The sequence below is a fragment of the Methylobacterium sp. C33D genome (assembly GCF_053345825.1).
Map to the genome: position 1 here is coordinate 1 of NZ_JBKFAV010000011.1, position 173,748 is coordinate 173,748.

Annotated in this window: 162 protein-coding genes, 1 tRNA gene, 3 pseudogenes and 1 riboswitch; of the genes and pseudogenes, 95 read left to right on the forward strand and 71 right to left on the reverse strand. The window is 73.0% G+C overall.

The genetic code is table 11. The annotated features are described in order from the left end of the window. The 3 genes and pseudogenes from ACLBXO_RS10460 to ACLBXO_RS10470 form a co-directional block, all read right to left on the reverse strand. Positions 1-187, reverse strand: a pseudogene (locus ACLBXO_RS10460) (polysaccharide biosynthesis/export family protein); the annotation flags it as partial. A gap of 193 nt (positions 188-380) precedes the next feature. Then, on the reverse strand, positions 381-1,871 hold the full coding sequence (locus ACLBXO_RS10465) for an LTA synthase family protein (RefSeq protein WP_447685340.1): 1,491 nt from the start codon (positions 1,869-1,871) through the stop codon (positions 381-383). 220 nt (positions 1,872-2,091) lie between these two features. Next, positions 2,092-3,594: a capsular polysaccharide export protein, LipB/KpsS family gene (locus ACLBXO_RS10470; protein ID WP_447685341.1), complete on the reverse strand. Its 1,503-nt coding sequence runs from the start codon at positions 3,592-3,594 to the stop codon at positions 2,092-2,094. 336 nt (positions 3,595-3,930) lie between these two features. Between ACLBXO_RS10470 and ACLBXO_RS10475 the strand changes: the two genes are divergently transcribed. The 4 genes from ACLBXO_RS10475 (at position 3,931) to ACLBXO_RS10490 (ending at position 7,454) form a co-directional block, all read left to right on the forward strand. Then, a complete protein-coding gene (locus tag ACLBXO_RS10475; protein ID WP_447685342.1) occupies positions 3,931-5,238 on the forward strand; it encodes a capsule biosynthesis protein in 1,308 nt (435 codons plus the stop codon). Between the two features lie 115 nt (positions 5,239-5,353). After that, positions 5,354-6,121 (forward strand): SDR family NAD(P)-dependent oxidoreductase, encoded by a 768-nt coding sequence (locus ACLBXO_RS10480; protein ID WP_447685343.1) that lies wholly within the window; start codon positions 5,354-5,356, stop codon positions 6,119-6,121. Then, the gene (locus ACLBXO_RS10485) at positions 6,121-6,981 is read left to right on the forward strand and encodes a formyltransferase family protein (protein ID WP_447685344.1); all 861 of its coding nucleotides are present in this window, start codon (positions 6,121-6,123) and stop codon (positions 6,979-6,981) included. Before ACLBXO_RS10480 ends, ACLBXO_RS10485 begins: the two co-directional genes overlap by 1 nt. A gap of 62 nt (positions 6,982-7,043) precedes the next feature. Next, positions 7,044-7,454: a flagellar biosynthesis protein FlgC gene (locus tag ACLBXO_RS10490; protein WP_447685345.1), complete on the forward strand. Its 411-nt coding sequence runs from the start codon at positions 7,044-7,046 to the stop codon at positions 7,452-7,454. Here the strand turns inward: ACLBXO_RS10490 and ACLBXO_RS10495 are convergent. From ACLBXO_RS10495 to ACLBXO_RS10505, 3 genes are all read right to left on the reverse strand, one after another. After that, the gene (locus ACLBXO_RS10495; protein ID WP_447685346.1) at positions 7,447-8,835 is read right to left on the reverse strand and encodes an amino acid permease; all 1,389 of its coding nucleotides are present in this window, start codon (positions 8,833-8,835) and stop codon (positions 7,447-7,449) included. The two genes, ACLBXO_RS10490 and ACLBXO_RS10495, sit on opposite strands and share 8 nt — an antisense overlap. Before the next feature lie 126 nt (positions 8,836-8,961). Next, positions 8,962-9,642 (reverse strand): hypothetical protein, encoded by a 681-nt coding sequence (locus ACLBXO_RS10500; RefSeq protein ID WP_447685347.1) that lies wholly within the window; start codon positions 9,640-9,642, stop codon positions 8,962-8,964. Then, the gene (locus ACLBXO_RS10505; protein ID WP_447685348.1) at positions 9,635-11,635 is read right to left on the reverse strand and encodes a hypothetical protein; all 2,001 of its coding nucleotides are present in this window, start codon (positions 11,633-11,635) and stop codon (positions 9,635-9,637) included. The genes ACLBXO_RS10500 and ACLBXO_RS10505 overlap by 8 nt, the downstream gene beginning before the upstream one ends. A 291-nt stretch (positions 11,636-11,926) precedes the next feature. Here ACLBXO_RS10505 and rpsO point away from each other — a divergent pair, with 291 nt between their 5' ends. From rpsO to ACLBXO_RS10520, 3 genes are all read left to right on the forward strand, one after another. Further along, complete coding sequence (rpsO, locus tag ACLBXO_RS10510) at positions 11,927-12,196, forward strand: 30S ribosomal protein S15 (RefSeq protein ID WP_012317943.1); 270 nt, start codon at positions 11,927-11,929, stop codon at positions 12,194-12,196. Positions 12,197-12,417: 221 nt separating this feature from the next. After that, the gene (gene pnp, locus ACLBXO_RS10515; protein ID WP_447685349.1) at positions 12,418-14,637 is read left to right on the forward strand and encodes a polyribonucleotide nucleotidyltransferase; all 2,220 of its coding nucleotides are present in this window, start codon (positions 12,418-12,420) and stop codon (positions 14,635-14,637) included. A gap of 173 nt (positions 14,638-14,810) precedes the next feature. Beyond that, entirely contained in the window at positions 14,811-15,032 is a 222-nt protein-coding gene (locus ACLBXO_RS10520; RefSeq protein ID WP_020093742.1) for a YgaP-like transmembrane domain, read from the forward strand. A 226-nt stretch (positions 15,033-15,258) separates the two neighbouring features. Here the strand turns inward: ACLBXO_RS10520 and ACLBXO_RS10525 are convergent, their stop codons facing one another. Further along, entirely contained in the window at positions 15,259-15,522 is a 264-nt protein-coding gene (locus ACLBXO_RS10525) for a GlsB/YeaQ/YmgE family stress response membrane protein (RefSeq protein WP_331313912.1), read from the reverse strand. 182 nt (positions 15,523-15,704) lie between these two features. Between ACLBXO_RS10525 and ACLBXO_RS10530 the strand changes: the two genes are divergently transcribed. Both ACLBXO_RS10530 and ACLBXO_RS10535 read left to right on the forward strand, forming a co-directional pair. Further along, positions 15,705-16,061, forward strand: a complete 357-nt coding sequence (locus ACLBXO_RS10530) for a RidA family protein (RefSeq protein WP_331313910.1) — start codon at positions 15,705-15,707, stop codon at positions 16,059-16,061. Further along, positions 16,058-17,185 carry a polyamine ABC transporter substrate-binding protein gene (locus tag ACLBXO_RS10535; RefSeq protein WP_331313909.1) on the forward strand — a complete coding sequence of 376 codons (1,128 nt, stop codon included), beginning with the start codon at positions 16,058-16,060 and terminating at the stop codon, positions 17,183-17,185. The genes ACLBXO_RS10530 and ACLBXO_RS10535 overlap by 4 nt, the downstream gene beginning before the upstream one ends. 25 nt (positions 17,186-17,210) lie before the next feature. Here ACLBXO_RS10535 and ACLBXO_RS10540 read toward each other — a convergent pair whose 3' ends face one another. From ACLBXO_RS10540 to ACLBXO_RS10555, 4 genes are all read right to left on the reverse strand, one after another. After that, positions 17,211-17,882 carry an ankyrin repeat domain-containing protein gene (locus tag ACLBXO_RS10540; protein WP_331313908.1) on the reverse strand — a complete coding sequence of 224 codons (672 nt, stop codon included), beginning with the start codon at positions 17,880-17,882 and terminating at the stop codon, positions 17,211-17,213. Positions 17,883-18,099: 217 nt separating this feature from the next. Beyond that, complete coding sequence (locus ACLBXO_RS10545) at positions 18,100-18,513, reverse strand: DUF3597 domain-containing protein (protein WP_447685350.1); 414 nt, start codon at positions 18,511-18,513, stop codon at positions 18,100-18,102. A gap of 121 nt (positions 18,514-18,634) precedes the next feature. Beyond that, positions 18,635-18,958 carry a hypothetical protein gene (locus ACLBXO_RS10550; RefSeq protein WP_331313907.1) on the reverse strand — a complete coding sequence of 108 codons (324 nt, stop codon included), beginning with the start codon at positions 18,956-18,958 and terminating at the stop codon, positions 18,635-18,637. A gap of 21 nt (positions 18,959-18,979) precedes the next feature. Then, positions 18,980-20,830 carry a DEAD/DEAH box helicase gene (locus ACLBXO_RS10555; RefSeq protein ID WP_447685351.1) on the reverse strand — a complete coding sequence of 617 codons (1,851 nt, stop codon included), beginning with the start codon at positions 20,828-20,830 and terminating at the stop codon, positions 18,980-18,982. Between the two features lie 297 nt (positions 20,831-21,127). On the opposite strand from ACLBXO_RS10555, the gene ACLBXO_RS10560 reads away from it, so the two are divergent. Then, a tRNA-Tyr gene (locus ACLBXO_RS10560) sits at positions 21,128-21,211 on the forward strand. Between the two features lie 17 nt (positions 21,212-21,228). Here the strand turns inward: ACLBXO_RS10560 and ruvC are convergent. Together ruvC and ACLBXO_RS10570 are read right to left on the reverse strand one after the other, a co-directional pair. Continuing rightward, positions 21,229-21,852, reverse strand: coding sequence for a crossover junction endodeoxyribonuclease RuvC (ruvC, locus tag ACLBXO_RS10565; RefSeq protein WP_447685352.1), 624 nt, complete (start codon positions 21,850-21,852; stop codon positions 21,229-21,231). Positions 21,853-21,980: 128 nt separating this feature from the next. Then, positions 21,981-22,301 (reverse strand): YnfA family protein, encoded by a 321-nt coding sequence (locus ACLBXO_RS10570; RefSeq protein WP_331313901.1) that lies wholly within the window; start codon positions 22,299-22,301, stop codon positions 21,981-21,983. Positions 22,302-22,405: 104 nt separating this feature from the next. On the opposite strand from ACLBXO_RS10570, the gene ACLBXO_RS10575 reads away from it, so the two are divergent. After that, positions 22,406-23,386, forward strand: coding sequence for a tyrosine recombinase XerC (locus tag ACLBXO_RS10575; protein WP_447685353.1), 981 nt, complete (start codon positions 22,406-22,408; stop codon positions 23,384-23,386). A gap of 261 nt (positions 23,387-23,647) precedes the next feature. Then, positions 23,648-24,397: a response regulator gene (locus ACLBXO_RS10580; RefSeq protein ID WP_331313899.1), complete on the forward strand. Its 750-nt coding sequence runs from the start codon at positions 23,648-23,650 to the stop codon at positions 24,395-24,397. Between the two features lie 22 nt (positions 24,398-24,419). On the opposite strand, the gene lpdA is transcribed toward ACLBXO_RS10580, so the two are convergent. The 10 genes from lpdA to gloB form a co-directional block, all read right to left on the reverse strand. Next, positions 24,420-25,823, reverse strand: coding sequence for a dihydrolipoyl dehydrogenase (lpdA, locus tag ACLBXO_RS10585; RefSeq protein ID WP_331313898.1), 1,404 nt, complete (start codon positions 25,821-25,823; stop codon positions 24,420-24,422). A gap of 57 nt (positions 25,824-25,880) precedes the next feature. After that, positions 25,881-26,636: an SDR family oxidoreductase gene (locus tag ACLBXO_RS10590; protein ID WP_447685354.1), complete on the reverse strand. Its 756-nt coding sequence runs from the start codon at positions 26,634-26,636 to the stop codon at positions 25,881-25,883. A gap of 7 nt (positions 26,637-26,643) precedes the next feature. Next, positions 26,644-27,951: a 2-oxoglutarate dehydrogenase complex dihydrolipoyllysine-residue succinyltransferase gene (odhB, locus tag ACLBXO_RS10595; RefSeq protein ID WP_331313896.1), complete on the reverse strand. Its 1,308-nt coding sequence runs from the start codon at positions 27,949-27,951 to the stop codon at positions 26,644-26,646. Between the two features lie 49 nt (positions 27,952-28,000). Then, positions 28,001-28,300, reverse strand: coding sequence for a YciI family protein (locus ACLBXO_RS10600; RefSeq protein WP_331313895.1), 300 nt, complete (start codon positions 28,298-28,300; stop codon positions 28,001-28,003). Positions 28,301-28,310: 10 nt separating this feature from the next. Further along, complete coding sequence (locus ACLBXO_RS10605; protein WP_331313893.1) at positions 28,311-31,298, reverse strand: 2-oxoglutarate dehydrogenase E1 component; 2,988 nt, start codon at positions 31,296-31,298, stop codon at positions 28,311-28,313. 173 nt (positions 31,299-31,471) lie between these two features. Then, a complete protein-coding gene (gene sucD / locus ACLBXO_RS10610) occupies positions 31,472-32,356 on the reverse strand; it encodes a succinate--CoA ligase subunit alpha (RefSeq protein WP_331313890.1) in 885 nt (294 codons plus the stop codon). 2 nt (positions 32,357-32,358) lie between these two features. Beyond that, a complete protein-coding gene (sucC, locus tag ACLBXO_RS10615; RefSeq protein WP_012317923.1) occupies positions 32,359-33,555 on the reverse strand; it encodes an ADP-forming succinate--CoA ligase subunit beta in 1,197 nt (398 codons plus the stop codon). A 112-nt stretch (positions 33,556-33,667) separates the two neighbouring features. Then, positions 33,668-34,630: a malate dehydrogenase gene (gene mdh, locus ACLBXO_RS10620; protein WP_331290984.1), complete on the reverse strand. Its 963-nt coding sequence runs from the start codon at positions 34,628-34,630 to the stop codon at positions 33,668-33,670. A 399-nt stretch (positions 34,631-35,029) separates the two neighbouring features. After that, positions 35,030-35,605, reverse strand: coding sequence for a TetR family transcriptional regulator (locus ACLBXO_RS10625; protein WP_012317921.1), 576 nt, complete (start codon positions 35,603-35,605; stop codon positions 35,030-35,032). 347 nt (positions 35,606-35,952) lie between these two features. Next, positions 35,953-36,729 (reverse strand): hydroxyacylglutathione hydrolase, encoded by a 777-nt coding sequence (gene gloB / locus ACLBXO_RS10630; protein ID WP_447685355.1) that lies wholly within the window; start codon positions 36,727-36,729, stop codon positions 35,953-35,955. A 160-nt stretch (positions 36,730-36,889) separates the two neighbouring features. Between gloB and ACLBXO_RS10635 the strand changes: the two genes are divergently transcribed. The 4 genes from ACLBXO_RS10635 (at position 36,890) to ACLBXO_RS10650 (ending at position 40,196) form a co-directional block, all read left to right on the forward strand. Further along, positions 36,890-37,624 (forward strand): class I SAM-dependent methyltransferase, encoded by a 735-nt coding sequence (locus ACLBXO_RS10635; protein WP_273562738.1) that lies wholly within the window; start codon positions 36,890-36,892, stop codon positions 37,622-37,624. Between the two features lie 5 nt (positions 37,625-37,629). Next, positions 37,630-38,343 (forward strand): MarC family protein, encoded by a 714-nt coding sequence (locus ACLBXO_RS10640; RefSeq protein WP_331313885.1) that lies wholly within the window; start codon positions 37,630-37,632, stop codon positions 38,341-38,343. A 579-nt stretch (positions 38,344-38,922) separates the two neighbouring features. Next, a complete protein-coding gene (locus ACLBXO_RS10645) occupies positions 38,923-39,756 on the forward strand; it encodes a nucleotide-binding protein (protein ID WP_331313884.1) in 834 nt (277 codons plus the stop codon). Then, positions 39,753-40,196, forward strand: coding sequence for a hypothetical protein (locus ACLBXO_RS10650; protein ID WP_447685356.1), 444 nt, complete (start codon positions 39,753-39,755; stop codon positions 40,194-40,196). Before ACLBXO_RS10645 ends, ACLBXO_RS10650 begins: the two co-directional genes overlap by 4 nt. A 20-nt stretch (positions 40,197-40,216) precedes the next feature. Here the strand turns inward: ACLBXO_RS10650 and pbpC are convergent, their stop codons facing one another. The 4 genes from pbpC to ACLBXO_RS10670 all read right to left on the reverse strand — a co-directional run bounded on the left by pbpC (position 40,217) and on the right by ACLBXO_RS10670 (position 46,659). Continuing rightward, a complete protein-coding gene (gene pbpC / locus ACLBXO_RS10655; protein WP_447685357.1) occupies positions 40,217-42,334 on the reverse strand; it encodes a penicillin-binding protein 1C in 2,118 nt (705 codons plus the stop codon). 116 nt (positions 42,335-42,450) lie between these two features. Continuing rightward, positions 42,451-42,666, reverse strand: a complete 216-nt coding sequence (locus ACLBXO_RS10660; RefSeq protein WP_447685358.1) for a hypothetical protein — start codon at positions 42,664-42,666, stop codon at positions 42,451-42,453. Positions 42,667-42,821: 155 nt separating this feature from the next. Beyond that, positions 42,822-46,235: an acyl-[ACP]--phospholipid O-acyltransferase gene (locus ACLBXO_RS10665; protein WP_447685359.1), complete on the reverse strand. Its 3,414-nt coding sequence runs from the start codon at positions 46,233-46,235 to the stop codon at positions 42,822-42,824. 154 nt (positions 46,236-46,389) lie between these two features. Then, positions 46,390-46,659, reverse strand: a complete 270-nt coding sequence (locus ACLBXO_RS10670; protein WP_331313877.1) for a hypothetical protein — start codon at positions 46,657-46,659, stop codon at positions 46,390-46,392. 190 nt (positions 46,660-46,849) lie between these two features. Here ACLBXO_RS10670 and ACLBXO_RS10675 point away from each other — a divergent pair, with 190 nt between their 5' ends. Next, complete coding sequence (locus ACLBXO_RS10675) at positions 46,850-47,860, forward strand: SDR family oxidoreductase (protein WP_331313876.1); 1,011 nt, start codon at positions 46,850-46,852, stop codon at positions 47,858-47,860. 190 nt (positions 47,861-48,050) lie between these two features. Continuing rightward, positions 48,051-48,926: an MBL fold metallo-hydrolase gene (locus tag ACLBXO_RS10680; protein ID WP_447685360.1), complete on the forward strand. Its 876-nt coding sequence runs from the start codon at positions 48,051-48,053 to the stop codon at positions 48,924-48,926. On the opposite strand, the gene ACLBXO_RS10685 is transcribed toward ACLBXO_RS10680, so the two are convergent. The 3 genes from ACLBXO_RS10685 to nthA are packed head-to-tail and all read right to left on the reverse strand — an operon-like array spanning position 48,914 to position 50,582. Further along, a complete protein-coding gene (locus tag ACLBXO_RS10685) occupies positions 48,914-49,237 on the reverse strand; it encodes a nitrile hydratase accessory protein (RefSeq protein ID WP_331313874.1) in 324 nt (107 codons plus the stop codon). The genes ACLBXO_RS10680 and ACLBXO_RS10685 overlap by 13 nt on opposite strands. Next, a complete protein-coding gene (gene nthB / locus ACLBXO_RS10690) occupies positions 49,234-49,893 on the reverse strand; it encodes a nitrile hydratase subunit beta (protein WP_447685361.1) in 660 nt (219 codons plus the stop codon). Before nthB ends, ACLBXO_RS10685 begins: the two co-directional genes overlap by 4 nt. Further along, entirely contained in the window at positions 49,890-50,582 is a 693-nt protein-coding gene (gene nthA / locus ACLBXO_RS10695; protein ID WP_331313873.1) for a nitrile hydratase subunit alpha, read from the reverse strand. The genes nthB and nthA overlap by 4 nt, the downstream gene beginning before the upstream one ends. 202 nt (positions 50,583-50,784) lie before the next feature. Here nthA and ACLBXO_RS10700 point away from each other — a divergent pair, with 202 nt between their 5' ends. Beyond that, positions 50,785-51,489 (forward strand): sigma-70 family RNA polymerase sigma factor, encoded by a 705-nt coding sequence (locus tag ACLBXO_RS10700; RefSeq protein WP_331313872.1) that lies wholly within the window; start codon positions 50,785-50,787, stop codon positions 51,487-51,489. A gap of 212 nt (positions 51,490-51,701) precedes the next feature. Then, positions 51,702-51,989 carry a hypothetical protein gene (locus ACLBXO_RS10705; protein WP_447685362.1) on the forward strand — a complete coding sequence of 96 codons (288 nt, stop codon included), beginning with the start codon at positions 51,702-51,704 and terminating at the stop codon, positions 51,987-51,989. Positions 51,990-52,092: 103 nt separating this feature from the next. Here ACLBXO_RS10705 and ACLBXO_RS10710 read toward each other — a convergent pair whose 3' ends face one another. Together ACLBXO_RS10710 and ACLBXO_RS10715 are read right to left on the reverse strand one after the other, a co-directional pair. After that, positions 52,093-53,484: an amidase gene (locus tag ACLBXO_RS10710; protein WP_331313870.1), complete on the reverse strand. Its 1,392-nt coding sequence runs from the start codon at positions 53,482-53,484 to the stop codon at positions 52,093-52,095. Positions 53,485-53,488: 4 nt separating this feature from the next. Next, on the reverse strand, positions 53,489-55,090 hold the full coding sequence (locus ACLBXO_RS10715; protein WP_447685363.1) for an ABC transporter substrate-binding protein: 1,602 nt from the start codon (positions 55,088-55,090) through the stop codon (positions 53,489-53,491). Positions 55,091-55,299: 209 nt separating this feature from the next. On the opposite strand from ACLBXO_RS10715, the gene ACLBXO_RS10720 reads away from it, so the two are divergent. From ACLBXO_RS10720 to ACLBXO_RS10735, 4 genes are read left to right on the forward strand one after another with little or no spacing between them, the layout of a single operon-like run. Continuing rightward, positions 55,300-56,844: an acetolactate synthase large subunit gene (locus ACLBXO_RS10720; RefSeq protein ID WP_447685426.1), complete on the forward strand. Its 1,545-nt coding sequence runs from the start codon at positions 55,300-55,302 to the stop codon at positions 56,842-56,844. Continuing rightward, the gene (locus ACLBXO_RS10725) at positions 56,841-59,198 is read left to right on the forward strand and encodes a penicillin acylase family protein (RefSeq protein WP_447685364.1); all 2,358 of its coding nucleotides are present in this window, start codon (positions 56,841-56,843) and stop codon (positions 59,196-59,198) included. The genes ACLBXO_RS10720 and ACLBXO_RS10725 overlap by 4 nt, the downstream gene beginning before the upstream one ends. A 31-nt stretch (positions 59,199-59,229) precedes the next feature. Then, the gene (locus tag ACLBXO_RS10730; RefSeq protein WP_331313868.1) at positions 59,230-60,702 is read left to right on the forward strand and encodes a M81 family metallopeptidase; all 1,473 of its coding nucleotides are present in this window, start codon (positions 59,230-59,232) and stop codon (positions 60,700-60,702) included. Continuing rightward, positions 60,699-61,889: a M20/M25/M40 family metallo-hydrolase gene (locus tag ACLBXO_RS10735; RefSeq protein ID WP_447685365.1), complete on the forward strand. Its 1,191-nt coding sequence runs from the start codon at positions 60,699-60,701 to the stop codon at positions 61,887-61,889. Before ACLBXO_RS10730 ends, ACLBXO_RS10735 begins: the two co-directional genes overlap by 4 nt. 60 nt (positions 61,890-61,949) lie before the next feature. On the opposite strand, the gene ACLBXO_RS10740 is transcribed toward ACLBXO_RS10735, so the two are convergent. Further along, on the reverse strand, positions 61,950-63,344 hold the full coding sequence (locus ACLBXO_RS10740) for an amidase family protein (RefSeq protein WP_447685366.1): 1,395 nt from the start codon (positions 63,342-63,344) through the stop codon (positions 61,950-61,952). A gap of 317 nt (positions 63,345-63,661) precedes the next feature. On the opposite strand from ACLBXO_RS10740, the gene ACLBXO_RS10745 reads away from it, so the two are divergent. Further along, complete coding sequence (locus tag ACLBXO_RS10745; protein ID WP_012317896.1) at positions 63,662-63,823, forward strand: hypothetical protein; 162 nt, start codon at positions 63,662-63,664, stop codon at positions 63,821-63,823. A 63-nt stretch (positions 63,824-63,886) separates the two neighbouring features. Here ACLBXO_RS10745 and ACLBXO_RS10750 read toward each other — a convergent pair whose 3' ends face one another. Together ACLBXO_RS10750 and ACLBXO_RS10755 are read right to left on the reverse strand one after the other, a co-directional pair. Beyond that, complete coding sequence (locus ACLBXO_RS10750) at positions 63,887-64,810, reverse strand: metallophosphoesterase family protein (RefSeq protein ID WP_447685367.1); 924 nt, start codon at positions 64,808-64,810, stop codon at positions 63,887-63,889. A gap of 61 nt (positions 64,811-64,871) precedes the next feature. After that, positions 64,872-65,387 (reverse strand): annotated as a pseudogene (locus tag ACLBXO_RS10755) (VIT1/CCC1 transporter family protein); the annotation flags it as partial. Between the two features lie 271 nt (positions 65,388-65,658). Between ACLBXO_RS10755 and ACLBXO_RS10760 the strand changes: the two are divergent. From ACLBXO_RS10760 to lpxK, 3 genes are read left to right on the forward strand one after another with little or no spacing between them, the layout of a single operon-like run. Further along, entirely contained in the window at positions 65,659-66,444 is a 786-nt protein-coding gene (locus ACLBXO_RS10760) for a lysophospholipid acyltransferase family protein (protein WP_447685368.1), read from the forward strand. Then, complete coding sequence (locus tag ACLBXO_RS10765; RefSeq protein WP_447685369.1) at positions 66,441-67,772, forward strand: 3-deoxy-D-manno-octulosonic acid transferase; 1,332 nt, start codon at positions 66,441-66,443, stop codon at positions 67,770-67,772. Before ACLBXO_RS10760 ends, ACLBXO_RS10765 begins: the two co-directional genes overlap by 4 nt. Next, positions 67,772-68,752: a tetraacyldisaccharide 4'-kinase gene (gene lpxK / locus ACLBXO_RS10770; protein WP_447685370.1), complete on the forward strand. Its 981-nt coding sequence runs from the start codon at positions 67,772-67,774 to the stop codon at positions 68,750-68,752. Before ACLBXO_RS10765 ends, lpxK begins: the two co-directional genes overlap by 1 nt. A gap of 16 nt (positions 68,753-68,768) precedes the next feature. Here lpxK and ACLBXO_RS10775 read toward each other — a convergent pair whose 3' ends face one another. Next, positions 68,769-68,987 carry a DUF2093 domain-containing protein gene (locus ACLBXO_RS10775; protein WP_331313862.1) on the reverse strand — a complete coding sequence of 73 codons (219 nt, stop codon included), beginning with the start codon at positions 68,985-68,987 and terminating at the stop codon, positions 68,769-68,771. 62 nt (positions 68,988-69,049) lie between these two features. Beyond that, positions 69,050-70,036 (reverse strand): bifunctional riboflavin kinase/FAD synthetase, encoded by a 987-nt coding sequence (locus ACLBXO_RS10780; RefSeq protein WP_447685371.1) that lies wholly within the window; start codon positions 70,034-70,036, stop codon positions 69,050-69,052. 274 nt (positions 70,037-70,310) lie between these two features. Here ACLBXO_RS10780 and ACLBXO_RS10785 point away from each other — a divergent pair, with 274 nt between their 5' ends. The 6 genes from ACLBXO_RS10785 (at position 70,311) to ACLBXO_RS10810 (ending at position 74,454) form a co-directional block, all read left to right on the forward strand. Continuing rightward, entirely contained in the window at positions 70,311-70,694 is a 384-nt protein-coding gene (locus ACLBXO_RS10785) for a response regulator (protein ID WP_012317888.1), read from the forward strand. A gap of 110 nt (positions 70,695-70,804) precedes the next feature. Then, positions 70,805-71,338 (forward strand): protein phosphatase CheZ, encoded by a 534-nt coding sequence (locus ACLBXO_RS10790; protein WP_331313860.1) that lies wholly within the window; start codon positions 70,805-70,807, stop codon positions 71,336-71,338. Positions 71,339-71,482: 144 nt separating this feature from the next. After that, positions 71,483-72,271, forward strand: a complete 789-nt coding sequence (locus ACLBXO_RS10795; RefSeq protein WP_447685372.1) for a creatininase family protein — start codon at positions 71,483-71,485, stop codon at positions 72,269-72,271. 70 nt (positions 72,272-72,341) lie between these two features. Continuing rightward, on the forward strand, positions 72,342-73,097 hold the full coding sequence (locus ACLBXO_RS10800) for a DUF1223 domain-containing protein (RefSeq protein ID WP_447685373.1): 756 nt from the start codon (positions 72,342-72,344) through the stop codon (positions 73,095-73,097). A 110-nt stretch (positions 73,098-73,207) separates the two neighbouring features. After that, positions 73,208-73,765 (forward strand): sigma-70 family RNA polymerase sigma factor, encoded by a 558-nt coding sequence (locus tag ACLBXO_RS10805; protein WP_020093690.1) that lies wholly within the window; start codon positions 73,208-73,210, stop codon positions 73,763-73,765. Continuing rightward, positions 73,765-74,454: an NrsF family protein gene (locus ACLBXO_RS10810; protein WP_447685374.1), complete on the forward strand. Its 690-nt coding sequence runs from the start codon at positions 73,765-73,767 to the stop codon at positions 74,452-74,454. Before ACLBXO_RS10805 ends, ACLBXO_RS10810 begins: the two co-directional genes overlap by 1 nt. Before the next feature lie 67 nt (positions 74,455-74,521). Here ACLBXO_RS10810 and ACLBXO_RS10815 read toward each other — a convergent pair whose 3' ends face one another. Then, positions 74,522-75,013: a YcgN family cysteine cluster protein gene (locus ACLBXO_RS10815; protein WP_447685375.1), complete on the reverse strand. Its 492-nt coding sequence runs from the start codon at positions 75,011-75,013 to the stop codon at positions 74,522-74,524. 291 nt (positions 75,014-75,304) lie between these two features. Between ACLBXO_RS10815 and ACLBXO_RS10820 the strand changes: the two genes are divergently transcribed. From ACLBXO_RS10820 to ACLBXO_RS10835, 4 genes are all read left to right on the forward strand, one after another. Further along, positions 75,305-77,599: a transglycosylase domain-containing protein gene (locus tag ACLBXO_RS10820; protein ID WP_447685376.1), complete on the forward strand. Its 2,295-nt coding sequence runs from the start codon at positions 75,305-75,307 to the stop codon at positions 77,597-77,599. A gap of 4 nt (positions 77,600-77,603) precedes the next feature. Further along, on the forward strand, positions 77,604-78,287 hold the full coding sequence (locus ACLBXO_RS10825; RefSeq protein ID WP_447685377.1) for a DUF1214 domain-containing protein: 684 nt from the start codon (positions 77,604-77,606) through the stop codon (positions 78,285-78,287). Then, on the forward strand, positions 78,275-78,934 hold the full coding sequence (locus ACLBXO_RS10830; RefSeq protein WP_447685378.1) for a DUF1254 domain-containing protein: 660 nt from the start codon (positions 78,275-78,277) through the stop codon (positions 78,932-78,934). Before ACLBXO_RS10825 ends, ACLBXO_RS10830 begins: the two co-directional genes overlap by 13 nt. A 97-nt stretch (positions 78,935-79,031) precedes the next feature. Next, entirely contained in the window at positions 79,032-79,997 is a 966-nt protein-coding gene (locus ACLBXO_RS10835; RefSeq protein WP_447685379.1) for a PLP-dependent cysteine synthase family protein, read from the forward strand. Between the two features lie 67 nt (positions 79,998-80,064). Here ACLBXO_RS10835 and ACLBXO_RS10840 read toward each other — a convergent pair whose 3' ends face one another. Beyond that, positions 80,065-80,895: a hypothetical protein gene (locus ACLBXO_RS10840; protein WP_447685380.1), complete on the reverse strand. Its 831-nt coding sequence runs from the start codon at positions 80,893-80,895 to the stop codon at positions 80,065-80,067. A gap of 53 nt (positions 80,896-80,948) precedes the next feature. Next, positions 80,949-81,155 (reverse strand): hypothetical protein, encoded by a 207-nt coding sequence (locus tag ACLBXO_RS10845; protein ID WP_331312561.1) that lies wholly within the window; start codon positions 81,153-81,155, stop codon positions 80,949-80,951. A 462-nt stretch (positions 81,156-81,617) separates the two neighbouring features. Here ACLBXO_RS10845 and ACLBXO_RS10850 point away from each other — a divergent pair, with 462 nt between their 5' ends. Continuing rightward, positions 81,618-81,920 (forward strand): hypothetical protein, encoded by a 303-nt coding sequence (locus ACLBXO_RS10850; protein WP_447685381.1) that lies wholly within the window; start codon positions 81,618-81,620, stop codon positions 81,918-81,920. A 46-nt stretch (positions 81,921-81,966) separates the two neighbouring features. Then, positions 81,967-82,923: a glutathione synthase gene (gene gshB, locus ACLBXO_RS10855; RefSeq protein ID WP_331312559.1), complete on the forward strand. Its 957-nt coding sequence runs from the start codon at positions 81,967-81,969 to the stop codon at positions 82,921-82,923. 12 nt (positions 82,924-82,935) lie between these two features. Here the strand turns inward: gshB and ACLBXO_RS10860 are convergent, their stop codons facing one another. Together ACLBXO_RS10860 and ACLBXO_RS10865 are read right to left on the reverse strand one after the other, a co-directional pair. Then, a complete protein-coding gene (locus ACLBXO_RS10860) occupies positions 82,936-84,471 on the reverse strand; it encodes a cation:proton antiporter (RefSeq protein WP_447685382.1) in 1,536 nt (511 codons plus the stop codon). Positions 84,472-84,528: 57 nt separating this feature from the next. Then, positions 84,529-85,974: a carbohydrate porin gene (locus ACLBXO_RS10865; protein WP_447685383.1), complete on the reverse strand. Its 1,446-nt coding sequence runs from the start codon at positions 85,972-85,974 to the stop codon at positions 84,529-84,531. 123 nt (positions 85,975-86,097) lie between these two features. Here ACLBXO_RS10865 and ACLBXO_RS10870 point away from each other — a divergent pair, with 123 nt between their 5' ends. Beyond that, the gene (locus tag ACLBXO_RS10870) at positions 86,098-87,696 is read left to right on the forward strand and encodes a gamma-glutamyltransferase family protein (RefSeq protein WP_447685384.1); all 1,599 of its coding nucleotides are present in this window, start codon (positions 86,098-86,100) and stop codon (positions 87,694-87,696) included. 112 nt (positions 87,697-87,808) lie between these two features. Here ACLBXO_RS10870 and ACLBXO_RS10875 read toward each other — a convergent pair whose 3' ends face one another. The 3 genes from ACLBXO_RS10875 to ACLBXO_RS10885 form a co-directional block, all read right to left on the reverse strand. Next, entirely contained in the window at positions 87,809-88,666 is an 858-nt protein-coding gene (locus tag ACLBXO_RS10875) for a class I SAM-dependent methyltransferase (RefSeq protein ID WP_447685385.1), read from the reverse strand. An 11-nt stretch (positions 88,667-88,677) separates the two neighbouring features. After that, positions 88,678-89,187, reverse strand: coding sequence for an OsmC family protein (locus tag ACLBXO_RS10880; RefSeq protein WP_012317870.1), 510 nt, complete (start codon positions 89,185-89,187; stop codon positions 88,678-88,680). A gap of 259 nt (positions 89,188-89,446) precedes the next feature. Beyond that, positions 89,447-90,565 carry an aminotransferase class I/II-fold pyridoxal phosphate-dependent enzyme gene (locus tag ACLBXO_RS10885; protein WP_447685386.1) on the reverse strand — a complete coding sequence of 373 codons (1,119 nt, stop codon included), beginning with the start codon at positions 90,563-90,565 and terminating at the stop codon, positions 89,447-89,449. A 91-nt stretch (positions 90,566-90,656) separates the two neighbouring features. On the opposite strand from ACLBXO_RS10885, the gene ACLBXO_RS10890 reads away from it, so the two are divergent. The 3 genes from ACLBXO_RS10890 (at position 90,657) to ACLBXO_RS10900 (ending at position 93,157) form a co-directional block, all read left to right on the forward strand. Further along, positions 90,657-91,922 carry an adenosylmethionine--8-amino-7-oxononanoate transaminase gene (locus tag ACLBXO_RS10890; RefSeq protein ID WP_447685387.1) on the forward strand — a complete coding sequence of 422 codons (1,266 nt, stop codon included), beginning with the start codon at positions 90,657-90,659 and terminating at the stop codon, positions 91,920-91,922. A 134-nt stretch (positions 91,923-92,056) separates the two neighbouring features. Beyond that, positions 92,057-92,446, forward strand: a complete 390-nt coding sequence (locus ACLBXO_RS10895) for a response regulator (RefSeq protein WP_331289920.1) — start codon at positions 92,057-92,059, stop codon at positions 92,444-92,446. An 84-nt stretch (positions 92,447-92,530) separates the two neighbouring features. Further along, a complete protein-coding gene (locus ACLBXO_RS10900) occupies positions 92,531-93,157 on the forward strand; it encodes a MarR family winged helix-turn-helix transcriptional regulator (RefSeq protein ID WP_419539281.1) in 627 nt (208 codons plus the stop codon). Between the two features lie 9 nt (positions 93,158-93,166). On the opposite strand, the gene ACLBXO_RS10905 is transcribed toward ACLBXO_RS10900, so the two are convergent. After that, the gene (locus tag ACLBXO_RS10905; RefSeq protein ID WP_447685388.1) at positions 93,167-94,387 is read right to left on the reverse strand and encodes a GTP-binding protein; all 1,221 of its coding nucleotides are present in this window, start codon (positions 94,385-94,387) and stop codon (positions 93,167-93,169) included. A 185-nt stretch (positions 94,388-94,572) separates the two neighbouring features. On the opposite strand from ACLBXO_RS10905, the gene ACLBXO_RS10910 reads away from it, so the two are divergent. Continuing rightward, on the forward strand, positions 94,573-96,717 hold the full coding sequence (locus ACLBXO_RS10910; RefSeq protein WP_447685389.1) for a TonB-dependent receptor: 2,145 nt from the start codon (positions 94,573-94,575) through the stop codon (positions 96,715-96,717). Positions 96,718-96,729: 12 nt separating this feature from the next. Here the strand turns inward: ACLBXO_RS10910 and ACLBXO_RS10915 are convergent, their stop codons facing one another. Together ACLBXO_RS10915 and ACLBXO_RS10920 are read right to left on the reverse strand one after the other, a co-directional pair. Beyond that, positions 96,730-98,199: a PepSY domain-containing protein gene (locus ACLBXO_RS10915; RefSeq protein ID WP_447685390.1), complete on the reverse strand. Its 1,470-nt coding sequence runs from the start codon at positions 98,197-98,199 to the stop codon at positions 96,730-96,732. Further along, entirely contained in the window at positions 98,193-100,376 is a 2,184-nt protein-coding gene (locus ACLBXO_RS10920) for a TonB-dependent receptor (RefSeq protein ID WP_447685391.1), read from the reverse strand. The genes ACLBXO_RS10915 and ACLBXO_RS10920 overlap by 7 nt, the downstream gene beginning before the upstream one ends. Before the next feature lie 285 nt (positions 100,377-100,661). Continuing rightward, positions 100,662-100,854, reverse strand: a riboswitch (cobalamin riboswitch). A 137-nt stretch (positions 100,855-100,991) separates the two neighbouring features. On the opposite strand from ACLBXO_RS10920, the gene ACLBXO_RS10925 reads away from it, so the two are divergent. After that, positions 100,992-101,426 (forward strand): NUDIX hydrolase, encoded by a 435-nt coding sequence (locus tag ACLBXO_RS10925; protein ID WP_419539280.1) that lies wholly within the window; start codon positions 100,992-100,994, stop codon positions 101,424-101,426. A gap of 142 nt (positions 101,427-101,568) precedes the next feature. Then, on the forward strand, positions 101,569-102,963 hold the full coding sequence (locus tag ACLBXO_RS10930; RefSeq protein ID WP_447685392.1) for an RluA family pseudouridine synthase: 1,395 nt from the start codon (positions 101,569-101,571) through the stop codon (positions 102,961-102,963). Here ACLBXO_RS10930 and ACLBXO_RS10935 read toward each other — a convergent pair. Then, a complete protein-coding gene (locus ACLBXO_RS10935; protein ID WP_331312546.1) occupies positions 102,930-103,643 on the reverse strand; it encodes an alpha/beta fold hydrolase in 714 nt (237 codons plus the stop codon). The two genes, ACLBXO_RS10930 and ACLBXO_RS10935, sit on opposite strands and share 34 nt — an antisense overlap. A gap of 201 nt (positions 103,644-103,844) precedes the next feature. Here ACLBXO_RS10935 and ACLBXO_RS10940 point away from each other — a divergent pair, with 201 nt between their 5' ends. From ACLBXO_RS10940 to ACLBXO_RS10955, 4 genes are all read left to right on the forward strand, one after another. After that, entirely contained in the window at positions 103,845-104,243 is a 399-nt protein-coding gene (locus ACLBXO_RS10940) for a hypothetical protein (protein WP_447685393.1), read from the forward strand. A 70-nt stretch (positions 104,244-104,313) separates the two neighbouring features. Further along, positions 104,314-104,979: an HAD-IA family hydrolase gene (locus ACLBXO_RS10945; RefSeq protein WP_447685394.1), complete on the forward strand. Its 666-nt coding sequence runs from the start codon at positions 104,314-104,316 to the stop codon at positions 104,977-104,979. A gap of 46 nt (positions 104,980-105,025) precedes the next feature. Further along, complete coding sequence (locus ACLBXO_RS10950) at positions 105,026-105,817, forward strand: ATP12 family chaperone protein (protein ID WP_331312545.1); 792 nt, start codon at positions 105,026-105,028, stop codon at positions 105,815-105,817. A 123-nt stretch (positions 105,818-105,940) separates the two neighbouring features. Further along, positions 105,941-106,276: a hypothetical protein gene (locus ACLBXO_RS10955; protein ID WP_331312544.1), complete on the forward strand. Its 336-nt coding sequence runs from the start codon at positions 105,941-105,943 to the stop codon at positions 106,274-106,276. Positions 106,277-106,288: 12 nt separating this feature from the next. Here the strand turns inward: ACLBXO_RS10955 and ACLBXO_RS10960 are convergent, their stop codons facing one another. Then, complete coding sequence (locus ACLBXO_RS10960; RefSeq protein WP_331312543.1) at positions 106,289-106,780, reverse strand: glutathione peroxidase; 492 nt, start codon at positions 106,778-106,780, stop codon at positions 106,289-106,291. A 224-nt stretch (positions 106,781-107,004) separates the two neighbouring features. Here ACLBXO_RS10960 and ACLBXO_RS10965 point away from each other — a divergent pair, with 224 nt between their 5' ends. Continuing rightward, a complete protein-coding gene (locus tag ACLBXO_RS10965; protein ID WP_331312542.1) occupies positions 107,005-107,265 on the forward strand; it encodes a DUF6894 family protein in 261 nt (86 codons plus the stop codon). 38 nt (positions 107,266-107,303) lie between these two features. On the opposite strand, the gene ACLBXO_RS10970 is transcribed toward ACLBXO_RS10965, so the two are convergent. Beyond that, the gene (locus tag ACLBXO_RS10970; RefSeq protein ID WP_447685395.1) at positions 107,304-107,837 is read right to left on the reverse strand and encodes a hypothetical protein; all 534 of its coding nucleotides are present in this window, start codon (positions 107,835-107,837) and stop codon (positions 107,304-107,306) included. A gap of 147 nt (positions 107,838-107,984) precedes the next feature. On the opposite strand from ACLBXO_RS10970, the gene ACLBXO_RS10975 reads away from it, so the two are divergent. Beyond that, positions 107,985-109,373 carry an aminotransferase gene (locus ACLBXO_RS10975; RefSeq protein ID WP_447685396.1) on the forward strand — a complete coding sequence of 463 codons (1,389 nt, stop codon included), beginning with the start codon at positions 107,985-107,987 and terminating at the stop codon, positions 109,371-109,373. Between the two features lie 60 nt (positions 109,374-109,433). On the opposite strand, the gene ACLBXO_RS10980 is transcribed toward ACLBXO_RS10975, so the two are convergent. After that, positions 109,434-110,756 carry an HlyC/CorC family transporter gene (locus ACLBXO_RS10980; protein WP_331312539.1) on the reverse strand — a complete coding sequence of 441 codons (1,323 nt, stop codon included), beginning with the start codon at positions 110,754-110,756 and terminating at the stop codon, positions 109,434-109,436. A gap of 60 nt (positions 110,757-110,816) precedes the next feature. After that, on the reverse strand, positions 110,817-112,397 hold the full coding sequence (locus ACLBXO_RS10985) for a hypothetical protein (RefSeq protein WP_447685397.1): 1,581 nt from the start codon (positions 112,395-112,397) through the stop codon (positions 110,817-110,819). Between the two features lie 192 nt (positions 112,398-112,589). Between ACLBXO_RS10985 and ACLBXO_RS10990 the strand changes: the two genes are divergently transcribed. From ACLBXO_RS10990 to ACLBXO_RS11020, 7 genes are all read left to right on the forward strand, one after another. Further along, a complete protein-coding gene (locus ACLBXO_RS10990; protein WP_331312536.1) occupies positions 112,590-112,988 on the forward strand; it encodes a DUF3775 domain-containing protein in 399 nt (132 codons plus the stop codon). Positions 112,989-113,012: 24 nt separating this feature from the next. Next, the gene (locus tag ACLBXO_RS10995) at positions 113,013-114,302 is read left to right on the forward strand and encodes an App1 family protein (protein WP_447685398.1); all 1,290 of its coding nucleotides are present in this window, start codon (positions 113,013-113,015) and stop codon (positions 114,300-114,302) included. Positions 114,303-114,426: 124 nt separating this feature from the next. Further along, positions 114,427-115,539, forward strand: coding sequence for an alpha/beta fold hydrolase (locus ACLBXO_RS11000; RefSeq protein WP_447685399.1), 1,113 nt, complete (start codon positions 114,427-114,429; stop codon positions 115,537-115,539). Positions 115,540-115,688: 149 nt separating this feature from the next. Continuing rightward, positions 115,689-115,946, forward strand: a complete 258-nt coding sequence (locus ACLBXO_RS11005; protein WP_020093648.1) for a hypothetical protein — start codon at positions 115,689-115,691, stop codon at positions 115,944-115,946. Between the two features lie 55 nt (positions 115,947-116,001). Continuing rightward, positions 116,002-117,168, forward strand: a complete 1,167-nt coding sequence (locus tag ACLBXO_RS11010) for an MFS transporter (RefSeq protein WP_447685400.1) — start codon at positions 116,002-116,004, stop codon at positions 117,166-117,168. A 65-nt stretch (positions 117,169-117,233) separates the two neighbouring features. Next, positions 117,234-119,423, forward strand: coding sequence for a primosomal protein N' (locus tag ACLBXO_RS11015; protein WP_447685401.1), 2,190 nt, complete (start codon positions 117,234-117,236; stop codon positions 119,421-119,423). Positions 119,424-119,600: 177 nt separating this feature from the next. Beyond that, complete coding sequence (locus ACLBXO_RS11020) at positions 119,601-119,963, forward strand: SpoIIAA family protein (RefSeq protein WP_020093645.1); 363 nt, start codon at positions 119,601-119,603, stop codon at positions 119,961-119,963. 6 nt (positions 119,964-119,969) lie between these two features. Here the strand turns inward: ACLBXO_RS11020 and ACLBXO_RS11025 are convergent, their stop codons facing one another. The 6 genes from ACLBXO_RS11025 to ACLBXO_RS11050 form a co-directional block, all read right to left on the reverse strand. Next, the gene (locus ACLBXO_RS11025) at positions 119,970-120,359 is read right to left on the reverse strand and encodes a hypothetical protein (RefSeq protein ID WP_331312530.1); all 390 of its coding nucleotides are present in this window, start codon (positions 120,357-120,359) and stop codon (positions 119,970-119,972) included. A gap of 507 nt (positions 120,360-120,866) precedes the next feature. Continuing rightward, a complete protein-coding gene (locus ACLBXO_RS11030) occupies positions 120,867-121,073 on the reverse strand; it encodes a Trm112 family protein (protein ID WP_020093643.1) in 207 nt (68 codons plus the stop codon). A 12-nt stretch (positions 121,074-121,085) separates the two neighbouring features. Next, a complete protein-coding gene (locus ACLBXO_RS11035; protein WP_331312529.1) occupies positions 121,086-121,751 on the reverse strand; it encodes an LON peptidase substrate-binding domain-containing protein in 666 nt (221 codons plus the stop codon). A 49-nt stretch (positions 121,752-121,800) separates the two neighbouring features. After that, positions 121,801-122,715 carry a thioredoxin gene (gene trxA / locus ACLBXO_RS11040; protein ID WP_331312528.1) on the reverse strand — a complete coding sequence of 305 codons (915 nt, stop codon included), beginning with the start codon at positions 122,713-122,715 and terminating at the stop codon, positions 121,801-121,803. Positions 122,716-122,797: 82 nt separating this feature from the next. Continuing rightward, the gene (locus tag ACLBXO_RS11045; RefSeq protein WP_447685402.1) at positions 122,798-123,265 is read right to left on the reverse strand and encodes a hypothetical protein; all 468 of its coding nucleotides are present in this window, start codon (positions 123,263-123,265) and stop codon (positions 122,798-122,800) included. Positions 123,266-123,429: 164 nt separating this feature from the next. Then, positions 123,430-124,407, reverse strand: a complete 978-nt coding sequence (locus ACLBXO_RS11050; RefSeq protein WP_331312526.1) for a glutathione S-transferase family protein — start codon at positions 124,405-124,407, stop codon at positions 123,430-123,432. A 264-nt stretch (positions 124,408-124,671) separates the two neighbouring features. On the opposite strand from ACLBXO_RS11050, the gene ACLBXO_RS11055 reads away from it, so the two are divergent. Next, complete coding sequence (locus ACLBXO_RS11055) at positions 124,672-124,896, forward strand: hypothetical protein (RefSeq protein ID WP_042671783.1); 225 nt, start codon at positions 124,672-124,674, stop codon at positions 124,894-124,896. Here the strand turns inward: ACLBXO_RS11055 and ACLBXO_RS11060 are convergent. Then, positions 124,890-125,858 (reverse strand): alginate O-acetyltransferase AlgX-related protein, encoded by a 969-nt coding sequence (locus ACLBXO_RS11060; RefSeq protein WP_331312525.1) that lies wholly within the window; start codon positions 125,856-125,858, stop codon positions 124,890-124,892. The two genes, ACLBXO_RS11055 and ACLBXO_RS11060, sit on opposite strands and share 7 nt — an antisense overlap. A 72-nt stretch (positions 125,859-125,930) precedes the next feature. On the opposite strand from ACLBXO_RS11060, the gene ACLBXO_RS11065 reads away from it, so the two are divergent. The 5 genes from ACLBXO_RS11065 to ACLBXO_RS11085 all read left to right on the forward strand — a co-directional run bounded on the left by ACLBXO_RS11065 (position 125,931) and on the right by ACLBXO_RS11085 (position 130,251). Continuing rightward, on the forward strand, positions 125,931-127,061 hold the full coding sequence (locus ACLBXO_RS11065) for a spore photoproduct lyase family protein (RefSeq protein WP_447685403.1): 1,131 nt from the start codon (positions 125,931-125,933) through the stop codon (positions 127,059-127,061). A gap of 25 nt (positions 127,062-127,086) precedes the next feature. Continuing rightward, on the forward strand, positions 127,087-127,605 hold the full coding sequence (locus ACLBXO_RS11070; protein ID WP_447685404.1) for a 2'-5' RNA ligase family protein: 519 nt from the start codon (positions 127,087-127,089) through the stop codon (positions 127,603-127,605). Between the two features lie 31 nt (positions 127,606-127,636). Further along, complete coding sequence (locus ACLBXO_RS11075) at positions 127,637-128,395, forward strand: phosphatase PAP2 family protein (RefSeq protein ID WP_012317831.1); 759 nt, start codon at positions 127,637-127,639, stop codon at positions 128,393-128,395. 102 nt (positions 128,396-128,497) lie between these two features. Further along, a complete protein-coding gene (locus ACLBXO_RS11080; protein ID WP_447685405.1) occupies positions 128,498-128,866 on the forward strand; it encodes a PilZ domain-containing protein in 369 nt (122 codons plus the stop codon). Positions 128,867-128,952: 86 nt separating this feature from the next. Beyond that, positions 128,953-130,251, forward strand: a complete 1,299-nt coding sequence (locus tag ACLBXO_RS11085) for a Gfo/Idh/MocA family protein (RefSeq protein ID WP_331312522.1) — start codon at positions 128,953-128,955, stop codon at positions 130,249-130,251. A 25-nt stretch (positions 130,252-130,276) separates the two neighbouring features. Here ACLBXO_RS11085 and flgH read toward each other — a convergent pair whose 3' ends face one another. The 4 genes from flgH to flgF are packed head-to-tail and all read right to left on the reverse strand — an operon-like array spanning position 130,277 to position 133,786. After that, the gene (gene flgH, locus ACLBXO_RS11090; RefSeq protein WP_331312521.1) at positions 130,277-131,026 is read right to left on the reverse strand and encodes a flagellar basal body L-ring protein FlgH; all 750 of its coding nucleotides are present in this window, start codon (positions 131,024-131,026) and stop codon (positions 130,277-130,279) included. 36 nt (positions 131,027-131,062) lie between these two features. After that, complete coding sequence (flgA, locus tag ACLBXO_RS11095) at positions 131,063-132,205, reverse strand: flagellar basal body P-ring formation chaperone FlgA (RefSeq protein ID WP_447685406.1); 1,143 nt, start codon at positions 132,203-132,205, stop codon at positions 131,063-131,065. 35 nt (positions 132,206-132,240) lie between these two features. Further along, the gene (gene flgG / locus ACLBXO_RS11100; protein WP_331312519.1) at positions 132,241-133,032 is read right to left on the reverse strand and encodes a flagellar basal-body rod protein FlgG; all 792 of its coding nucleotides are present in this window, start codon (positions 133,030-133,032) and stop codon (positions 132,241-132,243) included. Between the two features lie 13 nt (positions 133,033-133,045). Next, positions 133,046-133,786 (reverse strand): flagellar basal-body rod protein FlgF, encoded by a 741-nt coding sequence (flgF, locus tag ACLBXO_RS11105; RefSeq protein WP_331312518.1) that lies wholly within the window; start codon positions 133,784-133,786, stop codon positions 133,046-133,048. A 255-nt stretch (positions 133,787-134,041) separates the two neighbouring features. Here flgF and fliL point away from each other — a divergent pair, with 255 nt between their 5' ends. From fliL to ACLBXO_RS11145, 8 genes are all read left to right on the forward strand, one after another. Further along, positions 134,042-134,602: a flagellar basal body-associated protein FliL gene (gene fliL, locus ACLBXO_RS11110; RefSeq protein WP_331312517.1), complete on the forward strand. Its 561-nt coding sequence runs from the start codon at positions 134,042-134,044 to the stop codon at positions 134,600-134,602. A gap of 64 nt (positions 134,603-134,666) precedes the next feature. Then, a complete protein-coding gene (gene fliM, locus ACLBXO_RS11115) occupies positions 134,667-135,884 on the forward strand; it encodes a flagellar motor switch protein FliM (protein ID WP_331312571.1) in 1,218 nt (405 codons plus the stop codon). A 19-nt stretch (positions 135,885-135,903) separates the two neighbouring features. Next, a complete protein-coding gene (locus ACLBXO_RS11120) occupies positions 135,904-136,434 on the forward strand; it encodes a DUF6468 domain-containing protein (protein ID WP_447685407.1) in 531 nt (176 codons plus the stop codon). Next, complete coding sequence (locus ACLBXO_RS11125; protein WP_447685408.1) at positions 136,431-137,303, forward strand: MotE family protein; 873 nt, start codon at positions 136,431-136,433, stop codon at positions 137,301-137,303. The genes ACLBXO_RS11120 and ACLBXO_RS11125 overlap by 4 nt, the downstream gene beginning before the upstream one ends. Positions 137,304-137,439: 136 nt before the next feature. After that, complete coding sequence (locus tag ACLBXO_RS11130; protein ID WP_447685409.1) at positions 137,440-139,077, forward strand: ABC transporter ATP-binding protein; 1,638 nt, start codon at positions 137,440-137,442, stop codon at positions 139,075-139,077. Between the two features lie 2 nt (positions 139,078-139,079). After that, the gene (locus tag ACLBXO_RS11135; protein ID WP_447685410.1) at positions 139,080-140,300 is read left to right on the forward strand and encodes a phosphopentomutase; all 1,221 of its coding nucleotides are present in this window, start codon (positions 139,080-139,082) and stop codon (positions 140,298-140,300) included. Between the two features lie 12 nt (positions 140,301-140,312). Beyond that, a complete protein-coding gene (locus ACLBXO_RS11140; RefSeq protein WP_012317818.1) occupies positions 140,313-140,504 on the forward strand; it encodes a DUF1192 domain-containing protein in 192 nt (63 codons plus the stop codon). A gap of 3 nt (positions 140,505-140,507) precedes the next feature. Next, a complete protein-coding gene (locus ACLBXO_RS11145) occupies positions 140,508-141,806 on the forward strand; it encodes a leucine-rich repeat-containing protein kinase family protein (protein ID WP_447685411.1) in 1,299 nt (432 codons plus the stop codon). 39 nt (positions 141,807-141,845) lie between these two features. On the opposite strand, the gene ACLBXO_RS11150 is transcribed toward ACLBXO_RS11145, so the two are convergent. Continuing rightward, the gene (locus ACLBXO_RS11150) at positions 141,846-142,445 is read right to left on the reverse strand and encodes a cysteine hydrolase family protein (RefSeq protein WP_447685412.1); all 600 of its coding nucleotides are present in this window, start codon (positions 142,443-142,445) and stop codon (positions 141,846-141,848) included. Between the two features lie 171 nt (positions 142,446-142,616). Between ACLBXO_RS11150 and ACLBXO_RS11155 the strand changes: the two genes are divergently transcribed. The 3 genes from ACLBXO_RS11155 (at position 142,617) to ACLBXO_RS11165 (ending at position 146,004) form a co-directional block, all read left to right on the forward strand. After that, positions 142,617-143,564, forward strand: coding sequence for a lytic transglycosylase domain-containing protein (locus ACLBXO_RS11155; RefSeq protein WP_447685413.1), 948 nt, complete (start codon positions 142,617-142,619; stop codon positions 143,562-143,564). A gap of 83 nt (positions 143,565-143,647) precedes the next feature. Next, positions 143,648-144,550, forward strand: coding sequence for an alpha/beta hydrolase (locus ACLBXO_RS11160; protein WP_012317814.1), 903 nt, complete (start codon positions 143,648-143,650; stop codon positions 144,548-144,550). Positions 144,551-144,678: 128 nt separating this feature from the next. After that, positions 144,679-146,004, forward strand: coding sequence for an O-antigen ligase family protein (locus ACLBXO_RS11165; RefSeq protein ID WP_447685414.1), 1,326 nt, complete (start codon positions 144,679-144,681; stop codon positions 146,002-146,004). Positions 146,005-146,365: 361 nt separating this feature from the next. Here the strand turns inward: ACLBXO_RS11165 and ACLBXO_RS11170 are convergent, their stop codons facing one another. Together ACLBXO_RS11170 and ACLBXO_RS11175 are read right to left on the reverse strand one after the other, a co-directional pair. Then, on the reverse strand, positions 146,366-148,123 hold the full coding sequence (locus ACLBXO_RS11170; protein ID WP_447685415.1) for an outer membrane protein assembly factor BamB family protein: 1,758 nt from the start codon (positions 148,121-148,123) through the stop codon (positions 146,366-146,368). Between the two features lie 59 nt (positions 148,124-148,182). Then, the gene (locus ACLBXO_RS11175) at positions 148,183-148,716 is read right to left on the reverse strand and encodes an ankyrin repeat domain-containing protein (RefSeq protein WP_331312508.1); all 534 of its coding nucleotides are present in this window, start codon (positions 148,714-148,716) and stop codon (positions 148,183-148,185) included. Positions 148,717-148,850: 134 nt separating this feature from the next. Here ACLBXO_RS11175 and ACLBXO_RS11180 point away from each other — a divergent pair, with 134 nt between their 5' ends. Beyond that, entirely contained in the window at positions 148,851-149,069 is a 219-nt protein-coding gene (locus ACLBXO_RS11180; protein WP_331312507.1) for a hypothetical protein, read from the forward strand. Between the two features lie 16 nt (positions 149,070-149,085). On the opposite strand, the gene uvrB is transcribed toward ACLBXO_RS11180, so the two are convergent. Next, positions 149,086-151,857, reverse strand: coding sequence for an excinuclease ABC subunit UvrB (gene uvrB, locus ACLBXO_RS11185; protein WP_447685416.1), 2,772 nt, complete (start codon positions 151,855-151,857; stop codon positions 149,086-149,088). A gap of 334 nt (positions 151,858-152,191) precedes the next feature. On the opposite strand from uvrB, the gene ACLBXO_RS11190 reads away from it, so the two are divergent. The 7 genes from ACLBXO_RS11190 (at position 152,192) to ACLBXO_RS11220 (ending at position 158,016) form a co-directional block, all read left to right on the forward strand. Further along, the gene (locus ACLBXO_RS11190) at positions 152,192-152,809 is read left to right on the forward strand and encodes a hypothetical protein (protein WP_447685417.1); all 618 of its coding nucleotides are present in this window, start codon (positions 152,192-152,194) and stop codon (positions 152,807-152,809) included. Further along, positions 152,796-153,185: a transcriptional regulator gene (locus tag ACLBXO_RS11195; RefSeq protein ID WP_331312504.1), complete on the forward strand. Its 390-nt coding sequence runs from the start codon at positions 152,796-152,798 to the stop codon at positions 153,183-153,185. The genes ACLBXO_RS11190 and ACLBXO_RS11195 overlap by 14 nt, the downstream gene beginning before the upstream one ends. Before the next feature lie 76 nt (positions 153,186-153,261). Beyond that, entirely contained in the window at positions 153,262-153,984 is a 723-nt protein-coding gene (locus ACLBXO_RS11200) for a di-trans,poly-cis-decaprenylcistransferase (protein WP_447685418.1), read from the forward strand. 43 nt (positions 153,985-154,027) lie between these two features. After that, entirely contained in the window at positions 154,028-155,251 is a 1,224-nt protein-coding gene (gene coaBC / locus ACLBXO_RS11205; protein ID WP_331312501.1) for a bifunctional phosphopantothenoylcysteine decarboxylase/phosphopantothenate--cysteine ligase CoaBC, read from the forward strand. 322 nt (positions 155,252-155,573) lie between these two features. Further along, positions 155,574-155,990: an FKBP-type peptidyl-prolyl cis-trans isomerase gene (locus ACLBXO_RS11210; RefSeq protein WP_026605341.1), complete on the forward strand. Its 417-nt coding sequence runs from the start codon at positions 155,574-155,576 to the stop codon at positions 155,988-155,990. A gap of 36 nt (positions 155,991-156,026) precedes the next feature. Continuing rightward, the gene (locus ACLBXO_RS11215) at positions 156,027-157,397 is read left to right on the forward strand and encodes a Wadjet anti-phage system protein JetA family protein (RefSeq protein ID WP_447685419.1); all 1,371 of its coding nucleotides are present in this window, start codon (positions 156,027-156,029) and stop codon (positions 157,395-157,397) included. After that, entirely contained in the window at positions 157,390-158,016 is a 627-nt protein-coding gene (locus ACLBXO_RS11220; protein ID WP_331312498.1) for a DUF4194 domain-containing protein, read from the forward strand. The genes ACLBXO_RS11215 and ACLBXO_RS11220 overlap by 8 nt, the downstream gene beginning before the upstream one ends. A gap of 169 nt (positions 158,017-158,185) precedes the next feature. On the opposite strand, the gene ACLBXO_RS11225 is transcribed toward ACLBXO_RS11220, so the two are convergent. Next, positions 158,186-159,862, reverse strand: a complete 1,677-nt coding sequence (locus ACLBXO_RS11225; protein ID WP_331312497.1) for a methyl-accepting chemotaxis protein — start codon at positions 159,860-159,862, stop codon at positions 158,186-158,188. A gap of 175 nt (positions 159,863-160,037) precedes the next feature. On the opposite strand from ACLBXO_RS11225, the gene ACLBXO_RS11230 reads away from it, so the two are divergent. Next, positions 160,038-163,475: an SbcC/MukB-like Walker B domain-containing protein gene (locus ACLBXO_RS11230; RefSeq protein ID WP_447685420.1), complete on the forward strand. Its 3,438-nt coding sequence runs from the start codon at positions 160,038-160,040 to the stop codon at positions 163,473-163,475. 70 nt (positions 163,476-163,545) lie between these two features. Here the strand turns inward: ACLBXO_RS11230 and ACLBXO_RS11235 are convergent, their stop codons facing one another. After that, on the reverse strand, positions 163,546-163,761 hold the full coding sequence (locus ACLBXO_RS11235) for a hypothetical protein (protein WP_012317798.1): 216 nt from the start codon (positions 163,759-163,761) through the stop codon (positions 163,546-163,548). Positions 163,762-164,177: 416 nt separating this feature from the next. Between ACLBXO_RS11235 and ACLBXO_RS11240 the strand changes: the two genes are divergently transcribed. The 3 genes from ACLBXO_RS11240 to ACLBXO_RS11250 are packed head-to-tail and all read left to right on the forward strand — an operon-like array spanning position 164,178 to position 166,321. Continuing rightward, positions 164,178-165,308, forward strand: coding sequence for a S1C family serine protease (locus ACLBXO_RS11240; RefSeq protein WP_331312496.1), 1,131 nt, complete (start codon positions 164,178-164,180; stop codon positions 165,306-165,308). Further along, entirely contained in the window at positions 165,305-165,556 is a 252-nt protein-coding gene (locus ACLBXO_RS11245; protein ID WP_447685421.1) for a hypothetical protein, read from the forward strand. The genes ACLBXO_RS11240 and ACLBXO_RS11245 overlap by 4 nt, the downstream gene beginning before the upstream one ends. A gap of 3 nt (positions 165,557-165,559) precedes the next feature. Continuing rightward, positions 165,560-166,321 (forward strand): DnaJ domain-containing protein, encoded by a 762-nt coding sequence (locus ACLBXO_RS11250; RefSeq protein ID WP_447685422.1) that lies wholly within the window; start codon positions 165,560-165,562, stop codon positions 166,319-166,321. A gap of 138 nt (positions 166,322-166,459) precedes the next feature. On the opposite strand, the gene ACLBXO_RS11255 is transcribed toward ACLBXO_RS11250, so the two are convergent. Then, complete coding sequence (locus ACLBXO_RS11255) at positions 166,460-167,929, reverse strand: D-alanyl-D-alanine carboxypeptidase (RefSeq protein ID WP_331316590.1); 1,470 nt, start codon at positions 167,927-167,929, stop codon at positions 166,460-166,462. A 349-nt stretch (positions 167,930-168,278) separates the two neighbouring features. On the opposite strand from ACLBXO_RS11255, the gene ACLBXO_RS11260 reads away from it, so the two are divergent. The 6 genes and pseudogenes from ACLBXO_RS11260 to ACLBXO_RS11285 all read left to right on the forward strand — a co-directional run. Beyond that, positions 168,279-168,623 carry a phasin family protein gene (locus ACLBXO_RS11260; protein WP_447685423.1) on the forward strand — a complete coding sequence of 115 codons (345 nt, stop codon included), beginning with the start codon at positions 168,279-168,281 and terminating at the stop codon, positions 168,621-168,623. 190 nt (positions 168,624-168,813) lie between these two features. Further along, positions 168,814-169,215, forward strand: a complete 402-nt coding sequence (gene clpS, locus ACLBXO_RS11265) for an ATP-dependent Clp protease adapter ClpS (protein WP_331316588.1) — start codon at positions 168,814-168,816, stop codon at positions 169,213-169,215. 38 nt (positions 169,216-169,253) lie between these two features. After that, complete coding sequence (clpA, locus tag ACLBXO_RS11270) at positions 169,254-171,740, forward strand: ATP-dependent Clp protease ATP-binding subunit ClpA (RefSeq protein ID WP_331316587.1); 2,487 nt, start codon at positions 169,254-169,256, stop codon at positions 171,738-171,740. Between the two features lie 92 nt (positions 171,741-171,832). Next, positions 171,833-172,117, forward strand: a complete 285-nt coding sequence (locus ACLBXO_RS11275; RefSeq protein WP_447685424.1) for a hypothetical protein — start codon at positions 171,833-171,835, stop codon at positions 172,115-172,117. A 62-nt stretch (positions 172,118-172,179) separates the two neighbouring features. After that, complete coding sequence (locus ACLBXO_RS11280; RefSeq protein WP_447685425.1) at positions 172,180-173,478, forward strand: flavin monoamine oxidase family protein; 1,299 nt, start codon at positions 172,180-172,182, stop codon at positions 173,476-173,478. A 106-nt stretch (positions 173,479-173,584) separates the two neighbouring features. Further along, a pseudogene (locus ACLBXO_RS11285) lies at positions 173,585-173,748 on the forward strand (HAD family hydrolase); the annotation flags it as partial.

The window sequence follows — 173,748 nt, forward strand, 5'->3', positions numbered from 1 at the left end:
CGACCACGGAGGGCGTGACGTCGATGATCTCGTAGCGGGCGAGGATCCCGCCGTCGGCCGTGGCGACCTCGGCCCCGGCCTGGATCGCGCTCGCCGTCGGACCCGCCGCGGGCAGGTACGTGCAGCCGCCGGCAGATCCAGCCGCCAGGGCGGCCATCAGGGCGGTGCACGCCGTCTTACGCAGCATCACAAAGATTTCTCCTCGCCGAGCCCGCGCCATCGCTGGCCCGAGCCGGGACACCCAGTTTGACCGCCAAACGCTGCGATCGCTTTAATGGCCCCGCCGGAGGGGCGGCCACCGCGCGGACGGTCGCGCTATCCGCGGGCAATGCGTCACCAGCGTGGCACGGCCACGCTTATGCGGCGCAAGCTTAACCGTATCATGTCCCCGCGGCGATGTCCGCAGGCGCGGTCGCGAGACTCCCGCGCAGCGCCCGCCCGAGCTCGTCGGCGGCGATGTCGGCACGCCGCGGGGCCGCCTGCGGGCGGCCGAAGCGGAACAGGGCGTACTCGGTGGTCCGGCCGCCGAAGCCCGGCTTGCAACTCGGCAGCGACGGAGCGTGGTCGCCGAACACGCAGAGCGTGATGGTCTGGCGGCGCTCGCGGGCGACCGCGTCCAGGCCCGCGACGAGATCCTCGACCATCCGCCCGGTATGGGCGACGTGATGGAGATACTGCGCCTGCGGGTCGTCGATGCCCGGCAGCCGCCCGGGCTTCCAGGGGCCGTGGTTCTCCATGGTCACGCAGAACAGGAACAGCGGCGCAGGCCGGGCCCGGACCTCCGCGAGGAGCCGCGCGCCGAGGGCGACGTCCCCGACATAGGGGCCGACGCGCGGCGCCTCCGCGAACGCCTCGCCCATGACGAGGTCGGCGAAGCCGAAGGCCTCCATCACCTTGGCCCGGCGGAAGAAGTCCCGGTGGAACGGGTGCAGGAACAGGGTCCCGTAGCCCCGTTTCCCGGCGAGCCGGGCGAGGCTCGTCGGCTCGTCGCCGCCGCGGGCCGTGTAGGGGTCGTAGCGGCCGAAGCCGAGGCTCTCGGACGGTCGGCCGGTGAGCACCGCGTGCTCGCTGCGCATCGTGTAGGCGCCGTGCGCCGGAACCCGGAGACGCCCGTACTGCGCGGCCCGGGTGCGGAACAGCTCCATCGCCGGCAGCTGCGCGCCGCCGAGCCGCTCCGGATCGACGAAGGACTCGAGCTGGATTACCACGACGACGTCGTCGCCCGGCCCGTCCGGCAGAGCCGGCGCCGCGGGCACCGGCACGCCGTCCGCCAGCGCCCGGGCGGTGTAGCCCAGGAGGCTCGCCGGGAGGCCGACCCGGGTCACGTCCGCCTCCAGATCGGGCTCCGGGAACCAGCGGGCGATCAGCCGGGCGAGCGGCGGGCGCGGGGCGGCCTTGACCAGCAGCCAGAGCGCGAGCGGCAGGCCGAGCATCGCCAGCACCCGCGGCACGGTCGCGGCGGGCAGCACGCTCGGCTCGATCCAGTACCACAGGGCGGTGAAGGCCGCGGTGAGCAGCACCGGCACCGAGATGCGCGGGTCCCACAGGGGCGGGATGTAGTAGAGCTGCGGGTGACGCGGCACCTGGGGAAGCAGGGCGAAGTCGCTGAACAGCAGCGGCTCGCCGATCACGGAGCGCTTCGCGCGGCTGACGACGATCAGGATCGCCACGGTGATCACGCCGGTGAGCCCCGCGAGCCAGGGCCGCCAGGAGAACTCGAACCAGAACAGCAGGATCAGCAGGTAGCCGAGCAGCCGCAGGCCGAGATCCCGGGCTGCGAGGCTCGCCCGGGCGATCGAGTCGCCCGCGAACACCTCCAGGGCGAGGCACACGGCGAGCGCGAGACCGGTGGCGATGAGGAACGTCGTCAAGACACGGGCACTCGGCGTGGGGCGGGCCTGCTCGCCGCCGGGATCCGGGCCTGGCGGGAAACAGCGCGCGGGAGCAAGGCGTTACGAGCCGTTCCTGATCCAGAATGATCGGAATCGGCCCCGGGGACGGGCGGCTGCGGGCGGACTCTAGCAGCGGGCGCTATCGCTTTGGTGTCACATCAGGGTCTCGCGGAACCGGATTCGCGCCGCGCGCGCCGCCCTAGCGCGGTCCGCCGCCGGCCTCGCGGCCGACGCCGCGCCGGCTGCGCAGGGCCCGCACGACGGGATTCAGGAGGCCGTAGCGGGCGCGCATCACCAGATGGGCCGTGCGGCCGAGGGATAGGGCGTTGCGCGGCGCCGCCGCCCGGGCCGCGCTGAGACGGTCGAGGAGCTGCTCCGGGGTGCACGGCTTCATCGCCACCGGGTCGAGGTAGCGCGCGTAGAGGATCATGGCGCCCGCCACCAGCTCGTCCAGGCTCAGGCGGCGGCCGCGGTCGGCGCCCGGCGCGAGATCCTCCGACAGGCCCCAACCCGAGTAGAACGGCCGGCCGTGCGTCGCCACGGTCAGCCCGCGGATCAGGGCCTCGAACCCGGCGAGCGACGTCATGGTCTCGACGTGATGCACCCGGTCGAGGAGATCGACGATGCTGATGCCCCCCACGATCCGGTCGGCCAGGGTCAGGGCTTCCGGCTCCGGGATGATGCCGGGACGGAACCCGGCCTCCACGTCGGGATGCGGCTTGTAGAGCAGGAACGCGTCCGGGTTGCGCCGCCGCGCCGCCTCGAGCAGCGCCCGGTTCGAGCGGACCAGCGGCGAGCCGTGGCGCACCGAGGCGTCGTCCTCGACCTGGCCGGGCACGAGTACGATCCGCCGGCCCGACGGCCAGTCGAGTGCGGCGGCGTCGAGGCCGACATTGTACTTGCTGAGCCGGCGCGCCACGACCTCCTCGCGCAGGCGCCGCGCCCGGGCGACGAGGTCCGGGGTGAAGTCGGCCTCGGCGAGCAGCCGCTGCAGGCGGCTCTCCCGGCGCGGGTCGTAGTAGATGCCGAGGTCGTCCACCACGATGGAGGCGCCGGGCTGCAGGCTGGCACCGAGCCCGACGGAGCGCAGGAACCCGTCCTCGACCCGGGCCAGGGGCAGGCCGGCCCGCGCGCAGGCCTCCTCGAGCTGGCCCGGTGCCCGCGTCGCCCAGGCGAGGATGCGGCCGCCGTGACGCTGCCCCGCGGTGATCGCGGCCTCGGTGGTCATGGTGTGGATCGGCCGGCCGGCGGGCCCCGCGCCCAGGACGTCGAGGGCGGGCCGCTTCCAGCGCGACATCCCGACATAGACCACCCGCCGGTCGTTCTCGGCGAAGCGCGCGGCGAGCCACGCCACCCGTTCGGCGCAGGCCGCGCGGTCGATCGTCGCCCGGCTCCAGGGGTCGAAGTAGTGGACGCCGCCCTCCCCGCCGAGCGGCGCGCCGTCGAGGGTGAGCCGCAGGGAGGCGAAGCCGGCCTCCGGCGAGTCGTAGGGGCTCAGGAGCGGACCGGGCGCGACCACGAGCCGGCGCTGCCGCGTCAGCGCCAGCAGGCGCGTGGCGAGGCTGCCGGCGCTCCAGGCGGCGCCGACGGCGCCGGGGCGCGCCGGACCGAAGGCGAGACCCGTCGCGGCCTCGATCTCCGCCCGCAGGCGGCGGATCGTGCGGCCGGTCGCGTAGAGCGACGGGGTCGGGTCAGCGGGCATGGTCGGTGTGTCCGGCTCCGGTCGGGCGAGGTGCGGAACAGGCCTGTAGCGCATTTTCGCCGGCATGGGATGGTGTTGCAACGCGGGGACAACCTGAGCGCGCGTCGCCGTCGCCACGTCCTGGAAAGGATTTGGACATATCGTCGCCGCGATTGGCCCCCTAATCCGAAGGCTGAGCCGCAGGCGCGGGACCGTTGCAGACGGGCCACGCCGATGCGGAAACGCCATGCCTCGGCATGGCTTCGGATTGCGGGCCCGCCGGGCACCGTGCCACCTCAAGAGTCTCTCGCCGGCCCGGTTCATCCGGCCCAGGGTCAAGGACAGAAGCGCCGCGGAATGCAACAGCCCGCCCCCGACGCCCTCCGCGACCGCCCCGCGACCTTCCTCTTCCTGCAGGGCATCGCGACGCCGTTCTTCTCCGATCTCGGGAAGGCGCTGCGCGCGCGAGGACACTCCGTCCGGCGCATCAATCTCTGCCCCGGCGACTGGCTGTTCTGGAGCGGCGAGGCCGACAATTACCGCGGCCGCCGCGAGGCCTGGGGCGAGTATCTCGAGGCCTATCTCGACCGCGAGAGCGTGACCGACATCGTGCTGTTCGGCGATTGCCGGCCGTTCCACAAGGCGGCCCGCATGATCGCCGAGTATCGCGGCCTGCGGGTGCACGTGTTCGAGGAGGGCTACATCCGCCCGAACTGGATCACCTGCGAACTGGGCGGCGTGAACGGCTTCTCGTCCCTCCCCCGGACGGCCGCCGAGATCCGGGCCCTGGCCCGACGCCTGCCGCAGCCCGGCCGGGCGATGCCCTCCACGGGCGACATGGCCCGCCGCAGCGTCTGGGACGTCGGCTACAACCTCGCCAACGTCCTGTTCCCCTACCTCTTCCCGCATTTCCGCAGCCACCGGCCGACCCATATCGCGGCCGAGTATGCCGGCTGGATCAAGAAGTTCGCCCGCCGCGCCCATACCCGCCGCGAGGCGGCGCGCTGCGACGAGATCTACCGCGCGGTCGGCTGCGACTACTTCCTGCTGCCGCTGCAGCTCGACAGCGACTATCAGATCCGGGTCCACTCGCCCTTCCTCGGCGTCGAGGGCTTCATGGACCGCGTGATCAAGTCCTTCGCGGACGGCTCGTCGGCACCGACCCGGCTGCTGGTGAAGCTGCACCCGCTCGACAGCGGCCTGATCAACTGGCGCAAGTTCGCGCGCGCCTCCGCCCGCCGCCACGGCGTCAGCGACCGGCTCGACTTCATCGACGGCGGCGACCTGCCGGCCCTGATCAAGGGCGCGCGCGGCGTCGTCATCGTCAACTCGACGGTGGGGATGCTGTCCCTGGAGATGGGCTGCCCGACCCACGCGGTCGGCACCGCGATCTACAACATGGCCGGCCTGACCCATCAGGGCGACCTCGACAGCTTCTGGAAGAGTCCGACGCCGCCGGAGATGGACCTGATGGCGGATTTCCGCCGCGTGGTCCTGCACCGGACCCAGGTCAACGGCGGCTTCTTCTCCAAGGAGGCGATCGACCGGGCCGTGGCCGGCTCCGTTCCGCGGATGGAGGCGGCCCTGCCCGACTCGATGCTGGCGGCGGCGCGGGCGGTCAGCGCGGTGGCCGAGCGCGACGGCGAGCTCGCGCCGGTCTACTGACCGGAATCGCCGGCTCCCGGATCCGTCGCCGTTCGGCGGCGTTTGAAGCGGGTTTCACCGCCGGTGAGCCTTTCCCGGCCTTGATCTTTCCCCGCGCGGCGGCGTAACCCGCCCCATGCCCCGCATTCTGATCACCGGCGCGTCGAGCGGCATCGGCGCCGCGCTGGCGCGCCACTACGCGCAATCCGGCGCGAGCCTCATCCTGGTCGGCCGCAACGCCGAGCGGCTGGAGACGGTCGCCCGGGACTGCCGCGCCCGCGGCGCCGCCGTCGAGACCGCCCGTCTCGACACCCGCGACCGGGCCGCCACCGTGGCGCTGGTCCACCGGTCCGATGCCGAGGCCCCCCTCGACCTCGTCATCGCCAACGCGGCGGTGAACGGCGGGAACCAGGAGGGGCAGGTGGAGGCCGAGGACGTGGCTTTCGAGACCGCCGACATCAACTACACCGGCACGCTCAACGTGATCCTGCCGACCCTGACGCTGATGCTCCAGCGCGGGCGCGGTCAGATCGTGCTGCTGTCGTCGCTCGCGGCCTACGCGCCGCTCCAGGACGCGCCGGCCTACAGCGGCGCCAAGGCGGCCCTGGTCGCCCACGGCCTCGCCCTGCGCCAGAAGGTCGCGCCCCGGGGCGTGAAGGTCAACGTCGTCACCCCGGGCTACGTGAAGACGCCGATGGGCGGCGAGCTCAAGGGCTGGCGGCCGCTGGAGATCAGCGCCGATGAGGCGGCCGTGCGGATCGCCAAGGGGATCGCGGCCAACCGCGACGTGATCGCCTTCCCGTACATCCTCACGGCGCTCGCCCGCACCGTGCTGCTCCTGCCGGAGAACGTCCGCAAGGCCGGCCTCTACGCCTTCCGGTTCCAGCGGCGGAAGCGGCGCTGATGGCGCGCCCGCGGATTGCGCTGTTCGTTCTGGAGGCGCTGCCGAACGCCCGCGCGGTGCGCCGGCTCGTCGCCGACCTCCGGGGCGACATCGCGCTGGTGGGGCTCTCGAATGCCGAGCGGCCGTCGAGCGGCGGCTTGACCGGCCAGATCCGGCGCCACCTCGCCCGCTCGGGCACCGGGATCCTGCCGTACCTCGCGGTCAATTTCGGCCTCCCGGACCTGCTGCGGCCCCTGGCACCCCTGACCCAGGCGGCGTCCGGAAGCGGGGACGCGCCGGAGGCGACGCCCCTCAGGACCCTGTGCCGCCGCCTCGGCATCCCGACCCTGACCGTCGACGACGTCAACGGTCCCGACGTCGCCCGGAGCCTGCGGGACGCGGCGCCGGACCTGATCCTCACCTACCATTTCGACCAGATCCTGAAACCCGAGACCATCGGTCTGGCGCGGCTCGGCGGCATCAACGGGCATCCCGGCCTGCTGCCGCGCCACCGGGGCCCGGTGCCGACGATCCACGCCCTGGCCGACGGGCCCGGGCAGTTCGGCATGACCCTGCACCGGCTGGCCGCCGCGATCGACACCGGCGCGATCCTCGCCCAGGAAGCGGTGGCGCTGCCCGAGGGCACGACCGCGACCCGGGCCTCGGTTGCGCTCCACGCCCACGGGCGCGCGATGCTCGACCGGCTGCTGGACGAGGTCGCCCGGACCGGGGCGCTGCCGGAGGGGCGGACCGCGCCGGTTCTGCCGTACTGCCCGTTCCCGGACCGTGCGATGCTGGCCGCGCTGCGCCGCCGGGGCCTGCGGCTCACCGACGGGCAGGACCTGCGGGACGCGCTGAGCCTGTCCGCGCGGGCATCTTAACTCCCGGTTAAGGCTGTTCGGCAAGGACTCGGTCAGATCCTCGCCGTCGACAGGGCCCGCGCATGCCGGATACCAGCGCCCTCCACTCGGCCTCCGACGCCCTGGCCGCCGGCCGGCAGGTGCAGAGCGGGCGGATCCGCGCGATCTCCGAGAACCTCGCCAACGCCGACTCGGTGCCGACCACCCCGGGCGGTGCCCCCTACGCCCGCAAGATCGCGGTGTTCGCGCCCGTGGTCGCCGACAGCCCCGGCGACCCGGTCGGCCGGATCGTCCGCGACACGACCGGCTTCCGCGCCCGCTATGACCCGACCAGCCCCGGTGCGGATCTGAGGGGCTATGTCCGCCTGCCGAACGTGAACATCGCGGTCGAATCGGCCGACCTGCAGCGGGTGATCCGGAACTACGAGCTGAGCCTGAGCGCCTCGACCTCGCTCAGCACGCTGACGCAGGCCACGATCAACCTGATCAGCTGAGCCGGCCGTGCCGCCGGCCGTAGCCGGCGTAGATCGCCAGACCGATCGCCAGCCAGATCGCGAGGCGGATCCAGGTGTCGGCCGGGAGCGAGGCCATCAGCGTGACGCAGGACAGGATCCCGAGCCCGGCCGTGAGCGTCGCCGCCGGCACGCGGAACGGGCGCGCCCGGTCCGGAGCGGTCCGGCGCAGGATCAGCACCGTCGCGCAGACGAGGCAGAACGCCAGCAGCGTGCCGATGCTGACGATCTCGCCCAGGACGTCGATCGGCACGAGCCCCGCCACGGCCGCCGTGAACAGCCCGATCACTAGCTGGCTCGCCACCGGCACGCGCGTCACCGGATGGACCCGACAGAAGATCCTCGGGAGCAGGCCGTCGCGGGCGATGGCGAAGAAGATCCGGCTCTGCCCGTAGAGGGCGGTCAGCGCCGAGGTGGTCAGGCCGATCAGGGCGCCGACCTTGATGACCGTGGAGAAGCCCGACAGCCCGATCACGTCGACCGCCTTGGCCACCGGGTCGGCGACGCCCAGCTCGCGGTAGGGGACGAGGCCGGTGAGGACGGCCGCCATGGCCACGTACAGGATCGTGGTGATCAGCAGCGATCCGATCAGGCCCACCGGCGCGTCGCGCTGCGGCGCCCGGCACTCGCCCGCGGCCGTCGCCACGGTCTCGAAGCCCACGAAGGCGAAGAACACCACCGCGGCGCCGCGGAACACGCCGCTCCAGCCGTACGCGCCGAAGGTCCCGGCATTCTCCGGCACGAACGGGTGCCAGAGTTCCGGCCGCAGATGGGCCGCGCCGACGCCCACGAAGGCCAGGATGATCGCGATCTTGCAGGCGACGAGCAGCCCGTTGACCAGGGAGGCCTCCCGGGTGGCGCGCATCAGCAGGGCGCTGAGCAGCAGCACGATCCCGGCCGCCGGCAGGTTGACGACGCCGCCGTCGCCGGGTGCCCCGGCCAGGGCCGGCGGCAGATGCAGGCCGAACTCCGCCACCAGGGACTGCGCGTAGCCCGACCAGCCCACCGCCACGGTCGCCGCCGCCACGGCGAATTCCAGGACGAGATCCCAGCCGATGATCCAGGCGGGGAAACGCCCGAGGCTCGCGCGGGTGTAGGTGTAGGTGGATCCCGCCTCCGGGATCATGGCGGCCAGCTCGGCGTAGCACAGGCCGACGAGGCCGCAGGCGATGCCGCCGATCACGAAGGAGAGGCTGAGCGCCGGGCCCGCGTACTGCGCCGCCGCCGTTCCGGTGAGCACGAAGATGCCGGCGCCGATCGTGGCGCCGAGGCCGATGGCGACGAGGCCCGGCGCGGTCAGGCTCCGGGCGAGGTCGCGCCCCGCCCCCGGCCGTTCACCCTTGGTCATCGCCGAGTCCGCCATCGCGCCCGTTCCCCCTCGCCCGGATCGTCACCCGGCACATTCCATGCCCGGACGGCGGCCCCGGCGGACTCGCCCGGGCCGGTCCCGCGCCCCACCGCTCCGGGCCCGGCCGCGCGCGGCGACAGCCTAGCGCCGTACCGGGCCGGCGGCACCGTCGGGCGCGCCCGGGTCGCCCGCGCCGGACTGGGGCGGTGCGGCGCCCGCGCCGCCGATCATCCGGGTGTCGGTTCGGAACGCCCGGGCGACGAGGCCGCAGAAGCGGATGAAGGCGCTGCCCTGCGGGGTGATGACGTAGCCGTCACCCGCCCGCGCGACGTTGCCCGACGCCTGCTGCTCGGCGAGGCGCCGCTCCATCTGCCGGAACTCGCCGAGATAGACCCGCTCGAACACCGCCCGCGCCGCGTCCGGGGTGACGCGCTCCCCGGGGTGGGCGGCCATCTGACCGAGCAGGAACACGCTGATCGAGCGGTCGACCGTCACCGGCAGGATCACGAAGGCGCTCAGGTTCAGGGACAGCGACAGGACGCAGGCGCCGAGGGCGTCGCGCCGGCGCAGCCCCCAGGCCCGGCCGAGTCCAGCCAGGAGCGCGGTGACCCCAAGGGTCAGCAGGAAGGCGACCGCGAGCAGGATCAGGCCGCGGTAGAACAGGATCGTCACGCCCGACCAGAGATCGGTCTGGAACAGCAGCACGAAGCTCGCGAGGCCGAGGACGATCGCCGCGGCCTGCAGCAGCGCCTGCGCGCAGAGCCAGCGCAGGGCCTGCCCGGCCCGCGGGCGGGCGGGTGTCGTGGAACCGGCTTCAGTCATGGAGATCCTCGACCCGCAGGATCCGGACGCGCGGATCGGCGTAGACCGCGGGGCTGCGCCAGACCCAGGAATCCGGGCTGCTCCAGGGCGCGTCCTGCGCGGTGATGACCAGGGCGCCGATCCCGGCCGCCGCGGCGCGCCGCCGCACCGCGGCGCCGTCCAGGATGTCGCGGAAGATCGGCGCGACATCGGCGAGCCGCGCGGCCACGGCCTCCGGCGGCGCGCCGAACAGCCGGGCCTCCGCGTCGGCCACTCCTGTCGGCTGGAGACCGTAGAGCCCGAAATCGAACACCCGCCGCGGCACCGGCGATTGCTGCATCACCAGGTCCCGGGGCAGGTGCGTGCCGGCCCAGGTGTAGGCCGCGCGCAGCGACCGGTCGATATCGGGATGGCCGGCGAGGCGGGCGAAGGCGGGCCGGTCGGAGGCCGGATAGGCGCGCATCCCGACGAAGCCGTAGAGGGTCGTCGCGTAACCGAGGGCGAGCAGCGGGCCGAGGAGACCGGGGAACCGGAGCCGCCGCGCCTCGCTCAGGCGGGCCAGGGCCACGACGGTCCAGACCAGGGTCGCGACCTGCGCGAGCAGGACGACGCGCGCGCCGAGGTCGTTGTTGAGGATCGCCGAGCGCAGGAAGCCGCCGATGAGCAGGCTGGCCGCCGCGCAGAGGGTGAGCAGTCGTCCGGCCTCGCGGCCGTGGGCCTCGCGGCGGGGCACGACGCGCCAGAACAGCAGCGCACCGGCGGCGCAGACGCCCAGCGCCGCGTAGTAGTTCAGCGGCAGGAGGATCAGGCGGAGCGCGCTCAGCGCCGGCTCGTCGACGAGGCCGTCGAGCGGGCCGAAGCGCCGGATCGAGAACCGGATCGGCGCGCCGTCGTCGGTCCGGTTGGCCAGAATGCTCATCAGGTAGGGGGCGGCCAGCGCGGCGCTGAGCAGGCCGGCAACGGCCAGCCGGCCCGCGGCGCGCCAGCGGCGCTCCAGGCCGAGCAGCACCAGCCAGGCGCCGGCCGCACTCGCCGTGCCGAGGCAGACCCAGACGGACAGGCCCGCGCAGGCCGCGAAGGCCGGCCCCGCGACGCCGATCGCCGCGGCCTCCGATCGCCGGTCCGGCCGCGTCCGGTCCGCGACCTCCGCCAGGGCCAGGAGACCGAGCCATCCGGCCAGGGCGCCGGCGACGTGGTGCGGCACCCAGACCAGGGAGGCGGGCCAGTTGAGGACCTGCTCGTTGAGCCATTCCGGGATCGGCAGCCAGGTCCCGGAGGTCGCCCGGTCGGCGAGGACCAGCAGGATGTCGAGGCTTCCGGCCGGCAGCAGCAGGAGCACCGCGCGGCGCACGAGCCGGGGCGCGGCGTCCGCGACGAGGCCGGTCGCGGCGAGGAGCCGGTCGATCAGGCCGAGGAGCGCGAGCCCGGTCCAGAAGGCCAAGCCCGCGAAGGCGGTCCGGCCGTCGACCAGCCGCCCGCCCGCCCAGTCGACCAGGGCGGTGAGCGTGTAGAAGCCGTAATAGTAACCCGCCCGCTCGGGCCGGGCGAAGAACGGATCCACCGGCGGCAACCCGTGCTCGACGATCGCGCGCGTGAGGGCGGCGTGCTTGACGAGGTCGATGATCGTCGCGGGGCGGTAGAGGGCGGTGCCGGTATCGAGGTCGATCAGCGCGTAGGCCACGACGCCGAGCCAGAGCAGCGCGAGGGCGCGCGCCGCCCGGTCGCGGGAATCCCGCAGGTCGCGCAGGGCCGGCCGGAGCGCGACGAGCCCCGCGGCGCCGGTCGCGAGCGCCGCGACCGGGACGCCGGCCGCCTGGATCAGCAGGCTGTCGAGGGCGGGCAGGAGGCCGATCCCGAGGAGCGCCCCGCACAGCAGGCGGTCGCCGGGCGCGAGCGTGCGGAATCCGAGGATGCCGGTCAGTCCGCCCAGGGCGTAGCCCGGCAGGAGCACGAGGGGGATGCCGAGCAGCGTCGCGACGACGACGCCGCACGCATCCGAGAAGGTGCCGTTCATCGCCGGGCCGCGTCGCGTGAGCGGCTCCGGGTAGCACGGGGGCGTTAACCGTTCTTTGGACGAGCCCGGACAGCCGCGACGCGCCACCGCTGCGGCCCGCCCGGCTCGGGACTGGCATAACCGTCGGTTTCGTGTATGGATCGCGCGGCCTCGACCCGGGTTGCCGGGCGGGGCTTGAGCCGCTTGGCGCTGTGACCGTGCTGGACGACATCCCGGCACCGGCCGAACGCCGAGCCCGCGCGCGCCCGTTTGGGGCGCCGCATCCGACCAGCACAACCCGAAAGGCACGCGATGTCGATCACGGCAGAGCGCAAGACCGCGCTCATCAAGGAACACCGCAAGGACGCCAAGGACACCGGGTCCCCCGAGGTTCAGGTGGCGATCCTCACCGAGCGGATCACGAACCTGACCGGCCACTTCAAGACCCACGGCAAGGACAACCATTCCCGCCGCGGACTCCTCAAGCTGGTCTCGCAGCGCCGCTCGCTGCTCGACTACGTCAAGCGCAAGGACGAGGCCCGCTACCGCGCCCTCATCGAGCGTCTCGGCATCCGCCGCTAAGGCGCCCCTCGCGCGGTTCCGGGCCCGGCCCGGGGCCGCGTTTCACCATCACGGGCTGCCGGAATGGGTCCGGTCTCCCGACAAGCGGGCCGCTTCGAGGCGCCAGCGTCGGGGCAGGATCGCGAGACACTTCGCCGAGGATGTTCCGGCGCAGTGTCTCGCCGTCTTGCCCCCGGGCGGCGCCGGGCTTGGGCCCGCCGCAGGCAAGGAAGAGATCAAGAATGTTCGACGTTCAACGCGAAGAGCTGATGTGGGGCGACCGCAAGCTCGTCCTGGAGACCGGCAAGGTCGCCCGTCAGGCCGACGGCGCCGTGGTCGCCACATACGGTGAGACCTCGGTCCTCGCCACCGTGGTCGCCACGAAGGAGCCGAAGCCCGGCATCGACTTCATGCCGCTCACCGTGAACTACCAGGAGCGCGCCTACGCGGCCGGCCGCATCCCCGGCGGCTACTTCAAGCGCGAGGGCCGGCCCTCCGAGAAGGAGACCTTGGTCTCCCGCCTCATCGACCGCCCGATCCGCCCGCTCTTCATCGACGGCTGGCGCAACGACACGCAGGTCGTCGTCACCGTCCTGACCCACGACCTCGAGAACGATCCCGACATCGTCGCGATGGTGGCGGCCTCCGCGGCCCTGACCCTCTCGGGCGTGCCGTTCATGGGCCCGATCGGCGGCGCCCGCGTCGGCTACATCAACGGCGGCTACCGGCTGAACCCGCTGGTCACCGAGACCAAGGAAGAGTCGAGCCTCGACCTCGTCGTCGCCGGCACGCAGGACGCGGTGCTGATGGTCGAGTCGGAGGCCAAGGAGCTCTCCGAGGAGGTGATGCTCGGCGCCGTGATGTTCGGCCACAAGCACTTCCAGCCGGTGATCGAGGCGATCATCCGCCTCGCCGAGAAGGCCGCCAAGGAGCCGCGCGACTTCAAGGCCCCCGAGAACGCCGACGTCGAGAAGGCGGTGCTGGAGGTCTGCGAGGCGGAGCTGCGCGCCGCCTACACCAAGACCGTCAAGCAGGAGCGCTACGCCGCCGTCGACGCCGTGAAGGCGAAGGTGATGGCCGCCCTCTGCCCCGAGGGCGCCGAGAAGTTCCCGGCCGAGAAGGTCAAGGCCGCCTTCAAGGAGGCCCAGTCGAAGGTGGTCCGCTGGAACATCCTCGACAGCGGCGCCCGCATCGACGGCCGCGACGTGAAGACGGTCCGCTCGATCCTCTCCGAGGTCGGCGTGCTGCCCCGCGCCCACGGCTCGGCCCTGTTCACCCGCGGCGAGACCCAGGCCCTCGTGGTCGCCACCCTCGGCACCGGCGAGGACGAGCAGTTCATCGACGCGCTGGAAGGCACCTACAAGGAGCGCTTCCTGCTCCACTACAACTTCCCTCCCTATAGCGTCGGCGAGACCGGCCGGATGGGCTCGCCGGGCCGCCGCGAGATCGGCCACGGCAAGCTCGCCTGGCGGGCGATCCGCCCGGTCCTGCCGCCGGCCCACGAGTTCCCGTACACGATCCGCGTCGTGTCGGAGATCACGGAGTCCAACGGCTCGTCCTCAATGGCCTCGGTCTGCGGCGGCTCGCTGTCGCTGATGGATGCCGGCGTGCCGCTGCGCCGCCCGGTTGCGGGCATCGCCATGGGCCTCATCCTCGAGGGTGAGCGCTTCGCGGTCCTGTCCGACATCCTCGGCGACGAGGATCACCTCGGCGACATGGACTTCAAGGTGGCCGGCACGGACGAGGGCGTGACCTCGCTCCAGATGGACATCAAGATCGCCGGCATCACCGAGGAGATCATGAAGATCGCCCTCGCCCAGGCGAAGGACGGCCGCGCCCACATCCTGGCCGAGATGGCCAAGGCCCTGACGGCGGCCCGCCCCGAGCTCGGCGAGTACGCGCCGCGCATCGAGACGATGCAGATCCCGACCGACAAGATCCGCGACGTGATCGGCACCGGCGGCAAGGTGATCCGCGAGATCGTCGAGAAGACCGGCGCCAAGATCAACATCGAGGATACCGGCGTCGTGAAGATCGCCTCCTCGGACGGCAAGGCCATCAAGGCCGCCTACAACTGGATCCGCTCGATCGTGGCGGAGCCGGAGGTCGGCGTGATCTACGACGGCACGATCGTGAAGTGCATGGAGTTCGGCGCCTTCGTGAACTTCTTCGGCGCCAAGGACGGCCTCGTCCACATCTCGGAGCTCGCCGCGAACCGCGTCGCCAAGGTGACGGACGTCGTCAAGGAAGGCGATAAGGTCAAGGTCAAGTTCCTCGGTCAGGACGACCGCGGCAAGATCCGCCTGTCCATGAAGGTCGTCGATCAGCAGACCGGCGAGGACATCACCGAGAAGGTGAAGGCACAGCGCGACGCCGAGCGGGCCGAGCGCGGCGACGAGCCGCGCGAGCCCCGCGAGGGCGGCCGCCACCGCGGCGAGCGCCGCCGCGAGGCGGGCGAGTAAGTCGCGCGAACGAACGCGCCGGCTCCGGCCGGTGCGGGACTTCCGACACGGGCGCGGTCCTCAGGGGCCGCGCCCTTTTTCGTGGTGCCGCCAACCAGGCCGTCCCGGTTCCTCGGTCGGGAACGGGGCGCCGTATCCCGCGTTCCCCGGCGACTTCCCAACCGGAGACCCTCATGGCCAACGACATGATGCACGACATCTTCAGCGGGCAGCCGAACCTGTCCACCACGGAGCGCGCCGTCTCGGTGGCGCTCGGGCTCGGGATCGCCGCTGCGGCCGCGCAGCCCCGGCCCAACAAGCTCCTGAGCCTGCTGGCGCTCGTGGTCGGCGTCGGGCTGGCGGTGCGCGGTGCGACCGGCCACTGCGCCGTGAAGGCTGCCTCCGAGCATCTCTGAGCCCAAGCCGTTCGAGGGCCCCAACGCCACCGTCTTTGCGAGCGCTGCGAAGCAATCCAGGCAGCGCGACGTTCGACATCGTCGCGCTGCCCTGGGTCACGTCGCTACGCTCGTGATGACGGAGGAGCGCTCGAGTGGGCGCTCTCCACCGGAATGCGGCAGACCGACAATGAGAAAGGGGCGTCCCGCGGGGCGCCCCTCGTCGTATCAGGACCTGCCGGGCGGATCAGTAGGTGGTGGTGCGGCGGCCGGCGATCAGGCCGTAGATGAACAGCACGACCACCGCACCCACGATCGCACCGATGAAGCCCGCGCCCTGGTTCGGCCCGTACCAGCCGATCGCCTGACCCAGGAAGGTCGCCACGAAGGCGCCGACGATGCCGAGGATCGTGGTCAGGATGAAGCCGGCGGGCTCGTTCGGGCCCGGCATGAGGAACTTGGCGACGACGCCGGCGAGAAATCCGATGATGATGGTCCAGAGAATACCCATGACTGACCCCGAGGCGTGATTGTCGATGGCGGCAGAACGCTTCGAGGCCCGCGACGGTTGCCCGCACCCCGGCTGCCGATGACGATTTTCCTCGGGTTCCCGCGGCGCGTGCGCGCGCAGCCCTTTACGGCCAGGCCGGCGCGACGGCAGATACGCCGGTTCTCGAGGATGTGGAGACGGGTATGGACATTCAGCGGATCGAGCCTGGCAAGCGGATGTCGCAGGCCGTCACCTTCGGCGACATGGTCTACCTCGCCGGGCAGGTCGCCTCCGACACGGTCGGCACCGGGGTCACGATCCAGACCCAGCAGATCCTGTCGGAGATCGACCGGCTCCTGGCCGCCGCCGGCAGCGACAAGGCGCGGATCCTCTCGGCCACGATCTACCTCGCCGACATCGCGACCTTCGCGGAGATGAACGCCGCCTGGGACGCCTGGGTCTCCCCCGAGAATCCGCCTGCCCGCGCCACCGTCGAGGCCAAGCTCGCCGCGCCGGAATACCTGGTCGAGATCGTGGTCGTGGCCGCGAGGAGCCGGTGAGCGGCCCGCGCCGGACCCTCCTGGCGGCGGCCGCGGCCGTCCTCGCGGGAGGGCTCCTGGCGATCCTGCCCCTCGTGCGGCCGGCACCGGCCGCCGAGGAGCGGGTCGTCAACATCTACAACTGGTCGGACTATATCGACCCGCAGGTGCTCGAGGCCTTCACCCGGGAGACCGGGATCAAGGTCGTCTACGACACCTACGACAACAACGAGATCCTGGAGACCAAGCTGCTCGCCGGCCGGTCGGGCTACGACATCGTCGTGCCGTCCGGGCCCTACCTGCAGCGACTGATCCGGGCCGGCGCCTTCCTGCCCCTCGATAAGTCCAAGCTGAAGAACCTCGGCAATCTCTGGCCCGAGGTGACCAGCCGGCTGGCGGCCTACGATCCCGGCAATACCTATGCCGTCGACTACATGTGGGGCACGACCGGCATCGGCTACAACGTCGCCGCCGTGCGCGAGCGCCTGGGCGCCAACGCGGCGGTGAATTCGTGGTCGGTCGTCCTCAATCCCGCCTCGGCGAACAAGCTGAAGGAGTGCGGGATCATGATGCTCGACAGCCCCGAGGACCTGATCCCCAGCATGCTCCCGGCCTTCGGCGCGAAGGCGGATTCCAAGCGCTGGGACGACATGACCCTGGTGACCGACGCCCTCTACAAGGTGCGCGGCGCCGTGCGGAAGTTCCACTCGTCGGAATACATCCAGGCGCTGGCTAACGGCGATATCTGCCTGGCCGTCGGCTATTCGGGCGACATCATGCAGGCCAAGCGCCGGGCCGAGGAGGCCAAGAACGGGATCGACATCGCCTACGTCGTGCCGAAGGAAGGCGCGCTGATGTGGTTCGACACCTTCGCGATCCCGAAGGATGCCGCCCACCCGGCCGAGGCGCTGGCCTTCATCGACTACATGATGCGGCCAGAGGTGGCGGCGGCCAACACCAACTTCGTGTCCTACGCCAGCGGCAACCTGGCGGCGAAGAGGTTCGTGAAGCCCGAGATCCTGAGCAATCCCGGCATCTATCCGGACGAGGCGACGATGCAGCGCCTGTCCATCAACACCGCCTGGGACGACCGCACCCAGCGCTTCGTCACCCGCCTCTGGACCCGGGTCCGCACCGGGCGCTGACGCGAATCGGCGCCGGAGGGCTCCGTCAGCGTTCCGGATCCACCGGGATGCCGCTGCGGGCGAGCCACGCGCGGACCGCCGCGCGGGTCTCCCGCCCGGAATCGTTCAGCAGGCGCTCGGGCGTGGTGAAGAAGTACGGCTGGAAGGTCTTCCGCTGCGCGTTGCGCAGGGTCGGGTCGATCCCGGCCTCGAGCAGCCTCAACACCCAGGGATTGGCCGCGCCGACCTGCGCCGCCACGTGCAGCAGCGAGTTGCCGGTGGCGTCGACCCGGTTCGGGTCGGCGCCGGCCCGCAGCAGCAGCGCGAACTGCGCCTCGCGGCGGTTCTGGACGGCGCGGAACAGCGGCGTCCACTGGCCGCGCGGGCTCACCGGGTCGACCGGCGCGCCGTGCCGCAGCAGGATCTCCAGGTAGGTCGGGTCCTCCACCATCGCCGCCATGTGCAGCACGGTCTCCTGATCGAGCCCCCGCACGGACGGGTCCGCGCCGGCGTCGAGCAGGGCCACCACCGCGCGCGGCCGCGCGTTCCAGACCGCCCATTCGAGCAGGGTGAGGTTCCGTTCGCCGCGGAGGGAGAGATCCAGGTCGGGTGCCAGCGCGGCGATGCACGCCACGTCATCGCGCGCGACCGCTGCGGCGAGCGCCGCGAGAGGGGACGCCGCGAAGGCGCCGCGATTGTCCCCGGTCGGGATCTCCATGACGGTTCGCTCCTCGACGCCGCCTGATTCGGCGCTGCGTGACGCGGGCCATGTGATCGAGAAAGACAGGGGTGCGGCAAGAGCCGTCCTGGGAAGACTATCCCGCAGGTGTCGCCGCGGGGTGACGCGGCAGCGAATGACGGGTGTGAGAAACGCCATCGCCGCGGACGGGTCGAGACCGTCCGCGGCGATGCGCGTCGAGGCCGGGATCGGCGCTCTAGTGCTTCAGATCGTCCGGAACCTTGCCGCCGTTCTCGGCGAGCTTCTGCATGACCTGCTTGTGCAGCCAGATGTTCATGCTGGCCGAATCGTCCTTGTCGCCGGTGTAGTGGAGCTCGTCGGCGAGCTGCTTGCGCGAGGCGAGGCCGGAATCGAGGCCCAGCAGCTTCATCAGGTCGACGATGGAGTGGCGCCAGTCGAGCGTCTGCGGGTTCTTCTCGGCGAGGCCGGTGAGCACCGCCGCGACGTCCACCGGCTCGCTGCCGCCGGCCGTGCCGGGGGCCGACGGGGTGGAGGGCGTGCTGGTGCCGGCCGGGCCGCCGGAGCCGGCGGTGGGCGCGGGGGCGGCGTCCGCGGTGCCGCCACCGAACGGATGGAGGATCTTGCTGACGATGCTGCCGAGGAGGCTCATGGATCCGCTCCGATAAACGAGGCCCGATCTCCGCGCCGGGCGGCCATTCAACTGGCTGTGAGCCTGGGCGTTCCGCGATCCGGCGGGCTCGGGACGGTCGGCGCGGCGGCGCTCGGAGCGTTCAGGATGCTGCCCACAGGGCGGCGACGAGCGCTGTCCGCTCCGCCGCGAGCGCGCCGTCCGGGACCGGGCGGCCGGCGCGGGCGTACCAGTAGCGCGCGTTGCCGTCATCGCCCTCGATCCGGTGGAGATGGGCGTGGACCCAGGCCGCGTCGGGCCCGCCTGCGTCCTGGACGAGGCGGTGCGCCCGCTCCCAGGCCGCGGAGGCCGGGCCGGACGCGTCCCGGGCGAGCCACCAGAGTGCGGCGAGCGGGGCGGGCCAGCCGGTCGGCGGCTCGGACCCGGTGAGTGTCGCGGCGAAGCTGGCGGGCAGGTTCTCGGTCATCGCTGTCTCCTTCCGGGCAGTTCAGCGGCCGGCGGCGCGCTCCGGCTGCCAGCGGCCGCGGCGCTGGCGGGCGGACCACGCGTAGCGCGCATCGCCGTCGAGGCGGTCGAGGTGGTCGGAGAGGCGGTTGCGCTCGAGCCACGACAGGGCCGCCTCCAGTTCCGGGAGGGTCATGGTCGCGCGGCCCTTGCCGAGCACGCGCTTGAGAACGGCGTTGTAGCGGTGCGCGAGATTTCCGCCGCGGGGCACGCGCAGGGAAGTCTCGTCCTCCACCGCCTGGGCGGCGACGGCGGCGGCGAGCCGCTGGCGCAGGGTCCGCTCGCTGACGGAGGGCGGTTCGGGCGCGGGCGCCGCGGGGCCCGGTTCGGGAAGACGCGGTCGGAGCAGGGCGTAGCGCATGCCGATCGCGTTGCTCTCCAGGGGTGTGATCCCGCCCGGCTCGTCGTCGCGCCAGCGGGTCCGCTCGGGCACGACGGCGCTCGCCGGCCGCTCGCGGGGCGGCCGGACGCTGCTGCCCTGCTCGGTCTCGAGTTCGAGGCGGAACCGCGCGAAGAGCGGGTCGTCGGGGTGGAAGATCAGCGCCTGCTGCCCGTCGTAGGGGCCGGCATGGGGATCGACCCGGGTGGCCCGGGCGAGCATCTGCTCGAGCCAGGGTCGGGAGCGGATATGCGTCAGGGCCGCGACCACCGCGACCTCCGGGGCGTCCAGACCCTCGTAGGCCATCGCCACCGTCACCAGCACGGCCGGCTCCGGCGTGAGCCGGAACGCCGCCAGAGCCGCGTGGGCGTCGCCCTGGCCGGAGGTCGCGAGGCGGACATCGCGCGCGCCCTGCCCGGCCGGCATCCAGTCCCGCAGGGTCGCGAGGTAGGCCCGCGCGCTCGCCTGATCGGGCGCCACCACGAGGAGCTTTCCGAGACCCCGGGCCGGCTCACCGGGCGGGAGATCGCGCTCGGCCCGGCGCCGGGCGCGCAGGCGCTTGGTGGCGAAGAACGCCTCGCTCAGCAGGTCGCGGGCAAACCCCGTTCGCAGGGCGGTGAACAGCGCCGGCCGGGTGGTGATCCGGACCGCGCCCGCGCCCAGCCGGTGCGGCCCGACGCGCGGGCTGTCGCCGGCGATCCGTCCGCCTTCCAGCCAGCTCGCCTCGCCGTCGATGGCGCCGAACGTCACCGGCAGCACGGCCCGCTCGGCCAGCGCCTGCGCCCGCGAGTAGCCGATGACCGCGAGGCCGGGGGCGTCGAGGTCGAGGTCCGGACCGCGGCCGGGCGCGGCGGGCTGGTAGGGCAGCCCGAGGATCCGACGCCCGTCGGCCCGCTCCAGCGTCCCGGACAGGTACAGGCGCACGGCCGCCGCCTCCATGACGGGCAGCATCGCGCGGGACCACGCCCCGGCTTCGGCGTCCTCCGCGGCGGTCTCGTCGGCACCCGGGCGGCCGGGGACCGGTAGGTGATGGACCTCGTCGACCACCAGGAGGGTGCGGTGCGCCCGCGCCTCCGCGAGGTGGAGCGCCGGGGCTGCGGCGACCGCCTGATAGGTGGTGACGTAGCCGGCCAGACCCCGTGCCGGGTCGCGCTCGTTGTCGGCGGCCCGAACGCTGAGGGCGTGCCCGAGGGCCGCGCGCCAACGCGGGTCGGCGAAGGCCTCCTCGGCCTGCAGCCGCAGGGAATCCCGCGGCACCACCCAGACCACGCGCTCGACGAGCCCCGCGTCGATCAGCCGGTGCGCGGCGATGACCGGGAGCAGCGACTTCCCGCCGCCGGGGGTGACCGCGGCCAGGATCTTCCGGACATGGGCCGCCTCCCCGCTCGCCATGGCCGCGACCAGGGCCATCAGCGTGCGCTGGTGCGACCTTAGGGACGGGGCGGGACGGGTCAAGGGCCGACGAAGCAGGGCGACATCGGCACACCGTGGCCGATCCGGATTCCTTTGTGAATCCCCGGAGTCGCGGAACGTTCGCGTTTTCGTCCCGACGCCGGAGCCGCGGGCGCCGCGAGGCCGGACCCGGCGGGATGGGGCGCTTCGGGACACGCCGCCTTCCGGATCGCGGCGCTTCCGAGCGAAACCGCCCCGCTCTCCACGATTGCCGCACCCGACGGGCCGGATCGGTGCACCATAAGCGTTGACACCCGGCCCACCCCTCACCATAAGGGCGCCGCGGGCGATGCCCGCCTTGGGGGAATGTCCCGAGCGGCAAAGGGGGCGGACTGTAAATCCGCTGCGTAAGCTTCGTAGGTTCGAGTCCTACTTCCCCCACCAAGTTCTTCCCGATCCCGTCAGCCTTGTTTCGCCAGCGCGGCCTCGATGCGCGCGGCCGCGGCGGCCGAGAAGCCCTTCCCTTCGAGCCCCTGTCCCGCGGCCGCCTGGCCGGTGAGCGAGCGGCGCTTGCCCCCCGGCAGATGCGCCTGCCGCAGCGCGTGGCTGTCCCGGTGACTGGCATGGGTGATCGCGATGGCCAGCGCGTCGGCGGCGTCCGCGACGCGGAACTCGGCCTTCGGCAGAAGGAAGCGGACCATCGCCTGGATCTGCGCCTTCTCGGCGTGGCCGGAGCCCGCCACGGTCTTCTTGATCAGGTTGGGGGCGTACTCGAACACCGGCAGCCCGGCGAGGGCTGGCACGAGCAGTGCCATCGCCCGCGCGTGGCCCAGCTTGAGCGTCGCCTGGGCGTCCTTGTTGACGAAGGTCTCCTCCACGGCGACCTCGTCGGGCCGCACGGCCTCGACCACGCGGCCGATCCCCTCGAACAGCTCCCGCAGGCGCAGCGCCAGCGGGAGCTCGCCGTCCGAGGTCACGACCCCGCAATCGTCGTAGGTGAGTTTCGTGCCCTGCGCGGTGATCACGCCCCAGCCGGTGCGGCGGAGTCCGGGATCGATGCCGAGAATGCGGACGGGGCTGGTCATGGGGCTCCACGGCTCGGTGAACGGCCCGAGGCTGCCGTACGTATCGTGAACGCTCGGTTTCACCAAGGTTCCGGTCGCGGAGGCTGTTGGCCGCTTCCGTCACGGCCCGGCGCGCTGCCGCGCCGCTCTCATCCCCGGCGGCCGAGGAGGATCAGGGCCGTTCCGGCGAGGCAGACCGCGCTGCCCGCGAGATCCCAGCGGTCGGGCCGCTGCCCCTCCGCGAGCCACAGCCACAGGACCGAGGCCGCCACGTAGACGCCGCCGTAGGCCGCGAAGGCGCGCCCCGCCGCCGGGCTGTCCACGAGGGTCAGCAGGGCCGCGAAGGCCGCCAGCGAGGCGAGGCCCGGGAGCGCCCACCAGGCCGACCGCCCGAGCCGCAGCCAGGCCCAGAACGCGAAGCAGCCGGCGATCTCGGCGAGGGCGGCGGCCGCGTAGGCGAGGAGGCTCATCGGGTCAGCTTGGCACGGCGCGCCGCGCTGGACGAGCCCGGCCCTGGGGGCGGAGCGCGACCGGCATTAAGCTCCCGGCAAGGGGGATCCGGTCGAGTGTCGCCATGAGCACGCATGCGAGCACGCACGAGACCCAGGGCGACCGGCTGCTGTTTCCGGGAGACGCCCGCCTTCGCGACGCCGTCCTGGCCTGGATCGAGGCGCTGGCGCGTGAGCGGCGGATGTCGCCCAATACCGTCGAGGCGTACGGGCGCGACCTCCGTCAGTTCCTCCACCACCTCGCGTCCCGTCAGGGGACGCCGACGATCCCGATGCTGATCGGGCTCAAGGTGCGGGACATCCGCGGCTTCATGGCCGCGCGCCGGGCCGACGAGGTCTCCGGGCGCTCGCTGATGCGCATGCTGGCGGGTCTGCGCTCCTTCGCGCGCTTCCTCGAGCGGGAGGGCTTCGGCACCGTCTCGGCCCTGGGCGGCGTGCGCTCGCCCAAGGTCCCGCGGCGGCTGCCCCGTCCTCTGCCCGTCTCCGCCGCGGTGGCGCTGACCGATACCGCGATCCGCGCCGGCGAGGAGCGGGAGCCCTGGGTCCTCGCCCGGGACGCCGCCGTGCTGGCGCTGCTCTACGGCGCGGGGCTGCGCATCTCCGAGGCGCTGGGTCTGACCCGGCGCGACGCGCCCCTGCCCGGCCTCGATCAGGTCACCGTGCTCGGCAAGGGTGGCAAGCAGCGCATGGTCCCGATTCTACCGGTCGTGGCGCAGGCCGTGGCCGACTACGTCGCGGCCTGTCCCCTGCCGCTGCCGCCGGACGGACCGCTGTTCCTCGGCGCCCGCGGCGGCCCGCTCTCGCCGCGCATCATCCAGTACACCGTGGCGCGCGCCCGCGGCGCCCTGGGTCTGCCCGAGAGCGCCACACCGCATGCCCTGCGGCATTCCTTCGCAACCCATCTGCTGGCGCGCCAGGGGGAACTGCGCGCCATCCAGGAACTCCTGGGCCACGCCTCGCTCTCCACGACGCAGCTCTACACGCAGGTCGACGCCGCCCGTCTCATGAGCGCCTACGCGGCGGCCCATCCGAGGGCCGGCCATTGAGCAAGATTGCTAAAAACCTCGATTTCGAGAGCGCTCATCATCCGCTATAGGTGCGTCATCCGGTTCGCCCAGTGCACATCCGCGCTCTTTAAGAGCTTCGTCACGATCTTCGGCCAATATGGGCAACGAACGGGATCGGCTTGGGCGGGCGTCATGGATCTTCAGGATGGAGGGGCGCCGGCACGTGTCGTGATCGCGGATTGCGATCCGGGCCGCCGCGTCTCCCTGAGAGAGATCGTCCTGCGATTCGACCCCCGCGCCGTGATCGATGAGGCAACCTCGGGTCAGGCGCTCTGCGAGATCCTCCTCCGCCGGCGTCCGACCCTGGCCTTCGTCGGGATGCAGCTCGACGACCTCAGCGGACCCGAGGCGGTCGCCGTGGCGCGCCGGGCGGGTGCGGAGCCCCCCTGCCTGGTGCTGGTCGCGACCCGCGTGCTGCCCCAATGGCAGGAGATCGCCACGAGCCTCGGGGCCTACGAGGTCCTGAAGACGCCCCTCGACCCGAGCCATATCGAGCCGCTGCTCCACGCGGATGCCCGCCGTCGGTCGCCGACCCGGGCCCTGCTCGCCTGCTCGACCCCGGCCGGGCGCTCGGCCATCAGCCGCGTCGTGGCGCGCAGCGGGTTCGCGATCGAGCTCGACGAGACGGATGACGGGCGCCACGCCCTCAAGCAGATGAAGCTCGCCGCCTACGACTTCGCCTTCATCGACGTGAAGCTCGGCGGCATCGACGGGCTCGAACTGGCCTGCCAGATCCAGCCCCTGGGTCTCGCGACTCGGATCACCCTGCTGACCACGTCCGAGCTGGAGCCCGTCGCCCAGGCCGGCCGCTACTTCGGCGTCGACGCCGTGCTGCGGATGCCGTTCTACGCCCGCGACATCGACCTCGCCCTGCACAATGCCCTGGGCCTGCGCCGGCCCTACCTCCTGAACGCCCTGACGGCCCCGCCCGCGCCGAGCGCGCTGCTGCGGATCGCCGACCTGCCCAATCCCCGGCGCAAGATCGCCTGATCCCGCGCCGGGTCTTCGCCCGTCAGACGTGGATGGCGCGCTTGTTCACCGCGAGCGCGGCTTCCTTGACGGCCTCGGTCAGCGTCGGGTGGGCGTGGCAGGTGCGGGCGATGTCCTCCGACGAGGCGCCGAACTCCATCGCCACCGCCACCTCGGCGATCAGGTTGCCGGCATCCGCGCCGACGATGTGCACGCCGAGCACCCGGTCGGTCTGGGCATCGGCCAGCACCTTCACGAAACCGTCCGTGGTGCCGTTCGCCTTCGCCCGGCCGTTGGCCGTGAACGGGAACTTGCCGGCGTTGTAGGCGACGCCGTCCTTCTTGAGCTCCTCCTCGGTCTTGCCCACCGAGGCGACCTCCGGGAACGTGTAGACCACGTTCGGGATCACGCCGTAATTCACGTGGCCGGACTGGCCGGCCAGCATCTCGGCGATCGCCACGCCCTCGTCCTCGGCCTTGTGGGCGAGCATCGGGCCGGCGATGACGTCGCCGATGGCGTAGATGCCGGTGACGTTGGTGGCGTAGTGGGAATCGGTGAGGATCCGGCCCTTGTCGTCCCGCTGGACGCCGACCGTGTCGAGGCCGAGGCCCTCCGTGTAGGGCGTCCGGCCGATGCAGACGAGGACCACGTCCGCCTGAAGCGTCTCGGCCGCGCCGCCCGCGGCCGGCTCGACCGTGACCGTCGCGCCGCCCTTCTTGCCGACCTCGACGCCGGTCACCTTGGTGGACAGTTTGAAGGCGATGCCCTGCTTGGTCAGGATCCGCTGGAACTGCTTGCCGACCTCGCCGTCCATGCCGGGCAGCACCCGGTCGAGATACTCGACCACGGTCACCTCGGAGCCGAGCCGGCGCCAGACGGAGCCCAGCTCCAGCCCGATCACGCCGGCGCCGATGACGAGGAGCTTCTTCGGCACCCGGTCGAGCTCGAGGGCGCCGGTGGAGGAGACCACGACCTTCTCGTCGATGGTGACGCCCGGCAGCCGCGCCACGTCCGAGCCGGTGGCGATGACGATGCTCTTGGTCTCGAGCATCTGGTTGCCGCCATCCTCGGCGATGACCTCGACGCGGCCCGCCCCGGCGATCCGGCCGGTGCCGTGGAAGGTCTCGACCTTGTTCTTCTTGAGCAGGAACTCGACGCCCTTGGTGTTGCCGGCCACGCCCTCGGCCTTGAAGGCCATCATCTTCTTCAGGTCGAGCTTCGGCGTGCCGACGTCGATGCCGAGATCGGCGAAATGCGTGTTGGCCTCCTCGAAGGCCTCGGAGGCGTGGAGCAGCGCCTTGGACGGGATGCAGCCGACGTTGAGGCAGGTGCCGCCGTGGGTGGCGCGCTTCTCGACCACGGCGGTCCGCAGGCCGAGCTGCGCCGCGCGGATCGCGCAGACGTAGCCGCCGGGGCCGGTGCCGATGACGACGAGATCGTAGGACATGTGTATTCGCTTCCGGTCGTGCCGCGCGCGAGACGGGCAGGGAATGTCAGGTCGGGATCAGCGGCCGCCGCCGACGTCGAGGATGGCGCCCGTGGTGTAGGCGGCCTCGTCCGAGAGGAGCCACACGATCGGTGCGGCCACCTCCTCGGCGGTGCCGGCCCGCTTCATCGGGACGCCCGGGCCGAGGCGCTCCACCCGGTCGGGCTCGCCGCCGCTGGCGTGGATGTCGGTGGCGATGATGCCGGGCGCCACCGCGTTGACGCGGATGCCGTCGGCGGCCACCTCGCGGGCGAGTCCGATCGTCAGCGAATCGATGGCGCCCTTGGAGGCGGCGTAGTCCACGAACTGGCCGGGGCCGCCGAGGCGGGCCGCCACCGAGGACAGGTTGACGATCGCGCCGCCGGCCCCGCCGCGCTTGGTCGACATGCGCCGCACCGCCTCTCGCGCGCACAGGAAGCTGCCGACCACGTTGGTGGTCATCATGCGCTGCAGGCGGGTGACGCTCATGTCGGCGACGTCCGACTTCACGTCGACCACGCCCGCATTGTTGACGAGCGCCGCGAGGCGGCCGAGGCCGTCGGCCGCCCTGAACAGGGCGATGACGTCGGCCTCGTCGCCGACGTCGCACTGCACGGCGAGCGCCTGTCCGCCCTTGGCCACGATCGCATCCACCACGCCCTGCGCCGCTTCCGCGTCCGACACGTAGCTCAGGCAGACGGCGTAGCCGCGCTCCGCCAGGAGCAGCGCCACCGCGCGGCCGATGCCGCGGCTGCCGCCGGTGACGATCGCGACCCTGTTCTCAGCGCCCGACATGACAGCCTCAGAGGTCCAGCACGAGGCGCGCCGGATCCTCCAGCGCCTCCTTGACCCGCACCAGGAAGGTCACGGCCTCCTTACCGTCGACGATGCGATGGTCGTACGACAGGGCGAGGTACATCATCGGCCGCGCCTCGATCTTGCCGGCGCGGACCACCGGGCGCTCCTCGATGCGGTGCATGCCGAGGATGCCCGATTGCGGCGCGTTGAGGATCGGCGTCGACATCAGCGAGCCGTAGATGCCGCCGTTGGTGATCGTGAACGTGCCGCCCTGCATCTCCTCGATGGAGAGCTTGCCGTCGCGGGCCTTCTTTCCGAAGCCGGCGATCTTCTTCTCGATGCCGGCGATCGACAGGTCGTCGGCGTCGCGCACCACCGGCACGACGAGGCCCTTATCGGTCCCGACCGCGATGCCGATGTGGTAGTAGTTCTTGTAGACGAGATCCTGCCCGTCGATCTCGGCGTTGACCGCCGGCACGTCCTTGAGGGCGCCGATCACCGCCTTGGTGAAGAAGCCCATGAAGCCGAGCTTCGTGCCGTGCTTCTTCTCGAAGATGTCCTTGTACTGGCTGCGCATCGCCATCACGGCCGACATGTCGACGTCGTTGAACGTCGTCAGCATCGCCGCGGTGTCCTGCGCGTCCTTGAGGCGGCGCGCGATGGTCTGGCGCAGCTTGGTCATGCGCACGCGCTCCTCGCGCGCGGCGTCGTCCGGCGCCGAGGGGGCACGCGGCAGGGTCGGGCGGGCCTCCTTGGCGGGGGCGGCGGAGGGTCCCTTGGCGATGGCGCCGAGCATGTCGCCCTTGGTGACGCGACCGTCCTTGCCGGAGCCGTTCACCGACGACGGATCGACGCCGGACTCGCGGGCGAGCTTCGCCACCGCCGGGCCGTTGTCGCCCACCGGGCGCTGCTGGGCCGCGGGGGCGGCCTCGCCGTGGTTGCCGTAGCCGGCTGAGGATTCCTGGGCCGGCGCCTCGGCCTTCGCGGGCGCGGCGGCCTTCGGGGCCTCGCTCCGGGTCTCGGCCTTGGTCTCGGCGGCCTCCTTCGGGGCGGCCTTCTTGCCGCCACCGGCACCGGCCTCGACGATCGAGCCGAGCAGGGCGCCGGGCTCCACGGTCTCGCCGTCCTTGACCAGGATCTCGCCCAGCTGACCGGCCGCCGGCGCGTTCACCTCCAGCGTGACCTTGTCGGTCTCGAGCTCGACGATCGGCTCGTCGGCCGCGACCGTGTCGCCGGGCTTCTTGAACCAGCGGCCGATCGTGGCCTCACTGACGGATTCGCCGAGGGTCGGGACGAGGATGTCGGTTGCCATGCTCTCTTCTGCCCCCTGGGGGGCCTCCTCTGGATGTCGGGCCGCGACGTCAGCGCCGCAGGATCAGGGACGGAACGGGCGAGACGGTGTACCGGAAGCCTGCCTGCGCCATCAGGACGGGATCTGCTTCGCCGAGCGCCTCGGCCTCGGCCGCGTCGTCGGCCTCGACCAGGGCCAGGCCCCAGGTGCCGCCGGACTCGAAGACGGGTCCGACCGCGATGGCGGCTCCAGCGGCCGCCCGCTCCATCCAGTAGCCGGAATGCGCCGAGAACAGCGCCCTCTCGGTCTCCGTCGCGTCGAACGGGAAGCTCGGGCGGGGCGGTTCCAGGCGGAGCAGGAAATAGGCCATGGCCGGACGCTCAGACCGCCAGGGCCTCGTTGAGGAAGGCCTGAAGCTGCGCCTGGTGCTTCGACATCTGGCCGACCGCCGTGGAGGCGGAGGCCGGACGCCCGACGTACCGGGCGCGCTTCACCGCGGAGCCGGCCTGGCCGAGCACCCACTCGAGGTAGGGCTCGACGAAGGACCAAGCGCCCATGTTCTTGGGCTCCTCCTGGCACCAGATCACGTCGGCGTTGCGGAAGCGGGCCATCTCGTTGGCCAGGGCCTTCAGGGGGAACGGGTAGAGCTGCTCGACGCGCATCAGGTAGATGTCGTTGAGGCCGCGCTTCTCCCGCTCCTCCAGGAGGTCGTAGTAGACCTTGCCGGAGCAGAGCACGACGCGGCGGATCTTGTCGTCGCGCACGAGCTTGTTCTGCGCACCCTCCTCCTCGGCGTCGTCCCAGAGGACGCGGTGGAAGGTCGAGCCCTCGGCCAGCGCGTCGAGGCTCGACACGGCGCGCTTGTGGCGCAGCAGCGACTTCGGCGTCATCAGCACCAGCGGCTTGCGGAAGTCGCGCTTCAGCTGCCGGCGCAGGATGTGGAAGTAGTTTGCCGGCGTCGTGACGTTGGCGACCTGCATGTTGTCCTCGGCGCAGGCCTGGAGGTAGCGCTCCAGGCGGGCGGAGGAGTGCTCGGGGCCCTGGCCCTCGTAGCCGTGCGGCAGCAGCAGCACGAGGCCCGACATGCGCAGCCACTTGCGCTCGCCGGACGCGATGAACTGGTCGATCACCACCTGGGCGCCGTTGGCGAAGTCGCCGAACTGGGCCTCCCAGAGGACCAGGGCGTTCGGCTCGGCGAGCGAATAGCCGTACTCGAAGCCGAGCACCGCTTCCTCGGAGAGCATCGAGTTGATGATCTCGATCGCGGCCTGCCCCTCGCGGATGGCGTTGAGCGGCGTGAAGCGCTGCTCGTTCTCCTGGTCGATCACCACCGCGTGGCGCTGCGAGAAGGTGCCGCGCTCCACGTCCTGACCCGAGAGGCGGACCCGGTTGCCGTCGAGGAGCGTCGCCCCGAAGGCCAGGGCCTCGGCGGTCGCCCAATCGATGCCGACCCCCGTCTCCACCGCCTTGGCGCGGTTGTCCATGAAGCGCTGGATCGTGCGGTGCAGGTGGAAGCCGGGCGGCGCCTGCGTGATCCTGCGCCCGATCTCCTGCAGGGTCTCGGCCGGCACGGCGGTGCGGCCGCGGCGGGGATCATCCACGTCCTCGTGCACGGCCTTCACGCCGGACCAGCGGCCGTCGAGCCAGTCGGCCTTGTTCGCCTTGTAGTTGGTGGCGACGTCGAGCTCGCTGTCGAGCATCCCGCGGAACTCGGCCTTGCGGGCGTCGAGCGCCTCCTGGGTGACGGAGCCGTTCTCGACGAGCTTGCGGCCGTAATTCTCCAGCACCGACGGGTGCTTGCGGATCCGCTGGTACATCTTCGGCTGGGTGAAGGCCGGCTCGTCGCCCTCGTTGTGGCCGAAGCGGCGGTAGCACAGCATGTCGATGACGACCGGCTTGCCGAACTTCTGCCGGTACTCGACCGCGACCTTGGCGGCGAAGGTGACGGCTTCCGGGTCGTCGCCGTTGCAGTGGAAGATCGGCGCCTCGACCATCTTGGCGACGTCGGACGGGTAGGGCGAGGAGCGCGAGAAGCGCGGATCGGTCGTGAAGCCGATCTGGTTGTTGATGATGAAGTGCACCGAGCCGCCGGTGCGGTGGCCCTTCAGGCCCGACAGGCCGAAGCACTCCGCCACCACGCCCTGGCCCGCGAAGGCGGCGTCGCCGTGGATCAGGAGCGGCAGCACCGTGCGGCGCTCGATGTTGGGCTTGGCCCACTGGTCCTGCTTGGCGCGGACCTTGCCGAGCACCACCGGATCGACGATCTCCAGGTGCGACGGGTTCGCGGTGAGCGACAGGTGGACGTTGTTGCCGTCGAAGGCGCGGTCCGAGGACGCGCCCAGGTGGTACTTCACGTCGCCCGAGCCCTCGACCTCGGCCGGGGAGGCCGAGCCGCCCTTGAACTCGTGGAACACCGCCCGGAACGGCTTGGCCATCACGTTGGTCAGCACGTTGAGCCGGCCGCGATGGGCCATGCCGAGCACGATCTCGCGGACGCCCAGCGCGCCGCCGCGCTTGATGATCTGCTCCAGCGCCGGGATCATCGACTCGCCGCCGTCGAGGCCGAAGCGCTTGGTGCCGGTGTACTTGAGGTCGAGGAACTTCTCGAAGCCCTCGGCCTCGATCAGCTTGTTGAGGATCGCCCGACGGCCCTCGGGGGTGAAGGAGATCTCCTTGTCCTTGCCCTCGATGCGCTCCTGGATCCACGCCTTCTCGGCGGGGTCGGAGATGTGCATGAACTCGACGCCGAGCGTCTGGCAGTAGGTCCGCTCCAGGATGTCGACGATCTCGCGGATCGTGCCGAATTGGAGGCCGAGCACGTTGTCGAGGAAGATCGGGCGGTCCCAGTCGCTCTCCTGGAAGCCGTAATGCTGCGGGTGCAGCTCCTCGTGGTCGCCGCGCGGGGCGAGGCCCAGCGGGTCGAGCTTGGCGTGCAGGTGGCCGCGCATGCGGTAGGAGCGGATCAGCATGATCGCCCGCACCGAGTCCTTGGTGGCCTGCTCCACCGAGACGCCGGTGGTGGCGGTGACGCTGTCCTGCGGCTTGCCGGGCTTGGCGTCCTTGCCCTCGCGGGCGACGATCTTGTCGCCGATCGCCTTCTCCAGGGCGCCCCAGTTGCCGTCGAGCGCCGAGACCAGCTCGCCGTTGAGCGGCACCGGCCAGTTCGGCCGCTCCCAGGACGCGCCGGCGGCGTTCTTCTCGACCAGGGTCTCGTCCTCGCCGAGCCCCTTGAAGAAGGTCTGCCACTCCGGATCCACCGAGGACGGGTTGCGGGCGTAGGCCGCCTGCAATTCCTCGATGTAGGCGGCGTTGGCGCCGTAGAGGAACGAGGTTTCGAGGAGCGCTTCGTTCACGTCCTGGCGTGCCATGGTGCGTCCATCCTGATCGCGCGGGCAGGCTCCCCTGCCCTCCGGGCTCCCCGTCCGCGCGGCGGATCGCCCTCAAACCGAAACGGGGCGGGTGACCGCCCCGCTGAGATCGTCTGCACGCCCGATATGGGCGTTGCGGCCCCGCGATGGCCGCAACGCAGGCGCGCGGGGCCTCAGCCCTTGAGCACCTCGACCAGCGTGGAGCCGAGCCGCGCCGGCGACGGCGACACGCGGATGCCCGCGGCCTCCATGGCGGCGATCTTGTCCTCGGCGCCGCCCTTGCCGCCCGAGATGATCGCGCCGGCATGGCCCATGCGGCGGCCCGGAGGCGCCGTGCGGCCGGCGATGAAGCCGACCATCGGCTTCCTGCGGCCGCGCTTGGCCTCGTCCTTCAGGAACTGGGCGGCCTCCTCCTCGGCCGAGCCGCCGATCTCGCCGATCATCACGATCGACTCGGTCTTCGGGTCGGCCAGGAACAGCTCCAGCACGTCGATGAACTCGGTACCCTTCACCGGGTCGCCGCCGATGCCGACCGCCGTCGTCTGGCCGAGGCCGGCGTTGGAGGTCTGGAACACGGCCTCGTAGGTCAGCGTGCCCGAGCGGGACACGATGCCGACGGAGCCCGGCCGGAAGATGTTGGCCGGCATGATGCCGATCTTCGACTCGCCGGCCGTGACGATGCCGGGGCAGTTCGGCCCGACGAGGCGCGACTTCGAGCCGGTCAGCGCCCGCTTCACCCGCACCATGTCGAGCACCGGGATGCCCTCCGTGATGCAGACGATCAGCGGCACTTCGGCACTGATCGCCTCGCAGATCGCGTCGGCGGCGCCGGGCGGCGGCACGTAGACCACCGAGGCCTCGGCGCCGGTGGCCTCGCGGGCCTCGGCGACCGTGTCGAAGACCGGCAGGCCGAGATGGCTGGAGCCGCCCTTACCAGGGCTCGTGCCGCCGACCATCTTGGTGCCGTAGGCGATGGCCTGCTCCGAGTGGAAGGTCCCGTTCTTGCCGGTGAAGCCCTGGCAGATGACCTTGGTGTTGGCGTCGATCATCACCGACATGATCAGGCTCCCTTCACGGCGGCGACGATCTTCTGGGCGGCGTCGTCGAGGTCGTCCGCCGGGATCACGTTGAGGCCCGAGTTGCGGATGATGGCCTTGCCCTGCTCGACGTTGGTGCCCTCGAGGCGCACCACCAGCGGCACCTGCAGGCCCACCGCCTTCACGGCGGCGATCACGCCGTTGGCGATCACGTCGCACTTCATGATCCCGCCGAAGATGTTGACGAGGATCCCCTTCACGTTCGGGTCGGCGGTGATGATCTTGAACGCCGCCGTGACCTTCTCCTCCGAGGCGCCGCCGCCGACATCGAGGAAGTTCGCCGGCTCCTCGCCGTAGAGCTTGATGATGTCGAGCGTCGCCATGGCGAGGCCGGCGCCGTTGACCATGCAGCCGATCGTGCCGTCGAGCGCGATGTAGGCGAGGTCGTACTTCGACGCCTCGATCTCCTTGGCGTCCTCCTCGGTCTCGTCGCGGAGCGCCACGATGTCGGCGTGCCGGTAGAGGGCGTTCGAGTCGAAGGCCATCTTGGCGTCGAGGCACTTGAGGTGCCCGTCCGCGGTCAGCACCAGCGGGTTGATCTCGAGGAGGCTCATGTCCTTGGCCACGAAGGCCGCGTAGAGCTTCTCGGTCAGCGCGGCCGCTTCCTTGGCCTGGGCGCCCGACAGGCCCAGCGCCTTGGCGACGGCGCGGCCGTGATGGGGCATCACGCCCGTGGCCGGATCGACCGCGATCGTGTGGATCTTCTCGGGCGTGTCGTGGGCGACAGCCTCGATGTCCATGCCACCCTCGGTGGAAACCACGAAGGCGACGCCGCCCGTGGCGCGGTCGACCAGCATCGAGAGGTAGAACTCCTCGGCGATCTGGGCGCCCTCCTCGATGTAGAGGCGGTTCACCTGCTTGCCGGCCGGGCCGGTCTGGATCGTCACCAGCGTCTGGCCGAGCATCTCGCCGGCGAACTGCTTCACCTCGTCGATCGACTTGGTGACCCGGACGCCGCCCTTGGCGCCCTCGGGCGCGCCCTTGAAGGTGCCCTTCCCGCGGCCGCCCGCGTGGATCTGGCTCTTCACGACCCAGACGGGACCGCCGAGCTCCTTGGCGGCGGCCTCGGCCTCCGACGGGTTGAAGATGGCCACGCCGCGGGAGACGGGCAGGCCGAACTCCTTCAGCACGGCCTTGGCCTGGTATTCATGGATATTCATCGGAGCCTCGTAGGGAGGAGCGAATAGGTGGCAGCGGGCGGCGCGTAGAGAGATCGAGCGATCGGGATCCGAATCTCCGAACGCTACGCGCTGCCCGGTATCCGCTTACCGGTCAGGCGAGGTTGCTGTCGACGCCCTTACAGGCCTCGATGAGGCCCGTCACCGACGCGACCGACTTGTCGAACATGGCCTTCTCGGCCGCGTCGAAGGTCACCTCGAGCACGCGCTCAACGCCGTTGGCGCCGATCACGATCGGCACGCCGATGAACATGCCCTTCACCCCGTACTCGCCGTCGAGGTAGGCGGCGCAGGGCAGGACCCGCTTCTTGTCGCGCAGGTAGCTCTCGGCCATGGCGATGGCGGAGGCGGCGGGCGCGTAGAAGGCCGAGCCGGTCTTGAGCAGGTTGACGATCTCGCCGCCGCCCTTGCGGGTGCGGTCGACCATGGCGTCGAGCTTCTCCTGGGTGGTCCAGCCGAGCTTGACGAGGTCGGTCAGCGGCACGCCCGCCACCGTGGAGTAGCGGGTCAGCGGCACCATGTCGTCGCCGTGGCCGCCGAGCACGAACGCGGTGACGTCCTCCACCGAGACCTTGAACTCCTCGGCCAGGAAGTGGCGGAAGCGCGCCGAGTCGAGCACGCCGGCCATGCCGACGATCTTGTTGGTCGGGAGTCCCGAGAACTTCTGCAGCGCCCACACCATGGCGTCGAGCGGGTTGGTGATGCAGATCACGAAGGCGTCCGGCGCGTGGGTCTTGATGCCCTCGCCGACCGCCTGCATCACCTTGAGGTTGATGCCGATCAGGTCGTCGCGGCTCATGCCGGGCTTGCGCGGCACGCCGGCGGTGACGATCACCACGTCGGCGCCCTTGATGGCCGCGTAGTCGCTGGCGCCCGCGTAGGTCGCGTCGAACCCTTCGACCGGGGCGGCCTCGGCGATGTCGAGGGCCTTGCCCTGCGGCACGCCGTCGACGATGTCGAACAGCACCACGTCCCCGAGATCCTTGAGGCCGGCCAGGAGGGCCAGGGTGCCGCCGATCTGGCCGGCGCCGATGAGCGCGATCTTGTTGCGAGCCATGTCGGATGTGTCTCCGCTGCGTTCGACTTCGGTGATGCGTTGCGCGAGGCCGGGACTGCTCGTCCGCCGGGGTCCGAGGCCGGATTCGCCACTCTGAAATCTGCGCGGCTGTGTGGCGGAAAAGCACCGTGGCTTCAACCCGATGCGGGGTGCGCGGGCGGCGCGTCCGGGGCTTCCGGACGCCCGCGGGGAGCCCGACGGCCCCTCGGAAACGTCAACGTCGCGAGTGTTTTAGGTGCAGTGCACCCGGCCGCGCGGCCGCTTCCGGGGCGCGATGACAGATCTGAAAACCTGTCATTTCGGGTCTCCGCGAGCGGCCCGGGACGCCGGATCGCGGAAACGTCGAAGGCCCGGACGGGGTGTCCGGGCCTTCGCGATATCCCGTGCGGGCGCGGTGGATCAGAGGATGCCGGAGCGCAGGACCCGCTGGATCGCGTGGATGACGGCGCCGAACCGGGCCTCGATCAGGTCGCGCGGCACCTCGGCATCGTGCTGGATCGCCAGCGGATGCGTGAAGCGGTAGCTCGCGTCGAAGATGTAGGCGATCGCCCGCTCCCGGTCCCGGGCCGAGAAGATCCCCGAGGTGATCCCCTCCTCGACGACGCGCTCGACGAGGCTGCGCAGCCGGACGCGATGCCGCCGGGCGATCGGCCGGGCCGACACGGTGGCGTCGAGATGGACCGCGAACAGGTTCGGCTCGTCGAACAGGGCGTCCCGCTGGACCGTCGCGAGGGCGGTCAGGAGGCGCTCGATCTTGTCGTCGGCGGGATCGGGGGCGTCGGCGATGCCGGCGAGCCGGGCTTCGACCTCGCGCAGCCAGCGGCCCGCCACCGCGTCGAGGAGCGCGTCCTTCGACGGGAAGTAGCGGTACACGTTCGCGTGCGTCATGCCGGCCTCGGCGGCGACGGCCACGACCGTCACCCGCTTGGGCCCGAGCCGCGAGAGGTGCTCGGTGGCGATCCCGAGGAGCCGCACGTCGGCCGCGACCGGCGCCCGCGGACGGGCGGGACTGGCCGCGTCGCCGCTCTCGCGGAGTGTGCCGGATTCGGCGTCGGCGACGGAGATCTTGGCCTTGGCGCTGAGCGCCTCCTCCTTGGACCCGTCGGACTCTGGTTTAAGGAAAGGAAGCGGAAGGCGGGAAGTGGACAGGTGGTAGGGCGAGACGGACCCCCATCAGACCGGCTGAAGCGTCCCGGCGCTTCGCGTTGACGTTACGGCTTCCCCCCGGGAGCCCGGTTACCGAGCGGATTAGGACCGCTTAAACACCCCTATGTGTCAGTTTGCCTTGAGAAGGCAACAAATTTTTCTCGTTATCACCTGCGTCAGAAGCGGTTCTTCCACGCCCGCAAGGCGACGAACACCGCCTCGGGATCGCTCTCCGGAGGTAGGTCGACGGATCTCGCCAGGGCGGGCTCCCCGCTGCGCAGGAACGGGTTGGTCGCCCGCTCGGCGCCCATGGTCGAGGGGATGAGGAACCGCCCCTCGGCCCGGGCTCGCTCGGCCTCGGCGAGCCGCTTCTGGAGCTCGGGGTTGTCCGGATCGGCCGCGAGGGCGAAGCGCGCGTTGGAGAGTACGTAGTCGTGGCCGCTGAAGACCCGCGTCGCGTCGGGCAGGTCGTCGAAGCGCCGGAGCGAGCGGTAGAGGATCTCGGGCGGGCTCTCCATCACGCGTCCGCAGCCGAGGGTGAACAGGGTGTCGCCGGCGCAGACGAGGCCGGCCTGCGCGAACCAGTAGGTCACGTGGTCGGCACAGTGGCCCGGCGTCTCCCAGACCCGCGCCTCGAGGCGGCCGACCGCGACCGTGTCGCCCTCCCGGACCGTCGCGTCCACCTGCGGGACCGCGTCGCCGGCCTTCGCGGGGGCGACCACCCGGGCGCCGGTCGCCCGCTTCACCTCCGGAATGCCCTCGACGTGGTCGCCGTGCCGGTGCGTCACGAGGATGTCGGTCAGCCGCCAGCCCGTCTCGTCGAGGGCCCTGAGGACCGGCCCGGCTTCCGGCACGTCGATCGCCGCGCAGGCGCCGGTCTGCGGATCGCGGATCAGCACGCCGATATTGTCGCTGCGGCAGAGGAAGGTGCGAATCTCGGTCTCGGCGGCCATCGGACGGGGTCTCCCAGGAACGCGGACGGGCACAAGGCGGCGCGAAATCTGTTGCCGTGAACAGGTGATGGTCCGGCCGGGTTCCTCCGGCGCTTGCCGCGCGGCGCGCGGCTCACCATTGGTTACGTCGACCGTTCCGTCCGCGATCTCCTGTTCTCCCATGCGTCTCGACGTCAACGGCTTGCGGGCCTTCTACGCCAGCCCTCTGGGCCGCACGACGCATCGCGTGGTCGGCCGCGCGCTCCACGACTTCCTGGGCTCGGTCTCGGGGCTGCGCGTCCTCGGGATCGGGTACGCGACGCCGTATCTCGGGCCGGTCCACTGCATCGCCGAGCGCACCCTCGCCTTCATGCCGGCCACGCAGGGCGTGGTGAACTGGCCGGGCACCGGGCGCTCCTGCGCGGCGCTCGCCGATCCCACCATGATGCCGCTGCCGGAGGCCGCCATCGACCGGGTCATCCTGGTCCACGCCCTCGAATCGGTGGAGAGCCCGACGGAGCTGCTGCAGGAGGTCTGGCGGACGCTCACGCCTGGCGGCCGCATGATCCTCGTCGTGCCGAACCGCCGGGGCGTCTGGGCGCGCCGCGAGGCGACGCCGTTCGGCCACGGCCAGCCCTACAGCCGCTCGCAGCTCGGGCGGCTCATGCGCGACACGCTGTTCTCGCCGGTGAGCTGGGCCGAGACGCTGTACATGCCGCCGGCCCGCTCGCGCCTGATGCTGCGCACCGGACCCGCCTGGGAGTGGCTCGGCACCGGCCTGTCCCTGCCCTTCGCGGGCCTGCACGTGGTCGACGCGACGAAGCAGCTCTACCGGCCGGTGGCCGTCCAGCAGGTGCGGCGCGCCCGCCGCCTCGCGCCGGCCCGGGTCCTGGTGCCCGCCCCCTCCCCGGGCTGACCCCGATGAGCCTCGATTTCACGACCCAGCAGTTCCTGCTCGCCCTGTCGGCCCTCTTCTCCATCGTGAACCCGGTCGGGGGCGCCTTCATCTTCGCGCAGGTGGCGGGCGCCTTCAGCCACGCCGAGCGCGTGCTGCTGTCGCGCCGGATCGGCGTCTACGCCGCCCTGGTGATGCTCGGGGCCCTCTGGGCCGGCACGCCGATCCTGAACTTCTTCGGCGTCACCCTGGGCGCGCTGCGCATCGCCGGCGGCCTCGTGGTCATGTCGTCGGCCTGGACCCAGCTGAACCGGCCGGAGGCCCGCGAGGCGCGCAAGCAGGCCGAGGCCTCGGGCTCGGCGGGCCGCGGGGCGGTCCCGGCGGAGCCGCCGGGCGATCCGGCGCCCGGTCCCCTCGCCGAGATCGCCTTCTTCCCGCTGACGCTCCCGTTCACCACGGGGCCGGGGACGATCGCGGTCGCCATCACCCTCGGCGCCAACCGGCCCGAGGCCTACGCGGAGCGCTTCGGCTTCTACGTCGGCGTCACGCTGGCGGCCCTCGCGGTCGCCGCCACGGTCGCGGTCCTCTACGCGTCCGCCGACCGGGTGGTGGCCTTCATCGGCCCGGCCCGCGCCCGGGTGATGGGCCGCCTCTTCGCCTTCCTGCTCCTGTGCGTCGGGACCCAGATCCTGGTGAACGGCCTCATCGACGTGTTCGCGCCCCTCGCCGCGGCGCGGTGACGTCCGGGTAGGCGCCGGGCACGGCCGGGCCGGCACCGCCCGCCAGGGTCGCGCCGCGGCTGCGGCGCTGCGCGCTCATCGGCTATTCATCCGGGCGAATCGGCCGAACTGCCAAATTCTATTGTATAGATGCCCATTCGATCGCGATTATCCGCGTGAATTTGCAATAAATTCAAATATAAAAACGCATATCTGTTTGTTAATGATCCCGCTCTAGAGAAGTCGCCGAGATCAGATCCGATCGGATGAGGCTTGTTTCCGGGATGGATCGACGCAAGATCTTGCCGGCACTCGGCCGCGGCGCGGAAAGATCCCGGTCCGGCCGCCGGCGACGCGGATCCAGCGACGGAATGCAGAGCGTGGCGACGGACGTCAGGGCGAGATGTCATCGGCGGGGCGACGCGCGGGGACCCACTGGTCTGCCGCGCGCGACGGCGGCCGCACCGCTGCCGGCCGTCGCGCTGCGCGGCCCGCCGCCGCGGACCGCCTGTCCCGCCGCGACCCCGTGAATCCTCGAGATCCCGCAGGCCGGTGCCGCGCGCCGCGGCCACCCGGCACGTATCAGCAAGGAGAGACCGCATGACCGACACGACGCAGATCAAGGTTCCGGCCTGGTACAGCCCGGACGAGATCCACGACATCCAGCGCGATCTCCTGGGCGCCGCCGCGAAGGTTCTCGTTCTCTGCCTCGGCGGCAAGGGCGGTGTCGGCAAGACGACCATCGCCCTCCAGGTGGCCGATCTCTGCGCGGAGGCCGGTCCGGTGCTGGCGATCGACACCGACCCGGCCAACCGGCACTTCCACACGGCGCTCATGCAGGAGACCGTCCCCGGCAGCGACAACTTCGTCCCGCGCCGCCCCGGCATCACCGCCGTGCGGCAGCGCCTGCGCGCCGAGGACAGCACGGGCCGCGTCGACCCGACCCTGTGCCAGGACCTGATCGAGCGCGTGATCGAGGCGGCCGAGCGCTTCGTCGTGGTCGACTTCCCGGCCGGCGACACCGAGACGACCCGCCGCTGCACGGAGATCATCGTGGAGAGCTGCCGGGAGGCGAATATCCGGCTCGCCGTGGTCGTCGCGGCCGGCGCGGTCGATCCCACCGCCCTGGAGGTCCTGCGGGAACTCCGGCCCATGCTGATCGAGTGCGACCGCGCGATCCTGGCGAAGAACACCGCCCAGGCGACCAATTTCGACTATCTCGAATCGTCCGACCTCGTGCGGTCCCTGCGGAAGCAGTCGAACTTCCGCGTCATCGAGATCGAGCGGATCGGTGAGCGGCTGATCGAGGCCCTGCGGGTCCAGAACACGACCTGGCAGGGCCTGGCGAACAGCGCGCCGATGCGCCTGCGGGTCGAGGGCCGCCGCCTGCGGCGCAACTTCCACACGGCGTGGCGGGATGCGCTCCGGCCGTGACCAACCTCGAGCGGTTCTACCGGTCGGTCCACGGCCGCGATCTCCAGCCCTGGGAGCGCCAGCTCGCGGTGCGGATCGCGGCCGCCCTCAACACCACGACGGACGACGACTTCGTCGTCCACCTGTTGCTGGTGTACATGTCCACCAACGCCATCACCAACATGTACAACGAGCTGGTGGCGGCGCGGAACGGTCTCGCCGAACACAACCGGGACCTCATCCGGGCGCTCACCGCCGATCTGCGGCGCAACCGGCTGATCACCGCCGTGCTGCTCGGCGCGGCCGCGCTCGGCGTGCTCGTGAGCGTCGGGATCCTCGTCACTGTCCTCAACCTGTCTTACGGGTCCGCGGCCAGCGCGGCGCGCCTCGCCGCGGCGCTGGAATCCTGCGAGGCGCGCGGCCCGGCCGGCGCCCCGCGCGGCCTCGGGATCGGCCGCTGATCCGGTGACGCGCCGTCGGCTCACTCGAGGCGGACGGACACGCTGTCGCTGGCGCCGGTCGCGTCCAGGACCGAGATCCGCGCGAAGCCCGCGCCCCCCGGAGCCCACTCGGCCTTCCGCCGCGGCGTCTGCACGACCGGCTGACCGTCGACCAGCCAGGTGAGCGGCGGCACGCCGCCCAGGGCCTTGAGCGCGAGACCCGGGCCGCCCTCCGCGGCGCCGCGCCGGTCCGCCGCGAGGCCGAGATCGATCCGCGCCCCGTCCGGCGGGTAGGCGATCCGCAGTGCCGGTCCCGCCGCCTCGGCCGCCTCGCGGCGCAGGTGCCGCAGCGGCGGCGGCAGGCCCGCTGTCCCGACCACCAGCGCGTCCCGCGGCTGGGGGACCGGCTCGGGCTCGATCCCGAGGCGCGCGAAGGCGTCGAACAGGATCGGCGCCGCGACGGTGCGGCCCACGAGCCCCGGCACCGCCGCGCCGTCCGGGCGCCCGGCCCAGACGACGATCGTCGCGTGGCGGTCGAAACCGGCGGCCCAGGCGTCGCGGTACCCGTAGGAGGTGCCGGTCTTGTAGGCGATGCGGTTCGGCAGGGCGTTCTCCGGCGGCGGTGTCCCGCGCAGGATGTCGGCGACGTACCAGGCCGCCACGGGCTCGGCGACGCGGTGCCGGGGCTCGGCCGCGACCCCGTCGGCGCGGCGCAGCAGGTCCGGAACCGCGCCGCCGCGGGCGAGCCCCGCGTAGAGCCGGGCGAGGTCGGTGACCGTGATGCCGAGGCCGCCCAGCGCGACCGGCAGCCCCGGGGCCGCCTCCCGCGGGAGCTGGATCCCGGCCCCGGCGGCGCGCAGCCGGGCGATGAAGCGGGCGGGACCCACCGCATCCATCAGCTCGACCGCCGGCACGTTCAGCGAGAGCTGCAGGGCGCGCCGGGCCGTGACCGTGCCCTGGAAGGTCAGGTCGAAATTCTCCGGCGCGTAGCTCGCCGAGAAGCGCGCCGGGCGATCCTCCAGCAGGGTCTCGGGATGCGCGAGACCGTCCGCGAAGGCCATGGCGTAGACGAAGGGCTTCAGCGCGGAGCCGGGCGAGCGCACCGCCAGGGTCATGTCGATGGCGCCGCGCCGGGACGGGTCCAGGTAGCCGGCGCTGCCGACCTGGGCGAGCACCCGCCCGTCGCGGTTGTCGAGGACGAGGATCGCGGCCGAGAGGTCCGGACCGGCGGCGGCGGCGCGCTCGGCCGCCAGGGTTTCCAGCCGCTCCTGCAGGCGCCCGTCGATCGCGAGGCGGATCGTGGCGGCACCGGGATCGGCCGCCACCGCCTCCTCGGCGGCGTGCGCCGCGAGCATCGGGAACGGCCTGCGCGCCGTCGGTACCGGCTCGGCCCGGGCGGCGTCGGCCTCCGCCGCACTGAGGATGCCCCGCGCGACGGCCACCGCCAGGACCCGGTCGCGGGCGGCGCGGGCGCGCTCGGGGAACCGGTCCGGCCGGCGGGTCTCGGGCGATTGCGGCAGGGCGACGAGCAGAGCCGCCTGCGCGGCGGTCAGCCGGACCGGCTCGCGCCCGAAATACGCGACGCTCGCCGCGCGCACACCCTCCAGCGGGCCGCCGTAGGGGGCGAGCGCCAGGTAGAGGTCGAGGAGCCCGGCCTTGCCGAGGCGCCGCTCCAGCGCGACCGCCCGCACCATCTGGCGGAGCTTGGCCTCGAGCGACCGCTCCCGCCGCGGCTCGACGAGGCGCGCCACCTGCATCGACAGGGTGGAGGCGCCGGACACGATGCGGCCGCGGGTCAGCCACTGGCGGGCGGCGCGCAGCACCGCCGCCGGGTCGATGCCGGGATGCGCGGCGAAGCGGCGGTCCTCGTAGGCGAGCAGCATCGCCCGGTAGCGCGGGTCGACCGCTTCCGCGGTCACCGGCAGGCGCCAGCGCCCGTCCGCCGTCGCGAAGGGGCGCAGCAGCGTGCCGGATCGGTCCAGCACCACCGTCGAGCGCGATTCGGCCGCGGCGAGGTCGAGGGCGGGCAGCGCGTCGGCGTAGCGCCAGAGCGCACCGGCGCCGGCCCCCAGCAGCCCGATCGCGAGCGCCGCGCGCAGGCCCGTGACCCGCCTCCGTGGCGGCGCCGACGCGCGCGGATCCGACCCGTCGTGCGGCACGCATCCTCCCGGCTTCGGCTCCGACAGCGCAGGATTCCGTGTTCCCGCGCGATCGACAAGCCCCCGGGCCGATCCGCGCCTCCGGCGCCGGGCCCCGATCCGGCCGGGGCCGGCTTCTAGGCCGTGCCGACGCCCCGCAGGTCCTCGAAGGCGGGGCGATCCGGGCGATTCACCCGGATCGGGAACGGCACGACGTTGGAGGGCATCGCGGCGGTCGTCATCTCAGGGGGCTGCGCCGCCTTGCGCGCCTTGCTGGGCTTCACCCAGCGCTCGATCCGCTTGAAGTAGGTCCGCCTCGCCAGCCAAGCCGGAATTCGCCTGCCCTTCTGCATGATCTGTCCCTCGCCGTTGCGCCCCGAGTCCCCCTGCAGACCCGTGCCCCGAACGCGTCAAGCAATTCGAATCACGGCTGTATTCGCGATACGAACGGATCCCGGGGTGCCCCGCATCCCCCGTTTGGGTGACGCGGCGCGCGCGGTCGCGACCGTCAGGCCGCCGCGTTCTCCTTCGCCCGCTCCAGCGCGAGCTTGGTGACGGCCACTTGGTCGACCTTGCCGGTGCCGAGCATCGGGATCGCGTCCAGCACCGTCACCTCGGCGGGGATCGCGACGTCGGAGGCGCCGCGGCTCTTGGCGAAGCCCTGGTAGGCGGCCCGGGTCGCCCCCTTCTCCTGCGTGAACAGGATCAGCCGCTCGCCCTTGCGCGCGTCCGGCACCGCCGCGACGGCGCTCGGGCGGTCGGGCCAGAGTTCGGCGGCCAGCGCCTCGATCCCCGCGAGCGACACCATCTCGCCCGCGATCTTCGCGAAGCGCTTGGCCCGGCCCTTGATGGTGACGAAGCCCATCGGGTCGATCGCCACGATGTCGCCGGTGTCGTGCCAGCCGCCCGGCGGCGGCTCCAGCGCGCCGGGCTTCTCGGCGCGCAGGTAGCCCAGCATGATGTTCGGCCCGCGCAGGGACAGGCGGCCGCCCTCGTCGATCCCCGGCACCGGCTCCAGGCGGGTCTCGATGCCCGGCAGGATCCGCCCGACCGTGCCGAACCGGTTGAACATCGGCGTGTTGAGCGCGACGACCGGACCGCACTCGGTGACGCCGTAGCCCTCCAGGATGCGCAGCCCGAACTTCTCCGCCCAGGTCTTCCGGGTGGTCTCCTTCACCGCCTCGGCGCCGGCCACGACGTAGCGCAGCGAGCGCAGGTCGTAGGAATGGGCCGCCCGGGCGTAGCCCGTGAGGAAGGTGTCGGTCCCGAACAGGACGGTGCTGTTCGAGCCGTAGATCAGCTCCGGCACGATCCGGTAATGCAGCGGCGACGGGTAGAGGTAGACCGGCACCCCAGAGACCAGGGGGAGGACCAGCCCGGCCGTGAGCCCGAAGGCGTGGAACACCGGCAGGACGTTGAACACCTTGTCCATCGGGCCGAAATCGATCCGGGCCGCCACCTGCGCCACGTTGGCGAGCATGCAGCGGTTGGCCAGCACCACGCCCTTCGGCGTGCCCTCGCTGCCCGAGGTGAACAGCACCGCCCCCGGATCCTCGCCGGCGCGCGCCACCAGGGGGCGGCGCGGCGCCAATAGCCCCCGGATCTTGTCCCCCGTCGTGATGCCGGCCCGCACGTCCTCCAGGTAGATCAGCTCGACCGAGCCGCGGATCGCCTCGACGAGCGGGCCCAGCCGCCCCTTCTCGATGAAGGCGCGGGAGGTCAGGATCCGGCTGACCTCCGCCGCCCGGCAGGCCGAGAGCACGTTGGCGGGGCCGGCCGAGAAGTTGATCATCGCCGGCACCCGGCCCGCGGAGGCGAGGGCGAACAGCGTCACCGCGGCGCCGTTGGCGTTCGGCAGCATGACGCCGATCCGGCCGCCCACGGGCGCCAGCGGCATCAGCTTGCGCCCGAGGATGTTGGCGCCCATCACGAGCCGGCTGTAGCTGAGTCGGCCGCCGACCGGATCCTCCAGGGCGTTGCGGCCCCAGCCGTGGCGCTCGCCCGCCTCGATCAGCGCCGCCATCAGGCCGCGGTCGATGTCGGCGGTCCGGAACACGAGGTCCGACATGATCCCGTAGAGGGCGGCGCCCGCCGCCTGCCGCCGCGCCTTGCCCTTGAGCGCGGGGTCCACGGTCAGCCGCACCGGCGGCATCACCGTCACGGTCACCTTGGGCCACCAGCGGCGGCGCACCTGCCCGCGCGACAGGCGCGAGAAGACGGTGCGCTCCAGCCCGTCGAGCTTCACCGGGACGACCATCGCGCCCGACTTGTCGGCGATCAGCCCGGCGCCGTCGTAGACCTTCATCAGGCTGCCGGTGACCGTGAGCCGGCCCTCGGGGAAGATGATCAGGGTCTCGCCGCCCTTGACGGCGTTGATCAGCGTCCTCGTGGCGAGCGGACGGGTCGGGTCGAGCGGCATCGCCTTCGTGACGCGCAGGAACGGGCGGACCCACCAGCGCTGCGCGATGCCGCTGTCGATGGCGAAGACCGGCTCCTGCTCGAGGAGCGACAGGGCGAGCGGCGCGTCGAGGAACGAGACGTGGTTGAGGGCCACGATGGCGTTCGGCCCGGCCGCCGCGAGGTTGTCGAAGCCGCGGACCTCCAGCCGGTAGAAGGCCCGGAACAGGATCGACAGGAAGTCGCGGAACGGGCTGGTCGGCAGGGTCGCGAACACGACCGCGCCGACGATCAGGTTCAGCACCGCCACCACCGCGAGGAGACTCGCGATCGTGAGGCCGGCGCCCTGCAGCGCCGCGAGCGCCAGGGTGCCGGCGACCATGAAGGCCGCCGTCATGACGTTGACCGCGCCGATGATCCGCGCGCGCATCGCCTTCTCGGCCCAGGCCTGCACGGCCGCGAAGGACGGGACGATGTAGAGGCCGCCGGAGATCGCCAGTCCGAGGAAGTCGATCCCGGTGCGCAGGCCGTGGCCGGTCTGCAGGAAGCCGAGGGGGCCGATCGGCTCGGCCGGCGGTGCCGGCAGGTGGCCGACCGTCCAGGCGAGGTCGAGGCCGAACAGGCCCATCAGCACCGCGCCGACCGGGGTCGGCAGCAGCACGATCCGGCCGCTGGCGAGCCACGAGGCGAGGCCGGACCCGACCGCGATGCCGATCGAGAACAGCGCCAGCAGCAGCGTGATCACCGTCTCGGTGCCGTTGAAGGCGCCCCGCACCAGCACCGGCAGCAGCGACAGCACCACCACGCCGACCAGCCAGAACCAGCTCACCGTGAGCGAGCCGCGCCACAGCCGCGTGTCGGCCCAGAGGTCGCGCAGCAGCGCGTAGGTCGAGCGGGCGATGTTCGGGTCGACGCGCAGGTCCGGGGCCCCCTCGCCGGTCGCCGGGATCATCCGGGCCGAGAGCCAGCACAGGACGGCGAAGCCCATCACCAGGACGCCGAACACGAGTCCCGAGCCGCCCATCGCCGAGGCCGCGCCGGCCGCGATCGTGCCCAGAAGGATCGCCAGGAAGGTCGCCGCCTCCACGAGGGCGTTGCCGGCGGGCAGCTCCTCGCGCCGGAGATGGTCCGGCAGGATCCCGTACTTGATCGGGCCGAACAGCGCCGCGATCGTCCCGAACAGGCCGAGCGCCACGAACAGCACCGGGATCGAGTGCAGGAGGAAGCCGAGCACGGCGGTGCCGGCCGCGAAGATCTCGGCGAACTTGAGCCGCCGCGCCATGAGCGCCTTGTCGTAGCGGTCGGCCCACTGGCCGCCGAGACCCGACAGGATAAAGAACGGCCCGATGAACACCGCGCTCGCGAGCGTCACGAGGACGCCGGCATGGGCGTCCGCCTGGCCGCCGATCCCGAACAGGATCAGGAAGGCGAGCGCGTTCTTCAGGAAATTGTCGTTGAACGCCGAGAAGAACTGGCACCAGAACAGCGGCGCGAAGCGCCGCGCAGTCATCAGGGTACGGAACATGGCGATCTCTCGGTTCCGAGCCTGACTGGCCCACGAGGGACGGTCAGGTCAAATCGGACCGAGGCGAACGCACAGGGATCGCGGGGGTCGCGCGGCCGGGTCGTGCGGACCGGCACGGCTCGGCGCCGCCCGGCCAGCGCGCCGCGCCCGCGCGTCAGGCCTTGTGGACGAGCCGGCCGCGCCGCGCGACGGCGGCCCCGGCGTGGCGGGTGATGAACGCGCGGAGGGACGCGCCGAGATCGTAGGACCAGTACACGTGGGCCGCGAGCGTCGTGAACACGAGGAGCGCGGCCCCGACCGCGCAGGCCGGCACGAGCAGCAGGCCGGTCAGGACCATCCCGACGGCGGTCCGCTCGGCCAGGGACGCCTGCGGCCAGGGATCGATCGGCAGCGAGAACAGGGAGAAGCGTCGTCCAGTGCGCATGGCTGCGACCCTCGATGGTTCGGCATGACGCGGTACAGGCAGTCAACAGCGGCCACCGTCGGACGTTGCGTCTCGGGCCGGGAAATCGGCATCGCGATCGGCATCCCCGTGACGTTCGGGCCCGGTCCGGCGGCGCAACCGAGCGCGCCGTTCCGTGTTGCCGGTTCGGTCTCTCGAGGATGAGGTGGGTATGGCACGGGTTGCGGTCGTTACCGGGGGCACGGCCGGAATCGGGCTCGCCACCGCGCACGCCTTCGCCGCGCGCGGCTGGTCGGTGGCGGTGATCGCGCGGGATCCCGGCCGTCTCGCCGCGGCCGAGCGGGCGCTCGCGGCCTACGGCCAGCCGGTGCTGGCGATCGGCGCCGACGTCGCCGACTCGGAGGCCGTGGACGCGGCCGCCGAGCGGGTCGAGCGCGAACTCGGCCCGATCCGCGCGTGGGTGAACAACGCCATGTCGACGGTGGTGAATCCGGCCGACCGAATCACCCCGGACGAGTACCGGCGGGTGACCGAGACCACCTATCTGAGCCAGGTCTACGGGACGCTCGCGGCCCTGCGCTACATGAAGCGGCGCGACCGCGGCGCGATCATCCAGGTCTCCTCGGGCCTCGCGATCCGGGCGGCGCCGCTGCAGGCGCCCTACTGCGCGGCGAAGTTCGCGGTCTCGGGCTTCACAGACGCCCTGCGCTGCGAGCTGCTGCACGACCGGGTCAATGTCAGCCTCAGCGTGATCTACCTGCCGGCGGTCAACACGCCGCAGTTCAACTGGGCGCGCAACCGCACCGGCCACCGCCAGTACGCGCCGGATCCGGTCTTCGACCCGCGGCTCTGCGCCGAGGCGATCCTGTACGCGGTCGAGCACCCGCGCCGCGAGGTCTGGGTCGGCCGGTCGTCGGTGATGATGGCCGCCGCCCAGGCGCTGGCGCCGGCGCTCGCCGACCGCAAGGCCGCCTCCATGTGGTCGGCGCAGCTCTCCGACGAGACCGTCCCCGAGATGGCGGGCAATCTCGAGGCCCCCGTGCCCGGCCCGGCCGGGATCGACGGGCGCTTCTCCGGCCGGACCAAGGCGGGCCGCGCCGAGTTCGTCACGAGCCGCACCCGCGACGTCGTGGTCGGCGGCCTCGTCGGCCTCGCCCTCGTCGGCCTCGCCGGCACCGTCCACGCCGCCCGGTCGGCGCGCCGCCTGCCCGGGCGGACCTGACGACTGCCGAGCCCGATCCCGTCGACAGGCCTGCCACCGTCCTTGCGAGCGGGGGGAAGCAATCCACGGTCACGCCCCGCCCGGAGAACACCCTCTGCCCTGGGTCGCTTCGCTGCGCTCGCGATGACGGGGGCGGCGGGTTCGACTAGGGCCGTATCGCACGCACCGCTCCCGAGGAAGGTCCCAGACGATGCCCGGCTATCTGCCCTTCGCGGGCGCCCTGAAGCTGCCCGCCTATACCTGCGACAATTGCGGGTTCTGGCAGCGGCACTTCGAGGCGCCGGCCGCCTGCCCGATGTGCCTCGACGCCCGGCACGTCGTGCCGCAGGACGGCTGGCGCTTCCGCACCGCCCGCGCGGCGCAGGAGGCCTTCCCCTGCCACTGGCAGGAGCTCGAGCCCGGGGTCTGGCGCTTCTGGAACGAGCCGGTCTCCGGCATCGGGCCCTCCGCCTACCTGATCCAGACCGAGCACGGGAACATGGGTTTCGAGGGCTGCCCGGTCTTCAGCGAGGCCGCCCTCGACCAGATCGAGCGGCTCGGCGGGATGACGGTCCTCTCGGCCTCGCACCCGCATTCCTACGGGGCGCTGCCGCAGCTCCAGGACCGGTTCGACCCGGAACTGTGCCTGCCGGCGGCCGACTTCACCTGGAGCGCGGCGCTCCAGGTGAGCTGGCCCTACGACGATTTTCTGGAGCCGCTGCCGGGGCTGGAGCTGCACCGCACCGCGGGCCATTTCGATGGCCACGCCATCCTGTACGACCGTGGGCGAAAAATCTGCTTCTGCGGCGACGCGCTGAAATTCGAGCTCGACCCCGCGGATTTCCGCCGCGCCACCACGATCTCGGCCCACAAGGCCTTCGTGCGCGGGGTCCCGCTCACGCCGAGCGAGCTGCGCCGCTACCGCGACGTGTTCGAGCGCCTCGACTTCGCCCAGACCTGGACGCCGTTCGAGCCCGCCCGCAATTGCGGTCGGCCCGAGGTCCTGGCGCTCCTCGATCAGCTGATGAGCGGCCGGTCGCACGCGGCCCCGGTCCCCCTGGAGAGCCTGAACGTTCAGGGCCGGTAGAGCGGGTCGTTCTCCAGGCGGATCGGCTGGCCGTGGGGCGTCGCCTCCGCGGCCCGCAGGAAGGCGTCGGTCCGCGCCGCGACGCTCTCGGGTCCCGCCACGCCGCGCTCGGCCAGCAGGGCCTCCAGCGTCGCGAGCCACGCGCCGTAATCGGCCGCCTGCTCGGGAGACTCGGCCGGCCGGATCTGCCGGCCGAGGCGGTCCGCCCATTCCGACCACGTGAACAGCCCGGATTCGCGCAGGGAGACCACCAGCGCGAAGACCTGCGCCTCCCAGGGCGCCGCGAAGGGGCTGGGCGACGGCGCGGTCACGCGGGGTCCAGGTACGGTTCGAAGGCCGCCACCGTGACGATCCCGCCCGGGTCGCCGCTCTCGCCCCACAGCGCCTGCGCCGTGAAGGCGACCGTGTAGAGCCAGGTCGGATTCTCGCCCGACCCGTCGGCGTTGGTGTCGGGGAAGACGAAGACCCCGTCGACGCGCAGGATCCGGCCGCGCTTGCCGCGGACGTAGCGGGGCAGCCGCGTGTGGCCGGTCGGGTGCGCGTTGCGCGCCAGCACGGCGTCGCCCACCGCGAAGCGGGCCGGGGCGTCGGCGGCGCGGCTGCTCGGGAAGCCGGCCCGGAAGCGCTGCTCCAGGCCCTCGCGGGCGAGCACCCGCGCGACGGGCTTGGCCGGCTCCGCGGATCGGCCGCGCGCGAGCTCGGCCGGCGTCACCAGCCCGGTGGCCACGACCTGCTTCTCCAGCGCCCTGAGCCAGATCTCGTAGTAGCTCGACGCGAGGTATTCCGCGGGCGGAAGGGATTCGCGGCTGGCCCGGCTGCCGTCGAGGTTCCAGGCGCCCGTGTAGCCCATGGCCATGGCCAGCGCGAAGACGCGGCGTTCCCACGCGCCGTGGAAGACCGGCTCGTCCGGCTCGGGCACCACCGGCCCGAAGCCGTGCGCGCCGCCGAGATCCTGGGCCCCGTTCATACCGGCATCTCCGCGGGCGCGACCGGCATCGCCTTGGGCAACCCCGTGCCGATCATGGAATCGCGGGTCACGAGGGCGGCGAGCGCCTCCTCGGAGAAGCCGTCGGTCTCGGCAGGCCGCATCGGCAGGACCATGTAGCGGGTCTCGGCGGTCGAGTCCCAGACGGTGATGCGGGTTGTCTCGGGCAGCGTCACCCCGAACTCGGCGAGCACGCCGCGCGGGTCGATCACCGCCCGGGCCCGGTAGGGCGGCGCCTTGTACCAGACCGGGGGCAGGCCCAGCACCGGCCAGGGGTAGCAGGAGCACAGGGTGCAGACGACGAGATTGTGGGTCTCCGGCGTGTTCTCGACAACCACCATGTGCTCGCCGCCGCGGCCGCCGATCCCCAGCTCCGCGATGGCCGGCGTGGCGTCGGCCAGGAGCCGCGCCCGGAAGGCGGGATCGGTCCAGGCCCGGGCCACCACGCGGGCCCCCGCGTGCGGGCCGACCTTGGTCTCGTAGAGCTCGACCAGGGCATCGAGGGCCGCCGGATCGACGTAGCCCTTCTCGGTGAGCAGGGATTCCAGCGCGCGCACCCGGGCCTCGACCGGCGACAGGTCGCTGCCGTGGTGATCCGCGTGATGATCATGGGTGTGATCGTGGGTGTGATCGTCGCGGTCGTGCGAGTGCTGCGCGTGATCGTGGCTCATCCCGCTCTCCTGGCTGTCCGCACTCTGCATCGGCCGGCCGGTCGCCGCCAGCCCGGGGGCGCGGACCCGGCCGGCGTTGTCACCCCGGTCACCATGCCTAAATTCCCTGTCATATTCGGGAGCGTTTGGCATCGGTTCAGAATTTCCCCGCTACCGCCGTTAGAGCGATTCCAGTATACCAGCGTGGGAGGCGGAAACGTTCATGACTGAGGACGCTGCGGACCGGTCAGTTGCAGCTGCCGGCACCCGGGACGGGTCCGGCTACGCCGCTTCGATCGGCCAGCACCTCGCCCTGCCGATCCGGGAGTATTTCAAGGTCGTCGAGCTCGAGCCCCTGCCGGCGCAGCTCGCCGCCCTGGTTTTACGCTTCGAGGCGGCGGTCACGGCGCACGGCGAGACCGTCCCCTTCGATTTCCGCGGCGACATCATCAAGGCCCTGCCGGCGCTGCGCACCTTCGCCCTGTCGCTCGTGGGTGACGTGAGCCGCGCCGACGACCTAGTGCAGGAGACCTTCGTGAAGGCCTGGGCGAACCAGCAGAAGTTCCGGCCCGGCACCAACTTCACCGCGTGGCTGTTCACGATCCTGCGCAACCAGTTCTACACCGACCTTCGCAAGACGCGGCGCGAGGTGGAGGACGTGGACGGGACGCATGCCGGTCAGATGACCAGCCCGTCCGACCAGGAGGATGCCAGCACCCTCAAGGCCGTCTGGGAGCGTCTCGGCGGCCTGCCCTCGGCGCAGCGCCAGGCGCTGCTGCTGGTGGGCGCCGAGGGACACACCTACGAGGAGGCCGCGGTCATGCTCGGCTGCCAGGTCGGCACCGTGAAGAGCCGGGTGAGCCGGGCCCGGTCGTCGCTCCTCGACACGCTCGGCGTCGTGGTGGCCGGGCAGGCTCCGGCCGGCTGATCGATCCTTCCCAGTACCGTACAGCCCGACGCGGCCTCGTTCCGGCACCGTGCGCGAGGTGACCCGGCGCCGCCGCACGCAGCCGCCGCGCGGAGCCGCCGCGCAGAGGATGTGGATCCGACGCCGGGCCCGCCGATCCCGTGCGCGTCCTCACGGAGACCGGAAGCCGCGGCCCGTATGATCGATGTCAGTCATCGATTCGGGGTGGGCCCGTGCAAGACTTGTCCGCAGACAACGACCGGCTGGCGCATTGGTGCGCCGCGCATCCCGTCCTTCTCGCCTTCGGTCTGTGCGCCTTCGGCCTCGCCGTCGTCGCCGCCGTCTGGGGACTCGGGATCCTCACGCCGGCCACGGCCACGGTCATCGCCTTCATCTACGTGGCCTGCCTCGTCGGCTACCTGATGGAGTACCTCGGGATCAACGAACTCATCAGAAGCGTGAGGTTCATCTGGTTCATTCTGACGAGCGTCTGGTGGCTGCTGACCTTCTGGCGGGCGTGACGGGGTCGTGGATCCCGTCGCCGGATCGTTGGCGGGAACTTGCGTCACGCGGGCGGCGGCAGGCCCGCTGCCGGACGCCGGTGGAGCCGGGACTCCGCCGGTCTCACGCCGGCGGCCGGCGCAGGTGCCAGTCGGTCGCGCGCTGGTAGGCCTGTCCGATCCGCAGGGCCGTCGTCTCCTCGTAGCCGCGGCAGACGATCTGCAGCGAGAGCGGCAGCCCGGACGCGGTGAATCCGTTCGGCAGCGCCAGCGCGCAGAGGTCGAGCAGGTTGCCGAACCGGGTGAAGCGCGACGGCAGGTGCGCCTCGTCGACGGCGTCGAGCGCGACGGCGGCGCTCTCCGTGGTCGGCGTCAGGAGGGCGTCGATGCCCGCGAGCGCGGCGTCGTACTGCTGCTTCATCGCGGCCCGGCGGTGGAGGGTTCCGAGATACTCCTGGGCCGAGACGTTCGCGCCGGCCAGGATCCGCGCCCGGACGGCGTCGCCGAGCTGTGCGGACGGATCCTCCGCGAGGGCCCCGTTGACGAAATAGGCCTCCGCGTTGGTGATCTGGCTCATGGCCACGCAGTCGCTGAAGCGGAACGGCAGGGCGACGTCGACGATCTCGGCGCCCTGGCCGGCCAGGAGATCGAGGGCCGCGTCGTAGGCGGCCAGCATGTCGGGGGCGACCCCGTCCCGCTCCGAGGCCGGCATCCGGCCCAGGCGCAGGCCGCGGACCCCGCGGTTCAGCGCCGGCCAGGGCGCGTCCGGCGCGACGCCGCGGGTCGTCGGGTCGCGGGGATCGGGGCCGGAGATCGCCTCGTAGAGCAGCGCGGTGTCCTCCACGGTGCGGGCCAGCGGCCCGGGCGTGTCGAGGGTCATCGAGAGCGGCACGATCCCCCAGGTCGAGACGCGCCCGACCGTCACCTTGAGGCCGGTCAGCCCGCAGAAGGAGGCCGGCAGGCGCACCGAGCCGCCGGTGTCGGTGCCGATGCCCCAGGGCGCCATGCGGGCCGCCACCGACACGCCGGTGCCGCTGCTCGACCCGCCGGGGGTGCGCGGCGTCTCCGGATCCCAGGGATTCCACGGCGTGCCGAGATGCTGGTTCGTGCCCCAGCCGCCGTAGGCGAACTCGACCGTGTGGGTCTTGCCGAGCACGATCATGCCCTGACCGATGAGGCGCCGGGCGATCGTCGCGGTGCGCTCGGCCCGGCGCGCCCGGTGGGCGGCCGAGCCGCCCATGGTGATCCGGCCCTCCAGGTCGATCAGGTCCTTGAGCACGACGGGAACGCCGTGGAGCGGCCCGACGGCGTGGCCCGACCGGATCGCCCGGTCTGCCCCCTCGGCGGCGAGGCGGGCGTCGGCGGCGAAGACCTCCGTGAAGGCCCGGAGCTTCGGCTCCAGGCGGTCGATCCGCCCGAGGAGGGCGTCGACGGCCTCGACCGGCGAGAGGGTCCGCGCCTGGATCGCCCGAGCGAGCTCGGCCGCGGAGGCGTGTACGGGATCGATGTCGGACATGGGGTTACTGCACGCTGACGAGGGTGAGGTCGACGAACCAGGATTGCGGCGAGACGAAACCCCGGACCTTCTTGGACATCCCGCGGGGATTGAGATCGTGGACGACGAACAGCCAGGGCGGATTGTCCACGAGGCGCTCGTGGGCGACCTTGGTCTGGGCGTCGATCACCTTCGCGTCGGTTGTCTCGGCCAGCGCCTTGAGGGCCGCGTCGAACTGATCGTCCTTCCAGTTGGGGAAGTTGAAGCCGGCCGGCGGGAACCGGTCCCCCGCGAAGTAGCGCGCCATCACGGCGGCATCCGAGGAGGGCGAGGAGACGTTGAGCGCCATCGCGCCCTGGAGGCTCGGCGCATCCGGCAGCGCCCGGCTGGAATTCAGCAGCACCTGCCACTCGACCACGTTGAAGCTCAGATCGACGTTGCAGGCCTGCTTCAGATTCTCCTGGAGATACTCGTTCATCGGCATCGGCAGCATCTGGCCGGAGCCCGAGGACGAGATCATCACCTTGAGGCTCAGGGGCTTCTTGTCGGTGTAGCCGGCCTCGGCGAGCAGCGCCTTCCCCTTGGCGGCGTCGAACGTGTAGCGGTTCTTCGGCGCGCCGAAATTCGGATCCTTGTCGTTGAGCCATCCGGAGGCCGGCTCGGCGGTGCCGTTGAGGAGCTCGACGATGCCGGCGCGGTCGATGCAGTAGTTCAGGCCCTGCCGGACGCGGACATCCTTCAGCGGGCTGTCCTTGGCGCCCATGTTGTAGATGTAGGGCCAGACATGCGGGTACGAGCCCGTGGTGATGGTGAAGCCCGCCTGCTTCAGCGACGGGATCGCGTCGGGCGCCGGCACCTCGATCCAGTCGACCTGGCCGGCCCGCAGCGCCGCGACGCGGGCATTGGCCTCCGGGATCGGCAGCAGCCGGACCTTGTCGACCTTGGCCATCCGGTTCGGATCCCAGTACCCGTCGAACCTGGCGAGATCGACCGCCTCCCGCGGGGCGACGCGGGTGATCCTGAACGGACCCGTCCCGGCCGCCGGCAGGGCCGCGACCTTGCTCCAGTCACGCCCGGCCTTCTCGAAGGAGGCGGGCGAGGTGAAGAGCAGGTAGACCACCATGTAGGGGAAGTAGGAGGCGACCTGGGTGGTGGTGATCTGCACGGTCGAATCGTCGACTTTCCTGTAGCTCCCGACCAGCGGCGCCCGGGCCCGGGAGATGCCGGCGCCCTGCGGCTCGAATTGCGGGCTGTCGTTCTTGAAGTAGCGGTCGAGGTTCCAGATCACCGCGTCGGCGTTGAACGGCGTCCCGTCGTGGAACGTCACGCCCTGGCGCAGGTGGAAGGTCCAGACCGCCTTGTCGTTCGGATCCTGCTCCCAGCGCTCGGCCAGCGCCGGGACGATGCCGGCGAGCTTGGTGGTGCTCCTGAGGTCCCACTGCACCAGCCCCTCGAAGATCGGGTAGCCGAGGAAGCGCATCCCCTCGAAGCCGTTGTTGGGCATGCCCGTCGTGGTGGGGATGTCGCTCGCCGTCATGGCGATGCGCAGGACGCTCTCGGCGCTGGCCGGCCCCGTCAGGGCCACGGTACCCGCCAGGGCGGCGGCAATCAGGCGGCGAAATGTCATCCGGATCCCAATCGTCGAAGTTGCGGCGCGCCGGGCGCAATTCCCGCGCCACGCTCAGGCTTAGTCCCTGCGTCCGGCGAACAGAAGATGCCGGGCGTCGCCCCTTGCGCGTGGCGCCGGCTGCGCCACGATAATAAAAAATGCGAGTCGCCAGCCGGGACGGCCGGCCCGTGAAGGAGACGCCCGTGACCGACGAGACGCCGCGCGCCATGAACGGGGCCGAGAGCTTGGTCCGGACCCTGGTGGAGGGCGGGGTCGAGGTCTGCTTCACCAATCCCGGCACCTCCGAGATGCACTTCGTCGCCGCCCTCGACCGGGTCGAGGGCATGCGCTGCGTCCTGTTCCTATTCGAGGGCGGGGCGACCGGCGCCGCTGACGGCTACGCGCGCATGGCCGACAAGCCGGCCTCGACCCTGCTGCATCTCGGGCCCGGCCTCGCCAACGGGCTGGCCAACCTCCACAACGCCAAGAAGGCGCGCACCCCCGTCGTCAACATCGTCGGCGAGCACGCGACCTACCACCGCGAGTACAACGCGCCGCTCACCTCGGACATCGAGGGGCTGGCCCATCCGATGTCCTCCTGGGTGCGGACGGGCATGAGCGCGACCGAGATCGGCTCCGACGGCGCCGCCGCCATCGCGGCCGCCCGGACCGCCCCCGGTCAGGTCGCGACCCTGATCCTGCCGGCCAACACCGCCTGGGATCCCGGCGCCGGGCCCGCGCCGGTGCCGCCGATCCCCGAGCGCGATCGGGCGAGCGACGACGCGGTCGCGGCGGCCGTGACGGCCCTGCGGAGCGGCGAGCCGGTGCTCCTGCATCTCGGCGACCGGGCCGTGCGCGGCGAGGGCCGGGTTCTCGCCGACCGGATCGCCCGCAAGACCGGCGCCCGGCTGATGGCGATGACCTCCAACGCCCGGATCGACCGCGGCGCCGGCACCGTGCCGATCGAGCGCCTCCCCTACCCGATCGACCAGGGCATCGCGGCGCTCAAGGACTTCCGCCACATCATCCTGATCGGCGCGACCCCGCCGGTGGGGTTCTTCGCCTATCCGGGCAAGCCGAGCCTGCTGGCGCCGGAGGGCAGCACCACGATCACGCTGGCCACGCCCGAGGAGGACCAGATCGACGCCCTCGAGCGGCTCGCCGAGGCGGTCGCGGCCCCGCCGGCCGAGCCGGTCGCCGTCGGGCCGCGGCCGAAGCTCCCGACCTCCGGCCCCCTCGACCAGGACACGATCGGGCAGGTGCTCGGCGCGCTGATCCCGGAGGGCGCGGTGATCTGCGACGAGTCGATTACCACGGGCCGCAACTTCTTCGCCCTCACCCGGGACGCGGCGCCCCACACCTGGCTCCAGCTCAGCGGCGGCTCGATCGGCCTCGGCATCCCGATGGCGACCGGCGCCGCCGTGGCCTGCCCCGACCGCAAGGTCATCAACCTGCAGGCCGATGGCAGCGGGCTCTACACGGTGCAGGCGCTCTGGACCCAGGCCCGCGAGCAGCTCGACGTGGTGACGCTCGTCTGGTCGAACCGCTCCTACGCGATCCTGCGGGCGGAACTCACCAATGTCGGCGCGCTCAATCCCGGCCCGAAGGCGCTCGGCATGCTGAGCCTCGACGATCCGGCCGTCGATTGGGTGAGCCTCGCCCGAGGCTTCGGCGTCGCCGGGCGGCGGGTCGAGACCCTGCCCGACTTCATCGAGGCGTTCCAGCACGGGCTGGCCAACAAGGGACCGCACCTCATCGAAGTGGCTCTGTGAGCGGGGCGACGTACGCCCTCCCCGGCCTCGACGGGCCGGCGGAGATCCGCGTCGACCGCTGGGGACTGGCGCATATCCGTGCCGGCAGCGCGCTCGACGCCTTCCGGGCGCAGGGGTTCAACGCGGCGCGGGACCGGCTCTGGCAGCTCGACCTGTGGCGCAAGCGGGGCCTCGGCCTGCTGGCGGCGGATTTCGGGCCGGGCTACCTCGCGCAGGACCGGGCCGCCCGGCTGTTCCTCTACCGCGGCGACATGGCGGCCGAGTGGGCGGCCTACGGGCCGCAGGACACGCGGGCCATCGTCACCGCCTTCGTGGCGGGGATCAACGCGTTCGTCGCGCTCACCGAGGCGCGGCCCGACCTGCGCCCGCCGGAATTCGCCGTGACGGACACGCGCCCGGCCCTGTGGCAGCCGGAGGACGTGGTGCGCATCCGCAGCCACGCGCTGATCCGCAACGTCCTGTCCGAGGTCGCCCGCGCGCGGGTCCTCGCCCGCGGCCGGAGCCCGGCGGACGGGCTGGCCGCGGACGACCTGCGCAAGCGGATCAGCCCGCCGCACGACCCGGTCATCCCCGACGGCCTCGACGCGGCCGACTGGCCGGACGACCTCCTCGACGCCTTCCGGCTGGCCACGGCGCCGGTCGGGTTCAGCCCCGAGCGGATGGCGGCGTCCCGCGCGGAGGCCTGGGACTGGTCGAAGGTCGACGCGCACGGGACCGTCACGCGCGGCCCCCGCGGCGCGGCGAAGGAGCCGGCCGAGGGCTCGAACAACTGGGTTGTCGGGCCGTCCCGCACCGCCACCGGGCGGCCGATCCTGGCGAGCGACCCGCACCGGGTCTACCTGCAGCCCTCGCTGCGCTACGCCGTCCACCTCACCGCGCCGGGGCTCGACGTGATCGGGGCGGGCGAGCCGGCCCTGCCCGGCATCTCCATCGGCCATAACGGCCGGGCCGCGTTCAGCCTCACCATCGCGCCGATCGATCAGGAGGACCTGTTCGTCTGCGCGATCGACCCGGCCGATCCCGACCGCTACCGTTCCGGCGACGGCTGGGCCCCGATCGCGCGCGTCGCGGAGCGGATCCCGGTGCGCGGCGGGCCGGACGAGACCGTGATCCTCGGCTTCACCCGGCACGGGCCTGTCCTCCGCGAGGACGGGGGCCGCGCCTTCGCGCTGCGGACCGTGTGGTCGGAGGCCGGCGCTGCCGCCTATCTCGGCAGCCTCGCCTATCTCGGCGCCACGACGCCCGAGGCCTTCGGCGAGGCCCTGCGCCACTGGTCGGCGCCCTCGGTGAACCAGCTCTACGCCGACACGGCGGGGCGGATCGCGTGGTTCATGGCCGGCAAGGCGCCGGTGCGGCCCGGCCATGACGGCCTGCTGCCGGTGCCGGGCGACGGCCGCTACGACTGGGCCGGCTTCCAAGATCCCGCCGCACTGCCCCGGAGCGTCGATCCGGAAGCGGGCTGGCTCGCCACCGCCAACGAGATGAACCTGCCGCCGGACTATCCCGTGGAGGACCGGAGGGTCGGGTTCGAGTGGGCCGAGCCGTGGCGCGCCCGCCGCATCCGGGCGGTCCTCGGCGGGCAGGACCGGCACAGCTTCGCGGATTCGCGGGCACTCCAGGGCGACGTCGTCTCCGAGCCGGCCCGGCGGCTGGCCGACCTGGTGCGGGCCCTGCCGGCGGCGCTCGATCCCGACGCCGCCGCGGCCCGGACCGCGCTGGCCGCGTTCGACGGCGCGCTGCACCACGGCTCCGCGGCGGCCGCCCTCATCGAGGTGGTCTGGGTCCGGCACCTCCGCCCGGCCCTGCTCGCGGCGCTCGTGCCCGATGCCGGGACGCGCCGCCTCCTCCCGCCCGGCGATACGCAGAGCCTGATCGAGCGGCTGGAGACCGGTCTCGACCCGGCGACGCGCGCGTCCCTGCTCACCGACGCCCTCGGCGCCGGCCTTCGCACCTGCCGGGACCGGATGGGCAGCGACCCCGCGGACTGGTCCTGGGGGCGGCTGCACCACGCGCTGTTCAAGCACCCGCTGACGGCCCTGGCGCCCGGATCCGGCTGGGATGTCGGCCCGCTGCCCGTGGGCGGCGCCGCGGCATCGGTCATGCACGCGGAGTACCGGACCGACACGTTCCGGCTCACCCACGGCGCCTCGTTCCGCATGGTCGTGGACGTGGGCGACTGGGACCGCTCGGTCTTCATCAACGTGCCGGGCCAGTCGGGGAACCCGGGCAGTCCGCACTACGCCGACCTGGCCCCGGTCTGGGGGCGCCAGGACTACGTGCCGATGCTCTACGGCCGCGCGGCCGTGGACGCGGCGACCGAGACGCTCATCACGCTGACCCCGAGCCCCGCCTGACCCGGCGGCCGGGACGGATTGGGACAGGACCTTGAAGATCTTCATCGCCGGCCTCGCCACCGAGACCAACACCTTCGCGCCGCTGCCCACCGGACGGTCGGCGTTCCACGCCGACTTCGCCCGCCGGGACGGCAGCCGGAACCCGCCGAGCCTCAGCAATATCGGCCTCAAGGCCTGGCGCGCGCTGGCCGAGGCGGACGGGCACGCGGTCGTCGAGAGCCTCTCGACCTTCGCGCAGCCCGGCGGGATCACCCTGCGGGGCGTCTACGAGGAGCTGCGCGACGCCCTGCTGGCGGACCTGGAGGCCGCGATGCCGGTCGACGCGGTGCTGCTGTTCATGCACGGCGCCATGGTGGCCGAGGGGTACGACGACTGCGAGGGCGACACCCTGGAGCGGGTCCGCGCCATCGTCGGCCCGGAGGCAACGATCGGCGTCGAGCTCGACCTCCACTGCCACCTCACCGAGACGATGCGGGCCAGCGCCGACGTCATCGTGATCTACAAGGAATACCCGCACACCGACATCGTCGACCGCGCCCGCGACCTGTACCCGCTGGTCGTCCGGACCGTGGCGAAGGACATCCGGCCGGTGATGGCCTACGCCGACTGCCGGATCGTCAACATGTGGCGCACCAGCCGCGAGCCGGTCGCTGGCTTCGTCCGCCGCATGGAGGCGTTGGAGGGGCGCGACGGCATCCTGTCGGTCTCCTTCGGGCACGGCTTCCCCTGGGGCGACGTGGCCGATGTCGGCGCCAAGATGCTGGTCGTGGCCGACGGCGATGCCGGCAAGGCGCAGGCGCTGGCCGACGAGCTGGCCGGTGCCGTCTGGGCGATGCGCGAGGAGGCGGCGAGCCACTGCGACACGATCGACGCGGCCATCGACCGGGCGCTCGCCTCCGGCGACCCGCGCCCGATGGTGCTCGCCGACTTCGCCGACAATGCCGGCGCGGGCGCGCCCTCCGACAACACCGCGATCCTCGCCCGCCTCGCCGAGCGGGGCATCGCGGACGTGGCGCTCGGCCTGATCTGGGATCCCGGCGCCGTCGGCATCTGCCACGAGGCCGGCCTCGGGGCGACCTTCACCCTCCGGATCGGCGGCAAGTGCGGCGTGACCTCCGGGAACCCGGTGGACCTGCGCGTCACGGTCCGCGGCCTCTCGGACGACCACAGCCAGACCGGCCTCAGCGGCGGCCGGGCCCATCTCGGCCCCGCGGCCTGGGTGGAGGCGGACGGGATCCACGTGGTGCTGACCCACAAGCGCCAGCAGGCCTTCGCGCCCGACGCGTTCACGGGCCTCGGCCTGAGCCTCGACGACAAGCGGATCGTCGTGGTGAAGTCGATGCAGCACTTCTACGCCGCCTTCGCGCCGATCGCGAGCGAGGTCCGCTACGTCGCGGCGCCCGGCGCCGTGCCCCCGGATTACGGCGCGATCCCCTACACCAAGCGGTCCGGCCTCTACTGGCCGCGCGTCGCCGATCCGTTCGTCGAGGAGAGAGCCCGATGATCCCGGAGACGATCCCGGAGACGATCCCGGAGACGATCCCGGAGACGATCCAGGACCTGCCCTTCGACGCGCGCGACATCCTCGCGACCCTGCAGCCCTGGGTCCTGTGCGAGAGCCCGACCCACGACGCGGCGGCGGTCAACCGCATGATGGGCGTCGCCGCCCGCGACCTCGCCCTCCTCGGGGCGACCGTCGAGACGATCCCGGGCCGCATGGGTCTCAGCGACTGCGTCCGCGCCCGGTTCCCGCACCCGGATCGCGGCGCCCCCGGCATCCTGGTGCTCGGCCACCTCGACACGGTGCACCCGGTCGGCACCCTCGGGAGCCTGCCCTGGCGGATCGAGGGCGACCGCGCCTACGGTCCCGGCATCCTCGACATGAAGGGCGGCAACGTCATCGCGCTGGCGGCGATCCGCGCGCTGGCGGCGGCCGGGATCGGGACGCCGCTGCCGGTGACCGTCCTGTTCACCGGCGACGAGGAGGTCGGCAGCCCCTCCACCCGCGACCTGATCGAGGCGGAGGCCGCCCGCCACGCCGTCGTGCTGGTGCCCGAACCCGGCCAGCCCGGGAACGGGGTGGTCACCGGGCGCTACGCCATCGCCCGCTTCGACCTCGAGGCCCTGGGCCGCCCGAGCCACGCCGGCGCCTCGCCCCACGAGGGGCGCTCGGCGATCCGCGCGATGGCGCGGAAGATCCTCGCCATCGACGCGCTGTCGGATGCCGACTGCACCGTCTCGACCGGGATCGTCTCGGGCGGGCAGTGGGTGAACTGCGTCCCGACCGTCTGCCGCGGGCAGGCGCTCAGCATGGCCAAGCGGCAGGCCGACCTCGACCGCGGCGTCGAGCGGATGCTGGCCCTGTCGGGCGAGGAGGACGGCGTCCGCTTCACCGTGACGCGCGGCGTGACCCGGCCCGTCTGGGAGCCGGATGCGGGCTGCATGGCGCTCTACGAGCGGGCGCGCGCGCTGAGCGAGGCGCTTGGCCAGCCCCTGCCCCATCGCAGCGCCGGCGGCGGCTCGGACGGCAACTTCACCGGCGCCAACGGCATCCCGACCCTCGACGGGCTCGGGCCGCTCGGCCAGGGCTACCACACCCTGGAGGAGCACGTGCTGATCGAGACCCTGCCGCAGCGGGCCCGGCTGTTCGCGGCCCTGCTGGCCCATCTCGGCGCCGCCGGCCGGGCCTGAGCCCGGCCGCGCCGCTCTCGGGCGCGGCCACGGTTCGGGCCCGGTCGACACGGATCCGCCTCAGGCCGGATCGACCGGCATCTCCGGCACGCCGCCGGCCTCGATCGCCGCCCCGGCCGCGAGGCAGAGGTCCTCCCGGTAGCGGGCGGCGACCAGTTGCACCCCGACGGGCGTGCGCCCGACGAGGCCGGTCGTCACCGTGAGCGCCGGGACGCCGATCGGCGCCAGCCCGACCTGCAGCAGGTTCGCCTCGAAGGCCCGGGCGATCCCGGCATCGCCGGTCCGGTCGAGACCGTCCGGGAAGGGCAGCTCGCCCGAGACCGGGACGAGCAGCACCGGGGTCTCGGCGAGGAACACCGCCCAGTCCCGCGCCAGCGTCGCCCGGCGGGTCAGCGCCCGGGCGATGGAATCGGGCGCCATCGCCTCGGCCCGCGGCCGGAAGCTCTCCAGGAGACCGATCGCCGCCGGATCCCCTTCCCGCTCCGCCGCGGCCCGGACCGCCGCGTAGCCGTCGCCGAGCCAGAGCTGGAGCTGCAGCTCGCTCGCCTCCCGGATCGGCGGGGTGTCGGCGATCTCCGTGACTTCCCACCCGGCCTCGCCGAGGCGCCGCGCGGCCTCGCGCAGCGCGGCCTCGACCTCCGGTGCTGTGGCGAGACCCCCGGGCCGCACGCAGAGGGCGACCTTGCGCGCGACCGGCGGGCCGTCCAGCGGCGCCGGCACCCACCACGGGTCGCGCGGGTCGGGTGCCGCCATGACCTCGAGGCCGACGCGCAGGTCGGCGATGCTGCGGGCGAGCGGACCGGAGACCGCCATCAGCTGGGGGCCGATGCCGCGCTCGGGCGAGGACGCGTTCCAGGCCGGGATCCGGCCCAGGCTCGGGCGCAGCCCGTGCACGCCGCAGGCGTAGGCCGGGTAGCGCACCGAGCCGGCGATGTCTGTGCCGTGCGCGATCGCCCCGATCCCGGCCGCCACCGCGGCGCCGGCGCCCCCCGACGAGCCGCCGGGCGTCAGCGCCGGGTCGCGGGGATTCCTGGTGTCGCCGTGGAGCTGGTTGGTGGTGAACCAGCGCAGCGAGAAGGCCGGCGTGTTGGTCCGCCCGAGCAGCACGGCGCCGGCCCGGCGCAGGTTGGCGACGACCGGATTGTCGTCCGTCGCCACGAGGTCGCGCTGGAGGCGCAGGCCGTTCGTCGTCGCGAAGCCGCGCTGGTCGGCGTTGACCTTGACGGTGACCGGCACGCCCGCCAGCGGACCGGGGGCCTCGCCCCGCGCCCGGGCGGCGTCCACCGCGTCCGCCTGCGCCAGCACGTCCTCGGGGCGGTGCTCGACCACGGCGTTGATCCGCCCGTTGACGGCGTCGAGCCGGTCGAGGGCGTCCCGCGCCACCTCCCGGGCCGAGACCTGGCCGGAGCGGATCCGGGCCGCGAGGTCGGTCGCCGTCAGACGCCAGAGCTGCATGGGTGTTCCTTTCGCGCCCGGACGGGCGGGATCCATCCTACGATTCGCACCGCCCGGGCGGCTCCCGGCCGGCCCGCGCAGCATATTCAAAATGCAAGACGGCGGCCGCTTTTTTGCGCATCCGCGGATCGCGAGCCCGGCCAAGGCTTTGCCGCGCTGCAGCGGAAGCGCCTAAGCATTTCGACGTATACGACCCTTGCCACCCTGGGAACGACTGATAACCTCGCCCTCGTTCGCGCGTTCGACCGGCCAAACCAGTGAGAAGGGACGACTTCCTCAGACGAAAGCAGGCACCCTCCAGCATAAGGCAGGCTCCCATGGCAGAGGTGATTCGCGTCAGGCCGACTCACGACGGCACCTATACCGTGTATCGCGGGACACTCGCGTTGATATGCGGTCTCACCCGCCTCCAGGCCGAGCGCTACGAAGCAAGTCTCAGCCGACAGCAGCGCGCCGACCTCGCGGTCGCCGGCATCTGAACCGCATCGTCGCCGTACACCGGGCCGGCGCCGCCGTCGTCGCGGCCGTGCCGGCTCACGCCCTCAGGCGCGGTTCGGCGCGTCGAGGTCCAGCGTGCCGAGGTCGCCCACGGCGCCCGACGCGTCGAGGCCGCGCCGACGGGCCGCGACCGTGAAGCCCTGGTCCGCCCGGCCGATCTCGTAGAGCAGGTAGGAGGCCCGGCGCGACGCGATCGCCCCGTGGCCGTCCGCGCGCGCCGACGCGGAGGGCGCCCCGATGACCGGAACGGTCCGCCCGTCCGGCCCCGCGATCCGGGCGGTGCTGGTGACGTGATTGTGACCGTGCAGGATCAGGTCCGCGCCGGCCCGTCCGATCATCGCGGTGAACGCCGCTGCGTCCTTGAGCTCGCGCCCCGGCGAGGCGCCGCCGGGCTGCGGCGGATGGTGGATCATCACCACCCGGAACGGCCGGCCAGGCTCGGTGGCCAGGGCGCGGAGCAGGGTCTCGGCCGCGGCCAGCTGCGACGCGCCGAGGCGGCCGGTCGCCACGAAGGGCTTCGTCGGGATCGCGCTGGACAGGCCGACCAGGGCCAGGGGACCCCGCCGCCGCAGGTACGGGAAATGGCCCCAGGAGCCCGAATCGTCCCCCGTGTAGCGGCCGCAGGCGGCGAGCAGGCCCTCCAGGGAGCCGCGGACGTAGGCGTCGTGGTTGCCCGGCACGAAGCTCACCGCGTCGGGGGACCCCAGGGCCTCCAGGAAGGTGCGGGCGGTCTCCCACTCGCTGGGCAGGCCGATGTTGCACAGGTCGCCCGTGCAGGCGACGTGCGCGGCCCCCTGCGCCTTCAGGTCGGTGACCAGGGCCTCCAGCACGGTCATGTCGTGACTGCGCGAGCGCCCCCGCCGCCAGTTGGCGTAACCGGTGGCGCGCTTGCCGATGAGCTGGCGGAAACGCACCGGCCCGAGGGGGCCGACATGCGGATCGCTGAGATGGGCGAGGCGGAAGGTCAACGCCGGTGGGCACCCTCGAGACCGGGAGAGGCGTCCCGCATCGCGGGCGCGGCGCGTCCCGTCAAGCGCTTCCGATCAGCATCCCGACGACGAGCACGAGCGCGCCGCCGAGCATGACCTGCAGGGCCGCGCGCCAGAACGGCGTCGCCATGAAGCGCGTGCGGATCGCCGCGATGACCGCGAGTTCCACGATCACCACCAGGACCGCGAGGCTGGTGGCCAGGACGAACGGGTTCGGCCAGCCGGCCGGGAGGGTGTCGGGGATCGCGTAGGGCAGCGTGTGGCCGAGGCCGCCGAGGGTCGTCATCGCCCCGCAGACCAGGCCGCGCATCCACGGATCGCCGCGGCCGGTGACCGCGCCGTCGTCCGACAGGGCCTCCGTGAACCCCATGCTGATGCCGGCGCCGACCGAGGCCGCGAGCCCCACCAGGAAGGTCGCGCCGTTGTGACCCGTGGCGAACGCCGCCGCGAAGATCGGCGCGAGGGTCGAGACCGAGCCGTCGATCAGGCCGGCGAGGCCAGGCTGCACGTAGCGCAGCACGAAGGTGCGGCGGGCTTCGGCGTGCAGTTCTGCGGCGCTGTCGAGGACGGCGGCCATGCGAGTCTCCTTCTTTTGACCAATTCCAATCTACAGTCTGGAATTGATCTAAACAAGAGGCGCCGCCGTGTTTTCGCCGCGCCGCGGGAGCATCCGCGGCGGCGGAAGGGCGGCCCGTCCCGGCGGCCTATCCGTGTGGTTGTGGGCGAGGCCGATTGTCTCGTCTCCGGAGCGGGGGCTAGACCATGCGCGGTCGGATTCGGTCCGGAACTCCTCGGGCGGCGGCGCGCCGGCCCGACCCAAGCGTGACATGAGCCTCGGTAAGCGTCTCCTCCGCAGCCCGCCCCTTCAGCGCCTTCTCGGCCGACTCGCGGCGGCCTATCTCCGGCTGGTGCGCCTCACCAACCGCTTCGAGATCCGGGCGGGCGAGGTGTCCGCGGGCGCCGCGGACGGGTGGATCGACGCGCAACTGCCGCTCATCGCCGGCATGTGGCACGGGCAGCACATCATGATGCCCTTCATGCGCAGGCCGGGCGATCGGGTCGCCACGATCATCTCTAAGAATCCGGACGGCAACATCAACACGATCGCGCTGGAGCACCTCGGCGTGCGGGTGATGCGGGCCTCCGGCGCCCGCGGCCGCGGGCGCGCCACCGATCAGCGCGCCAAGGGTGGCGCGGAGGGCCTGCGGGCCATGCTGCGGGCCCTGAAGGCCGGCGAATCCGTGGCCTTCAGCGCCGACGTGCCCAAGGTCTCGCGCCGATGCGACGCCGGGATCCTCACCCTCGCGCGCTTCTCCGGCCGGCCGATCGTCCCGGCGGCCGTGGTGACGAGCCGGCACCTGCGCTTCAACTCGTGGGACCGGGCCTGCCTCGGGCTGCCCTTCGGCCGCGGCGCGATCGTGCTGGGCGACCCGATCTACGTCCCGCGGGACAGCGAGGGCGAGGCGTTCGAGACGCTCCGCCGCTTCGTCGAGGCCGAGATGAACCGGGTCCACGCCCGTGCCTACGCGCTCGTCGGGCGCGCCGACCGGGCCGCGCTCTACCGCGACCCCCTCCCCGAGACGGCGCGCGCGCCGGTGGGAGACCTCGCGTGAGGCGCCCGTCCGTGACCCTGCCGCTGCAGGCCTACCGGGCCGGCCTGCGCATCGGCGAGCCGGCGCTGACCGGTCTGCTCGCGTGGCGCGCGCAGCGCGGCAAGGAGGATCCGCGCCGGCTCCCGGAGCGGCGGGGCCTGCCCGGGCGAGCGCGGCCGGTCGGGCCGCTGGCCTGGATGCACGGCGCGAGCGTGGGCGAGGCCCTGTCGTTGATCGGGCTCGTCGAGGGCATGATCGCCCGCGGCTTCTCGGTCCTCGTCACCACGGGCACGCGCGCGGCCGCCGAGCTGGTCGGCGGCCGGCTGCCCCCGGGCGCGGTGCACCAGTACATGCCCCTGGACGCGCCGCGCTGGGTCGGGCGCTTCCTCGATCATTGGCAGCCGGACCTCGCGGTGATCGCCGAGTCGGAGATCTGGCCGAACACGATCCTGGCGCTCGACGAGCGCGAGATCCCGCTGATCCTGGTCAACGGGCGCATGTCGGAGCGCTCGTTCCGGGGCTGGGAGCGCTGCCCGCGCACCGCCAAGGCGCTCCTGTCGCGGATCGCGATCTGCCTCGCGCAGACCCAGGAGGACGGCGAGCGCTTCGCCAAGCTCGGCGCGCCGCGCGTGAGCATCGCCGGCAACCTGAAATTCGACGCCTCGGTGCCGCCGGCCGACGCGCAGCAGCTCGCCTATCTGGGATCGATGATGGCGGGCCGGCCGGTCTGGGTCGCGGCGAGCACGCATCCCGGCGAGGAGGCCATGGTCGCCTACGCGCACGCGATGCTGAAGGCGCAGTTCCCCCAGCTCCTGACAATCGTCGCCCCGCGCCACCCGGCCCGGGGAAGCGAGGCCGTCGCCTGCGCGAACGCCGTCGGCCTGCGCAGCGCGCGGCGGTCCAGCGGCGGTCGCCCCCATCCCTCGATCGAGGTCTACGTCGCCGACACGATCGGCGAGCTGGGGCTGTTCTACCGCCTCAGCCCCCTGGTGTTCCTCGGCGGTTCCCTCGTTCCGCGGGGCGGCCAGAACCCGATCGAGCCCCTGCGCCTCGATTCGGCGGTGCTGCACGGGCCGCACACCGAGAATTTCGGCGTGATCTACCGGGCCCTGGACCGCGCCGGCGGCGCGATGCCGGTGCGCGACGGCGTCGAGCTGGCGGCGGTCGCCGCCGAACTCCTCGGTGACCGGGCGCGCCTCTCCGACATGGCCCGCGCCGGGCAGCGCGCCCTGGAGCCGTTCGAGGGGGCGGTGGCGCGCACGCTCGCGGTCCTCGACCCGTTCGTGGCGCAGACGAAGCTCCAGCGCCTCGACCGCGGCAGCCCCGCGCGCCCGCTCGCGCGGGCCTGATGCGGCCGCCGGCCTTCTGGGCCGCGGGGCCGGATCGCCCAGCCGCGCGGGCGCTGGCGCCGGTCGGCGCGGCCTACGGGGCGCTCGCGGCGCGGCGGATGGACCGCCCCGGCGCGCGGGCCGGCTGCCCGGTCCTGTGCCTGGGCAACTTCACCCTCGGCGGTGCCGGCAAGACGCCGGCCGCCCTGGCGGTCGCGGGCCTCGTCGCCGGACTCGGCGCCGCGCCGGCCTTCCTGTCGCGCGGATACGGCGGCCGGCTCGCGGGACCGGTGCGAGTCGATCCCGCGCACCACGCCGCCGCCGATGTCGGTGACGAGCCGCTGCTCCTCGCCCGCCTCGCGCCCGCGGTCGTCGCCCACGACCGCCCGGCCGGGGCCGCCCTGTGCCGGAGCCTCGGCGCCGACGTCATCGTGATGGATGACGGCCTCCAGAACCCGAGCCTCGCCAAGGACCTCAGCCTCGCTGTGGTCGACGGACCCGCCGGTCTCGGCAACGGCCTGCCGTTCCCGGCGGGTCCGCTGCGCGCGCCGCTCGCCCGGCAATGGCCGCACGTCGCTGGCCTGATCGTGATCGGCGACGGGGCCGGGGGCGACGCGGTCGCCCGGGCCGCCGAGCGGCGCGGCCTGCCGGTCCACAGGGCGCGCCTCGTCCGGGAGACGGACGATCTGGCCGGCCGCCGCTGCCTCGCCTTCGCGGGGATCGGCCGCCCGGAGAAGTTCTTCGCGACCCTGGCCGAGGCGGGGGCGGTGATCGTCGGGACGCGCTCCTACCCGGACCACCATCCCTACCGGGCGCGCGCGCTGACGGCGCTGTCCGAGGCGGCCCGGCGCCTCGACGCGGAGCTCGTGACCACCGAGAAGGACGCGGTGCGCCTGCCGCAAGCCTTCGCGGCGGGCGTGCGGGTGCTGCGCGTCCGCCTCGCGTTCGACGACGCGGACGCCCTGCGCCGGCAGATCCGCGGCGCGCTCGCCGCCCCGTGACCGTCGGTGGCGACCGTCAGGGGCGGCCGGTTTCCTTCAGCCGCTTGAGGATCGCCTCGGGGGAGACGTAGGCCTCCTGGCGGGCGGCGCTCCAGTAGCGCAGGGAGTCGAGCGGGATCGGCTCGCCGGTCACCGCGCAGCGCACGAAGCTGCCGGGCTTGACCACCCGCATGGTGCCGTCGCCGTACTCGACGACCGCCTCGCCGTTGTTCGCGCGCTCGTAACGACCCAGCACGTCCGCCTCCTGCTCGATGGTGCCTTCTACACGATCCGCGCGCGCCGCGATGCCCGCGGGGCTCAGGTCAGCATCGACGGGGTCTCGTCCCGCGCCAGCAGGGTCCGGGCCGTGGCCGCGTCGACGTGCATCCGCTCGACCAGGGCCGCGGCGCTGGCGAACCGCTCCTCGCCGCGGATGTACCCGACGAACTCCACGGCGATGTCGTGCCCGTAGAGATCGCCGGAGAAGTCGAACAGGTAGGTCTCCAGCAGCGGCGCGCCGTCGTCGAAGGTCGGGCGGCGCCCGTAGCTCGCCACGCCGTCGCGGAACGCGCCCGAGGCCAGGCGGACCCGCACCGCGTAGATGCCGTGCGCGAGCCCGCAATCGGGCAGCATCATGTTGGCGGTGGGGAAGCCCAGCTGGCGGCCCCGCTTGTCGCCGTGGCGGACCGTCCCGAGGACGAACCAGCGATAGCCGAGCAGCGCGTTGGCGCGGGCGACGTCGCCGGCCGCGAGGGCCGCGCGGATCGCGCTCGAGGAGACCGGCTCGGTCTCGTCGCCGAGGGCGACCGGCGCCACGATGCGGCAGCTCATCCCCGCCTCCCGGCAGAGGTCGGCCAGGATCGCGGGCGTGCCCTCACGGCCACGGCCGAAATGAAAATCGTGTCCGACGACGACGCCGGACAGGCCCAGCGATCCCTTCAGGAAGTCGAGCACGAAGGCGCGGGCGCCGGTCTCGGCCAAGTCCCCGTCGAAGCGGCGCACGATCAGCCCGTCGAGGCCCAGATGCGCGAACACGATCTCCTTCGCGGCGAGGCCGGTGAGCCGGAACATCGGCGCGTCGGGCATGAAGTAGGCCCGCGGGTGCGGTTCGAAGGTCAGGATCGCGGACGGCCGGCCGGCCGCGCGGGCGGCGGCGCGCACGCTGTCGACGAGCGTCCGGTGCCCGAGATGGACGCCGTCGAAGTTGCCGATCGCCGCCACGGCGCCCGCCAGGGCCGGCGGGACGGGGGCGTCGGCGCGGCAGATCGTGAAGGGTCGCGCGGCCGTGTCGTCGCCTGTGGCCATCGGTTCGGGTCGAGTGCTCGGAAGGGTCGGATAGGGTCGCCTGACATGCCGCGAGGGGCCCGACGCGGCCGGACCCTGCCCAAAGGCGCCCGGAGGGTCAAGCGAGGCGGCCCACGCGGGCGGCCATGCGCGGGCCGCGCCGATTAACGGCTTCGCAATGCGCGTGCGCTATTTGAAATGCTGTGCAGCGCAGCTAAATTGCAGCGTTAGCGAAGCGTTAATCTATCCGGGAGCCGCCGCGGCTTCCCGCCGGGCAATACGGAGCAGTTGTTCGATGGCTCTCGACCTGAGCATGCCGATCCTCGTTGTCGACGATTACCAGACGATGGTCCGCATCATCCGCAATCTACTGAAGCAGCTCGGCTTCGAAGAGGTCGACGACGCTTCCGACGGGACCGAGGCGCTCGCGCGACTGAAGGGGCGCAAGTACGGGCTCGTCATCTCCGACTGGAACATGGAGCCGATGACCGGCTACGAGCTGCTCCGCCACGTGCGCGCCGACGAAAATCTTCGCACGACACCGTTCATCATGGTGACGGCCGAATCGAAGACCGAGAACGTGATCGCGGCCAAGAAGGCCGGCGTGAACAACTACATCGTCAAGCCCTTCAACGCGGCCACGCTGAAGTCCAAGATCGAGGCGGTCTGCGGCAGCTGACCGGCCTCGCGTCTTCGACCACCGCGCGTCCGGACGGATCGCTCCCGCGCCGCCGGACGCCGAGACGTGGCGTGGCCGGCCAGGACGGCCACAGATCCGAGGAGGAGAGCATGTCGTCAGCCGCCGCACGGCAGCCCGATCTGCGGCTTCGGGAGCCGCAGACCGTGATCTCCGAGCTGATCGAGATCGCGGATTACATCGCCCATCTCCGCGAGGAGATCGGGGCGCTGCGCGCGAACGAGATGAGCCGGGACCGGATTCCCATGGCGCACGAGGAGCTCGGCAGCGTCGTGGAGGCGACGGCCGGTGCCACCAACACGATCATGGAGGCCGCCGAGGCGATGCTCGGCCTGCCCGACGGGCCGGGCTACCGCGACGCGGTCGAGGAGCGCATCAACACGATCTTCGAGGCCTGCGCGTTCCAGGACATCACCGGCCAGCGCATCGCCAAGGTGGTGGAATCGCTGCGCCTGTTCGAGCAGCGCCTCGCCCGCTTCGTCGGCGCCGTGAAGGCCCGCGACGCGGCCTCCATGGATCCCGCCGAGCGCGCCCGGCGGACCCGGGCCGAGGACCTCATGCTGAACGGCCCGCAGGCCGTGGACGCCATGCCCTCCCAGGACGACATCGACGCGCTGTTCGCCTGACCCGGACCGGCGCGGGCTCGGCCGCCGGGGGAATCGTCGCCTGCGCGGCGGTCGATACGGTGGCGGTCGACTCGGCTGCGGCTGACCGGCTAGACCGCCTTCCGGACCCGCCGCGATGCGGGGCGGGCGGAGGCCGCGGCAGCGATGACGGCGCAGTTCTGGTCCGAGCTCACCACCGAAGACTTCACCCGACGCGACATGGGTCGCGCGATCGCCGTCCTGCCGGTGGCCGCCATCGAGCAGCACGGCCCCCACCTGCCGCTCGCCACCGACGCCCTCATCGCCGAGGGCTACCTCGCCCGGGTGCGCGACGGCGTGCCGGCGGATCTCGACGTGCTGCTGCTGCCGGTCCAGCCGGTGGGCAAGTCCGACGAGCACGACGCGTTTCCCGGCACGCTCTCCCTGGAGACCGGGACGGCGCTGGCCGCCTGGACAGGGATCGGCGCGGCCGTCCACCGCGCCGGCTGCCGCAAGCTGGTGATCGTCACGAGCCACGGCGGCAACAGCGCGCTCATCGACCTCGTGGCGGGCGAGCTGCGCGCCCGGTTCGACATGGTCGCGGTCACGACGTCCTGGGCGCGGCTCGGCTATCCCGAGAGCCTGTTCCCGGCGGACGAGATCGCCCACGGCATCCATGCCGGCGGCATCGAGACGGCGCTGATGCTGGCCCTGCGTCCGGACCTCGTCCGGACCGACCGGGTCGCGGATTTCCCGCCGCGCACGCTGTCGATGACCCGCGCGTTCACCCATCTGCGCGCCGGGCGGCCCGCCGCCTTCGCGTGGAAGGCCGGCGACCTCCAGGCTTCGGGCGCCATGGGCGACGCGCGGCTCGGCACGGCCGAGGCCGGCCGCGCCGCGCTCGACCACGGCGCGCGGGCCTTCGTCGCCCTGCTGCGCGACGTCGACGCCTTCGAGCTCGCGCCGCCGGTGTAACCGCCGCCGCGCCGCCGCCGAAGGAGCCGGTACGCCGGGTCCGAACCGCCGGCGTGCGGGAGTTCCGGCCATGCGCCCTGCCCTCATGATCGCCGCCGCCCTGCTGTGCGGCAGCCTCGAAACGGCCGACGCGGCGGAGCGCCCCGTCGTCGTCGAGCTGTTCACCTCGCAGAGCTGCTCGTCCTGCCCGCCCGCGGAGGCGCTGATCGGCCGCCTCGCCCGCGAGCCGGCGGGGACGCAGGGCGACGTCCTGCCGCTCGCGTTCCACGTCACCTACTGGAACCACCTCGACTGGCGCGATCGCTACGCCCTGCCGGCGGCCACCGCGCGCCAGGAGGCCTACGCGGCCCGCCTCGGCGGGCCGACCTACACGCCGCAGGCGGTGATCGACGGGCAGGTCGGGCTGGTCGGATCCGACGAGGCGGGCCTGCGCGCCGCGATCGCGCGCGCCCGGCAGGCCGCGCCCGGCATTCCCGTGACGCTGGCCCGCGACGGCGCGCAGGTCGTCGCGCAGATCGGGGCGGGTTCCGGGACCGGCGGCTCCGCGGGCCGCGTCCTGCTGATCGGCTTCGATCCGAGCCACACCACCCGCGTGCTGCGCGGCGAGAATGCCGGGCGCACCATCGAGCAGGCCAACATCGTCCGGTCGGTGCGCGACCTCGGGCGCTGGTCCGGCCCTGCCGCGACCTTCGCGTCGGCGCGTCCCGAGGGCGAGACGGCGGCCCTGCTGCTCCAGTCCGACGACGGGCGCATCCTCGGCGCGGCGCGCCTCGCCGCGTCTCCCGCGACGTCCCCCGCCGCGTCGCTCCGGGAGGCCGTGCGATGATCCTCGCCGTTCCCTGCGGGGTGCCCGCGCGCGGCTGGGCGCTGGCGTCGGGATCGGACCGTGGGGTAGACACGCCGCGTGCCGGGGGACGGAACGACGGCGGAGCCCGGATGGCGCTCGAACAGGAACTGGCGACCCTGATGGCGGCGGCCCAGGGCGGCGACGCGGCCGCCTACCGCGCGCTGCTGAAGGCCTGCCTGCCCGTGGTCTCGGCGATCGCGCGGGCGCAGGGCGTGCGCGGCGAGGCGGTGGACGACGTCGTGCAGGACGCGCTGATGACCGTCCACCGGGCCCGGGCGAGCTACGATCCGGCCCGGCCGTTCCTGCCCTGGCTGCGCGCCATCACCCAGCGGCGGGCGATCGACAGGCTGCGCCGCGCCGGGCGGCGCCCGCGGGAGGTCAACGACCCGCTCGCCTACGAGGCCGAGGTCGATCCTGGGCCGGCCCCCGGCCACGGGCTGGAGGCGCGGGACCGGGCCGCGGCCCTGGCCAGGGCGGTGGCGGCCCTGCCCGATGGCCAGCGGCAGGCGGTCGAGCACCTGGGCCTGCGCGAGCTGTCGCTCGACGAGACCGCCGCCCTCACCGGCCGCAGCAAGGGGGCCCTCAAGGTGAACCTGCACCGGGCGCTGAAGGCGCTCCGGGCCAGCCTGACGCAGGAGCGGGAGTGATGGCCGGAGAGGGGAGCAACTGGGCGGGCGGCGACCTGTCCCGTCACGAGCGGCTCGTCGAGGCGCTCGCGGGCGGGCTCGAACCCGTGCGGCCGCTGCCGGCCCCGGAAGCCCGCGCGGCCCTCTGGCTCGGCGTGACGCTGGTGCTCGGCGCGGTCCTCGCCGCCTGGATCGGGACCGGCGGCTTCATGCTGCGCATGCACGTGCCGGACCTCGCCCTCGCGGCGGTGGGCGCCGTGCTGACGGCGATCACGGCCGCCTACGCGGCCTTCGCCACCAGCGTCCCGGGCCGGTCCGGCCGCTGGGCGCTGCTGCCGCTGCCGCCCCTCGCGCTCTGGGTCGGCGCCAGCGGGCTGGGCTGCCTGCGCGACTGGATCGCGCCGGGGGCCGACGTGCCCGGCGAGCACACGGTCGCGGGCTGCTTCAGCTTCCTGATCTGCGTCTCGGTGCCGCTGTCCGTGCTGATCGTCGTGATGCTGCGGCGCGCCTGTCCGCTGCGGCCGAACCTCACGGCCGCCCTCGGGGGGCTGGCGGTGGCGGCGGCGGCCGCGGCGCTGCTCATGCCGGTCCACCCGCACGACGCCACCGCCACGGACCTGCTGTTCCACGCGGCGGCGGTCGCCATCGTGATCGCGGCCAACGGAGTGGCCGGCGGCCGGCTGCTCGGACGGGATTCCGGGGTCGGCTAGGGCGTTCCGGTCGAGGCGCGCGGCCGCTCCGGCGTGAGCGGGTCTGCGGGCGTCGGGCGCGGGCGCCTCAGGCGGCGCTCGGATCGAGGCCCGGCCAGTCCACGATCCGGTCCGGCAACTCGTCCTCGGAGAATTCCTCCTCGTTGCCGCTGAGCCGGCCGCGGACCGAGATGCCCGCCTCGTGCACGCTCGCGGCCCGGCCGGAGACCAGGGGGTGCCACGGGTAGAGCGGCTGCCCGTCGCGCACGAGCCGATACGCGCAGGTCGGCGGCAGCCAAGCGATCGACCGCACCGCCTCCGGCGTCAGGCGCACGCAGTCGGGCACCCGCTTCTGCCGCCGGGCGTAGTCGCGGCACCGGCAGGTGAGGCCGTCGAGCAGGGTGCATCCGACGTCGGTGTGGTGGACCTCGCCGGTATCCTCGTCCTCGAGCTTCATGAGGCAGCACCGGCCGCAGCCGTCGCACAGGCTCTCCCACTCCGACGGGGTCATGGCTTCGAGCGTCTTGGTCCGCCAGAACGGCTCGACCGCCCCGCGGCGCGGCGCCTCGGGCTTGGGCATCGGAAAAGTCTCTCGGATGGGGAGGCGCCTCTGTGCCCGAGGCGCGGCACCGCTGCAAGCGTGGCCGCCGATGGGCCCATGCGACCGGATCGCCCCGTCGCGCGTTACGCCCAAGCTCGTCCGCGGCGAATCGCGAGACTGCGCAGAGCCTCGCCGCCGGTTCCGGATCCTGCTATGGACGACGGATGCCGCGCGGTGGCGCCGGCGCAGGGTTCGTGTCCGCGGCGCGGGCGCTCGACCATCCGCCGCCAGATCCGCCGCAGAGGCGCTCGACAAGCCGGGTTCGACATCGTGCGCCTGCCGACGTTCACCGAGATCAAGGTCCGCCTCGAACGCGCCGCCCTCGCCTTCGACGCCTGGGTCAACGCGAGCCTGTACGACGGCGGCCAGTCGACCGGGCAGGTCTACGAGCGCTTCCAGCGCGTCATGAGCCGCTTCGCGGTGCGTGGATGGAAGCGCGTCGCCCTCGACCTGACGAGCGAGGGCGTCACCATCGGGACCGGCGGCGCCATCCTGATGCTCGCCCTGGCGCAGCCCGCCTTCCACCTGACCAGCGAGAACTGGTTGAAGCAGCAGGACCTCGCCGTCACCTTCCTCGACCGCTACGGCACCGAGGTCGGGCGGCGCGGCATCAAGCACGACGACTCGCTGAAGCTCGACGAGTTTCCCGACATCATGATCAAGGCGCTGGTCTCCACCGAGGACCGGCGCTTCTACGAGCACTGGGGCATCGACCCGATCGGCACCCTGCGGGCGCTGGTGAACAACTCGCGCGGCGGCAACGGCACGCAGGGCGGGTCCTCGATCACACAGCAGCTCGCCAAGAACCTGTTCCTGACGAACGAGCGCTCCCTGGAGCGGAAGGTCAACGAGGCCTTCCTGGCCCTGTGGCTCGAGAGCCACCTGACCAAGAACGAGATCCTGAAGCTGTACCTCGACCGCGCCTACATGGGCGGCGGCACCTTCGGCGCGGTGGCGGCGGCGGACTATTATTTCGGCAAGCCGCTCAAGGATATCAGCCTCGCGGAGGCCGCCATGCTGGCGGGCCTGTTCAAGGCGCCGACCAAGTACGCCCCGCACGTCAACCTGCCGGCGGCCCGCGCCCGGGCGGCGGACGTGCTGCACAACATGGTGGAGGCGGGCTTCGTCACCGAGGGCCAGATCCAGACGGCTCTGCGCAACCCGGCGACGCCGGTGACCCGCACCCGCGACATCACCGCCGACTACTACCTCGACTGGGCCTTCGGCGAGATCAAGGTGATGGCCGACGCCGGCAAGCTGCGCAACGACCGCGTGCTGACCGTGAAGACGCCGCTGGACCTCGCGATCCAGAAGCGGGCCGACGAGGTGGTGGCCGACATCCTGCGCAAATCCGGCGACGCCTACGACGTGGACGAGGCCGCCATGGTGATCCTCGATCCCGACGGGGCGCTGCGCGCCATGGTGGGCGGCGCCGATTACGGCGAGAGCCAGTTCAACCGCGCCACCGACGCGCTGCGCCAGCCCGGCTCCTCGTTCAAGCCCTACGTCTACTCGGCCGCCCTGAACTCGGGCCTGTTCAAGCCCGATACGACGGTGGTCGACAGCCCCGTCTGCATCGGCAACTGGTGCCCGCAGAATTACGGCCGCTCCTACGCCGGCCGGGTGCCGATGTGGCTGGCGGTGGCCAAGTCGATCAACACGATCCCGATCAAGATCTCCATCGCGCTCGGCAAGGCGATGGGCATCAGCCACGAGGCCAAGGCCGCCAAGGCGGGCCGCGCGAAGATCATCGAGCTCGCCCACAAGATGGGCATCACCTCGAACCTGATCGACACGGTCTCGATGCCGATCGGCTCGGACGAGGTGACGGTCATCGACCAGGCGGCGGGCTACGCGGTGTTCGCCAACGGCGGCTTTCGCGCCAAGCCCTACGCGGCCATCGAGGTCAAGAATTCGTCCGGCGAGGTGATCTACCGCCACGCCGACGAGGCGCCCGAGCGGGTGCTCGCGCCCCAGGTCGTCGCGGACATGAACTTCATGCTCAACAAGGTGGTCGAGGAGGGCACCGGCAAGCGGGCGCAGCTCGAGGGCGTGAAGGTGGCCGGCAAGTCCGGCACGACGAACGCCTACCGGGACGCGTGGTTCGTCGGCTACACCGGCAATTACGTCGGCGCCGTCTGGTTCGGCAACGACGACCACACCTCGACCAACAAGCTCACCGGGGGCTCCCTCCCGGCCCAGCTCTGGCACGACGTCATGGAGCCGGCCCACCGGGGCATCGAGATCAAGGGCCTGCCCGGCCTGAAGGAGAATCCGCGCGCCGCCCAGCAGCAGGCCTCCGGCGGCCCGACCGCGCCGACCGACCCCAATGCCAGCGCCTACGGCAAGCTCTCGCGCCGCTCCTTCGAGGTGATCAGCGGCCTGAACGGCCTGTTCCGCACCGTCGAGCGCGCCCCCGGATCGGCGCCGGACGCGCCCGCCGGCGCCGGAGACGCCCCGAAGACCGGCCGGAAGCCCGGCGACCGGGCGGCGGCGCCGTCGGGTCAGCTGCGCGAGGTCGCCGAGGGCGGTCGCCCGGTCGGCGGCTTCACCGAGGTCCGGTGAGCGCATGAAGCTCACGATCCCCGACGTGCTCGGCCGGACCTCCGCGTTCGCCGGCGCCCCGCGCAGCGGCGCGGCACGCTTCGTCCTGCGCCTCTGGCGAAAGAGTTCGATCGCCGGCCTCGCCGCCTACGCCCTGGCGCTCGGCGCCGTCCTGGGACTGGCCAGCGCCGACTGGGCCACGAGCGGCGGGTACCCGTTCGGCGGCGTGCAGGTCGGCGCCTGGACCGCCTGGCCGCGGGCCGGCGCGGCGAATGCCGATCCCTACACCCGCGCCGTCAACGCGCGCCGCGGCGAGATCCCCCTGGCGGTCGGTGAGGGCCTTCTGCTGACGGCGGCGGTCGACGATGCCGGGCAGGCGCTCGACGCCACCTGCACGTACCAGATCGGCGGCGCGACGCCGCCCGCCCGCGCCTGGACCGTCACGGTCGCCGGGCGCGGCCCGCGCGAGCCCGGCCGCGCGCCCCTGCGCGAGGGCTTCACGTCCACGGAAGTGCTTCGAACGGCCGACGGGCGGTTCACGATCACGCTCGCGCCGGATGTCCAGCCGGGCAACTGGCTCCCGAGCCCGCGGGCGAGCGGGCCGGTCCGCCTCGCCCTGCGCCTGTACGACACGCCGGTCGCCGCCAGTGTCGGATCCCTCGACCGGGGTTCCGTGCCGGCCATCACGCGTGTGGGATGCGCCCCGTGAGCCTGCGCTTCGTCTACGCCACGCTGATCGGCCTCGTGCTCGCCGGGATCGTCCACATCGCGGCCGTCCTGGCGATCCCCGCCCTGTCGGAGACCGACGCCGTCTCGCGCGCCCGCACCAGCGAGAACCTGGACCATCCGCAATCGATCTACGCGGTCGCGACCGGCGACGACCCGTCCCCGCCCGAGGCGTGGCTGCCGATTACGGACCCGGCGGTCGCCGTGGGCGTCTGCGCCTACAACCTCGCGGACGGGCCCATGCGCGTCTCGGCCCGCACCGGTCCGCTATCGCTGTCGCTCGCCGCGCATGCCCGCCGCGGGGCCTTCTATGCGGTGACCGATCAGGCCGCGGTCCGCGGGGCCCTCGACCTCGTGATCCTGACCCGCGCCCAGTACGACGAGGCGCTGGCCGACGACGACGAGAACGACCCGAGCCGCGACGTGCGCATCGTCGCGCCCGACGCGCGCGGCTTCGTGGTGGTGCGGGTGATCGCCGGTCTCCCGAGCCAGAGGCCCGCCGCCAACGCCGCCGTCCAGGCCGTCTCCTGCACCACCGACACGCCGACGGACGATGCGCCGGCGGTCAAGGACGCCACCGGCAAGGATGCGGCCGGCAAGGACGCGTCGGGCAAGGGGGCGGGACGCTGAGGGAGGACGCCGCACGGGTTCGCGGCGCCGGTCGGCCGGTGCCGCGCCCCCGCGGCCCCGCCTTCTCCCGGGCGGCGGCGCCGGCCCCGCCGACGCGATGACCGCAGCCGCCGCGACGATGCCGTCCTCGGCCGCCGGGATCGCGCGATCCGCCCTCGATCTGATCGGCAACACGCCGCTCGTCGCCCTCGACCGCGTCCATCCCGGTCCGGGCCGCCTCCTCGCGAAGGCCGAGTTCGTGCAGCCCGGCGGCAGCGTCAAGGACCGCGCCGCCCGCGCCATCCTGCTGGCCGCGCGCGCGGACGGCCGCCTGGCGGCGGGGGCGCCCGTCGTCGAGATGACCAGCGGCAACATGGGGGCCGGCCTCGCGGTGGCCTGCGCGGCCCTGGGGCACCCGCTCGTGGTCACGATGTCGGCGGGGAACAGTCTGCAGCGCGTGCGGATGCTCGAGGCGCTCGGGGCGGAGGTCGTGCGGGTGCCGCAGGTGGACGGCGTCCCGGGGCAGGTCACCGGCGCCGACGTGCGGGCGGCCGCGGACGCGGCGGAGCGCGTCGCGGCCGAGCGAGGCGGCTTCTACGTCGACCAGTTCCACGCGCCGGAGGGGCTGCGCGCGCATCGCGAGACGACCGGACCGGAGATCTGGGCGCAATCGTCCGGCCGGGTCGATGCCTGGGTGGCGGCCGTGGGCACGGGCGCGACCTTCCTCGGCGTGGCCGCGGTGCTGCGCGCGCGCAACCCGTCCCTGATCTGCGCCGCGGTCGAGCCGGCGGGCTGTCAGCCCCTCGGCGGATCGCCGGTCACGAAGCACCGGCACCTCATCCAGGGCACCGGCTACGGCAGCGTCCCGCCGCACTGGACGGCCGGCCTCATGGACCTGTCCATCCCGGTGACCGACGCGGCGGCCGAGGAGTGGCGGCACGCCCTGGCGACGCGGGAGGGCCTGCATGTCGGCTACTCGGCCGCGGCCAACGTCGCCGCGACGGTCGCGCTGCTGTCGTCCGGGCGTCTCCCGCACGACGCCGTTGCCGTGACCGTGCTCTGCGATACGGGGCTCAAGTACTAGGGCCGGCCGGGGGCGGCTTCCGGCCATCCGCGCGGCACGACCCTCATCCTCGGGCGGCCTCGAGCGCTCAGTATTTCACCACCAGCGGCGCCGACTGCGCCACCGGCGGCGGGGGCGGCAGCGGAGCCGGCCCCAGGCCGCACCGGGCCGCGGCGTCCGGCGGGAGGAGCGGGTCGAGCAGGTTGCGGCGCGCGGCCAGCATCAGGATGGAGCGCTCGGCCGAGACCGATTCCGGTGCCGGCGCCGCGGCGAACAGGTGCTCCAGGGCGAACCGGTAGCGGGCGAGCCGCAGGCCGGCCTCGAACCGCACCCAGGCGATCAGGCAGCGGTTCTCGGCGACCCGCTGGACGGCATCCCGTACGGCCGCGTCGTCGAGGGTCCTGGCGAAGGGCAGGCTGCGCAGCCGCGCGGCATCCGCGTCGATGACGCGGGCGGCCAGCGCCACGAAGAGCGGGATCAGCCGGGCATCGGCGGTCGCGTCGTCGCTGAGCTTCCGGTAGCGGGAGACGGGTGAGCGGGACGGTTCCCCGGTCAGCGCCTCGTAATAGGCGCCGACCTCCTCGTAGCGCCATGTCGGCGGGAGCGCGTGGGCGCTGGCGAGGCCGAACACCGTGTCCTGGAAGGCCGTGAAGCTGCTGGCAGGCTCGACGAACCGCCACGCGCGGTCGCGCAAGGCCTGTTCGTCGTCGGTCAGGCCGGAATCGAGCAGCAGGCGCCCGCGATCCCGGGTGCTGAAGCTGCCCGTCGTGTCGATCAGCCCGTTCCAGACCCCCGTGCGCGGCCGGCCGAAATCGCCGCTCTGGGTGCAGGCCGCGAGCAGGGCCAGCGCGGCCCCGGCGGGAGCGAGGCGCAGCGCGGTGCGCGCGTGGCCGAGCGGGCGGCGATCCGGGGCAGACATGGGAGAACCGTCGGTGGTGTCGCGCGGCCGGAGGGACATGCGCGGGGACGTCCTCAGGACGCGAGGCGCTCGTAGCGCACGCCGAGGAACAGGAGGATCTCGCCGCGCCGCTCGCCGGAGCGCGGGATCCGGCAGGTCCGCCGCGCCTCCGCGCCCGGGAACGGGATCAGGGTCGCGGACGCGGCCGCGCGGCGCGTCGGATCGGCGGCGGGCTTCGACGAACGGGTTTCGCCGGTCTCCAGCGGCTTGAAAAGGGTCATGGTCTCCGGCTCCTGTCGGCGGTCCGAGCATCTGGCCCGGGCCCTTCGGAGGGCGTCGGCAAGGGCTACCGAAACAATCCAGCACGACGTGGTTAACGGAGTCTTTCCGGGCTCCGGCCGGGAAACGCGGTGCTGGCGGGAGTTGGCGCGTGAATTGCGTAGCTGTCCGTGCCCATGGCGGGCGTTTCCTCCCTTCGACTTGAGGCCCTGTCCGATCCCGGACGGGGCCTTCTTATGTGCGGCCCGTCCCGCCGGGCGGCGGCGCCCGGCGACCCATCGTGCGACCCGCTGTGCGACCCGCGCGCCACACCGCGGCGAAGCGTGGCCGCGACGTTGCCGCGCGGAACCCCTCGGGACCCTCGACGCTTGCCTACCGCCCGGCCCGACCGATATGCCGGGCACGGGCGATGGCGGGACCGCCGCGTCGGCTCCCCGCCCGATCGAGATTGAGGACACCGCTGAATGCGACTGGTTCCGGAACGATCCCTGCGCGCCTCCCGCCGCCGCGGGCTGGCCATCGCGGCGCTGGCGCTGTCCGCGCTGTCCGCGCTGACCGCCGGCCCCGCCTACGCCCAACGCGAGGACCAGGGCCTGCAGCTCGGCTGCGCGAACGACTATTTCCGCCTCTGCGCGGGCGTCGATCCGAACAGTCAGGACGCGGATCGCTGCATGATGCGCAACCGCAAGCGCCTGTCCCCCGAGTGCCGGTCCGCGATCGGCGACTACGACAAGCGCACGGGCAGCAAGTCCCTGTCCGACGATTGAGACGGGACTTGGTCGAGTTGCCCGCCGTTGGCGAGGGGCGTTTGGTATGAGCCTGACCGTCGCGGTCCAGATGGACCCGATCCAGAATATCCGGATCGCGGGTGACACCACCTTCGCCCTGCTGCTGGAAGCCCAGCGGCGGGGGCACGCGCTCGTCTACTACACGCCCGACCGGCTCTCGATGCAGGGCCGGCGCGTGACCGCCCGCGTCGAGCGGCTGACCGTGCAGGACGTCGAGGGCGCGCACTTCACCCTGGCGCCGCCGGAACGGCTCGACCTCGCCGAGGCGGACGTGGTGCTGATGCGCCAGGACCCGCCCTTCGACATGGCCTACATCACGGCCACCCACATGCTTGAGCGGATCCATCCGGAGACGCTCGTGGTCAACGATCCCTTCGAGGTGCGCAACGCGCCCGAGAAGCTGTTCGTCCTCGACTTCCCCGAGCTGATGCCGCCGACCCTGATCAGCCGCGACAAGGCGGAGATCGAGGCCTTCCGGCTTGAGCACGGGACCGTGGCGATGAAGCCGCTGCACGGGCACGGCGGCGCGGCCGTGTTCAAGGTCACCGAGAAGGACCCGAATTTCGGCTCGATGTTCGACCTGTTCGCCACGACCTTCCGGGAGGCCTGGGTCGTGCAGCGCTACCTCGACCGGGTCACCGAGGGCGACAAGCGCATCATCCTGGTCGACGGCGTCCCGATGGGGGCGGTCAACCGCGTCCCGGCCGCGAACGACATCCGCTCGAACATGGTGCGCGGCGGCGCCGCCTCCGCCTCCGAGCTGACCGACCGCGAGCGCGAGATCTGCGCCACGATCGGGCCGGAACTGGCGCGGCGGGGCCTGATCCTGGTGGGCATCGACGTGATCGACGGGCACCTCACCGAGATCAACGTCACCTCCCCCACCGGCATCCGGGCGATCCAGCGGCTCGGCGGCCCCGACCTGTCGGTCGCCGTCTGGGACGCGATCGAGGCCCGGATCGCGGCGCGCAAGGGCGTCTGACGGGGCGCGCGCTCAGGTCTCCGCGCGCGGGGTCGCGCTGAGCTCGGCCCAGTCGAACTCCTCTTCCAGCAGGTAGTAGGCGTCGTCGCCGATCCGGCCCTGGCGGCGCAGGGCGAGCACCGCGTCGCGGGCGGCCTCGACGGCGCGCCGCCGCGCGGCATCCGCCGGCAGGCTCTCCGGCGCCAGGCCCTCGTCGTGCGCCTCGGCCTCCGCGAGGGCCGCGCGGAACTCGGCGCGCAGGGCGTCGGTCGCCGGCTCGTTCTCCGCGTCGGCGAGGCTCTCCAGGGCGGCCTCGTAGGCCGCGGCGCGGGCCCAACCGGTCTCCCGGCCCACCGGATCGTCGTCCTCCAGCCGCAGACGGGCGAGCAGCGGCCGCAGGGTCAGGCCCTGGACGATCAGGGTGCCGAGCACCGTGACGAACGCCGTGACCACCACGAGATCCCGGTGCGGGAACGCGGCGGGCAGCGCCAGGGCAGCCGCCACGGTGACGATCCCGCGCATGCCCGCCCACGACAGGGCGATCCCCGGGCCCAGCCGCGCCGGGGCGCCGGCCTGCCGGAGGCCGAAGCCGCGGATCCCGGTGGTCGGCATCACCCAGGCGAGGCGGGTCAGCACCACGGTGGCGAAGGTCGCGCCCGCGAGGACCAGCGCCTGCCACGCGTCCGCGCCGCTGAGCCGCTCCCGGATCGGGTCGATCTGGATGCCGATCAGCACGAAGGCCAGGACGTTGAGCACGAACACCGCCGTGTCCCAGACCGCGTAGGAGATCACCCGGGCGCGCGGCGCGGTGACGCCGGGGGCCCGGCGGGCGACCGTCACCGCGAAGGTCACGATGGTCAGGACGCCCGACAGCTCCAGCCGCTCCGCGGCGAGCCAGATCCCGAAGGCGGCGACGAATTGCAGCACGATCGCGCTCGCCGGATCGGTCACGCGCCGGGTCACGGCCACGAACAGCAGGCCGAGGCAGGGGCCGACGGCGAGGCTCGCGACCACGCCCAGGAGGAAGGCCGGCGCCACCTCCGCCGGGTGGAAGGTGCCGGCCATCGCGGCCGTCACGCCGAGCCGGTAGATCAGCAGCGAGGCCGCGTCGTTGAGCAGGCTCTCGCCGCGCAGGATCGTGGCGAGCCGGTGCGGCATCGGCGCGTGCTTGAGCACGGCCAGCGCCGCCACGGCGTCGGGCGGCGCGACCACGGCGCCCAGCACGATGCAGGCGGAGAGCGGCATGTCCGGCACGACGAGCCGCGCCACGACCGCGACCGCGACGGCCGTCACCGCGACGGCCCCGACCGCGAGCCCGAGCACCGGGCGCCAGTTCTCCTTCAGGTCCCGCACGGAGGCGTCGAACCCGGCGTCGAGCAGGACCGGTGCCAGGAACAGGGCGAGCGCCAGTTCGGGATCGAGCCGCAGGTTCGGGACGCCGGGGACGAAGGCGAGGCCCACGCCGCCCAGTGCCAGGAAGGCGGGATACGGCGCCCCGAACCGGCGCGCGACGCCGGCCAGGAGGACGGCACCGAACAGGACGCCGACGACCCACTCGAAAATCAACATGCTGCTGAAAGAGGCTGGGTCCCGGGAGCGTTCCGGGTGCCGCGGTCGCAGGCCGGCTCAGTACTGCACGGTCGCGCGCAGGCCGAACACCGCCGCGTTGCGCAGCCGGCGGCCGTCCGGACCGGCGATCCCGGCGCCCGGCCGGATGACGTACTGCGCGTCGGGCTGCACGGTGAAGCCCGGCACGACCACCGCCTGATAGGTCGCCTCGATCACCGCCTCGGCGCGGCGCCGGGGCATCGGCATCCCGGTGTAGAGGATCGTGTCCCGGTCGGCCCGCTGGGCATCGTCGCCGATGCGGGCGTAGGCGAAGCTGAGTCCGACCGTGTCGTCGTCGCGACCCTCGAACAGGCCCTTGTAGGCGAGGCCGGTATCCAAGTAGGCGTCGATGAGGCTCGAACGCGTGGGCGACCACGCCGCGCGCACGAAGAAGCCCAGGCCCTCGTCGTCCTTGCCGGATTCCCGGTAGAGGGTCTGGTCGTAGATCGCGTAGAGGCCGGCATTGCCGCGCACCGGCCGGCCGATCCCGGTGGCGTTCGGGTCGGCCAGCGGCACGCCGGTGATGTCGAAGCGCAGGCTGTCGAACCGGCCGAAATGCTGCCAGCCGCCGAGGGTGATGTCGCCCGGCAATCCGCGGGCGCCGGGCGCGATGTTGTACGCGTAGGTCGCCTCGGCGATGATCAGGGCCGGATCGCGCAGGCGGAAATTCGTGCCCGTCCGGTCGAGGCGCTGCGCCTCCGGATCCCGACCGGGGCGGTTCGCGCCGGCCGGATCGCCGTCGTAGAGGCCGACCTGCAGGGAGAAGCCGTTGCCCGGCACGTACTTGGCCCGGATCGCCGGCGCCGCGAGCGGGTAGGCCGGGCCGCCGCTCGGCAGGTCGAGCCCGGTGATGGCCGGCCAGCCAAAGGTCGAGTTCACGAACAGGGTCGCGGTCTGGCTGACGAAGAACTCGGTATCGGCGGCCTGCTGGCCGATCCGGATCCCGAGCTTTCCGTCCATCAGGCTCTGGTCGAACCAGAGCACGTAGAGCCGCGTGGACGGCAGCGCCTCGATGACGCTCGTCGTGAGCAGGTTGCCGACGTAGTAGCGCGACAGGCCGGTGCCGTGGATGAAGTAGGCGTTGGCGTGGACCGTCGCCCCCTCCCAGCCCGCGAGCCGGTCGAGGTCGAGGTTGAGGCGCAGGTTGAGGCGGTCCTCGACGATCGCGCCCTGCCGCAGGCCGCCGACCGGGTTGCCGAGCACGTCGACGATGTAGGTCAGGCTGTACTCGATGCCCCGCTCCTTCAGGACCGGGCGGATCCCCAGCGGATCGCCGAGCGGCCCGAGATAGGGCTCGACCGAGCGGACGTAGCCGCCGGAGGCCTGGCTGGTGGTTTCCGGCTGGGAGACCGAGACGCGCGGATCGGCGCCCGCGCCCTCGAAGACCGTGGGCGCGCGCTGCTGGGCGGCGGCGGGCACGGCCGACAGGGCCAGGGCCAACCAGGCTGTGAGCTTCCGGACCATGGGCCCGCTTGTCGGTGACGGTACGGGCGAGAGCATAGCACGGCGCGCTGGTCGAACACGCCCGACCTTTGCAGGAGCCGCGCGCTCGCCTAACCCTGCGGCCGGTACACCACAGGACCGTCGATGCCCGAGACTCCCGTCTTCACGTCCGCCGCCGTCGCCGCGCCCCACAGCCTCGCCGCCCGGGCCGGCCAGACCGTCCTGGCGCAGGGCGGCAACGCCATCGAGGCGATGGTGGCGATGGCCGCCTCCATCGCGGTGGTGTACCCGCACATGAACGGCATCGGCGGCGACGGTTTCTGGCTGGTGCGCGAGCGCGGCGGCCGGGTGCGCGGCATCGAGGCCTGCGGCCCGGCCGGGCGCCTCGCCACGATCCCGCGCTACCGGGAGAAGGAGCTCGACGCGATCCCGGCCCGCGGCCCCGACGCGATGGTCACGGTCGCGGGCGCGGTGGGCGGCTGGCGCCTCGCCCTGGAGCTGGCGCGGGCGCTGGGCGGCCGCCTCCCGCTGGAGACCCTGCTCGCCGACGCGATCGCGCAGGCGCGGGCCGGCGTCCCGGTCTCACCGTCGGAGGCGCGCTACGTGCCCCAGGAACTCGACACGCTCCACGACGCCCCGAACTTCGCGCGGACGTTCCTGAAGGCGGGCAAGCCCTTCCCGGCCGGCGAGACCCGGAGCCTCCCGCTGCTCGCCGCCACCCTGGAGCAGCTCGCCCATGCGGGCCTCGGCGATTTCTACCGCGGCGATATCGGCCGTGAGATCGCCGCCGACCTGGAGCGGCTCGGCGCGCCGGTCACCCGCGCGGATCTGGAATCCTTCGCGGCGGTCGAGCGCGCGCCCCTGTCGATCCGCCGCCGCGACGCGACGCTCTACAACTTCCCGCCGCCGACCCAGGGGCTCGCGGCTCTCCTGATCCTCGGGATCTTCGACCGGCTGAACATCGCCGAGCCCGAGACCACCGCCCATTACCACGGGCTGATCGAGGCGACGAAGCGGGCCTTCGTGATCCGCGACCGCGTGGTGACCGACTTCGCCCGCCTGCGGCACGACCCCGCCACCTTCCTGACCCCGGACCGGCTCGCCCGCGAGGCCGCGCTCGTCGATATGGGCCGCGCCGCCCGGGTGCCCCTGCCCGATCCGGGCCACGGCGACACGGTCTGGATGGGTGCGATCGACAAGGACGGCCTCGCCGTTTCCTACATCCAGTCGGTCTACTGGGAGTACGGTTCCGGGACGGTCCTGCCCGCCACCGGCATCTGCTGGCAGAACCGGGGCATGTCGTTCTCCCTCGACCCGAAGGCCGTGAACCCGCTGGAGCCGGGCCGGCGCCCGTTCCACACGCTGATCCCGGCGCTCGCCGCCTTCGACGACGGGCGGGTGATGAGCTACGGCAGCATGGGCGGCGACGGGCAGCCGCAGTTCCAGGCGCAGATCTTCACCCGCTACGCCGATTACGGGATGTCGGTGGCGGACGCGGTCGACGCGCCGCGCCTGCTCTACGGGCGGACCTGGGGGGCGCCCTCCCTCAGCGTGAAGGTGGAGGACCGGTTCGATCCGGCCTGCATCGCGGCCCTCGGCCGCCTCGGCCACGAGATCGAGGAGCTCGGCGGCTCCTACATCGACTCACTCGGCCACGCGGGCATGCTGGTCTGCCATCCCCGGAACGGGCGGATCGAGGCGACCCACGACCCGCGCTCGGACGGCGGCGCCCTGGGGCTCTGATACCGTTCCGATCGACCTCCGCTCGACCTCGGCGGCTGCCGCACCCTTCCGTCATCGCGCGCGCGGCGCAGTCACCCAGGACAGCGGGATGTCCGGGGTCGCGGCGCGGAACCTAGCCCGCCTGAACGAGCCAGCAGGCGGCGCGCAGGCGCACGGCGCCGCCCGCCGCGTGCCGACTGAGGGCCTCCGCCACGGCCGCCTCGGCGCGCGCCCGAAGCTCCGGCGCGGCCTCGCGGACGAGGTGCGAGCTCGGCCCGAGGTTCAGGGCGACGTGGGTGGCCGCCGCGATCGCCGCCGCGTCGGTCTCGCCCTGCCCGAGGACGATGTCCCGGTCGAGGGCGTCGCAGGTGACGGCGTCGAACCCGGCCCCGCGCAGGAGCGCGACGAGCGGGTCGGCGTCGGCGAAGCGGAACGGCCCCGGCGTGTCGGGCCGCGGCGGCGGCGGCACCTCCGGCAGGAGCGGCAGCACCGCGTCGCGCGGCACGCCCACCCACGCGTTCTCCGAGAGGGCTCGCCAGCACAGGAAGGTCATCCGGCCGCCCGGCCGGAGCATCCGGCGCACGTTGGCGAAGGCGCGGGCGGAATCCGGGAAGAACATCACGCCGAACCGCGACACGACCCGGTCGAACCGGCCGAGATCGGCCGCCTCGACATCGGCCTCGACGAACCGGATCGGGGCGGCGCCGGGCGGCTCCGCCTCGGCGCGATCCCGCCCCACGGCGAGGAGCGGCGCCGAGATGTCGGCGCCCGTCACGCCGCCGCCGGGCCCGACCCGGCGCGCCGCCTCCAGGGTCGTGGCACCCGCGCCGCAGCCGATGTCGAGCACCGTCTCGCCCGGACCGAGCCCCGCGCGGGCGAAGAGCGCCTCCGTCAGCGGGACGAACATCGCGTCGAGGACGGCCTGATTGCGCGCCCAGCGCGTCCCGACCTCGCCGTTCCAGTACTCGGCCTGGGTGATGCCGCCCGCCATGCTGCCCTCCGTCAGGCCGTCGTCGCAGCGACCGACAGTTCCGGCTTGTGGTTGAGAGTCTGGAAGACCACGCAGTAGCGCTCGGTCAGCTTCAGCAACTGGGCGAGCTTGTCCTCCGGCGCGTCGGTGTCGAGCTCGAAGAACAGGCGGATGCTCCGGAAGCCCACCGGCGCCTCCTTGTCGACTCCGAGGGTGCCGCGGAAATCGAGGTCGCCCTCGGCGCTGACCGTGCCGGCGCGCAGCGGGATCTCCAGGGCTGTGGCCACCGCCTTGAGCGTCACGCCCGCGCAGGCGACCAGCGCCTCCAGCAGCATGTCGCCCGAGCACAGCTCCGCGCCCGAGCCGCCCGTGGCCGGATGCAGCCCGGCCTCCGCGATGGCGCGGCCCGTCTCGACCTTGCAGGCGATCTTGGTGTCGTCCAGCGTGCCCCTGGCCTTCAAGGTGATGACCGCCGCGTCCGGCGCGGTGCGGTACTTGTCCTTGATCGGAGCCTGGAGGGCTCGCAGCGCGGTGGCGTCCATGGCGTCGTCCTCTCGATGGTGTCGCCCGACCTCCGGCGGCCGGATCGGGTTCTCGGTGCGCGAAACGCCTTAGCAGGTTGTCGCCAAGCCCTCACCGTCTTTGCGGGCGCGGCGAAGCGATCCGGTGTAGCGCCGCGGATCTCAGAGGTCGCGCCGCCCAGGATCGCTTCGCCGCGCCCGCAGAGACGAACGGTGTCCGCAGCCGCTCGTTCTGTCCGCAGCTCTGAGAATCGGCGCGATCACCGGGAAGCGCCCGCGCTCAGTCGATCAGGGCGGCCACGGCCTCCGCGAGGGCGTCGACCTGGGCCTCGTCGTGGGCGGCCGAGAAGGCGACCCGCAGCCGCGCCGTCCCGGCCGGCACGGTCGGCGGCCGGATCGCCACCACGAGGTAGCCCTGCGCCTCCAGCGCCGCCGAGATGTCGAGCGCCCTCTGCGCCTCGCCGACCAGCACCGGCACGACCGCGCTCTCGGCCTCCGGCAGGCCCAGGCGGGCGGTGAAGCGCCGGGCCAGGGCGAGCGGACGGGCCCGGCGGTCGGGCTCCGCCTCCAGGATCGCCAGCGCCTCCAGGGCAGCGGCGGCCGAGGCCGGGGGCAGGCCGGTGGTGTAGACGAAGCTGCGGGCGCGGCTCGTCATCAGGTCGACGACCGGGCGCGAGGCGCAGAGATAGCCGCCGTAGGAGCCGAGCGCCTTCGACAGGGTGCCCATCTCGAGGGGCGCGCGCGGTCCGTCCTCGACCACGCCGATGCCGTGGGCATCGTCCACCAGCGTCCAGGCGTCGAAGGACTCGGCGATGGCCAGGATGTCGCTGAGCGGCGCCCGGTCGCCGTCCATGCTGAAGACCCGCTCGGTGAGCACGAGGGCGCGCCCGTGGTGCGGCCGGTGCTCGGCGAGCCGCGCCGCGAGGTCGCCGGGATCGTTGTGGCGGAAGGTCTGGACCCGCGCGCCCGAGAGCCGCGCGCCCGCCCACATGCAGGCGTGGGACAGTTCGTCCAGCAGGACGAGATCGCCCCGCCCGGCGAGCGCCGGGGTGATGCCGAGATTGGCGAGGTAGCCGCTGCCGAAGACCAGCGCGGCCTCCGTGCCCTTGTGGCGGGCGAGGCCGGCCTCCAGCGCGCCGAGATGGGGATGATCGCCGGTCACGAGCCGCGACCCGCCCGCCCCCGCCCCGTGGGACGCCGCGGCCGCCTGAGCCGCCGCGATCACCCGCGGGTGGTGCGAGAGGCCGAGATAATCGTTGCACGAGAAGGAGACGAGCGCCCGTCCCCGCCGCGCCGCCGCGGCGCCGGCGCCGCGCTCCGTCGGCACCAGCTTGCGGCGCAGGCTGCCGGCCTCGAGGGCGTCGAGTTTCCCGGTGGCGAAGGCGTCGAGGCTGTCCATGGGGACGGGGATGGGCGGTGCCGCGCCGGCAAAGTCAAGCGCCCGGTGCCGGACCCTTGACCGCCGTCCGAGGCCCCACCATGCCGGAGGCATGACCCTCGCAGCGCCCGCAGGCCATCTCTGGCGGCCCTACACGCAGATGCACCGCGCGGCGCCGCCCCTGGAGGCGGTCGCGACTCACGGCACCCGCATCCGCCTCGCCGACGGCCGCGAGCTCGTGGACGGCATCGCCTCCTGGTGGACCGCCGTGCACGGCTACAATCACCCGCACATAGCGGGCGCGGTGGCCGACCAGCTCGCGCGCATGCCGCACGTGATGTTCGGAGGCCTGACCCACGCACCGGCGGAGGCCCTGGCCCGGCGGCTCGCCGCCCTGCTGCCGGGCGGTCTCGACCACGTCTTCCTCAGCGATTCGGGCTCGGTCGCCGTCGAGGTCGCGCTCAAGATGGCGGCACAGATGTGGATCAACCGCGGCGTCACCGGGCGGACGAAGGTCCTCGCGTTCCGCGGCGGCTACCACGGCGACACGATGGGGGCGATGTCGGTCTGCGACCCCGAGGAGGGCATGCACCGCCGCTTCGGTGCCTACCTGCCGAGCCAGATCTTCTGCGACCTGCCGCGGGGCGCGGCCGAGACCGCGGCGCTCGATGCCGCCCTGGCGGCCCATCGCGACACCCTGGCGGCGGTGATCGTCGAGCCGCTGGTCCAGGGTGCCGGCGGGATGCGCACGCACCCGCCGGAGGTGCTCGCGACGGTCGCCCGCCTGGCCCGCCGCCACGGGCTGCCGCTTATCGCCGACGAGATCTTCACCGGCTTCGGGCGCACCGGCAGCCTGTTCGCCTGCGAGCAGGCGGGGATCGTGCCCGACATCCTGTGCCTGTCAAAGGCGCTCACGGGCGGCACGATGGCGCTCGCCGCCACGGTCGCCCGCACCGAGGTGTTCGCGGCGTTCTGGTCCGAGGATCCGGCGGCGGCGCTGATGCACGGCCCGACCTTCATGGCCAATCCCCTCGCCTGCGCGGCGGCCAATGCCAGCCTCGACCTGTTCGAGACCGAGCCGCGCCTGACCCAGGCCCGCGCCATCGCGGAGCGCCTCGCCGCGGGGCTGGAGCCGCTGCGGCGGGTGCCCGGCGTGGCCGATGTCCGGGTCCTCGGGGCCATCGGCGCGGTCCAGTTCGCGCGGGCGCCCGATCTGGCCGTCCTGAAGGCGGCCCTGCTCGCCCGCGGCGTCTGGGTGCGGCCCTTCGGCGATATCGTCTACCTCACCCCGGCCCTCACGATCGGTGCGGCGGATCTCGACCGGCTGATCGAGGCCGTCGCCGGGGTGGTGGTCGAGCTGGCGCCGTCATCGCCGTGACGCCCGCGCATCCCACTTTCCCGTGACGAGCCCCAGTACCAGCCTGCAACCCGGGACCGTTTCTGCCGTTGGGCCTACGGCTGGAGATGCGTGCGGCGGCCCGCGCGGCCGGGTGCTGCCGGAGGGAGTACACAGTGGCGAGCGAGCAGACGGGTTCGAGCGGCGATCGGCCGGTAATCCTCCTCGTCGAGGACGAGGCGCTGACGATCATGGACCTCGGGGACGTGCTGGAGGAAGGCGGCTACGACACCGTTCAGTGCGCCTCGGCCGAGCGGGCGCTGAGCATCCTGCAGGCGCGCCCGGACATTTGCGGGCTCGTCACGGACGTGCAGCTCTCGGGCAAGACGGACGGCTTCGACCTCGCGAGTTCCGTGGCCGAGGCGCGGCCGCAACTGCCGATCCTGATCGTGTCCGGGCGCGCCTCGCCCGACCCGGCCCGCATGCCCAAGCACGCCGAGTTCATCGCCCGTCCCTGCACCGGCGAGGACATCCTGGACCGGCTCCAGCGTCTCATGCACTGCTGAGCGGACCTCCGCGCGAGCCCCGTCATCGCACCGTCACCGGTCGTCGCCACAGGGACCTGGGCGGCCGCTTGATGGGGGTGGACGGTGCAGATTCAGGATCGTCCGGCGGCCGCCGGCACTAATTCGAGCGCTCCGGTGGGCGACAAGCAGAAGCGCGATCACCAGGACGAGGCGGCCGCCGTGCTCGGCCTGCCGTCCAAGAAGCTGCGGCCACCCGGCGTGCGCAGCGTCGGCTGGGCCCTGGTCCAGGCGGCGCGCCTGCACCGGGCGCGGACCGGCGACCGCTTGGCCAAGCTCGGCCTGTTCGCCGGGCAGGAGCAGGTGGTGCAGGCGCTGGCCGCGGCCGGCACGATGACGATGGGCGATCTCGCCGCCCTGCTGCGCGTCCGGCCGCCCACCGCCTCCAAGACCGTGACGCGGCTCGCGGCCCTCGGCATCGTCGAGCGCCGGGCCGAATCGGGCGACGGCCGCGTGGTCCGGGTCCAGCTCACGGAGGCCGGCCGAGCCAAGGCCGAGGCCATCGAGCGGATCCAGGAGGAGGTCGAGGCCGAACTACTCGACCACCTCGACAAGACCGATCGCCGCCGGCTCCGGAAGCTCCTGCGGAAGGCGGCCCGCGGCCTCGCGGAGGCGGCCGGCGCCTCCGGTCAGACGGCCGAGGCGGATGCCGAGATCGAGGCCGAGGACGAGGCCGAGGCGCTGGCGACCTGACCGCCGGCCTCAGGCCGCGCGCCGCCACGCCGGGAACGGGTCCGGCAGGCCGCGATAGGGCGCGGGATCGAACGGCTCCCGGTCCGCACCGGTCTCGATCAGGCAGGCGTCCAGCGCCGCCGTGAGCGCCGCCGCGTCCATGCCGGTGCCGATGAAGACCAGCTCCTGCCGCCGGTCGCCCCAGACCTCGCTCCAGACGTCCTGGAGGCGCAGCCGGAACTCGGGCGCCTCCGGCCAGCGCCGCCGCGGCACGGCCGACCACCAGAACCCCATCGCCGAGACCCGGGCCACGGCGCCCGCCAGGGAGAACTCGCCGACCCAGTCCGGCCGGGTCGCGAGCCAGAAGTGGCCCTTCGCGCGGATCAGGCCCGGCCAGGTGGTGTTGACGAAGGCGTTGAAGCGCTCCGGGTCGAAGGGCCGCCGGGCCCGGTAGACGAAGGAGGCGATGCCGTACGCTTCGGTCTCCGGCACGTGCGCGTGGGCGCCGTAGAGTTCCTTGAACCAGAGCGGGTGCTGCTGCGCCTTCTCCTCGTCGAACAGGCCGGTGTCGAGGATCTCGGCGAGCGGCGCGCGCCCGTGATCGGTCTCGAGGATGCGGGCATCGGCGTTCAGGCCCCGCACGACGGAGCGGACCAGCGCGAGATGCTCCGCGGAGACGTCGTGCGCCTTGTTGATCACCACCACGTCGGCGAACTCGATCTGCTCCACCAGCAGGTCCACGAGCGTGCGCGTGTCCTCGGCGCCGGCGGTCTCGCCGCGCTCGCGCAGGAAGGCGGCCGAGCCGTAATCCTTGAGCAGGTTCACCGCGTCGACCACCGTGACCATCGTGTCGAGCCGGGCGAGATCCGACAGGGACCGCCCGGCCTCGTCGCGGAACGAGAAGGTCGAGGCGACCGGGAGCGGCTCGGCGATGCCGGTCCCCTCGATCAGCAGGTAGTCGAACCGACCCGTCTCCGACAGCCGCCGCACCTCGGCGAGCAGGTCGTCGCGCAGGGTGCAGCAGATGCAGCCGTTGGTCATCTCGACGAGCGTCTCGTCGGTCCGGGACAGGTCGGCGCCCCCGGCGCGGACCAGGTCCGCGTCGATGTTCACCTCGCTCATGTCGTTGACGATCACGGCGACGCGGCGGCCGTCGCGATTGGTGAGCACGTGGTTGAGCAGGGTCGTCTTCCCGGCTCCGAGGAAGCCGGACAGGACGGTGACGGGAAGACGAGGGTCGCGCTGGGTCATGGCGCCATCAAGATGTTATAACGTTTCAAAGTCAACCCGGTGCGGGAAATCGTGCCGCGACGCGGGCGACGGGAATGTTGCAACGATGTAACGTTTCTCAGCCGCGTCTCGCGGCTGCGGGTTTGACGCTTGCGCTGGAGCGCGGGGGCGCAACAATGCAATGATATAACACTGTGTGAGTCTCGATGCCTCCCTCGCGCCGCTTCGGTTTCCTCGCCAGCACGGTCCTGTCCTCGACCGTCTGCGCGGGCCTCCTCACACCCTCCACCGCGCGGGCGCAGCAGGCCGTCGCCCTCGACGAGATCAGCGTGACCAGCCCGAGCCCGATCCAGCCGTCGCGCGGCGCGGTCGCGGCGGATGCGGCGGTGCCGATCGGCGTCCTGCCGGTGGCGACCAACACGTTCTCACCGGTGACGGTGGTGACCCAGGACCAGATCGCGCGCGACCAGCCGCGGACCCTGGGCGACGCCCTGTTCGACCGACCGGGCATCTCCGGCACGACCTACGCGCCGGGCGCGGCGTCCCGGCCGATCATCCGCGGCCTCGACAATGCCCGAGTGCGGATCCAGGAGAACGGCATCGTCAACGGCGGCGTGTCCGACCTCGGCGAGGACCACGCCGTGCCGGTCAACCCGCTGGTCTCCGACCGGATCGAGGTGATCCGCGGCCCCGCGACCCTGCGCTACGGCTCGGGGGCCATCGGCGGCGTCGTCTCGGCCGACAACAACCGAGTGCCGACCTTCATCCCGGCGAACGGGGTGCAGGGTCAGGTCACCAGCGGCTTCTCCAGCGTGGATAACGGCCGCCTCGGCGCCGCCACGGTCGATGCCGGCGGCGACGGCATCGCGGTCCACGCCGACGGCTTCAAGACCGCCAACGACAGCTACGCGATTCCCGGGGGGATCCAGCGCAACTCCTACAACGAGTCGCAGGGCGGCGCGGTCGGCATCTCGGCGATCGGCGACCGCGGCTTCGCGGGCATCTCCTTCAGCCACTACGACGCGGTCTACGCGATCCCGGGCGGCGTCGCCGAGCAGGACCGGACCCGCCTGACCCCGAACCAGGACCGGGTCCTGTCGCGGGGCGAGTACCGCCCGCTCGACGGGCCCTTCGAGGTGATCCGCTACTGGGCGGGCTACTCGGCCTACCGCCACAACGAGGTCGGGATCGGCGGCGACGGGATCGAGGGCGTCCAGGCGATCTTCAAGAACCGCGAGGCCGAGGGGCGCCTGGAACTCCAGCACGTCCCTGTCATCACCGCGTTCGGAAGACTCACCGGCGCTCTGGGCTTCCAGTCGGACCGGCGCGTGATCAACACGCAGCTCGAATCGTTCCTGCCGAAGACCGAGTCGCGCGCGAACGCGGTCTACCTGTTCGAGGAGCTGGAACTGCGCCCGGGAACGCGGCTGCAGGCGGCCGGGCGCTACGAGGTCGACCGACTGTCGAGCACGGCGGCGCAGTTCCCCGCCGACTACGTGCCGGTCGACGGCCAGGAGCCGTTCCAGTACGCGCGGACCCGGCGCTTCGCTCCGAAGAGCGCCAGCATCGGCGCCCTGCAGGACCTGCCCTTTGGCTTCGTGGCGAGCCTCACGGGCTCCTACGTCGAGCGCGGGCCCACCGGCTACGAGCTGTTCTCGCAGGGCCCGCACGACGCCACCGCGACCTTCGAGATCGGCAACCCGAACCTCAAGAAGGAGCGCGCCCGGACCGTCGAGGCCAGCATCCGCCGGGCCGAGGGACCCTTCCGCCTCGACGCCACCGGCTACTTCACCCGCTACACCGGCTTCATCTACCGGAACTACACGGGCCTGACCTGCGACGACGACTTCGCCTCCTGCGGCGTCGGCACCGACAACCGGCAGATCGTCTACCAGCAGCAGAACGCGACCTTCTACGGCGCCGAGATCATCGGCCAGTACGACCTCGTGCCGGTGGGCAACGGCTTCGCCGGGATCGAGGCGCAGTTCGACTTCGTCCGCGCCCAGTTCGACAACGGCGCGAACGTGCCGCGCATCCCACCCTACCGGCTCGGCGGCGGCGTCTACCTGCGGGCGGACGGGTGGTTCGCGCGGGTGAACCTGCTCCACGCCTTCAGCCACGACGCCACGGCCGTGTACGAGACGCCGACCCCCGGCTACGACGACCTGCGCGCCGAGCTGAGCTACACCAAGGCCGTCGATCCCGCGGTCTACGGTGCGAGCGCGATCACCCTCGGCGTCCAGGGCCGCAACCTGCTGAACGACGACATCCGCAACTCGACCTCGTTCAAGAAGGACGAGATCCTGCTGCCGGGGCGGAACGTGCGGCTGTTCCTGACGGCGCGGTTCTGAGGGTCGCGTCGGTCATCGGATCTCCTGGGCCGAGAGGGTCCGGCGCAGCCTGCGCCAGCCCGCGACGAGCCCGGTCAGGGCGATGCCGGCCGCCAGGAGGTTCAGGATCCACTGCGCCGCGTCATGGAGCGGGCGGCTGCCGGTGAGCCCGGGCAGGTCGAGGCGGTGCGCCGCGTCGAACAGCCAGCGGTTGATCCGGCCCGAGCGGTCCAGGCGCTGGAGGATGGTCCCGTCCCGGGGATCGACGTGGAGCCAGGTGGCGTCCGGGTCGCCGAACCGCAGGCGCAGCACCGGCAGCGGGCGCGGATCGGACCCGTGCGGGTACCAGTAGAGGTCGTAGGCGGTCATCTCCGCGGCCGCCCGCAGGCCGCCGGGAAGCGCCGGGCCGGCGGCCCGCGCGATCGCGGCCGCGTCGAGGGCCGTGCCGTCATCCGCACGGCGCGCCGAGGCGCTGGCCGGGCCGTCGGCGATGATCCACCACGCGCCGCCGATGGCAACGAAGCGCAGCGCGCGCGTCCCGGGCCCGGCGAAGCCGCGCAGGGCCTCGGCGGTGAGGCCGAGGGCCGCAGGCTGTCCGGCGTAGGCGGCGCCGATGGCGGCGGGCGCCGCGGTCGACGCGAACCAGCGGTTCGGGTTCATCGAGATCCAGCCGCTGAGGATGAAGGTGCTGAGCCCGATCCCGCCCGCGAGGCCGAACAGGTGGTGCCAGCGGGCGAGGCCGCGATAGGGCGTGACGGCCCCGGCCGCGTAGCGCCGCCGGAGGCGCAGGCGCCAGATCCCGATCGCCAGCCCGCTCAGCGCCCCCAGGGCCGCGAAGCCCGACAGCCACAGCAGGACCGTCCGCCACAGCTCCACCCGGGCGCGCAGGGGCGTGAGGTAGATCCAGTGCACCACGGCGCCGACCCAGTTCCAGGCCCGCTCGGACCGGGTCGTGTCGAGGGCGATCGCGCCGGTGACCCGCGAGACGTAGAGCTCGGTCCCCGCCGGGTCCCCGAGGGCGACCTTCAGGAAGGGGCGGAGCGGGTCGTACCGGGCCGTGACGGTCCACTGGTCGCGCTCGACCGGGGTGACGCGGGCATTCGCGAACCCCGAGGCCGCGAGGTGCAGAGCCGCTTCGGGCGTGACGGGCCCGAGCCGCTCACCGGTCCGCGCCGAGACCGTGGCTCGACCGTCGTCGCGGCCGGCGATCCGGTAGACGGGCTCCCCGCCCCGCATCTCCAGGCCGAAGGCGGCCGGCACGCCGCCGAGGCCGGCGGCCCGCAGCGCCGCGTCCGGCCCGACCGCGACGTCCTCCCAGCCGATCGGGGCGAGCCGCGACAGCCGCTCGGCCTCGGTGAGCGCCGGGAACGGCACGTAGAGCATCACCAGCCCGGAGCCGATCCACAGCGCGAAGAACAGCCCCGCGGCGATCCCGGCCCAGCGGTGGAACAGGAGCAGCCAGCGCCGCCCCGCCTTGCCGAGCCGGCGCGGCCGGCTCACCATGTCACCGTGTAGGCGACCTCGACCGAGCGCGGGCGCCCGAGCAGCCAGTTGGTGCCGACCCCGTTCACGGCGTTGCCCGAGATCGCGTAGACCTTGTCGAAGAGGTTGTAGACCCGCACGGACAGGCGCGAGTCCGCCGTCACCTGATGGTCCAGGACCGCGTTCACGAGGTTGTAGGCCGGCCGCCGCGCCGTGTTGCCGAAGTCGCTGTAGACTTGGCCTACGTTCTGCAGCCCGACCCGCGCGGTCCAGTCGCGGGTGACGTCCCAGGTCAGCCAGAGGTTGGCCACGCGCTCGGGCACGTCGATCGGCTGGTTGCCGGCATACGAGACCGTGGCGCCGTTCACCGTCTGGTCGAACCGGTCGTACTGCGCGTGCAGGAGGGCCAGATTGCCGTCGAGCCGCCAGCCCGGCGCGAAGCGCCAGCCGAGCGCCAGCTCGAAGCCCTGCGAGGACTGGCTCCCCACCTGCGTGGACAGCGTCGGCTGGCCCGGGATCGCCGAGATCAGGTTGTCCTTGACGATGCGGTAGCCCGCGACGGTCCATTCCAGGGCGCCGTCGAAGGCCAGCCCCTTGGCGCCGATCTCGACCTGATCGCCGGTCGCGAGCTTGAAGCCGGCCAGCGACTGCGACAGCGTGATCAGGCTGTTCACCGGGTCGGTGGCGAAGCTGTACTGGGCGTAGAGCGCGCTGTCCGGGGTCGGGTTGTAGACGAGGCCGAACCGGTAGCCGAGCGCCCGGTAGGTCTTCTCGAACCGCGATCCCGTCTGCAGGTCCTCCCGATTCAGCGTCGGCACGTCGAGGCGCACGCCGGTGAGGAACGAGAGCGTGTCCGACAGGATCAGCCGATCCTCGGCGAAGACCGAGGCCTGGCTCGTCTGCGTGGCGTAGGCCGGCCGCGCCCGGCCGTTCTGCGGGAAGAAGCCCGGATCGTAGCCGGTGAGCGGGACGCTCGTGGTCTGGTCGAAGTAGAAGTTGTTGGTGTGACGGAAATCGATGTGATTCACGTCGAACCCGGCCACGAACTGGTTTCGCAGGCCGAACAGGTCGCCCCGGAAGGTGGCGTCGAGACGGTCTCCGACCTGCTCCTGGCTGTGGTAGATCTCCAGGTAGTCGCCACGGTCCACGAGCCCGGTGCCGCGGTTGTAGCTGTACTGCTCGACGTCGAGCCAGTGGCGCCGGCTGGTCAGCCGGTAGGCGGTGTTGCGGATCGTGATGTCGGCCGAGGGGGACCACTCGGTCTTGAGCTGGGTCCAGTTGTCGGCCCAGGTGATCTTCGCGTCGCGAACGTTGTAGTTGTTGAACCGGATGAGATCCGGGACCCGTCCCTCGACCAGCGGGGTGCCCCAGTAGCGGGCGGGCTCCTGGTAGCCGAGATCGTGGCTCAGGGTGAAGGCGAGGTCGGCGCTCGGCCGGAACAGCAGCGCGGCGGAGACGGCGAGGTTGCGGAAATCGCCCTCCGGCCGCATCCAGCCGTCGGCGCGGTTGCCGCTGACGTTGAGGCGGTACGCGAAGGTGTCGCCGTACTCCGCCTGACCCAGCGGGCCGCCGGAATCGAGGGCGAGCCGCGCGACCCCGTCGGTGCCGATCACCGCGCGGGCGGCAGTGACCGGCACGAAGACCGGCTTCTTGGGCACCACGTTGATCACGCCGCCGATGGCGCCGTCGCCGTAGAGCACCGAGGACGGCCCGCGCAGCACCTCGATCCGCTCGACGTTCCACGTGTCGAACGGGAAGGTCACGGTGTTGGCGCCGACGTAGAAGCGCGTGCCGTCGTAGAGCTGCTGGATCGAGTTCGGCCCGGCGAAGCCGCGGGACGTGAACGCGCCGTTGCCGTTGCCGGGCGCCGCGATGGTGGTGATGCCGGTCGCGTCCTGGGTCACGGCCTCGGCGATCGTGTCCTGACCGCGCAGCCGCGCGGTCTCGCCCGACACGATGTCGAGGCTGGCCGGGGTCTCCAGCGGCGTCAGGCCGAGGCGGCTCGCGGTGCGGTCGGGCGTGCGCAGGTTGAGGCCGTTCGGCGGCAGGCGGCCCGGGTCGCCGCCCGCGCCCGCTACCGACAGTTCATCGAGGGTGACCGCCTCCTGGGCGGCGGTCGGACCGGTCAGGAGCGCGAGGAGAACGCCGCAGAGCGGGGCCCCCCCGCCGAGGCGGGAGCGATAGGTCGGCAATGACATGGGAGAAGCGGTCCGTGCGCGGCGCGCGCCGGCCCCCGCACCGTAGGCGCATTGTAATAACATTACAACGTGTCGGCCGTCCGGAGGGCCCAGCCGGTGCGGGCGCGCGACGGCGTCCCGGGACAGGGCTCGAGGGGCTCGGGGCGGTGGAGACGGGCATGGGGAACGGCGTCGCGGGCGCGCTTGCTGTGGCACGTCACCGCGAACGAGGCCTCGGCCGCCGCCTCCCCTCGGGACTGGCGGCGCCTCGACACCCGCCAGGACACCCCGCCCGGCGCGTTTCGCGTGTGACCACGGCTGACGGCAGGTCTCCTGGCTCGCGGGTCGCCGCCCTCGCACCGTCTTCCCGGGGTGACCCAGTGACGTGGTGGTGAAGGGCTCGCCGCTTACAGTTGCGGGGGCAGCCGCGGCTTCGGGGCGAACCCCTCACCGCGTTCCCTTTTGATCCCCGAGGGGAACCGTCGCGCGCAGCTTGGCCGTCGCGTGACCGGGCGTCAACCGTGTGTCCGGTTGTTGCCGTGGATCGGCGCGCGCCGCGCCGGTCCGTTGCGGCCGCGCCGATGGCGGCCTAGTCGGTGCGGGATGACGGTCTGGCGGCCCCCTCGGGAGATTCGCGTGAAGGCGCTGGGCCTGCCCCGGCGCGGCAACAGCCTTCTCGCGGCGGAGGTCCGCGCGGATGACGGGCGGCTGAAGGGCGTCCGGCCCCTCGGCGGCAGCGTCGCGTTCGGCGAGCGGGTCGAGGACGCCCTGATCCGGGAGTTCCGGGAGGAGCTCGGCGTCACCGTGTCGGTGCTCGGCGATCCGCGCGTCATGGAGAACATCTTCACGCACGAGGGGCAGGTCGGGCACGAGGTGCTGTTCCTGTTCCCCGTCGCCCTGCCGCCGGGGCGGTTCGACGGGCCGGAGCGCTTCGTCTTCCACGAGGATTCCGGCACAGCCTGCGTGGCGCGGTGGTGCGATCTGGACGGGCTCGACGTGCCGGGCGGTCCGGATCTCTTCCCCGCCGGCCTGAAGGCCCGGCTCCGCGACGCGTGGGACGCGGAGGCCTGACGGGCCGGGGCGGTCCACCGCCTTTGCCGCTCGGCGCGGGCGATGCTACAGCCGGGCAATCCCATCGGTCCGGACGTCCGCGACGCCGCGGCCCATGCGCCCGGACGCTCCGTCCGACGCGGAGACGGGTGCCGGCGGAAGCATGACGACACGACCTCCCAGAAGCGGCGGGCCGACGGGGCGCAAGCCTCAGGCCGGCAAGTTCAGCGCCAGCAAGTTCAAGGGCGGCAAGGCCCAGGCCGACGGCCGTGCCCGCACGGGTCCGCGGACCAGCGCCCGCGACGCCGCCGAGCGCGCCGCCCGCAACCGCGGCGAGGATGCCGGCACCCGCGATCCCTGGGGCGCTCAGGCCGCCGCGGCCCCGGCGCAGGCCCGGCCCCCGAAGCCGCGGCGCGACGCCGCCGCACCGCGCGACGCCGCGACTGCCAAGCCCGGCAGCCGGCCCCCGGCCCGGCGCTCGGCGGCCCCCTCCCCCGATCTTGCCCCCGCGCCCGGTCCGACCCGGCGCGAGCAGCGCGCCGCCGCCTCCGCGACCCTCGCCTCCGGCGTGCAGACCCTGACGGTCGAGCCGGACGAGGCCGGGATGCGGATCGACCGCTTCCTAACCGCCCGCTTCCCGCTCCTGCCCTTCACCCGGGTACAGACCATCGTCCGCAAGGGCGAGTTGCGGGTCGACGGCAAGCGCGCCAAGCCGAACGACCGGCTGGAGCCGGGCATGAGCGTGCGCGTCCCGCCGCTGCGCCTCGACCAGCCCACCGAGCGGCCGCGCAGCCCCGCCCGCGAGCAGGACGACGCCGCCTTCATCCGGTCGCTGATCCTCTACGAGGATGCCGACATGATGATCCTCAACAAGCCCTTCGGCCTCGCCGTCCAGGGCGGTTCGGGGACGGTCCGGCACGTGGACGGCCTGCTCGCCGCCCTCACGGGTCCGGACGGCCAGAAGCCGCGCCTCGTCCACCGCCTGGACAAGGACACGGCCGGGTGCCTGATCATCGCCAAGACCCGGCTCGCCGCCGCGACGCTGGCCAAGAGCTTCCGGTCCCGGGCGGCGCGGAAGATCTACTGGGCGCTCACCGCGGGCGTGCCGCGGGTCCGGCAGGGGCGGGTCTCGACCTACCTCGCCAAGGAGGAGCCCACCGACGCCGACGCGCGGATGCGGGTCGCCAAGCACGGCGACGAGGGCGCGAGCCACGCGCTCACCTACTACGCCATGGTCGATCAGGCCGCCCAGAAGCTGTCCTGGCTGTCGTTCAAGCCGGTCACCGGCCGCACCCATCAGCTGCGCGCCCACGCGGCCCATATCGGCCACCCGATCGTGGGCGACCCGAAATACTTCTCGGTGGAGAACTGGGAGCTGCCGGGCGGCATCCAGAACCGCCTCCACCTGCTCGCCCGGCGGATCGTCATCCCCCATCCGCGCACCGGCAAGCCGGTCGACGTGAGCGCGCCGCTCCCGCCCCACATGGCCCAGAGCTGGAACCTCCTGGGCTTCGACGCCGCCCGCTACGACCCGATCGTCGAGGCCCCGGAGGCCTGAGCCCGCAGCCAGGGCACGATCGCGTCCGCCAGGGCGCCCGGGGCTTCGAGCGGTAGCATGTGGCCCGACCCGTCGATCACCGTCAGGGTCGCGCCCGGGATGCCGTCGCGGAGTTCCCGTGCCTCGTCGAGGCTCCTCAGGGCATCCTGGGCCGCCGCCACGACCAGGGTCGGGCAGCCGATCGCGCCGAGGCGGTCGCCATCGGATTCGCGCGCCTGCCCGGCCTGGCGCAGGAAGACCTCTCCGCCGAGCCGGTCGCCCATCTGCCGGATCCGGCTCAGGAGGGCGCCGTCACCGGCCCGGTCCGGGTGCACCGACTGGAGGATCGCCGACCGGCTGAGGCCCCGGTAGCCCTGCTGGCGGATATGGGCGACCGCGGCGGCCTTCCGGCGCGCCTGGGCGGGCGTGTCGGCGCGCGACGAGGTGGCGACGAGGACCAGAGCGGCCACCCGGTCCGGCACGAGCCGGGCGACCGCGCGGGCGACGTAGCCGCCCATGGAGAAGCCGACGAGCCCGAAGCGCGCCGGCGCCTCCGCGGCGACGCGGCGCGCCATGTCGGCGATGGCCGCGTCCCGGGCGAGGTCGCCGCAGGTGATCGGACCGACTTCGGCGAGGCGTTCACCGATGTCCGACCAGAGGTCGTCATCGGTCATGAAGCCGGGCAGCAGCACGAGGTTCATCGCCGGATCACCCTTCCCGTCCCCCGGATAGCCGTCACGCGAGCGCCCGTCAGCGTCGCGGCATCCCCGGTGAAAGTCGGGCGCGGTCCGAGCGTCCCGTTTGGCGCATGCCTTGGCAACCGGCCGCGCCGCCTCATATGCTGCCCCGCGCCCCGCCGATCCGCCGCGGGGCCTGTTCCCGGCGGTTCGAGACCCTGACACATGAAGCTCGCGATGCTGGCCTGCCTCGCCGCCCTGTGCCTCACCGGGCCGATCGCGCATGCCGCCCCGGGCGAGACGACCAGGGCGGCGCCGACGGCCAACGGCACCCACCCGCCCGAGACCGCGGCCCCACATCCGGCCCCGGCGCCCGCCCCGAGCGCTGCGCCCACGCCGGGCGCGGCGCCCGCGCAGGCCGCCCCGCGCACGGCCAACAGTGCCCGCGCGGAGCGCCGCCGGCGCTCCTACGCGGCCTGCAACCGCGCCTCGCATCAGCGCGGACTGCGCGGCGGCAAGCGCCGGCGCTTCCTGATCCGCTGCCGGCTCGGCTACGAGCGGACCCGGGTCCCCGGCGGCCAGCCCGCCGCGGCCGCGCCGGCCCAGCCGGGCCGGAAGCCGTGACGGCGACCCGGCTCTCTCCACCCGCGCGCTCGGAGCGGCTCTCGGCGCGACTCGCGGCGCGTGGGTCGCGATGAGGCTCGTCGTCTTCGACGTCGACGGCACCCTCGTCGACAGCCAGCACCTGATCGTGGCGGCCCAGGAGGTGGCCTTCGCGGAGAACGGCCTGCCGGCGCCGGGGCGACGGGAGGCCCTGTCTGTCGTGGGTCTGTCGCTGCCGCAGGCCTTCCGGCGCCTGGTCGGCGAGGGCGGCCCGGTCGCGGAACTCTCGGAGAGCTACAAGCAGGCCTACAACCGCCTGCGGCTCGACCCCGCCCACGAGGAGCCCCTGTTCCCCGGCATGGCCGACCTGCTGACCCGCCTGCACGGGCGCTCCGACGTGCTGATCGGCCTCGCCACCGGCAAGTCGCGGCGCGGCGTCGACAGGCTCATCGCGCATTACGGCTGGGCAGGCTGGTTCGCCACCACCCAGAGCGCCGACGACGCGCCGTCGAAGCCGGATCCGACCATGCTGCAGCAGGCGATCCGCGAGGCCGGCTGCGAGCCCGAGGCCACCCTGATGGTCGGCGACACGACCTTCGACATTGCCATGGGCGTGGCGGCCGGCGCGACGGCCGTCGGGGTCGCCTGGGGCTACCACCCGCCGGACGCGCTCTACGGGGCCGGGGCCGTGACGGTCGTCCCGAGCGCCGCCGCGCTGGAGGCGCTGCTCCTGGAGGGGCTCGCGACGGGCGCCTGATGGCGGGAGGCTCGCGCGCGGGGCCGGAAGCGCCTATCTCGCCTCCATGAGCGATCAGACGACAGACTGGCTCGGGCAGCCGAGCGACGGTGACAGGCCGGATCCGGTCCGGGCGGCCCGCGGCCACGCCAAGCCGGCCCTGCCCCACCGCTTCTACAAGGAAGCCGGCTTCTCCGAGGATGCCGACGGATTCCGGCTGACCCTGGACGGACGTCCGGCCAACACGCCGGCCCGCAACCCGCTGCGCCTCCCCAGCCGGACCCTGGCCGAGCGCGTCGCGGCGGAGTGGCAGGCCCAGGACACATCGATCGACCCCGCGCGGATGCCCCTGACCCGGCTGGCCAACACGGCGATCGACGGCGTCACGCCCCGCCTCGCCGAGGTCGCGGCGGATCTCTGCGCCTACGCGGGGACCGATCTCGTGGCCTACCGCGCCGGGGACCCGGAGCGCCTCGTGGCGGCCCAGGCGGAGGCCTGGGATCCGATCCTCGCCTGGGCACGGGACGCGTTCGGTGCGCGGGTGATCCTGAGCGAGGGCGTCATGCACGTCGCGCAGCCGCCCGACACGATCCGGGCGCTCTCCGCGGCCGTGAACGCGGTGACCGACCCGTTCCGGCTGGCGGGCCTGCACACCCTGACCACGCTGACCGGCTCCCTGCTGATCGCCCTGGCAGTTCTCGAGGGCCGGCTGACACCGGCCGAGGCCTGGGCCGCGGCCCACGTGGACGAGACCTATCAGGCCGCCGTCTGGGGGCGCGACGCCGAGGCTGAGGCCCGCCTCGAGGCGCGCCGGACGGAGTTCGATGCGGCCGCCGCCTTCGTGGGGGCCGGCGTCTGAGGCTTGGCCCGCGGTGCGGGGCGGTCGCGCAGATGCAATTGCGCAACAATCCCGCATTCGCGGCGCCCGCGCGGCGCCGGCGGCTGACAAAGCGCGAACATTGTTTTAGGGTCGACGCACATTGTGTTCGAGTCGACGATGCGTGCTGATCAGCCTGTCCGATGCAGTTTTGAAGGCGAGCTGGCTCATCTGATCGCGCCGAAGCAGTCTTCCCGGGATCTGGACGGTCGATACGCCCTGTTCGACGCCCTCTCGGACCTCGAGCGCCGAGCTCAGAGCGGCGGCGCGTCCGATCTGACCTTGCGCAAGATTGCCGAGATCCGGTTCCTGGCGGGGATCCTGCGCGAGTCGGTGCGCCCGTTCCCGATCGCGCCCCTGCGGACGGTGCTGCGCGTGCGCGAACGGATCGACGCGCGCCGCGCGGTCTCCGCCGAAGCCGCGGATCTCGGCGCGGTCTGACGTGGGCGCGGCTCAGGCGGGCTCGGTCAGCGCCGCCTGGATCTTCGCCTCCAGGGCCGCGGGCTTCGTCCCGGGCGCGAACCGGGCGATGACCCGGCCGTCGCGACCCACCAGGAACTTGGTGAAGTTCCACTTCACAGCCCGCGTGCCGAACAGCCCCGCGCGGGCCCGGGTGAGATGGGCGTAGAGCGGGTCGGCGCCCGACCCGTTCACCGCGATCTTGGCGAGCACCGGGAAGCTCACGTCGTAGCGCAGCGCGCAGAAGCTCGCGATCTCGGCGGCGTCGCCCGGCTCCTGCGCGCCGAACTGGTTGCAGGGGAAGCCCAGGACCGTCAGCCCCGCGTCCCGGTGGCGGCGCCAGAGCGCCTCGAGCCCCTCGTATTGCGGTGTGAAGCCGCAGCGGGAGGCCGTGTTCACGATGAGCAACACCTGACCGCGATGCTGCGCGAGCGGGTACGGCGTTCCGTCGGCCGCGGAGACGCGGAAATCGTGTACGGTCGTCATGGCCGATCCCTCGGGCAAACCGGCCGGATCCGCAAGGCTCGCGCGTCGCGACATCGCCTCGACTCGCGACGCGGGGCCGGGATCCCGGCCCCGACACTAACCCCGTATATGGCCGAGCCAGCGCGGGTGGCGTAGTGGGTCCGTCAATCGCGGCGACGAGACTCGGCACGGCCGCGAGTGAGGGGTACCTGCATCCCCCGCCTGGACCCGACCGGGACGTGTGGATGCCGCGCTATCACTTCAACATCCACGACGGATCCACGATCCTGGACGCCGCGGGAACGGAACTGCCGGACTGGCAATCCGCCCGGCTCGAAGCCGTCCGGCGCGCCGGCGACATCCTGAAGCAGGACGCCCAGCGCATCGCCCTCGGCGAGGACTGGCGGATCGAGGTGACGGACCGGACGGGGCTGATCCTGTTCCAGATGACGTTCCTGGTGGTCGAATCCCCGGTCATGCGCAGGCATTCCGGCACCGAGCGCTGAGCGGGCGCCGGTCTGCGAGATCCCGCCGCACGCCCGGCTCAGGCCGGCACCTTCCGGACGTCGAAGCTCGGGCCCTGGGGCGTCATCCGGTCGGTGGTGACGATGCGCTCGTCGGCGCCGACGATCCCGAGGCTGACGTCGCGATCGGGCAGGATGACGGTGGTGCTCTTGTTGACGTGGACCAGCACGTGCCGCCGCAGGGGCACCGAGGCCACGGCCCAGCGCCTGAGCTGCCCGTAATAGGGCTCGCGCCGCCACGCGTTCGCCTGTCCGGGATCGACCTGCACGTTCATGTTGCGGGTGAGCGGGTCGAGGCTCAGGACCATCTTGGCGCGGTCCGGCTTCCATTCCGGGCCGAGCCAGCTCTCCGTCATCCAGAGGCAGTGGAAGGCCCGGCAATGGTCCGGGCGGGTGGCGTGGATGGCGCAGCCCTGGCCCGCCTTCGTGTGGCGGCACCACTGGCCCGCGACGCTCTCGACCGCGGGCACGTCGTAGACCTTGCAGCACAGCGTGCAGGCGCCGCAGGCGCGGCCGGGGGCGGGTTGTGCGACGTAGGCTTCCGGATCGAGCATCTGTGGGGCGCGGCGAGGGTCGGTGCTGGGAGCGGTGCTGACGGCATGCGCCCGGCAACGGCCGGACGCGGATCCTCCGGGCTACCTGCCGGGGCATCGGGTCGGTAGTGTGGCGGCGGTCACCCGCGCACGAGGACCTTGCGAACCATGCTGTCGAACCTCGCGACCCGCGACGTCGAAACCCTCCTCCATCCCTACACCAACCTGTCGACGCACCGGCAGACCGGTCCGCTCGTCCTGGAGCGCGGCGAGGGTGTGCACGTCTACGACACCGAGGGACGCTCCTACATCGAGGGCATGTCAGGCCTGTGGTGCACGGCGCTGGGCTACTCGAACGCGGAACTCGTGGAGGCGGCCCGGGCGCAGATGGCGCGCCTGCCGTTCACGCACCTGTTCTCCGGGCGCAGCCACGATCCGGGCATCGAGCTCGCCGAGACGCTCAAGGAGCTGATGCCGGTCCCGACCTCGAAGATCTTCTTCACCTCTTCCGGGTCGGAGGCCAATGACACGCAGGTCAAGCTGACCTGGTATTACAACAACGCCCTCGGCCGGCCGAAGAAGAAGAAGATCATCGCCCGCCAGAAGGGCTATCACGGCGTCACGGTGGCGAGCGCGTCGATGACCGGGCTCGCCGCGAACCACGCCGACTGGGACCTGCCGCTGCCGGGCTTCCTCCACGTCTCGCCCGCGCACCACTACCGGGGTGCCGAGCCGGGCGAGAGCGAGGAGGCCTACTCGGCGCGCCTCGCCGCCGAGCTGGAGGAGACGATCCTGCGCGAGGGCCCGGACACGGTGGCGGCCTTCATCGCCGAGCCGGTGATGGGCGCGGGCGGCGCGATCGTGCCGCCGCGGGGGTACTTCGCCGCCATCCAGGCGGTGCTGGCGGAGTACGACGTCCGCTTCATCGCCGACGAGGTGATCTGCGGCTTCGGCCGGCTCGGCACGTGGTTCGGCAGCGAGGCGGTGGGCGCCCGGCCCGATTCGATCTCCTTCGCCAAGGCCCTGACCTCGGCCTACATGCCGCTCGGCGGCGTGAGCATCGACGCGCCGCTCTATGAGGCGCTGATCGGCCAGAGCGAGAAGATCGGCACGTTCGGCCACGGCACCACCTATTCCGGGCACCCGGTGGCCGCCGCGGTGGCGCTGAAGGCGATCGAGATCTACCGCCGCGACCGGGTGATCGAGGGGGCGGCCGAGAAGGCGCCGCAGTTCCAGCGCCGGCTGGCGGCCCTGGCCGGGCACGACATCGTGGGCGAGGCCGGCGGGCTCGGGCTGATCGGCGGCCTGGAGATCGTCGCCGACAAGACCACCAAGCGTCAGTACGACCCGAAGAAGGGCGTGGCCGCCCGCTGCGTCGCCTTCGCGCAGGGCGAGGGGCTGATCGTGCGGGCGCTCGCCGGGGACCGCGTCGCCGTCTGCCCGCCGCTGATCATCGCGCCGGACGAGATCGACGCCCTGTTCGACCGGCTCGGCCGGGCGCTGGACCGGACCCGCGACTGGATCCGCGCCGAGGGGCTGGAGGCGATGCCGGGCTGAGGACCTCCGCGCGCGGCGCGGGCGGGGGCAGACCCCGCCCGCGCCGGTCGCCCGCCGCCGTCACACCGCGTCGCGCTGCGCGTCCGGCAGCGCGGCGGCCTGGATCCCCGCCGCGGTCAGCGGCGTGATGCGCAGCGTGGTGATGCGGTTCTTGGCCTTCCGCAGCACCTGGAAGCGGAAGCCGTGGAAGTTGAAGGCCGTCCCCTGGTCCGGGATGGTCCGGGCCTCGTGGATGACGAGGCCGGCGATGGTGGTCGCCTCCTCGTCGGGCAGGTTCCAGTCCATGGCCCGGTTCAGGTCGCGGATCGGCACGCCGCCGTCCACGTTCACCGACCCGTCCCCCTGCGGCCGCACGCCCGAGACCGTGACGTCGTGCTCGTCGGCGATCTCGCCGACGATCTCCTCGAGGATGTCCTCCAGCGTCACGAGCCCCATCACCTCGCCGTACTCGTCGACCACCAGGGCGAAGTGGGTCTTCTTGGTCAGGAAGGCCTTGAGCTGGGCGCGCAGCGACGTCGTGCCCGGCACGAACCACGTCTCGAGCGCCAGCGCCTCGACCTTGAGCCCGGAGGCGTCGCCTCCGGCGGCGTCGAGCGCCCGCAGCAGGTCCTTGGCGTGGAGCACGCCGACGATGTTCTCGGGCGTGCCGCGCCACAGCGGCATGCGGGTGTAAGGCGAGGACAGCACCGCGCGGACGATGTCCTCGGAGGGCTGGTCGGCGTCGATCGCCCGCATCTTGGTGCGGTGGACCATCACGTCGGAGACCGACAGGTCCGAGAGGTCGAGCAGGCCGCCCAGCATGTCGCGCTCGGCCTTGGCGACGCCTCCCTCGCGGTGCATCAGCGCCACCTGCCCGCGCAACTCCTCGGCGGCGGTGAGGATCGACTGGTGCTCGCCGATGGTGACGCCGAACGGCTTCAGCATCACCCGCACCACCTGCTCGATGGCGAGTGCCAGCGGGCCCATGAGCGCCACCGCGAAGGCCACGGGCCGTGCGGTGAGCAGCGCCGCCTTGTCGGGCTTCGAGATCGCCAGCGTCTTCGGCAGCACCTCGGCAAAGACGATGACCAGCACCGACATGCCAACGGTCGCGTAGATCACGCCGCTCTTGCCGAACAGCGCGGTGAGCACGCTGGTGGTGAAGGCCGAGGCGCCGATCGCCACGATGTTGTAGCCGATCAGCATCGCGCCGATGAAGCGCTCGCGGATCGCCAGGATGCGATTGACGATCGCGGCGCGCGGGTCGCCCGCCTGCTCGAGGGCGTGCATCCGGGCCCGCGAGGCGGCCGTGAAGGCGGTCTCCGCGCCCGCGAAGAAGGCCGAGAGCAGCAACGAGATCGCCACGATGCTCGCGGCGAACCACAGGTCGATATGGGTTTCCATCGGGTCCGTCAGGCACGCCTCGAGCGGCTTGTCGGCCGCCCATATAGCGCCTCCCGCGACTTATTGCGCGCCGATCTGGCGCACCGTCCACGTCGCCCAGTAGACGGGTCGCCCGTAGAGGCTCGACGTGTCGCGCCCGGAGGCGGTCGGGGCCAGCCGGTCGAGCCAGGTCAGGAAGCCCGCCTTGTTCGGGTAGATCGCCGGCGTGTCGAGGTTGCCCTCGGCGTCGGTCATCCAGAAATGCGCGCTCCGGTCGTACCGGCCGCTGCCGTCGCCCCCCGAGCGCAGCCCCAGATAGGCGGCGGAGCGGCCCGCCTCCACCGGATCGGCGTAGAGCTTGAGGGCGCCGATCCCGTCGAGGTTAAGGTCGGCCGTGTACTGCAGGCAGATATCCGCCACCGGGCCGCCGGGGGCATTGGCCGGCCGCTGGCACGTGTAGGAGACCGCCCAGCGCTGCATGCCCTTGGCCCGGGCCACCCGCACCAGGGTTCCGGGCGGGAGCGGTCCGGCGATCTTGCGCGCCGTCGACCAGACCTTCGGCCCCGACAGGTCCTGCGCGGTGCGGAGGAACAGCCCGGTGCGGCGCTTCTCGGGGGCGAGGCCGCAATCCTCGGGCAGCACGTCGGTGTAGATGTAGTGATAGGTGCGTTCGACGACGCTGATCGAGCCGGCCAGTCCGTGGGTCTCGAAGGCCGGCGCCGTGCAGGCCGACGTGACCGGCTTGCCCGCCTCGTCGATCACCGCGGCCGGGACGGGCGGATCGCTGCGCCGGCCGCGGCCCGCGCCGGCCTCGAACGGCGTCCAGGCCAGCCCGTAGCCGTCGGCGGTGCGGGTCCGGATCTCGAAGGTCTGGAAGTCGAGGGTGCGCGCCTCGATCTGCACGCGGCGCCGGACGTCGGCCGGACCCGTCGCGGGCGCGTCCTGCTCCGCCTGCCGGCGCCGACGCCGGCCGCGGCGCTCGGGCTCGGCCGCGTCGCCGCCGGTGACGCCCACGCGCTCCTGCCCGAGCAGGAAGACGTAGCTGTAGGCCTCGCCGGCCCAGGTTCGGCCCGTCACGGCGATGGGGTCGCGCGGGCCGATGCCCTCCGCGGACGGCGTCGGCTCGGACCAGCCGCGCGTCCGCGCGCGCTCCTCCGGCAGGTCGACCCAGAACCGGTCGGCCGAGGGCGGCAGCGTCGTGACCAGGGCCTCGACGGTGCGGCCGGTGCGCAGGGCGCCGCCGTCGCGGCTGTCCGTGGCGCGCCGCTCCGGGCAGGGCTCGTCCCGGCGGGACGCCACCGGGGTCTGGCCCTGGAACACGGCCTGGAGTGGGCCGGGCGCCTCGGAGCGGGCGAGCCGCAGGATCTGCACGCCGCGCACGAAGGCGCAGGGCGCCGGCGCGATCAGGACGCCCTCGGCCTCCGAGCCCTCGCGGCAGATCTCGAGCGCGCCGCCCCCGGTCAGGAAGCAGCTCGGCGCGCTGCCCTCGTAGCCCGCGGGCCGGGCCTCGGCGGAGCGCGTCCCGACGAGCGCGGATCCGGCCAGGGCCCAGAGCGCCGCGATGGCCGCGCGGCGCCGGGCCGAGCGCCGGGACGCGGCGTCGCGTGCAGGGGGAATGACGGTATCGGCAGGCGATGTCGTGGCAGTCTTTGCAGAAATCACGTCTATCGCCGATGTCGACCCGGATGTCGGAAAAGTCTCGCAGCCTCTAACTCACGCTCGCTGAGCCGGAAAGTGGCGCGGACCACGCAACCCGCCTTCGGTGGGGACGGGGCGAACCCGGGGCCCGCTCGCCCGTTGTCGCGGCTTGAGGGCCCCGCTGGCCCGACCCTTTCAGCGCCCGGAGATCAGCGCATGGACATCGCCGTCGAAACCGTCACCGACATCGTCACGCGGCTGCGCGCCATCGAGGTGAAGGAGGGCGACACCGACCCGGATTCGGGCTCGAACCCGATCGACGACGGCGCCACCGACGTCCTGGTCTCCGGCACCGACGACGCCACGGAATCCGAGGTCCGGGGCCTGATCGCCGGGCTCGACGACGATTCCCGGGCCGAGCTGCTCGCCCTCCTCTACGTCGGGCGCGGCGACATGGAGCCGGAGGAGTGGAGCGAGGCTGTCCGCTTCGCCCGCGAGCGCGAGGCCGCCGGCGAGGGCGCCGCGCGGGAACTGCTGGGCTCTCCCGACGCCGGCGACCTCCTGGAGGAAGGCCTCGACGCGATGGGGCTCAGCCCCGAACTGCCGCAGGCCTGAGCGCCCGGACGGGGGCCGGTCGCCATGGCCTCGCGCGCGCGCAGGGGTGCCACGAAGGCGCTGCGGGTCCTCACGCGGCCGGTCCGCCGCGCGCAGGGCCATGGCGGCAAGGGCCGCGGCGGGCTCGTGGTCGAGCCCTACCGCGGCTACGGGTCACGGAACGAGGTGTTCCTGATCGGCCGCGTCTTCCGGCAGTCGCCCGGGATTCCCGGCGAGGATCCCGAATCCCTGCGGGCGCAGTGGCGCGATCTGCGCCGCCGCATCGCCCGGCGGACGATCGCCGGCGCGGCCGTCACCGCCCGGTTCGGCGACGACGCCGTGCGGGTCGAGACCGACCGGGACGGCTATTTCCGCGTGCACCTTCACCCGCGCACGCCCCCGGCCGAGACGGGTGACTGGCACGCGGTCGATCTCCTCCTCGACGCCGATCCGCCGATCCCCGCCGAGGGCGCGGTGTTCATCCCGCCCGACCGCTGCCGCTGCGTCGTTGTCAGCGACATCGACGACACGGTCATGCGCACCGGCGTCGCCAACAAGCTCAAGATGCTCTGGCGCCTGTTCGTGGAGGATGCCGAGAGCCGGGTCGCCTTCCCGGGCGTCACCGCACTCTACCGCGCCCTCCACGCGGGCGTCGGCGGCGACGAGGGCAACCCGATGCTCTACGTCTCCCGCGCCCCCTGGGGCCTCTACGAGATGCTGTCGGAGTTCTTCCAGCGCCACGGCATCCCGGCGGGGCCGGTGCTGTTCCTGCGGGAATGGGGCCTGTCCTGGACCCACCCGCTGCCGCGCCGGGCGACCGACCACAAGCAGGCGCTGATCCGGCACATGCTCGCGCTCTACGGCGACCTGCCCTTCGTGCTGATCGGCGACAGCGGTCAGCACGACCCGGAGGTCTACGCGCAGATCGTCGAGGAGAATCCCGGGCGGGTGCTGGCGGTCTACATCCGCAACGTGTCCCGCGGCGCCGCGCGGGTCGAGGAGATCGTCCGGCTCGCCGGCGCCGTCGCCCGGGCCGGATCGAGCCTCGTGCTCGCCGCCGACAGCGTCGCCATGGCCGAGCACGCGGCCGCCATCGGGCTGATCGCCCCCGGGGCGGTGGCCGGCGTGGCGGACGAGCACGCGGCGGCGGCCGAGACCGGGCCGCGTCGCGAGACCGCCCGGATCACGCCGGAGCCGTCGGGCGTCGCCGACTCGGCCGCGGACCCGATCGGGCCGGAGGCGATCGCGGAGGCGCTCGCGGGCGACGGCGCCGTGCCGGCGACCCTGGTGGTCGAGCCGGAGACGCCGGCCGCGCTCCCGCGGCTCGGCGCGTGACCGCGCGGCCGCGATCGTCAGCCGAGCGGCTGGCGCGGCCTGCCGACTCCGATAGGTGTCGGCCGAGCGCGGCCGGCACCCGCCGAGGCGGGTCGCGGAACGGGCTGCCGCGAGAGGAATTGAGATGCGCCTGAGCCTGTCCGCGCTGCTGATGATCGCCTGGGGCACCCAGGCCGCCCTCGGGCAGGCCGCGCCCGCGGAGCGGGCCGTGCCGCGCTTCGCCCAGCTGGAGGCCGAGATGGGCGCGGCCAACGCCGCCCCGGGGCCGCGGACGGTGCCGGCCAAGGTCGTGCCGGTCCCCGACACGACGAGCCCGCAATTCCGCACCGCGGTGGCGGCGCCCTACCGGGTGCCGGCCTGGAACGCGAACCCGCCGGACGCCGCGGCCTGGAAGGCGCTGGTCGACAAGCTCGCCGCCGCCGGAGCCGCCACCCTTCCGGCGCTCCGCGAGAAGCTCGGCGTCACCAGCGAGGCCGCGGTGATCGGCGGCGTGAAGGTCTTCGTGATCCAGCCCCGGCACATCCCCGAGGCCAACCGCGACCGGCTGCTCCTGCATATCCACGGGGGCGGCTACGTCTACAATCCCGGCGAGGCCGGAACGCTGGAGGCGATCCTGATGGCCGGCCTCGGCGGCTACAAGGTCATCTCGGTGGATTACAGGATGCCGCCGGAGGCGCCCTACCCCGCCGCCATGGACGACGCGACCGCCGTGTGGCGGGCCATGCTGTCCATGCAGAAGCCGCGGAACATGGCGGTGTTCGGCACCTCCACGGGCGGCGGCATGACCCTGGCCCTGATGCTCCGCGCCAAGGCCGAGGGGCTGGCGCTGCCCGCGGCGATCGGCCTCGGGACGCCCTGGTCGGACATGACCGAGACCGGCGACAGCTACCGCACCAACGAGTGGCTCGACAACGTCCTCGTCAGCTATTCCGGCTACCTGACGCCGGCCGCCAAGCTCTACGCCGCCGGCCGCGACCTGAAGGACCCGCAGCTCTCGCCGATCTACGGCGACTTCGCCGGCCTGCCGCCCGCGATCCTGGTCACCGGCACCCGCGACCTGTTCCTGTCGAACACGGTGCGCACCCACCGGAAGCTGCGCGCCGCCGGGATCGAGGCGTCGCTGCAGGTGTTCGAGGGCATGTCCCACGCCCAGTACCTGTTCACGCCGGACCCGCCCGAGACCCGGGAGGTCTTCGGAGAGATGGCGCACTTCTTCGACGATCATCTGGGTCGCTGAGGCGCGGCGGCGCGGGCTCGCGCGGAGCTCGTGCTCACGAAATGGTGCAATGCAGCATCTCGGTTGAGAGGGTTCACATCCGGCCCGCGATGCCTAGGTTCGGCCCCTCGCAGCCGGTCCACGCTCCTCGAGCCTCCTGGAGGCCATCCGTGCAAACTTACACCCTCGCCATCGCCGACGGCGTCCTGTTCGCCTGCCTGCCCGACGAGGCCGACATCTCGGCCGCGATCACCGACGCGACCGCGACCAATTACGGGTTCGGCCTCAGCCTCGACATCGTCCGCGGGGCGACCCTGACCGACGCGGCCCGTCCCGAGGACGAGGTCGTGTGGCAGGAAGGGCCGGACAGCGAGCTGCTCGACGCGCAGGGGCGGCGCTACCGCTACGCCGTGCGACGGCCCTGCTGACGAGAGCCCGGCGCGGACCTGACACCGGGACGCCCGCCGGTGCTACGCTCCGCCGATGGAGCGGCGGGCGACAGGGGCGGGACGGTGGGGCGGGCTCGCCCGGTTCCTCGTCCTCTACGCGGCGCTCTACGGCGCCTACGGGGTGCTGTCGCCGGTCCTGCCGGGCTTCCTCGCCGCGCGCGGCCTGACGCCCGGCGAGATCGGCCTCCTCCTCGCCGCCGCGGGCGCCCTGCGTCTCGCGGTCGGGCCCCTGGCCGGTGCCTTCGCCGACCGCCACCGGGCCGGCCGATCCGTCCTGGCGGCGAGCCTCGCGCTGGCCGGGCTCGGCGCCCTGGCGCACCTGCCGGGCGCCGGGCTGGCGCAGCTGATCGGGCCGGCGCTGCTGTACGCGGCGGGCACCGCTTCCCCGGCGCCCCTCGCCGACGCGCTGGCCCTGGCCGCCGCGCGCGGCGGCGCGGCGTTCCAGTACGGCTGGGTCCGCGGTGCGGGCTCGGCCGCGTTCATCGTCGGCACCGCGGCGGCCGGCTGGCTGATCGGCGTCTACGGCCTCGCCGCCGCCCTCGCGGCGAGCGGCGGCCTGTTCCTGGCCGCCGGCGCGGCCGCCCTGGCGCTGCCCGCCGGTCCGGGCGGCGCGGCCGAGACCGGGGCGCCGTGGCACGGCTTCGCCGCCCTGGTGGCCCTGCCGCGCTTCCGCCGCACGGTGCTGGTCGCCGCCCTGGTGATCGGCGCGCACGCGATGCACGACGGCTTCGCCATCATCCTGTGGCGGTCCGCCGGGATCGCGGCGACCACCGCCGGCCTGCTCTGGTCGGTCTCGGTGGCCGCGGAGGTCCTGGTCTTCCTGCTGGTCGGACCGCCCCTGCTGGCGCGGATCGGCCCCGCGGCCGGCGTCGCGGTGGCGGCCTGCGCGGGCGCCCTGCGCTGGGCGGTGCTGGCATCTACGACCGCGCTTCCCTGGCTCGCCGCCGCCGAGTCCCTGCACGGGCTGAGCTTCGCCCTCCTGCACCTCGCCTGCCTGGGGCTCATCGAGGCGTCGACGCCGGCCGATCTCCGGACGACCGCGCTGGCGCTCTACGGGACGCTGGGCCTCGGCCTGTCGGGGGTCGCCGCGACGCTGGCCTCCGGGGCGCTCTACGGGGCGTTCGGCGCATCGGCGTTCTGGGCGATGGCGGCGCTGAGCCTCGCGGCCCTGCCGCTCGTGCCGGCGCTGCGGGATCGCTGAAGCGGCGGGTTCTTTTCCCGTGCCTATGGTACGGACCCGGAACGGACCCGCCCGAAAAGCCCCGCATGCCCGCCGTCGCCGAGATCCTGATCCCGCTCGCCCTCGATACGCCCTACAGCTACGTGGCGCCGGCCGGGCTCGACCTCGCCCCGGGCGACGTGGTGCAGGTGCCCCTCGGCCCGCGCGAGATCGTCGGGGTGGTCTGGGGCGTCACCGAGACGCCCGGCGGCTCGAACCTGCGGCCGGTGACCGGCCGCCTGCCCTACCCGCCCCTGTCGGAGCCGCTGCGCAGCCTCGTCGACTGGATCGCCCGCTACACGCTGGCGCCGAAGGGCTCGGCGCTCGCCATGGTCCTGCGGCTGCCCGACGAGGCGGCCGCCGGCGAGACCGCCCGCGTCGCCGTGCGCCTCACCGACAAGCCCCCGTCCCGGCCGACCCCGGCCCGCACCAAGGTTCTCGCCGCGGCGGCCGACGGCGCCCTGCGCGGCAAGAGCGCGCTCGCCAAGGAGGCCGGCGTCTCGCTCTCGGTGGTCGACGGGCTGATCGACGACGGCGTCCTCGAGACCGTCGCGGTCGAGCCGGAGCCGGTCGCGCCGCGGCCCGACCCGGACTTCCCGCGGGCGCCGCTCTCGCCCGCCCAGGCCGAGGCGGTGGCGGCCCTCGTCGCGCCCTTCCCGTGGGACCGGGCGCAGCCGCGGGAATCCGACGATCTCCGCCCGGTCCTGCTGGAGGGCGTCACCGGCTCGGGCAAGACGGAGGTCTATTTCGAGGCGGTGGCGGCCTGCGTCCGGGCCGGGCGGCAGGCCCTGATCCTGATGCCCGAGATCGCCCTGACGGCGCAGTTCCTCGACCGGTTCGCCGCCCGGTTCGGGGTCCGGCCGGCGGCGTGGCATTCCGGGATCGGCGGCAAGCGGCGCGAGCGCCTGCGCGCCGCCGTGGCCGAGGGCGAGGCGCTCGTGGTGGTCGGCGCGCGCTCGGCCCTGTTCCTGCCCTTCGCGCGGCTCGGCCTGATCGTGGTCGATGAGGAGCACGAGACGGCCTACAAGCAGGAGGACGGCGTCCATTACCACGCCCGCGACATGGCGGTGGTGCGCGGGCGCCTCGAGGGCTGCCCGGTCGTCCTGACCTCGGCGACGCCCGCGATCGAGACCCGCGTCAACGCCGCCAGGGGACGCTACCGGCACGTCCTGCTCCCCGAGCGCTTCGGCGGCCGGCGCCTGCCCGACATCGCCGCCATCGACATGCGCCTCGACCAGCCCGAGCGCGGCCGCTTCCTGAGCCCGCCGCTGGTCAACGCCGTGAAGGCCACCCTGGAGCGCGGCGAGCAGGCGCTGCTGTTCCTCAACCGCCGGGGCTACGCGCCGCTGACCCTCTGCCGCGCCTGCGGACACCGCTACCAGTGCAAGAACTGCTCGACCTGGCTCGTGGAGCACCGGTTCCGTCGGGCGCTGGTCTGCCACCAGTGCGGCTACGCCGAGCGCCGGCCGGAAGCCTGCACCGAGTGCGGGACCTTCGACAACCTCACCGCGTGCGGGCCCGGCGTCGAGCGGATCGCCGAGGAGGCGGCCGAGATGTTCCCGGACCGGCGCATCGTCGTCCTGTCGAGCGATTTCCCCGGCGGCGCCGAGCGCCTGCGCCAGGAACTCGAGGCGGTGGCGGCCGGCGCGTGCGACGTGGTGATCGGCACGCAGCTCGTGGCCAAGGGCCACAACTTCCCGTTCCTGACCCTGGTCGGCGTCCTCGACGCCGATATCGGCCTGACCTCGGGCGACCCGCGGGCGGCGGAGCGCACCTTCCAGCTGCTCCAGCAGGTCACCGGGCGCGCCGGACGCGGCGAGAAGCCCGGGCGCGCCCTGGTGCAGACCTACCAGCCGGACCACCCGGTGATCGCGGCGCTCCTCTCGGGCGACGCCGAGCGCTTCTACGCGGAGGAGATCCAGGCCCGCGAGGCGGCGGGCCTGCCGCCGTTCGGGCGGCTCGCGGCCCTGATCGTCTCGGCGAGCGAGCGCGAGGTCGCGGAGGCGCACGGGCAGGCGCTGGCCCGCGCGGCGGAGCCGCCTGAGGGCGTGATGGTGCTCGGGCCCGCCGAGGCGCCCCTCGCCCTGGTGCGCGGGCGCTACCGCTTCCGGCTGCTCGTGAAGACCGAGCGCAACGTCGATCTCCAGGCCTACCTGCGCGCCTGGATCGCCCGGGGCCCGAAGGTGCGGGGCAACGTCCGGGTCGCCATCGATGTCGACCCGCAGAGCTTTTTGTAGGAGACTTCGCGCGCCTCCCGGTCTCGCGAACGCCGGTTCGCCGTCGGGAGGCACGTCAGAGCGAGGGTCCGGAGCCATACCGGTTCGTCCCGCGATCGGGTATGGCTCAGGTCACGGGCGGCGGACCCTGGTCGGAGACCGGCTACGGGACGCGTGCGGTTCCCGGAGGAGCGATCAGTGCTGACCTATACCAAGACGCCGGATTCGAATGTCGCCGAGATCGTGGTCGACGGGAAGATCACCGACGAGGAGATGAACGCGGCGATGACCGCGATGAAGGCCGACCTCGACAAGGGCGGCAAGATCAAGCTGCTCGAGGATATCCGCGCCTTCGAGGGCATGGAGCCGGCGGCCTTCTTCAAGGACCCGCGCTTCGGCATCTCGATGATGAAGAGCATCAGCCACGTCGCCCTGGTGACGGACGCGCCCTGGCTGAAGGCGCTGGCCGAGACCTTCAACTTCGTGTCGCCGACCCAGATCAAGGTGTTCGAGCGCGCCCGCATCGACGAGGCGCGCAGCTGGCTCGCCGCGGCGGCCTGAGCGACCTCAGTCGGCCTGCGCGGTGCGGGTGTCGCTGCGCCGCGCGGTCCAGTGGCCGGAGCACAGGGACGAGACCTTCCAGGTGCCGGCGCCGCTGCCGGCCTGGAGCCGGCCGGTGCCGGTGCCGCTCGCCGTCCCGTTGCTGACGGTGATGCCGACGCTGCCGTCGGGCCGCACGTGGCCGTTGACCTGCGCCCCGGCGCTGCCGGAAATGAGCTGCACCTGCCCCTCGCGGATCGCGAGCGCGTAGGTGTAGCGGGCGCTGCACAGGCCGCTCTCCGTCACCAGCTCCACCGACCACCGACCGTTATGCGTGCTCGGCCCCGCGCTGGCGGGCAGGCACATCGGGAGGAGAAGGCCGGCGGCGAGGGCCGCGACCGCGGTCAGCTTGGTCATGCGATGCAATCTTTCAGCGAAGCGGACACCGCCGGAAGCGGCGTGCACGGTCAGAATCATCGATCGAGGATGACTCGACGCTGAACGATGGAAGCGGCAAGAGTATGGCCGCCTCCCGCCTGTTCAAGATAGATTACGGTCGAGAGTCCCCCGGCCAATAGTCAAGCTCGTTGCGGACGATGCTGTGGACTGATCTGCTGACCAGGGCATCGAAGTCTCGACGCTGCGCGGAGAAGTCGGGTCGGGGCTGCAGGCTGACCGGGACGCGAACGCGGACGCCGAGGATCGCCGGACGCGCCGGGGCGGCCCCCGAGACTGTCGCGACCCCTGCCGCGTCGGGAGAGACGCGGATGGCTCGGGTCGGCTGCCGAGGACCTGCCACCGGACCGTCGGGGCGGCGCCGGATTCCGGTCCGCCGGCGAGGTGCCGGCGGGATGCCAGAGCGCCCGCATCTGACGTCATGATAAGCCGCCCCGCCGCGCGGGACGGCCGGAACTGCCTGAGCGCTCAGTCGGTGAGCGGCCGGGCTTCCTCGGGCAGCATGATCGGGATCCCGTCGCGGATCGGGTAGGCGAGCTTCGCCGAGCGGCTGATCAGCTCCTGCCGGGCCGAATCGTATTCCAGGGTGCCCTTGGTCAGCGGGCAGACCAGGATCTCCAGGAGCTTCGGGTCGACGCGGGTCGCCTCGACGGGGGCGGTGAGATCGTTGGACATCGGTGGGGCAACCTATTGCATCGGCGACTCGGGACTCGAGCCGCGAACCAGTTCCATCTGCGTGACCGCGATCAGGATCTCGGCCCGGGTCTTCAGGTCGGGAGCTTCCAGCATCGCCTGCTTCTCGCGCACGCCGAACGGGCTCATCATGCACAGGGCGTTGACCAGCGCCTCGTCGGGCGCCTCGTCGATCCCGGCCCAGTCCACCTTGAGGTCGTTCGACTCCACGAAATCGCGCAGCGCCTTGAGGACGCCCTCGCGGTCGACCTGCTCCTCGCCCGCCCGCGGCTCGAAGTCCACCGCGAACGCGTCGTAGGAGACGTGGCAGCGGCGATAGGGGCCGATCGAGGCCAGCTCGCTCTCGACCCGGAACCGGGTGACGCCGGTGAGCGAGATCAGGTACCGGCCGTCGCCGGTCTCGGCGTACTGGGTGACCCGGCCCGCGCAGCCGACGCGGTAGAGCTTCGGATTCGATCCGCCGGACCCTTCCGGGTCGGGCTGGATCATCCCGATGATCCGGTCCGTCCGCATGGCATCGTCGACCATCGCGAGGTAGCGCGGCTCGAAGATGTTCAGCGGCATCTGCCCCCGCGGCAGCAGCAGCGCGCCGGAGAGCGGGAAGACCGGGATCACGGCCGGGCAGTCCGCGGGGCCCTTGTAGCTCGCATGGGTGCTCATGGCGCCTCCCAGAGGGGCCGATCGGTGGGCCGTGACGCGGGCCGGTGCCTCACGAGAACAGAAGTGCCGAGAGCTTGCGCCGGCCGCGAATCGTATCGGGGTCCATGACGCCCCAGGCCTCGAAGAACTGCAGCAGCTGCTTGCGCGCGCCGTCCTCGTTCCAGTCCTTGTCGCGCTTGCGCAACTCGATCAGGTGATCGACCGCCTGGCCGCGCTCGCCCCGGGCGGCGAGCCCGAGCGCGAGATCGAACCGCGCCTGATGGGCATCCGGGTTGGCCTCGACCTCCCGCTGCAGGCCCGCCAAATCGCCCAGCGACGCGGCCTGCTCGGCGAGTTCGAGGGCGGCGCGGATGCCGACGAGCGCCGGGTCGCCGGCCTTCGCCTCCGGGACCATCGCCAGCACGCGCTTGGCGTTCTCGATCTCGCCCGCGTCCAGCTGCATCTTGGCGAGGCCGGCCAGCGCGGTGACGTTGTCGGGCTGCTGCTCCAGCACGGCCGCGTAGATCTCGGCGGCGCCGGCGAGGTCGCCTTCCTGGATCAGGGCGGCCGCGTCGGCGAGGGCCGCCTCCAGCGGGTCCTGCTGCGGGCCGGCCACGCGCGCGATCAGCTCCTTGATCTGGCTCTCCGGGACCGCGCCCATGAAGCCGTCGACCGGCTGGCCCTTCTGGAAGACGATGACCGCCGGGATCGACTGGATGCCGAGCTGACCGGCGATCGAGGGATGCTCGTCGATGTTCATCTTCGCCAGGACGACCGCGCCCGCGGCCTCCCGGACGACCTTCTCCAGGACCGGCGTGAGCTGCTTGCAGGGCCCGCACCAGGGCGCCCAGAAGTCGACCAGGACCGGCCGGTTCATCGACTCGGCGATGACATCCTGACGGAAGCTCGCGGTGGTCGTGTCCTTGATGAGGGAGCCGGTGTCGCCGGCCTGGGCACCGCCCGCGGCGAGGGTGTCGTTGAGCATCGGTCTGGCTTCGGAACCTTTTTCGTGGAGCCCCTTAAATGGGGCTTCTGCCCCGGTCTGACCAGCCCAGAGGCCGGGATCCTCAGCGCGGCGGCGCGGCGGCCGGCGCGCCCGCCGCCGCCTTGGCGGCGGTCACGAACGTGCCGGCGAAGGGACGCCCGTCGGCGGTGCTGGCCTCGCAGGTGATCGCGGTGCGCCCGGGTTCCGGGGTCGAGAAGCGGCAGGCGCCGATCGCGAGGATCGGGGCGCCGTCCTTGCCCGTGGTGACGACGTTGATCGGCTGCAGCGGATCGGTCTCCTCGGTGGCCTCCTGCTGGGCGCCGTTGCCGCTGAAGCTGAGGGTCTGACCGTCGGAGGTCGTGAAGTCGAAGCTCGTGCGGTTGCGGCTCACCGCGTTCGTCAGGACGCTGCTGCAGGTTCCGCTCAGGTCCTGCGTGCCGATGACGAGCTTCTCGCAGGTCCCGTCCAGCCGCAGCGCCGCCTGGGCGCAGGCCGCGGAGGGCAGGCTGACGAGGGCGCAGAGCAGCGCGAGGCGCAGGCTTTTGGTCATGGCGTGTCGGGCTTCCTCCGGTTGAGAGCCGAACTAGGCGCGCCGCGAACGCCGTCGAGGGTCGCGGCCCGAGAACGGCGCGCCGGCGGGGCGGGTGTTTCCGGGACGCGCGGGCGCTCCGCCGTCCCGGCGGGCGCAGCGGGGACGGTGGGCGGAGCGGCCCGCTAGCCCGCGAACCGCAGGGCCCGGTCGTTCGGCGCGGCGAAGTCGAGCTCCGGCCCGAGGGGCACGATCCCCGTCGGATTGATGGTCGGATGGCTCTCGTAATAGTGCCGCTTGATATGCGTGAGGTTCACGGTCGGCGCGACGCCGGGCAGGGCGTAGAGGTCGCGCAGGTAGTTCGACAGGTTCGGATAGTCTGCGACCCGGCGCTTGTTGCACTTGAAGTGCCCGACATAGACCGCGTCGAACCGCACCAGCGTCGTGAACAGCCGGATGTCGGCCTCGGTCAGCCGGTCCCCGCAGAGGTAGCGGCTCCGGTCGAGGCGCGCCTCCAGGGCGTCGAGTTCCGCGAACAGGTCCTCGAAGGCCTGGGCGTAGGCCTCCTGCTTCGTCGCGAAGCCCGCCTTGTAGACGCCGTTGTTCACCCGGTCGTAGACGCGGGCGTTCACGACGTCGATCTCGGCGCTCAGGTCCCGCGGGTAGAGGTCGGGGCCGGTGCCCCCGAAGGCGTCGTTCAGCATCCGCAGGATCTCGGCGGACTCGTTCGACACGATGGTGGCGCGCTCCCGGTCCCAGAGGATCGGGACGGTGACCCGGCCGCTGTAGGACGGGTCCGCCGCCAGGTAGACCTCGTAGAGGCGCCGGGCGCCGTGGATCGGGTCCGGCGTCGCGCCCGGCGTGTCGCCGAAGACCCAGCCCTCCGCGCCCATGTGCGGGTCGACCACCGACACGGAGATCGCCTCCTCCAGACCCTTCAGGGCGCGGCCGATCAGCGTGCGGTGCGCCCAGGGGCAGGCCAGGGACACGTAGAGGTGGTAGCGTCCCGGCGCGCCGCGGAAGCCGCCGACGCCGGAGGGGCCGGGCGACCCGTCGGCGGTGACCCAGTTGCGGAACGCCGAGGCCTTGCGCTCGAAGCGGCCGCCCGTCGCGGCGGTGTCGTACCATTGGTCGCGCCAGATGCCGTCCACGAGGAGGCCCATCGTCGTCTCCGCTTGCCTGAGCGATCCCACCGAGATGGGCCTCGCGCCGCCGGTGTGAAGACGCGCGCGGAACGCGCCTCGCCGACCCGGGGTCGCGCCGTCCCCGGACCGGTTCCCGCGCGCCCGCGAACGTCACGCAAGGCAGGCTTGCGCCCGCCCGTCTGTTGCGGTGCAGCAAACTCGGCCATCACTCGCGTCACCCACCCGTCGCCGTGCGCGTGTCGCAGCTGCCCGACCCGGTGGGAGATCGATGGAGGTGAAGTGATGTCGTTCGCGCTGGTGCCCGTCGCCGAGGCGGCCCTGTTCACGTTCGGGTGCCTGGTGATCCACGCCCTCCGGCGCCACGCCGACGTGGTCACCGCGACGCTCGCGTGCCTCGCGACGCTCCTCGTCCTGATGATCGGCATCGCCTGCGCGCCGGAATCCTTCGCGAAGTACCAGGCGGCGAGCGTCGCCGACTTCGCCCGCCTGGATCAGGCGATCTACTGAGGCGTCGCCCCGCGGCCGACGGCGTCGAGGCCGCCGGCCCGGAGCTTCGCGAGGCGGCCGCCGGTCCCGCGCTGGCCGGCGACGGCCACGTCGAAATCGTCCTTCGGGAGCTTGGCGAGGAAGCGCTCGGCGAGCTCGAACAGCAGGATGTCGGCGCGGACGCGCTCGATATAGGCCCAGTCGAGGCTCGACGACCAGACGAAGTGCACCTCGCTGAAGCTCTCGGCGAGGAGACCCGTCAGCAGGAACGGGTCGAAATGGGCGCAGGAATCGCCGAACAGGACGAGCCGGCGCGGATCGGCTGCCGGTGACGCGTTCCGGTAGACGACATGCGCGCCGACATGCACCTCCCGGTCGCGTCCCTCCGCCTCGTAGGCGGCGAGCAGCGGCCCGGTCTCCACCCGCGTCGCGTCGCGCTGCAGCATGAACCGCTCGAGGCGCTCGCGCGGCCGCTCGGGCAGCTTCTCGCCGAGATCCATGAGCTGGTCCGAGACGATGCCCGGTCGCGCGCCGATATCGGCCGGCGGGACCGCCCCGAGCGCCCGCATGATCGCGCGGTAGGCCAGCAGGCAGCCCTGCGCCGTCCAGTGGGTGTCGGTGCGCAGGTAGAGCGGCACCGGCCCGTTCCGGGCTGCGCGGAGCGGCGCCAGGAGATCGAGATAGGCCGGGTCCCGGGCGAGGCTCCGGGCCAGCCGCCGGGTCGAGGCCTTGCCGGGCGCGTAGCGCAGGCCGTCGGTCTTGTCGTCGTAGACCGACAGCTTCTCGGGCACGACCACGTGGAGGCAGCGGATGCCGAGGCTCTCCGCTCGCCGCGCGCGGGCCTTGATCAGGCGTGTCCAGCCGCGCAGCAGCAGCCAGTGCCGCAGGCCGCCGCGATACCGGTCCATGACCCGGTTGGTCCCCCCGGTGAGGAATAACCAGCCGTCGCGGCCGACATGTACGCTCTCCCTGCCTGCAGCCATGACGGTGCTTTAGCCGCACCGCGACCGGCCGACTAGGCCGGACCCGGTACCGGGGCCGCGCGTTCGACAGGCATGCCGTCCTCGCCCGCCCCGGCCGTCCAGACCCGCGATCGCCCCGAGCGCCCGGACCCCGACCCCGCCCGCCCGGCGCGCCTGTGGCGCCCGCGCCGCGTGCTGGTGATGCCGGCCGCCCTGGAGCATGCGCACGGTCAGGCCATGCTGGCCCGCGCCGAGGCGCTGGGCCTGCCGGTCGAGCGGCTGCCGTCGAATCGCCTGCCGAGCCCGCGGGAGCCGGATCCCCGCCGGGCCTACGCGGCCGCCAAGGCGACCCTCGCGCTCACGGTGGCGCCGCCGACCAAGCTGCGGCTGCAGCCGATCCCGCCCTCGGCCGACTGGCGCTTCGACCTCGCCGAGGGTTGCCCGGCCCACTGCCAGTACTGCTACCTCGCGGGCTCGCTGTCCGGGCCGCCGGTGACCCGCGCCTACGCCAATCTCGGGGCGATCCTCGGCACCCTCGCGGACTACGCGGGGCGCGGCGCGGTGACGTCGGCCTCCGCCGACCGGGCGCAGGAGGGGACCACCTTCGAGGCGTCCTGCTACACCGATCCCCTCGGCATCGAGCACCTCACCGGCTCGCTCTCGGCGGCGATCCGGCATTTCGGCGCCTGGGACGCGCCGGTGCAGCTGCGCTTCACCACCAAGTTCGCGGCGGTCGGACCGCTGCTCGACCTGCCGCACAACCGGCGCACGCGCATCCGCTTCTCGGTCAATCCGCGGGCGGCCGCGCATTACGAGGGCGGCACCGATCCCCTCGACGCGCGGCTCGCCGCCCTGGCGGCGGCGGCGCGGGCCGGCTACCCGGTCGGCCTGACCGTCGCGCCGATCCTGCCCGTCCCGGGCTGGGAGGAGGCCTATGCCGGCCTGATCCGCGCCGCCGGCGACGCGCTGGCCGGCGTGCCCGATCTCGACCTCACCGCCGAACTCATCACTCACCGGTTCACGCCGGCCTCGAAGGCGGTGCTGCGCGGGTGGTATCCCGGCTCGGACCTGCCGCTGGACGAGGCGGAGCGCGTGGAGAAGCGCACCAAGTTCGGCTCGGTGAAGCATGTCTTCCCGAAGCCCCTCATGCAGGCGATGCGCGCCCATCTCACCGCGTGCCTCGCCCGCGACCTGCCGGCGGCGCGCGTCCTGTACTGGACCTGAGCCCCCGGGGCGCCATCTGGCCCCGATGACCGACGCGGACCCCCTGATCCTGACGCTCGCCTTCGACGAACCGACTTTCGCGCGGTTCGACGGCGAGCGGCGCCGCCACTTCCCCGAAGCCCTGAACCGCATCCCGGCGCACGCGACGCTGTTCCACCATCTGCCCGGCGACCGGGAGCGGGGCGTGATCGAGGCGATCACCGCCCTCGCCCGCACGGTGCCGCCGCCGGAGGTCGCCGTGACCGGCCTGCGCTTCACCGGCCGCGGCGTCGCCTACGCGCTCGACTCCGACGCGCTGGCGCGCTTCCGGGCCCGTCTGGCTCGGGAATTCAACGCCCACCTCACCGCCCAGGACCGGCAGGACTGGCGCCCGCACGTCACGGTGCAGAACAAGGTGTCGCCGGACCGGGCCCGGGCGCTGCACGCCGACCTGTCGGCGGGGTTCGCGCCGTTCCGCTTCACCGCGCCCGCGACCCTGCTCTGGCGCTACCGCGGCGGCCCCTGGGACGCCGTCGCCCGCCTGCCCTTCGGAGAGAATGCCTGATGGATGTCGACGCGCGCCGGGGGACCGCGGCATGAGGGCGCCGGGCAACCTGCGGCAGAACCGACTGATCGAGCCCGCCCTGGCGGTGTGGCTGCGGCTGCGCCTGAACGAGGTCGGTCCCCTCGTCGCCCTGCTCTGCCTGAGCATCCTCGGCTACGGGTTCTTCTACCTCGCCCACGAGGTCGGCGAGGGCTCCACCGCGGCCCTCGACCGGCGGATCCTGCTGGCCCTGCGCAACCCCGCCGATCTCGCCGACCCGATCGGGCCGCCCTGGCTCGAGGAGTCGATGCGCGACATCACCGGGCTCGGCAGCGTCTTCACGGTGCTGTTCCTGACCTGCGCGGTGGCGGCCTATCTCGGCGTGTCCGGGCGCCGGCGCATCGGCCTCTACGTCCTCGCCGCGGTGGGCAGCGGCGAACTGGTCTCGACGGTGCTGAAGATCTTCTACCACCGGCCGCGGCCGGACCTCGTGCCCCACGGCATGGAGGTGTTCACGGCGAGCTTCCCGAGCGGCCACGCCACCATGTCGGCGATCGCCTACCTGACCCTGGCGACCCTCATCGCCCGGGTCGAGCGCAACCGCCGCGCCAAGGCGCTGGTCCTGGCGCTCGGGGTGAGCGTGACGCTGCTGGTCGGCATCAGCCGCATCTATCTCGGCGTGCACTGGCCGAGCGACGTCCTGGCCGGATGGTGCATCGGCGCGGCCTGGGCCTCCCTGTGCTGGTTCGTCGCCCTGCAGTTGCAGCGCCGCGGCGAGGTCGAGGCGCCCGACCCGCCGCCGCCCGCCTGAGCCCGGCGTTAAGGTAAACGGGAGGTTAAAGTGGACGGGCGGGGTCCGTCCGAACCGGATGCCGGTTGTCCCCGCAACCGAAACCATGAGGATCGCGCGATCGTGGTCGAGCGCCGCCGCACTGCCCGACGCCGCGTCTGCCTGGGTGGGCGGCTGCGCGTCGCGGCCTTCCTGCCGGAGATCGACTGCACGGTCCGCGACGTGTCCCTCGACGGGGCGCGGATCCGGCTGCCCGCGGAGGCCGTGCTCCCCGATCGCGTCGAGCTGTCCGTCCCCTGCCGCGGCGAAACCCGCCGCGCCTACGTGGCCTGGCGCGCGGGCGAGTCGGTCGGCCTCGGCTTCGCCGAGACCCGCGCCGCGACGGAGCCCGAGGCGGTCGCCCGCCGGCTCGCCGCCAGCGAGGCGGAGGTGGCGCGTCTGCGCGCCGCGCTTCTCGACGGAAACAGCCCGGATCCGGGTCGCGTTCACTGAGGGCGCGGCTCCGCCACCCGGCGGCTCCGGCGCAAACGGCGGCGCCCCGGACGCCGCGTTCCCGATCCGGCGACACGGCGAGGCCCATGGCGGACGACACCCGGCTCTCACGACGCACTCTCCTCGCGGCCGGAGGCGCCCTGGCCGGCGCCGCGGTGGGCGGCGGCGCGCAGGCCGCCCCGCCGGCGCCCGCTGTCCCGGCCGATACCGGCGCCGTGCAGGGCGGGAAGATCATGTTCCCGAACTGGCGCGGGCCCGGCGACAGGCCGCCCGCCCCGACCCCGGCGCCGCAGCCGCCGGGCCAGCGCGTCGGCTACTGCGTCGTCGGCCTCGGGCGCCTGAGCCTCGACGAGATCCTCCCCGCGTTCGGCGAGAGCAAGCGCGCCCGCCTCGCCGCCGTGATGTCGGGCTCGCCCGACAAGGCGAAGCTCGTGGCGCGGCAGTACGGGCTGCCGGACGACGCCGTCTACGGCTACGACGCGTGGGATCGCCTGAAGGCCAACCCCGACGTCCAGGCGGTCTACATCGTCACACCGAACGGCGTGCACCGGGACAACGTCGTGGCGGCCGCCGCGGCCGGCAAGCAGGTGCTCTGCGAGAAGCCGATGGCGGTGACCTCGGACGAGTGCCGCGAGATGATCGCGGCCTGCGCGAAGGCGGGCGTCAAGCTGATGATCGCCTACCGGTGCCAGTACGAGCCCTACAACCGGGCCGTGATCAAGCTCGCCCGCTCGGGCGAGTTCGGCCGGCCCCGGCTGATCCAGGCCTTCAACGGCCAGACCACCGGGCTGCCGGAGCAGTGGCGCCTGCGGAAGGCGCTGGCGGGCGGCGGCTCGCTGCCGGATATCGGGCTCTACTGCCTGAACACCGCCCGCGCGGTTCTCGGCGAGGAGCCGAACCTGATCCAGGCCCAGATCCACGCGCCGCCGGACGATCCCAAGTACCGCGAGGTCGAGGAGACGGCGAGCTTCACCCTTCACTTCCCGTCCGGCGTGATCGCCCAGTGCCTGTCGAGCTACGGGGTCTACGAGGCGCGGAGCCTGACCCTGCACACCGGGACCGCGTCGGTCGATCTCCAGAACGCCTTCGCCTACCAGGGCCAGCGTCTCTATATCGGCCACCGCGACGGCAGGAACGCCGCCCGGGACGAGAAGGTCCTGAGCCCGAAGAACCAGTTCGCCCTGGAGCTGGATCATTTCGCGCGGTGCATCCAGGAGAACCTGCGGCCCCGCACGCCGGGCGAGGAGGGACTGCAGGATCAGGTCCTGATGGAGGCGATCTACGAGGCCGCCCGGACCGGCGCACCGGTCAAGGTCGGGCCGCCCCCCGGCGCCGGTTCCGGCCTCGACGTGACGCGCGGGCCGGAGCCGGAGGAGCCGGCTTGAGGGGCCTCGGACGGGAAGAGGCGCCTCAGAACGGCAGCAGGATGTCGACGATCTGCTGGCCGTAGCGCGGCTGCTGCACGTCGGTGATCTGGCCCCGGCCGCCGTAGGCGATGCGGGCCTGGGCGATCTTGGCCGAGTCGATGGTGTTGTCGGATTCGATGTCCTCCGGCCGCACCACGCCGGCGACGATCATCTCACGCACCTCGAAGTTGACCCGGATCTCCTGCTTGCCCTCGACCACGAGGTTGCCGTTGGGCAGGACCTGGGTCACCACCGCGGCGACGTTCGTCGTCACCGACTCGGTGCGCTGGACCGAGCCGGCCCCGTCATTGGCGGTGGCCGAGGTGGCGGCGAGCAGCGCGGTGCTGCCCACCCCGAAGGATTTGCCGACCGCGTTGTTCTCCAGGCCGAGGGCGTTGGGCAGGCCGAAGCTCTCGGTGTTGGCGCGGGAGCGCTTGGTCTCGTTGCTGATGTTCGCCTGATCGGTGACCTTGACCTTCACGGTCAGGATGTCGCCGAGCTTGGCTGCGCGCTGGTCCTTGAAGAACGCGCGGGAGCCCGTGCGCCACAGCGAGTTGGGCGCGTACGAGACCGGCTGCACGTCCGGCATCGGCATCCGCACCGGCTTGTAGCCCGGCTGCGCGGTCGGGTCCTCGATCGCCGACAGCGCCGGGGTCGCGCCGACCTGCGAGAGGCGGTCGGCGGTGTTGCAGGCCCCGAGCGCGCCGGCGATCAGGGCGGCGGCGAGCGGGTTCAGGACAGTGCGACGGGCCATCGGGCAATCACTCTTCGACGCGTGCAGGGCGGGCGGTCAGCGCAGGGAGGCGGTCGCCTGGACGGAGGCGGCGCCGGCGGCCTGCTGAGCCGCGGGGCTGGGGCTCACCGAGACCCGGCCGGGGCCGATCACGGTGGCCTGCAGGATCTTCTTGGAGGCGACGTTGACGACGTTGACGACGGCGCCCATGCGGCCGGAATCGTTCGACAGGCCGCGCATCGACAGGCTGATGCTCGGCGTCTCGTACACGATGGTCACGTTCTCGCCGCGCGCGACCAGCTCGGGCGGGGCCGTGTCGGTGACCCGCAGCACCGTGCCGGCCGTCAGCGTGTTCTGGGCGACCTCGCCGAGAATCGCGGTCGCGCTCCCCTGCGCGTCGGGGGCGACGGACTCGCGCGGGCGCCGCTCCAGGGCGACGTCGCCCTCCTTGACCGGCTCGCCGCGATTGAGGTTCCGGGTGAGCACCGCCACCTCGCGCAACTCGATGACCACACCGGAGACGCGCAGCGAGGCCTGCCGCTCGCCGAGGCTGACGAGGCCCGCGACGCGGCGCGTCCGCGGATCGTAGGTCACGTCCAGGGCCGCGGCCTGCCCTTCGAGGTCCACCGGGGCCAGCAGGGTCGGGCCGTCGCCGTCGAAGCGGACCGCGATGCTGGGGGCGTGGAGCCCGTAGCCGGTCTCGAGGCCGCGCTTGAGCGCCGCCTCGATCTCCGGCGGGCCGAGGCGGCGGGCGGCGCGCTGCACGGCGATCTGCAGCCGCCCGCCGGTCTCCAGGCCGTTCAGGCCGAGGGCGGCGGCCGCGTCCAGGATGCGCCGGGTCTGGATCGTCCCGGTGGCGCCGAGGGCGGGCGCGCGGAACAGCGGGCGCGCGCCCAGGAGCTCGGGGGCGCCCTCGACGAGATCGGCCAGCGTCAGGACGTCGCCGCGGGCGGTGACGTCGCCGCGCAGCCGCAGGCCCTCCGCCCGCGCCATGGCGGGGATGGCCAGGGCGCCGAGGAGCGCGAAAGTCAGGAAGGCCAGCACCGCGCGCAGGATGACGGCGCCGCCGAGGGGCATCACCCGCGGCGGCACGCGCCGCACGATCGGGCTGATGTCGTCCCCGTCCCCCGCGGCGACGCGGGGCAGGTCGAGGGTCCCGAAGTCGGGATCGAGCGGGTCGGGGTGCATGCCGGCATACATGGTCAGGGGCCTGAAGCGGGGTGCGGGTCGCGCGGTTAGCTGCGGAACATCTGCGTGGTGGTGGAGAGCATCTGGTCGGCGGCGGTGACGACCTTCGAGTTCATCTCGTAGGCGCGCTGCGCGGCGATGAGGGACGAGATCTCCGTGACGGCGTTCACGTTCGCCTCCTCCAGGTAGCTCTGCTGGAGGTTGCCGAAGCCGTCGGCCCCCGGCAGGCCGCTGATCGCCTGTCCGGAGGCGGCGGTCTCGACGAACAGGTTGTCGCCGATCGACTCGAGGCCGACCTTGTTGACGAAGCGCGAGAGCTGGAACTGGCCCAGCGCCTGCGGCGCCGTCTGACCCGGGATGTTCGCCTGCACGGCGCCCGTGGCGCTGATCGTCACGGACGTCGCGTTCTGCGGCACCGTGATCGCCGGATCGAGCAGGTAGCCGTCGCGGGTGACGAGCTGGCCCTGGGCCGAGAGGTCGAAGGAGCCGTCGCGGGAATAGGCGGTGCGGCCGTCCGGCAGCGTCACCCGGAAGAACCCCTCGCCGCGGATCGCGACGTCGTAGTCCTTCTCGGTCGAGGAGAGCGTGCCCTGCGACATCACGCGGGCCGTCGAGGTGGTCTTCACGCCCGAGCCGAGGCTGAGGCCGGCCGGGAGCTGGGTGTTCTGCTGCGAGGTCGAGGTACCGGCCCGGCGCAGGTTCTGGTAGAGCAGATCCTGGAAGTGCACCTGCTGGCGCTTGTAGCCGGTGGTGCGCAGGTTCGCGATGTTGTTGGAGATGACCTGGACGTTGAGTTCCTGGGCCGCCATGCCGGTGGCGGCGGAGTAGAGGGCGCGCATCGGTCAGGCCTCCTCAGGCGACGTCGGCGAGGCGGCGGATCGCCGTGCCCCGCAGGTCGTCGAGGCGCGAGATCATGCTCGACACCATGGCGTAGGACCGGTTCACGTCCATGAGCCGGGTCATCTCGATGACCGGGCGGACATTGGAGCGCTCCAGCGATTCGGGTTCGAGGCGCCCGTCGATCCCGGCGGGGCGCGCGGGCTCCGGCGAGGCGTAGAGGTTGGTCCCCTCGTTGGTCAGCCGCTGCGGGTTGGCGAAGGTGACGAGCTTGATCCGCCCGCGGATCCCGAGATTGGTCGAGACGGTGCCGTCGGGGCCGATGGCGAGGCCGGTCTCCTGCGGGTTGATGCTGATCGGCCCGCCCTCGCCCACGACCTTGTAGCCGTCGCTGGTGACGAGCGTGCCCTGCGCGTCGAGCTCGAAGGCGCCGTTGCGCGTGTAGCGCTCGCCCTGGGGCGACTGCACGGCGATGAAGGCCGAGCCCTTGACCGCCACGTTGAGCGGGTTGCCGGTCTGCTCGATCGGGCCCTGCCCGAGATCGAGGGTGGTCCCCTGGTCGATCACGTAGGACAGGCGCCGGTCGGGCCGGGCGAACGAGTCCGCGCTCGCCACCGGCATGAGGTACTCCTCGAAGCGGGTGTTCCGCGCCTTGAAGCCCGTGGTCGAGACGTTCGCCATGTTGTTGGCGATCACGTCCAGCTCGCGCTGGAGCGCCATCTGGCTCGACACGCCGACGAAGAGGGCATTCTGCATCGTGGACTCTGGGACTCGCGGGCCGCGGAGGCGGCAACGATCCATTCAGCATCCGCTGTGCCAAAACCCGCTGCGGCGAATTTTATCGGTGTGGCAGAGACTTGGTTAGCCGCGCTCGGAGGTCCCGGCCGCGCCGGGCCTGCGCCGCGGCAAACCTGACCCGGCAGGAATTGCCTCCTTAACGGCGCGTTAACCGTGATGCTCCGATATCGCCGTGTACCTGGCGCGCGGTCTACCGCGAGAGAGCATTATTCCATGGCCAAGAAGCCGAAGAAGGCCTCCGCCGAGGAAGGCGAGGCCGGAGCCGACGGCGCCCCGAAGGGCAAGAAGAAGCTCATGATCATGGTGGCCGTCGCCGTCCTGGTGCTGGCGGCGGGCGGCGGCGCGGGCGCCTACCTGATGATGGGCGGCGGCGGCCACGGCGACGGCAAGGAAGCCGCGCAGGGCGGCGGCCACGGCGGGGGACACGGCGACGCCAAGGGCGCCGGCCCGGACGGCAAGAAGCCCGTGGTCTTCGTCGACGTGCGCGAGATGCTCCTCAACCTCTCCCCCGAGCTGCCGCAGGACAAGGCCAAGTACGCGAAGGTCCGGATCTCCCTCGAGCTGAAGGACGCCAAGGTCGAGGAAGAGGTGAAGCCCCTGATGCCGCGGGTCGAGGACGCGCTGCAGGTCTACATGCGCGAGCTTCGCGCGAGCGACATCACCAACTCGGTGGGCCTGTTCCGGCTGCGGGAGGAGCTGCTGCGCCGGATCAACATCGCCCTCTACCCCGCCAAGGTCGACGCGGTGCTGTTCAAGGACGTGATCGTCCAGTGAGCGTGCCCGCGACCCAGTCGATCCCCTCGCGCGCCGCGCCGCGCCGGGCCCCGAGCGAGCACGCCTGATGGAACCCGAGGACGAACTCCCCGAGGACGACTGGTCGGCGGCCCTCCTGGAACAGGGGGCCGAGGGCGGCGACACGTCGCTGGCCGAGGAGTGGGGCGCGGCGCTCGCCGAGCAGGGCACCACGCGCAACGCGGGCGACGTCGCCGCCGAATGGGCGACGATGATCGAGGACGGGGAGAGCGACAACCTCCCCGAACTCGCCGGCAACGACCGGGTACTCAACCAGGACGAGATCGACGGCGTCCTCGGCTTCTCCATGCGCGAGCTCTCGGCCTCCGGGGCCGGGGGCGTGCAGGCCATCGTCGATTCGGGCGTCGTCCAGTACGAACGCCTGCCGATGCTGGAGATCGTCTTCGACCGGATGATCCGGTTGCTGTCGACCTCCCTGCGCAACCTGTTCCAGGACAACGTCGAGGTGACCCTCGACAACATCACCTCGGTGCGCTTCGGCGACTACCTCAACGCGATCCCGCTGCCGACGCTGCTCGGCGTGTTCCGGGCCGAGCAGTGGGAGAATTCCGGCCTCGTCACGGTCGATTCGAACCTCGCCTACGCGACCTTCGACCTGCTGCTCGGCGGCAAGCGCGGCGGCTCGTCGAGCCGCCTCGACGGGCGGCCCTTCACCGCGATCGAGATGACGCTGGTGCGCCGCCTCGTGGAGATCGTGCTGGGCGACCTGGAGCTCTCGTTCCAGCCGCTCTCGCCCGTGAGCTTCGGCATCGACCGGATCGAGACCAACCCGCGCTTCGCCACCATCACGCGCCCGGGCAACGCCGCGATCCTGATCAGCCTCCGCCTCGACGTCGACGGGCGCGGCGGCATGCTGCAGATCCTGTTCCCCTACGCGACGATCGAGCCGATCCGGGAACTGCTCACCCAGAGCTTCATGGGCGAGAAGCTCGGCCGCGACCACGTCTGGGAGGGCCATCTCGCCACCGAGATCTGGCAGGCCGACGTGACCATGGACGCGGTGCTGCACGAGATGATGCTGCCGCTGAAGCAGGTCATGAGCCTGAAGGTCGGCGAGACGCTGATGTTCGAGGCCAAGCCCTCGGACCTCATCACCGTGCGCTGCGGCGACTGGGCGCTCACGCAGGGGCGGATCGGCCGGGTCGACGGCCACATCGCCGTCCAGGTCACACGGCCGCTGCGCCGCTCGCGCACGACGATCCAGGCCTACGAGGCCTCGATGAACAACCGCTCGGACAATTAGTGCCGATGAGGGTCCGGTCATGAGTCTCTTCGTCACCCTCGCGGCCGACATCCTGGTCGCCGTCCTGCTGGCGGCGACCATCGTCACGTCCCTCAGGCTCTCGCGCCGCATCGGCCAGATGAAGGGCGACGAGGCCGCCCTCCGCCAGACCATCGGGGACCTGATGGTCGCGACCGGCACGGCCGAGCGGGCCATCGCGGGCCTGCGGGCGGCGATCGACGAGGGCGACCGTACCCTGAACGCGAGCCTGGAGACCGCCACGGTCCGCGCCGACGAGCTGCGGCTGCAGGTCGAGGCCGGCGAGGGCGTGATCGCCCGCATCGGCGCCATCGTGGCGCAGATGCGGGCCGTGCCGGTCCGGCCCGAGCCCGCGCCGGAGCCGAGGCCCGCGCCTCAGGCCGTCCCCGAGCCGGCGCGCGCCCCGGAGATCCCGGCCGAGCGCCGGCCGGAGCACGCCGGTCCGAACGGGGAGCGTCTCGGGGTGGCGGCCGCTGCGGCCCTCGCGATGAGCGAGCGCGCCCTCGCCCGCGTCCGGGCGCGCGCCGCGTGACCGGGGTCAAGGCCCCGAAGATCCCGCCGCCGAAGCCGGATCCCGAGGAGCGGATACGCCGCGCCGCCACGGCGCAGCGCCGCGCCCCCCCCAAGCCCGTCCGGCAGTTTCGGCTGCGCCTCGTCGACGCCGTGGCGCTCGCGGCCGGCGGGCTGCTCGTGCTCAAGCTGCTCAGCCTGCTGCAGGCCGGCCTGCCGGAGAGCGCCGCGCTGCCGGAATACGGGCGCGCGGTCGCCCGGGCGCGCACCGGCTTCGAGCCCTTCGATCCGGTGACGACCGGATCGGTGGGCGCCAAGGAGGCGCCGGCCGCCGCGGCCGAGAAGCCGTCGGCCCCGGCCCAGCCCGCGCCCCCCGCGCCGCCCGCAGCCTCGGCGGCCGGGAGCTCGAACTCGCCCACCGAGCGCCTGCTCCTGGAGAAGCTCGGCGCCCGGCGCGACGCCCTGCGCCAGAAGAGCGACGAGCTGGAGCTGCGCGAGAAGATGCTGGGCGAGGCCGAGCGCAAGCTCGAGACCGGGCTCGGCGACCTCAAGAAGGCCGAGGACAAGGTCGATGCCGCCGCCAAGGCGAAGGAGGAGGCCGAGAAGCAGGGCCTGAAGAACATCGTCACGATGTACGAGGCGATGAAGCCCAAGGACGCCGCCCGGGTGTTCGACCGCCTCGGGCTCGACGTGCTGGTCCCGATCGTGCTGGCCATGAACCCCCGCAAGATGTCCGAGGTCCTGGCGGTGATGCAGCCCGAGACCGCCGAGCGCCTGACCGTGGCCCTCGCCAACCGCGCCCGCGGCACCGCGGGGCCGCAGGCCCAGGCGGGAACGGGGCTCCCGGCGAACGAGTTGCCGGCGATCGATCCCGGGGCGCCCCTGCGCTAGGTCCGGGCCCCGCCGGACGCGGGGCCGACCTCCCGGGCCGCCGGCCCGTCCGTCCGTCCGGCCGCGTCGTGCCGGCCCGCCCCGTGCGGCGTCCGCGCGGGCTAGGGTCCGGGGCCGGGCGCGCTATAAGGGGCACATGTCAGAGGCCGATCCCCAGCCGCTCCTCGCCGTCGAGGACCTCTCCGTGGCGTTCCGCGCGCGGGAGGGCGAGACCGTGGCGGTCGACGGCGTCTCCTTCACCATCCGCCGCGGCGAGACCGTCGCGCTCGTGGGCGAATCGGGTTCGGGCAAGTCGGTGACCGCGCTGGCGATCCTGCGCCTCCTCGACCCCGCGGCCCGCCAGGACGGGCGGATCCTGTTCGCGGGCCGCGACCTCGCGCGGCTGCCCGAGCGGGCGATGCGGGACGTGCGCGGCGCCGACATCACCATGGTGTTCCAGGAGCCGATGACCTCGCTGAACCCGCTCCACACGATCGAGCGGCAGATCGGCGAGGTGCTCGGCCTGCACCGCGGCCTCACCGGCAAGGCGGCCCGCCGGCGGATCCTGGAGCTTCTGGAACTCGTAGGCCTGCGCGACGCCGAGCGGCGCATGGGCGCCTACCCGCACGAGCTCTCCGGCGGCCAGCGCCAGCGCGTGATGATCGCCATGGCCCTCGCCTGCGAGCCGGACCTCCTGGTCGCCGACGAGCCGACCACGGCCCTCGACGTGACCGTCCAGGCGCAGATCCTGGCGCTGCTCGCCGACCTGCAGAAGCGCCTCGGCATGGCGATGCTGTTCATCACCCACGATCTCGGCATCGTCGAGCGGATCGCCGACCGCGTCTGCGTGATGCTGAAGGGCAAGATCGTGGAGGCCGGCGCGACCGCGGCCGTCTTCGCCGACCCGCAGCACGCGTACACCCGCCGCCTGATCGCCTCCGAGCCGAAGGGCCGGGCTAACCCCGTCCCGGCCGACGCCGCGCCGCTCCTCGAGGCCGGGCCCCTGAAGGTCTGGTTCCCGCTGAAGTCGGGTCTGCTCCGGCGCGTCACCGGCCACGTCAGGGCCGTGGACGGCGTCTCCCTGCGGGTCCGGACCGGCGAGACCATCGGGGTCGTCGGCGAGTCCGGCTCGGGCAAGACCACCCTCGGCCTCGCCCTGCTGCGGCTCACGGGCTCGGAGGGCCCGATCGTCTTCCTCGGCAAGGCGATCGACGGCTACGGCGTGGCGCAGATGCGCCCGCTGCGGAAGGACATGCAGGTGGTCTTCCAGGATCCCTACGGGTCCCTGTCGCCGCGCATGTCGGTGGCCGACATCGTCGCCGAGGGACTGGTGGTCCAGGGCACGGCGCGCTCCCGGGCCGAGCGCCGGGCCGTGGTCGCCAAGGCGCTCACCGATGTCGGGCTCGATCCGGCCGCCATGGACCGCTACCCGCACGAGTTCTCCGGCGGCCAGCGCCAGCGCGTCGCCATCGCGCGGGCGATGGTGCTCAATCCCCGCTTCGTCGTCCTCGACGAGCCGACCTCGGCCCTCGACCGCTCGGTCCAGGCGCAGATCGTGACCCTGCTGCGCGACCTCCAGCGCGAGCGCGGCCTCGCCTACCTGTTCATCAGCCACGACCTGAAGGTGGTGCGGGCGCTCGCCAACTACGTGATCGTCATGCAGAACGGCCGCGTGGTCGAGGAGGGCGCGGCGGAGACGATCTTCGCCGATCCCCAGACGCCCTACACCCGCGCCCTGTTCAAGGCCGCCTTCGCGCTCGAGAGCGACGCGCCCGCCGAGCTGGAGTCCGCCTGACCGTGGCGCGCGCCCTCATCATCGTCCTCGATTCCGTGGGCGTCGGCGGGGCTCCGGACGCGGACCGATACGGCGATGCCGGGTCCGACACGCTGGGGCACATCGCCGAGCGCTGCGCGGCGGGAAGCGGCGACCGGGCGGGGCTGCGCGCCGGCCCCCTGCGGCTGCCCCACCTCGCCGAACTCGGGCTCGGCTTGGCGGCCGCCGGGGCCTCGGGCCGGATCCCGCCGAATCTCGCCCCGGCCGGCCCGCCCCGCGGCGCCTACGGCCACGCGGTGGAGCGGGCCGCCGGCAAGGACACGCCCTCCGGCCACTGGGAGATCGCCGGGCTGCCCCTGACCGAGCCCTGGGGGCATTTCCCCGAGACCCGGCCGGCTTTCCCGCCGGAGCTGGTCCGCGCGCTCGTCGCCGAGGGCGGCCTCCCGGGCATCCTGGGCGACTGCCACGCGCCGGGCGTCGCGATCATCGACGCGCTGGGCGCCGAGCACCTCCGGACCGGCCGGCCGATCTGCTACACCTCGGCCGACAGCGTCTTCCAGATCGCCGCCCACGAGGAGGCGTTCGGGCTGGAGCGGCTCTACGACCTGTGCCGCGCGGCGCGCCGCCTGTGCGACCCCTACCGCGTCTGCCGGGTGATCGCCCGGCCGTTCGTGGGGACACCGGAGACGGGCTTCCGCCGGACCGGCAACCGCAAGGATCTCGCCGTCGCCCCGCCCGGGCGCACGCTGCTCGACCGCGCCGAGGCGGCCGGCCGCGCCGTGGTGAGCGTCGGCAAGATCGGCGACATCTTCGCCCACCGCGCCACCGGCCGCGAGATCAGGCCGGGCCCGAACGCGGCCTGCGTGACCGCGGGGCTCGACGCGCTGGCGACGCTCCCGGAGGGCGGCCTGATCTTCGTCAACCTCGTCGATTTCGACACCGAGCACGGCCACCGGCGCGACGTGCCGGGCTACGCCGCGGAGCTGGAGGCGTTCGACGCCCGCCTCCCCGAGATCCGGGCGGCGCTGGCGCCGGGCGACCTCGCGGTCATCACGGCGGACCACGGCAACGATCCGACCTGGACCGGGACCGACCACACCCGCGAGCAGGTCCCGGTGCTGGCCTTCGGCCCCGGCGTGGCCGGCCGGCCGATCGGGCGGCGGGAGACCTTCGCGGATATCGGCGCCACCGTGGCGGCCCATCTCGGCCTCGCCTGGGACGGGGCCGGAACACCGTTCCTTTAGGGAGGACACGACGTGCGGGACGACGACGACCGGCCGCGCAAGGCCGTTGCCCACGAGATCGGGCAGCCCCTCGACACGCTCTCGCTCGGGGATCTCGACGAGCGCGTCGCGCTCCTGCGCGCCGAGATCGCCCGGCTCGAGGCGGCGCGGGCCGCCAAGCAGGCGGCGCAGGGCGCGGCCGACGCCTTCTTCAAGCGGGGCTGAGGCTTGGACCGGAGCGAAACCCTCGCCGCCCTGCGGCGCGGCGATCTCGGCGGCGCGCGCGAGCTGCGGCTGCCCGACGGGCTCGCAGCGGTGCCGGACGAGGTCTTCGCCCTCGCCGACACGCTGGAGGTGCTGGATCTCGGCCGGGGCAGCCTCGCCGACCTGCCGGACGATCTCGGCCGCCTCCACCGCCTGCGCGTGCTGTTCTGCTCCGGCAACCCGTTCCCGCGGCTCCCGCCGGTCCTCGGCACCTGCCCGGCGCTCAGCCAGCTGGGCTTCCGCGGCTGCGGCATCCGCGAGGTGCCGGCGGAATCGCTGCCGCGCGATCTGCGCTGGCTGACGCTGACCGACAACGCGATCGCGGAGCTGCCCGCCGCCCTCGGCGAGCGGCCGCGCCTGCAGAAGCTGATGCTGGCCGGCAACCGGCTCACCGCGCTGCCCGACAGCCTGTCGGGGGCGGGCGACCTCGAGCTGATCCGGCTCGCCTGCAACCGTCTCGCCGCGCTCCCGCCCTGGCTCGCGCGCCTGCCCCGCCTGGCCTGGATCGCCTACGCCGGCAACCCCGCCGAGCCGGCGACGGCGCCGGCGGCGGCCCCCGCGGTGCCGTGGGCCGACCTCGCCGTCGGCGACCTGCTCGGCGAGGGCGCCTCGGGGCGGGTGTACCGGGCCCGCCGGCGGGGGCCGTCCGGCGGCGAGGACGTGGCCCTGAAGCTGTTCAAGGGCGCGATGACCAGCGACGGCCTGCCCGAGCGGGAGATGGAGGCCTGCCTCGCCGCCGGGACGCACCCGGCCCTCACGGGCGCGCTCGGCCGGCTCGACGGCCATCCCGACGGCGCCCGCGGGCTGCTGCTCCGGCTCCTGCCCGCGCACTGGCGCGTGCTCGCCGGGCCGCCGAGCCTCGCGAGCTGCAGCCGCGACGTCTACGATCCGGACCTGCGCCTCGACGGCGCGGCGGCCCTGCGGATCGCCCGCGCCGTCGCCGAGGCGGTGGCGCACCTGCACGGGCGGGGCCTGCTGCACGGCGACGTCTACGCCCACAACACGCTCTGGGATGCCGGGACCGGCGCGGCCGTGCTCGGCGATCTCGGGGCGGCCTCGGCCCTGCCGGACGGGCCGCCCGGCGCGGCGCTGGCGCAGGTCGAGGTCCGCGCGGTGGGCATCCTGATCGGCGAGCTGCTCGACCGCTGCGCCGCGCCGCCGGACTCCCTGCGCGCCCTGGCGCGGGCCTGCACGGCGCCGGATCCCGACGGCCGGCCGGGCCTCGGGGTGGTGATCGACGAGATCGCGCGGCTCCAGGCCTGATCGCGCGGCCTCGAGCGGTGCCGGGAGGGGTCCGCTGCCTCAGTCGGGAATATCGCCCTGCCCGCGCGCGACCACCGCGAACAGGTCGCCGAGGGCCGCGAGGCTCGCGGCCTGGAGCTGGGCCGCCGGCACCACGCCGCCGTCCGGACCGGGCAGGTCCCGCGTCGCCGTGGCGGCCGCCACGACGGTGGGGCGGAACCCGAGGTTGAAGGCGCTCCGGGCGGTGGAGTTGACGCACATATGCGTCATGAATCCCGCCAGGACGACGTCCTTCACGCCGGCCTGCTCGAGCCGCGCCTGGAGGTCGGTGCCCACGAAGGAGCTGGGATAGGCCTTGGTGACGACCGGCTCGTCGCCCTGCGGCGCCACCTCCGGGCTGATCTGGCCGATCGGGGCCGTCACGTCGTAGGGCGAGCCCGGCCCGGCATCGTGGCGGACGTGGATCACCGGGATCCCGGCCTCGCGCGCCCGTCGCAGCAGCGCCGCCGCCTCGCGGAGCGCGGGCTCGACGCCGTCGAGCCGCATCACGCCCTCCCGGTAGGTCTGCTGCAGGTCGATCATCACGAGCGCCGAGCTTCTGAGCGGGGCCGGCGCGGGGCTCAGGCCGGACAGGCCGCGCAGGGTTGCCAGATCGGACATCGGCGGTTCCTCCCGTGGGGCCGCGTCGGGGGCGGCTCTCTGAGCCCGGGACGCTACGACGGCGCGGCCCGGTCGCGCCAGTGTGCAAAGGTGCAACGCTCGCGCGCCGGGGCCGGATGATCCCCCAGGAAGGTTGGCCGCGCGGATTGATCCGCCCCCGCGCGTCGCTACATGCGCGGCGTGACCGCCCCGCCCCTGCGCCTCGGCGCGCTGCTCCTCGCCCTCGCCTGCGCGCATCCGGCCGCGGCCGCCCCGTCCGAGGGGGCGACCGAGACCGTCGAGCAGGCCCTGTGCCGCCTCATCGACGACTCGGCCAGGGCCCGCGGCCTGCCGGTGCCGTTCCTCACCCGCCTGATCTGGCGCGAGAGCAGCTTCCGCGTCGGGGTGGTGAGTCCGGCCGGCGCGCAGGGCGTCGCGCAGTTCATGCCCGGGACGGCCCGGGAGCGCGGCCTCCTCGACCCGTTCGACCCCGAGCAGGCGATCCCGCACGCGGCGCACCTGCTCGCCGACCTGAAGACGCAGTTCGGCAACCTCGGGCTCGCCGCCGCGGCCTACAACGGCGGCGCCGCGCGGGTCAGCAAGTGGCTCGCCGGCGACGGCGGCCTGCCCGCCGAGACCCGGGCCTACGTGGCCGCGATCACCGGCCAGCCGGTGGACGACTGGCGGATCGGCCCCGGCAAGGCGATCGAATTCCCGGAGGGCGGCGCGCCCGCCAAGTCCGACGGCAAGTCCAACAGCAAGCCCGAGGCAAAGGATCCGAAGGACGCCAAGCCGGAGGCGCCGCAGACCTGCCTGCAGGTCACCGCCAGCCTGCGCGTCCCGTCGCGCGGCGACCGCTTCGCCCTCGGCCTCAACGAGGGGCCGGCCGCCCCCTGGGGCATCCAGCTGGCCGGCAACTTCTCCAAGGCGCTGGCACTCCAGAGCTTCAACCGCGCGCGGAGCGCCTACGCGGGGGTGATCGGCGAGGTGCGGCCGATGATCATCGGCACGCGCCTGCGCAACCGCGGGACCCGCGCCTTCTACCGGATCCGCATCCCGGCGCAGAGCCGGCAGGCGGCCGATGACCTGTGCGGCCGCATCCGCAAGGTCGGCGGCGCCTGCATCGTGCTGCGGACCTGATTTTTCGTGATCCGCCCCGAGACCGTCATCAATCCGCCCCGAGGGCGGTGCGGTATGATCGGATCGGGACAACCGGATGGGATATGACACGTCTCCTCACCGCGCTCGCGAGCCTGCTCTGCCTCGGGCTCGCCGCGTTCGGCTTCACCGCCGCCTCGCCGCTCGCGCTGTTCGACGCGATCGGCCCGCGCGATCCGGGGGGGCGGCTCGCCGCGAAGGACCAGCCCTTCGGCGAGGGGCCGCGACGGCGGCTCGACGTCTACGTTCCCACCGCGGGCGCCGAGAACGCGCCGGTCCTGGTGTTCTTCTACGGCGGCTCCTGGCAGAGCGGCGCCAAGGACGACTACGCCTTCGTCGGTCACGCCCTCGCGGCGCAGGGCTTCGTCACGGTGCTGCCCGATTACCGGCTCTACCCGGAGGCGCCGTTCCCCGGCTTCCTCGAGGACGGCGCCGAGGCCATCGCGTGGGTGCGCGACAACATCGCCGGCTACGGCGGCGACCCGCGCCGCATCGTGCTCGCCGGCCACTCGGCGGGCGCCTACAACGCCGTGATGCTCGGTCTCGACCCGCGCTACGTGATCGCCGCCGGCGTCGATCCCAAGGTGATCAAGGCCGTCGCCGGGCTGTCCGGCCCCTACGACTTCCTGCCGTTCGACCAGGACACCACCGTCAAGGTGTTCGGCAAGGCCCCCGATCCGGAGGCCACGCAGCCCGTCGCCTTCGCGGGCCCGCTCTCGCCCCCGGCCTTCCTGGCGACCGGCGACGCCGACACGGTGGTGAAGCCGCGGCACACGGTCAGCCTCGCCGCCAAGCTGCGGGCCGAGCACGTCCCGGTCCAGGAACGCCTCTACCCGGGCCTCGACCACAAGGACACGCTGCTGGCGCTGTCCGTCACCTTCCGCTCGAAGGCGCCGGAACTCGCCGAGATGGCGTCCTTCCTGATGCGGCAATCCGCCGGCCGCTCGCAGTACACGATGCGGCGCTGACCGCTTAAGGGCGCGCGTCAAGGTTATCGCGCGATCGTCGGGCAGAACGGTCCGATTTCGCGTCGCCCGGCACCCGCGGCCCGCTAGAATGGTCCTGGCCGCGCGGCGCGGCCTCGCGGTGGGACGGCATGGCTTCTGCGGACGCGGCGATCGGGATCCCGGCCGACGGGCGGCAGCGCGGCGTCGCGGGCCGCGACGTGCCGGACGTGCTGCGCGTGCTCCTGAACGGGGCCGTCTTCGTCCTGCTCTGGAACCACGTCTGGCTGAAGGACCTGTCCGACCGGTCGATGCTCGCGGCCTCCGAGGACGGCAGCCTGCTGACGCAGATCCTGTTCCTGAGCGCCGGCGCCGCCATGGCGGCGGCGATCCACCGGATCGGCGTCCGCCATCTCCGTCCCCTGGTGACGCGGCCGCTCGTGCTGTGCGCGGTCTGGCTCGGGGCGACGGCGCTGCTCTCCATCGAACCGAGCCTGTCGCTGCGCCGGCTCGCGCTCTTCGCCATCGCCGCGATGCTCTCGGCGGGCGTGTTGATCGTGGCCCGCTCGCCCCGGCAACTGGCCCTGACCATGGCCGGGTCCGCCCTGGTCATCGTGCTCGCCTCCTACCTCGCGGTCGCCTTCGTGCCGAACCTCGCGATCCACTCGGCCTTCGACGTCAATTCCGATCCGAGCCACCCGGGCCTCTGGCGCGGGATCTTCCCGCAGAAGAACGAGGCCGGCGCCGCCATGGTGATCCTGGTCATCGTCGGCCTCTACGTCGCCACCGTGGCGAGCCGCGTCCTCGGCTGGGCGATCGTGCTCCTGGCGGCCGGGTTCCTGGTGGCGAGCGGCTCCAAGACCGCGATCCTGCTCCTGCCGGTAATCCTCGCCGTGACCGGCCTGTGCCAGGTCCTGACCGGCGGGGTCCTGCGCCGCCTGCTGCTCCTCGGTCCGGTGATCGGGTTCTCGCTGATCTCCATCGGCTCGGTGCTCGCGCCGCCGATCCAGGAGGCGGTGGGCTCGCTGCTCACCGACGCGACCTTCACGGGTCGCAGCGAGATCTGGGAGTTCGCCATCGACAACATCATGATCCGGCCCTGGCGCGGCTGGGGGATCGGCGCCTTCTGGATGACCGAGCGGACCATGTATGCCGGCTCCGAGGAGCTGACCTGGGTCAACACCGTCGACCACGCCCACAACGCCTATCTCGACACCGCGCTGATCGGCGGCCTGCCGTTCCTCGCCCTGACCGTGGTGGCCTTCGTGCTCGCCCCGGTGCGCGACCTGCAGCGCGTGGCCGGCGGCACGCGCCTCGACGCGGAGACCCTGCTGTTCCTGAGGCTGTGGTTCCTCGGGCTGGTCTCGGCCTCCTTCGAGACGGTGCTCTACAACGGCAACAACGCCACCTGCTGCATGTTCATGATGGCGGTGTTCGGCCTGCGCCTGCGCACCCGCTACGCCGTCGCGGCGGGCTGAAGCGGCCCGGGCGCCCGGACATCACGCGCCGGCCGCGGAAGGCCGCACGACGTGCGTGCGCGCGTCCCGATGTGCCTCGGCGAAAACCGCTTCTCCCGTCCGCGCGGCTTCTGTCCGATAGCGGACGGCAACAACTTGTCCGCGAAACTGTTGGTCGGCATTCGCGCGGAGATTCTGCATGCCGGGCAGGGTTCGTTACGCTTGGACCGACGTGACGTTCGCGCTGGGCGTGAGCGCCCTGTGCGCGCTGTCCCTCTTCGTGGCCCACTAGCCGAGGGGTCGCGCCGGGGCGTTCCGTCATGCCGCAGCGTCGAGAGGCCGGCGCGCCGCGGCGTCCATCCGCGCCGTGTGCCGGCCGCGGTCAGTCGGGCAGCGCGAAGACCAGCAATGCGTCGCCGGTGCCGAAGCCCGACGCCTTGGTGAAGGAGGCGCCGCCTGCCGCCACGGCGACGTACTGCTTGCCGTCCAGCGCGTAGGTCATAGCCGGCCCGCTGATGCCGGCCCCGCACTGGAAGCGCCACAGCATCCGGCCGTCCCGCGCGTCGTGGGCGTCGAGATGACCGTCCTCCTCGCCCGAGAAGACGAGGCCGCCGGCGGTCGCCAGCGTGCCCCCGGACAGGCGGCTCGCGCCGCGCACCGACCACGCGATCCGTCCGCCCTCCGCGAGGTCGACGGCGGTGAGCGTGCTGAAGGACGGCTCGCCCCTGGCCTCGCCGGTCTCCGTGTAGCGGATCTCCGGACGCCCGCCGGCGGCCGGCACGGTCTTCACCGTGTAGGTCGTGGCGCCGTGGCGGACCTGCACGTAGGCGCGGGTCCCGTCATAGGCGGTGGGCGGCCACGAGACCGCGCCGAGGGGGCCGGGCGCCACCACCGTGCCCTGCGCGGTCGGCGGCGCGAACAGGTTCTTCTGCTCGAGGAGCGGGGCCGAGCGCGCGAGCAGCTTTCCCGTGGCGCGGTCGTGGACGTAGATCCAGCCGGTCTTGCTCGCCGAGGCCACCGCCCTGACGCCGCCCGGCATGTCCAGCAGGAAGGGCGGCGCGGCGACGTCGTAGCCCCACTCGTCGTGCGGCACCTGCTGGTAGTACCAGCGCAGCGTGCCGGTCTTCACGTCGAGGGCGACGAGGCACATCGTGTAGAGATTGTCGCCCGGGCGCGACAGGCCGAAATTCTGCGGGGCCGGGTTGCCGGTGCCGAGGAAGATCAGGCCGAGATCGGGATCGTAGGCGGGCGTCATCCAGAGGGAGCCGCCGCCCACCCGCCAAGCGTCGCGGTTGGCCGGGGCCGCCGCCTTCTCGGCGGCGATGTCGCGGTGGAGCGGCGTGCCGTCGGCGGTCTTCTCCACGAAGCCGCCCTCCCAGCCCTCCGAGGGTGTGACGTACCAGCGCCAGCGCTCGTCCCCGGTCCTCGCGTCGTAGGCCGCGAGCCACCCGCGCCGCCCGTATCCGCCCTCGATACCGACCACCGCGCCGCCGTCGAGGCCGCCCGCCTCGTCCGCGATGTGGAGCCCGTAGCCCGCACCGGTGACGCCGACGATGACGAGCCCGTCGGCGACGAGCGGCGGCATCTTGAAGCCGAGGCGGCTCGAGCCCTGGACGGGCTTGCCGCCGAGGGTCGCGGCGAGGCCCGATGCGGTCTCCGTCTCGCCCTCCTCCGGGCGCACCGCCTCCTTCTCCCAGACGATCTTGCCGGTCCTGGCGTCCAGGGCGATCAGCTGCCCGTCCATGGTCGCCTCGTAGACGAGCCCCCCCGACACCGCCACCCCGCGGTTGGAGGGCGGCCCGAAGATCTTCTCGGTGCGCGGCCTGTGGGTGTAGGTCCAGAGAGGCTTGCCGGTCCGGGCGTCGAGGGCCGCGACGTTGTTCTGCGTCGTGGAGACGTAGAGGGTGCCGTCCACCATCACCGGCTGGGCCTGGAAGTAGCCGGTGACCCCGGTCTGGAAGATCCAGGCGGGACGCAGCCGGCCGACCGTGTCGCGGTTGACCTGAGTCAGCTCGGAGAAGTTGCGGTTGCTCGGGTCGTGCCCGAAGGCCGGCCAGGGCGTCTCGGCGGCGGAGGCCGTCCCGAGGGTGGCGGTTCCGGCAAGGCAGGCCAGCAGGGCGGCCCCGATCCATCGCGACAAGGTTGTGCTCCCGTGTGCGGCGACCGTCGCGCCCGAACAGGTGTTCTCGCGACGCGGCCTCACGCCTGCCGCCGGGGCGCCCCGTCGAGCTGCGCCGGCGTGGCCTGGGCGCCCATCGCCCGGGCCATGTCGGCGGCGCTCTGGCCGGAGGCGTCGCGGCGATCCGGGTCGGCGCCGTGCTGGAGGAGCAGGTCGACCATCTCGGTGCGGTCGAACATGGCCGCGGTCATCAGGGCCGTCCGGGTGCCGTCGCCGGTTCCGTCCACCGCGGCCCCGTGCCGGAGCAGGAGCTGCGCGACGGCGAGGTCGTTCTGGAAGGCCGCGCCGGCGAGCGGCGTCTGGCCGCGGTCGTTGGCGAGCTCCGGGTCGCCGCCGGCCTCCAGGATCACCCGGGCGGCCTCCGCCTGACCGTTATAGGCGGCGAGCATCAGCAGGCTGTCGCCCTTGTCGTTGCGCAGGTTCGCCGGCAGCCCCTGTCCGAACAGGTCGGCGAGCTCCTCGGCGTGGCCCATCCGCGCGTACTGGAAGACCCGGGCCGCGAAGGCCAGCGTCGCGTCGTCGAGGATCGGGGGCGTGTTCGTCTCTGAGGCCATCGCGTGCTCGTCTCTCATCGCGGCTGATCTGGGCCGCTGCGGCATCGCCGTCCAGCGGCGGCCGGAACAGTTTCGGCGCGCGGCTCGTTCCAGCCGCCTATCCGGGCGCGGCCCGGCGTCTCCGGAGCGCGACGATGCCCCGACCGTTTGAGCCCTACGCCGACGCGCTGCGCACCGCCCGCGAGATCGTGCGCGAGCGGGCGGGGGCCGTCGTCGAGGCGGCGGTCCGCGCCGATTCCCAGGCCTTCGACGAGGCCTGCAACGTCCTCGTGGTCCGCATCGCGGAGGCGATCGTCGAGGCCGGCGAGGCCGGGCGGGGGCACGGCCTCGGCCGGGGCAGCGAGGCCGCCTGAGGTCCCGGCGGCCGGGTCAGCCCCGCCGCCGGCCACCGCCGCCCTTGTACTTCGGCTTCTGGCCGCCGAGCCCCTGCGTCGAGCGCGGCTTCGGCCGCTCCTGCCAGACCGGCGCCGCGCCGCCCACCGGCAGCTCCCGGTCCGTCCCCGGGCCCATATGGTCGAGGTCGGGCTCGACGATGCGGCTGCCCCCCGCACGGCGCGGCGGCTTCCGGCCGAACTTGCCGGCCTCGCGCTCCACGTCGCCCTGCCGGGCCATCGGGTCGTCCGAGACCAGCAGCTCGGTCGCCTGGAGCCGCTTCAGCTCGTCGCGCAGCCGCGCCGCCTCCTCGAAGTCGAGGTCGGCGGCGGCCGACCGCATGCGCTTCTCGAGGTCCGCCATGACGGCCTTGAGGTTGTGGCCGACCGTGATGGCGTCCTTGGCGAGCCCGGTATCGACCTGCACGTGGTCGCGCTCGAACACGCTGCTGAGGATGTCGGCGATGCCGCGCTTCACGCTCTGCGGCGTGATCCCGTGCTCCGCGTTGTAGGCGAGCTGCTTGGCGCGGCGGCGCTCGGTCTCGGCCATCGCCCGCTCCATCGAGCCGGTGATGCTGTCGGCGTACAGGATGCAGCGCGCGTCGGCGTTGCGGGCGGCGCGGCCGATCGTCTGGATCAGCGAGGTCTCCGAGCGGAGGAAGCCCTCCTTGTCGGCGTCGAGGATCGCCACCAGGGCGCATTCCGGGATGTCGAGGCCCTCGCGCAGCAGGTTGATGCCGATCAGCACGTCGAAGGCGCCGAGCCGCAGGTCGCGGATGATCTCGATCCGCTCCAGCGTGTCGATGTCGGAGTGCATGTAGCGCACCCGCACGCTGTTCTCGTGCAGGTACTCGGTGAGATCCTCGGCCATGCGCTTGGTCAGCGTGGTCACGAGCGTCCGGTAGCCGGCCTGCGCGACTTCCCGGACCTCGCCCAGCAGATCGTCGACCTGGCTGCGGGCCGGGCGCACCTCGATCACCGGGTCGACGAGGCCGGTCGGGCGGATGACCTGCTCGGCGAAGACGCCGCCGGTCTGCTCCATCTCCCACTTGCCGGGCGTCGCCGAGACGTGGACCGTCATCGGCCGCATGGCGTCCCACTCCTCGAAGCGCAGCGGGCGGTTGTCGAGGCAGGAGGGCAGCCGGAATCCGTACTCGGCGAGCGTCGCCTTGCGGCGGAAGTCGCCCCGGTACATGCCGCCGATCTGCGGCACGGTGACGTGGCTCTCGTCGGTGAACACGAGGGCGTTGTCGGGCAGGTACTCGAACAGGGTCGGCGGCGGCTCGCCCGGCTTCCGGCCGGTGAGGTAGCGGGAATAGTTCTCGATGCCGTTGCAGGCGCCGGTGGCCTCGATCATCTCGATGTCGAAGGTGCAGCGCTGGTCGATGCGCTGCGCCTCGATCAGGCGGCCCATCCGGGTCAGCTCCTCGATCCGGCCCTTCAGCTCGTGCTTGATGCCCTTGATCGCCTGCTGCAGCGTCGGGCGCGGCGTGACGTAGTGCGAGTTGGCGTAGACCTTCACGAACTTCAGTTCGGAGATGGTCTTGCCGGTGAGCGGGTCGAACTCGACGATGCTCTCGACCTCGTCGCCGAACAGGCCGATCCGCCAGCCGCGATCCTCCAGGTGGGCCGGCCACAGCTCGATCGAGTCGCCGCGCACCCGGAAGGTGCCGCGGGCGAAGTCGGACTGGATGCGCTTGTACTGGAGCGCCACGAGGTCGGCGATGAGCTGGCGCTGCTCGATCCGCTCGCCCAGCGAGACCGTGAACGACATCGCCGTGTAGGTCTCGACCGAGCCGATGCCGTAGATGCACGAGACCGAGGCGACGATGATGACGTCGTCCCGCTCCAGCAGGGCGCGGGTGGCGGCGTGGCGCATCCGGTCGATCTGCTCGTTGATCGAGGATTCCTTCTCGATGAACGTGTCGGACCGCGGGACGTAGGCCTCGGGCTGGTAGTAGTCGTAGTAGGAGACGAAGTACTCGACCGCGTTGTCGGGGAAGAAGGCCTTGAACTCCCCGTAGAGCTGCGCGGCCAGCGTCTTGTTCGGCGCGAGGATCAGCGCCGGACGCTGCGTCTCCTCGATGATCTTGGCCATCGTGAAGGTCTTGCCCGACCCGGTGACGCCGAGCAGCACCTGATCGCGCTCCAGCGCCTGCACGCCGCCGACGAGCTCGGCGATGGCCCGGGGCTGGTCGCCGGCCGGCGTGAAGTCGGATTTGAGCGTGAACCGGACGCCGCCCTCAGATTTCTGCGGCCGCTCCGGGCGGTGGGGCGTCCAGGTCTTGCCGTCCTTGAACAGCGGGTTGCCCTCGGTGAGCAGCCGCTCCAGCGCCGAGACCGTCGCCGAGGCGCCGCCGTCGCCGCCGGGATCGGGCAGGTCGGCGCCCTCCGGTACCGGGCCGTCCTCGGGCGGCGTCAGGCCGAGCGCCTGCGCGAGGCGCGGGTCGACATCGGCCGCGTCGCCGAGCGCGTAGCCGGCCTGGGGCGCCTCCGCGAAGCCGTCGCGGGCGATCTCGGATCTCCGGGTCGCGGCCGCGGTCGCCCCGTCCTTCGGGCCGCCCGTCTTGCCGCCCGCTTTGCCGCCCGCCTTGCGGCCGGGCCGCGCGGGCGCCTCGGGGGGCGGCTCGACGGCGGCCGGGCGATTCCGGTTGAGCGCCGGGTTCAGAAGCTCCGCCAGATAGGTGTCCAGCGGCTTCAGCTCGGGCTTCGACGCCTTGGCGGACGTGGCCGTGACGGAGGCGGCGCGCGGTTTCTTCGGTGCGGGCATGGGAACAATATGGGCCCGGACCGGGCGCTGAGGAACCCTGCGCGGGTGCGGTTTGACGGCTTTCGTCCGCTGCCGGCCGCGCGGCGGACCGGCTGAGGATCGGCAGAGGACCGGCCGAGCACCGGCGGCCGAGTGCCGCGCCATTCCACTAAAGGCGGTGTGGCGAATACAACCGATCGGTAGAATTCACCCGGGAGCGAACTCGACCGCGGTCCCGGATGCTGAGAAGATCGGCATGCGCACGCGGAAATCGGCTTGCGGTGGGCCGACCCCGTCGATACTTTGCGGTGCAAAGTGGGGTGCACGGCATGCTGCAGCCGGGGGCTTGAGGCACATGCAGGACCTGGACAAGGCGCTGGCCGACATCGTGGCCATCCGCTCGCAGATCGCCCGCGATACGGCGTTCCGCGGCTTGGGCGCCGCGACGGTCGCCGGCACCGGCGGCCTCGCGCTCGCCTGCGCGGCGGGGCAGGCCCTGTGGCTCGGCGATCCCGCGGCGCGGCCGGCCCTGTTCTTCGGCCTCTGGATCGCGGCGGCCCTGGCGGCCTTCGCGATGATCGGGGTCGAGGCGGTCCGGCGGAGCCGGCGCCTCCATTCCGGCCTCGCGGACGCGATGGTGTGGAACGCCATCGAGGTGTTCCTGCCGGCCGCGGGCGCCGGGGCCTGCCTCGCCCTGGTCATCGCCCGCTTCGCCCCCGGCGAAGTCTGGATGCTGCCGGGCCTCTGGCAGGTGCTGGTCGGCCTCGGCCTGTTCGCCTCGGCGCGGATCCTGCCCCGGGCGGTCCAGGGCGTCGGGGCCTGGTACCTGCTCGCCGGACTCGCCGTGCTGGCGGTCTCGGCCGAGACGCGGGCCCTGTCACCCTGGACGATGGGCCTGCCCTTCCTGATCGGTCAAGCGTGGCTGGCCGGGATCATCCATCACGGGGCCCGGGCCTTCGATGACGACCGCTGACCGTTCCGAGGGGCGCTTCTCCTACGAGGGGCTCGACAGGATCATCCATGAGCGGGCCCGCCTGAGCGTGCTGACGTCCCTGGTGGCGCACCCGAAGGGGCTGCCCTTCCCGGATCTCAAGCGTCTGTGCGGGCTCACCGACGGTAACCTGAGCCGCCACCTCGCCGTGCTGAGCGAGGCGGACCTCGTGAGCCTCGAGAAGCGCTTCGCGCAGAGCCGGTCGCAGACGATCTGTCGCCTCACCCCGGTCGGGCGCAGGCGCTTCATCGGCTATCTCGGCGTGCTGGAGCAGGTGGTGCGCGACGCCGCGGATGCGGCCGAGCGCGGCCCCGAATCCGGTGTTCGCGGCCTCGATCCGGCCACGAAAACGGCGTGAGACCGCCCGTCCCGCCGGGAATGTTAACCCCGTTTCGATAGACCTCTGCGCCACGCCCATGCCGGGAGACTTTACGATGCAAAGCGAAGCGGTGCCGGGAGCCCTGCACGCCGCGATCATCATGGACGGCAACGGGCGCTGGGCGACGCAGCGCGGCCTGCCGCGGCTGGCCGGCCACCACCGGGGCGTCGAGGCGATCCGCCGCACCGCCGAGGCCTGCCCGGATCACGGCATCGGCACGCTCACGCTCTACGCCTTCTCGGCGGACAACTGGCAGCGGCCGGCCGAGGAGGTCGGCGGCCTCATGCGGCTGCTGCGCTCGTACCTGCGCAACGAGACCCAGCGCCTCGCCCGCACCGGCACCCGCCTCAGCGTCGTCGGCCGGCGCGACCGTCTGCCAGACGGCATCCCCCAGGCGATCGCGGCCGCGGAGGCCGCCACGGCGGCGGGAACCCGGCTGCACCTGCGGATCTGCGTCGACTACTCGGCCCGCGACGCGATCATCTCGGCGGCGCAGCGCCTCGCCGGCGAGGAGCCGACGCGCGAGAGCTTCGGCAATCTGGTCGCCGGCCCGATGCACGGCTCCCCGGTCGACGTCGACCTGCTGATCCGCACCGGCGGCGAGCGGCGTCTCTCCGACTTCATGCTGTGGGAGGCGGCCTACGCCGAGCTGCTCTTCACCGAGCGGATGTGGCCCGATTTCGGGCCCGACGACCTCGCCGAGGCCGTGGCCGAGTTCGGCCGCCGCGAGCGCCGGTTCGGCGGCCTGAAGGCGCCGGCGGTCCCGGCGGCGGCCTGACGCCGCTTGACGCGCGCGCGCCGGCGCGCAGAGGGTCGGCGGCATGACCGAGACCCTCGCCCATCGCCGCGTCCTCCTCGTCATCGGCGGCGGCATCGCGGCCTACAAGGCCCTCGACCTGATCCGGCGGCTGCGCGAGCGGGGCGCCAGCGTCTGCCCGGTGCTGACCGCGGGGGCGCAGGAATTCGTGACGCCGCTGGCGGCGGCCGCGCTCGCGGGTGAGCGGGCGCACACCGACCTGTTCGACCGCGCCTCCGAGGCCGAGATCGGCCACATCAAGCTCGCCCGTCAGGCGGACGCCGTGGTGGTGGCGCCCGCCACCGCCAACCTGATGGCCCGCATGGCCGGCGGCCACGCGACCGACCTCGCGACCACGGTCCTGCTGGCCACGACCCTGCCGATCCTGATCGCGCCGGCCATGAACGTCCAGATGTGGGCGCACCCCGCCACCCGCCGGAACCGCGCGATCCTGGAGGGCGACGGCGTCCGGATCGTCGGCCCGAACGCGGGCCGGATGGCCGAGCCGGAATCCGGGCCCGGGCGCATGGCCGAGCCCAACGAGATCGCCGACGCGCTGGAGCGGATGCTGGGCGCCCCCGCCGGGGACGGGCCCCTGGCCGGCCGGCGGGTGCTCGTGACCTCGGGACCGACCCACGAGCCGATCGACCCGGTCCGCTACATCGCCAACCGCTCCTCGGGCCGCCAGGGCCACGCCATCGCGGCCGCGGCCGCCGCGGCCGGCGCCGCCGTGACCCTGGTCTCCGGGCCGGTGGCGCTCCCCGACCCGCCGGGCGTCGCCGTCGTGCGGGTCGAGACAGCCCGGCAGATGCTGGCCGCCGTCGAGGCGGCGCTGCCGGCCGACATCGCGGTCTTCGCCGCCGCGGTCGCCGACTGGCGCCCGGAGCAGGAGGCCGGCAGCAAGAAGATCAAGAAGGACGGCACCGGGCCGGCTCCGATGCCGCTGGTCGAGAATCCCGACATCCTCGCCACGGTGGCGCGCCTCCCGGCGGGGCGCCCGCCCCTGGTGGTCGGGTTCGCCGCCGAGACCGACACGATCGTCGAGCACGCCCGGGCGAAGATCGCCCGGAAGGGCTGCGACCTGATCGTGGCCAACGACGTGTCGGCCGAGGGCGGCGTCATGGGCGGCGTCGACAACACGGTGCACCTGATCGGTCGGGACGGCGCGGTCGAGACCTGGCCGCGCCTCGGCAAGGACGAGGTCGCCCGGCGGCTCGTGGCCCATCTCGCGGGGCTCCTGGCCGGCTGACGCGGCCCCGCACCCGGTTCCGCGCGGATGTTCACGGGCGGCCCGAGGCGTTCCGAGCGCGGACGTCGGCGCGCACAGGGAAGTCAGACGTCGTCTCTGCCGACCGGGAGCGGGCGATGGCGGGGCTCGCGACGGCCCGGCCGCCGCCCCGTCGGCCCAGGCCGCGCACCTGAGCGCCGAGGTCGGCCGCTTCCGCGACGGCCTCCGCGCCGCCTGAGCGCGACCCGGGGGGCGCCATCCGTCTCCCTGGCCTGGACGGGTCCGAGGCGATAGAAGGCCTCCCGACGGCCGGCGCGCACGGCGCCGGCTCCAGGGAGAAACCATGCCTCGCCTGTCCCCCCTCTTCGGAGCCGCGTTGATCGCCATGACCACAGCCGCCAATGCCGAGACCGTGACCACCCCGTCGGGCCTCAAGTACCAGGACGAGGTCGTCGGCACCGGGCCCGAGCCGAAGGCCGGCCAGACGGTCACCGTCCAGTACACCGGCTGGCTCGACGAGGGCGGCAAGAAGGGCAAGAAGTTCGACTCGTCCCGCGACCGCAACCAGCCCTTCAGCTTCCCCCTCGGCGCCGGCCAGGTGATCAAGGGCTGGGACGAGGGCGTCGCCACCATGAAGACCGGCGGCAAGCGCACCCTGATCATCCCGCCGCAGCTCGGCTACGGCGCCCGCGGCGCCGGCGGCGTGATCCCGCCGAACGCCACGCTGATCTTCGACGTCGAGCTCCTCGGCGCGAAGTAAGCGGCACGGCTGCGCGACGGCGGGAATTACGAGACGATGCTGTTCGCGCAGCTGTCCGACGAGCTGTTCAAGCCGCTGGCCTCGCCGAGCCGCGGCTTCAACGCTGCCCTGCTCCTGCACCTGCACCGGCGCGTCCTCGGGGCCGAGCCGGTGCGCAAGGCCGAGCTCCTGGCCGAGATCGGCGACTTCGCCGCCGGCTGGAGCGACCCCGAGGTCAGCGGCGACGAGCCGATCTCGGCCGACCCGACCGAGCGCCGCACGGCGCTCTACCGGCGCCTCCTCGACACCGGCTGGCTGATCGAGCGCCGCGAGCGCTACGTCCCGGTCGCCGAGTTCGACCCCGAGGCCCGCCTCCTGCTGGAGGAGCTGTCGCGGCTGGAACGGGGCGAGACCCGCTCCTACGGCGGCGCCGTCCTCGAGGTGCTGGGCGGGCTCGAGAGCGCCCTGTCGGACCCGGCGAACCGCTCCGAGGCGCTGTCCAACGCCGCGCGGGCCGCCGCTGCCTTCCTGTCGCACGTGCGCGGCCTCGCGGCCGGCATGCGCAAGGTCGAGGAGCGCATCCTGCGCGAGCCCGACCGCGCCCAGACCTTCCGGCTGTTCTTCGAGGATTTCGTCGAGCGCCACCTGATCAGCGACTACCGGACGCTGCACACCCGCTTCAACCCGTTCCGCTTCCGCGCCAGCGTGGTGCGCGAGGCCGGGCGGGCGCTGCGCGACGCCCTCACGGTCCGGGCGCTGGCCGAGGGCCTGATCCGCGAGGGGCGCGGCGCCGATCTCGACGCGGCGCAGAAGGCCGTCCGGGCGGATCTCGCGCAAATCCTCGCGGTGTTCGAGGGCCTCGACAACCACCTCGACGCCGTCGACGCCGTGGTGGCGCGCCTGGAGCGCCGGATCGCCTCCGCGCTGCACGTGATGGACCGCCCGGACCCGAGCGGGGTCGAGCGCGTGGCCGCGCTGCTGCGCGCCGTCGGCGGCGCGGAGATCGCCCCCGAGGTGCCGGGCGACGTCTCGCTGCTGCGGCCGCCGATCGGGCACGCGCATCTCCAGGCGCCGCGCGCCCGCAGGTCGGCCATCGACATGGAGCCCCTGCCCGACATCGAGGACGACCCCGTGGTCGACGCCTTCGCGGCCGCCAAGGCGGAGTTCCGCCGCCGCACCACCGTGACCCCCGAGAGCATGAGCGCCTTCGTGGAGGCCCGTCTCGGCAAGGCGGTGCGGCTGCGCGGGTCGCAGATCGTGATCGCGGGCGTCGACGACTTCATCGTGTTCCAGCGCCTGCGCGAGATCGACGTGCTGTTCGACGCCAAGCTCGGCGCGCGCTACGCCCTGACCCGCCTGCCCGAGCGGGTGGTCAACGGCTGGCTGGACTGCCCGGATTTCCTGCTGGAGCGCCGTCCCCGTGCTTGAGGGCTTCCGCGCGATCATCGACGGCGACGAGCCGCCGCCCCCCGGTGCCCGGGCGCCGGACGCCGAGGAGCTGTGCCGCGCCCTCCAGGTGCTGCTGAAGGGGCAGGTGATCTACGCCGAGACCCAGAACATCGGCCGCTCCTACGAGCTCGCCCGGCACTACGCGCCGTTCTTCACCGACTACTTCGCCTGCCTCGGCTACGCGCTGACGGTCTCGCACCGCGACCAGATGGTCTCGCTGAGCCCGGCCGCCGACGCCCCGCGCCACGACATCGTCTCGGAGCGCCTGCGCAAGGACGAGACCCTGGTGCTGCTGGCGCTCCGGCTCCTCTACGAGGAGGGCCTGCGCGACCACCGGGCCGGCACGGACGGGGTCGTCGACTGCACCACCGACGAGATCGTCGAGAAGATCCGCGCCGTGGCGCGCAACGAGCCCCCCGAGGAGGGCCGGCTCGCCGACATCCTCCGCCTCTACGCCAAGCGCGGCGGCCTGCGCCTCGGCGAGCGTGACCGCGTCGAGCGGGTCACGCCGCTGTCGCTTCTGCCGGGCCTGACGGTCCTGGCCTCCGACGCCTGGATGGAGCGCCTGCGCGCGTGGTCCGAGGCCGGCGAGGCCTGAGGCCGTCGTCCGGTCGACCAGCCCGGCGCCGTCTCTGCGAGCGGAGCCAGGCAATCCAGCCGGCGCCACGATTGCCGGCGTCGCGCTGCCCTGGGTCACTTCGCTGCGCTCGCGATGACGGGGTGAGATACGTCAACCGCGACGTGCGGCCGGAAGCACGTGACCGCGCTCAGGCCGCCCGGACCGTCGCCAGGAAGTGCTCGACCTCGCTGCCGAGATGGGCCGCCTGGCGGGCCATCTCGGAGGCCGAGGCCAGGACCTGCGCGGCGGCCGCGCCGGTCTCCTCGGCGGCGCCCGCGACACCGCTGACATTGGCGGTCACCGACTCGGTCCCGGTCGCCGCCTCGGCGACGTTGCGGACGATCTCCTGGGTGGCCGCGCCCTGCTCCTCCACCGCCGCCGCGATGGAGTTGGCCATGCCGCTGATCTCGCGGATGCGGCCGGCGATGCCGTCGATGGCCTGGACGGCCTGGCCGGTCGAGCCCTGGATCTGGGCGATCTGGGCCGAGATCTCGGCCGTGGCCTTGGCGGTCTGGTCGGCCAGCGCCTTCACCTCGGTGGCGACGACCGCGAAGCCGCGGCCGGCGACGCCGGCCCGGGCCGCCTCGATCGTGGCGTTGAGAGCCAGCAGGTTGGTCTGGCTGGCGATCGCCGAGATCAGGTCGACCACCTCGCCGACCCGGCGCGCGCCGGTGCTCAGGGCCTGGACGAGGTCGGCCGTGGCGGCCGCCTCCCGGACGGCGGCCTGCGCCAGGTCCGCCGAGGAACCGACCTGGCGGCCGATCTCGTTGACCGAGGAGCCGAGTTCCTCGGCCGCCGCCGCGACCGTGGTGACGTTGGAGGAGGCCTCCTCGGCGGCCGCCGCCGCGCTGGTGGACTGGCCGGCCGTCTGCGTCGCCGTCGCGGTGAGGCTCTGGGCCGTGGACTGGAGCTGCGTCGCCGCCGACGTCACCGAGCCGACGATGCCGCCGATGGCGGATTCGAACCGGTCGGCGAGCTCGCGCGTCGCCTGCCGGCGCTGCGCCTCGGCGCCGGCCCGGGCCTGCGCGGTCTCGGCCTCGAGGGCGCGGGCGTGCAGCAGGTTCTCCCGGAACACCGCGACGGTCGCCGACATGGCGCCGATCTCGTCCCGCCGCGCCGCGTAGGGGATCTCGGCCTGGGTGTCGCCGTCGGCGAGCCGCCGCATGGACAGCGTCATCCCGGCGAGCGGCCGCGACACGCCCGTGAAGGCGTACAGCATGGCGCCGAGCGCGATGACGAGGCTGACGAGCAGGCTCACGACGGTGGTCCGGACCGCGTCGGCCTGGCTGTCGCGGGCCGCGCGGCCGGCCGCCTCTCCGTTCCGGATGTTCAGGTCGGCGAGGGCGCGGGTCGCGCTGGAGGCCGCGAGGTAGTTGGCGTTCATCGGCCCGCGGAAGTAGGCGAGCGCCTGATCGTGCTGGTCGGTCGGGAAGGCGCGCAGGCGGGTCCAGTCGGCCTGCTGCACCGCCAGCTTGGCGAGCAGGTCGTCGTAGATCGCCTGCTCCTCCTTCGACGCCACCAGGCCGCGGTAGGCCTCGGCCTTCGCCTGGCGGTTCCGCATCATCTCGTCGGCGTTCTTCAGGCTGGTCTCGCGCTCGGCGTCGGTATCCGCCGTCACGTAGCGGAACTGCCACAGTCGCGAGCGCATCACGAGGGCGTTGACCGCCTGGGCCTCGTTGATCGACGGCACGGCGTTGTCGACCAGCTCCGCGAGCCGCTGGTCGACCGCCTGCATCTTGTAGAGGGTCACGCCGCCCTGAACCATCGCCGCCAGGAGCAGGAGGGCGAAGAGGCCGCTGAGTTTCGCTTTGAGACTGAGGCGCATCGGTATTTCCGGTCGTGCGGACGAGACCGGAACGGCATGAACATCTTCTGCTAACAGTGTCATAACCTGTGGTCGAATCGGGCTTCAGGGCTGCGCGTGTGTCGGCTTGCATACGCGGCCGAGTCCGGCCAACTGGGCCGAACATCCCTCGCCACAGACCCGACCCACCGACACCGTGTACGTCCTCACCGACATCGCCATCTCGAACTGGTACCTGATCCGCCGCGAGCAGATCCGCCTGCGCGGCGCCGCGGCGCTGGTCGGGCCGACGGGGGCCGGGAAGTCGACGATCTTCGACGCGGTCGGCACGGTGCTGGCCGGCAACAACGCCAGCCGCCTCGCCCTCAACGCCTCGGCCTCCGGCCGCAGCGCCCGCACCGTGCGGGACTACTGCCTGGGCTGGATCAGCGACCCGGCGGAGGGCGGCCGCCCGACGCGGGAATCCTGCGAGACCGTGCTGGTGCTGGTCTTCGAGAACCCGGATTCCGGCCGCGTGGTCTCGGTCGGCCTCGCCCTGGCGGCCCGGGCCGCCGAGCCGAAGGAGACCGTGCTGTCGCGCTTCATCGCGGTCGGGCACCGGTTCGAGGTCTCCGACTACGCGCGCACCGCCCCCGGCGGCACCTACACGGCGCCCTGGAGCGAGATCGCCGCGGACCTGCGCGGCCGCGCGGCGAGCTTCACCGAGTACCGCACCTCCGGCGAGCGCTTCACGTCCGACGTGCTGGCGACCCTGCGCGAGGGCGCGCCGGCGCCGGAACCGCGCCACTTCCTGCGCAGCTTCGCCAACGCGGTGGCGTTCAAGCCGATCTTCGACACCAGCGCTTTCGTGCGCGCCTTCGTGCTCGAGCCGGAGCCCCTCGATGTGGAGCGCGTGCGCCACTCCATCGCCAACTGGCGGCGCCTCCGGGAGACCATCGCCGAGCTGGAGACCCGGCTCGCGCGCCTCCGGCGCCTGCGCGACCGCTACGAGGCCTGGGGCGAGGCGGTCCTCGCCGCCGCGACGCACGAGCTGCGGGCGGCCAGCGCCGAGCTGCGCCGCCGCAGCCTCGACCTCATCGCCGTCCGGAGCCGCCTCCGGGAGGGCGCCGACACCCTGCGCATCGCCCGCGAGCGCGTCGCGGCGAGCCGCGGCTACGTCCGCGAGATCGACGGCGAGATCGCCGAGAAAAAGGCGCTGGCCGCCGCGAGTGCCGCCGAGGGGCGCCTCGCGGCCTCGACGCTCGGCCTGTCCATGCTGGAACGCGACCGCAAGGAGCTGGTCGGCCGGATCGGCGACCTCGTCGCCCTCGTCGGGCAGATGGCCAAGCTCCAGCCGGTCGCCCCGATCCTGCGCCAGAGCTGCCCGCAGGCGGCCCGCCTCGCCGAGGCCTGCGCCCGGGCGGGCCTGCGCCGGGAATCCTCCCCCGAGGAGATCCTGCGCCCCGACGGGCCGCTGGCCGAGCTGACCGACGGGCTGGCGCGCCTGCCCGACTTCGACGAGGCCCTCGAGCGCGCCGCCGAGGACGCGGCGCTCAAGGCCCGCGCGCAGGAGAGCGAGGCCGAGCGCGCGGCCCCGCGCACCGGCGGCGGCCCGGCGGCGCGCCTGTCCTCCGACACGCTGGCGTTCCGCGGCGAGCTGGAGCGGCGCGGCATCGACGCGCTGCCGATCTGCGAATTGGCCGAGATCGTCGACCCGACCTGGGGCCCGGCCCTCGAGGGCCTGCTCGGCCGCGCCCGCGAGGCTCTCGTGGTCGCCCCCGACCGGCTGAACGAGGCCCTCGGCGTGCTGCAATCCGGCCGCGACCGCTTCAGCCGCTGCATCCTGGTCAAGACCACCGACACCGCCAAGCAGCGGTCGCGCCGCTACGACGACGGGCCACTGACCGTGATCGAGACCCGCGACCCTCACGCGGAGGCGTTCCTCGGCGTGCGGCTCGGCGGCTACGACCTCGCCCGGGACGATGCCGAACTGGCGCGCCTGTCCCGGGCCGTGGCGCCGAGCGGCCGGACCACGGCCGGCATGGCCTATACGGTGACCCGCAGCGTCGACCTGCTGATGACCCGCGGCCATCGCGGGCCGACCGCCGACAGCCGCCGCGCCCACGAGATCGCCGTCGCGGAGGCGCGGCGCCTGCGCGGCGAGGCCGCGGTCCTGCGCGAGGCCGCCCGGACGGCCGCAGCGATCCGGGCCCGCGTCGCCCGCGGCCTCGACGACGTGGAGGCCCTGCGGGCCGAGCTCGACGGGCTCGAGGGACGGCGGCGCACCCTCCAGACCGAGCGGGAGGGCATCGAGAAGCGCGACACGGCCGGGCTCACGGCCGAGATCGCCGCGCTGACCACGGAGCGGGTCGGCTACCTGCGGGAATTGTCGGAGGAGCTGGAGCCGAAGCTCGACCGCCTGCTCGCCGACGAGGCGGCCCTGCGCGCCCGGATGGGGCCGGTGCGCGAGGCCGTCCGCGCCGCCCTGTCGGCCCGGCGCGCGGCCCTGCGCCAGCTGAGCGCGGGCGACGCGGCGCGGGTGCGCCTCGCCCGGGACGTGCCCTTCGACCTCGGCGTGATCGCCGAGGCGCGGCGGGCGCTCGCCGGCCTCGACGCCAAGGCGGCCGGGTCGCGGGTGAGCGCCGAGCGCGGCCTCGCCCGGGACTCCGCCGAGGCCGCCCGCTCGCACGGGCGGATCGCGGAGCGCGAGCTGGCGGAGGCCTGCGCCGCCTGGCGGGTGGAGAACCCCCTCGCCTCGGGCGACGCCCCGGCGATCGACGGCTTCGCCTGGGTGCGGCGGGAATACGAGGCGGTCGAGGGGCACGAGCTGCGCCGCTACCGGGCGCAGGCCGAGCGGGCCGAGTCCGAGATGCGCCGCCTGATGACCGAGGACCTGCTGACGCGCCTCGCCGACCGGTTCGAGCGGGTCCATGCCCGGCTCGCGGCCCTGAACGAGCGGCTCTCGGCCCGCAGCTTCACCGGCCAGACCTACGCGTTCGAGGCGGCGGTGGACCGCCGCTACGCCGCCGTCCACGCGCTGGCCACCGAGACCGCCCGCTCGCCCGAGGCCGCGCAGGCGCTGCTCGCCGGCGAGGCCGAGGGGCCGATGGCCGCCGCGCTCGAGGAGATCACCGCGCTGATCGCCGGCGCGGAGGACGCGGCGCGGCTCGCCGATTACCGCAACTACTTCGTCTACGAGATCGGCATGCGCGACCGGGCGGGCAACCGCACGACGATGTCGGCCCGGGCGCTGCGCGGCTCCGGCGGCGAGGCGCAGGCGCCGTTCTACGTGGCGATCGCCGCGTCGCTCGCCAGCGCCTACTATCCCGGCGACCGGCCGGGCGACGAGAATCCGGGCTTGGGCCTGTGCCTGCTCGACGAGGCGTTCTCGAAGCTCGACGTGCGCAACAGCCAGGCGCTGGTCGACCTCTACCGCGCCTGGGGGCTGCAGCTCCTGATCGCCGCCCCCGAGGACAAGCGCACGACGCTGACCGAGGTGATGGACACGATCGTGACGGTCTACAAGAGCCCGGATCTCACCTCGGTCCGGATCGAGGCCGAGCACCCCCTCGAGGCGGCCCGGCGGGCGCTGCACGCGATCAACCCCGACCAGGTCGGGATCGAGGGCTTCCGCCAGTCGGACGCCGCGGAGTGAGCCCGCGGGGTACCGGAGCGGGGCTTCGCGCCGCCGTCCCCGGTATCCCCGTTCTCCGGGTGATCGATCTTCAGTTCAGGTAGGTGCGGATCCAGTTCGGAGAGAGGATCTCGCCCTCTTCGGTGATGATCCAGGGCTGCTTGGCCGGGTCGGCCAGGGCGCCGGCCGCGGCGGCGATCGCCTCCCGCAGGGTCTGGTAGCGCTCGGGCTGCGCGAGCGGGGCGCTCGCCGGGGCCGTGCGCCAGATCGTCAGATCCGCGGGCCGTTCCAGAGCTTCGGTTTCCATGGGTACTCGTCCTTCCGAACCGTTTTGGACCGTTCAGACCGCCGCCGCCGGGCTCTGCCGAGGGGCTGCGGCGATCGATGGTCTGCGCGTCAATGCAAGCATCTCTGCGGCAGCTTTGCGATCAATTCGGGCGGTTCTCGAAACCAGCGTCCGGTGCCGAGGCACGAGTCCGGGCGCGTTTCGGTGTTCCGTGTCCGTATTGAGCGCGACTGAGCTGCTCTGGACTTGCGAGAATTGTGGCTCCCGAATGATGACCATTCCGTTAGCCAGTCTGCGCCGGTCGCCGACGTGCGCCAGAACACGTCGTGGGCCCGTCGGCGGCGGCGCACCTCTGTGTTGACGCCCCGATCCTGAACGCGCACTTAAGGCTCCGCCCGCCGCGGGCCCGCCCGCGCGCTTCACTGTCGGAGCCACCCGTGCCGGATCGTACCGTGCGCATCGTCCTCGCCGCGGTCCTGGTCCTGCTGGCGCTCTACGTCGCCCAGCCCTACCTGCAGCCGCTGCTCTACGCGGCCGACACGCCCCGGGCGATCACGGCCCGCGGCGATCTGGCACCGGCCGAGGCCTCGACGGTCGCGCTGTTCGAGCGCGCGAGCCCGTCCGTCGTTCACGTTTTCGCGCAGGGCGCCGCGCAGAACCGCGACCTGCTCGATCTCGACGATCAGGGCGGCGAGCAGGGCGGGACGCAGACCGGCACCGGCTTCGTCTGGGACGGGGCCGGCCACATCGTCACCAACACCCACGTCGTGCAGAACGCCGCGCAGAGCGGCGGCTCGGTCTCGGTCCGGATGAGCGACGGCGAGGTCGTGCCCGCGACCCTCGTCGGGATGGCGCCGTCCTACGACCTCGCGGTGCTGCAGCTCGGGCGCGTGCGCCACATGCCGCCGCCGCTGGCGATCGGCACCTCGGCCGATCTCAAGGTCGGTCAGTCGGCCTTCGCGATCGGCAACCCGTTCGGCCTCGACCACACGCTGACGACCGGCGTCATCAGCGCCGTGCGGCGGCGCATGCCGACGAGCGAGGGCCGGGAGCTGTCCGGCGTGATCCAGACGGACGCGGCGATCAACCCCGGCAATTCCGGCGGCCCGCTCCTCGATTCCGCGGGCCGGCTGATCGGCGTCAACACCGCCATCGTGTCGCCCTCCGGCGCCAGCGCGGGGATCGGCTTCGCGATCCCCGTCGACGTGGTGAACCGGATCGTGCCGGAGCTGATCAAGGCCGGCCGGGTGCGCAATCCCGGCATCGGCATCATCGCCGCGCAGGAGGCGGCCACGGCGCGGCTCGGCATCGACGGCGTGGTGATCGTGCGCGTGCTGCCCGGCTCCCCGGCCGCGCAGGCCGGGCTGCGCGGCGTCGACCCGCAGACCGGCGACCTCGGCGACGTGATCGTCGAGGCCAACGATCGCCCGGTCCACCGCCTCGCGGACCTGACCGCGGCCATCGAGGAGGCCGGCCTCGGCGCCGGCGTGACCCTCAAGGTCGAGCGCGACGGCCGGATCCGGCAGGTCCGCGTCACCACCGCCGAGGTCGCGGAGAACCGGCGATGACGCGCGCCACCCTCTTCCTCCTGGCCCTGGTCCTCCTCAGCGGCGCCGCGGGGGCCGGCGAGGCGCCCACGCGCGCCCGCCTCTGCCCGGAGAACCTCCCCGAGGGCGCGCGCCTGCCGCCGCAGCCCGGCTGCGACGCCGCATTCCGCCAGCCCCGTCCGCGCCGGCCGGGTCACTTCGATCTTGGCGACGGCACGAGCATCCAGATCGGCGGCAGCGCGTCGGCCCTCTACGGCGTGCGGCGCTGAGCGATGGTGCTGTTCGCCGGCCTGCTCGCCTGCCTGACCCTGTGGTGGCTGTCGAGGAACTCGGGCGGCCTCGGCCGCCGGCTGCGGGGCGGTCTCCGGGCGGGGCTCGCCGCCGCCCTCGGGCGCGCGCGGGTGCCGACCTTCGGAGCCTTCGCGCTGCTCGCCGCCGGGTTCCTGCTCCTGCGCGGGAACGTCGTCCTCGCGGCCCTGCTCGGGCTCAGCGGCGTCTGGATGATCGAGGGTCAGGCGGCCATGACCGCGCGGCTCCGCCGCCTGATCCGGCCGGGATCCGGCGCGCGCCCGCGCGACCCGCAGGACCGCCGCTTCCGCACGATCCTCATCGACGCGCTCGTGCGCCCGGACGGCAGCCTGCGCACCGGCCGCGTCATCGCGGGGCCCGGCGCCGGCGCGTGGCTCGACACCATGCCCACCGGGGCCGTGGTCGAGCTGCTCCGGCTCTGCCGGATCCGCGACGCCGCGGGCGCGGCCCTGCTAGAGCCGTATCTCGACCGCCGGGCGCCCGGATGGCGTGTAGACGCTGAGGGCGATCGCGACCCGCGGCCGCGCCGTCCGTCGCACCCAGGGCCGATGACGCAGGAGGAGGCGTACGAGGTCCTGGGGCTTCAGCGCGGGGCGACCGCTGAGGAGATCCGGTCGGCCCACCGGTCTCTCATGAAGCGCGCCCACCCCGACCAGGGGGGCAGCGCCGAGGGAGCGGCGCGCGTCAACGCGGCCCGGGACAGGCTTCTGAACCGACATCGCTGAACTCCACGCGCGTTGTCAGAGAGTTACCGATCGTCGGCCGCTTGCGAACTCGGTCGCGGCCGTTCCGTATCCGGCGCGCGGGCGCGCCGGTGGGTCACGAAACGCGGCGCGCGGGCGCGCCGGCGGGTCGCGCGGGCCTCAGCTCCGGGTGGCGAAGCAGCTGAAGCCGCTGCGCTTCAGGGCCGAGCAGGCCTCCTGGGCGGAATCCTGCTCGGCGAAGCCCGAGAAGCGGGCCCTGAACAGCGTGGTCCCGCCGTGCTCGACCTTGACGGTGTAGGGGGCGGCCTTCGACAGGCTGCCGCCGACCTTGGCGCGGGCCTCCGAGAGCATCGTGCGGGCCTTGGCCTCGTCGTCCATGGCGCCGAGCTGGATCACCCAGGCGGTCGGCACGACGCGGGCGCCGGAGACCGCCTTCGGCGGCTCGTCGCGCTCGAGGGAGGCCACCCGGGCCGTGGACTTGGACGCGCCCGGGAAGGGCGGCTGGGCGTTGCCGCCGCCGGCATAGGCCTGGGCCGCCTTCGGGATCCCCTGCGGGCCCGGCTTCCAGGTGCCGCCCGGCGTCGTCGTCTTGGCGGGCGACAGGTCGAGGGGCTCGCCGGTGGTGCCTGTGGTCTCGACATCCTCGTCGTCCGCGGAGGCGACCTGCGTGCGGGTGCGCGAGACCGCGTCGGCGACGACCGCCGGGCGGGCGCGCTCGGCGACCTCGGTGACCGGCGCCGAGATCCGGGCGCCGGCATAGGCGCGCGGCAGGCTCGAGCGGACGAGGTCGGCCATGATCCGGTCGCGGCCCGCGCCGGACTTGCCGCCCAGGACGATCGCCACGATCTGGCGGCCCTCGGACTTCGCCGCGGTCATCAGGTTGAAGCCGGAATCGCGCGTGTAGCCGGTCTTGATGCCGTCCACGCCCTGGACGTTGCCCAGCAGGTGGTTGTGGTTGCCGATCACCCGGCCGCGGAACGCGAAGGACCGGGTCTGGAAGTAGCGGTAATAGTGGGGGAAGCGGTCCTGGATCGCCCGCGCCAGCACGGTCAGGTCGCGGGCGGTGGTGAGCTGCTCCGGATCGGGCAGGCCCGAGGCGTTGGCGTAGTGCGTCCGGCTCATGCCGAGGGCGTGGGCCTTCGCGGTCATCATCTGGGCGAAGCGCTCCTCGGAGCCGGCGATGTTCTCGCCGATGGCGCAGGCCACGTCGTTCGCCGACTTCGTCACGATCGCCTTGATGGCGTCCTCGACCGAGATGGTCTGGCCGGGGCGCAGGCCGAGCTTCGACGGTGCCTGGGCGGCGGCGTGGGCCGAGATGGTCAGGTCGGAATCGAGGGCGAACTTGCCCCGCTCCATCTGTTCGAACAGCAGGTAGAGCGTCATCACCTTGGTGATGGAGGCCGGGTGCCGCAGGGCGTCCTCGTTCACCGCGTGGAGCGTCTTGCCGCTCTTCACGTCCACGACCATCGCGGCGTAGGGCGGGTTGTAGCCGCCGGTCGCGCGGGCGTGGTGATGGTGCCGGCCGCGCCGGGCCTCGGCCGGCGCGGCCAGGGTCGTCAGGACCGCGGCGGCCAGGATCGCGGCCGGGAGCGCTGGAATCGTCCGAGAGCGGCCTACTACGCTACGCATCACGCCTGATTGCCTCGCGAGACCGGTACTGGCCGGTCGTATCCCCTGCGGAGCCTCCCGCCGATCGCGTGGCCCCGCTGCATCAGTGGAGAGTTAGGCAAGTGCAGTTACAGGCCCGTTAATGCGATCGCCGCGCGTGCCGGATCGTGTCGCTCCTGCCATCCCTTACCGGCCGCCCTCGCCCCGCCCTCGCCCCGCTGTCGCCGGCGGGCCGTTCCGTGGCGGTTCCGGGCCTGAGGTCCTACCGGGCCGAGCTTGACGCTGGCTGTCGTGCCGCACACTCTCGCGGCGATCCGAGATGACCGGCCGCGGATGGCCGGCCGTCTCGGCGGCGGTCCGGAGATCGGCGATGCAGAGACCCCCTGCCCTTCCCCTGGGCCCGGCCGTCCCCGGGTTCGGAACGCCCCTGCGGCGGTTCGGGATCGCGAGCCGGGCGGCCCAGACCCTCGGCATCGAGTACCTCGACTCGTTCAAGCAGGCCCTCGACGATCTCGGGACCACCTGGGGGGCGCTGGCGGCGGCCCGCAGCCCGACCGAGATCCTGGCGGTGCAGACCGCGTATCTGCACCGGGCCGGGGAGCGCGCCGCGGCCCGCTCCGCCGCCGCCGGCGACGCGGTGCTCGGCCTGACCGGCGCGCTCCTGCGGCCGAAGGCGGTGTCGCCGCCGGCGCCCCGCCCCGGTCCGGCGCACTAGCGGGTCGACGGTCATGCGCCGCGGGCGCGCCGTGCAGGGCGGACAAGTGCGCACAGGCGTCTGGCGAAGTCGGCTCACCGTCTGTAGATTAACCGGCGCGGAGCTGAGCGCTGCTCCCGGCAGGCCAGGATCAGGATCGGCCGTCAGGGCCGGCGGCGCCCGCTCCGAGCAAGGGATCGGTTCGACGCACATGACACAGGTCCCCACGCAGGGCACCGCGAGTTCGACGAGGGAGCACCGGCCGGCGCGTGTCGCGGTCACGGCGTCCGGCTCGCGCGCCCCCGGCGGCGACGACCGCTCCAACACCGCGATCATCACGCGCACGAAGCCGCGGACCAAGCGGCCGAGTCTGTACCGGGTACTCCTTCTGAACGACGACTATACGCCGATGGAGTTCGTGGTGCTGGTGGTCGAGCGGTTCTTCAACAAGAGCCACGAGGACGCCTACCAGATCATGATGCACGTGCATCAGAACGGCGTCGGCGAGTGCGGGGTCTTCACCTACGAGGTGGCGGAGACCAAGGTGACGCAGGTCATGGACTTCGCGCGCAAACACCAACATCCTCTCCAGTGCGTTATGGAAAAGAAATAGGCGCCGCTCGCGGTAGGCACGAAGGACAGAGGCCAGCTTTGCCAAGCTTCTCACGCAGCCTAGAACAAGCCCTCCACCGCGCCCTGGCGCTCGCCGGGGAGCGCCGGCACGAATACGCGACGCTGGAGCATCTCCTGCTCGCCCTGGTGGATGACCAAGATGCGGCCGCGGTCATGCGCGCCTGCAACGTCGAGATCGACACGCTCAAGCGCAGCTTGGTCGACTACGTCGATACCGAGCTCTCCAACCTGACCGGCGACGGCCGGCAGGACGCCAAGCCCACGGCCGGGTTCCAGCGCGTGATCCAGCGCGCGGTGATCCACGTCCAGTCGTCGGGCCGCGAGGAGGTGACCGGGGCGAACGTGCTGGTGGCGATCTTCGCCGAGCGCGAGAGCCACGCCGCCTACTTCCTGCAGGAGCAGGACATGACCCGCTACGACGCGGTCAACTACATCAGCCACGGCATCGCCAAGCGCCCCGGCGCCTCCGAGGCGAAGCCCGTGCGCGGCGCCGACGAGGAGGGCGCGGCCGAGCGGCCGAGCGACGACGGCGATCCCCGCGGCGCCAAGAAGAAGGGCGACGCGCTCGACGCCTACTGCGTGAACCTCAACAAGAAGGCGCGCGACGGCAAGATCGATCCGCTGATCGGCCGCGAGAGCGAGGTCCAGCGGACGATCCAGGTCCTCTGCCGACGGCAGAAGAACAACCCGCTCCTCGTGGGCGATCCCGGCGTCGGCAAGACCGCGATCGCGGAGGGGCTGGCGCGCAAGATCATCCAGCACGAGGTGCCGGAGGTCCTGGCCGACGCGACCGTCTTCTCCCTCGACATGGGCACGCTGCTCGCCGGCACCCGCTACCGGGGCGACTTCGAGGAGCGCCTCAAGCAGGTCATGAAGGAGATCGAGGCGCACCCGAACGCGATCATGTTCATCGACGAGATCCACACGGTGATCGGCGCCGGTGCGACCTCGGGCGGCGCCATGGACGCGTCGAACCTGCTGAAGCCCGCTCTGGCTTCGGGCACGCTGCGCTGCATCGGCTCGACCACCTACAAGGAGTACCGCCAGTACTTCGAGAAGGACCGCGCCCTGGTGCGCCGGTTCCAGAAGATCGACGTCAACGAGCCGTCGATCCCCGACACGATCGAGATCGTGAAGGGCCTGCGCCCGTACTTCGAGGAGTTCCACAAGCTCAAGTACACGACCGAGGCCGTGAAGGCCGCTGTCGAGCTGTCGGCCCGCTACATCAACGACCGCAAGCTGCCCGACAAGGCGATCGACGTGATCGACGAGACCGGCGCCTCGCAGATGCTGGTGCCGGAGGCGCGCCGCAAGCGCACCATCGGCATCAAGGAGATCGAGGCGACCATCGCCACGATGGCCCGGATCCCGCCGAAGACCGTCTCCAAGGACGACGCGGTGGTGCTCCAGCACCTGACCGAGAACCTCAAGCGCGTGGTCTACGGCCAGCCGAACGCGATCGAGGCCCTGACCTCGGCGATCAAGCTGGCCCGGGCCGGCCTGCGCGACCCGGACAAGCCGATTGGCTCGTACCTGTTCGCGGGCCCGACCGGCGTCGGCAAGACCGAGGCCGCCAAGCAGCTCGCCGCCTCGCTCGGCGTCGAGATGCTGCGCTTCGACATGTCGGAGTACATGGAGCGCCACACGGTGAGCCGCCTGATCGGCGCCCCCCCCGGCTACGTGGGTTTCGACCAGGGCGGCCTGCTCACCGACGGGATCGACCAGCACCCGCACTGCGTGCTCCTCCTCGACGAGATCGAGAAGGCGCATCCGGACCTGTTCAACATCCTGCTGCAGGTGATGGACCACGGGAAGCTGACCGACCACAACGGCAAGCAGGTCGATTTCCGCAACGTCATCATCATCATGACGTCGAACGCGGGCGCCTCGGACCTGGCCAAGGCGGCCTACGGCTTCACCCAGTCGAAGCGCTCCGGTGACGACGTCGAGGCGATCAACCGGCTGTTCGCGCCGGAATTCCGCAACCGGCTCGACGCGATCATCTCGTTCGGCCACCTGCCGAAGGACGTGGTGGCGAAGGTGGTGGACAAGTTCGTCCTCCAGCTCGAGGCGCAGCTCGCCGACCGCAACGTCACCATCGAGCTCTCGGACGAGGCCCGGGACTGGCTGGTGGAGCACGGCTACGACGACGCGATGGGCGCGCGCCCGATGGCCCGGCTGATCCAGTCGACCATCAAGACGCCGCTCGCCGACGAGGTCCTGTTCGGCAAGCTGAAGGATGGCGGCGCGGTCCGGGTGGTCGTCCGCAAGCCGGAGGATGCCGAGGCCAAGGCCGGCGCCAAGGACAGCCTGGGCTTCGACTTCCCGGCGGGCCCCGTGACGCCGAAGCCCGAGAAGGACGTGACCAACGCCGCCAAGCGCCACAAGCGCGCCAAGCCGCGCACCGCGTCCCGGAAGAAGACGCCGAAGGACAACAAGGGCGGCGGCGGCAGCTCGGGCGGCGGCGTCCGGACCGTGCCGAAGGTGCCACTCGTGCGCGCCTAATGGTGTGCATGCCGGCCGGCGGCCTTCCGGACTCGGGGGCCGCCGGTCTATGACCGCCGCGACGCGCATGCGCCGCGGCGAGGAGGCGCCCGATGACTGACAACCTGCACGAGGGACCCCTGTCCCCCGTCGCGCAGCCGGCGCCCCCCAATAAGCTGACCCGGCGCGAGGAGCGGCGGCGGCGTCGCCAGCGGCGCCGCCGGGGCGAGGAGGTGCTCGCCTGGGTGCTGGTGCCGTTCATCTGCTTCGGTATCTACTGGGGCATCGCCGCCGGCTTCGACTTCTTCGGCACCTCGCCGGGCCAGGTCTGGGACCAGCTGATGCAGGTCAAGGCCATGATGGAGAAGCGTTCGGGCCCGCAGGGCGCGCGCGGCTAGCGCGCCGCTCCGGTCCGGGCGCGGGAGGCGACGCCTCCGGACGGTTCCGAGCGGGCGCGCCCATGACACCGACCCGTCGATCGCTGCTCGCCGCCCCCCTGCTGGCGATGCCGGCCCTCCGGACCCGGGCCGGCGGCGGGCCCGTGGTCGTCGTCGGCGCCGGGGCCGCGGGGCTCGCGGCCGCCGCTCTGCTGCGGGCGGCCGGGCAGAGCGTCACTCTCGTCGAGGCGCGGGACCGGATCGGCGGCCGCGCCTTCACCGACCGCGCGCTCGGCGACGCGTGCCGGTTCGACGCCGGCGCCGAGTACATCCACTGGGCCGAGCGCAATCCCTGGGCGCCCATCGCCCGGGCGGCGGGGGCGCACATCGCCCGCGAGGACGGCTGGGCGCGCCGGCTCGTCGTCGACGGCCGCCCCGCCACCGCCGCCGAGGCGGCGCAGCGGCGCGCCGGCTTCTCCGGCCTCGACGCGCTGCTCGCCCCGAAGGCCGGCGACCCGTCCCTGGCGGAGGCGGCCCGGGCCGGCGGCCCCGACGCCGCCCTGGCGGCGGCCGGCCTGAGCCGGCTCTCCCTCGGCGAGGATCCCGAGCGGGTCTCGGCCGTGGACTACGACCGGCTCTGGTCCGGCTCCGACCTCTGGATCGACGGCTACGGCGACCTCGTGGCGCGGCACTTCGCCGACCTGCCGGTCAGCCTCGGCTGCCCCGTGCGGGCGATCGACTGGTCGGGCCGCGGGGTCCGGGTCGAGACGGCGCGGGGCACGATCGCGGCCGCGGCGGCCATCGTCACGGTGCCGGTCGGCGTGCTCAAGGCCGGGGCCGTGGCCTTCGCGCCGGACCTGCCGGACGCCGCCCGCACGGCGCTCGACGGGCTGTCGATGGGCGCCTACACGAAGATCGGCCTGCGCCTCGACCCCGCGCGCCTCGACGGCGCCGACCTCGGCGACGCGGTGTCGGTGGCGACGGGCGGCCCGACCATCTACTTCGAGATGCAGCCCTTCGGCCGGTCCCTGGCGGTCGCCAATCTCGGCGGCGACCTCGCGCGCGACCTGTGCCGGGCCGGCGAGGCGGAGGCGGTGGCGCTCGCCACCGAGCGCCTGGTCGCGGTCCTCGGCGGCGGCGCCCGCGGCGCCGTCGAGGCGGGGCGCCTCGCCGGCTGGTGGACGGACCCGCACGCCCATGGCTCCTACTCGATCGTCGCGCCCGGCCACGCCGCGGCTCGGGACCGCCTCCGCGAGCCGGTCGGCGGGCGCCTGTTCTTCGCCGGCGAGGCGCTGGCCGGCGGCGGCGCCATGACGGTCGGCGGGGCGACCCTCGACGGCGAGCGCGCCGCCCGCGCGGTGCTGAAGGCGCTGGGCGCCTGAGCTGCCCGTCCCGGTGGTCCGTCTCGGTGGTCCGTCTCGGAGGCCCGTCTCGGCGGCCCGCTCAGGCGGTCGCGGTGCGGCGCGTCGGCCGCGCGGGCGCCGCGGCGGCGGCCCGGCGCCGGGGCGACGGGAGGCCCTGTCTGTCGTGGGTCTGTCGCTGCCGCAGGCCTCCCGGCGCCTGGTCGGCGAGGGCGGCCCGGTCGCGGAACTCTCGGAGAGCTACAAGCAGGCCTACAACCGCCTGCGGCTCGACCCCGCCCACGAGGAGCC

Excerpts from the sequence above, each read along its gene's own strand:
- ACLBXO_RS10830 (WP_447685378.1), top strand. The coding sequence starts at position 78,275 with ATGCGCCCCGTGAGCCTGCGCTTCGTCTACGCCACGCTGATCGGCCTC.
- ACLBXO_RS10570 (WP_331313901.1), bottom strand. The coding sequence starts at position 22,301 with ATGAGCCTCCTCGCCTACGCGGCCGCCGCCCTCGCCGAGATCGCCGGC.
- ACLBXO_RS11245 (WP_447685421.1), top strand. The coding sequence starts at position 165,305 with ATGACGCGCGCCACCCTCTTCCTCCTGGCCCTGGTCCTCCTCAGCGGC.
- sucD (WP_331313890.1), bottom strand. The coding sequence starts at position 32,356 with ATGTCGGTGATGATCGACGCCAACACCAAGGTCATCTGCCAGGGCTTC.
- ACLBXO_RS11045 (WP_447685402.1), bottom strand. The coding sequence starts at position 123,265 with ATGACCAAAAGCCTGCGCCTCGCGCTGCTCTGCGCCCTCGTCAGCCTG.
- ACLBXO_RS10720 (WP_447685426.1), top strand. The coding sequence starts at position 55,300 with ATGAACGGGGCCGAGAGCTTGGTCCGGACCCTGGTGGAGGGCGGGGTC.
- ACLBXO_RS10475 (WP_447685342.1), top strand. The coding sequence starts at position 3,931 with ATGCAACAGCCCGCCCCCGACGCCCTCCGCGACCGCCCCGCGACCTTC.
- ACLBXO_RS10995 (WP_447685398.1), top strand. The coding sequence starts at position 113,013 with ATGGCCTCGCGCGCGCGCAGGGGTGCCACGAAGGCGCTGCGGGTCCTC.
- ACLBXO_RS10675 (WP_331313876.1), top strand. The coding sequence starts at position 46,850 with ATGGCACGGGTTGCGGTCGTTACCGGGGGCACGGCCGGAATCGGGCTC.
- ACLBXO_RS10840 (WP_447685380.1), bottom strand. The coding sequence starts at position 80,895 with ATGTCTGCCCCGGATCGCCGCCCGCTCGGCCACGCGCGCACCGCGCTG.
- ACLBXO_RS10975 (WP_447685396.1), top strand. The coding sequence starts at position 107,985 with ATGCTGTCGAACCTCGCGACCCGCGACGTCGAAACCCTCCTCCATCCC.
- ACLBXO_RS10910 (WP_447685389.1), top strand. The coding sequence starts at position 94,573 with ATGCCTCCCTCGCGCCGCTTCGGTTTCCTCGCCAGCACGGTCCTGTCC.
- ACLBXO_RS11025 (WP_331312530.1), bottom strand. The coding sequence starts at position 120,359 with ATGACCAAGCTGACCGCGGTCGCGGCCCTCGCCGCCGGCCTTCTCCTC.
- ruvC (WP_447685352.1), bottom strand. The coding sequence starts at position 21,852 with ATGACCAGCCCCGTCCGCATTCTCGGCATCGATCCCGGACTCCGCCGC.
- ACLBXO_RS10790 (WP_331313860.1), top strand. The coding sequence starts at position 70,805 with ATGTCGTCAGCCGCCGCACGGCAGCCCGATCTGCGGCTTCGGGAGCCG.
- ACLBXO_RS10550 (WP_331313907.1), bottom strand. The coding sequence starts at position 18,958 with ATGACCGAGAACCTGCCCGCCAGCTTCGCCGCGACACTCACCGGGTCC.
- ACLBXO_RS10940 (WP_447685393.1), top strand. The coding sequence starts at position 103,845 with ATGAAGCTCGCGATGCTGGCCTGCCTCGCCGCCCTGTGCCTCACCGGG.
- ACLBXO_RS10700 (WP_331313872.1), top strand. The coding sequence starts at position 50,785 with ATGACTGAGGACGCTGCGGACCGGTCAGTTGCAGCTGCCGGCACCCGG.
- flgG (WP_331312519.1), bottom strand. The coding sequence starts at position 133,032 with ATGCGCGCCCTCTACTCCGCCGCCACCGGCATGGCGGCCCAGGAACTC.
- flgA (WP_447685406.1), bottom strand. The coding sequence starts at position 132,205 with ATGTATGCCGGCATGCACCCCGACCCGCTCGATCCCGACTTCGGGACC.
- ACLBXO_RS10795 (WP_447685372.1), top strand. The coding sequence starts at position 71,483 with ATGACGGCGCAGTTCTGGTCCGAGCTCACCACCGAAGACTTCACCCGA.
- mdh (WP_331290984.1), bottom strand. The coding sequence starts at position 34,630 with ATGGCTCGCAACAAGATCGCGCTCATCGGCGCCGGCCAGATCGGCGGC.
- ACLBXO_RS10525 (WP_331313912.1), bottom strand. The coding sequence starts at position 15,522 with ATGGGTATTCTCTGGACCATCATCATCGGATTTCTCGCCGGCGTCGTC.
- ACLBXO_RS10880 (WP_012317870.1), bottom strand. The coding sequence starts at position 89,187 with ATGGACGCCACCGCGCTGCGAGCCCTCCAGGCTCCGATCAAGGACAAG.
- ACLBXO_RS10875 (WP_447685385.1), bottom strand. The coding sequence starts at position 88,666 with ATGGCGGGCGGCATCACCCAGGCCGAGTACTGGAACGGCGAGGTCGGG.
- ACLBXO_RS10805 (WP_020093690.1), top strand. The coding sequence starts at position 73,208 with ATGGCGCTCGAACAGGAACTGGCGACCCTGATGGCGGCGGCCCAGGGC.
- rpsO (WP_012317943.1), top strand. The coding sequence starts at position 11,927 with ATGTCGATCACGGCAGAGCGCAAGACCGCGCTCATCAAGGAACACCGC.
- ACLBXO_RS10915 (WP_447685390.1), bottom strand. The coding sequence starts at position 98,199 with ATGGTGAGCCGGCCGCGCCGGCTCGGCAAGGCGGGGCGGCGCTGGCTG.
- ACLBXO_RS10530 (WP_331313910.1), top strand. The coding sequence starts at position 15,705 with ATGGACATTCAGCGGATCGAGCCTGGCAAGCGGATGTCGCAGGCCGTC.
- ACLBXO_RS10680 (WP_447685360.1), top strand. The coding sequence starts at position 48,051 with ATGCCCGGCTATCTGCCCTTCGCGGGCGCCCTGAAGCTGCCCGCCTAT.
- ACLBXO_RS11280 (WP_447685425.1), top strand. The coding sequence starts at position 172,180 with ATGACACCGACCCGTCGATCGCTGCTCGCCGCCCCCCTGCTGGCGATG.
- ACLBXO_RS10545 (WP_447685350.1), bottom strand. The coding sequence starts at position 18,513 with ATGAGCCTCCTCGGCAGCATCGTCAGCAAGATCCTCCATCCGTTCGGT.
- ACLBXO_RS11175 (WP_331312508.1), bottom strand. The coding sequence starts at position 148,716 with ATGGCCTCAGAGACGAACACGCCCCCGATCCTCGACGACGCGACGCTG.
- ACLBXO_RS10930 (WP_447685392.1), top strand. The coding sequence starts at position 101,569 with ATGACGACACGACCTCCCAGAAGCGGCGGGCCGACGGGGCGCAAGCCT.
- ACLBXO_RS10710 (WP_331313870.1), bottom strand. The coding sequence starts at position 53,484 with ATGTCCGACATCGATCCCGTACACGCCTCCGCGGCCGAGCTCGCTCGG.
- ACLBXO_RS10780 (WP_447685371.1), bottom strand. The coding sequence starts at position 70,036 with ATGGCCACAGGCGACGACACGGCCGCGCGACCCTTCACGATCTGCCGC.
- ACLBXO_RS11260 (WP_447685423.1), top strand. The coding sequence starts at position 168,279 with ATGCAGAGACCCCCTGCCCTTCCCCTGGGCCCGGCCGTCCCCGGGTTC.
- clpS (WP_331316588.1), top strand. The coding sequence starts at position 168,814 with ATGACACAGGTCCCCACGCAGGGCACCGCGAGTTCGACGAGGGAGCAC.
- ACLBXO_RS10470 (WP_447685341.1), bottom strand. The coding sequence starts at position 3,594 with ATGCCCGCTGACCCGACCCCGTCGCTCTACGCGACCGGCCGCACGATC.
- gshB (WP_331312559.1), top strand. The coding sequence starts at position 81,967 with ATGAGCCTGACCGTCGCGGTCCAGATGGACCCGATCCAGAATATCCGG.
- ACLBXO_RS10810 (WP_447685374.1), top strand. The coding sequence starts at position 73,765 with ATGGCCGGAGAGGGGAGCAACTGGGCGGGCGGCGACCTGTCCCGTCAC.
- ACLBXO_RS10505 (WP_447685348.1), bottom strand. The coding sequence starts at position 11,635 with ATGAACGGCACCTTCTCGGATGCGTGCGGCGTCGTCGTCGCGACGCTG.
- ACLBXO_RS10945 (WP_447685394.1), top strand. The coding sequence starts at position 104,314 with ATGAGGCTCGTCGTCTTCGACGTCGACGGCACCCTCGTCGACAGCCAG.
- ACLBXO_RS10835 (WP_447685379.1), top strand. The coding sequence starts at position 79,032 with ATGACCGCAGCCGCCGCGACGATGCCGTCCTCGGCCGCCGGGATCGCG.
- ACLBXO_RS10540 (WP_331313908.1), bottom strand. The coding sequence starts at position 17,882 with ATGGAGATCCCGACCGGGGACAATCGCGGCGCCTTCGCGGCGTCCCCT.
- ACLBXO_RS10605 (WP_331313893.1), bottom strand. The coding sequence starts at position 31,298 with ATGGCACGCCAGGACGTGAACGAAGCGCTCCTCGAAACCTCGTTCCTC.
- ACLBXO_RS10485 (WP_447685344.1), top strand. The coding sequence starts at position 6,121 with ATGGCGCGCCCGCGGATTGCGCTGTTCGTTCTGGAGGCGCTGCCGAAC.
- ACLBXO_RS10665 (WP_447685359.1), bottom strand. The coding sequence starts at position 46,235 with ATGTTCCGTACCCTGATGACTGCGCGGCGCTTCGCGCCGCTGTTCTGG.
- odhB (WP_331313896.1), bottom strand. The coding sequence starts at position 27,951 with ATGGCAACCGACATCCTCGTCCCGACCCTCGGCGAATCCGTCAGTGAG.
- ACLBXO_RS10845 (WP_331312561.1), bottom strand. The coding sequence starts at position 81,155 with ATGACCCTTTTCAAGCCGCTGGAGACCGGCGAAACCCGTTCGTCGAAG.
- ACLBXO_RS10480 (WP_447685343.1), top strand. The coding sequence starts at position 5,354 with ATGCCCCGCATTCTGATCACCGGCGCGTCGAGCGGCATCGGCGCCGCG.
- ACLBXO_RS10590 (WP_447685354.1), bottom strand. The coding sequence starts at position 26,636 with ATGTCGGGCGCTGAGAACAGGGTCGCGATCGTCACCGGCGGCAGCCGC.
- ACLBXO_RS11210 (WP_026605341.1), top strand. The coding sequence starts at position 155,574 with ATGCCTCGCCTGTCCCCCCTCTTCGGAGCCGCGTTGATCGCCATGACC.
- ACLBXO_RS10645 (WP_331313884.1), top strand. The coding sequence starts at position 38,923 with ATGACCGACACGACGCAGATCAAGGTTCCGGCCTGGTACAGCCCGGAC.
- ACLBXO_RS11030 (WP_020093643.1), bottom strand. The coding sequence starts at position 121,073 with ATGTCCAACGATCTCACCGCCCCCGTCGAGGCGACCCGCGTCGACCCG.
- ACLBXO_RS11035 (WP_331312529.1), bottom strand. The coding sequence starts at position 121,751 with ATGAGCACCCATGCGAGCTACAAGGGCCCCGCGGACTGCCCGGCCGTG.
- ACLBXO_RS10960 (WP_331312543.1), bottom strand. The coding sequence starts at position 106,780 with ATGACGACCGTACACGATTTCCGCGTCTCCGCGGCCGACGGAACGCCG.
- ACLBXO_RS10745 (WP_012317896.1), top strand. The coding sequence starts at position 63,662 with ATGGCAGAGGTGATTCGCGTCAGGCCGACTCACGACGGCACCTATACC.
- ACLBXO_RS10715 (WP_447685363.1), bottom strand. The coding sequence starts at position 55,090 with ATGACATTTCGCCGCCTGATTGCCGCCGCCCTGGCGGGTACCGTGGCC.
- ACLBXO_RS11065 (WP_447685403.1), top strand. The coding sequence starts at position 125,931 with ATGCCGTCCTCGCCCGCCCCGGCCGTCCAGACCCGCGATCGCCCCGAG.
- sucC (WP_012317923.1), bottom strand. The coding sequence starts at position 33,555 with ATGAATATCCATGAATACCAGGCCAAGGCCGTGCTGAAGGAGTTCGGC.
- lpdA (WP_331313898.1), bottom strand. The coding sequence starts at position 25,823 with ATGTCCTACGATCTCGTCGTCATCGGCACCGGCCCCGGCGGCTACGTC.
- ACLBXO_RS10800 (WP_447685373.1), top strand. The coding sequence starts at position 72,342 with ATGCGCCCTGCCCTCATGATCGCCGCCGCCCTGCTGTGCGGCAGCCTC.
- ACLBXO_RS10920 (WP_447685391.1), bottom strand. The coding sequence starts at position 100,376 with ATGTCATTGCCGACCTATCGCTCCCGCCTCGGCGGGGGGGCCCCGCTC.
- ACLBXO_RS10885 (WP_447685386.1), bottom strand. The coding sequence starts at position 90,565 with ATGGACAGCCTCGACGCCTTCGCCACCGGGAAACTCGACGCCCTCGAG.
- ACLBXO_RS10825 (WP_447685377.1), top strand. The coding sequence starts at position 77,604 with ATGAAGCTCACGATCCCCGACGTGCTCGGCCGGACCTCCGCGTTCGCC.
- fliL (WP_331312517.1), top strand. The coding sequence starts at position 134,042 with ATGGCCAAGAAGCCGAAGAAGGCCTCCGCCGAGGAAGGCGAGGCCGGA.
- ACLBXO_RS11085 (WP_331312522.1), top strand. The coding sequence starts at position 128,953 with ATGGCGGACGACACCCGGCTCTCACGACGCACTCTCCTCGCGGCCGGA.
- ACLBXO_RS11235 (WP_012317798.1), bottom strand. The coding sequence starts at position 163,761 with ATGGAAACCGAAGCTCTGGAACGGCCCGCGGATCTGACGATCTGGCGC.
- ACLBXO_RS10660 (WP_447685358.1), bottom strand. The coding sequence starts at position 42,666 with ATGCAGAAGGGCAGGCGAATTCCGGCTTGGCTGGCGAGGCGGACCTAC.
- ACLBXO_RS11075 (WP_012317831.1), top strand. The coding sequence starts at position 127,637 with ATGAGGGCGCCGGGCAACCTGCGGCAGAACCGACTGATCGAGCCCGCC.
- uvrB (WP_447685416.1), bottom strand. The coding sequence starts at position 151,857 with ATGCCCGCACCGAAGAAACCGCGCGCCGCCTCCGTCACGGCCACGTCC.
- ACLBXO_RS10965 (WP_331312542.1), top strand. The coding sequence starts at position 107,005 with ATGCCGCGCTATCACTTCAACATCCACGACGGATCCACGATCCTGGAC.
- ACLBXO_RS11195 (WP_331312504.1), top strand. The coding sequence starts at position 152,796 with ATGACGACCGCTGACCGTTCCGAGGGGCGCTTCTCCTACGAGGGGCTC.
- ACLBXO_RS11165 (WP_447685414.1), top strand. The coding sequence starts at position 144,679 with ATGGCTTCTGCGGACGCGGCGATCGGGATCCCGGCCGACGGGCGGCAG.
- ACLBXO_RS10785 (WP_012317888.1), top strand. The coding sequence starts at position 70,311 with ATGGCTCTCGACCTGAGCATGCCGATCCTCGTTGTCGACGATTACCAG.
- ACLBXO_RS11200 (WP_447685418.1), top strand. The coding sequence starts at position 153,262 with ATGCAAAGCGAAGCGGTGCCGGGAGCCCTGCACGCCGCGATCATCATG.
- ACLBXO_RS11250 (WP_447685422.1), top strand. The coding sequence starts at position 165,560 with ATGGTGCTGTTCGCCGGCCTGCTCGCCTGCCTGACCCTGTGGTGGCTG.
- ACLBXO_RS10735 (WP_447685365.1), top strand. The coding sequence starts at position 60,699 with ATGATCCCGGAGACGATCCCGGAGACGATCCCGGAGACGATCCCGGAG.
- flgH (WP_331312521.1), bottom strand. The coding sequence starts at position 131,026 with ATGGCCCGTCGCACTGTCCTGAACCCGCTCGCCGCCGCCCTGATCGCC.
- ACLBXO_RS10935 (WP_331312546.1), bottom strand. The coding sequence starts at position 103,643 with ATGAACCTCGTGCTGCTGCCCGGCTTCATGACCGATGACGACCTCTGG.
- ACLBXO_RS11215 (WP_447685419.1), top strand. The coding sequence starts at position 156,027 with ATGCTGTTCGCGCAGCTGTCCGACGAGCTGTTCAAGCCGCTGGCCTCG.
- lpxK (WP_447685370.1), top strand. The coding sequence starts at position 67,772 with ATGCGGCCGCCGGCCTTCTGGGCCGCGGGGCCGGATCGCCCAGCCGCG.
- ACLBXO_RS10600 (WP_331313895.1), bottom strand. The coding sequence starts at position 28,300 with ATGGCCTATTTCCTGCTCCGCCTGGAACCGCCCCGCCCGAGCTTCCCG.
- ACLBXO_RS11160 (WP_012317814.1), top strand. The coding sequence starts at position 143,648 with ATGACACGTCTCCTCACCGCGCTCGCGAGCCTGCTCTGCCTCGGGCTC.
- ACLBXO_RS10640 (WP_331313885.1), top strand. The coding sequence starts at position 37,630 with ATGAGCCTCGATTTCACGACCCAGCAGTTCCTGCTCGCCCTGTCGGCC.
- ACLBXO_RS11180 (WP_331312507.1), top strand. The coding sequence starts at position 148,851 with ATGCCCCGACCGTTTGAGCCCTACGCCGACGCGCTGCGCACCGCCCGC.
- coaBC (WP_331312501.1), top strand. The coding sequence starts at position 154,028 with ATGACCGAGACCCTCGCCCATCGCCGCGTCCTCCTCGTCATCGGCGGC.
- ACLBXO_RS11190 (WP_447685417.1), top strand. The coding sequence starts at position 152,192 with ATGCAGGACCTGGACAAGGCGCTGGCCGACATCGTGGCCATCCGCTCG.
- ACLBXO_RS10740 (WP_447685366.1), bottom strand. The coding sequence starts at position 63,344 with ATGCAGCTCTGGCGTCTGACGGCGACCGACCTCGCGGCCCGGATCCGC.
- ACLBXO_RS10635 (WP_273562738.1), top strand. The coding sequence starts at position 36,890 with ATGCGTCTCGACGTCAACGGCTTGCGGGCCTTCTACGCCAGCCCTCTG.
- ACLBXO_RS10870 (WP_447685384.1), top strand. The coding sequence starts at position 86,098 with ATGCCCGAGACTCCCGTCTTCACGTCCGCCGCCGTCGCCGCGCCCCAC.
- ACLBXO_RS10490 (WP_447685345.1), top strand. The coding sequence starts at position 7,044 with ATGCCGGATACCAGCGCCCTCCACTCGGCCTCCGACGCCCTGGCCGCC.
- ACLBXO_RS11060 (WP_331312525.1), bottom strand. The coding sequence starts at position 125,858 with ATGGCTGCAGGCAGGGAGAGCGTACATGTCGGCCGCGACGGCTGGTTA.
- ACLBXO_RS10815 (WP_447685375.1), bottom strand. The coding sequence starts at position 75,013 with ATGCCCAAGCCCGAGGCGCCGCGCCGCGGGGCGGTCGAGCCGTTCTGG.
- ACLBXO_RS10890 (WP_447685387.1), top strand. The coding sequence starts at position 90,657 with ATGACCCTCGCAGCGCCCGCAGGCCATCTCTGGCGGCCCTACACGCAG.
- ACLBXO_RS11015 (WP_447685401.1), top strand. The coding sequence starts at position 117,234 with ATGCCCGCCGTCGCCGAGATCCTGATCCCGCTCGCCCTCGATACGCCC.
- ACLBXO_RS11130 (WP_447685409.1), top strand. The coding sequence starts at position 137,440 with ATGTCAGAGGCCGATCCCCAGCCGCTCCTCGCCGTCGAGGACCTCTCC.
- ACLBXO_RS10670 (WP_331313877.1), bottom strand. The coding sequence starts at position 46,659 with ATGCGCACTGGACGACGCTTCTCCCTGTTCTCGCTGCCGATCGATCCC.
- ACLBXO_RS11120 (WP_447685407.1), top strand. The coding sequence starts at position 135,904 with ATGAGTCTCTTCGTCACCCTCGCGGCCGACATCCTGGTCGCCGTCCTG.
- ACLBXO_RS10850 (WP_447685381.1), top strand. The coding sequence starts at position 81,618 with ATGCGACTGGTTCCGGAACGATCCCTGCGCGCCTCCCGCCGCCGCGGG.
- ACLBXO_RS10575 (WP_447685353.1), top strand. The coding sequence starts at position 22,406 with ATGAGCACGCATGCGAGCACGCACGAGACCCAGGGCGACCGGCTGCTG.
- ACLBXO_RS10990 (WP_331312536.1), top strand. The coding sequence starts at position 112,590 with ATGGACATCGCCGTCGAAACCGTCACCGACATCGTCACGCGGCTGCGC.
- ACLBXO_RS11155 (WP_447685413.1), top strand. The coding sequence starts at position 142,617 with ATGCGCGGCGTGACCGCCCCGCCCCTGCGCCTCGGCGCGCTGCTCCTC.
- ACLBXO_RS10860 (WP_447685382.1), bottom strand. The coding sequence starts at position 84,471 with ATGTTGATTTTCGAGTGGGTCGTCGGCGTCCTGTTCGGTGCCGTCCTC.
- ACLBXO_RS11150 (WP_447685412.1), bottom strand. The coding sequence starts at position 142,445 with ATGTCCGATCTGGCAACCCTGCGCGGCCTGTCCGGCCTGAGCCCCGCG.
- ACLBXO_RS11225 (WP_331312497.1), bottom strand. The coding sequence starts at position 159,862 with ATGCGCCTCAGTCTCAAAGCGAAACTCAGCGGCCTCTTCGCCCTCCTG.
- ACLBXO_RS10520 (WP_020093742.1), top strand. The coding sequence starts at position 14,811 with ATGGCCAACGACATGATGCACGACATCTTCAGCGGGCAGCCGAACCTG.
- pnp (WP_447685349.1), top strand. The coding sequence starts at position 12,418 with ATGTTCGACGTTCAACGCGAAGAGCTGATGTGGGGCGACCGCAAGCTC.
- ACLBXO_RS10865 (WP_447685383.1), bottom strand. The coding sequence starts at position 85,974 with ATGGTCCGGAAGCTCACAGCCTGGTTGGCCCTGGCCCTGTCGGCCGTG.
- ACLBXO_RS11055 (WP_042671783.1), top strand. The coding sequence starts at position 124,672 with ATGTCGTTCGCGCTGGTGCCCGTCGCCGAGGCGGCCCTGTTCACGTTC.
- ACLBXO_RS10500 (WP_447685347.1), bottom strand. The coding sequence starts at position 9,642 with ATGACTGAAGCCGGTTCCACGACACCCGCCCGCCCGCGGGCCGGGCAG.
- nthB (WP_447685361.1), bottom strand. The coding sequence starts at position 49,893 with ATGAACGGGGCCCAGGATCTCGGCGGCGCGCACGGCTTCGGGCCGGTG.
- ACLBXO_RS10760 (WP_447685368.1), top strand. The coding sequence starts at position 65,659 with ATGAGCCTCGGTAAGCGTCTCCTCCGCAGCCCGCCCCTTCAGCGCCTT.
- ACLBXO_RS10495 (WP_447685346.1), bottom strand. The coding sequence starts at position 8,835 with ATGGCGGACTCGGCGATGACCAAGGGTGAACGGCCGGGGGCGGGGCGC.
- ACLBXO_RS11255 (WP_331316590.1), bottom strand. The coding sequence starts at position 167,929 with ATGCGTAGCGTAGTAGGCCGCTCTCGGACGATTCCAGCGCTCCCGGCC.
- ACLBXO_RS11275 (WP_447685424.1), top strand. The coding sequence starts at position 171,833 with ATGACTGACAACCTGCACGAGGGACCCCTGTCCCCCGTCGCGCAGCCG.
- ACLBXO_RS11000 (WP_447685399.1), top strand. The coding sequence starts at position 114,427 with ATGCGCCTGAGCCTGTCCGCGCTGCTGATGATCGCCTGGGGCACCCAG.
- flgF (WP_331312518.1), bottom strand. The coding sequence starts at position 133,786 with ATGCAGAATGCCCTCTTCGTCGGCGTGTCGAGCCAGATGGCGCTCCAG.
- ACLBXO_RS10980 (WP_331312539.1), bottom strand. The coding sequence starts at position 110,756 with ATGGAAACCCATATCGACCTGTGGTTCGCCGCGAGCATCGTGGCGATC.
- ACLBXO_RS10950 (WP_331312545.1), top strand. The coding sequence starts at position 105,026 with ATGAGCGATCAGACGACAGACTGGCTCGGGCAGCCGAGCGACGGTGAC.
- nthA (WP_331313873.1), bottom strand. The coding sequence starts at position 50,582 with ATGAGCCACGATCACGCGCAGCACTCGCACGACCGCGACGATCACACC.
- ACLBXO_RS11070 (WP_447685404.1), top strand. The coding sequence starts at position 127,087 with ATGACCGACGCGGACCCCCTGATCCTGACGCTCGCCTTCGACGAACCG.
- ACLBXO_RS11050 (WP_331312526.1), bottom strand. The coding sequence starts at position 124,407 with ATGGGCCTCCTCGTGGACGGCATCTGGCGCGACCAATGGTACGACACC.
- ACLBXO_RS10970 (WP_447685395.1), bottom strand. The coding sequence starts at position 107,837 with ATGCTCGATCCGGAAGCCTACGTCGCACAACCCGCCCCCGGCCGCGCC.
- ACLBXO_RS11010 (WP_447685400.1), top strand. The coding sequence starts at position 116,002 with ATGGAGCGGCGGGCGACAGGGGCGGGACGGTGGGGCGGGCTCGCCCGG.
- gloB (WP_447685355.1), bottom strand. The coding sequence starts at position 36,729 with ATGGCCGCCGAGACCGAGATTCGCACCTTCCTCTGCCGCAGCGACAAT.
- ACLBXO_RS10905 (WP_447685388.1), bottom strand. The coding sequence starts at position 94,387 with ATGACCCAGCGCGACCCTCGTCTTCCCGTCACCGTCCTGTCCGGCTTC.
- trxA (WP_331312528.1), bottom strand. The coding sequence starts at position 122,715 with ATGCTCAACGACACCCTCGCCGCGGGCGGTGCCCAGGCCGGCGACACC.